Raw genomic sequence first — 227,853 nt, forward strand, 5'->3', positions numbered from 1 at the left:
AGGCCGGGTGGCGGGGGTCGTCGGCGCGCACCAGGACGTCGGCCGTGGCCGCGGGGTCGGTCTCCTCCTCGTAGCGCGTGAAGGCGGGGAGGGTCCAGTGCTCCGACTCAGGGGTACGGCGGCGCAGGGCGCCGGGGGTGAGGACGAGGTGGACGGTCAGGTCGAGGGGGAACCAGTGACGCAGCAGGAAGGGTCCGTGCAGCAGGAGTACGCCGCCCGGCGGGAGGTGCGCGTAGGGGCTGCGGGTGGCCCGGTCGGTCGCCGGGTCCCACAGGTCGGGCAGGACGCGTCCGTCGCCGCCGGGGCCGAGGGGGTCGAAGACCTCTCGCCACAGGGCGCCGGTGTCGTACCAGCCGTTGTAGTAGGCCTCGACGTCGTGGCGTCCATACTCCAGACGGAGCGAGGCCGGGCGGAGGAAGCCCTCCGTGCCGACGACGAGGGAGGGGCGGCCGCGCGGGCGCAGTGCCTCGCCGATCCGTTCGGCCAGGTCGCCGGGGCGGGCGGCCGGCGCGCCGTCGAGGGCGACCCGCGGCCAGGGGCTGCCGTCGGCCGGCTCCACGTCGAGCAGGCGCTCGGCGAGCCGCTCGCCGAGCCGGTCCCAGGTGATCGCTTCCAGTCGCACGTGCCCATGATGCGCCGTCGGCCGTTGCGCAGTGGACGCCCGCGTATGGTCCCGTGCCGCTCGGCCATGGTCACGGAGGCCGTGGAGAGGTTGACTCTGGGCCATCGACCGGACCTACGGGTGGGAGTGGACGCGACATGATCGATGGGCCGTACTTCGTACTGGCGGTGCTGGGCGTTCTCGGGACCGGTCTGGCGGCCGGAGTCTTCTGCGCCTTCTCGACGTTCGTGATGCGGGGACTGGCGGCGCTGCCGCCCGCGCAGGGCGTCGCCGCGATGAACGCGATCAACACGGCCGCGGTGCGCCCGGCGTTCATGCTGGTGTTCCTCGGGACGGCCGTGGTGGCGGCGGTGATCGCCGTGGTGACGTTCGTGGTGTGGCCGGACGAGGGCGCGGTCGGACTGCTGCTGGGCAGCGCGCTGTACCTGGTCGGGGCGTTCGGCGTCACGGTGACCGCGAACGTACCGCGCAACGAGGCGCTGCTCAGGCTGGAGCCGGGCACGGCGGAGGCCGCCGACCGCTGGCCGTCGTACGTCCGCGAGTGGACCGCGTGGAACCACATACGCACCGGCGCTTCGGCCGCCGCGGCGGTGGCGTACGTGCTGGCACTGGCCTGAGCGAGCGTGCACGGCGGGGTCCTCGTAACGGGCCCCGGCGCCCTGCGGGCGGACGTCCGCCGAGCCGGGGCGAGGCTGTGCACGGGCCGGTGTCCGGCGTCTCGCGGGCAGCGCTTTGCCACAGGCCGAGGCCGTGGACGGGCACGGCCCGCAGTCTGCGGAAGAGGCCCGTCCGGCGGTCGGGCCGAAGCCGCGAACGGCCCGCGGCCGGGACCGCCGCAGGGGCTCCGCCCCGCCGTTCCGCCGGCCGCGCCCTCACGGCGGCGCCCCTGCCGGAAAGCCATCCGGACCGCCGGGGCGAGGACCGGGGGCAAGGCCCCGGTCCAGCCCCCTGCGAGCCGCGTCGCCCGGACGTATCGTGGCCGCAGGAACGCCGCCCGACGACGTCCGGCCCGCCACCCCGTACGCAAGGAAGACGGCCATGGCCGATCCCAAGGGATTCATGACCACGCCCCGCGAGGAATGGCCCCGCAGGCAGGTGGGGGAACGGGTGCGGGACTGGGACGACGTGTACGTCCCCGGGGCGCTGCTTCCGCTGGTCGGACGGCAGGCCGACCGGTGCATGGACTGCGGCGTCCCCTTCTGCCACGACGCCTGTCCGCTCGGCAATCTGATCCCGGACTGGAACGACCTGGTCGCCCGCGCCGACTGGCGGGCGGCGAGCGACCGGCTGCACGCCACGAACAACTTCCCCGAGTTCACCGGACGGTTGTGCCCCGCGCCGTGCGAGGCGGGCTGTGTGCTGGCGATCAACCAGCCGGCCGTCACCATCAAGAACGTCGAGTGCGCCATCGCCGACAGGGCCTGGGAGGAGGGTTTCACGTCCCCGCGTCCGCCGGACCGGCTGTCCGGGCGGACGGTGGCGGTGATCGGGTCGGGGCCCACCGGGCTGGCCGCCGCCCAGCAGTTGACCCGTGCCGGGCACACGGTCGCCGTGTACGAGCGGGACGACCGGATCGGCGGGCTCATGCGGTACGGCATCCCCGGGTTCAAGATGGAGAAGCGGCACCTGGAGCGGCGGATAGGGCAGATGCGGGAGGAGGGGACCAGGTTCCGCACGTCGACGGCGGTCGGGCGGGACGTCGACGCCGCGGAGCTGCGCGCCCGCTACGACGCGGTGGTGATCGCCACCGGGGCGACGGCCTGGCGCGAACTGCCCGTGCCGGGACGGGAGCTGGCCGGGGTCCACCAGGCGATGGAGTACCTGCCGCTGGCCAACCGGGTGTGCGAGGGCGACCTGGCGGTGTCGCCGCTGTCCGCCGCCGGCCGGCACGTCGTCATCGTCGGGGGCGGTGACACCGGCGCCGACTGTCTCGGCACGGCGGTGCGGGAAGGGGCCGCGTCCGTGACCCAGTTGGACATCTACGCCCAGCCCGGAACGGAACGCGACGAGGAGGCCGAGCCCTGGCCGACGTATCCGAGGCTCTACCGGCTGTCGGCGGCGCACGAGGAGGCACGCCACCTGCGGTCGGCGCCGGCGGCCGACGCGGACGCCCGGCTGTTCGCGGCGTCCACGCTCCGCCTCACCGGCGACGGCGAGGGGCACGTGCGCGCGCTGCACCTGGTCGCGGTGGACGCGGGGCGCCGGCCGGTGCCCGGCACCGAGCGGGAGCTCCCCGCCGACCTGGTCCTGCTCGCACTCGGCTTCTCGGGGCCCGACCGGACGGACGGGCTCGTCGACGGGCTGGGACTGGAGATGGACCCCCGCGGCACGATCGCCCGGGACCAGGACTTCACGACCAGCGTCCCCGGCGTATTCGCCGCCGGGGACGCCGCTCGCGGGCAGTCGCTGATCGTGTGGGCGATCGCCGAGGGGCGGGCGGTCGCGGCGGCCGTCGACCGCCACCTGTCGGGCGGCACCACCCGGCTGCCGGCGCCGATCGGCCCGTACGACCGGCCGATGACGGCCTGAGACGGGATCGGCCCGGCTCACGCGGTACGCGGCCGGCCGCCGCCGGCCCCGGCGGGGTGCCGCCCGATCATGGCGCGTTGCACGGTGTGAAGTTGTCGCAGCAATTGGTGATCGACTCAGTGCCAAACAGCTTAAGAACAAGCCTCAACAAGGACGCGCCAATTCAGGACAGGAGGAAGTCCGCCTCTCCCGCCTTCGCGCCCTCGATGAACGCGGTCATCTCGGCGGACGTGTAGATCAGCGCGGGACCGTCCGGGTCGGTGGACTGCCGAACGGCGATCCGGCCGTCGGCGAGCTTCATCGCCTCCAGGCAGTTGCCCCCGTTGCCGCCGCTCCACGGCTTGTGCCAGCCCTCGCTGCCGAGCTCACGGGCGGGCATGCCGTTGTATATCCGCTGGGCGCGGGCGCGTGGCGACGGCTGGGGTTTCATACGGTTCATTCACAGCTCCTTGCGGAGATCCCGGAGGATCTCCTTCGTGCGATGTGCCGTGGCGGCCTGTGCCGCCATGCGGTCCATGACCTCGAGGTGGGTCGCCACCTCGGTGCGCGCGTCGAGGTAGACGGCGCCGGTCAGGTACTCGCTGTAGACCATGTCCGGCAGTTCCGGCATGGCGAATCGGAACAGCACGAAGGGCCCGTACGTGCCGGGGTGCGGCCCGTTCCCGAACGGGGCGATCTGCAGCGTCACGTTGGGCAGCTTCGCGGCGTCGAGCAGCTTGTCGATCTGGGCGCGCATCACCTCCGGGCCGCCGACCGGGCGGCGCAGCGCGGTCTCGTCCATGACGACCCACAGCCGGGGCGCGTCCTCGCGGGTGAGCAGGTCCTGGCGTTGCATCCGCAGGGCGACGTGGCGCTCGATGTCGTCCGGCCGGGTCTGGCCGATGGCGCCCGAGCGGAGCACCCCGCGCGCGTAGTCCTCGGTCTGCAGCAGCCCGGGGACGAAGTGGGGCTCGTAGGAGCGGATCAGCGAGGCCGCGCCCTCCAGGCTGACGTACATCGAGAACCAGCCCGGAAGGATGTCGTGGAAGCGCTGCCACCATCCGGGTTTGTTGGCGTCCTCGGCCAGCCGGACGAAGAGGTCGGCCTCCTCGTCCTCGACACCGTACGCCTTCAGCAGGAGCTGAAGGTACGGGATCTTGAGGGCGACCTCGGCCATCTCCATGCGGCGGATCGTCGCGGGAGCGACGCGAAGGACGCGGGCGGCCTCCTCACGCTTGAGTCCGGCGCGTTCCCGCAGGTCCAGCAGGCGCCGGCCGAGAACGACCTGGCCGACCGTCGGTGCGGACCGCGGCTCGCTCACCGCCCCACCTCCACGAAGAGTCCTGACAAACGATGCTGCTGCGACCGCGTGATCCCCGGCGGTGATCCCACGGTCGCCGAAGGGCCGGCCGCTACGCGCGCGGACAGCCCGGCGGCGCCATTCGAAGACCTATTCGAAAGTCTGGGCAGACCTCCGGCGATCTGAAGTGGCGCCGCTCGACGTGCTGTTGCGAGCAGTGTGCCACGCCCTTCCAGACCGTCACACAGCACTCTGCAATTTTCAGAGTGACACTTGCCAAGTGTTCACGGCGGGGCGATAGTGGCAAGCGTGATTCCGTCCGCGCCCTTAGGAACAGACGCCGTCGCGGGGCCCAGGGGCCCCGGCACCGCCATGGGAGCCGGCTCCTCGGGAGCCGTCGCTGCCGGGCGCCGGTTCCGTTTCGAGCTGGCCGCACATCCGGGCTCCCCCGCGCAGGCCAGACGCCTGACACGCGCCCGGCTGAACGGCTGGTCGGTGTGCGAGGACACCTGCGACACCGCGGCCCTGGTGGTCTCCGAACTGGTGACCAACGCGATCGTGCACACGGCGAGCAGCCACATAGTGTGCGAGCTGCACGGCGACGACGACCTGGTCCGCATAGCCGTGCGCGACGAGGGATGCGCGCCCGGTCAGCCGCACCCGTCGCACGGCCGGCGGCCCGACGACGAGCACGGCCGGGGACTGCTCCTCGTCGACGCCCTGTGCGACGCCTGGGGCGCCCACGAGCACGGGCCCGGCCTGCTGGTCTGGGCCGAGCTGCCGCACAAGGCCGACACGCCGCGCGACCCGGCCGAGCCCCGCAACGACCTGGGCTGGGGCGCCCGCCCGAAGCCCGGTCCCGCCGACGGCACCGACGACGACGGCGAGACGGACGGCCGGCGCCCCGAGCGGTCCGGACGCGACGCACACCACCGAGAGGCACGGCACGGAACGGGGACCGAATGGCTATGAGGGTTTCGTCCGGCACCCCCACCCTCGGCCTGGACACCCTGGTGCGCCTCCAGCGCGCAGTGCGTGAGGCCGGCACACCCCGGCGGCTGCCCGTGCCGGACGGTATGACGGCCCCGCTGGGCTGCGACGCGGTGGCGGCGCCCGCCCGGCTCGGCCCGCTGGTGCTGCCCCGGCTGCCACGCGTGGGCTGCGTCTACGCCGACGAGGCGCACTGGTGGTGGATCGTCCCGTCCGACTCGGACTACGCCCTGGAATGGCCCGCCCCCGCGCGGTACGCCACCGGGGCGGCCCTCCCCGACGCCCCGGGCGTGCCCGGCCTGATACACCGGCCGGAAGGCACGGTTCCCTACACGCCGCCCATTCCGCTCTACCTGGCACTGTGCCGGCTGACCAACACGACGCCGACCTGGTCACGGCCGGTGAGCGCGTAGGCGCGGCACGCGCCGGCACCGGCGCCCGCGCCTCGGGCGGACCCGCGCCCGTCCGTCAGGCGGCCGCGTCACCGGCCCTCTCGCCGCCGCGGACGACGACGAGGAACATGTCCGTGGCGAGGTCCATGACGACCTCGGCGGGCAGGCCCTCCAGACGCCGCGCGTGCGCGAACTCCTCCGCGGGCCAGGATCCGCGCGGTCCGCCGGCGGGGAAGCGTTCGAGCACTGTTCGCCCGTTCACCCTGCACCTCCATGTAGCGCTGTACTCGTAGAGTTAAACGCCAACCATGGAATGAACGCCTGGTGAAGTGATGGTACTGAGACTAAGTTGACACTCGTTCACCGCAATGCGTGAGTCGCGTCTCGTCCGTACGGGTGTCGTCGCTACGCGGTGTGTCAGTCCTCGTACTCGTCGTGGTAGCGGATCTCCCCGTCCACAGCCGCCCCGAGGGCCGACGCGCGTCCCTGCGGCCGCTCCCACGGCTCCCGCCGGCCGAGCGCGGTCAGGTCGAGGAGGCTGGTGGTGGAGCCGAGCCCGTCGAGTCCGCGCTCGTAGGTCGAGTAGGTGTGGAAGACCCGGTCGTGGTCCCGCAGGAAGCAGCTCAGCCCCGGCCGCTCGACCCGTTCCCCCTCGTGTTCGAGGGTCGCCTCGAAGTCGGTGTTGAAGTCGCTGACGTGCGACGAGTACCAGGGCAGGCTCCAGCTCCTCCAGTACGGCGGTCCGCGGGGGCCGACCGCGGGAAGGAGCGGAACTCGTCGCGGCTCGACAAGATTCTCTCCCGGGCACTCAGCCGGACGCCCGCTCGACGGCTCGGCCGAGGATGCGCCCGCACTCCGTGACCGCCCGCGTCAGGCTCTCCGGTTCGGGGGTCAGGCCCGCCACGAGCGGGTCGACGGCGTCCAGCCCGGCCAGGCGGACGATCCCCTTCTCGTTGGTGACCCACTCGCCGCGGGCCGCCAGTACCGCGTGCGCCGTCTGGGTCGCGGCGAGCGCGATCGCGCCGGCGACCTGGGCGACGGCGCCCCTGGGGGCGTGTGCGGCCCCGGCGTAGGCGAGGGTGGCCGTGGCCGTGCCGTACCAGCGTGCGGGGGCGGTGGCGCGCAGGGCTTCCGGGTAGGCGGGGCGGGGCAGTTCGCCGCGCAGCACCCGGTTGACCGCCAGCTCCGCGACGACCAGGTACGTGGGAATGCCGGCCAGGTGGAACATCAGCGGCTCGACGTCGAAGCGTCCCGCCTCCGCCTCCGCCCGTTGGTGCTCGACCACGTCGAGGTCGCGGTAGTGCACGTCGACCCGGCGCTCGTCGATCGTCAGCCAGGCGCCCCCGTTGAACACGCCGCCTCCCCACTCGCCGATGCCGGAGACCTCCCCGGCCCAGCCGACGGCGCGGAGGTCGTCCGGGTCGAAGGCGCCCCGGTAGTAGACGGCCATGTCCCAGTCGCTGCCGGGTCCGTGCGTGCCCCGGGCCCGGGAGCCGCCCAGGGTGACGGCGCGGACCGCGGGCAGCGCGGCGAGCCGGTCGGCGGTCGCATCGAGGAAGGCCTGATCCGTGAGGGAGGGCATTGCTGCGGGCTCCTGACGACAGCGGCGGCGTGACGGACGCCGGAAGCCTAGGCGGCCGTGTCGCGGGCCGCGAGGGAATTCGCGTGCGCCGACGGGCCGGACGACGGAGGATCGGGACTTCCCCCGTCGTACGAGGAGTTCATGTGATTCAGCGCGTCACCGTGTCCGGTCTGTTCCCGCCTCCCGTCTACTCCCACGCCTCCGTCGTGGAGGCCGGGACGAAGCTCGCCTTCCTCGCGGGGTCGGTCCCGCTCGACGCGGACGGAAAGCTGGTCGGTGCGGGCGACCCGGTCCGCCAGGCGGAGCAGGTCATCGCCAATCTCACCGAGCAGTTGCGGGCCGTCGGGAGCGGTCTGGAGCACGTGCTCACGACCGACGTGTACGTCCTGAGCGACGAGCCGGGCGCACTGTCCGCCGTCTGGGACGTCGTCGAGGCGTCCGGGCTCAGCGTCGGCCCGCATTCCTCGACGCTGCTCGGGGTGAACTGCCTCGGGTACGCGGGCCAGTTGGTGGAGATCACCGCGACGGCGGTCGTACCGGACGCAAACTCCTCCGCGGCGGTGGCGCAGGCGTAGCGTCCGCACGCCCGGGGACACCGGAGCCGGGTCTACGCCGGGCCCGGACCGGTGCCGCGGCGTGCGTACGTGTCCGTCGCGGCCACCAGTGCGTCGTCCCCGGCCGCCCCGGCGTCGTGTCCGGCCTCGTCCACGACCACCAGCTCGCTGTCCGGCCAGGCGTGGTGCAGCCGCCAGACGATGCCGAGGAGGTTGCCGGGGTCGAGGCTGCCCTGTACGAGGGTGCCGGGGATGCCCTTCAGCAGGTGTGCGTCGCGCAGGATCACGCCCTCGTCGTTGCCCTCGCCGAGGAAGTGGCCGTTGCCCCAGTAGTGCGTGACGGTACGGGCGAAGCCCAGGCGGAACACCGGGTCCTGGAACCGTGCGACCGAGCCCGGAGGGGCGGGGATCATCGCCGTCTCCCAGTCGGTCCAGGACCGCGCGGCCCGTTCCCGGACGTCCGGGTCGGGTGACTCCAGCAGCCGGTTGTAGGCGGCGGCCAGGTTGCCGTCGCGCTCGTCGGCGGGCAGCCCGGCGAGGAACCGCTCGTGGCCCTCCGGGAAGAGCCTTCCCAACCCGCGGGTGAGGAGCTCCACTTCGGGGTCGGAGCCGGTGGTGACTCCCGTCAGGACCAGTTCGGACACGACACCGGGATGGGTCTGGGCGTACCGCAGTCCCAGGGCCGATCCCCACGACACGCCCCACACCAGCCACCGTTCGATGCCCAGGTGGGCGCGCAGCCGTTCCAGGTCCGCCATGAGGTGGGCGGTCGTGTTCACGCTCATGTCGGTGGTGTGGTCGCCGGCCGGCGGTACCGAACGTCCCGCGCCGCGCTGGTCGAGCAGCACGATCCGGTACGCGGCCGGGTCGAAGTACCGCCTCAGGTTGGGGCTGGTACGGGATCCCGGTCCGCCGTGCAGGACGACCGCGGGCTTGCCGTCCGGGTTCCCGGACGTCTCCCAGTAGATGTGGTTGCCGTCCCCCACGTCGAGCATGCCGTGGTCGTACGGTTCGATGGTCGGATAGCGGCCCATCGGAGCACCGTAGCGCCGCCGGCGCCTGTCCCTCATCCCTTTTCCGTCGTGGGCAGCCCCGCCGTCCCGGCCGCCGTGCGCAGCACGTCCCGGAGCATCCGGGGGGTGAGCCGGCCGGTGAAGGTGTTGCGCTGGCTGACGTGGAAGCAGCCGAAGAGGTGCAGCTCGGCCTCGTCGGGCGCGTGCAGGGTGACGCGGGTGCCGTGGGCGAACGGGGGCCGGGGCCGGGGAACGGTCCAGCCCGCCGCGGTGAACGCGGGCAGCGCGGCCTGCCACCCGAAGGCGCCGAGGACCACCACCGCCCGCAGCGTCGGCCGCAGCAGCCCCAGTTCCCGCACGAGCCAGGGACGGCAGGTGTCGCGCTCGGCGGGGGTGGGCTTGTTGGCGGGCGGAGCACAGTGCACCGGAGAGGTGACGCGCACGCCGTACAGCTCCAGGCCGTCGTCGGCACGGACGGCGGTGGGCTGGGAGGCGAGCCCCACGTCGTACAGCGCCTGGTACAGCACGTCTCCGGAGCGGTCGCCGGTGAACATCCGGCCGGTGCGGTTGCCGCCGTGGGCCGCGGGAGCGAGCCCCACGATCAGCAGGCGCGCGTCGGGCGGTCCGAAGCCGGGCACCGGCCGCCCCCAGTACGTCCAGTCGGCGAAGGCCGCCCGCTTGGTGCGGGCCACCTCCTCCCGCCAGGCGACGAGTCTCGGACAGGCCGTGCATCCCGCGATCCGCCGGTCGAGTGCGGTGAGGGCGCTGCTGTCCATGCCACCCACCGTAAGACCACCGGGCCACGAAACCACGGGGCCGCTGGGTCACTGACTCCGCGGGACAGCCGCCGGGAGAGCCGAGGTTCCACCTGTCCTCCGGACCGCCGGGCGGTCCTCGGGGACCCCCGGGCCCCTGTTCCCCCGCTCCTCAGGACCACCGGGCCGCCGTTCCACCTGTCCGCCGAGCCTCGGCCGCGGTTCCGTCTGTCCGCGAGGCCGGGCGGCCGCATCCCCGCCTGTCCGCGGTACCGCCCGACCGCCGTCCTGGCCGGCCGCGGGACCACCTCCCCCCTCCCCGACCACCACGCCCCCGAACCGGCCGTCCCGTCGGGGACCGATCCCCCGCGCGCCGCCGGGCGGCTAAGGTCGGAACATGGCTTCCGAGCATGACGAGGGCGGGAACGGCGGGGCGACGGCCGCACGGGATTCCGCAGCCGAGACGAAGGCCGCCGGCCAGGCCGCCCCGGCCCCGAAGACCGCGGCCGCGATCGCCGCCGCCGAGGCCGCCGGGCCTCAGAACGGCGAGAGCGTCCGCGTCGACAGCTGGATCTGGGCCGTACGCCTGATCAAGACCCGCTCCCTCGGCGCGACCGCCTGCCGGGGCGGTCACGTCAGGGTGAACGGCGAGCGTGTGAAGCCCGCGTACTCCCTGCGTGTCGGCGACGAGGTGCGCCTGCGGCACGAGGGCCGGGAACGGGTCGTCGTCGTGAAGCGGCTGATCCGCAAGCGCGTCGGGGCCCCGGTCGCCGTCCAGTGCTACGTCGACAACTCCCCGCCGCCCCCGCCCCGCGAGGCCGTCGCCCCGGCCGGCATCCGGGACCGCGGCGCCGGCCGCCCGACCAAGCGCGACCGGCGCGAGCTGGAACGCCTGCGTGGTTCGCAGGGCCTGGGCCGCCCGGACGGTCACTGAGCCGCTTCGCCGCCCGCTCACGGACCGGTCCGTGAGCGGGCGGCGAAGCGCGTGGTGGCCCGGCCGCGACGACGGCGGTGGCAGCGGTGGTCGCCCGGTCAGGCGCGCCTGCCCAGCAGCCGGAGCAGCTTCGTGTTGTGCTCCCTGCGGGCCCGGGCGACGAACAGCAACGGCACCATCAGGATGAGCGGCGTCGCCGCGTTCTCACCGTCGAAGCAGGTGAGCTGGACGACGAACGCCCCCACCATCAGCGCGCTCAGTGCCGTCGCCGCCACCGACTGGAGCACCGGGACGAGCAGGGCGACCGCCCCGGCCAGTTCGAGCACGCCGACGGCGTACATCCCGGCATCCCCCCAGCCCATCTCGGCGAAGGTGTCGGCCGCCGACGGGTGAGCGATCAGTTTGGGCATCGCGCTCGCGCCGGCGAAGAACAGCGCGAGGAGCACCTGCACACCGCGCAGTGCGATCCGGGCACCCCTCCGACGAGTCCACGGGACGGACGTCACGCAGGTGGCGGGTGCGACGGAAGTGACGGAGGCGGTGGTCTCGGACATGGCGGTCTCCCGGGCTGAGCGGTCCGTGCTGCTGTCGGGGAGGTAGACCGCCGCGCACCCCGCGACTCATCGCTCTCCGCGCCGAGATCACCCCCCTTTCCGGAAGATCCTGTGCCCCGTGAGCCTCCCCCGGCCCCCTAACCCACGGGGACCGCCCGCACCCAGGTCCCGTCCTCAGTGAGACACCGGTCCACTCTCAGCCCCGATTCCGCGAGCGCACGGTCGAACTGCTCCCCGGTCAGCGGACGGGCGCGGAAGGTCTGCGTCCAGACCGCGTCGGGGAACTCGTACTCCACGTGAACCGAGTTGACCCCGTCGCCGACCGGCTGCGCCGACACGATCCGTACGGTGAAGCCGCTGGGGTCCACGCGTTGGCGCGGCACGTTCGTGTGGTAGTCCGCGCCCTCCCTCTGGATCAGCACGCTGCCGCCCTCCGCGACGTGCCGGACGCAGGTACTCAGCAGTCCTCTCCTCACCTCCGGGTCGGCGGTGTGGACGAGGAACGACGCCAGCATCACGACGTCGAACCTCTCCCCCAGGTCGAGGTCCTCGATCGGGCTGCGTATCGTCCGTGCCCCGCTCACGCGCGCCAGCATCTCGGCGGACTCGTCGACCGCCGTGACCGAGAAACCTCGCTCCACCAGCGGCCGGGTCACCCGGCCCACCCCGCAGCCCAGCTCCAGGATGCGTGCGCCCGCCGGCGCGGCCATGGTCACGATGTCGGGCTCGTCCCCGACGGGCAGACGCGAATAGAGCTCGACCGCGCAGCCGTCCGGGGTGATGGCTCCGGGCCCCGTCCCCCGGTGCCCCTCTCGCATTTTCAGCTCCATGCCCGTCCAACGGGCCTGCCCCGCACAGCTGTTCCCCCACTCACCCGTTTCACCCGACCGAGTGAACGCACGCGGCGTCCCCCCGCGGACCGGGTACGGCGGCTCATTGGCCCTCGCCTCGCTCCGGGAGTACGTTTTCCAGTGGAGTGGTCATCACCATGCGTACGGGCAGTGAACCGGCAACCGCGCGCAGTGCCCTGCGGGCGCGGTTCTGGCTGAGCGTGTGGGGACTCGTCTGGGCGGTCTTCGGGACCGCCGTCTTCGCGCTCACCGGGCGGCCCGGCTGGGCCGCAGCCTGCGGCGTGCTGTGGCTGATCATCACGATCGACCTGGCCGTGATCCTCCGGCACATCCGCCAGGGTCCGCACTATCAGCCCGGCCCGGACGTCCCGCCGTACCCGCCCCCGGACGCCCGCACACGGACCGGCCCGCCGGGCTCCCCGACCCGCGGACCCGGTCGGCCGCGAGGCCCCGGTCACCCCTGACCCGTGCGACCCCAATCACCCCCTGACCTGTGAAGCCCCGGTCTCTCTCTGACCGTGAAACCCCGGCTCCGCGCGCCCCACAGCGCAGGGCTCACCACGAAGCCGAGGCTGTCGAGAGGGGTCAGGAATCGAACCGCGCCTGCTGGAGATACTCCGGGTTCGGGTCCAAGGCCGCCGCCAGCCGGAAGTGGCGCCTGGCCTGGTCGGGACAGCCCCGGCGTTCGAAGGTGCGGGCCAGGGCGAAGTGCGCGAAGGCGTTGTCCGGCTCGCGTTCCAGGACGATGGTGAACTCCAGCTCGGCGGGTCGGAGCTGCGCCGCGGCGAAGAAGGCACGAGCCCGCAGCAGCCGTGCCGCGGTGCTCTCGGGGTGCGCGGCGATCACCGCGTCGAGGAGCTTCACCGCGCCCCGCGGGTCCCGCGCGGCGAGCAGTTGCTCGGCGGCGCGGAAGTCGATGACGTTCGTCTCCGGAGTCCGTCCGTTCGAACCGCTGGTCTCGGGCACGGCTGATTCCTTCCCTCGCTGGAGGAGGTCAACGCCCGCGTGAAGGCCGCTATTCCGGGGACGACCACGGCCGCGAGGCCCTCGGCGGGGCATCACACGGACGTGCGCGCCCGCCGCAGCAGCTCCGCCCACACCTCGTCCACACGCCGCCGCAGCTCCTCCAGCGGGACGTCGTTGTCGATGACGACGTCCGCGACCGCCCGGCGCTGTTCACGCGTCGCCTGGGCGGCCATGCGTGCGCGGGCGTCCTCCTCCGTCATGCCGCGCAGCCGCACGAGCCGGTCGAGCTGGGTCGCGGGGTCCGCGTCCACGACGACGACGAGGTCGTACAGCGGCGCGAGGCCGTTCTCCGTCAGCAGCGGGACGTCGTGGACGACGACGGCGTCCGGGGCGGCGGCCTGTTCGAGTTCGCGGGAGCGGGCGCCGACGAGGGGGTGCACGATCGAGTTGAGCACGGCCAGTCTCTCCGCGTCCGCGAAGACGATCGAGCCCAGCTTCGGCCGGTCGAGGCTGCCGTCGGCGGCGAGCACGTCCTCGCCGAACGCCTCCACGACCGACGCGAGCCCCGGGGTGCCCGGCGCGACGACCTCGCGCGCGATCCGGTCCGCGTCGATCAGTACGGCGCCGTGCTCGACGAGCAGCCGGGACACCTCGCTCTTGCCGGCGCCGATCCCGCCGGTCAGGCCCACCTTCAGCATGGGCGGAAGCTTAGGGCCTGCCGATGACGGCGCCTCGGACGGGGCGCCGCGCCGCGGGCTCCCGGCCTCAGGCCTCGCCCTCGCGCTCGGCCAGGAACCGTTCGAACTCGCGGCCGATCTCGTCCGCCGACGGGATCTCGACCGGCTCGGCGAGCATGTTGCCCCGGGTCTCGGCGCCCGCGGCGGCGTCGTACTGGTGCTCCAGGCCCTGGACGAGCACGGTGAGTTCCTCGTCGCCCTCCTGGACCTGCCGGTCGATCTCGGTCTGGGTGCGGTGCGCCTCCGTGCGCAGGGCGTGCGCGATGCCGGGCAGGACCAGCCCGGTCGCCGCCGTAATGGCCTCCAGCACGGTCAGCGCGGCGTCGGGGTAGGCGGAGCGGGCGATGTAGTGCGGCACGTGCGCAGCGACGCCCAGCACCTCGTGGCCGGCCTGCATGAGCCGGTACTCGACCAGTGCCGCGGCGCTGCCGGGCACCTGCGCCTCCTCGAAGGGGCTGCGGTGGCCCGGGACCAGGTCGGTGCGGTTGCCGTGCGGCGTGATGCCGACGGGGCGGGTGTGCGGGACGCCCATGGGGATGCCGTGGAAGTTGACCGCCAGGCGGACGCCGAGCCGCTCGACGATCTGCGTCACGGCGGCGGCGAAGCGCTCCCACTCGACGTCCGGTTCGGGGCCGGACAGCAGCAGGAAGGGCGCGCCGGTGGCGTCCTGGACGACCCGCACCTCGAGGGTGGGCTCCTCGTAGTCGGCCCAGGTGTCGCGTTTGAAGGTCAGCAGCGGGCGGCGGGCCCGGTAGTCCACGAGACGGTCGTGGTCGAAGCGTGCGACGACCTGGTGGGGCAGTGAGTCCAGCACCTGGTCGACGATCTGGTCGCCGGTCTCCCCGGCGTCGATGTATCCGTCGAAGTGGTAGAGCATGACCAGCCCGGCCGACTCCTGGGCGAGTGCCATGTCGACCACTGCCAGGCCCTTCGGCTCCCATGTGTACAAACCCTGCGGATCAAGCACAGTGACTGCTCCCCTCCTCGTGTTCACAGGTGACAACGCGGGGACGGGGGCGGACATTCCCCACGGAGAGCGCTGTGATCTTGAAAGCGGAGTCGCAGCGGGCCCCGGCGGACAGCAGGGTCACTGCACCCGGACAGCACCGAGGGGCCGCACCTCGGAAAGGTACGGCCCCTCGGTCAACGCTCAGGCCTCAGCGGCCCGCGATCAGCTCTGGCCGCCGGCCAGCTTCTCGCGCAGCGCCGCCAGCGCCTCGTCCGACGCCAGGGCGCCGGAGTTGTCGCCACCCTCGGAGGAGTACGAACCGCCACCGGACGCGGCCGGAGCCGCACCCGCGGTGTCGCCACCCTCGGCAGCGGCCTTCTCGTCCGCCTCGCGGGACTTGATGACCTGCGCCTGGTGCTGCTCGAAGCGGGTCTGCGCCTCGGCGTACTGGCGCTCCCACTCCTCGCGCTGCTTCTCGTAGCCCTCGAGCCAGTCGTTGGTCTCGGGGTCGAAGCCCTCGGGGTAGATGTAGTTGCCCTGGTCGTCGTAGGACGCGGCCATGCCGTACAGGGTCGGGTCGAACTCGACCGCCGACGGGTCGGCACCGAAGGCCTCGTTGGCCTGCTTCAGCGAGAGGCTGATGCGGCGACGCTCGAGGTCGATGTCGATGACCTTGACGAAGATCTCGTCGTTGACCTGGACGACCTGCTCCGGGATCTCCACGTGGCGCTCGGCCAGCTCGGAGATGTGGACCAGACCCTCGATGCCCTCGTCCACGCGGACGAACGCACCGAACGGAACCAGCTTCGTGACCTTGCCGGGCACGACCTGGCCGATCTGGTGGGTGCGGGCGAACTGCTGCCACGGGTCTTCCTGGGTCGCCTTCAGCGACAGGGAGACGCGCTCGCGGTCCATGTCGACGTCGAGGACCTCGACGGTGACTTCCTGGCCGACCTCGACAACCTCGGACGGGTGGTCGATGTGCTTCCAGGACAGCTCGGAGACGTGGACCAGACCGTCGACGCCACCCAGGTCCACGAAGGCACCGAAGTTGACGATCGAGGAGACGACGCCGGAGCGCACCTGACCCTTCTGGAGGGTGGTGAGGAACGTCTGGCGCACCTCGGACTGGGTCTGCTCCAGCCAGGCACGGCGGGACAGGACCACGTTGTTGCGGTTCTTGTCCAGCTCGATGATCTTCGCCTCGAGCTCCTTGCCCACGTAGGGCTGGAGGTCGCGGACGCGGCGCATCTCGACCAGGGAGGCCGGGAGGAAGCCGCGGAGGCCGATGTCGAGGATGAGACCACCCTTGACGACCTCGATGACGGTACCGGTGACGATGCCGTCCTCTTCCTTGATCTTCTCGATGGTGCCCCAGGCACGCTCGTACTGGGCGCGCTTCTTCGAGAGGATCAGGCGGCCTTCCTTGTCCTCCTTCTGGAGGACCAGGGCCTCGATCTCGTCACCGACGGCGACGACCTCGTTGGGGTCGACGTCGTGCTTGATCGAGAGCTCGCGGCTCGGGATGACACCTTCGGTCTTGTAACCGATGTCGAGCAGGACCTCGTCCCGGTCGACCTTCACGATGACGCCGTCGACGATGTCGCCGTCGTTGAAGTACTTGATCGTCTCGTCGATCGCTGCGAGGAAGGCTTCCTCGTTACCGATGTCGTTGACCGCAACCTGCGGGGTGGTGGCGGTGGTCTCGGTGCTGCTCGTCATGTGGGAAAGGGCTCCGGTACGGACATTGAAGTCGTAGGTACTGCTTACGCCGGGAGCCCGTTTCGCTCTGCAGAAGCCGGACAGCCAAAGAAGCACCACACGGAAATACTTGTGGCGCCCCGAGAACCGAGGGGACATACAACAGATGCGAGCGCGACCTGCTACGTCTGAGGTGCGCAGGCCCGCAGCGCAACTTGTAGCATACGGGGGCGGCCGGGCATGGTCAATGCGCGAAGCCGCACACCCGGGGCAGATCGCCGCATATCCGGCGCAAGTGCCGTCTCCGGAGGCCACGTGGACCCCATGGCGTCCCGTGCGACACCAGGGCGCAGCCACCCGGAAGAGCCGCAGACTAGTACGAGGGAGCCGGTCATCCAAGAGCCCGCAACGTCCGCAGCGGAAGAGACGGAACCCGAGGCCACTCGGCGTGCCGCCGGTGTCACGGAGAGCGCCCGCGCCAACCGCGGCTGGTGGGACCGGAACGCGGACGAGTACCAGATCGAGCACGGCACCTTCCTCGGCGACGACCGCTTCGTGTGGTGTCCCGAGGGCCTCGACGAGGTGGAGGCCCAGCTCCTCGGCCCGGTGGAGGACCTGAAGGGCAAGGACGTCCTGGAGATCGGTGCCGGAGCCGCCCAGTGCGCGCGCTGGCTGGCCGCCCAGGGCGCGCGTCCGGTGGCCCTGGACCTCTCCCACCGCCAGCTCCAGCACGCGCTGCGCATCGGGGGCTCGTTCCCCCTGGTCTGCGCCGACGCGGCCGTGCTGCCCTTCGCGGACGCCTCCTTCGACCTGGCGTGCTCGGCGTACGGGGCGCTGCCGTTCGTCGCCGATCCGCGGCTGGTGCTGCGGGAGGTGCGCCGGGTGCTGCGGCCCGGGGGGCGTTTCGTCTTCTCGGTGACCCATCCGGTGCGCTGGGCCTTCCCGGACGAGCCGGGCCCCGAGGGGCTTTCGGTGTCCGCCTCCTACTTCGACCGCACGCCGTACGTCGAGCAGGACGACGAGGGCCGCGCGGTGTACGTCGAGCACCACAGGACGCTCGGCGACCGGGTGCGGGACGTCGTCACGTCGGGGTTCCGGCTGGTGGACCTGGTGGAGCCGGAGTGGCCGGACTGGAACACGTCCGAGTGGGGCGGCTGGTCGCCGCTGCGCGGCCATCTGATCCCCGGCACGGCGATCTTCGTGTGCGAGCGGGACTGACCCGCTCGCACCGGGCACGCGTGCGTGGGGACGGTTTCGCCGGCGTACGACACTGGGGGCGTGATCCGTTACGACGCCCTGGACGCCCTCCCCGTACGCGATGCCCTGCCCGCCCTCCGCGAGGCCCTGGACGGCCCCGGCACCGCGGTGCTGGTCGCCCCGCCCGGCACCGGCAAGACCACGCTGGTGCCGCTCGCGCTGGCCGGGCTGCTGGGCGAGGGGCCCGCGCGGCGCGTGGTCGTGGCCGAGCCGCGGCGGATCGCGGCGCGGGCGGCGGCCCGGCGGATGGCGTGGCTGCTGGGCGAGAGGCCCGGCGCGGGCGTCGGGTACACGGTGCGCGGGGAGCGGGTGGTCGGGCGGCACACGCGCGTGGAGGTCGTCACGACCGGAGTGCTGCTCCAGCGGCTCCAGCGGGACCAGGAGCTGACGGGTGTCGACGCGGTGGTGCTGGACGAGTGCCACGAGCGGCACCTGGACGCGGACACGACGGCGGCGTTCCTGTGGGACGTGCGGCAGACGCTCCGGCCGGAGCTGCGGCTGGTGGCCGCGTCGGCGACGACGGACGCGGAGGGCTGGGCGCGGCTGCTGGGCGGAGCGCCGGTCGTGGAGGCGCGCGGGGTGTCGTACCCCGTGGAGGTGGTGTGGGCGCCGCCGGCGCGTCCCGTGCGGCCGCCGCACGGAATGCGGGTGGATCCGGCGCTGCTCGCGCACGTGGCGTCGGTGGTCCGGCGGGCGCTGGCCGAGCGGGACGGGGACGTGCTGTGCTTCCTGCCGGGCGTCGGGGAGATCACCCGGGTCGCGGGGCTGCTGGGCGGCCTCGGGGACGTCGAGGTGCTCCAGGTGCACGGGCGGGCGCCGGCCGCCGTGCAGGACGCGGTGCTGTCCCCGGGGGCGGGGCGTCGGGTCGTGCTGGCGACCTCGGTCGCGGAGTCCTCGCTGACGGTGCCGGGTGTGCGGGTGGTCGTGGACGCCGGGCTGGCGCGTGAGCCGCGGGTGGACCACGCACGGGGGCTGAGCGCGCTGACCACGGTGCGCGCCTCGCGGGCCGCGGCACGGCAGCGGGCCGGGCGGGCGGGGCGTGAGGCTCCCGGCACGGTCTACCGCTGCTGGACGGAGGCGGAGGACGCCCGGGTACCGGCCTTCCCGTCGCCGGAGATCAAGGTGGCCGACCTGACGGCGTTCGCTCTGCAGGCGGCGTGCTGGGGCGACCCGGACGCCTCCGGGCTGGCGCTGCTGGATCCGCCGCCGGGCGGGGCGATGGCGGCGGCGCGGTCGGTGCTGGCGGCCGTGGGCGCGGTGGACGCGGCGGGGCGGGGCACCGAACGGGGCGTGCGGCTGTCGCGGCTGGGGGTGCATCCCCGGCTGGGACGGGCGCTGCTCGACGCGGGCGGCTCCGGAGCGGTGGCGGAGGTGGTCGCGCTGCTCAGCGAGGAGCCTCCGCGGGAGTACGGGGACGACCTGGCGTCCGCGCTGCGCACCGCCCGGCGCGCAGGCGACGCGTACGCGGCCCGGTGGCGGACGGAGGCCCGCCGCCTGCGGTCGGCGGCGACGGAGTACGGCGTACGGGGCGCGGGGGCACCGGACGACGATGACGCCGGTACGTGGCCGGGCGCGGGGGACGGCGCCGGTGGGCAGGGCGGGCGCGGGGAGGGCACAGAAGTCGAGGCCGGCGGCCGTGGTGGTCCGGTGGAGGCCGGTGGTCGTTCCGGCCGCGCCGAGGAGGGTGGCCGGGCGCGGGGCGCCTCGTCGGAGAGCCCCCGCCACGGCGGCCGGACGGAGGGCGGTCGCGGGGCGGGGGAAGCCGTGCCGGACGACGACGGTGCCCGGGGGGACCGGGCGCGCGGTGCCGCCTCGCGGGACCGCCGGGCCGAGGACACCGGCGCCGGGGCGGAGGGCGGCGGGGGCCGGGCGGGGCTCCGTGGGCGTCGCGGGGCCGGCGCCGGGCTTCCGGAGGACGCGCTCGTCGGGCTCGTGGTCGCTCTCGCGTTTCCCGAGCGGGTGGCCCGGAAGGACGGGGGGTCGTATCTGATGGTCTCCGGAACACGGGCGGAGCTGCCGGAGGGGTCCCGGCTGCGGGACGCGCCGTGGATCGCCGTGGCCGTGGCCGACCGGCCCGTGGGCCGGGGGCACGCGCGCGTGCGGCTCGGGGCGGTGGTCGACGAGGCGACGGCCCGGCTCGCGGCGGGCGCGCTGCTGGCGGAGCGGGACGAGGTGCACTGGGCCGACGGCGACGTGGTGGCCCGGCGGGTCGAACGGCTGGGGGCCGTCGAGCTGTCCGTGGGGCCGCCGGCCGACGCCGCCCCCGGGCTCGTACGGGACGCCCTGCTGGAGGGGCTGCGGCAGGAGGGCCTCGGGCTGCTGCGCTGGTCGGCCGATGCCCTGGTGCTGCGGCAGCGGCTCGCGTTCCTGCGGCTGCACCTGGGCGAGCCCTGGCCGGACGTCTCGGACGACGCGCTCCACGCGCGCGTGGACGAGTGGCTGGAGCCGGAGCTCGGCCGGGCCCGCCGGCGCGCCGACCTGGCGCGGATCGACGCCGGGCAGGCACTCGCGCGGCTGCTGCCCTGGGCCTCGGGCGAGGCGGCGCGGCTGGACGAACTCGCCCCGGAACGGATCACCGTGCCCAGCGGGTCCCGCGTCCGGATCGACTACGACGACCCGGAACGGCCCGTGCTCGCGGTGAAGCTGCAGGAGATGTTCGGGCTCCAGCGGTCGCCCGAGATCGCCGGGGTGCCCCTCCTCGTCCACCTCCTCTCCCCCGCCGGCCGTCCGGCCGCGGTCACCGCCGACCTGGCCTCCTTCTGGCGGGACGGCTACAGGGGCGTACGGGCGGAACTGCGCGGCCGGTACCCGAAGCATCCGTGGCCCGAGGACCCGGCCTCGGCGCGGCCGACGCGGCACACCAAGGCGCGGCTCGGGCGGGAGTCCGCGGCCGGGTCGTGACGGTCCGCGGCGACGTACGGCCGGGGGCGCCACGCCACGACGGCGCGACGCCCCGGTGGGTGCCTGGACCTGCGGGCGCCTAGGCGGTGGGCTCCGTCGTGGCCGGCTCCGTCGACGGTTCGGCCGAGGGGCTCGACGAGCCGTCGGTGGACGGGGTCGGCGACGGCTCCGGCTCGGCCGCCGCCTCGACCGTCAGCTCGACGTCGAGCGTGGCACCGCCCGCGGTGGTCAGTCGCAGCACGAACGTGCCGGCCGTGTCGTCCGCGTACAGCTTCGGCAGCGTCAGCCGGCCCTCGGCGTCGGTCCGCAGTCCGGTCAGGGTGCGCACGGCCTTGCCGTCGGCGTCCTTGAAGTAGGGGCCCTTGTCGTTCTCGGCCGCATCGAGCGCCGACTTGACGAGCGTGGCGGCGACGGCGACCTCCCCCGCGGCGGCGCCCTTGTAGGTGGCCCTCACCGCGACCGGGTCGGCGAACTCGCCGCCCGCGGTGCAGGTGAGCGCCGTGTCGCCGGTGCGGGTGAGGGCGTCGGCGACGCGCTCGGTGACGGTGGCCCGGTAGTCGAGGCCGGGCAGGGTGCGGCCGACGACGGTGGCCCGGACGGTGAACGCGCCCGTCTTCTCCCCGGCGCGCAGTGCGGGCGCCGCGGCCACTCCGGCGCTGCCGGTGACGACGGTGGCGACCTTCTCGCCGCCGGTGAAGGTGGCGTCCGTGTCGCCGATGATCGTGAAGCGGATGCGCACCTTGGCGACGGGCTCGCCGTCCCCGGTCTCGGCCCGTGTGCTGATCCGCTCGGCGAAGGCGCTGCCCGCGACGGCGCCGAGGCGGCCGGTGCCGGCGTTCTCCAGGCGGCGCACCGTGTCGGTGGGCGTCTCGGTCCCCGGACTCGGCGGCGGGGTGGCGCCGGGGGGCGTGGTGCCGGGGGGCGTGGTGCCGGGGGGCGTGGTGCCGGGCTGCGAGGGCTTACCGGGCGGGTTGGCGGCCGGCGGGTTCGGTGTCGGCGTGCCGGGGCCCGAGGATCCGGCGGAGCCGGGCGTGCCGGTGCCCCCGGGCGACGGGCTCGGTCCGGCGCCGGGGGTGTTGTCGCTGCGGCCCGACGGCAGCGCGCCGGTGCCGTCGGGAATCTCGTGGGTGCCCCTGCGGTAGTACTCGAGCCAGGACAGGACCGTGTGCAGGTAGTCCTGCGAGTTGTTGTAACTGAGGATGGCGCGGTTCAGGTCGGACTGGACGGACAGGTCCCAGCCGTTGCGGCACAGGTAGTGACCGGCGGCGAGGGCGGCGTCGTAGACGTTGTTGGGATCCTTCTTGCCGTCGCCGTTGCCGTCGCGGGCGGCCCAGGACCAGGTGGACGGGATGAACTGCATGGGGCCGACGGCGTTGTCGTAGCTGCTGTTGCCGTCGTAGACGCCGTTGTCGGTGTCCTTGATGAGGGCGAAGCCGTTGCCGTCGAGCTGCGGGCCGATGATCTGACCGATGGTGGTGCCGTTCGCGTCGACGCGGCCGCCGCGGGCCTGACCGGACTCCACCTTGCCGATGGCGGCGAGGAGTTGCCACGGGAGGTTGCAGCCGGGCTTGGCCTCGCGCAGCGCCGACTCCGCCTTCTTGTACGCGTCCAGGACGGTCGCGGGTATGCCCGCCTCGGCGGGGCCGCGGGTAACGGGGGTACCGATCGTGGGTGCGGGGCTCGGACTGTTGAGCGGCGGCAGGTCGGTGTAATAGGGCGAGTTGCCGGTGGCACTGTCGCCGGAGGGCGCGGAGGGCGAGGGCGCGCTGTCGGCGGTGGTCCGCCTGCCGTTGCCGTCGGCGGTCACGTCGGGGGCCTGGGACGCGGACAGGGCCGCGACCGCGACCGCTGCCACGGTGGTGGTGACCGCCGCCTTGCGGAGCCTCCTGTCGAACTGCGCCGCCATAGAATGACCCCTCCCGTGGACGCCCGCGCGTCCGTCTCCGTCGTCCGTCTCCGCCCGGCCCGGCCGTGGTGCTCGCGCGCCGTACTCGCTGTGGAGTGACGAGCGGCCCGGGCCGAGGGTTGTACCCGCAACCGTCCGAGCACGACGAGCGTCCCTTCGACCCGTACGGTGCCGCAGGCGACCCTACGACAACTTGCTTTGCACGGGCACCCGTTCGTGCCCGATATTCACCAGTTGGCCATATGAGGAGCAGCGTTGCCCTTCACCCTCAGTCATGCGGCCGCCGTGCTGCCCGCCGTGCGCGGCGACGGGACCGGGCGGGGGCGCCTGGTGCCGGCGGTCATGGTCGCGGGGTCGTTCGCGCCCGATCTCACCTATTACGCGGCGAGTTTCCTGTCCGGTGCGATGGAGTTCGGGGACGTGACGCACTCCTTCCCCGGCGTCCTCACGATCGACGTGGTCCTCGCCTGGGCGCTGGTGGGGCTGTGGCTGCTGGTCCGTGAGCCGTTGGTGGCGCTGCTGCCGCGGTCCCGGCAGGGACGGGTCGCGGCGCTGCTGCGCTGCGGAGCCGTACGCGCGGATGTCCGGCCGTCTCTTGCCGGGTGGTGGTACGTGTCGGCGGCGCTGGGTGCGCTGACGCACGTGGTGTGGGACGCGTTCACGCACCTCGACCGGTGGGGGATGCGGGTGTTTCCCGCGCTGGGCCGGGAGATCGCGGGTTCGCCGCTGTACTGGTACCTGCAGTACGGGGGTTCGGCGGTGGCCGCGGTCGTGATCGCCGTGTTCGTGGTGCGGGCGCTCCGGCGGCAGGCCCCGGCCGGGCCACCGGGCGTCCCGGTGCTCTCGGTACGGGACCGGTGCTGGGCGGGGGCGGTGCTCGCCGGGTGCGCGGTGGCCGGGGCGGTGCAGCGGGCGACCCGGTGGTGGGACCACTGGGGTGCGGTCGCCAAGCCGTGGGAACTCATCCCCACGGTCTGTTTCGGGGCGGGCGCGGGGCTGGTCCCGGCGCTGCTGCTGTGTGCCGTGGGGATCAGGGCGCGGCGTCCGGCCCCGCGTCCCGCCGTCCCGGAAGACGCCGGTGCGGTGCCGGACCGGCGGGTCGCGCGCTGAGGGTGTCGGCGGGCGCGACGAACACGGTGAAGGTGCGGGCGGGGCGGGGCTGCGGCAGCAGCGTGAGGGCGAGCGCCAGGTAGCCGCGGGCCAGGTCGGCCCACAGGCGCCAGGCGGGTGTGCCGCGCGGGGGCGCCGCGTCCGCCGGGTCCCGGCGGACGAGCCTGCGGCGGAGGTCGGCGGCGGTGCGGCCCAGGGCCGCCGCGAATGTGGCGGGGGTGCGGCCCGTACTTGCGCCCGGTGCGAAGACCGGGACCCGTAGGAGTGGCACGCGGGCGGGTCCGTCTGTGCTTGCCCGTGCCGGTGTCGTCCGGTGGTGGAGCATGCGTATACCCATGCCCGCATCCTCACGGGCCCCCCGGGGCGCGGCTTGTCCGCGGGGGCCACCTGAGTGACGGTGCCCTGCGGGCGGCGGGCGCCGCGCAGACGGGGAGCGGACCGACGGCGCTCGGCGCACCGGCGTCACGATGCGGACGGACGGCGATGAGCGCACGGGGGGGCCGCCGGGCAGGCCGACCGCGCTCGCGGCACGGACCCCGAGGGGCGGGGCCGACGCACGCGACGGGCAGGCGTCGGGACGCACGCCGACCAGGCGCCACACCGGCACCGACGCGCAGGCCCCACGCGCTCGAGCACGCTGACGCCGAGGGCGGGCCGGCGCAGGCGGCGCCGGGCGGCCGGCAGCGGAGGGAGTACCGGGGGCGGGGCGTCCGGGCGGGGAACGCCTGCTCCCCGCCCCTGCCTCGAACCGCGCCGGAGGCTAGTGCGCGGCGGACTCCCAGTCCGGGCCCGAGCCGACCGAGACGCCCAGGGGGACCCTGAGGGTGACGGCGTTCGCCATTTCGCGGCGGACGAGTTCCTCCGCTGCCGCCCGCTCGCCGGGGGCGATCTCCAGCACGATTTCGTCGTGCACCTGGAGCAGCATGCGGGACTTGAGGTCCGCCTCGCGCAGCGCCTTGTCGACGTTGAGCATGGCGATCTTGACGATGTCCGCCGCCGTGCCCTGGATCGGGGCGTTGAGGGCCATGCGCTCGGCCGCCTCGCGGCGCTGGCGGTTGTCGCTGTTGAGGTCGGGGAGGTAGCGGCGGCGGCCGAAGAGGGTCGCCGTGTACCCGGTGGCCCGTGCCTCGTCGACGACCCGGCGCAGATAGTCCCGTACGCCGCCGAACCGCTCGAAGTAGGCGTCCATCAGGCCCCTGGCCTCGGCCGCCTCGATGTTGAGCTGCTGGGACAGGCCGAAGGCCGACAGGCCGTACGCCAGGCCGTAGGACATGGCCTTGATCTTGCGGCGCATCTCCGCGTCCACCGCCGACTGCTCGACGGAGAACACCTGCGCGGCCGCGGTGGTGTGCAGGTCCTCGCCGGAGGTGAACGCCTCGATCAGGCCCGCGTCCTCGGAGAGGTGGGCCATCACGCGCAGTTCGATCTGGCTGTAGTCGGCGGTCATCAGCGACTCGAAGCCCTCGCCGACGACGAAGCCGCGGCGGATCGCCCGGCCCTCGTCCGTGCGGACCGGGATGTTCTGCAGGTTCGGGTCGGTCGAGGACAGCCGGCCCGTCGCGGCCACCGTCTGGTTGAACGTGGTGTGGATGCGGCCGTCCGCGGCGATCGTCTTGATCAGGCCCTCGACGGTGACGCGCAGCTTGGCCTGCTCACGGTGCCGGAGCATGATCACCGGCAGTTCGTTGTCGGTCTGCGTCGCCAGCCAGGCCAGGGCGTCGGCGTCCGTCGTGTAACCGGTCTTGGTCTTCTTCGTCTTGGGCAGGTTCAGCTCGCCGAAGAGCACTTCCTGGAGCTGCTTGGGCGAGCCCAGGTTGAACTCGCGTCCGGCCGCATCGTGGGCCTCCTTGACGGCCTGCTGGACGGCGCCCGCGAACATCTGCTCCATCGCCCTCAGGTGCTCCCGGTCGGCCGCGATGCCGTGCCGCTCCATGCGGGCCAGCAGCGCGGACGTCGGCAGCTCCATGTCGCGCAGCAGGTCCGCGGCGCCGACCTCCCGCAGGCGTCCCTCGAAGGCCTCGCCCAGGTCGAGGATCGCTCGGGCCTGCACCATCAGCGCCTCGGCCTCGGCGGCGTCGTCCGCGCCGAAGGCGAGCTGGCCGTCGGCCGCGGCGGCGGGGGCCAGCTCGCGGTGCAGGTACTCCAGGGACAGCGCGTCCAGGTCGAAGGAGCGGCGGCCCGGCTTGACCAGGTAGGCGGCGAGCGCGGTGTCCATGGCGACGCCGGCGACGCTCCAGCCGTGCTCGGCGAAGACGCGCATCGCGCCCTTGGCGTTGTGGAGGACCTTCGGCCGGTCCGCGTCGGACAGCCAGCCCGCGAACGCCCGCTCGTCGGCCTCGTCCAGCTCGGACGGGTCGAACCAGGCGGCCTTGCCGTCGGACGCGGCCAGCGCGACCTCGGCGACCGATCCGGTGCCCAGCGCCCAGGTGTCGACCGTGGCCACACCGAGGGGCCGGGTGCCGTGCTCGGCGAGCCAGCCGGCCACCTCGCCCGTGCCCAGCACCGTGCCGTCCAGCTCCACGCCGTCCGCGACGACCGGTGCCGCCTCGGCCTCCTCGCCGCCCGGGTCGACGGCGAAGAGGCGCTCGCGCAGGGACGGGTTGCGGATCTCCAGGGTGTCCAGGATCATCGCCACGCCCTTGCGGTCGTACGCGGGACGCTCCAGGTCGGTGACCGTCTTCGGCAGCTCCACCCGCCGCTCCAGCTCGGTGAGCCGGCGGTTGAGCTTGACGGACTCCAGGTGGTCGCGCAGATTCTGCCCGGCCTTGCCCTTGACCTCGTCGACGCGCTCCACCAGCTCCGCGAACGACCCGAACTGGTTGATCCACTTCGCGGCCGTCTTCTCGCCGACGCCCGGGATGCCCGGCAGGTTGTCCGACGGGTCGCCGCGCAGCGCGGCGAAGTCGGGGTACTGGGCGGGGGTCAGCCCGTACTTCTCGACGACCTTCTCCGGGGTGAACCGGGTCAGCTCGGAGACGCCCTTGGTCGGATACAGCACCGTGGTGTGCTCGCTGACCAACTGGAAGGAGTCCCGGTCGCCGGTGACGATCAGCACCTCGAAGCCCTCGGCCTCGGCCTGCGTGGCGAGCGTGGCGATGACGTCGTCGGCCTCGAAGCCCTCGACGGCGAAGCGCGTGACGTTCATCGCGTCGAGCAGCTCGCCGATCAGCTCGACCTGGCCCTTGAACTCGTCCGGGGTCTTGGAGCGGTTCGCCTTGTACTCCGTGAACTCCTCGGAGCGCCAGGTCTTGCGGGAGACGTCGAACGCCACCGCGAAGTGCGTGGGCGCCTCGTCACGCAGCGTGTTGGCCAGCATCGACGCGAAGCCGTAGATCGCGTTGGTCGGCTGGCCCGTCGCGGTCGTGAAGTTCTCCGCGGGCAGCGCGAAGAACGCGCGGTACGCCAGCGAGTGCCCGTCCATGAGCATCAGGCGCGGGCGGGCGCCGCCGGAGGTGCTGTCGGTCTTCTTCGATGCTGTCTCTGCCACGTCCCCGATCCTGCCACGTGCCACTGACAGCCGTCCCCGCGCTCGCCGCCGGACCGGAGCGGCAGCGTCCGCCTCCGGTCGCCGCGAGCGCCGCCGCCGGGCCCCGGCCCGCCCGGCCCGCGTCGCTGTCGGTGGCGCGTGCGAGGATCGGAGACGTACCTCACACGTGTACGCGAAGGAGCGCGCGATGGCCACGAAGCCGCCCGAGAGTGACCCGGTCCAGGACGCGCCGCGGGTCACCGGCCCCCAGCACGCGGCGGCGGGCATCCCGGCCATCGGGCACACCCTGCGCATCGCGCAGCGGCAGATGGGGGTGAGGCGGACCGCGCTGACGCTGCTGAGCGTCAACCAGAAGAACGGCTTCGACTGCCCCGGCTGCGCCTGGCCCGAGCCGGAGCACCGGCACACCGCGGAGTTCTGCGAGAACGGCGCGAAGGCCGTGGCCGAGGAGGCCACCCTGCGCCGCGTCACCCCCGAGTTCTTCGCCAAGCACTCCGTGGCCGACCTCGCGGCCCGCAGCGGCTACTGGCTGGGCCAGCAGGGCCGGCTCACGCACCCCGTGTACCTCCCGGAGGGCGGCGAGCACTACGAGCCGGTCACCTGGGAGCGCGCCTTCGACATCGTCGCCGAGGAGATCGGCGCCCTCTCCTCCCCCGACGAGGCCGTCTTCTACACCTCCGGGCGCACCAGCAACGAGGCGGCGTTCCTCTACCAGCTCTTCGCGCGTGAGCTGGGCACCAACAACCTGCCGGACTGCTCCAACATGTGCCACGAGTCGTCCGGTTCGGCCCTGTCCGAGACCATCGGCGTCGGCAAGGGCAGCGTCCTGCTGGAGGACCTGTACAAGGCCGATCTGATCATCGTGGCCGGCCAGAACCCGGGCACCAACCATCCGCGGATGCTCTCCGCGCTGGAGAAGGCCAAGGCGAACGGCGCCCGGATCGTGAGCGTCAACCCGCTGCCGGAGGCGGGTCTGGAGCGCTTCAAGAACCCGCAGACGCCGAAGGGCCTGACCACCGGAGCCGCGCTCACCGACCTGTTCCTCCAGATCCGCCTCGGCGGCGACCAGGCCCTGTTCCGGCTGCTGAACAAGCTGATCCTGGAGACCGAGGGCGCGGTCGACGAGGCGTTCGTCCGCGAACACACGCACGGCTTCGAGGAGTTCGCCGAGGCCGCGCGGGCCGCCGACTGGGACGAGACGCTGACCGCGACCGGTCTCACCCGCGCGGAGATCGAGGAGGCGCTGCGCCTGGTGCTCGCCTCCGAGCGCGTCATCGTGTGCTGGGCGATGGGCCTGACCCAGCACAAGCACTCGGTGCCGACCATCCGCGAGGTCGTGAACTTCCTGCTGCTGCGCGGCAACATCGGCCGCCCCGGCGCGGGCGTGTGCCCGGTGCGCGGCCACTCCAACGTGCAGGGCGACCGCACGATGGGCATCTTCGAGCGCCCCGCGCCCGCGTTCCTGGACGCCCTGGAGGAGGAGTTCGGCTTCGCCCCGCCGCGCGAGCACGGCTACGACGTCGTACGGGCCATCCGCGCGCTGCGGGACGGCGAGGCGAAGGTCTTCTTCGCCATGGGCGGCAACTTCGTCTCCGCGTCACCCGACACGGAGGTCACCGAGGCCGCGATGCGCCGCGCCCGCCTCACCGTGCACGTGTCGACGAAGCTGAACCGCTCGCACGCGGTCACGGGCGCGCGTGCCCTGATCCTGCCGACGCTGGGGCGGACCGAGCGCGACCTCCAGGCCGGCGGCGAGCAGTTCGTCACCGTGGAGGACTCCATGGGCATGGTGCACGCCTCGCGGGGGCGCCTCGAACCGGCGAGCCGCCACCTGCTGTCCGAGCCGGCCATCGTGTGCCGCCTGGCGCGCCGGGTGCTCGGCGGGAACAGCAAGGTGCCGTGGGAGGAGTTCGAGCGGGACTACGCGACGATCCGCGACCGCATCGCCCGCGTGATCCCCGGCTTCGAGGACTTCAACGCGCGCGTGGCCCGCCCCGGCGGCTTCGCCCTCCCCCACGCCCCGCGCGACGAGCGGCGGTTCCCGACGGCCACCGGCAAGGCCAACTTCACCGCCGCGCCCGTCGAGTACCCCGAACTGGCCGAGGGCCGGCTGCTGCTCCAGACCCTGCGCTCGCACGACCAGTACAACACCACGATCTACGGGCTGGACGACCGCTACCGGGGCATCCGCGACGGCCGCCGGGTCGTCCTGGTCAACCCGGAGGACGCCGAGAGGCTGAACGTCCGGGACGGCGCGTACGTCGACCTGGTCGGCGAGTGGTCGGACGGGGTGGAGCGGCGGGCGCCCGGTTTCCGTGTCGTGCACTATCCGACGGCGCGGGGCTGCGCGGCGGCGTACTACCCCGAGACCAACGTCCTGGTGCCGCTGGACGCCACCGCGGACACCAGCAACACCCCGGCCAGCAAGTCCGTCGTCGTCCGTCTGGAACAATCGGCGACCGACTGAGCGTTCGCTCAGCCGAGCCGACAGGCGGATCAGACCGACGAGCGCAACGAACGGAGCCGGGGCCATGGGCGAGCAGCAGCAGGTGAAGTTCCCGCAGGGGATCATCGACGAGTGGGCCGCGATGGGCGTCGACCTGCCCTCGCTGTTCTCCGCGGGGCACCTGGGGAGGCGGATGGGCGTCCAGGTCCTGGAGGCGGCCCCGGAGCGGGTCGTCGGCACCATGCCGGTCGAGGGCAACACCCAGCCGTACGGGCTGCTGCACGGCGGCGCCTCGGCGGTGCTGGCAGAGACGCTGGGGTCGGTCGGGGCGATGCTGCACGGCGGCTGCTCCAGGATCGCCGTGGGCGTCGACCTGAACTGCACCCACCACCGCGGGGTGCGCTCCGGTCTGGTCACCGGCGTGGCCACGCCCGTGCACCGGGGCCGTACGACGGCCACGTACGAGATCGTGATCACCGACGAGCAGGACCGGCGGGTCTGCACCGCCCGCCTCACGTGCGTGCTGCGGGACGCCGACCCGGCGGGCGCGGCCGGCTGAGCCCGGCGCGGCGGCACCATTGTCAGCGTCGCCGGGCCGCCTTAGCTTCGGGACATGGAACGGGGACGAGTCCCTCGGCCGGCGGCCGCCGCGCGCCGCTTCCGGCACACGCTCTCACTGGCGCTGCTGACGGCCGCGCTGGCGTCGGGATGCGGCAACCCGGTTGCGGGCGGCGCCCGTTCGGCCGCGACCGGCCATGGCACCGGCACCCCGTCGGCCGCCGCCCCCGGCCCCCCGCCCTCCTCCTCGTCGACGCAACCCCCCGTGTCCCCGGCGGAGTTGTGCGTGCGCGTCGTCTCCCACTGGGCGCGGGAGGTGCTGGCGGGAGGCACCTACGGCGACTACCAGTCGATGGGCCTGTCCAATCGGCAGTACGACGTCCTGCGCGAGGCCGTGGACGCCGCGCGGCCCGTGCGGCGGGAGCAAGGCGACCGTGCCGCAGGGCAGGTGATCGACCGCATCACCCGCGACCGGTGCGCCGGGCACCACCGCGGCGGCGGTCCGGGCCAGGGGCCGTGGCGGTGAGCGGCACGGGCCCCGTCGAGGCGGGCGAGGGCACCCTGGAGCAGGAGCCCCCGCCGTACGCCGCCCGGCCCCGCGGACGCATCGGCCGGTACTACCGACGCCACCGCGGCGCCGTCCACGCCGCCGTCGCGGCCCTCCTCGTCCTGGCGGGCGGCGGTCATCTGTACGCGAGCCGGCCGCAGAAGCCGCCGCCCGATCCGGCGCCGTACCCGTCCCAGGCGGTCGAGGTCCTCTACCTGGACCCCGTGACCGGCCCCGGAGGCCGGGTGACCGGCGACTTCAGCTTCGCGGTGCTGCTGAGCGTGCGGTCGGGACCGCCCGTCACGGTGACGCGTGTGACGCAGCCCTACGCCGGCCTGTCGGCGGCCTCGACACCGGCGGCACCTTTCCAGACAAAGTCACATTCCGCCCGCAAGATCATCGTCACGCTTCGGGTGACGGAATGCGAAAAAGCACCACGGAACCCCGGACTCCCTTTCCTGGATGTAACGCTGCGTAATACGCGCGCAATACAGGACCACAGTTTCATCCTGGGGGAGCGCTATGCGCGGGACCTCTCCCAGGCCCTGAGGGTCGCCTGTGGCAACGATTCCCGGTAATCACCAAAACGCCTTACACGCCTGAACCACGGCCGCCGGTCCTGCGCGTTCTCAGTATGTGGACCGGGCGAATCGGCCGGAATTCCTCCCTTCTTCCCAGCCAGTACCGCTCTGCATTACCGCGTGTCATAACAAGAGAGTCACAGCCTGAGTCAGACCCTCCTCCACGTTCCCCACACACGCTTAGAGTCACGGCCAGTCACCGCGCCGTCCGATTGTCACTTCGGCCCAGCGCTCGACTCGGCCGTCTCCACGGGGAAACGGCTGTGCCAGGGAAAGGACTGATCGTGCGTCAACGTTCGCTCATCGCCATCACCGCCGCTCTGGCGGCGGGAGCGCTCACCCTCACCGCCTGCGGCTCGCGCGACGACGACGGCGGCTCCGACTCCGGGAACGGCGGCAGCGGTGGCGGCACCACCGTCGTCATCGGTGTCGACGCCCCGCTGACCGGCGACCTGTCCGCGCTGGGCCTCGGCATCAAGAACTCGGCGGACCTCGCGGCGAAGACCGCCAACAAGCAGAAGTACGTCGAGGGCGTCACCTTCAAGATCGAGGCCCTCGACGACCAGGGCCAGCCCTCCGTGGGCCAGCAGAACGCCACCAAGCTCGTCGCCGACAAGGACGTCCTCGGCGTCGTCGGCCCGCTGAACTCCTCGGTCGGCGAGTCGATGCAGAAGGTGTTCGACTCGGCCAAGCTGGTCGAGGTCTCCCCCGCCAACACCAACCCGTCGCTCTCGCAGGGCGTGGACTGGCAGACCAAGAAGGTCCGGCCGTACAAGTCGTACTTCCGCACCGCGACCACGGACGCCGTCCAGGGCCCGTTCGCCGCGCAGTACGTCTACAACGACTCCAAGAAGCGCAAGGTCTTCGTCATCGACGACAAGAAGACCTACGGCGCCGGTCTCGCGGCCACCTTCACCGAGGAGTTCAAGAAGCTCGGCGGCAAGGTTGTGGGCACCGAGCACATCAACCCGGACACCAAGGACTTCAACGCGGTCGCCACCAAGGTCAAGAACTCCGGCGCCGACGTCGTCTACTACGGCGGTGAATACCCGCAGGCCGGCCCGCTGAGCAAGCAGATCAAGGAAGCGGGCGCAAAGATTCCGCTGGTCGGCGGTGACGGCATCTACAGCGCCGACTTCATCAAGCTGTCGGGCACCAGCGGCACCGGTGACCTCGCCACCTCCGTCGGCGCGCCGGTCGAGGAACTCCCCTCGGCCAAGGAATTCGTCGCCAACTACAAGGCCGCCGGTTACAAGGAGGCCTACGAGGCGTACGGCGGCTACTCCTACGACTCCGCCTGGTCGATCATCGAGGCCGTCAAGAAGGTCGTCGACGACAACGGCGGAAAGCTCCCCTCGGACGCCCGGGCCAAGGTCACCGAGGCCATGCAGAACGTCTCCTTCGACGGAGTGACCGGCAAGGTCTCCTTCGACGAATTCGGTGACGCCACCAACAAGCAGCTCACCGTGTACGCCGTCGAGAACGGTGCCTGGAAGGCAGTGAAGTCCGGCACCTACACCGGCTGACCCCCACCAGCACCACAGCCCACGAGCCGCGCGGGGCGCTGTTCCACAGGCGCCCCGCGCGGACTCGCATCCGGGCCACATCCGTCGAACATCCGAAAGTCTCGGAGGACATGCGGTGAACGAACTGCCGCAGCAGCTGGTCAACGGCCTGCTACTGGGATCCATGTACGGGCTGATCGCCATCGGCTACACAATGGTCTACGGCATTGTCCAGCTCATCAACTTCGCCCACGGTGAGATCTTCATGGTCGGCGCCTTCGGGGCGCTCACGGTCCACCTGTACATCCTTCCCGACGGCATCACCATGTGGGTGGCCCTGCCGCTGATGCTGCTCGGCGCCATGGTGGTCTCCGTCGCGGTCGCCGTCGGGGCGGAACGGTTCGCCTACCGTCCGCTGCGCGGCGGTCCCCGCCTCGCCCCGCTCATCACCGCGATCGGCCTCTCCCTCGCGCTGCAGCAGGCGGTGTGGGCCTGGTACCCGAACGCCAAGTCCAAGCTGCCCTTCCCGCAGATCGAGGGCGGCCCGTTCCGCATCGGCGACGTCACCATCCACACCGGCGACATCTTCCTGCTGCTCGCCGCGCCGATCAGCATGGCGGTCCTCGGCTGGTTCGTGATGCGCACCCGCACCGGACGCGGCATGCAGGCCACCGCCCAGGACCCGGACACCGCCAAGCTGATGGGCGTCAACACCGACCGCATCATCGTGGTCGCCTTCGCCCTCGGTGCCCTCTTCGCCGCCGTGGGAGCCGTCGCCAACGGCCTCAAGTACGGCCAGATCGACTTCAAGATGGGCTTCATCCTCGGCCTGAAGGCCTTCACCGCGGCCGTCCTCGGCGGCATCGGCAACATCTACGGCGCCATGATCGGCGGCGTCGTCCTCGGCATCGCCGAGACCCTGGCCACCGCCTACATCGCCGACATCCCCGGCCTGGACAAGTTCGGCAGCCAGTCCTGGGCGGACGTCTGGGCCTTCATCCTCCTCATCCTCGTGCTGCTGGTCAGGCCACAGGGCCTGCTCGGCGAACGCGTTGCGGACAGGGCGTGACACCGATGACCACACAGACCACCGCTCCGAAGACCGCGGGCACCCCCGTCGCGGACGACACCTCCGGCCTCATCGGCATACCCCCGCACATCGGGCGCGCACTCGCCACCGGCGGCGGCGTCCTCACCGTCGTCTCCACCTTCCTCGCCTGGACCTGGACCGCCGAGTTCCCCGGCGACCTCACCGTCTACGGCTACCCGGGCGGCCTCCAGGTCCTCGTCCTGATCGCCGGCGCCCTCACCGCCCTGCTCGGCCTCGCGTCGTACGGCGTCAAGGGCGTGCGCGCGCTCGCCCCCGCCGGCGCCGACGCCGCCGTGAAGCTCGCCGCGCTCGCCGCCTTCGCCACCACCTGGTACACGATCATCGCGATCAGCGCCCAGCTCGGCGGCCTGGTCAACCTGGAGCCCGGCGGCTACGTCGCGGCGGCCGCCACGCTCGTCGCGGTCCTGGGCGCTCTCGCCCTGCCCTTCGAACGCCCCGAGCCCGACCCGTTCGACCCGGACGACACCGGCCTGGACAAGTTCAAGCACACCGCCTCCCAGAACTGGCAGACGGTCAGGGCCGCCTTCGCCTCCGGCACCCCGCGCCCCGTGCGCGCCCTGCCCTCCTACGTCGAGATCCTGCTGATCGTCGGCATCCTCGCCGTCGCCCTGCTCGTCTTCACGTACGGCATCGGCGCCGAGTACGACGAACTCTTCGTCGGCTTCCTCATCACCGCCGGCTTCGGCTTCGCCGCGCTCAACAAGTCCGGTCTGATCAGCCAGGCCACGCAGATCACCGCGCGGCACCAGAACATCACCATCAGCGGCGCCTTCATCGCGGCGGCCTGCTTCCCCTTCACGCAGACCGACGACCAGTACGCCACCCTGGGCGTGTACATCCTGATCTTCGCCACGGTCGCCCTCGGTCTGAACATCGTCGTCGGCCTCGCGGGCCTCCTCGATCTCGGTTACGTCGCCTTCCTCGGCGTCGGCGCCTACGCCGCCTCGCTGGTCTCCGGCTCCCCCAGCTCCCCGTTCGACGTGCACTTCCCGTTCTGGGCCGCCGTCCTCGTGGGCGCCGCCGCCTCGCTCGTCTTCGGCGTGCTGATCGGCGCACCGACCCTGCGGCTGCGCGGCGACTACCTCGCCATCGTCACCCTCGGCTTCGGCGAGATCTTCCGCATCGCCGTCAACAACACCGACGGCACCTCCGGACCCGATCTCACCAACGGCTCCAACGGCATCTCCTCCATCCCGGACCTGAAGATCTTCGGCTGGGACCTCGGGGTCCCGCACGACATCGGCGGCTTCACCATCGGCCGGTTCGCCAACTACTTCTTCCTGATGCTGCTCATCACGGCCGTGGTCGTCCTCGTCTTCCGGCGCAGCGGCGACTCCCGCATCGGCCGGGCCTGGGTCGCCATCCGCGAGGACGAGACCGCCGCCCTGGCCATGGGCATCAACGGGTTCCGGGTCAAGCTGATCGCCTTCGCCGTCGGCGCCACCCTCGCCGGTCTCGCCGGCACCGTGCAGGCGCACGTGACGTACACGGTCACCCCCGAGCAGTACCTGTTCGCCGGCACCACGCCGCCCAACTCGGCCTTCCTCCTGGCCGCGGTCGTCCTCGGCGGCATGGGCACCATCGCCGGACCGCTCATCGGTGCCGCGCTGCTCTTCCTGATCCCGAACAAGCTCCAGTTCCTCGGCGACTACCAGCTCCTCGCCTTCGGACTCGCGCTCGTCCTGCTGATGCGCTTCCGCCCCGAAGGCCTCATCCCCAACCGGCGCCGGCAGCTCGAGTTCCACGAAAAGGCCGACGAGCCCGCGGTCCTGAGCAAGACAGGGGCATGACCACCATGACCACCGACACCACCACCAAGGACACCCCCGCGGGCGCGTCCGCCTCCGGCACCCCGGTCCTCGACGCGCGCGGCGTCACCATGCGCTTCGGCGGGCTCACCGCCGTACGCGGGGTCGACCTCACCGTCAACAGCGGGGAGATCGTCGGTCTCATCGGCCCCAACGGCGCCGGCAAGACCACCTTCTTCAACTGCCTGACCGGTCTCTACGTGCCGACCGAGGGCGAGGTCCGCTACAAGGACAAGGTGCTGCCGCCCAAGTCCTTCAAGGTCACCGCGGCCGGCATCGCCCGCACCTTCCAGAACATCCGGCTGTTCGCCAACATGACGGTCCTGGAGAACGTCCTCGTCGGCCGCCACACCCGCACCAAGGAGGGCTTCTGGTCGGCCGTCCTGCGCGGCCCCGGTTTCCACCGGGCGGAGGCCACCTCCCGCGCACGCGCCCTGGAGCTGCTGGAGTTCGTCGGCCTCGCCGACAAGGCCGACCACCTGTCCCGCAACCTCCCCTACGGCGAGCAGCGCAAGCTGGAGATCGCCCGTGCGCTCGCCAGCGAACCGGGGCTGCTGCTCCTGGACGAGCCGACGGCCGGCATGAACCCGCAGGAGACCCGGGCGACCGAGGAACTCGTCTTCGCCATCCGCGACCAGGGCATCGCCGTCCTCGTCATCGAGCACGACATGCGGTTCATCTTCAACCTCTGCGACCGCGTCGCCGTCCTCGTCCAGGGCGAGAAGCTGATCGAGGGCGACAGCGCCACCGTCCAGGGCGACGAACGCGTCGTCGCCGCCTACCTGGGCGAGCCGCTCGAGAACGACCCCGGAGCGGCGGAGGCCGCCGAGGTCGAAGCCGCCGAGGCCGCCCAGGCCGACACCACCACGGACACCGCGGCCGGCAAGGAGAACGACCGATGACCGCACTGCTCGAGGTCGAGGACCTCCGCGTCGCCTACGGCAAGATCGAGGCCGTCAAGGGCATCTCGTTCACGGTCGACGCCGGCCAGGTGGTCACCCTCATCGGCACCAACGGCGCCGGCAAGACCACCACTCTGCGCACCCTTTCGGGGCTGCTCAAGCCGGTCGGCGGGCAGATCAGGTTCGGCGGCAAGTCCCTCAAGAAGATCCCCGCCCACCAGATCGTCTCCCTCGGGCTCGCCCACTCCCCCGAGGGGCGGCACATCTTCCCCCGTATGACGATCGAGGACAACCTCCGCCTCGGTGCCTTCCTGCGCAGCGACAGGCCGGGCATCGAGAAGGACATCCAGCGCGCCTACGACCTCTTCCCGATCCTCGGCGAACGCCGGAAGCAGGCCGCGGGCACCCTGTCGGGCGGTGAGCAGCAGATGCTGGCCATGGGCCGGGCCCTGATGTCCCAGCCCAAGCTGCTGATGCTGGACGAGCCGTCCATGGGTCTGTCCCCGATCATGATGCAGAAGATCATGTCGACGATCGCCGAGCTGAAGGCACAGGGCACCACCATCCTGCTCGTGGAGCAGAACGCCCAGGCCGCCCTGTCCCTGGCCGACCAGGGCCATGTCATGGAGGTCGGCAACATCGTCCTGTCCGGCACCGGACAGGACCTCCTCCACGACGAGTCGGTCCGCAAGGCCTACCTCGGCGAGGACTGAGCCGCGGGCACAGCACGCGAGGACCGCCGCCTCACGGAGGTGGCGGTCTTCGCGTTTCCCCCGCGGTGAGGCGGTCCACGGCGGATGCCCCCCGTCGGCAGGTGGCAGACCTCGCGGACCCCCGGTCGTTCCCGGTGCCACTTGCGTGACGGCGTCGGCCGGCCGCTCCGCCCTAGCCTTCGAGCAGATCCCCGACATAGTCGCGGAGCTGCGGAGGAAGGTCGCCGAGGACGATCTCACGCAGCGGCGAGAGGTGGTCCAGGCCGACATGACCGGTCGACGAGAGTTCGATCAAGGCGTTCAGCTCGGCTTCCAGGGCGGAGGTCTCCGTCTCGCAGGCGGCCGTCGCCGCCAGCAGCGTCGCCAGGGCCGAAACCTGGGCGGCCGTGTACGCACCCACGTGATCGGTCACTTCGTCGGCCGCGCGTTCTCGTTCCCGGGCGTCGGCCACCAGGATCGTTCGCGCGACGCCGATGAAGTCGTGGGACTTCAATGTGAAACACCCGTTCGTCAGTCGTAAGGAAGCGAAAACTGGGCCGGCCAGGGGATGTGTGTGGCATGGGCCGCGTCCGAATTGTAGTGAGGGCTGTTCGGGTTGTGGACCTGACGGTGATACAGGTTGCCGGCCTCGTCCTGGTACTTACCGCCGATCGAGATGCGGTAGATGTCCCCGTTCGCCGCGTTGGACCCGGGGGGAGCGGTCCCGTCCTTGTCGTGCACCCGCAGACGGACCTTGTTGCCCGTCACGGGGTCCTCCCACTTGTATTCCACCCCCTTCTGCGCACCGCCGTTGGGGTCCGGCTTGAGTATCCGCATCTCGGCGTCGTCGGGAACGATGTCCAGCGGGTTGTGCCCGCGTACGTCCCAGCCACCCCCCTCGACGCGGGAGGGGTAGGGGGACAGACCCAGCGGGTCGGCCCACACGTGCGGGTTGACCACGTACGTCGTCGGATTGGGAGCGGGCCTGAGACCGAGGGGGTCGGCGGTGAGATAGCGGGCCGTCGCGGGATCGTAGTGTCGGCCGGCTCACGCAGTGACGGCACGATCTCGTCCACGATCCGGGCCCCCAGCAGCGCGGCGTACTCCATCGACCGCCCGCCGGGCGCGTGGTGCAGGGCGAACCGCGCCAGCGCCGCCTCGTCCGTGAAGGCGCAGACCCAGCGCACCCCGCCCGAACGCGCGCTCCACAGACCACCGCCGTCCAGCGGGACCAGCAGCGTCGATCTGCGCATCTCGCCGACCAACGCCCGCGGGTCCCCGACTCCGGCCCGCCGCTCGGCGATACGCCCGGCGAGCACCGTCCCCGACTGCTCCACGGCTCCACCCCCGTTCCGGTGCCTGGCGGCACCCTAGAACAGGACGCGGCCCGTTCGCCGGTCGGTTCTGTGCAGGGTCCGTGCGACCGTGTGAAAGACGCGACGAGGCCCGCACCCCCCGGCACACGGGGAACACGGGCCTCACCAAGCGCGGGGCGTCAGCCCTTGGACGCCTTCTTCTCCTCGGCGTCCTGGATGACCGCCTCGGCCACCTGCTGCATCGACATCCGACGGTCCATCGACGTCTTCTGGATCCACCGGAAGGCGGCCGGCTCGGTCAGCCCGTACTGCGTCTGCAGCACCGACTTCGCCCTGTCCACCAGCTTCCGCGTCTCCAGCCGCTGGGAGAGGTCCGCGACCTCCTTCTCCAGCGCCTTCAGCTCCGTGAACCGCGAGACGGCCATCTCGATCGCCGGAACGACGTCGCTCTTGCTGAACGGCTTCACCAGATACGCCATGGCGCCGGCGTCCCGCGCCCGCTCCACCAGGTCGCGCTGCGAGAACGCGGTCAGCATCAGCACCGGCGCGATGCTCTCCTCCGCGATCTTCTCGGCCGCGGAGATGCCGTCCAGCTTGGGCATCTTCACATCCAGGATCACGAGGTCCGGCCGGTGCTCCCGGGCCAGCTCCACGGCACGTTCCCCGTCCCCGGCCTCACCGACGACGGAGTACCCCTCCTCCTCCAGCATCTCTTTCAGGTCGAGCCGGATGAGCGCCTCGTCCTCGGCGATGACGACGCGGGTCGTCAGCGGAGGCACGTGCGAGTTGTCGTCTTCGGGCACGTCTACGGGCTGGGGCGACTCGGGGGCGGTCACGTGGGCGCTCCTTGTTCCGGGGCGGGCGGTACTGCTGACAAGAGCGTACCTAGCTGCGATAAGGTGGGGTCACGGCGGGTGACCGTCAACCTTTGTTTTATAGGAAGCCCCGGTAGTCCAGCGGGAGAGACACGGTGCTCAAACCACCGACAGCGTGGGTTCGAATCCCACCCGGGGCACTTTTCCTTCATTCCAAAGGCCGAGGCAGCGGACGTCTCCCTGCCTAACGCCGCCGCTCTTCCTCCTCCCCGATGTGGTGCACCCGCACCAGATTCGTCGTGCCCGAGACGCCCGGCGGGGAGCCGGCCGTGATGATCACCACGTCGCCCTTCCGGCAGCGGCCGTACTCGGTGAGCAGTTCGTCCACCTGGTCGACCATCGCGTCCGTGGAGTCCGCGTGCGGGCCGAGGAAGGTCTCCACTCCCCAGGTCAGGTTGAGCTGGGAGCGGGTCGCCGGTTCCGGGGTGAAGGCGAGGAGCGGGATCGGGGAGCGGTAGCGCGACAGGCGGCGGGCGGTGTCACCGGACTGGGTGAAGGCGACCAGGTACTTCGCTCCGAGGAAGTCGCCGATCTCCGCGGCCGCGCGGGCGACGGCGCCGCCCTGGGTGCGGGGCTTGTTGCGTTCGGTCAGCGGGGGCAGGCCCTTGGCGAGGATGTCCTCCTCGGCGGCCTCCACGATGCGGGCCATGGTGCGCACCGTCTCGACCGGGTGCCTGCCGACGCTGGTCTCGCCGGAGAGCATCACCGCGTCCGTGCCGTCGATGACCGCGTTGGCCACGTCGGAGGCCTCCGCGCGGGTCGGACGGGCGTTGTCGATCATCGAGTCGAGCATCTGGGTGGCGACGATGACCGGCTTGGCGTTGCGCTTCGCCAGCTTGATGGCGCGCTTCTGGACGATCGGCACCTGTTCCAGGGGCATTTCGACGCCGAGGTCGCCCCGGGCGACCATGATGCCGTCGAAGGCGGCGACGATGTCCTCGATGTTCTCCACGGCCTGCGGCTTCTCGACCTTGGCGATGACGGGGAGGCGGCGCCCCTCCTCGTCCATGATGCGGTGCACGTCGAGGACGTCGCGCGCGCTGCGCACGAAGGAGAGGGCGACGACGTCGAAGCCGGTGCGCAGGGCCCAGCGCAGGTCGTCCTCGTCCTTCTTGGAGAGCGCGGGGACGGAGACGGCGACGCCGGGGAGGTTGAGGCCCTTGTGGTCGGAGACCATGCCGCCCTCGACCACCCGGGTGTGCACGCGGGGGCCGTCGACCTCGGTGACCTCCAGGCAGACCCTGCCGTCGTCGACCAGGACGCGTTCGCCGGGGGTGACGTCGGTGGCGAGGCCGGCGTAGGTGGTGCCGCAGATGTGGCGGTCGCCGCCGACGCCTTCCTCCACGGTGATGGTGAACGTGTCGCCGCGTTCGAGGAGTACGGGTCCTTCGGTGAAGCGGCCGAGCCGGATCTTCGGGCCCTGAAGGTCGGCGAGGACGCCGACGCTGTGGCCGGTTTCGTCGGAGGCCTTGCGGACACGGTGGTATCGCTCTTCGTGTTCGGCGTGGGTGCCGTGACTGAAATTGAAGCGGGCGATGTCCATTCCCGCGTCGACCAGGCCCTTGATCTGGTCGTAGGAATCGGTGGCGGGCCCCAGGGTGCAGACGATCTTTGCTCGGCGCATGGGTCCGAGCCTATGACTTACCGATGGGTAGGGAATTGGCCACACATGACTACTCAACCACCTTTGAGTAAAGGGTGATTGACAAGTGTTGAATTGTGCGCGGGACCGCTCCTATGAGCATTCCGGGCCGCTCCCTCCCTTGACAGCCGCCATGTTCAGGACAGAATCTACGCGCGTTGTCCTGCTGCCGCATCGTCCGCGAGGAGAGTCGTCCATGTCGTTGAACCGCCGGAAGTTCCTGAGCAGATCCGCCGTCACGGGGGCGGGGGTCGCGCTCGCCGGCACGGCCGCGGCCCCGGCCGCCGAGGCCGCCGAGGGCAACCGCGGGCACGACAGGCGGAAGCGGTACGCGCTGACGGTGCTGGGCACGACGGATCTGCACGGGCACGTCTTCAACTGGGACTACTTCAAGGACGCCGAGTACACGGACGCGGCGGGCAACGCCCAGGGCCTGGCCCGCGTCTCGACGCTGGTGAACCAGGTGCGCGAGGAGAAGGGCCGCGCCAACACGCTGCTGCTGGACGCGGGCGACACCATCCAGGGCACGCCGCTGACGTACTACTACGCCAAGGTGGACCCGATCACCGCCGCGGGCGGCCCGGTGCACCCGATGGCGCAGGCCATGAACGCGATCGGGTACGACGCGGTGGCGCTCGGCAACCACGAGTTCAACTACGGCATCGAGACGCTGCGCAAGTTCGAGGAGCAGTGCGACTTCCCGCTGCTGGGCGCCAACGCCGTGGACGCGACGACGCTGAAGCCCGCCTTCCCGCCGTACTTCATGAAGACGTTCCGGGTGAAGGGCGCGCCGCCGGTGAAGGTGGCCGTGCTCGGGCTGACCAACCCGGGCATCGCGATCTGGGACAAGGCGTACGTGCAGGGCAGGCTGGCCTTCCCCGGGCTGGAGGAGCAGGCGGCCAAGTGGGTGCCCAGGCTGCGGTCGATGGGCGCGGACGTGGTGGTCGTGTCGGCGCACTCCGGCACCTCGGGCACGTCGTCCTACGGCGACCAGGTGCCGTACGTCGAGAACGCGGCGGCCGACGTGGCCCGGAGGGTGCCGGGCATCGACGCGATCCTCGTCGGGCACGCGCACGCGGAGATCCCGGAGATGAGGGTCGTCAACGAGCGGACGGGCCGGACGGTCGTGCTGTCGGAGCCGCTGTGCTACGCCGAACGGCTCACCCTGTTCGACTTCGAGCTGGTCTTCGAACGGGGCCGGTGGCAGGTCGAGTCGGTCAGGGCCTCGCTGCGGGACTCCAGCACGGTCGAGGACGACCCAAAGATCGCCGAGCTGCTGGCGGACGAGCACGCGAAGGTGGTCGCGTACGTCAACCAGGTCGTCGGGACGGCGACCGAGACGCTGACGACGGTGGAGGCGCGGTACAAGGACGCCCCGATCATCGACCTGATCACCAAGGTGCAGGAGGACGTGGTCCGTCGGGCGCTGGCGGGCACCGCGCACGCGTCGCTGCCGGTGCTGGCGCAGGCGTCGCCCTTCTCGCGGACGTCGGAGATCCCGGCCGGCGACGTGACGATCCGGGACCTGTCGAGCCTGTACGTGTACGACAACACGCTGGTGGCCAAGCTGATGACGGGTGCGCAACTCAGGGCGTACCTGGAGTTCTCGGCGGAGTACTTCGCGCAGACGGCGCCGGACGCGCCGGTGGACGTGGCGAAGCTGACGAACGCGAACGGCCGCCCGGACTACAACTACGACTACGTGTCGGGGCTGACGTACGAGATCGACATCGCCCGGCCGGCCGGTTCGAGGATCGTGCACCTGTCCTTCGGGGGCGCTCCGCTGGACGACGCGCAGCAGTTCGTGCTGGCGGTGAACAACTACCGGGCGAACGGCGGCGGCGCGTTCCCGCACGTGGCGTCCGCCAAGGAGCTGTGGTCGGAGTCGACGGAGATCCGCACCCGGATCGCGGAGTGGGTGACGGAGAAGGGCGTACTGGACCCGGCGGACTTCGCGTCCGTGGACTGGGTGCTGACGCGGGGCGGTACGCCGGTGTTCTAGCCCGGTGCCGCTGAGGCGGCCTCAGATCCCGTCCGCGAGAGGCGTGAGCGTCCGGTGCCGGCGCGCGGAGGGGACCCGGGGCTGCCCGCTCGCCAGGCCGAAGGTGGTGAAGGCGGTGCGGGCGGGCAGCGGGTACGGGTTCCGCCCGGTGAGGTCGTTGAGGATGGTGGCGCTGCGCCAGGCGGCGAGTCCGAGGTCGGGTGCGCCGACGCCGTGGGTGTGGGTCTCGGCGTTCTGGACGTAGACGGAGCCGGTGACACAGGGGTCGAGGACGAGGCGGAAGCGTTCGTCGACACGGGGGCGTTCACGGTGGTCGCGGCGCATGTACGGGTCGAGGCCGGCCAGGAGCCGGTCGAGGGGGCGCTCCCGGTGGCCGGTGGCGAGGACGACGGCGTCGGTGGTGAGGCGGCCGCGGGTGTTCTGCCGGGTGTCTTCGAGGTGGAGTTCGATGCGGGTGGCGGTGAGGCGGCCGGCGGTGCGGACGCGGACGGCCGGGGTGAGGACGGCGTCGGGCCAGCCGCCGTCGAGGGTGCGGCGGTAGAGCTCGTCGTGGATGGCGGCGCTGGTGTCGGCGTCGATGCCCTTGTGGAGCTGCCACTGTGCGGGCACGAGGCGGTCGCGGACGCCCTCGGGCAGGGCGTGGAAGTAGCGGGTGTGGTCGGGGGTGAAGTGTTCGAGGCCCAGCTTGGAGTACTCCATGGGCGCGAAGGCCTCGGTGCGGCCGATCCAGTGGAGGCGTTCGCGGCCCGCGGGGCGGTGGCGGAGCAGGTCGAGGAAGATCTCCGCGCCGGACTGCCCGGTGCCGACGACGGTGATGTGCCCGGCGGCCAGGAGGGTGTCGCGGTGGCCCAGGTAGTCGGCCGAGTGGATCACGGGCACGGTGGGGTCGTCGGCGAGGGGTCTGAGCGCGTCGGGGACGTACGGTTCGGTGCCGATGCCGAGGACGACGTTGCGGGTGTGGGTGCGGCCGGGGACCTCGGCCCCTGGGCCCGCGTCCAGCCGCGTGTGGTCGACCTCGAAGAGGGCGCGTGCGGGGTCCCAGCGCACGGCGTCGACCCGGTGGTGGAAGCGGAGGGCGGGGAGGCGGCCCGCGACCCAGCGGCAGTAGGCGTCGTACTCGGCGCGCTCGATGTGGAAGCGCTCGGCGAAGTAGAAGGGGAAGAGGCGTTCGCGGGCCCGCAGGTGGTTGAGGAAGGTCCAGGGGCTGGCGGGGTCGACGAGACTCACGAGGTCGGCGAGGAACGGGACTTGGATGCGGGCCCCGTCGAGGAGCAGGCCGGGGTGCCAGCGGAAGGCGGGGCGCTGGTCGTAGAAGACGGCGTCGACGGCGGTGAGGGGCTCGGCGAGCGCGGCGAGGGAGAGGTTGAAGGGGCCGATGCCGATGCCGACGAGGTCGCGGGGCGCGCCCGGGTGCTGCGGGGTGGGGGTCATCGCGGGGTGTGTCCTTCCACGAGGGAGATCAGGCCGGTCAGGTCCTCGGTGCGGATGTGGGGGTTGAGGAACGTCGCCTTGAGCCAGAGCCGGCCGCCGGCGCGGGCGCGTCCGAGGACGGCGCGGCCGGTGGTGAGCAGGTCGCGGCGTACTCCCGCGACGGCGCTGTCGGTGGCGTGGGCGGGCCGGAACAGGACGGTGCTGATGGTGGGCGGGGCGTGCAGGGTGAGGCGGGGGTGCGCGTCGACGAGGCCGGCGAACTCCTCGGCGCGGGCGCAGACGCCGTCGACGAGGGCGCCGAGTCCGCTGCGGCCGAGGGTCTTGAGGGTGACGGCGACCTTGAGGATGTCGGGGCGGCGGCTGGTACGTGGTGAGCGGCCGAGGAGGTCGGGGAGCCCGGCGTCGGTGTCGTCGTCGGCGTTCAGGTAGTCGGCGTGCTGGTGGAGCGCGGTGAGGTCGTCGGGGTCCTTGACGGCGAGAAGACCGGCGGCGATGGGCTGCCAGCCGAGTTTGTGCAGGTCGAGGGTGATGGTGTGGGCGGCGTCGAGGCCGGTGAGGCGGGCGCGGTGCCTCTCGCTGAACAGGAGGCCTCCGCCGTAGGCGGCGTCGATGTGCAGGCGGGCGCCGTGGGCCGCGCAGCGGCGGGCGATCTCGCGCAGGGGGTCGATGAGTCCGGCGTCGGTGGTGCCGGCGGTGGCGGCGACGAGGTGGGGGCCGGGGACGGTGGTGAGGGCTTCGTCGAGGGCGCCGGGGTCGAGGGTGCCGGCGGGGGCGGGCACGGTGACGGGTTCGGGGAGCCCGAGGAGCCAGGCGGCGCGGGGCAGGGAGTGGTGGGCGCCCGCGCCGTGGAGCAGCCGGAGCCCGGAACCGTGCTTCTCGCGGGCGAGGAGGACGGCGAGCTGGTTGGACTCGGTGCCGCCGGTGGTGACGAGCGCGTCGGCGGCTCCGGCCTCGCGGGCGAGGGCGCGGGTGACGAGGGCTTCGAGGGCGGAGGCGGCGGGTGCCTGGTCCCAGGAGTCGAGCGAGGGGTTGAGGGCGCTCGCGGCGAGGTCGGCGGCGGTGGCGACGGCGAGGGGCGGGCCGTGCAGGTGGGCGGCGCACAGGGGGTGGGCGGGGTCGGCGGCGCCTTCCGCGAGCGCGGTGACGAGGGTGCGCAGGGCGTCGGCGTCGCCGTGGTCGGGCAGGACGTCGCCGAGGGCGTCCCGGATCCGGGCGGTGACGGTGCCGGGGCCGCCGGCGGGCAGTGGTCCGCCGCGTGCGGCCGCACCGGCGCGCAGGGCGTCGAGCACGGTGTCGCACAGGGGGCGCAGGGCGTCGGGTCCGTGCGGTCCCGAGGCGAGGGGTGGCATGCCCATGGGCTGTCTGTCCTCCGGGCGCGATGCGAAGGGGCGGCGCGCCGCGCCTCGGTGAGGGCGGCGGCCGGTGCCGGGTGGGCCGCAGTACAGCTTGGGCCGTGCGGGGTGTCCGCGCCGGGGAAGTGGGGCGATCGGAACCCGAAAGGGGGTACTTCCGCGCGGTGATGTGTGCCGGCGCGGCCGGCCTCCGTCCTGGGGGAGGCCGACCGGACGGCCGGGGTCAGCCGGTGTGCGCCTGCCGGACCCGCAGGGCGCGGGCCAGGTCGTCGAGCTGGTCGACGAGCTTGCGGCGCAGGGCGGGGATCGGGTCGGCGCCGGAGAGGCATTCCCGGCCGAGGCGCAGCGTGTCGTCGTCGACGGCGTACGCGGGGAAGGCCCAGCGGCCGGCGGCGTCGGCGATGGCGGGGCCTCGACGGGCGGCGACGGCGACGGCCTCGGCGTAGTAGCGGGGGACGTAGTCCGCGACGAGGTCGGCCTGTTCGGGCTGCCAGAAGCCCTGGGCGGTGGCGGTGAACAGGTAGTTGGACAGGTCGTCGCGGGCGAACATGGCGTCCCAGGCGCGGCTCTTGGCCTCGGCATCGGGCAGGGCGGCGCGGCAGCGGGCGGCGCCCTCCTGGCCGGTGGCGCTGGGGTCGCGTTCGAGTTCGGCGGCGATGGCGCTCTCGTCGGTGGCGCCGAGGACGGCGAGGCGGGTGAGGATGCGCCAGCGCAGTTCGGGGTCGAGTTCGGGGCCGCCCGGAACGGTGCCGTCGGCGAGCCAGGCGGCGATGGTGTCGGGGTGGGCGGCGGTGTCGATGCGGTGGCGTACGGCGATCAGGCGCAGGCCGGGGTGGTCGCCGTCCTCGGTGCGGCGGATGAGGTCGCGGCACAGGTCGGTGAGGGTGGCGAGGGCGGCGGGCCGCTGACCGGGCGCGACGTAGCGGTTGGCGAGCTGGGCGGTGGCGAAGGCGAGGACGCCTTCGACGAGGGCGAGGTCGGTCTCGTGCGGGAGGTGGGCGCGGGCGGTGTCGAGGTAGGCGGCCGGGGCGAGTTCGCCGTCGCGGACGGCGTCGCGCAGGGCGTTCCAGACGACGGCGCGGGTGAGCGGGTCGGGCAGGCCGGACAGGGCGGTGCGGAGGGTCCGGGAGGACTCGGCGTCGAAGCGGATCTTGGCGTAGGTGAGGTCGCCGTCGTTGAGGACGACCAGCGCCGGGGCGGGTCCGGTGGAGGCGACGGCGGTGGCGCCGTCGGCGGGGAGGTCCACGTCCCTGCGTTCGCGCAGGGCCAGCCGGCGCGGGTCGTGCAGGTCGGTGTCGTAGACGCCGATGCCGGTGCGGTGCGGCCGCGTGCCTCCCCCGGCCGGGCCGGGCCGGTCCGTGGCGTCGTCGGGCGCGGCCCCCGCTCCGGTGCTGCCCCGGTGCTCGATGTGGAGGTGCCAGGTGCCGTTCTCGGCGCGCAGTTCGGGCACCAGGGTGTCGACGCCGGTGGTGCGCAGCCAGGCGTCGGCCCAGGCGTGGACGTCGCGTTCGGTGGCGGAGGCGAGGGAGTCGATGAAGTCGGCGAGGGTGGCGTTGCCGAACTTGTGCCGCTCGAAGTGGGCGTTGATGCCGGCGAGGAAGTCCTTCTCGCCGAGCCAGGCGACGAGCTGGCGCAGGGCGGAGGCGCCCTTGGCGTAGGAGATGCCGTCGAAGTTGAGCAGGGCGGAGGCGGTGTCCGGGACGTGCTCGGGTGCGACGGGATGGGTGGAGGGGCGCTGGTCGGCGTCGTAGCCCCAGGGCTTGCGGGTGACGCCGAAGTCGGTCCAGGTGCCGGTGAACCGGGTGGCCTCGGCGCAGGTCTGGTAGCCCATGTACTCGGCGAAGGACTCGTTCAGCCAGATGTCGTCCCACCACTTGAGGGTGACGAGGTCGCCGAACCACATGTGGGCCATCTCGTGGGCGATCACCATGGCGCGGGTCTGGCGCTGGGTCTCGGTGACGGCCGACCGGAAGACGAACTCGTCGCGGAAGGTGACCAGTCCGGGGTTCTCCATGGCGCCGGCGTTGAACTCGGGGACGAACGCCTGGTCGTAGGAGTCGAAGGGGTAGGGCTCGGCGAACTTCTCGTGGTAGCGGTCGAAGCAGGCGCGGGTGACGTCCAGGATCTCGTCGGCGTCGGCGTCGAGGTGGGGGGCGAGCGAGCGGCGGCAGTGGATGCCGAAGGGCAGGCCGCGGTGCTCGGTGCGCACGGAGTGCCAGGGGCCGGCGGCGACGGCGACGAGGTAGGTGGAGATCAGCGGGGTGGTGGCGGCCTTCCAGCGGCCGCCGCCGGTGTGCTCGGTGATGCCGTTGGCGAGGACGGTCCAGCCCTCGGGGGCGGTGACGGTGAGGTCGAAGACGGCCTTGAGGTCGGGCTGGTCGAAGGCCGCGAAGACGCGCTGGACGTCGTCGAGGAAGAGCTGCGTGTAGACGTACGTCTCGTCGTCGGTGGGGTCGGTGAAGCGGTGCATGCCCTCGCCGGTGCGGGAGTAGCGCATGGCCGCGTCGACGCGCAGTTCGTGCTCGCCGGGGGCGAGGTCCTTCAGCGGCAGCCGGTTCCCGGCGAGGGCGTCCGGGTCGAGGGGCTGTCCGTCGAGGGTGACACCGCGCAGCTCGGCGGGCTTGAGCTCGACGAAGGTGTCCGTGCTGCCCGTCCCGGCGCGCACGGTGAACCGGATGACGGTGCGGGAGTCGAAGGTCTCTTCCCCACCGGTGAGATCGAGGTCGATCGCGTAGTGGTGGACGTCGAGGAGCCGGGCACGGGTCTGCGCTTCGTCGCGCGTCAGTACGGACATGCACGACATGCTGCCTGATGCGGTGGGCACGGCACAGGGGCGGTTCGGTACGCGGAGTTTGTCCGCCCGGCGGCGGGGCCGCCGGGGGCCGCGGTGCCGGGGTGCGCGCGGTGCGGTGCGCGGGTGCGCGGTGCGGGGGTGTGCGCACGCCCGGCGGCGCCGCCCAGGGTCAGCGGGCGGCGGGGTCCGTGCCGTTGCCGGTGTCCTCCGCGATCCGCTCGTGGTGGTGGATCACCTCGGCCACGATGAAGTTCAGGAACTTCTCGGCGAACGCCGGGTCGAGTTTGGCGCTCTCGGCGAGGGCGCGCAGCCGGGCGATCTGCTGGGCCTCGCGGGCGGGGTCGGCGGGCGGGAGCTGGTGGCGGGCCTTGAGGTGGCCCACCTGCTGGGTGCACTTGAAGCGCTCGGCGAGCATGTGGACGACGGCCGCGTCGATGTTGTCGATGCTGTCCCGCAACCGGGTCAGCTCCTCGGTGACGGCGGGGTCGACGGCTCCGGTGTTGCTGGTGGTCATGGCCGATCACCCTACGGGCGGCGCGCCGGGTGCGGCAGTCCGTCTCAGGCCGTGGGCGGCCCGGGGTGCGGTGCGGCTCGTACAGTGGAGGAAGGGTCAGGCGTCTTGGGGGTTCGCGTGGCGAACGGTGGACCGGTCGAGCACGGCTTTCCGCATCTGGAGACGGTGCGGGCCGCCGTCACCGCGCTGTACCGGCGCCTTTCCTACGACACGGTGCGGATGTTCTCGGCGAGCGTGGCGCCGGTCGACGTGGCGTTCTGCGACACGGACGACCTGTATCTGGGGACGCAGCGGGTGGCGCGCGAGCTGGTGCGCCACTACCGGCTGCCGGACGCCCGGGTGATCGTCTCCTTCCGCGAGATGACCCATGCGGCCAACGTGGAGCTGGCGGCGGGCCCGGAGTACTTCGTCGAGCTGAACGACCGTTTCCGCACCCACCGCAGGGACATCGGCGCGGCCCTGGCCCACGAGGTGATGCACGTCTACCTGCACCGGCTGGGGCTGTCCTTCCCGGGGACGCGGGACAACGAGATCCTCACGGACACGGCGGCGACGTACCTGGGCGCGGGGTGGCTGCTGCTGGACGCGTACCGGGAGGACGAGGTGTCGTCGCAGAAGCTGGGGTACCTGACGCCGGAGGAGTTCGGCTACGTCCTCGCCAAGCGGGCGCTGGCCTTCGGGGAGGACCCCGCGGTGTGGTTCACCAGCCCGCAGGCCTACACGGCGTACACCAAGGGCCTGGCGCGGGCCCGCCGGGACGAGGAGCAGCCCCCGCTGACGGCGGCCGGCTGGGCGGGCCGCCGCCGCTACGCCCGCGACCGCCGCCACGCCCAGGACCCCCACGCGGCCCCGGCCCGCGACACCCCGTACACCTTCAGCCCGGACGCCCGCGGCCCGCTCCGCGTCTCCTTCCCCTGCCCCACCTGCCACCAGCGCATCAGAGTCCCGGTGAGCGGCCGCGTACGCGCCCGGTGCGGCCTGTGCCGGACGGTACTGGAGTGCGACACGTAGGGCGGGCCACGCCTCCGGACGCGGACGCCGGTCCTTCGTTCCGCGGCGGTCCCGGGTGACCCCGCCTCTCGGCTTCTTCGCGGGGCTTGGATACTTTGTTCGGCGCCGTCCCCACCGGCTGACCGTCCGTCCGTCCCGAGGAGCCGGCCGTGGATTCCGAGTCCACCGTCACGACCTGTTATCGCCATCCCGCGGTGGAGTGCCACGTCCGCTGCACGCGCTGCGACCGCTACATATGCCCCGACTGCATGCACGAGGCGGCGGTGGGCCACCACTGCCCGGAGTGTGTGCGGGAGGGGGCGCGGTCGGTGCGGCAGGCCCGGACGATCGTCGGTGGTCGGGTCTCGGCGACGCCCGTGGTGACGGTCGTCCTGATCGCGCTGAACGCCCTCGCCTACCTCGGCGAGCTGGTGCGGCCGGAGATCGTGGACCGGTTCGCGATGGTCGGCGCGCGGCTGGTCGGGCCGGACGGCGGCCACTACGTCCACCAGAGCGTGTTCCCGCCGGGCTTCCACGCCGAGGGTGTCGTCGCCGGCGAATGGGAGCGGATGCTCACCAGCGCCTTTCTCCATCTGGAGCCCACCGAGGGCCTGTTCGGCCTCCTGCACATCGTGATGAACATGGCCGCGCTGTGGCAGCTCGGCCGGGTCGTGGAGCCGATGCTCGGCCGGGTGCGGTACGCCGTGCTCTACCTGCTGTCGGCACTCGGCGGTTCCGTCGTCGTCCTGCTCCTCGCCGACCCGGCGCAGCCCACGGTCGGCGCGTCGGGCGCGATCTTCGGCCTCGGGGCCGCGTACTACGTCCTGGCGCGGCGGCTGGGCGCGGACATGGCGCCGGTCAACCGCTTCATGGCGTATCTGCTGCTGTGGCTGCTGATCTCCGCCGGGCTCACCTCCTGGCAGGGCCACCTGGGCGGTCTGCTCGTGGGCGGGGCGGTGGCCGCGGCGTACGCGTACGCGCCCCGCGACGGGCGCCGGACGCCGGTGCAGGCGGGTGCGTGCGTCGCGGTGGTGGTGCTGCTGGCGGTGACGGCGGCGGTCAGGGTGTCGGAGTTGTCAGGCGGAGGGATCCCCCAGTGAAACGTGCCGGTGTGCTGCTCCTCGGGGCGGCCCCCGTGATCGCCGCGGGCGTGTACTTCCTCGTGCCGGCGGACGCGGCGGACACGCCCGCCTCCCCTCCCGCGGCCACGGCCCAGTCGGCCCGTGAGGACGCCAAGGACCGGGCCGAGGAGGAACGGGAGGCGGACGACGCGGTGATCGCCGCGCTGCCGCCGGGGCTGGCCTCCCCGGCGAAGAAGGAGCTGGCGCAGCAGCTCGTGTCGAGCGCCGAGAACTCGACCACCGACTGGCGCAGCGCCTACGGCTCCATCGAGGACCCCGGGGAGGGCGACGGCTACACCGCGGGCATCATCGGTTTCTGCACCGGCACCCACGACCTGCTCGCCCTGGTCGAGCGCTACACCGAGGACCACCCGGACAACGGGCTGGCCGCGTACCTTCCCGCGCTGCGCGCGGTCGACGGCACCGACTCCCACGAGGGCCTGGACCCCGGGTTCACGGACGCGTGGCGGGCGGAGGCCGCGCTCCCCGCGTTCCGCAAGGCGCAGGACGAGGAGCGCGACGACGTCTACTTCCAGCCGGCGGTGCGCCTGGCCAAGCTGGACGGGCTCGGCACGCTGGGCCAGTTCGTCTACTTCGACGCGATGGTCTTCCACGGCCCCGGCATCGACGCGGACGGCTTCTACAGCCTGCGCGAGCAGGCGATGAAGAGGGCGAAGACACCGGCCGAGGGCGGCTCCGAGAAGGCGTACCTGTCCGCCTTCCTCGACGTGCGCCGCGCCGCGATGCTCGCCAAGCGCCCCGGCATCGACACCTCGCGCGTCGACACGGCGCAGCGCCGGTTCCTCGACGCCGGGAACATGGACCTGGACACGCCGCTGGTGTGGGAGATGTACGGGGAGACCTACCGGCTGCCCTGACAGACGACGCCCGCCCCTTCGTCCGGTCGGGGACAGGGCAGGCGCCGTCTCGGACGGTCCGGGGCGTACCCGCGGACCGCCCGCCCGCACGCCTTTGTACGGGACGTTCTGCAAACGCTCGTCAGACCGCCAGTGCGCGGTCCGTCGGCCGGATCGGGGCCGGCAGGTCGCTGGCTCCGGTCAGGTAGCGGTCCGCGCCGCGGGCCGCGGAACGGCCCTCGGCGATCGCCCAGACGATGAGCGACTGGCCGCGGCCGGCGTCACCGGCGACGAACACGCCCGGCACATTGGTCTGGAAGTCGGCGTCCCGGGCGATGTTACCCCGTTCGTCGAGCTCCAGGCCGAACTGGTCGACCAGGCCGTTCTCCCGGTCGGTACCGGTGAAGCCCATGGCGAGGGTGACGAGCTGGGCCGGGATCTTGCGCTCGGTGCCCGGCTTCGGGGTCGGCCTGCCCTCGACGAACTCGACCTCGTTCATGTGCAGCCACTGGACGTTGCCGTCCTCGTCGCCCTCGAAGTGGGTGGTGGAGACGGCGTAGACCCGCTCGCCGCCCTCCTCGTGGGCGCTGGTGACCTTGTAGAGCATCGGGAAGGTCGGCCACGGCTGGGAGACCGGGTTCCGCTCCTCACCGGGGCGGGGCATGATCTCGAGCTGGGTGACGGAGGCCGCGCCCTGGCGGTGGGCGGTGCCCACGCAGTCGGCGCCGGTGTCGCCGCCGCCGATGACGACGACGTGCTTGCCCTCGGCCGAGATCGGGGAGGTGACGTAGTCGCCCTCCTGGACCTTGTTGGCCAGCGGCAGGTACTCCATCGCCTGGTAGACGCCCTTGAGTTCCCGGCCGGGGACGGGCAGGTCGCGGGCGGTGGTGGCACCGGCGGCGATGACGACGGCGTCGTAGCGCTTCTTCAGGTCGGTCGCCTTGAGGTCGCGGCCGATCTCGACGCCGGTGCGGAAGCGGGTGCCCTCCGCGCGCATCTGCTCGATACGCCGGTTGATGTGCCGCTTCTCCATCTTGAACTCGGGGATGCCGTACCGCAGGAGGCCTCCGACGCGGTCCGCGCGCTCGTAGACGGCGACGGTGTGGCCGGCCCGGGTGAGCTGCTGGGCGGCGGCGAGTCCCGCCGGCCCCGAGCCGATGACGGCGACCGTCTTGCCGGACAGGCGCTCGGGGATCTGCGGGGCCACGTCGCCCGTCTCCCACGCCTTGTCGATGATCGAGACCTCGACGTTCTTGATGGTGACCGGCGGCTGGTTGATGCCGAGCACGCACGCCGACTCGCACGGGGCCGGGCACAGGCGGCCGGTGAACTCCGGGAAGTTGTTGGTGGCGTGCAGGCGCTCCTGCGCGGCCCGCCAGTCCTCGCGGTAGGCGTAGTCGTTCCACTCGGGGATCAGGTTCCCGAGCGGGCAGCCGTTGTGGCAGAACGGGATGCCGCAGTCCATGCACCGGCTGGCCTGCTTGCTGATGATCGGCAGCAGGGAGCCGGGTACGTAGACCTCGTTCCAGTCCTTGACGCGCTCCTCGACGGGGCGGGTCCTGGCGACCTCGCGCCCGTGGTTCAGGAAGCCCTTGGGATCAGCCATTGGTCGCCGCCTCCATCATCTTCTCGGTGATCTCGGTCTCGGAGAGACCGGCTCGCTCGGCGGCGTCCTTGGCGGCGAGCACTGCCTTGTACGTACGGGGAATGATCTTGCTGAAGCGGTCCGCGGCGGCCGGCCAGTCGGCCAGCAGCTTCCGGGCGACCGTGGACCCGGTCTCCTCGGCGTGGCGGCGCACGACGTCGTGCAGCCACTGCCGGTCGGCGTCGTCCAGCGCCTCGACCGCGTCGAGGTTGCCGGCGTTGACGTTGTCCCGGTCGAGGTCGACGACGTAGGCGACGCCGCCGGACATGCCGGCCGCGAAGTTGCGCCCGGTCTCGCCGAGGACGACCGCGTGGCCGCCGGTCATGTACTCGCAGCCGTGGTCGCCGACGCCCTCGGAGACGACCAGCGCGCCGGAGTTGCGGACGCAGAAGCGTTCGCCGACCCTGCCGCGCAGGAACATCTCGCCGCCGGTGGCGCCGTAGCCGATGGTGTTGCCGGCGATGGTGGAGTACTCGGCGAGGTGGTCGGCGCCCCGGTCGGGGCGGACGACGATCCGGCCGCCGGACAGGCCCTTGCCGACGTAGTCGTTGGCGTCGCCCTCCAGGCGCAGCGTGATGCCGCGCGGGACGAAGGCGCCGAAGGACTGGCCGGCGGAGCCGGTGAAGGTGATGTCGACGGTGTCGTCGGGCAGGCCCGCGCCGCCGAACTTCTTCGTCACCTCGTGGCCGAGCATGGTGCCGACCGTGCGGTTGATGTTGCGGATGGCGACCTGGGCGCGCACCGGCGCGGCGTCCGTGGCGTCCGTGGCGGCCAGCGCGTCGGAGGCGAGCTTGATCAGCTCGTTGTCCAGCGCCTTCTCCAGGCCGTGGTCCTGGCCGACGGCCTGGTGGCGCACCGCGCCCTCGGGCAGTTCGGGCACGTGGAAGAGCGGGGCCAGGTCCAGGCCCTGGGCCTTCCAGTGGTCGACGGCGCGGGTGACGTCGAGGGCCTCGGCGTGGCCGACGGCCTCCTCGATGGAGCGGAAGCCCAGCTCGGCGAGGATCTCGCGGACCTCTTCGGCGATGAAGCGGAAGAAGTTCACGACGTACTCGGCCTTGCCGGAGAACCGGTCGCGCAGCACCGGGTTCTGGGTGGCGATGCCGACCGGGCAGGTGTCCAGGTGGCAGACGCGCATCATGACGCAGCCGGACACGACGAGCGGCGCGGTGGCGAAGCCGAACTCCTCGGCGCCGAGCAGCGCGGCGATGACGACGTCGCGGCCGGTCTTGAGCTGGCCGTCGGTCTGGACGACGATCCGGTCGCGCAGGCCGTTGAGCAGCAGGGTCTGCTGGGTCTCGGCGAGGCCCAGCTCCCAGGGGCCGCCCGCGTGCTTGAGCGAGGTCAGCGGGGAGGCGCCGGTGCCGCCGTCGTGGCCGGAGATGAGCACCACGTCCGCGTGGGCCTTGGAGACGCCCGCGGCGACGGTGCCGACGCCGACCTCGGAGACCAGCTTGACGTGGATGCGCGCCTTGGGGTTGGCGTTCTTCAGGTCGTGGATGAGCTGGGCGAGGTCCTCGATCGAGTAGATGTCGTGGTGCGGCGGCGGGGAGATCAGCCCCACACCGGGGGTGCTGTGCCTGGTCCTGGCGACCCACGGGTACACCTTGTGGCCGGGGAGCTGGCCGCCCTCGCCGGGCTTGGCGCCCTGGGCCATCTTGATCTGGATGTCGTCCGCGTTGACCAGGTACTCGCTGGTCACGCCGAAGCGGCCGGAGGCGACCTGCTTGATGGACGACCGGCGGGCCGGGTCGTACAGGCGCTCCGGGTCCTCGCCGCCCTCGCCGGTGTTGGACTTGCCGCCGAGCTGGTTCATGGCGATGGCGAGGGTCTCGTGCGCCTCCTGCGAGATGGAGCCGTACGACATGGCGCCGGTGGAGAAGCGCTTGACGATCTCGGAGACCGGCTCGACCTCGTCGAGGGGGACCGGCTGCCGGTCGCTCCTGAAGCCGAACAGGCCGCGCAGCGTCATCAGGCGCTCGGACTGCTCGTTCACCCGCTCGGTGTACTTCTTGAAGATGTCGTACTTGCCGGAGCGCGTGGAGTGCTGGAGGCGGAAGACCGTCTCCGGGTCGAACAGGTGCGGCTCGCCCTCGCGGCGCCACTGGTACTCGCCGCCGATCTCCAGCGCCCGGTGCGCGGGCGCGATGCCGCTGGCCGGGTACGCCTTGCCGTGGCGGGCGGCGACCTCCTCGGCGACGACGTCGATGCCGACGCCGCCGATCTTGGTGGCGGTGCCGTTGAAGTACTTCTCCACGAAGGCCTCGTCCAGGCCCACGGCCTCGAAGACCTGGGCGCCGCGGTAGGAGGCGACGGTGGAGATGCCCATCTTGGACATGACCTTGAGGACGCCCTTGCCGAGGGCGTGGATCAGGTTCCTGATCGCCTTCTCGGGCTCGACGCCCGGCAGGAAGGTGCCGGCGCGGACCAGGTCCTCGACGGACTCCATCGCCAGGTACGGGTTGACGGCGGCGGCGCCGTAGCCGATGAGCAGGGCGACGTGGTGGACCTCGCGGACGTCTCCGGCCTCGACCAGCAGGCCCACCTGCGTGCGCTGCTTGGTGCGGATGAGGTGGTGGTGGACGGCCGCGGTGAGCAGCAGGGAGGGGATCGGCGCGTGCTCGGCGTCGGAGTGGCGGTCCGACAGGACGATCAGCCGGGCGCCGTTTTCGATGGCGGCGTCGGCCTCGGCGCAGATCTCCTCGATGCGGGCGGCCAGCGCGTCGCCGCCGCCGTGCACCCGGTAGAGGCCGGAGAGGGTCGCGGCCTTGAAGCCGGGCATGTCCCCGTCGGCGTTGATGTGGATGAGCTTGGCCAGCTCGTCGTTGTCGATGACCGGGAAGGGCAGGACGACGCTGCGGCAGGAGGCGGCGGTCGGGTCCAGCAGGTTGCCCTGGGGGCCGAGCGAGGAGCGCAGGGAGGTGACCAGTTCCTCGCGGATGGCGTCCAGCGGCGGGTTGGTCACCTGGGCGAAGAGCTGGGTGAAGTAGTCGAAGAGCAGCCGGGGGCGTTCGGAGAGGGCCGCGATCGGGCTGTCGGTGCCCATGGAGCCGATCGGCTCGGCGCCGGCCTTGGCCATCGGCGCGAGGATGACGCGCAGTTCCTCCTCGGTGTAGCCGAAGGTCTGCTGGCGACGGGTGACCGAGGCGTGGGTGTGCACGATGTGCTCCCGCTCGGGCAGGTCGGACAGCTCGATCTCGCCGGCTTCCAGCCATTCGGCGTACGGCTTCTCCGCCGCGAGCCGGGCCTTGATCTCGTCGTCCTCGATGATGCGGTGCTCGGCGGTGTCCACGAGGAACATGCGGCCGGGCTGGAGGCGGCCCTTGCGGACGACCTTCGCCGGGTCGATGTCCAGCACGCCGACCTCGGAGCCGAGGACGACGAGGCCGTCGTCGGTGACCCAGTAGCGGCCGGGGCGCAGGCCGTTGCGGTCGAGGACGGCGCCGACCTGGGTGCCGTCGGTGAAGGTGACGCAGGCGGGGCCGTCCCAGGGCTCCATCATCGTGGAGTGGTACTGGTAGAAGGCGCGCCGGGCCGGGTCCATGGAGTCGTGGTTCTCCCACGCCTCGGGGATCATCATCAGCACGGAGTGCGGCAGCGAACGCCCGCCCAGGTGCAGCAGTTCCAGGACCTCGTCGAAGGAGGCGGAGTCCGAGGCGTCGGGCGTGCAGACCGGGAAGAGCCGCTCCAGGTCCGGGGACGCGCCGAACACGTCGGAGACGAGCTGGGACTCGCGGGCGACCATCCAGTTGCGGTTGCCCTTGACGGTGTTGATCTCACCGTTGTGCGCGACGAACCGGTACGGGTGGGCGAGCGGCCACGACGGGAAGGTGTTCGTGGAGAACCGGGAGTGCACGAGCGCGATCGCGGAGGCGAAGCGGCGGTCGGACAGGTCCGGGAAGAAGGGTTCGAGCTGGCCGGTGGTCAGCATGCCCTTGTAGACGATGGTCCGCGCGGACAGCGAGGGGAAGTAGACGTCCGCTTCGCGCTCGGCGCGCTTGCGCAGCGCGAAGGCGCGGCGGTCGAGGGCGATGCCGTGCGAGGCGCCGTCGGTCACGAAGACCTGACGGAAGACCGGCATGGTCGAACGGGCGGTGGCGCCGAGCATCTGCGGGGCGACCGGGACCTCGCGCCAGCCGAGGACCGTGAGGCCCTCCTCGGCCGCGATCGTCTCGATCCGCGAGACGGCGTCGGCGGTGCCGTCCTCGGGCAGGAAGGCGATGCCGACGGCGTACGCCCCGGCCTCGGGCAGTTCGAATCCGGCCACCTCACGGAAGAAGGCGTCCGGCACCTGGGAGAGGATGCCCGCACCGTCGCCCGAGTCGGGCTCGGAGCCGGTGGCCCCTCGGTGCTCCAGGTTGCGCAGCACGGTGAGGGCCTGGTCGACCAGGGCGTGGGACGCCTCGCCGGTGAGGGTGGCGACGAAGCCGACGCCGCAGGCGTCGTGCTCGTTGCGGGGGTCGTACATACCCTGCGCGGCAGGGCGAGCATCCATGAAGGACCAGTTCTGGCCATTCGCGGAATGCTGGGACGGCTGGCGCGGCGTACGCATCGGCTCTCCCGTCGTCGTCTGTGGCATGTGGCAAATTGCCGAGGGACGACGTTGGCCCTCTGCTGGAGTGCAAAATTTGATGCAGGTTACATGATGGGGTCGCTCTCGTTAACCGGGACAACGCGTTCCATCATGCGGACACCGACGGGGTCGCGGAAGAGGTCTCCGCGCACTTCGCGGTGAAAGCTGGGGGGACCGGGCGAACAGATCGGTGTCCGTCGGTCCGAGGGGCGGAGGGGGCGCCGTCGCCCGCTCCGCGCGATACGTGGCGGGCGTCTTTGCCCACAGCGCTTACGGCTCATGCCCGGTGGTCACGCGCCCGAAACCAGCGAGTAACGACTACTTATGCGGTGAGCCGCATAAGTTCGAGCCGGGTCATCCTACGGCCGTTCCGAACAGGCTGCCCAGGAGATATGTCACACCGGCCGCCGCTCCGCCGAGGGCGAGCTGCCGCAGTCCGCTGTACCACCAGCTCCGTGCCGTCACCTTGGCCACCACGGCGCCGCACAGGAACAGACCGGCCAGCGCCAGCAGCACGGCGGGCCACAGCACGCTCGCGCCGAGCAGGAACGGCAGGACGGGCAGCAGGGCGCCCAGGGCGAAGGACCCGAACGACGACACGGCCGCGACCAGCGGGGACGGCAGGTCACCGGGGTCGATGCCCAGCTCCTCGCGGGCGTGTATCTCCAGGGCCTGCTCGGGGTCGCGGGAGAGCTGCCGGGCGACCTCGCGGGCCAGCTCGGGATCGACGCCCCGGGCCTCGTAGAGGGCGGCCAGCTCGGCCTCCTCGTCCTGCGGGTGCTTCTTCAGCTCCCGGCGCTCCACGTCCAGCTCCGCCTCGACGAGTTCGCGCTGCGAGGCGACGGAGGTGTACTCGCCGGCGGCCATCGAGAAGGCACCGGCGGCCAGGCCGGCGAGCCCGCTGAGCACGATGGTCTGCTGACCGGCCGCGCCGCCCGCGACGCCGGTCATCAGGGCGAGGTTGGAGACCAGGCCGTCCATCGCGCCGAAGACGGCGGGGCGCAGCCAGCCGCCGTTCACGTCCCGGTGCGTGTGGTTGTCGCGGTGCGCCGCGTGCAGCGACGCCTCGGTCTCGATGATGGCCATGAAGGTCCCCCAGGAGTCTCTGCGGACAGCTCTTTGGACGAGTTCTACTTTTCGACAACACCGAATGTACGCCGGTCATTTCCACCGCGCCAGCAAGGAAAGGCTCGGCTAACCTGCGGTTTTGCCTGCGATTGCTCATCCGTGATCATGCCCGCACATATGTCGACCGGGTGACGCTGGGCTCGGTGAGGCTGCGCGGCGAGCCGCACCGGGGACAGTTCCGCAAAGGGCTGTGCGCCTCCTCGGGCGCCGCCTGAGAGGAGAGGCCGCATGGCATCCACCGCCTGCATTCCCTCGGTCCCCGCCTCCGGGGACGCCGGGCTCCGCGATCGGGCCCGCGGCGCGCTGCTCGGTCTGGCCGTCGGGGACGCCCTCGGGGCCCCGGCCGAGAACATGAAGCCCTCCGAGATCCGCGCACGCTGGGGGCGCATCACGGGCTACGTGGCGGAACGGCCGTCCGGCACGGACGACACCGAGTACGCCATCTTCTCGGGCCTCCTGCTGGCCAGGCACGGTCGTGGCCTCACCCCGGCCCATGTGGAGGCGGCCTGGCACGAGTGGATCGCGGACCGGGAGGAGGGGCCGTTCCGGGGCGCGGGTTTCAGCGAGCGCGGCACCCTGGAGAACCTGCGCCGGGGGCTGGCCGCCCCCGTCTCCGCACAGCACCGCCACGCCTGGAGCGACGGGCTGGCGATGCGGGCCGCGCCGCACGGCGTGTTCGCCGCCGGCCGTCCCGCGGAGGCGGCCCGGCTGGCGGCGATCGACGGCTCGGTCAGCCATGACGGCGAGGGAATCTACGGCGGCCAGGCGGTGGCGGCGGGGGTCGCGGCGGCGATGACCGGGGCGCCGCCCGTCGCGGTCGTGGCCTCGGCGCTGGCCGTCGTCCCGGAGGACTCGTGGACGGCTCGCTGTCTGCGCCGCGCGATGACGGCGGCCCACCTCGGCGAACGCGCGGTGCGCTCCGCGGTGGTCATCGGCGGCTACCCGTGGACCGACCTGGCCCCGGAGGCGGTCGCGCTCGCCTTCGGCGCCTACGCGGCGGCCGACGGCGACTTCACCGACGCCGTCCTGGCGGCCGTCAACATGGGGCGCGACGCCGACACCACGGCAGCGGTGGCCGGTGCCCTGGCCGGCGCGACCCACGGCATCGCCGCGATTCCCCGCGACTGGGCGGCGGCGATCGGCCCGGCGCGCGGAAGCTGCCTCCCGGCGATGGCCGGACACCATGTGCTGGAGGTGGCCGACCTGCTGGTGGGCGGCGGTGCGCCGCCGGACGGTCAGGGCGGGGCGCGCAGGACGGTGCAACCGAGGACCGTGCCGGACGCGACGGCCACGACGCCGGCCGGCGTGACCAGGGCGACGCGGGAGACCGCGGCGCCGGCCGAGCCGGACGGGCGGGGACGCGGCCCGGCGCCGGCCGGCACGGCGACGGAAGTGCCGGGCGGCCCGGCGCCGAGCGGCACGGCAACGGCGGGGCCGGACGGGCGGGACGGCGTCGTACCGGTCATCGTGGCGACGGTGCCCGACGGACAGGCACACGACGCCGTGCCCGACGAGCCGCACAACGCCGCACCGGGCGGCCGCCCCACGGCGACACCGGACGAACCTGAGCCGCACGGACCGGACCACGCCCCGTCCGACACCACCGCACCGGACCGCACCACGCCCGACGAGCCGCGCGGTGCGACCGCGGTGGTGGCGTCGTGAGCCCGGGGCGGCCCGCCGGGGAGGAGCCCGCCACCACCGCGTACGTCGCCCCGCCCGGCACGCCGGAGGCGACCGTGGCGGGGAGCGGTCACCGGACCGCCGCCGAGCCGGGCGGGCAGGCCCCCGGTGCCGAGCCGGGTGGGCAGGCCGCCGGGGTGTCGCGGGCCGGGCGGGTCGAGGGGCTGCTGCTCGGACTGGCCGCCGGGGACGCGGCCGGCTGGCCCGCCGCCCGGCACCGGGCCGCGCGGATGCCCGAGTGGACCCGCCGCCTCACCCGCGAGCTGGACACCTTCGCCGAGCAGAACGCGACCACCACCCTCCCCGTGCCCATCGCCCTGAACCAGTCCCCGGAGCCCCTGCGCCTCGGCCCCTCGGACGACGCCGAGTGGGCGGCGTTCGCGGCGGAGGCCCTGCTGCGCGCCGGGGACGACAGCGCGCTCGGCGACCTCAGCCGGGAGCGCCGGACGCGCGCCGCGATCGACCTCACCTGGAACGCCGTCGCCAGCGAGGTGGCCGCCGCGGCGGACCGCGCCCCCGAGGTCGAGTCGGCCGTCCTCCCCCTGCGCGCCCGCATCTCGGTCCGGGCCGGCCTCGGCAACCTCGCCACCGGTCTGCGCCCGCCCGCCACCGGGCACGACAACCCGCACTACTTCGACGACGCCGCCTGCGTCCGAGCCTGCGTGCTGGCCGTCGCCCATCCCGGCGACCCGCGCCGGGCCGCCGCCCTCGCCGAGTTCGACGCCCGCTACACCCAGGACGGCGACGGCGTGCACGGCGCCCGTGCCATGGCGGCGGCGCTCTCCGGCGCCCTCGCCGGCAGTGACGTGGCGGCGTGCGTGAAGGCCGCCCTCGCCGAGCTTCCCGAGGCGACGGAGATCGGCCGCAACACCCGCCAGGCCCTCGCGCTCGCGGCGGAGGCGGACAGCGCGTTCGCCCTCGTACCGCTGCTGGAGCACCAGATCGTCGACCACGTCTACAGCTACGGCGTCGCCGCCGCCGAGACCGTCCCGGTCGCCCTCGCCCTGGCCCGCGCCGCCCGGGGCCGGATCGCGGAGGCCGTACCGGCGGCGGCCTGCCTGTCCCGCGTCGCCGACTCCGCCCCGGCGCTGGCGGGCGCCCTCACCGGCGCCCTCGGCGGCGGCGCCTCGATCCCCGCGCCCTGGCGCGACGCCTGCCGCACGCTCTCCGGCTGCGTCCTGCCCAGGCTCACCGGCACGGACCTGGTGGAACTCGCCGGGCTGCTGCACGCCGCGCAGCCGTCCCGGCCCGAAGGAGGACGCACGCCATGACAGCCCGCACTCCGGAGAACGGCACGGCGAGCCTGGAGGAACGCGTCACGGGCGCCCTCGTCGGCGCGGCCGTCGGCGACGCCCTCGGCGGCCCGGTCGAGGGGTACTCCCCCGAGCAGATCCTCGAACGCCACGGCGGCAGGATCCACGGCGTCGTCGGCCCCTGGAACGGCGACGCCTGGCGCACCGCCCGCCCCATCGCCCCGTACCACAAGGGCGACGGCCACGTCACCGACGACACCCTGATGACCCACGCGCTGGTCCGCGTCTACGGCACGGTCCGCGACCACCTCGACGCGTACGCGGTCGCCGAGCACCTGGTGCCGGACCTGATGACCACCCCGCGCTGGATCCCCGAGCTGGAGGCGGAGGCGCTGCCCCTCCAGCGGATCTTCCTGGCGGAGAAGTGGCTGGTGGCCCGGATCCACTACGGGCACGCCGACCCGCGCGAGGCCGGCACCGGCAACATCGTCAACTGCGGTGCGGCGATGTACATGGCCCCCGTCGGCCTGGTCAACGCCGCCAACCCGGCGGGCGCGTACGCCGAGGCGCTGGACGTCGCGGGCGCGCACCAGTCCTCCTACGGCCGTGAGGCGGCCGGTGTCTTCGCGGCGGCGGTGGCGGCGGCGTGCGCGCCCGGCGCGAGCCCGGAGTCGGTGCTGTCGGCGTGCCTGTCCCTGGCGAAGGACGGCACCCGCGCGGCGATCGAGGCGGTCGCCGACGTGGCCGCGCGCCACACGGACTTCGAGTCGGCGCTCGCGCCCCTGCGGGAGGCGGTCGCCCCGTACGACACGGTCGGCCCCGACTACCGCGCCCCCTCCCTGGGCGCCCGCCGGCCGTCCCGGCTCCACGCGATCGAGGAGCTGCCCGTCGCGCTCGGCATGCTGCTGGTCGCGGGCGGGGACTACCGGCAGGCGGTCCTCGGCTCGGTGAACTACGGCCGCGACTGCGACTCCATCGCCACGATGGCGGGCGCCCTGGCCGGGGCGCTGGGCAGTCCCGCCCCGGAGGACTGGGCGAAGCGGGTCGCGGAGGCCAGCCGTCTGGACCTGTGGGAGCCGGCGGCCACGCTCACCGACGTGGCCCGCGAGGTCTTCGCCCGGGACGTACGGCGACGCCGCGCCCACGAGCGGGCGTTCACCGCGATCGGAGGCGCGGGATGCTCCGACTGACCTGGGTGCAGCCGGAGGACCTGATCGGCCACGAGCTGCGGCAGGCGGCGCTGGACGGCCGCGACGCGTCGGCGGTCGCCTCCCGCTGGCGCGCGGCGGGCGGCCCGGACGCCCCCGACCGGGCGGGGGCCTCGCCCGAGCCGGCCTCGCCCGCCCTGCGGCGCCTGGCCGGGGAACTGCTGGACGAGCTGGCGGAGCTGCCGAGCCCGTCGGCGGCGGCGGAACCCACGGACCTGGAGGACATCAAGGCCCAGTGCCCCCACTGGCCCGCACCGCCCGCCGGGCCGGAGGGCGACGGTCCGCGGCCCGCCCGGCTGGAGGCCGCCTGGCTGGGCCGCGCCGCCGGCTGCCTCCTCGGCAAACCCGTCGAGAAGCTCCCCCTGCGCGGCATCCGCCTGCTCGCCCGCGCCGCCGGCAACTGGCCCCCGACCCGCTACTTCACGGCCCGCGGCGTCCCCGGCGACCTCACCGCCGCCTACCCCTGGAACCGCCGCTCCGCCCCCACCTCGCTCGCCGAGAACATCGACGGCATGCCCGAGGACGACGACCTCGACTACCCCTTGCTGAACCTCCTGCTGCTCCAGCGTCACGGCAAGGACTTCACCACCGCCGACGTCGCCCGCGTCTGGCTGGACGAACTCCCCGCGGGCCGCACCTTCACCGCCGAACGCGTCGCCTACGGCAATCTCCTGGCCGGTCTCGAACCCCCGGAGACCGCCCGCCGCCGCAACCCGTTCCGCGAGTGGATCGGCGCCCTGATCCGCGCCGACGTGCACGGCTGGACCAACCCCGGCGACCCGGCCGGCGCCGCCGAGCAGGCACACCGCGACGCGGCCCTCACCCACACGTCGGCCGGGGTGCACGCCGCGATGTTCGCGGCGGCCGTCATCGCCTGCGCCGCCGCCGGCACCCAGGACGTGCACGCCTGCCTGCGCACCGGTCTCACCGTCGTCCCGTCCCGCTCCCGACTCGCCGAAGCCGTCCGCCACGCCGTCCGGCTCGCCGAGGCGCACGACGACTTCGACACGGTCGTGGACGCGCTCCACGCCACCCACTCCCCCGCCCACCACTGGGTCCACGCCGTACCGAACACCGCCCTGATCGCCGCCGCCCTCACCCACGCGGACGGCGACTTCACCGGCTCCGTCGCCCGGGCCGTGTCGGGAGGCTGGGACACCGACTCCAACGGCGCCACCGCCGGCAGCGTCGCCGGCCTGCTCGCCGGTCACCCGGCCGCGCTGCCCGAGCACTGGACGGCACCGCTGAAGAACCGCCTGGCCGCCTCGGTCGGCGGCTTCGACGGCATCGGCTTCGACACCCTCGCCCACCTCACCCACACGGAGGCCACCCGCTCATGCCCCGGCCCGTCGTGACTCCCCCCGCCCCCGTTCCCGTGCCGGCCCCCCTCACCGGGCTGCGCGTCCTCGACCTCGCCACCCTCTTCGCGGGCCCGCTCGCCGCCACCATGCTCGGCGACTTCGGCGCCGACGTGGTGAAGGTCGAGCACCCCACCCGCCCCGACCCCTCCCGCGGCCACGGACCGTCCAAGGACGGCGTGGGCCTGTGGTGGAAGCTGCTGGGCCGCAACAAGCGCACGATCACCCTCGATCTGTCGCATCCCGCCGGCCGCTCCACCCTGCTCCGGCTCGCCGCGGGCGCGGACGTCCTCGTCGAGAACTTCCGCCCGGGCACCCTGGAGAAGTGGGACCTGGGTTGGGACGAACTGTCCGCCGTCAACCCGCGGCTGGTCCTCACCCGCGTCACCGGCTTCGGCCAGTTCGGCCCCTACGCGCGCCGCCCCGGCTTCGGCACACTCGCCGAGGCCATGAGCGGCTTCGCGGCGATGACCGGCGAACCGGACGCCCCGCCGACGCTTCCGCCGTTCGGGCTCGCCGACTCGATCGCCGCGCTGGCGACCGCGTACGCCGTGATGACGGCCCTGTCCGCCCGCGACCTGACCGGCGAGGGCCAGGTCGTCGACATGGCGATCATCGAGCCGATCCTGACCGTGCTGGGCCCGCAGCCCATCTGGTACGACCAGCTCGGCCACGTCCAGCCGCGCACCGGCAACCGCTCGCAGAACAACGCCCCGCGCAACACCTACCGCACGGCCGACGGCGACTGGGTCGCCGTCTCCACCTCCGCGCAGTCGGTCGCCGAGCGGGTGATGCGGCTGGTGGGCCGGCCGGAGCTGATCGAGGAGCCCTGGTTCGCCACGGGTGCGGACCGGGCCCGGCACGCCGACGTGCTGGACGCGGCGGTCGGCGACTGGATCGCCCGGCACACCCGCGCCGACGTGCTCGCCGCCTTCGAGAAGGCGGAGGCGGCCGTCGCCCCGGTCCAGGACGTGCGGGACGTGATGAACGACCCGCAGTACCAGGCCCTCGACACGGTCACCACGGTCGACGATCCGGAGCTGGGCCCGCTGCGCATGCAGAACGTCCTGTTCCGGCTCTCCGCCACGCCCGGCGCGATCCGCTGGGCGGGCCGCCCGCACGGCGCGGACACCGAGGAGGTGCTGAGCGAGCTGGGGCTGACCCCGGCGGACGTGAAGGAGCTGCGCGAGGCGGGTGCCGTATGACGGTGCCCGCGCTGACCTGGCTCTACGCTCCCGGGGACCGGCCCCGGGTGGTGGCCAAGGCGCTGGCCGCCGGCGCCGACGTGGTCGTGATCGACCTGGAGGACGCGGTCGCCCCGGACCGCAAGGAGTACGCCCGCGCGGCCACCGCCGAGCTGCTCGCCGCCCCCCAGCCGGTGCCGGTGCACGTGCGGGTGAACGCCCTGGACGGACCGCTGGCCGCCGCGGACCTGGCGGCGGTGGCCGCGCTGCCGGGGCTGTCAGGGCTGCGGCTGCCCAAGGTGACGTCCCCCGAGCAGATCACCGGCGTCGCCGGGATCACCGGCGGGCCCCCGCTGTACGCGCTGCTGGAGACCGCGCTGGGCGTGGAGCGGGCGTATCCGATCGCCGCGGCCCATCCGGCGCTGCGCGGCATCGCGCTCGGCGAGGCGGATCTCCGCGCCGACCTGGGCGTACGGGGTGACGCGGGGCTGGACTGGTCCAGGGCGAGGGTGGTCGTGGCCGCCCGGGCGGCGGGGCTCGCGCCGCCGTCGCAGACGGTGCATCCGGACACCCGCGACCTGGAGGGCCTGGCGGCGTCCTGCGCCCACGGCCGGGCGTTGGGCTTCCTCGGGCGGGCCGCGATCCATCCCCGTCAGCTCCCGATCATCGAGCGGGCCTACCTGCCCACCGAGCGGGAGCTGGAGGAGGCGGAGACGATCGTGAAGGCGGCCACCACGCAGCCGGGCGCGCAGGCGCTGCCGGACGGGCGGTTCATCGACGCGGCGGTGGTGGCGACGGCCCGGCGCACGCTGTCGCTGGCCCGGCGGCCCGACCTGTCCTGAGACGCGCCGAGGGCGCCCGGAGAGTCTCCGGGCGCCCTCGGCGCGGTACGGCGGGCGCTCAGCCCTTCTTGGCGGAGTCGGCCCCGTTCTTCACGGCACCGTCCCCCGAGTCGCCGGGGTCCTCGGCGTCCTCGCCGTTCCCCGCGTCGTCCTTGCCGCGGCCGCTCGCGTCCTCGGCGCTGCCGGAGTCGTCGGGCTTCCCGGTGGCGCCCTCGGCGTCCTCCTTCGCACCGTCCCCGTCCGCGGTCTGCGCGCCCGGCTCCACCACGGCCTCGCGGCCGGGCCGGGTCCTCGCCGAGAGCACCATGTACACCACGGCGAGCAGGAACACGACGAGCGCGGTCCAGTTGTTCAGCCGCAGGCCCAGGATGTGGTGGGCGTCGTCGACGCGCATGTACTCGATCCAGAAGCGGCCCGCGCAGTACGAGGCGACGTACAGGGCGAACGCCCGCCCGTGGCCGAGCGTGAAGCGGCGGTCGGCCCAGATGACGAGCAGGGCGACGCCGACGCACCACAGCGACTCGTACAGGAACGTCGGGTGGTACGTGCCCGGCACCCGTCCGTCGGCCGACGACGTGATCTTCAAGGCCCAGGGCAGGTCGGTGGGCCTGCCGTACAGCTCCTGGTTGAACCAGTTGCCCCAGCGGCCGAGGGCCTGGGCGATGGCGATGCCGGGGGCGACGGCGTCGGCGTACGCGGGCATCGGGATGCCGCGCCGGCGGGCGCCGATCCAGGCGCCGAGCGCGCCGAGGGCGATCGCGCCCCAGATGCCGAGGCCGCCCTCCCAGATCTTGAAGGCGTCCACCCAGTCGCGGCCCTCGCTGAAGTACAGCTCGTAGTCCGTGATCACGTGGTAGAGCCGGCCGCCGATCAGGCCGAAGGGAACGGCCCAGACCGCGATGTCGGCCACCGTGCCGGCCCGCCCGCCGCGGGCGATCCAGCGCTTGTTGCCGAGCCAGACGGCAACGAAGACGCCGAGGATGATGCAGAACGCGTAGCCGCGCAGCGGGATGGGACCGAGGTTCAGCACCCCGCGCGACGGGCTGGGAATGAAGGCAAGTTCCATGGCAGGGTCGACGCTACCGTGTGGAACGGGGCCCGCGTCGAGCGGCCCGGCTACGGGTCCGTAACGGGCGGGCCGGAAAGGGCGCCCCGCGGACGCCCTTCCGCACCGTCTACCGGTTGGCCTCCTGCACCATCTGCTTGAGCTTGGCCGGGGTCATGCTGCGGTCCTGGTAGATGTTCCTGCCGTCCAGCAGGACGGTCGGGGTGCCGGTGAAGCCGCCGTTCTGGAAGGCCTTGTTGGACTTCTCCACCCACCCGTCGTGCGTGCCGTTCTGCACGCACGACCGGAAGGCGGCCGTGTCCAGCCCGTCGACCTTGCCGGCCAGGTCGAGCAGCTTGTTCTCGTCGGCGAAGGCGTCGTCGGTCTCCGGCGGCTGGTTGTCGAAGAGCACGTCGTGGTAGGCGGGGTACTTGCCGGCGTCCTGGGCGCAGGCCGCGGCGTTGGCCGCGGTGCGGGAGCCGGTGCCGCCCATGTTGCCGTCGATGATCGTCGCCAGGTGGTACTCGACCTTGAGCTGTCCGGAGGCGGTGAGCTCGTGGATCGTGTCGCGGTACGCCAGCTCGAAGGCCTTGCAGGCCGGGCAGCGGAAGTCCTCCCAGACGGCGAGCGTCGACTTGGCGCCGTCCTTGCCGACGGGAATGGCGAGACTGTCCTTGCCCTGCGCGCCCGAGGGCGCCACGACCGGGCCCGCCGACCCGCTGCCGTCGTCCTTGCCCGCGTTCGCGGCGACCACGCCGATCACCGCGGCGAGGCCCAGGACGCAGACCACGGACGAGCCCACGATCAGGCCGCGCCGGCGCTTGTCCCTGGACTTCTGCTTCTCGCGCTCGGCCGCCATTTTCTGCCGGGCGGTGCGCTTTCCGTCTCGGTTCTTCTCGCTCACACCCCGCAGAACGAACCGGGGAGGCGCACAGCGCCTCCCCGGTCCCAGGTCCACTCGTACGAGGGACCCCTGTCACATGCCCGCGGTCACACCCGGCCGCGTACCCCCTTCGCCAGGTCGGCGGCGAGGGCGCGGACGCCGTCGAGGCCGGCCGCGTCGTCGGGGGCGTCCAGCATCCGCTTGACGAACGCCGAGCCGACGATCACACCGTCGGCGAAGCCGGCGACCTCGGCGGCCTGGGCGGCGTTGGAGACGCCGAGCCCGACGCAGACCGGCAGGTCGGTGGTGGCGCGGGTGCGCCGCACCAGGTCCTCGGCCTGCGCGCCGACCGACTCGCGGGTGCCGGTGACGCCCATCAGGGAGGCGGCGTAGACGAAGCCGCTGCCGGCCGCGGTGATCTCGGCGAGCCGTGCGTCCTTGCTGCTGGGCGCGACGACGAACACGGTGGCGAGGCCGTGCTTGTCGGCGTGCTCGCGCCACAGGGCGGACTCCTGCACGGGCAGGTCGGGCAGGATGCACCCGGCGCCGCCCGCCTCGGCGAGTTCGGCGGTGAAGCGCTCGACGCCGTAGCGGTCGATGGGGTTCCAGTAGGTCATGACGAGGATCGGCTTGCCGGTGGCCGCGTGGGCCTCCCGCACCGTCCGCATCACGTCGGCGATCCGGACGCCGCCGCGCAGGGCGATGTCGTCGGCGGTCTGGATGACCGGGCCGTCGAGGACGGGGTCGCTGTGCGGCAGGCCGACCTCGACGACGTCGGCGCCGCCGTCCAGCGCGGCCTTGACCGCCTCGATGCCGCCGTCCACGGTCGGGAACCCGGCCGGCAGGTAGGCGATGAGGGCGGCGCGGCCCTCGGACTTCGCCGCGGCGAGGGTGTCGTTCAGCAGCTGCACGTTCCCGCTCACTTGGCGTCCCCCTCGATCTCGGCGGTGGTGCCGGCCTCGTCGGCGGCGACCTCGGCGTCGGTGTCGTACAGCCCGAAGTACCGGGCGGCGGTGTCCATGTCCTTGTCGCCGCGGCCGGACAGGTTGACGACGATCAGCCCGTCCTCGCCCAGTTCCCCGCCGACCTCCAGGGCGCCGGCGAGCGCGTGGGCGGACTCGATGGCCGGGATGATGCCCTCGGTGCGCGACAGAAGGCGCAGCGCCTGCATGGCGGCGTCGTCGGTGACCGCGCGGTACTCGCCGCGGCCGGAGTCCTTGAGGTAGGAGTGCTCCGGGCCGATGCCGGGGTAGTCGAGCCCGGCCGAGATGGAGTAGGGCTCGGTGATCTGGCCCTCGTCGTCCTGGAGGACGTAGGAGCGGGAGCCGTGCAGGATGCCGGGCTCGCCCGCGGTCAGGGTGGCCGCGTGCTCGCCGGTCTCGATGCCGTGCCCGGCGGGCTCGCAGCCGATGAGGCGGACGCCGGTGTCGGGGATGAAGGCGTGGAAGAGGCCGATGGCGTTCGATCCGCCGCCGACGCAGGCGATCGCGGCGTCGGGCAGGCGTCCGGCGCGCTCCAGGATCTGGCGGCGGGCCTCCACGCCGATGACGCGGTGGAAGTCGCGGACCATCGCGGGGAAGGGGTGGGGGCCGGCGACGGTGCCGAACAGGTAGTGGGTGCGGTCCACGTTGGCGACCCAGTCGCGGAACGCCTCGTTGATCGCGTCCTTGAGGGTGCGGCTGCCGGACTTCACCGCGATGACCTCGGCGCCGAGCATGCGCATCCGGGCCACGTTGAGGGCCTGGCGCCGGGTGTCGATCTCGCCCATGTAGATCGTGCAGTCGAGGCCGAACAGGGCGCAGGCGGTGGCGGTCGCCACGCCGTGCTGTCCGGCGCCGGTCTCGGCGATCACGCGGGTCTTGCCCATGCGCTTGGTGAGCAGGGCCTGGCCGAGCACGTTGTTGATCTTGTGCGAGCCGGTGTGGTTCAGGTCCTCGCGCTTGAGGAAGATCCGGGCGCCGCCGGCGTGCTCGGCGAAGCGGGGCACCTCGGTGAGGGCGCTGGGACGTCCGGTGTAGTGGACGAGCAGGTCGTCGAGCTCACGGGCGAACTCGGGGTCGGCCTTGGCCTTGTCGTACTCGACGGCGACCTCGTCGACCGCGGCGACGAGGGCCTCGGGGATGAACTTGCCCCCGAAGGCGCCGAAGTAGCCCTCGGCGGAGGGGACGTGGCCCTCCGGATCGGGGATGAAGAAGTTGCTGGGCATGCGTGTACCTCACGGTGAGCGTCTGGTGGTGACTAATCGCCGTGGGGGCGGGGACCAGTTGTCGGATGCCGGCCGTCGGTGGCTGGTCGCGCGGTTCCCCGCGCCCCTAGGTGGGCTGGTGCCATCGCATGCCGTTGACCTGCCCGGGCTCGTCCCCGATGACGTACCGCACCCGGCGGCCGTGGACCCGGCGCGCGGGCGCGCGGCAGCCACGGGGCCGGCAGCCGCGCGCGAGGCGGGCGTACGGGTCCCGGGGGGCCGAAGCGGGCGGAAGCGTCATCGTCGGCAAGCCTACCGGGGGTCAGCCTCGCCCGTGCCGCAGCGCCGGGTGCTCGCCGGCCGCCACCAGGTCGGAGACCGCCGTCTTCGGGTCGCGGCCGGTGACCAGGGACTCTCCGACCAGGACCGCGTCGGCGCCCTCGTTGGCGTAGGCGATCAGGTCGTGCGGACCGCGGACGCCGGACTCGGCGACCTTGACGATGTGCGCGGGGATCTCCGGGGCGACGCGCTCGAAGGTGCCGCGGTCGACCTCCAGCGTCTTCAGGTTGCGGGCGTTGATGCCGATGACCTTGGCGCCGGCGTCCACGGCACGCTCGACCTCGTCCTCGTCGTGCACCTCGACCAGCGGGGTGAGCCCGATGGACTCGGCGCGCTCGATGAGCGACTCGAGGGCGGGCTGGTCGAGGGCCGCGACGATCAGCAGGGCGAGGTCGGCGCCGTACGCGCGGGCCTCCCAGAGCTGGTACGACGTGACGATGAAGTCCTTGCGCAGGACGGGGATGTCCACCCGGGCGCGGACGGCCTCGAGGTCGGCCAGCGAGCCGCCGAAGCGGCGCTGTTCGGTGAGGACGGAGATGACGGCGGCGCCGCCCGCCTCGTAGTCGGCGGCGAGTCCCGCCGGGTCGGCGATGGCGGCCAGCGCGCCCTTGGACGGGCTGGAGCGCTTGACCTCGCAGATGACCTTGACGCCGTCGCCGCGCAGGGCGCTCACGCCGTCCTTGGCGGGACGGGCCTCGGCCGCGCGCTCCTTGAGCTCGTCGAGGCTGACGCGCGCCTGCCGTTCCGCGAGGTCGGCACGGACTCCGTCGATGATCTCGTCGAGCACACTCACGCGAGCGGCCCCCTTTCAGACGGCTCAATCTGTGGTCACTGCGATGGTATCCGCAGGAGCGGGCAGGCCCCGCATCCGGTGGCCGGCGGTCCCATTAGCTGGACGTTCGCCGGATGATCAAGGCAGCAGCCAGCCACCGAACGGCAGGTTCCGGACAACGGTGAAGACCAGGAGCAACGTGCCCAGCGTCCACAGGTGCACCGGCCCCAGGTCGACGCGGACGGGGCGGCCGCGTGCCGCGCGGATCACCCAGACGGTCCACAGCACGGCGAAGCCGACGTAGCCGAGGACGGCCGGCGCGTTGGCGTGCAGCGCGGTCAGGACGTCCCCGTGGACGAACGCGTGGGCGCTGCGCAGGCCGCCGCAGCCGGGGCAGTACAGGCCGGTGAAGCGCAGCAGCGGGCAGACGGGGTAGTGGCCCGGCTCGTTGGGGTCCACGCTCCCCACGTAGGCGAAGGCGCCGACGACGGCGGTGAGCACCCCGGCCGGGACGGCGAGGCGGGCCGCGACGGCCGTGGCGCGCGGCGGGGGCGCGATCGTGCTGCCCGCGGGTTTCCGGCTCTCGGCGTCCACGCCCCGCATTCTGCCCCGTACGGTGCGTACGCGCACATGAGGGGCGGCCCCGGCACGCTGGTACCGGTCCACCCCTCAGGATCGCGCGCGGCCGTCAGCCCTTGGCGCCGGCCGGCTCGCCGGCGACCTGGTGCACCGGGTGGTTCTGCTTCGGCTGGCCGAGGCCCATCGCGCGCATGATGCCGCCCACGGCACCGCCGAGGAGCACGACGCCCATGCCTGCCCAGAAGCCGACCGGCTGGGCCGCCACCATGAAGAGGCCCGCGATGCAGAAACCGATGAAGGCGATGATGACACCGGTCCAGGCGGCCGGGGTGTGACCGTGGCTGCTGCCCGCCATTGCTTGCTCCTCGTTGCTGTGTACGTGTCTGAGCAGGACGCTCGTGCCCATTGTCCCGCACGGGCGCGCGCGCCGTGAGCGGGGGTGCTCTCCACGCGCGCGTGGCGGGTGCCGGACGCCCGGGCGCGCGTGCCGGGTCGGCGGGTTCCCCGGCGGGCGCGGCCGAACCACGGGCACGCGCCCGGCGCGTCGTGCGGGCGGGACGGCCGGCGCGTGTCGCGTCCGGCCGGGCGCCGGTGCGTGCCGGGCGTGGTGGGGGTCAGGCGCCGGTGGGGTCCTCGCCGCGGTCGAGGGCCTTCCAGAGGTCCTCGGGGCGGTCGGGGTCGACCGTCTGGGCCCTGCGGCGCGGGCGCGGAGTGCCGTCGCGCTCGTAGCGGCCGGACATCGCGGGCCACAGCCGGCCGTAGCGCAGGGCGAGCAGCCCGGCCAGCAGGAGCAGTACGCCGCCCCCGGCCGCCACGTAGGGCCAGGCGGTGTGGGTGAGGGCGCCCACGGTGGCCGAGGTGTCGCCGGCGGCCTCGGCGGCCTTCCCGTCCAGCGCGGAGCTGTCGGTGGCTCCGACGAGGGCCGCGGCGACGGTGCCCGCTCCGCTCAGCGCGAGCAGAACGGCCACGGCGACGCGGCCGGCGCGGCGGACGGCGAAGACGGCGACGAGCGCGGCGAGGCCCACCACGGCGAGGGCCGCGGGCACGCCCGTGACGTCGCTGCCCTTGGCGGTCAGGGGGAAGGTTCCGCCGGCCACCGTCGCGGTGCCCTCGGACCACTCCTGGCGGGTGGCGAGCAGGGCGATCGCCGCGCCGAGCGCGCCGCACAGCAGGGCGGCGGCGAGACTGCGGCGGCCGGCCCGGGCGGGTCCTGCGGCGGGGGTGCGGGGGGAAGGAACGGCTGTCACGTACTCCACTATCGCCCGGACCCCGGGCGAAGCGTCACCCGGGGTTGGTCATGGACGGCGTGAGAAAGGCCCTATCGCCCGAGCCGGTTCGCGGTGTGCACCGCCCGCAGCACCGCGGCCGCCTTGTTGCGGCACTCGGTGTCCTCGGCGACCGGGTCGGAGTCGGCGACGACGCCGGCGCCCGCCTGGACGTAGGCGGTGCCGTCGCGCAGCAGCGCGGTGCGGATGGCGATGGCCGTGTCGGAGTCGCCGGCGAAGTCGAGATAGCCGACGCAGCCGCCGTACAGGCCGCGCCGGGACGGTTCGAGTTCGTCGATGATCTGCAGGGCCCGCGGCTTGGGCGCGCCGGAGAGGGTGCCGGCCGGGAAGCAGGCGGTGAGGACGTCGAAGGCGGTGCGGTTCGGGGCGACCCGTCCGGTGACCGTCGAGACGATGTGCATGACGTGCGAGTAGCGCTCGACGGACATGAAGTCGACGACCTCGACGGAGCCGGGTTCGCAGACGCGGCCGAGGTCGTTGCGGCCGAGGTCGACGAGCATCAGGTGCTCGGCGCGCTCCTTGGGGTCGGCGAGCAGTTCCTCGGCGAGGGCCTGGTCCTCCTGCGGGGTGGCGCCGCGGGGGCGGGTGCCGGCGATGGGGTGGACCATGGCCCGCCCGTCCTCGACCTTGACCAGCGCCTCGGGGGACGAGCCGACGACGTCGAAGCCGTCGAAGCGGAACAGGTACATGTACGGCGAGGGGTTGGTCGCCCGCAGCACCCGGTAGACGTCGAGGGCGCTCGCCGTGCACGGCGTCTCGAAGCGCTGCGAGGGGACGACCTGGAAGGCCTCGCCCGCACGGATGCGCTCCTTGATGTCCTCGACGGCCTCCTGGAAGTCGGGGCCGCCCCACAGCGCGGTGTACTCGGGCAGCTCGGAGGGCGGCAGCGCGGCGGGGGGCTGGGCGACCGCGCGGCCGAGGTCGGCCTCCATGGCGTCCAGGCGGGCGATCGCGTCGGCGTAGGCCTCGTCGACGCCGGTCTCCAGGTCGTTGTGGTTGATCGCGTTGGCGATCAACAGGACCGAGCCCTCCCAGTGGTCCATGACGGCGAGGTCGCTGGTGAGCAGCATGGTCAGTTCGGGGAGCCGCAGGTCGTCGCGGTCGCCGGGGCCGATCTTCTCCAGGCGGCGCACGATGTCGTAGCCGAGGTAGCCGACCATGCCGCCGGTGAACGGGGGCAGGCCCAGGTCGTGGGCGAGGTCGCGGGGGGTGTGCAGGGCCTCGACGGTGGCGCGCAGGGCGGCGAGCGGGTCGCCGCCGGTGGGGACGCCGACGGGCGGGGTGCCCTCCCAGTGCGCCTCGCCGTCCCGCTCGGTGAGGGTGGCGGCGCTGCGGACGCCGACGAAGGAGTACCGGGACCAGGACCGTCCGTTCTCGGCGGACTCCAGCAGGAAGGTGCCGGGGCGCTCGGCGGCGAGCTTGCGGTACAGGGCGACCGGGGTGTCGCCGTCGGCGAGGAGCTTGCGGCTGACCGGGATCACCCGGCGGTCGGTGGCCAGCTTGCGGAAGGTCTCGAGGTCCATGACGTCCATGGCGGCCGACCCTACTGACCGGCGCCGCGGACGGCGCCGTCCGAGCTGTCCGTGCCGTCCGAGCTGTCCTTGAGCAGGACGTCGGCGTCGAAGCAGGTGCGGGCGCCGGTGTGGCAGGCGGCGCCGACCTGGTCGACCTTGACCAGGACGGTGTCGGCGTCGCAGTCCAGGGCGACGGACTTCACCCACTGGAAGTGCCCGGAGGTGTCGCCCTTGACCCAGTACTCCCGGCGGCTGCGCGACCAGTACGTGCAGCGGCCCGTGGTCAGGGTGCGGTGCAGCGCCTCGTCGTCCATCCAGCCGAGCATCAGCACCTCCCCCGTGTCGTACTGCTGGGCGATGGCGGGCAGGAGGCCGTCGGCGCTGCGCCTGAGGCGCGCGGCGATCTCCGGGGCGAGCGGGCTGGGCCGCCGGGAGGAGCTGCTGGTCATGACGCCCATTGTGCCGCGCGCGCGGGGCACGCCCCGGCGGCGTCCACTGGGCGGACCCGGTCGGCGGCCTTAGGCTGACTCCATGTCGACATTCGCCAAGCGTGAACGACTTCTGCTGGCCGACCTGTTGGAGACGGCGGGCCCGGACGCCCCCACCCTGTGCGAGGACTGGCGGACGCGGGACCTCGCCGCGCACGTGGTGGTGCGCGAGCGCAGGCCGGACGCCGCCGGAGGGACGCTGATCAAGCCGCTGGCGTCCCGGCTCGGCCGGGTGATGGAGGAGTACGGCGCGAAGCCGTACGAGGAGCTGATCCAGCTCATCCGGACCGGGCCGCCGCGGTTCTCGCCGTTCCAGCTCAAGCAGGTCGACGAGGCGGCGAACACGGTGGAGTTCTACGTCCACGCCGAGGACGTCCGCCGTGCCCAGCCGGACTGGTCGCCGCGCGAACTGGACCCGGTCTTCCAGGACGCCCTGTGGTCACGCCTGGAGCGCGCCGCCCGCCTGATGGCCCGCGGCGTCCCGACCGGCCTGGTCCTGCGCCGCCCGAACGGCCAGACGGCCGTCGCCCACCGCGGCACACCGGTGGTGACGGCGACGGGCGAACCCTCCGAGCTGCTCCTGTTCGCCTACGGCCGCCAGAGCGCGGCGAAGGTGGACCTGGAGGGCGAGAAGGACGCCATCGCCCGCCTGAGCGAGAGCAAACAGCTCGGCATCTGATCGCCGGGGCGTCACGCCTTCGCCCCACCTCCGGACGCCGGGGTGACTACGCCCAGGCCGGCGCCCGGCGGCCGTGGGCGAGCCCCGGGTGCGACGTAGGCGGCCCCGGCTCCCAGCGGCCGACGCGGGCGCCCGGGGTGGTTGCGCAGTGGCCGGTGCCGGACGCCGAGGAATCGAGCCCCGGGTGCGACGCGGGCGGCCTCGGCTCCGAGCACGAGAACGGTGTGCGTGCGCCCTCCCCGAGGGGCGAGGGCGCAGAGCCGTGGAGCCGCCCCGCTCCGCCCGTTCACCCCGGCAGCTCGGCCCGTCGCACCCCCGGGGCGCACAGGGCGACCAGGCCGCCGAGGGCGCAGACCGCGGCGCTCGCCGCGAAGACCGGCCCGGTGCCCCAGGCGCCGATGGCCGCCGCGGAGAGCGGCATGCTGAGCGGCGCGACGCCCAGGCTGACGATGCCGGCGACCGCCGTGACGCGTCCCATGCAGGCGGGCTCGGACTGGGTCTGCAGCAGGGCCCCGCACACGGCGCCGCTGAGTCCCGTGAGCAGCCCGACGGCCACCGCGATGCCGACGGCGACGGCGAGGCCGGGGGCGTGCGGCAGGACGCCGATCGCGGCGGCGCCGGGGACGATGGCGCCGGCGGCGACGCACCCGGCGTGCGGCAGGCGCCCCCGTACGGTCAGCAGCAGGGCCGCCGTACCGGCGCCGACCCCGAACCCCGCGAGCACCCAGCCCATCCCGGAGGCGCCCCAGCCGCGTTCGTCGGCGAGCAGGGTCAGCCCCACGTTGAGGGGACCGACGAAGCCGAGGTCGCCGAGGGCGATGGTCACCATCAGCGGGCCGAGGACGCGGTGCCGGCGGATGTACCGGAGCCCGGCGACCAGGTCCCGCCACGCCGTGGTGTCCGCCGTCGCGTCGTCGGCCGGCAGCTCCCGCACCCGCACGGACACCAGCAGCGGCAGCGACAGCGCGATCAGCAGCCCGGCCAGGGCGAACGCGGCGGCGGAACCGCCGGCGGCCACGCCGAGCCCGCCGAGCGGGGCGCCGACGACGGCGGCGAAGCGGACGGCGAGGCCCCGCATGCCCTGTACGCGGGCGAGCTGGTCCTTGGTGGTGATGCGGGCCGGCAGGGCCCCGACGGCGGGCATGAACACGGCGTCGACGGTGCCGAAGACGACCGCCAGCAGGGCCAGCAGCCACAGCCCGGGGTCGGTGGCGAAGAGCACCGCGGCGACCGCCAGGACCGTGACGCACCGTACGGCGTCGCTGCCGATGACGACCCTGCGCGGGCCCAGCCGGTCGGCGACCACCCCGCCGCCGAGCATGAGCAGTGCCCGCGGCACCGCGCTGACGGCCGTGACGAGACCGGCCTCGGCCGGGCTGCCGCCCCGCACGGCGGCCCAGGACAGCGCCAGGAAGAAGACGGTGTCCCCCAGCATGGAGGCGGTGTAGGCGGCGACCCAGCGCAGCACGTTGGCGTCGCGGTGGGCCGGGACGGGGCCGGCTGCGCGGGGTATGAGCGTGTCCGGCACGGACGCGGTCCTCTCAGACACGGAACGGGAACCCGTACACGTGCAGCGCGACGTTCTCGCGCCCCTCGGTGTCGCCGGCGGCTTCGGCGGCGCGGCCCTTCTCCTCGTACTTGCGCGCCAGGGCGAGCAGTTCGCGGCCCAGTTCGGCCAGTTCGGCGGGGGTCAGCCGGAGCAGGGCCTCGTTGTCGGAGGCGGCGGAGTTCCACTCGGGGCCCCAGGTGGGGCGTTCGTCCAGGTAGCGCCGGTACATGCCGGCGCGCTGGTCGTGGAAGAGGCGGGTCGCCGCGAGGTGGGCGGCGGCCTTCTCGGGGGCGTCGCGGAAGTTCTCGTCGCGGATGCTCACCCCGTCCGAGGCGGGCCGCCACCACCGCTCCCGGCCGTCCGCGCTCTGCCGCTCGGCCTCCTCGATCAGCCCGTGCTCGGCCAGCTTGCGCAGGTGGTAGCTGACCAGCGAGACGGCCTCGTCGACCTGTTCCGCGAGCTGTGACGCGGTGGCGGTCGCGCTCACGCACAGCGCCCGGTAGAGCTGCATGCGCAGCGGGTGCGCCAGGGCCTTGAGCGTGCCCAGGTCGGTGATGGGGCGGTTCCTCTCCCGGCTGGCCATGCCGCCACCCTAGAACAGGAAAGAAAAGTTGCGCAATATTTCTTGCGCGGTTTCGCCCCGGGCAGGGATCAGCCCCGGCCGCCGGGCGGCCGGGGCTGATCTCGCGTGTACCGGGTGCTACCGGACCGGGTGGCCCGCCTGCCGGAGCGTGTCCTTCACCTGGCCGATGCGCAGGTCGCCGAAGTGGAAGACGGAGGCCGCGAGGACCGCGTCCGCCCCCGCCGCGACGGCCGGCGGAAAGTGGTCCAGGCGGCCCGCGCCGCCGGAGGCGATCACCGGGACGCTCACGTGCTTGCGGACCGCCGCGATCATCTCCAGGTCGTAGCCGTCCTTCGTGCCGTCCGCGTCCATCGAGTTGAGCAGGATCTCGCCCGCGCCCAGCTCGGCGGCGCGGTGCGCCCACTCCACCGCGTCGATGCCGGTGCCGCGCCGGCCGCCGTGGGTCGTCACCTCGAACGAGCCCGACCCGGTGCGGCGGGCGTCCACCGACAGGACGAGGACCTGGCGGCCGAAACGCTCGGCGATCTCGCGGATCAGGTCGGGACGGGCGATGGCGGCCGTGTTGACGCCCACCTTGTCCGCGCCGGCCCGCAGCAGCTTGTCGACGTCGTCGGCGGTGCGCACGCCGCCGCCGACGGTCAGCGGGATGAACACCTGCTCGGCGGTGCGGCGCACGACGTCGTAGGTCGTCTCGCGGTTGCCCGACGAGGCGGTGATGTCCAGGAACGTCAGCTCGTCGGCGCCCTCGGTGTCGTACACCTTGGCCATCTCGACGGGGTCACCCGCGTCGCGCAGGTTCTGGAAGTTGACGCCCTTGACGACCCGGCCGTTGTCCACGTCCAGGCAGGGGATGACTCGGACCGCCAGGGTCATGAATCCACGGCTCCTTCGATGCCTCTCACTGTTCTCTGAATGCTTCCAGCTCCACCGACACCAGGACCCGCGAGTCGATGAAGCCCTCCACGACCAGCAGGGTCGTGGCCGGGCGCACCGCGTCGAACAGCTCCTTGTGGGCGCGGCCCACCTCGTCGACGTCGCGGGTGTGTGCCAGATACACACGGGTCCGGATCACGGACTCGATGCCCAGCCCGAACTCGCCGATCGCCTCGACGGCGGTGGCGAAGGCCACCTTGGTCTGTTCGTACGGGTCGCCCTCGCCGTACAGCACCCTGCCCTTGAAGGCGGTCGTGCCCGCCACGACGACACGGTCGCCCGCCGCGACGGCGCGTGCGAAACCGAAGGACTCTTCCCAGGGACTTCCGCTCTGCACGCGCCGTACGGCTTCGGACGTCATGGCGACACGGCCTCCAGTGCTTCTTCCAGGGTGAACGCCTTCGCGTAGAGGGCCTTCCCGACGATGGCGCCCTCGACACCGAGCGGGACGAGTCCGGCGAGCGCGCGCAGGTCGTCCAGCGAGGAGACGCCGCCGGACGCCACGACCGGGCGGTCGGTGGCCGCGCACACGTTCTTCAGCAGCTCCAGGTTGGGGCCCTGGAGAGTGCCGTCCTTGGCGATGTCGGTGACGACGTAGCGGGAGCAGCCCTCCTTGTTCAGGCGGTCCAGCGTCTCGTAGAGGTCGCCGCCGTCGCGGGTCCAGCCGCGGCCGCGCAGGGTGGTGCCGCGTACGTCCAGGCCGACGGCGATCTTGTCACCGTGTTCGGCGATGACCTTGGCGACCCACTCGGGGGTCTCCAGGGCGGCGGTGCCGAGGTTGACGCGGGTGCAGCCGGTGGCGAGGGCGGCGGCGAGGGTGTCGTCGTCGCGGATGCCGCCGGACAGCTCCACCTTGATGTCCATGGCCCGCGCGACCTCGGCGATCAGCTCGCGGTTGTCCCCGGTGCCGAACGCGGCGTCCAGATCGACCAGGTGCAGCCACTCGGCGCCGGAGCGCTGCCAGGCGAGGGCCGCCTCCAGCGGGGAGCCGTAGGACGTCTCGGTGCCGGACTCGCCGTGCACGAGGCGGACGGCCTGGCCGTCGCGGACGTCGACGGCGGGGAGGAGTTCGAGCGTGCTCATCTCTACAGGGTCTCGATCCAGTTGGTGAGGAGCTGGGCTCCGGCGTCGCCGGACTTCTCGGGGTGGAACTGCGTGGCCCACAGGGCGCCGTTCTCCACGGCGGCCACGAAGGGCCTGCCGTGCGTGGACCAGGTGACCCTGGGCTCGGCGAACGCCGGGTTGTGGGTCTCCAGCGTCCAGTCGTGGACGGCGTAGGAGTGCACGAAGTAGAAACGGGCGTCCGCGTCGACGCCGGCGAAGAGCTGGGAGTCGGAGGGCGCCTCGACCGTGTTCCAGCCCATGTGGGGCACGACGTCGGCCTGGAGCGGTCCGACCGTGCCGGGCCACTCGTCCAGGCCCTCGGCCTCCACTCCGTGCTCGATGCCGCGCGCGAAGAGGATCTGCATGCCGACGCAGATGCCCATGACCGGGCGTCCGCCGGACAGCCGGCGGTCGACGACCCAGTCGCCGCGGGCGGCCCTGAGGCCCTCCATGCAGGCGGCGAAGGCGCCGACGCCGGGGACGAGGAGTCCGTCGGCGTTCATGGCGCTGTCGAAGTCACGGGTGATCTCGACGTCGGCCCCCGCACGGGCGAGGGCGCGCTCGGCGGAGCGGACGTTGCCGAATCCGTAGTCGAAGACGACGACCTTCTTGGCGGTCAATTCCACACCTCCAGCCTCAGCACTCCCGCGACGAGGCACATCGCGGCGCCGATGGACAGCAGGACGATGAGCTGCGTGGGCATCTTCTGCTTGGCGAAGGAGATGATGCCGCCCACGAGGAACAGGCCGACGAGGATCAGCGCGGTGGAGGTGCCGTTCACAGCGCGCCCTTCGTGGAGGGGAGGATGCCGGCCGCGCGCGGGTCGCGCTCGGAGGCGTAGCGCAGGGCGCGGGCGAGCGCCTTGAACTGGCACTCCACGATGTGGTGCGCGTTGCGCCCGTAGGGCACGTGCACGTGCAGCGCCACCTGCGCCTGGGCGACGAAGGACTCCAGGATGTGCCGGGTCATCGTGGTGTCGTACTCGCCGATCATCGGCGCCATCTTCTCGGGCTCGGTGTGCACGAGGTAGGGCCGGCCGGACAGGTCGACGGTGACCTGGGCGAGGGACTCGTCCAGCGGGACCGTGCAGTTGCCGAAGCGGTAGATGCCCACCTTGTCGCCGAGCGCCTGCCTGAAGGCGGCACCGAGTGCGAGGGCGGTGTCCTCGATGGTGTGGTGGGAGTCGATGTGCAGGTCGCCGTCGGTCTTCACGGTCAGGTCGAACAGACCGTGCCGGCCGAGCTGGTCGAGCATGTGGTCGTAGAAGCCGACGCCGGTGGCGATGTCGGTCTTGCCGGTGCCGTCGAGGTCGATCTCGACGAGGACCGAGGTCTCCTTGGTGGTGCGCTCCACGCGCCCGACGCGGCTCATCCGCTCTGCTCCTGTTCCTTCTTGAGATCGCGTACCGCATCGAGGAACGCGTCGTTCTCCGCCGGGGTGCCGGCGGTCACCCGCAGCCAGCCCGGTACGCCGTTGTCCCGGACCAGGACGCCCCGGTCGAGGATCCTCTGCCAGGTGGCGTGCGAGTCCGCGAACCGTCCGAACTGGACGAAGTTGGCGTCGGACTCGGTCACCTCGTAGCCGGCGGCGCGCAGTTCGGCGACCAGCCGGTCCCGTTCCGCCTTGAGCTGTTCGACGTACCCCAGCAGCGTGTCCGTGTGCTCCAGGGCGGCCAGCGCGGTCGCCTGGGTGACGGCCGACAGGTGGTACGGCAGCCGTACGAGCTGGACGGCGTCGACGACGGCCGGGTGCGCGGCGAGGTAGCCGAGGCGCAGGCCCGCCGCGCCGAACGCCTTGGACATGGTGCGGGAGACGACCAGGTTCGGCCGTCCGTCGAGCAGCGGCAGCAGCGAGTCGCCGTGGCTGAACTCGACGTAGGCCTCGTCCACCACGACCATGGACGGCCCCGCCGCCTGGGCGGCCTCGTAGAGCGCGAGGACCGTCTCGCGCGGGACCGCGTTGCCGGTGGGGTTGTTGGGGGTGGTGATGAACACCACGTCGGGCCGGTTCTCGGCGACGGTCTTCTCGGCGGCGGCCACGTCGATGGTGAAGTCGTCGTGGCGCGGGCCGGAGATCCAGCCCGTGCCGGTGCCGCGGGCGATGAGGCCGTGCATCGAGTACGACGGCTCGAAGCCGATCGCGGTGCGGCCGGGCCCGCCGAAGGTCTGCAGCAGTTGCTGGATGACCTCGTTGGAGCCGTTGGCCGCCCAGACGTGGCGCACGTCCACGGCGTACCCGGAGGTCCGCGTCAGGTACTCGGCGAGCTTCGTGCGCAGTTCGACCGCGTCCCGGTCGGGGTAGCGGTTGAGGCCGCGGGCGGCCTCGCGGACGCGCTCGGTGATCCGCTCGACCAGCACCTCGGGCAGCGGATAGGGGTTCTCGTTGGTGTTCAGCCGTACCGGCACGTCCAGTTGGGGCGCGCCGTAGGGGGACTTGCCGCGCAGCTCGTCCCGTACGGGCAGATCGTCGATTCCGAACGTCACTTGCTCTGGGGCACCTTCCACTCGAACCGCGCCTTGATCGCCGCGCCGTGGGCGGGCAGGTCCTCCGCCTCGGCCAGCGTCACCACGTGGTGCGCGACCTCGGCGAGCGCGTCGCGCGTGTAGTCGACGATGTGGATGCCGCGCAGGAAGGACTGCACGGACAGGCCCGAGGAGTGGCAGGCGCAGCCACCGGTGGGCAGGACGTGGTTGGACCCGGCCGCGTAGTCGCCCAGCGAGACGGGCGCCCAGGGGCCGACGAAGATCGCGCCGGCGTTCCGTACGCGCTCGGCGACGGCGGCGGCGTCGGCGGTCTGGATCTCCAGGTGCTCGGCGCCGTAGGCGTCGACCACGCGCAGGCCCTCGTCGATGCCGTCGACCAGCACGATCGCGGACTGGCGGCCCTTGAGAGCGGGCACGATCCGGTCGTCGACGTGCTTGGTGGCCGCGACCTGCGGCTCCAGCTCCCGCTCGACCGCGTCGGCCAGTTCCGGCGAGTCGGTGACCAGGACGGCGGCGGCCAGCGGGTCGTGCTCGGCCTGGCTGATCAGGTCGGAGGCGACGTGCACCGGGTCGGCCGTGGAGTCGGCGAGCACCGCGATCTCGGTCGGGCCGGCCTCGGCGTCGATGCCGATCTTGCCGGTGAAGTAGCGCTTGGCGGCGGCGACCCAGATGTTGCCGGGGCCGGTGACCATGTCGGCCGGCGGGCAGGACTCGGTGCCGTACGCGAACATCGCCACGGCGGTGGCGCCGCCGGCCGCGTACACCTCGTCGACGCCGAGCAGGGCGCAGGCGGCGAGGATCGTCGGGTGCGGAAGCCCGCCGAACTCGGCCTGCGCGGGCGAGGCGAGGGCGATCGACTGGACGCCGGCCTCCTGCGCGGGCACGGCGTTCATGACCACGGACGACGGGTAGACCGACCGGCCGCCGGGCGCGTACAGGCCGACACGGTCGACGGGCACCCACTTCTCGGTGACCGAGCCGCCGGGGACGACCTGGGTGGTGTGGGTGGTGCGGCGCTGCGCGCGGTGGACGAGCCGGGCGCGGCGGACGGACTCCTCCAGGGCCGCGCGCACGGCCGGATCCAGCTCCTCCAGCGCGCGCGTGAGCGCGGCCGCGGGGACCCGGACCTGGTCGAGCTTGACGCCGTCGAACTGCTCGGCGAAGTCGATCAGCGCCGCGTCGCCACGATGATGCACGGCCTCGCAGATCGGACGCACCTTCTCCAGGGCGGCCGAGACGTCGAAGTCGGCTCGGGGCAGCAGGTCGCGCAGGGCGGGACCCTCGGGGAGGGCGTCGCCGCGCAGATCGATTCGGGAGATCACGGAACCAATTCTCTCAGACCCGCGTCGGGGACCGTTCGCGCGTATCAGTGGCTGATACAGAACGCGACGACTCGTCGCCGCGGGTCGCGGAACGCTCGGATCGACCTCACGTTCAGTGTTCAGGTCGTCACGCAGTGGGCATGAACGGTTGTACGAAGCGTGAGTGACCGACGAGTAGCCGGGGAGGGAGGGAGCGCCGTGACCGAGGGGGACGGCCACCGTGACGGAGAGCTGCCGCGCGATCTGACCCCCGCCGAGGCGGGCATGTGGCAGGCCTTCCGCAACGGCAGTGTGTACGACCTGAGCAGCGGGGACGCACTGGTCGACGATCCGCACGGAGGGCAGCCGTGGGGCCCGGAGCGGACCGTGCGGGCCCGCATCGTGTGCTGGCTGCTGCTCGACGGCCCGCCCGCGCTCGCGGGCCGCGTGTCCTCGCTCCAGCTCGTGGGCGTGCAGATCAGCGACACGATGGACCTGGCGGGCGGCACGGTGGTGCCGTACGTGGAGCTGCGGGGCTGCCGCTTCGAGCGGGAGCTGCTGCTGCCCGAGACCCGCTTCACGACCCTGCGGCTGGTGGACTGCTCGGTACCGCGCCTGGAGGCGGCCCGTCTGCACACCGAGGGCGATCTGCATCTGCCGCGCTGCCGGTTCCCGGGCGGCATCCGGCTCACCGACGCCCGGATAGGCACCGACCTGCTGCTCAGCCAGGCCGTGGTGCACCGGGACCGCAGCGGCCGTTCCATCGCGGCGGACGGCATGGCGGTCGGGCAGGACCTCCAGGCGGAGATGCTGGAGTCGTACGGCGAGGTCAGTCTGCGCAGCGCCCAGGTCGGCGTCTCCCTGAGCCTGCGCGGCGCGCGCCTGTTCAACCCGTACACGCGGCACGCGCTGAACGCCCCGCGGCTGGCGGTGGAGCGCACCCTGTATCTGACGCCGGCGGGTCTGGGCAGCCCGATGCTGCGGGGCACCACTCCCGCGCAGGGGACGCGGATCCAGGTCTTCGAGTGCGAGGGCGGGGTGCGGCTGGACGACGGGCGGTTCGGGGACGCCGTCGACTTCGAGCACGCCCGGTTCACCTTCAGCGACGACCAGGAGCTGTCCCTGCGCCGGGTGCAGACGCCCGAGCTGCGGTTCCTCGGCGAGCGGCCGGCGCGCGGCCGGGTGGTGCTGTCGGGGGCGCGGGTGGTCAACCTGATGGACCGCGCGGAGAGCTGGCCGGGCCCGGGCCGGCTGCACATGGGCGGCTTCGCCTACGAGAACCTGGTGCCGCGCGGCCCGTTCCCGCTGGAGAAGCGGCTGCGCTGGGTGGGCGCGGCGACCGCCGAGTACAACCCGGAGCCGTACGAGCGCCTCGCCGCCGTGCTGCGGGCGGGCGGTGAGGACGAGGACGCCCGCGAGGTGCTGCTCGCCAAGCACCGGCGGCGCCGCGAGAGCCTGCCCCTCGCCGCGAAGCTCGTGGGATACGCGCAGGACTGGACGGTCGCCTACGGCTACCGGCCGGGGCGCGCCGCGGTGTGGATGGCGGTGCTGTGGGCGGCGGGCTCCTTCGCCTTCTCGCGCGCCCACCATCCACCGCTCAAGACCGGGGAGCACCCGGAGTGGAACCCGGCCCTGTTCGCCCTCGACCTGCTGCTGCCGGTCATCGACCTGGGCCAGGTCGGCTTCTGGCAACTGCGCGGCGGCTGGCAGTGGCTGGCGGCGGTGATGATCCTCCTCGGCTGGATCCTGGCGACGACGGTCGCGGCGGGGGCGACGAGGCTCCTGCGCCGAAGCTGACGCGGGCGAGGCGCCCCTGCCCCCAAGGCGCGCCCGCGCCGCCCGGCGGCCGCCGACGGCGGGCACGGCCTGCGGGAGCCACCCGCACCCGACGACGCGTCCGCACGGCCGTGCCGGGAGGAACACCCGGGGGCCGACGGCGGAGCCGAGGCCGCGCGACCCGCACAACCATCCCGCTCCCCCGACCGTCGTACAGGCCATGCTGCGTGCGTTCCTCCGTACGTCGCGGCCCGCCGCCGCACCTCCCCCCGCCGACGACGAAGCCGACGTCCTCCTCGACGCCCCCGACGACCGCCTGGCCCCCGCCCTGGTGGCCGCGGCGGGCGGCGATCACGGCCCGGCGGCCGCCCTCCTCGCCGCCACCCGCGACGGCGCCGAGTGGGAACGCCGCGACCGCTGCGCGACCCGGCTGGCCGCCTTCGCACGCGCCCGCTCCGCATGGCTCGAGCACTGGCACGCCACCGCCCCGGACGACCCCGGCGCCCTGCTGGTCGGCGCCAGGCTCGCCGTGGACCGCTGCTGGGACTCCCCCGCCCGCGCGGAACTCCTGCGGCAGGTCGCCCCCGCGGTCACGGCCGCCACCCGGGCCGGCGGCCCCGACCCGGTGCCGTGGCGCGTCGCCCTGGACGCCGCGCGGGGCGCCCGCGCGGGGCACGCCGTGTTCGAGGGGCTGTGGGAGCAGGCGGTCCGCCGCTCCCCGCACCACTACGGCTGTCACGTGGCCGCCCTGGAGTACCTGGCCGCCTCCTCGCCCCACGCCCACCGCGAGTGCCTCGACTTCGCCAAGAGGGCCGCACAGGACGCCCCCGAGGACGCGCTCGTACGCGCGCTGCCGCTCCACGCGGCGTTCGTCTGCCTGACCCGGACCGGCCCGGACGGCTCGGCCCGGGAACCCGCCCGGGGTGTGGACCGTTCCCGCCTGCACGCGGCGGCCGACCGGGCGATCGCCCTGTCCGCCGCGCACCCGCCGGCGGACCCCTGGCCGGCGGAGCTGCGCAATCTGCTGACCTACGTGCTGGTGCGCCTGGAGCGCCCGCGGGAGGCGGCGGAACAACTGCGGCTGACCGGCCCGTACGTCACGTCCTTCCCGTGGGACCGGGACGCCGACGACCCGCTCGGACGGTTCCTCCAGGTGCGCGGGAACCTCCGCGCCGCGCTCGCGGACACGGGGCCTGCGGCGGGTTCGCGCCATCCGCGTACGGGGCGCGGCGGCCGCTTCTGTCCCGGCGGCCATTAGGCTTCTGGGTCGTGACCACCGTCCGGCTCCCCCTCTTCCCCCTGAACTCGGTGCTGTTCCCGGGACTCGTGCTCCCCCTCAACGTCTTCGAGGAGCGCTATCGCGCCATGATGCGCGAGCTGCTGAAGACGCCCGAGGAAGAACCGCGCCGATTCGCCGTCGTGGCGATCCGCGACGGCCACGAGGTCGCGCCGAGCGCCCCCGGCATGCCCGACCTCACGGCCGTGCCCGAGCGCGGCCCCGCCGCCGGGTTCGGCCCCGACCCGGCCAAGGCGCTCCACAAGGTGGCCTGCATCGCGGACGCGGCGACGATCCGGGAGCGGGCCGACGGCACCTTCGAGGTGCTGGCGACCGGCACGACCCGGGTGCGGGTGCTGTCCGTGGACGCGTCGGGGCCCTTCCTGACGGCCGAGCTGGAGCCGCTGCCCGAGGAACCCGGCGACGAGGCGGGGGCGCTGGCCGAGGGGGTGCTGCGCTCGTTCCGGCAGTACCAGAAGCGGCTGGCGGGGGCCCGGGAGCGCTCGCTGGCGACCGGCGCGGAACTGCCGGACGAACCGGGTGTGGTCTCCTACCTGGTCGCCGCCGCGATGATGCTGGACACGCCGACGAAGCAGCGGCTCCTCCAGGCGCCGGACACCGCGTCCCGGCTGCGCGACGAGCTGAGACTCCTGCGCACCGAGACGGCGATCATCCGTACGCTGCCGTCCCTGCCGGCGTTCGACCTGACGCGCGGCCCGACGAGTTTCAACTGAGGTACTGGCCCGGATGGCGAAGAAGTCGAAGAAGCAGCAGCAGTCCGGCGGCACCCCCGCGACGGTGGCCCTCACGGCCGCCGGTGTGACGTACACGGTCCACGCCTACGACCACGACCCGTCCCACCCGTCCTACGGCGAGGAGGCGGCCGAGGCGATGGGGGTCTCCCCGGAGCGGGTCTTCAAGACGCTGGTGGCGGACGTCGACGGGGCACTGACGGTCGCGGTGGTCCCGGTGGCGGGCCAGCTCGACCTGAAGGCCCTGGCGTCGGCGGTGGGCGGCAAGCGGGCGGCGATGGCCGATCCGGCGCTGGCCGAGCGCACCACGGGGTATGTGCGGGGCGGTATCTCCCCGCTCGGCCAGCGCAAGCGGCTCCGGACGGTCCTGGACGCGTCCGCCTCGGGCCACGCCACGATCTGCGTCTCGGCGGGCCGCCGCGGCCTGGAGGTCGAACTCTCCCCCGACGACCTGGCGAAACTGACCGACGCCACCCTGGCCCCCATCGGCCGCCCCTGACCCGCGCCCCGGCCGGCTTCGCGGCCGGCCGGCCTACGCCTGCTTCTCGCCGCCCGGTCCTCCCTGACGCCCCTGCGGGTAGTACGGCTGGTACTGCCCGTACGGGTCGGGCTCCGGGTCGCGGGGGCCGAACAGGCCCGTCAGCCCGAGGTGCACCGCCAGCGCGGCGAACGGCCAGGCCAGCAGCGCCCCCTTCGCGCCCAGCTTCAGCGGCGCGGAGAACGTCACGCCCTTGCCCACGTCCTTCGCGTGGGCGATCACGTCCTGCGTCGGCCCCAGCCACACGCCCACGCGCCACGCCAGCACGGACGCGAGGAGTCCGCCGACGCCCAGGGCGACCACCAGCGGCACACCCCCGCGCCGGCGCAGCAGGAAGACGACCACCGCGCTGACCAGCCCGAAGCCGAGCGCGAGCAGGGTGAACGTGCCGTCGACGCCGACCGCCTGCTCGCCCTCGGAGTCCTTCAGGTAGACGACCCAGCTCTCGTCGACCACGTTGCCGACGAGCGGCACGTGCGGCGCGAGCCGCCACCACAGCAGGCCCAGCAGCACTCCGGAGAGGGTCACGGCCACCAGGGCGACGACGGCCTGCCGGATCTCGGTCAGCATCCCGGTCCCGTCCTGTTCGCCGTGGTCGTGCGCGGGCCCCATCGCGTGCGCCCCGACGGGGGGCGGCACCGGCCCGTGGGACGAGCGATCGTTCGGCGGCGGAGGCGGAGTCAGCGGTGCGGTCACCCCGTCATCGTGCCAAACGTGCCTGTGCCGCGCGTCACCGGACGGCGGCCCGGCGGTACGCCCAGGTGGCGACGGCCAGGGAGAGCACGCCCACCGCCCCGCACACGGCGAGGTCGCCGAGGACGAGGGCCCAGTCGGGCCGCTCGCCGAAGGTGCGCGCGAAGGCCTCCACGCCGTACGTCGAGGGCAGCAGGTCCCGCGCCAGTCGGACCGCCTCCGGCATCCGCTCCGCGGGCAGCACGCCCAGCAGCAGCGCCGCCGACATGCCGAGCTGGCCCAGCAGGGTGGCCAGCTCGGGGCGCGGCGCCAGCAGGCCGAGGGCCGCCCCAAGTCCGGCGAGCGCGGCGCCCGCCAGCGGGATCACGGCCGCCAGCACCCACAGATGGGTCACCGGCAGCCCGAACAGCATGCAGCCGAACACCGCCGTCACCACGGTCCCCGGCACCGTGAAGGAGGCGTACGCGCCCGCCGCGCCCAGGACGACCGCGGCCGGCGGCACCGGCAGCGTCGCGTAGTGGTCGAGGCCGCCGCTCGCGCGGAGCTGCCCGAAGTACTGGGCGAGCAGGTTGAGCGCGACGAACGCCACGACGAGCACCGCGGACCCGGCGACCACGGCCTGGGCCTCGCCCCCGCCGTCCACGACACCGCGCATCAGGATCATGATGCCGATCGACTGGAAGGTGGCCACGAACAGCAGCGGGATCCTGGCGACCCGGGCCCGGGAGAGCTGCGCCCGGTACACGGCCACCAGGGACGGCCACAGCCGCGCCCGGGGTCCGAGCTCGGCCGCGCCCCGCTCCCCCGCGGCCGGGGCGCCGTCGGGCAGGACTTCGGCGGGTACGACACTCACGTCGTGCTGCTCCCCTTCACCACTCGTCGCCGGGCCAGTCCGCGCTGCACCCGTCCTCCCGTGGGCGCTCGTCCCCGCCGCAGCGGACGCGGAGCCCCGGGTTCTCACCGCTCGCGTGCTCAAGCCCTCACCAGTCCCTGCCGCGCCGCCCCGCCCAGGGCCAGGTAGACGTCCTCCAGGCTGGGCGTGGCCAGGGTGAAGTCGTCGAGCGCGGCGAACGCGGCCCCGCCGGTGACGGTGGCGACGACGGCGCGGGCCTCCTCAGGGGCGAGCCGCAGCGTCCAGCGGCGCCCCGACTCGGCGGCCCGGTCGCGCAGCGCGGCGACCTCGGGGACGTTCAGCGGCGCCGTCTCGCGCCACACCAGGTCCACGCGGACCTCGCCGGCGACCTGCTCCTTGAGCCCGGCGGGCGTGTCGCAGGCGATCACGCGCCCCCGGTCGAGGACGGCGACCCGGTCCAGCACGGTCTCGGCCTCGATGACGTTGTGGGTGACGAGCAGCACCGTCGTGCCCCGCTCGGCGCGCCGGCGGTCGACGGCGGCCCAGACCGCGCGCCGGGCCACCGGGTCCATGCCGGTCGTGGGCTCGTCCAGGACCAGCAGCGGGCGCTCGCCCACCAGCGCGGCGGCGAAGCAGGCCAGGCGGCGCTGGCCGCCGGAGAGCTTCTTGAGGGGGCGCCCGGCGATCGGGGCGAGGCCCAGCTCGTCGAGGACGGCGTCCCGTTCGGCGCGGGCGTCGCGGGCGTCGAGGCCGCGCAGCCGTCCGGTGGTCTCGGCGGCGAGCGACACGGTCAGCTCGTCGAGGGCGCTGGACTCCTGGCCGAGGTAGGCGAGGATCCGCGCGGCCCGCTCCGGGTGGCGCACGATGTCGTGGCCGAGGATCTCGACGGTGCCGCGGTCGGGTCGCATCAGCCCGGTCATCTGGCGGACGAGGGTGGACTTGCCGGCGCCGTTGGGGCCGAGCAGTCCGAAGATCTCACCGCGGCGGATGTCCAGGGAGACGTCGTCGGTGGCCCTGACCTCGGGGGTGGCGGGGGCGCCGCGCCGGCCGCGTACCGCCGCGTAGGTCTTGGTGAGCCCGCGCACCGCGCACACGGCATCGCCGCCGGGTCGAGAGGCCTGTGCCGCGCGCGTAGTCACAAGGGACGAGCCTACGGGGTCGCCGGTCCCGCCCCGCCCTCGGGTCCGCCCATAAGCATCAATTCGGCCAGGCGTCACTCCCCGGCGGGAGCACGCTCGGTCGCGGTGCGCACGTCGATCTCCCGCCAGAACCCCGCCCTGATCGCGTACCGGTCGTGCTCGTCGATCTGGTCGTCCTTGTGGGCCAGCAGCCCGAAGCGGGCCGCGTAGCGCAGCAGCTCGCCGTCGACGCGGTGCGGGATGCGGGGGTACATGCCGGACAGTTTCTGCAGGTGGCTCTGGTCGCCGAGGCGTTCGACCCAGCGGCGGGCGAAGACCTGGCCGACCTCGTAGGGGTCGCCGCCGACCGTGGTGATGTCCTCCTCGCGGTCGGCCCAGCGCTGCTCGGCGGTGGTGAGCTGGGCCAGCGTCGGCAGGGAGAGGGCCTCGGCGGGCTCGGCGGCGGGCCGGTCGACCCAGCCCTTGTCGGAGGACCAGCGCAGGGTGGCGGTCGGCGGCTGCGGGGCAGGGTGGTGGGCGCCGGGGGCGCGCAGGGCGGCGAGGTCCTTGGGGGTGGGGACGCCCTTGGCGGGGGCCGTGCGCTCCCCGGCGCCGTTGCGCGCGGCGGTGTCCGCCGCGGGGTGCTCGGGTTCCCGGGCGGCCCGCTCGGCCGCGGCGGACAGGGCGGACTCGGGCAGCGGCGCGGAGAGGATCGCGGCGATCTCGGGCCGGGGCACGGGCGGCGGCGCGCAGATGCCGCCGACCTCCTTGGCGCGTACGGCCTTGGTGATCCAGGCGCGGTCGAGGACGCGGCGTTCGTCGGCCTCGGCGACCAGGTCCTCGGACTGGTTGTAGTCGCCGTCGGCGGCCTGCACGGCCCACAGGTGGACGGCGACGCCGTGCTCCTTGGCGGCCATCATGCCGGGCAGCAGATCGCCGTCGCCGGTGACGAGGACGATGTCCGAGCAGGCGCGGTTGCGGGCGAGTTCGGTCAGCTCGGCGTGCATGGCGGCGTCCACCCCCTTCTGCGCCCAGCGTCCGTCACTGCGCGTGAGGGCGCCGAGCCGAACGGTGACGCGGGGCATCACGCGCAGCCGGCGGTGCTCGGGCTGCGGGACGCGGTCGGGGGCGCCGTCGAACCAGTAGATGCGCAGCAGAGGCTGCTGCGTGTCGGACTCGGCGCGGTCGCGCAACCCCTGGATGAGGGCGGCGTGATCGACGGTGATGCGCGAGCGCGAGGGCTCCCCGGCGAGCAGACTGGCGGCGGCCCCCAGCAGATACCCGGCGTCCACCAGGACGATGCAGCGGTCCACGCGATCCACCCTCTTTCCGGGAGGTTTGCTTCGGGCTTGCTTCGAGTCTGCCCGACGGCACGGAGGTTAACGGCCCCAACTCGATCTTCGGCGTGGCGTTTCGGCGCCCCGTGACCCGACGAGCCGTGTCACGCACGGTAATTGCCCGATATGCGTTCTTTTTCAGTCTATGTGAGTCTGATGCCGGACCTGGCCCCCAGATCCCCCTCAGGAGGTAGATCACCATGGCCAAGAACAAGAACAACCGTGACCGTAAGCAGTCCGCGTCCGCCCGTGCCCCGCAGGCCGCCGCCGACCAGGCCGTGATGGACCGCGAGGAGCAGCACGCCCCGCCGCTCTCGTCCGGCGACATGCCCTCCCGCAAGCGGCAGAAGCGCTTCGGCCACAACTGACGTCCGGCACACGGGCCGTCGCGGCCGCCGTGACAGGAAGGGGCGCACCCGTTGCCGGGTGCGCCCCTTTCGTCGTTCCCCTGTCTCAGCCCGCCAGGCAGGACGGGCCGAGCAGCACCTTAAGGTCGCCGAAGAGGGCCGGGTCGGGCTTCACCCGGTGCCGGTCGAGGCGCAGCACCGTGGTCTTCGTCGGCCCCTGGAGCTTGATCCGGACCTCGCTGTCGCCCCGGTGGTGCGTGAGGATCTCGCCGAGGCGGCTGACCATCGGCGGAGTCACCCGCGTCGCCGGGATGGTGAGGACCACGGGCGCGTTGGTGCCCGCGTTGGACAGGTCGGGGACCATCAGCTCCATCGCCACGAGCCGCGGCACGTCCTCACGCTTGTCGAGGCGTCCCTTGACGAACACCACGGCGTCCTCGACGAGTTGGGTGGAGACGAGCTGGTAGGTCGCGGGGAAGAACATGCACTCGATGGAGCCGGCGAGGTCCTCGACGGTGGCGATGGCCCAGGCGTTGCCCTGCTTGGTCATCTTGCGCTGGAGGCCGGAGATGATGCCGCCGATGGTGACGACCGCGCCGTCGCCGAAGTCACCGCCGGTGAGCTGGGAGATGCCCGCGTCGGCCTTGTCGGAGAGCACGTGCTCGAGACCGAAGAGCGGGTGGTCGGAGACGTAGAGACCGAGCATCTCCCGTTCCTGGGCGAGCAGATAGGTCTTGTCCCACTCGTCCTCGCCGAACGTGACGTCGAGTCCGAAGCCGGGCTCGTCGTTCTGCTCGTCGCCCATGCCGCCGAAGAGGTCGAACTGGCCCTCGGCCTCCTTGCGCTTGACCGCGACCACGTTGTCGATCATCGGCTCGTACTGCGCGGTGAGGCCCTTGCGGGTGTGCCCCATCGTGTCGAAGGCGCCGGCCTTGATCAGGGATTCCGTCGTCCGCTTGTTGCAGACGACCGCCTCCACCTTGTCCAGGTAGTCCGGGAAGGAGCTGTACTTCCCCTTGGCCTTGCGGCACCGGATGATCGACTCCACGACGTTGGTGCCGACGTTGCGCACGGCGGAGAGGCCGAAGAGGATCACGTCGTCGCCCTGGGCGGCGAAGTTGGACATGGACTCGTTGACGTCGGGCGGCAGCACCTTGATGCCCATGCGGCGGCACTCGTTGAGGTAGACCGCGGACTTGTCCTTGTCGTCCTTGACCGAGGTGAGCAGCGCGGCCATGTACTCGGCGGGGTGGTTCGCCTTGAGGTACGCCGTCCAGTACGACACCAGGCCGTACGCGGCCGAGTGCGCCTTGTTGAACGCGTATCCGGCGAAGGGGACCAGCACGTCCCACAGCGCCTGGATGGCTTCGTCGCTGTAGCCGTTCTTGCGGGCGCCGGCCTGGAAGATGACGAAGTTCTTCTCCAGCTCCTCGGGCTTCTTCTTGCCCATCACGCGGCGCAGGATGTCGGCCTCGCCGAGCGAGTAGCCGGCGATGATCTGCGCGGCCTTCTGCACCTGCTCCTGGTAGACGATCAGGCCGTAGGTGACGGACAGGACCTCTTCGAGGGGCTCCTCCAGCTCCTTGTGGATCGGGGTGATCTCCTGGAGGCCGTTCTTGCGCAGCGCGTAGTTGGTGTGCGAGTCCATGCCCATCGGGCCGGGACGGTAGAGCGCGGAGACGGCGGAGATGTCCTCGAAGTTGTCGGGCTTCATCAGGCGCAGCAGGGAGCGCATGGGGCCGCCGTCGAACTGGAAGACGCCGAGGGTGTCGCCGCGCTGGAGCAGTTCGAAGGTCTTCGGGTCGTCCAGCGGCAGCGACAGCAGGTCGATGTCGATGCCCTTGTTGGACTTCACCATCTTGACGGCGTCGTCCATGATCGTCAGGTTGCGCAGGCCGAGGAAGTCCATCTTCAGCAGGCCGAGCGACTCGCAGCTCGGGTAGTCCCACTGTGTGATGGTCACGCCGTCGGTGTGCCGGACCCAGACGGGCACGTGCTCGGTGATGGTCTCGCTGGACATGATCACGCCGGCGGCGTGCACGCCCATCTGCCGCACCAGGCCCTCGACGCCCTTGGCGGTGTCGATGACCTTCTTCACGTCCGGCTCGTTCTCGTACATCGACCGGATCTCGCCGGCCTCGCTGTAGCGCGGGTGCGAGGGGTCGGTGATGCCGTTGAGGTCGATGCCCTTGCCGAGGACGTCGGCGGGCATGGCCTTGGTGAGGCGGTCGCCCATCGCGTACGGGTAGCCCAGCACGCGGGCGGAGTCCTTGATGGCGTTCTTCGCCTTGATCTTGCCGTAGGTGCCGATCATGGCGACCTTGTCGGCGCCGTACTTCTCCGTCACGTACCTGATCACCTCGACGCGCCTGCGCTCGTCGAAGTCGATGTCGACGTCGGGCATGGAGACGCGCTCGGGGTTGAGGAACCGCTCGAAGATCAGGCCGTGCGGGATCGGGTCGAGGTCGGTGATGCCCATGGCGTACGCCACGATCGAACCGGCCGCGGAACCACGGCCGGGGCCGACGGCGATGCCCTGCTTCTTGGCCCACATGATGAAGTCGGCCACGACGAGGAAGTACCCCGGGAACCCCATCTGGATGATGACGTCCATCTCGTACTCGGCCTGCTTCTGGCGGTCCTCGGGGATGCCGCCGGGGAAGCGGCGCTCCATGCCGCGGCGGACCTCCTCCTGGAACCAGGTGACCTCGGTGTACCCCTCGGGGATGTCGAACTTGGGCATCAGGTCGCGCTTCTCGAACATGCCCGAGGTGTCGACCATCTCCGCGACCAGCAGCGTGTTGGCGCAGCCCTCCTGCCAGGCGTCCGAGGAGTCGATGGCGTACATCTCGTCCGTGGACTTCAGGTAGTAGCCGGTGCCGTCGAACTTGAAGCGGTCCGGGTCGGAGAGGTTCTTGCCGGTCTGGATGCACAGCAGCGCGTCGTGGGCGGTCGCCTCGTGCGCGTACGTGTAGTGCGAGTCGTTCGTCACCAGCGGCGGGATGCCGAGCTTGCGGCCGATCTCCAGCAGGCCGTCGCGGACCCGGTGCTCGATGTCGATGCCGTGGTCCATCAGCTCCAGGAAGTACCGGTCCTTGCCGAAGATGTCCTGGTAGTCGGCGGCCGCCTTGAGCGCCTCGTCGAAGTGGCCGAGCCGCAGCCGGGTCTGCACCTCGCCGGAGGGACAGCCGGTGGAGGCGACGATCCCCTCCGACCACTGGGAGATCGTCTCCTTGTCCATCCGGGGCCACTTCTGCAGCCAGCCCTCGGCGTACGCGTCGGAGGAGAGGCGGAAGAGGTTGTGCAGGCCCGTCTTGTTCACGGCCCACATCGTCTTGTGCGTGTAACCACCGGAACCGGAGACGTCGTCCCGCTTCTGGTGCGGCTGGCCCCACTGGATCTTGCGCTTGTTGCGCCGCGACTCGGGCGCGACGTACGCCTCGATCCCGATGATCGGGGTGATCCCGGCCTTCTTCGCGGAGTGGAAGAAGTCGTACGCCCCGTGCAGGTTGCCGTGGTCGGACATGGCGATGTGCGTCATGCCCATCTCGTTGCACGCGTTGAACATGTCCTTCAGCCGCGCGGCACCGTCCAGCAGGGAGTACTGGGTGTGGACGTGCAGGTGCGTGAACGGCGGCTTGGACACGTGCGGCCTCCTGGGGAAACTCTGGGCGACGGGCTGCGGTCAGTCCGGGGGGTCAGCGTCGAAGTCTATGCCTCGCCACTGACACTCCGGCGCGCCGGACGCGTACCTTCATGCGGGGCCCCGCGTGTCGGGCCCGCCCCGGCGCGCGGGCACTCCCGCGCACCCTCGACCGTTGGTCCGAGTGGAATGACGCCCCACTCGCCCCGCACCGTCCGCACCAGGAGGCACCCAGCGATGTCGGTCCCGCAGCTCAGCGACGAGCACCGCGGCGAGGAGATCCTCGCCGTCTTCGACACCGCCTTCGGCGAGCTCCTGGCCGCCGACCCGGCCGCGTTCCGGGTGAAGTTCCGGAAGATGGCGGCCTCGGCCTTCGCGTTCTACCGGGGCACGGCCTGCCTCTTTTACCACGACCTGGACGCGGAGCACGGCGGGCAGGACGGCGGCCGGACGTACAGCGGCCCGTACCTGGACGAGCGGACCTCGCGCGTGTGGATCCACGGCGATCTGCACGCGGAGAACTTCGGCACGTACATGGACTCCACCGGCCGCCTGATCTTCAACGTCAACGACTTCGACGAGGCCTACGTCGGCCCGTTCACCTGGGACCTCAAGCGCTTCGCCGCCTCCGTCGCGCTGATCGGGTACGCGAAGGCGCTCGGCGACGAGCAGATCACCGAGCTGGTGCGGGTCTACGCGGGCGCGTACCGCGAGCGCATCCACTCCCTGGCCACGGGCGCCAAGAGCGACGAGGTGCCGCCGTTCACCCTGGACACCGCCGAGGGCCCGCTGCTGGGCGCGCTGCGCGTCGCCCGCTCGCTGACCCGGTTCGGGCTGCTGGACTCGATGACCGAGATCCGTGACTTCGAGCGCCGCTTCGCCCCCGGCGGCGGCTCCATCGAGCTGGACGCCGCCACGCGGTACAAGGTGCTGGCCGCCTTCGACGGCTACCTCGAGACGCTCCCGGAGTCGTCGCTGGCCCGCCCGGACTCCTACCGGGTCAAGGACGTCGTCGGCCGCCGCGGCATCGGCATCGGCTCCGCCGGCCTGCCGTCGTACAACATCCTGCTGGAGGGCAACAGCGACGCCCTGGAGAACGACGTCGTGATCTACATCAAGCAGGCCCAGACCCCGGCGGTCTCCCGGCACGTCACCGACCAGGCGATCCGGGACTACTTCGCGCACGAGGGCCACCGCACGGTGATCTCCCAGCGCGCCCTCCAGGCGCACGCCGACCCGTGGCTGGGCTGGACCGAGCTGGACGGCGCGGGCCAGCTCGTCGCCGAGGTCTCGCCGTACGCGGTCGACCTGGACTGGGGCGACATCGACGACCCGGAGGAGATCGCCGAGGTCGTCGCCGACCTGGGCCGGGCCACGGCCACGATGCACGCCGCGGCGGACGACCAGTCCGGCGAGTCCCTGGTGCCCTTCTCCACGGAGCGGGCCATCGACGCGGCGATCGCGGCCGACGAGGAGGGCTTCGCGCCCCTGCTGGTGGACTTCGCCCACACCTACGGCGCACGCGCGCGTGCCGACCACCAGACCTTCGTCGACCTCTTCCGCAACGGCCGGATCCCGGGCCTGTGACCGTGCCCCGGCCCACAGGCACCCTTTAAGGACCCCTTACCGGCCTTCATGACACACTCTTGACTCGCTATGGACATATCCGGGACCCCGCTCAGAGCCGTACGCGCGGCGCTGTTCACGTCACTCGTCGTGACGCTCAGCACCGCGTCGCACGTGCTGCTGTCCGGGGTGCCGCTGCCGCTGCCCACGGTGGCCGCCGTCGCGGCCGCCGTGTTCGTGATCGCGTACGCCCTGGCCGGGCGGCGCGAGCGCGGCTTCGGGCGGATCGCCGCCCTGCTGATCCCGCTGGAGCTGGCCGCCGACACGGTCTTCACCACCGGCCAGCACCTCTGCTACGGCAGGGCGGGCGGCCCGGTCGCGGGTCCACTGCGCTCGGTCGGCTTCGACGTGCTGTGCGGCGACGGCACGGGCGTCCGGGCCGGTGTCGCCGCCCCGCTCACCCGGGTCACCGGCGCCGACGGCGACCGGCTGGCGGCCGCCCTGGCCCACGCCGACCCGGCGACCGCCTGGCTGCTGCTCGGCGCGCACGTCGGCGTCGGCCTGCTGGCCGCGGCGTGGCTGCGGCGCGGCGAACGTGCGCTGGCCCAGCTCCTGAGCGCGGTGGCGGCGACGACGTTCCGGCCGCTGCTGCTGGCCGTCGCGGCCGTGACCGTGCGCCGGGCACCGGCGGTGCGCCGCCCGGCACCGGCACTGCGCCGCACCGCCGGTGCCCGCGAGCGGATCCTCACGCACTCCCTGGGACGGCGCGGACCGCCGCGCTCGCTCGCGCTCGCCTGACCTCCCGGTCACCGAGCACCAGCAGCCCACGTACGCATTTCCGCACACCCCCCGTGTGCGCGTCCCCGGAGAGAACATCACCATGAGCAAGCGGAACAGCCAGGCGGCGAAGACGGCGGCCCGTGAGCGCCTGCGCGAGGAGCGCGAGCGCCAGGCCAAGCGCGACAAGGTCAAGCGGCAGGCCGTCGTGGCCGGCTCCATCGTCGGCGTACTGGCGATAGCCGGCGGCATCGGCTATTTCGTCGTGCAGAACAGCAAGCCCACGGGGTGGGAGAAGGCCGCCGAGGCCAAGGTGGTGGCCCCGGCCAACACCTCGGGCAAGGACGGCACCACGGTCGTGCTCGGCGAGTCGAAGTCCGACAACGTGGTCCACCTCTACGAGGACCCCCGCTGCCCGGCCTGCGCCTCCTTGGAGCAGAACCTCGGCGAGACCATCAACAAGGGCATGAAGGACGGCGACTACAAGCTCTCCTTCACCATCGGCACTTTCCTCGACGGCAACCTCAGCGGTGAGGGCTCGAAGAACGCGCTCAGCGCGCTCGGCGCCGCGCTGAACGTCGGTCCGGACGCGTTCCTCGACTACAAGAGCGCGCTGTTCTCCTCCGAGTTCCACCCCGCGGAGACCACCGACGAGCTCGCCAAGGACGACTACCTGATCAAGGTGGCGAACACGGTCGACGCCCTGAAGGACAACAAGAAGTTCCAGGACGCCGTGAAGAACGGCACCTACGACGCCTGGGCGATGCGCATGAGCAAGTCCTTCGACAACGCCGAGGGTGTCGACTCCACCCCCACCATCAAGATCAACGACAAGGTGATCCAGAACCCGGGCACGGCCGCCGAATGGCAGAAGTCGCTCAAGGACGCGGGCGTCACCAAGTAGACGTGCGGCGAACGGGCGGGCGAATTTTCGGCAGTTCGCCCGCCCGTTCGCATACCGATCAGTAACCTGATCGGCCGTGACCAGTCGACACAGATCATCCGAAGAGATCGTCCCGTCGTCCGCCGAGCACGCGGGCACCCGCGCGCCCAGCCGCCGTTCGTTCGTCAAGGCCGCGGCGGCCGGCGCCGTTCTGGCCGCCCCGCTCGCCGCCTCGCCGCCCGCCGTGGCCGCCGGTGCCGCGCCCGCCTTCCTGCACGGCGTCGCCTCCGGCGACCCACTGCCCGACGGGGTCCTGCTGTGGACCCGGGTGACGCCGGTGCCCGAGGCGATACCCGGTTCGGGCCTCGGCCCGGACACCGAGGTGAGCTGGGTCGTCGCCACCGACAAGGCGTTCACGAACGTCGTCGCCAAGGGCTCCCTCACCGCGTCCGCCGCGTCCGACCACACGGTCAAGGCCGACGTCCGGGGCCTCGCCCCCGCCACGGACTACTGGTTCCGCTTCTCGGCCGGGCCGACCGTCTCCCCCGCCGCCCGCACCCGCACCGCCCCCGCGGCCGACGCGGCCGTCCCCCACCTGCGCTTCGGTGTGGTCTCCTGCGCCAACTGGGAGGCCGGCCACTTCTCCGCGTACCGCCATCTCGCGGCCCGCGGCGACCTGGACGCCTGGCTGCACCTCGGCGACTACGTCTACGAGTACGGCACCGGCGAGTACGGCACCCGCGACACCGTCGTACGGCAGCACGCGCCCGCCCACGAGATCGTCACCCTCGCCGACTACCGGATCCGGCACGCCCGTTACAAGACCGACCCGGACCTCCAGGCACTGCACGCCGCCGCGCCGGTCGTGGCGATCTGGGACGACCACGAGATCGCCAACGACACGTGGTCGGGCGGCGCCGAGAACCACACCGAGGGCGCGGAGGGCGCCTGGACGGCACGTCAGGCCGCCGCCAAGCAGGCCTACTTCGAGTGGATGCCGGTGCGTCCGGCCGTCACCGGCACCACCTACCGCCGGCTGCGCTTCGGCAAGCTCGTCGACCTCTCGCTGCTGGACCTGCGCTCGTTCCGCTCGCAGCAGGCCGCCCTCGGCAACGGCGACGTCGACGACCCGGACCGCACGCTCACCGGCCGCGCCCAGCTCGACTGGCTCAAGGCCGGGCTGACCTCCTCCGACGCCACCTGGCGGCTGGTGGGCAACCCGGTGATGATCTCGCCGTTCGCCATCGGCTCGCTCTCCGCCGAGCTGCTGAAGCCGCTCGCGGAGCTGCTCGGCCTGCCGAAGGAGGGGCTCGCCCTCAACACCGACCAGTGGGACGGCTACACGGACGACCGGCGCGAACTCCTGGCCCACCTGCGCGCGAACGCGGTCCGCAACACCGTGTTCCTGACCGGCGACATCCACATGGCGTGGGCCAACGACGTGCCGTACAACGCCGCCACGTACCCGCTGTCCGCCTCGGTGGCCACGGAGTTCGTCGTCACCTCGGTGACCTCGGACAACCTCGACGACATCGTCAAGGTCCCCGAGGGGACCGTCTCGGCCGTCGCCGCGCCGGTCATCCGGGCCGCGAACCGGCACGTCCACTGGGTCGACACCGACCGGCACGGCTACGGCGTCCTCGACATCACCGCCCAGCGGGCGCAGATGGACTACTACGTGCTGTCCGACCGCACGAAGCCCGACGCGACCTCGGCGTGGGCCCGTTCGTACCGCACCCGCAGCGGCACGCAGAAGGTCGAGCGGACCTACGACCCGGTCTGAGCCCGCCCCCTCCGCCCCGCACAGGCGATTTTCGGCCAACCCGAAACCGCGAGCGGACCCACCCGGAGGAGCCAGGTGACTACGGCGGGTGGTGCGACCGGTGCGCCGAACCGGGACACGCCACCCGCCGTGATCCGGATCCGTCACGCTGAGATCCCGGAACCTCCGGCGATGAACGGGACCCGCACAAGAAACTTCACCAATTGCCCGTGTTCGCCGGGTATTTGATTGGGCTTGATCACTGCTCTTTCCGCGTCCGCATGTACACGTAATCTCCGGGCGGTGGCCAGGAAGATCCCTGCGCCCCATTCCCCACCGCATCCGCTAGGAGCCCGCATGCGTGCGCTTGCCCGGATATCGCCCCTGACGCGCAGACGCCTTCTCGGCACGGCCGTCGTGGCCGGAACCCTGATGCTCAGCCCGCTGTCCGCACCCACCGGCGTCGCCGCGGCCGGTGCCCCGGTGACCGGCGCCCCGGCCGCCGACTGCGTGGAGGACACCCACGCCGCGGCCCGCGAGGCCCGCCCCGGCTCCGGCAGCCACATCGCGGAGCCGAACGAGATCAGCGAGGCCTCCGCCAAGGCCATGGACGCCGATCTGCGCGCCAAGCTCGACAAGCTGCGCGCGAACGGCCGCCTCTCCGCGGCCGCCGCCTCGGCCACCATCCCGGTCTACTTCCACGTCATCCACGACGGCGAGGCCGGCAAGCTCAGCGCCACCGACATCAACGCCCAGATGAACGTCCTGAACGCGGCCTACGCGGGCAGCGGCACCGGCAACACCGACTCGGGCTTCCAGTTCACCCTGGCCGGCACCGACTACACCGACAACGCCGCCTGGTACACCGTCGGTTCGGGCTCGGCGGAGGAGAAGGCGATGAAGTCCGCCCTGCGCAAGGGCGGCGCCAACGCGCTCAACGTCTACGCGGCCAACATCGGCGGCGGGCTCCTGGGCTGGGCCACCTTCCCCAGCTCCTACAAGGCCAGCCCCTCCATGGACGGCGTCGTCATCCTGAACGCCTCGCTGCCGGGCGGCTCCGCGGCCAACTACGACCAGGGCGACACCGCCACCCACGAGGTCGGCCACTGGCTGGGGCTCTACCACACCTTCCAGGGCGGCTGCAGCGGCCAGGGCGACTACGTCGCGGACACTCCGGCCGAGAAGAGCCCGGCCTACCAGTGCCCCGAGGGCCGTGACAGTTGCACCCGCCAGGCCGGCGCCGACCCGATCCACAACTTCATGGACTACACCTACGACGCGTGCATGGACCGGTTCTCCGCCGGCCAGGTGCAGCGCATGCAGGACAGCTGGGCCGCCTACCGGGCCGCCGGCTGATCCTCCTCCAGCGACTCGAGGAAGCCGAGCGCCACCCGCCAGGTGGCCTCGGCCGCCTCCTCGTCGTAGTCCGGCAGACCGGGGTCGGTGTAGAGGTGGCCGGCGCCCGCGTAGCGGTACACCTCGACGTCGGCTCCGGCGCGGCCCATCTGGAGGTACCAGGCGCTGAGCCAGTCGTCCGTCTCGAAGGGGTCCGGCTCGGCCACGTGCAACTGCACCGGCAGGTTGTCCACCGAGGCGTTGGCGGCGATGTCCGAGGTGCCGTGCAGGAGCAGCAGCCCGCGCGCCCGGTGGTCGCCGAGCGCGAGGGTCTGCGCGATGGAGGCGCCGAGGGAGAACCCGGCGTAGACGAGCCCGCGCTCGGAGTACGGCGCCACGGCCAGCACCGCCCGCTTCAGCAGTTCCTCCCGGCCGATCTCCTCCTGGTGGGCCATGCCCTCCTCGACCGTGTCGAAGGTCCGCCCCTCGAAGAGGTCCGGGGTCCACACCTGGTGCCCGGCGTCGCGCAGCCGGTCGGCGGCCTGCCGCACCGCGGGCCTCGGGCCATGGGTCGAGTGAAAGAGCACGATGTTCATGAGGCCATGGTGCCAGGCCGGGTGTGACGGCCGGGCGGGCGGCGATACCCGGTGCGGGACGCACATCACAGGTTCATGCCCCGGCCGTGCCGGATACGTTCGTGGGCATGGAGACCATACTCCGCCCGCTGATCGTCGTCGGCGGCTCCGTCCTGTTCACCCTGGTCATCGGCTGGGCCACCGACCTGTTGCTGCGCAAGGCCGACGAACGCCACCCGGAGACGCCGCTGTGGGGGCTGCTGCGCCGCGCCCGCATCCCGTACCAGGTGGTGCTGTGCGCGGCGCTGCTGAGAGGGTCCTACGACGAGGCCGGGCTCCTGGAGGGCCGTCAGGCCGGGGTCGGCCGGACGCTGACGCTGGTGCTGATCGGCTCGGCCGCCTGGCTGGTCATCCGGATCACCGCGGCGGTCGTGGAGACCTCGTACTCGCGCTACGCCCAGGCCCACGCCCAGCGTGACCCGGCGCGGGTGCGGCGGGTTCGCACCCAGGTCTCGCTGATCATGCGTGTCGTCTCCGCGGTCGTCGGCGTGGTCGCCGCTGCGTCCATGCTGCTCACGTTCCCCGACATGCGCGCCGCGGGTGCCTCGCTGCTGGCCTCGGCCGGTGTGCTCGGCATCGTGGCCGGCATCGCGGCCCAGTCCACGCTGGGCAACCTGTTCGCGGGGCTGCAGATCGCCTTCGGCGACATGGTGCGCCTCGGCGACACGGTCGTGGTGAACGGCGAGTGGGGCACCGTCGAGGAGATCACGCTGACCTTCCTGACCGTGCGCACCTGGGACGAGCGCCGGATCACGATGCCTGTCTCGTACTTCACCTCCAAGCCGTTCGAGAACTGGTCGCGGGGCACCCCGCAGATGACCGGCGTCGTCTACTGGCACCTCGACCACTCGGCCCCGCTGGACGCCATGCGCGAGCGACTGCGCGACATCCTGCGGGGCTGCCCCGCCTGGGACGGGCGGGCGTACAACCTGACCGTCACCGACACCACGCCGAGCACCATGCAGGTGCGGGCCCTGGTGACGGCGAAGGACGCGGACGACATCTGGACGGTGCGGGTGGAGGTGCGCGAGCGGATGATCCGCTGGCTGGCCGACGAGCACCCGTACGCCCTGCCCCGCGTCAGCACGGCGCAGGCGCCCCGGCGCCCGGACCACGACGGCCTGCCGCACGCCCGGCGCGCCCCGGACGAGGAGCCCCACCGCTTCCCCCGCCGGTCCGGGAAGTCGCTGTGACCGTCGGCCGCCGGGGCCCGGCCCCCGGGCCCGCGGTCAGCGCAGGCTGCGCACGTCCAGGTGGCGCAGCACGCGGTCGACGATCTCCGGGTCGGATCCGGGCTCGCTGCGTGCCGCCAGCACCTCGTGGCGCGCCGCGCTGAGCATCTCGCCCTGGATCCGGCGGATCCGCTTCAGCCGCCGGGTCCGCTGGAGCTGCGCCTCCCGGCGTTCCTCGTCCCCGATGTCGGGGCTGATCCGCACGCCGATGTCGTAGGCCCGCCGCAGCATCTGCTCGGACAGCTCCTCCGGCAGTTCCTCGACCGCCTCGATCTCCTTGAGCCGCTGCTTGGCCGCCTTGGCCGCGCGCACGGCCAGTTCCTTCTCGTACTCCTTCTCCCGCTCGGTGTCCGAGCGCACCCCGAGCCGGTTCACCAGCCACGGCAGCGTCAGGCCCTGCAGCAGCAGCGTCACCATGATCACGCCGAAGGCGATGAAGACGATCTCCTCCCGGTTGGGGAAGGGGGAGCCGTCGTCCGTCTTCAGCGGGATGGCGAGCGCGAGGGCCACCGAGGCGACGCCGCGCATCCCGGACCACCACATGACGACGGTCTCCCGCCAGCTCGTCGGGATGTCCTCGTCGTGGTCGCGCCGGGCGTGCAGCCGCTGGGTGAGCCAGGTGGCCGGCAGCAGCCACAGCAGCCGGACGAGGATCACCACGACGACGACCGCCCCGGCCCAGCCGAGCAGTTCGTCCCACCGCCCGGAGGCCGTGCGCAGGGCGTTGTGCAGCTCCAGCCCGATCAGCCCGAAGGCGACACCGGTGACGAGGGTGTCGACGACGTCCCAGACGGTGTGCCCGGCCAGGCGCGTCATCACGTCGTCGGGGCCGACCGCGTACTCGGCGAGGAACATGGCGGTGGTGAGCACGGCGAGCACACCCGAGCCGTGCAGTTCCTCGGCCAGTACGTAGGAGACGTACGGCACCAGCAGCGTCAGCCCGATCTGGAGGGTGGGGTCGCCGAGCACGTCGAAGAGCTTGCCGGTGCCCCAGCCGAGCGCGAGGCCGACGGCGACGGCGACGACGGCGGACAGCACGAGGTCGAGGCCGGCCTTCCAGGGCGAGAAGGTGCCGCCGACGGCCGCGGCGATGGCCACGTGGTACAGGACGATGGCCGTCACGTCGTTGAACAGCCCCTCGCCCTCCAGGATGGACACCAGGCGGCGCGGCAGTCCGAGCTGGCCCGCGACGGCGGTCGCCGCGACCGGGTCGGGCGGCGCCACCAGGGCCCCGAGCGCGAAGGCGGCGGCGATCGGCAGTCCCGGCACGATGGCGTGGGCCACGGTGGCCACGGACGCCATGGTGACGAAGACCAGGGCGACCGCCAGCAGGAAGATCGGGCGCCGGTTGGCCGCGAACTGTCTCCAGGACGTGCGCCGTACGGCCGCGTAGAGCAGCGGCGGCAGCAGCGCGGGCAGGATGAGTTCGGGCGGGATGTCGACGTTGGGCACGAAGTCGAGCAGCGCCAGCACGATGCCGAGGACGGTCATCAGCACCGGCGCCGGGAGTCCGAGCCGGTCGCCGAGGGGGACGCTCAGCAGGGCCCCGAGCAGCAGCACGAACAGCAGGGCCAACTGGTCCACGGTCACCGCTCCGGTGGGGTCTCGGCGTCACACGGCGGGTCTCAAGCCTGCCACGCCCCCGGCCACGTCAGCCCGTCCGGCGCGGCTCCGGGAGGACGCGCCGCATCGCGCGGTGCGGGATGCCCGCGTCGGGGAACTCCGGTCCGTACGCCTCGTACCCCAGCCGCCGGTAGAAACCCAGGGCGTGCGTCTGCGCGTGCAGGTCCACGGCCGTGAGCCCCTTCGCGCGTGCCGCCTCCTCGACGGCGCGCACCAGCGCGGCCCCGACGCCCAGCCCGCGGGCGTCGCGGACGACGGCGAGCCGCCCGAGGGAGCCGACGGCCGGGTCGCCGTCGCCGTTCTTCGCCGCGGCGGCCTCACCGTGCAGCAGCCGCGCGGTGCCGAGCGGCACACCGTCGTCCCGGACGGCGAGGAGGTGCACGGCACCGGCGTCGTAGGCGTCGTACTCGATCTCCTCCGGCACGTTCTGCTCGGCGACGAAGACCTCCTTGCGGACCGCGAAGCACGCCTCGCGGTCGGCGCCGTCCTCGGCGACGCGCACCTCGCAGACGGGGGCGCCGCTCACGCGTAGGTCTCCTCGCGGACCTTGTCGAGGGCCTGCTGGAGGTCCTCGGGGTAGTCGCTGGCGAACTCGGCCCACTGCCCGTCGCCGGGGTGCTCGAAGCCGAGCCGTACGGCGTGCAGCCACTGGCGGGTCAGGCGCAGCCGCTTGGCCAGCGTCGGGTCGGCGCCGTAGGTGAGGTCGCCGACGCAGGGGTGGCGGTGGGCGGCCATGTGGACGCGGATCTGGTGGGTGCGGCCGGTCTCCAGCTTCACGTCGAGCAGGGAGGCGGCGCGGAAGGCCTCGATGAGGTCGTAGTGGGTGACGGAGGGCTTGCCCTCGGCGGTGACGGCCCACTTGTAGTCGTGCTGCGGGTGGCGGCCGATGGGGGCGTCGATGGTGCCGCTGGTCGGGTCGGGGTGGCCCTGCACGAGCGTGTGGTAGCGCTTGTCGACCGTGCGCTCCTTGAACTGGCGCTTGAGCGAGGTGTACGCCCGCTCCGACTTGGCCACCACCATCAGCCCGGAGGTGCCGACGTCGAGGCGGTGCACGATGCCCTGGCGCTCTGCGGCGCCGGACGTGGAGATGCGGTACCCGGCGGCGGCCAGGCCCCCGATGACCGTGGGCCCGGTCCAGCCGGGCGACGGGTGGGCGGCCACTCCGACGGGCTTGACGATGACGACCACGTCCTCGTCGTCGTGCACGATCTCCATGCCCTCGACGGGCTCGGCGACGACCTGCACGGGCGCGGGCGCCTGGGGCATCTCGACCTCGAGCCAGGCGCCGCCGCTGACCCGCTCGGACTTGCCGACCACCGATCCGTCGACCTGGACCTTGCCCGCCGCGGCGAGCTCCGCGGCCTTGGTACGGGAGAAGCCGAACATGCGGGAGATGGCGGCGTCGACGCGCTCGCCCTCCAGGCCGTCGGGCACGGGCAGGGTACGGATCTCGGGAAGCGTGCTCACCCGTCGAGTATGCCGGACGGCCCGGACGGTCCCGAACGCGCGCTCAGTCCTTGTGCACGGTCCCGTCCGGGTCGAGGCCCCGGAAGGAGAGGATCACGATCAGGATGCCGCCGCAGACGATGGCCGAGTCGGCGAGGTTGAAGACGGCGAAGTGCTTGGGCGCGATGAAGTCGACGACCGCGCCCTCGAAGACGCCGGGCGAGCGGAAGATCCGGTCGGTGAGGTTGCCGAGCGCACCGCCGAGCAGCATGCCGAGCGCGATCGCCCACGGCAGGCTGTAGAGCTTGCGCGCGAGGCGGGCGATCACGACGATCACCGCCGCGGCGATCACCGTGAAGATCACGGTGAAGGCCTCGCCGAAGCCGAAGGCGGCGCCCGCGTTGCGGATGGCCGCGAACCGCAGCCAGTCCCCGATGATCTCGATGGGCTCGTGGTGCTCCAGCTTGGCGACCACGATCATCTTGCTGCCGAGGTCGAGGAGGTACGCGAACGCGGCGACCGCGAACAGCACCGCGATCCGGCGCCTGCCCCGCGGGGGCTCCTGCGCCTGTGCCTGCTCGGCATCGGGCCGTTCCTCCCCGTCCCCCGCCGCGTCCGGGGTGTCCGGCGTACCGATGATGCGCTCCGCCTCTGCCACGTGAGTCCCTCAGCCTAGGTACCTGACTGAGCACGAGGGTACGGCACGGCCCGCACCCCCGGGCCGCCCAGGACGCGTACGGGGGCGGATCAGTACCGGCGCTCCTGTTTCTGCTTGCACTCGACGCACAGGGTGGCCCGGGGGAAGGCCTGCATGCGCGCCTTGCCGATGGGGTTGCCGCAGTTCTCGCACAGGCCGTAGGTGCCGGCGTCGAGGCGTTCCAGGGCGCGCTCGGTCTGGGTGAGCATCTCGCGGGCGTTGGCGGCCAGGGCCAGTTCGTGCTCGCGCGTGATGTTCTTGGTGCCGGTGTCCGCCTCGTCGTCGCCCGCGCCGTCCCCGGAGTCCCGCATCAGGCCCTTGAGGGCCCGCTCGGACTGGTCGATCTCGGTGCGCAGGCGGTCCGCCTCGGACTGGAGTTCCCCGCGCGCCTCCTCGACCTCCTGCGGGGTCCAGGGTTCCTCGCCGGGGCGTACCGCGAGGTCGCCGGGGTCCGCGGCCATGCCGCGCGCCTTCGGAACCGCGGACTTGGCCGCCGTGGCCGTGCCAGGAGTCTTCTTCGCAACCACCGTCGTGGCTCCCGTCTGCTCCGCGGCCTCGGCCGCGCCCGCCTTCTTCGCCGTGCTCTTCCTGCCCGTACCGCTCTTGCCCGTACCCCGCTCGGCCCCGTCGCCCGGCTCCTTGCCCGCCGGCGCCCTGCCGGCCGGAGTCCTGCCTGCCGGGGCCTTCCCGGCCGCAGTCCTCCTGGCCGGGGCCTTCTTCGCCGTACCGGTGCCTGCCGTGGCCTCCTCCACCCGTGCCTCCCCGGCCGGGGCCTCCGTTGCCCGGCTCCTGCCGGCCGGAGCCTTCCCCGCGGCGCCGGCCTTCGCACCGGCCTTCCGCGCGTCGGCCGCCCCGCCGCCGGCGCCCGCCTTCTTCGCGGCGGCCTTCCGCACCGCCGTCTTCTTCGCCCCCGCCTTCCGGGCCGTGGCCTTCTCGGCCGGGGCCTTCTTCGCGGACGTCCGCCCCGTCGTGGCCGCACCGCCGGAGGCGGATGCACCGGCCGCGGGCCCCTCGGACGCCGACTCCTGCAGGGCGGTCTTCTTCGCCACCATGGCCGCGGCCCCTTCACATTTTGTGATCTTGCGCGCAAATCGTGCTGGGACGATAAATCGACTCGGGTCCCGCGGCAACGGGGCACGCCGCCCGATTCGCCCGCCCACCGCGCGCCGCGCGGCGAGCATGCCTGCGTTGTGCCCAGCTCCCCGCCGGGTAATCCGCCGCGGGCGCACCTCACGGCCCCGCCGGGAGCCGGACGCCGGACCACGGCATTCGGGTCACCCCGGCCGCACGGCACCCCCTCACCGGACCGCGTCGAAACCGGTCGGCCGCTGCCCGCGCGGCGCCGTACACTGGGCGGAGCGAAAAAGCGTGGATGGGGACGAGTAGCGGCGTACGCAGCCCAGAGCGACCCGGGGACGGTGTGAGCCCGGGGGCGAGCGCGACGTGAAGATCACCCCGGAGCCGCCGGAAGAAAGCCCGGACCGCAGGGACGGGCGAGTAGAACCGGCCTCGCGCCCCCAATGAGGGGGTCCGCCGGTGCACACGACGCACCGGGGGGCCAAGGAGGGTGGTACCGCGGGAGCACGCCGCACACAGCGGCGTACGTAGCCATTACGGCTCTCGTCCCTCCGACGGAAGGCAGCACGTCCGCCGGAGGAAGCTCGTTGAATACGCAGCCGCAGTACCGCCAGGTACCCGCCCAGGTCGACCTGCCCGCGCTCGAACACGCGGTGCTCGACTTCTGGCGCGAGCAGAAGATCTTCGCCAAGAGCCTGGAGCAGTCCGAGGGCCGCCCCGAGTGGGTGTTCTACGAAGGCCCGCCCACCGCCAACGGCATGCCGGGCGCCCACCACATCGAGGCACGCGTCTTCAAGGACGTCTTCCCCCGCTTCCGCACCATGCGCGGCTACCACGTCGCCCGCAAGGCCGGCTGGGACTGCCACGGCCTCCCGGTCGAGCTCGCCGTGGAGAAGGAGCTGGGCTTCAACGGCAAGAAGGACATCGAGGCGTACGGCATCGCCGAGTTCAACGCCAAGTGCCGCGAGTCCGTGACCCGGCACACCGACGCCTTCACCGAGCTGACGACCCGCATGGGCTACTGGGTCGACCTCGACGACGCCTACCGGACGATGGACCCGGAGTACGTCGAGTCGGTCTGGTGGTCGCTGAAGGAGATCTTCAACAAGGGCCTGCTGGTCCAGGACCACCGCGTCGCCCCCTGGTGCCCCCGCTGCGGCACCGGCCTGTCCGACCACGAGCTGGCCCAGGGCTACGAGACGGTCGTCGACCCGTCGGTCTACGTCCGCTTCCCGCTGACCTCCGGCCCGCTGGCCGGCGAGGCCTCGCTGCTGATCTGGACGACCACCCCCTGGACCCTGGTCTCCAACACCGCGGTCGCCGCGCACCCCGACGTCACCTACGTCGTCGCGTCCAACGGCGAGGAGAAGCTGGTCGTCGCCGAGCAGCTCGTCGAGAAGGCCCTCGGCGAGGGCTGGGAGACCACCGGCCAGACCTTCACCGGCGCCGAGATGGAGCGCTGGAACTACCGGCGTCCCTTCGAGCTGGTCGAGTTCACCGAGCCCGCCCACTACGTGGTCAACGCCGAGTACGTCACGACCGAGGACGGCACCGGTCTGGTCCACCAGTCCCCCGCCTTCGGTGAGGACGACCTCAGGGTCTGCCGCTCCTACGGCCTGCCGGTCGTCAACCCGGTCCGCCCCGACGGCACCTTCGGCGAGGACGTCCCGCTGATCGGCGGCGTCTTCTTCAAGAAGGCCGACGAGAAGCTGACCGAGGACCTGGACAGCCGGGGCCTGCTCTTCAAGCACATCCCGTACGAGCACAGCTACCCGCACTGCTGGCGCTGCCACACCGCGCTGCTGTACTACGCGCAGCCCTCCTGGTACATCCGCACCACGGCGATCAAGGACCGTCTCCTCCAGGAGAACGAGAAGACCAACTGGTTCCCGGACTCGGTCAAGCACGGCCGGTACGGCGACTGGCTGAACAACAACATCGACTGGGCGCTCTCCCGCAACCGCTACTGGGGCACCCCGCTGCCGATCTGGCGCTGCGAGGACGACCACCTCACCGTCGCCGGCTCCCGGGCGGAGCTGACCGCGCTGACCGGCACCGACCAGTCGGGCCTGGACCCGCACCGCCCGTACATCGACGAGGTCACCTTCGCCTGCCCGCAGGACGGCTGCGGCAAGACCGCCACGCGCGTGCCGGAGGTCATCGACGCCTGGTACGACTCGGGCTCGATGCCGTTCGCGCAGTGGGGCTACCCGTACAAGAACAAGGAACTCTTCGAGTCCCGCTACCCGGCGCAGTTCATCTCCGAGGCCATCGACCAGACCCGGGGCTGGTTCTACACGCTGATGGCCGTCGGCACCCTGGTCTTCGACAAGTCGTCGTACGAGAACGTCGTCTGCCTCGGCCACATCCTCGCCGAGGACGGCCGCAAGATGTCCAAGCACCTGGGCAACATCCTGCAGCCGATCCCGCTGATGGACCAGCACGGAGCCGACGCGGTCCGCTGGTTCATGGCGGCCGGCGGCTCCCCCTGGGCGGCCCGCCGCGTCGGCCACGGCACCATCCAGGAGGTCGTCCGCAAGACGCTCCTCACCTACTGGAACACGGTCGCCTTCCAGGCCCTGTACGCCCGCACCAGCGGCTGGGCGCCGAGCGCCGCCGACCCGGCCCCGGCCGACCGCCCGCTGCTGGACCGCTGGCTGCTGTCCGAGCTGCACGCGCTCACCGACCAGGTGACGCAGGCGCTGGAGGGCTACGACACCCAGCGCGCCGGCAAGCTGCTGTCCGCGTTCGTCGACGACCTGTCCAACTGGTACGTCCGCCGCTCGCGCCGCCGCTTCTGGCAGGGCGACAAGGCCGCGCTGCGCACGCTGCACGAGGTCGTCGAGACGGTCACCAAGCTCATGGCCCCGCTGACGCCGTTCATCACCGAGCGGGTCTGGCAGGACCTGATCGTCCCGGTGAGCCCGGGCGCCCCCGAGTCGGTCCATCTGTCCTCCTGGCCGGAGGCGGACCTGACGGCGATCGACCCCGAGCTGTCGAAGCAGATGCTCCTGGTCCGCCGCCTGGTCGAACTGGGCCGCGCCACCCGCGCGGAGTCGGGCGTCAAGACCCGCCAGCCGCTGCGCCGCGCGCTGATCGCCGCCACGGGCTTCGACGCCCTCTCCCCCGAACTGCACACACAGATCACGGAGGAGCTGAACGTCGAGTCGCTCGCCTCGCTGAGCGAGGTCGGCGGCTCCCTGGTCGACACCACCGCGAAGGCCAACTTCCGTGCGCTCGGCAAGCGGTTCGGCAAGCGCGTCCAGGACGTCGCCAAGGCGGTCGCGGCCGCGGACGCCGCCGCGCTGTCCCTCGCCCTGCGCGAGGGCACCGCGTCGGTGGAGGTCGACGGGGAGACGGTCGGCCTCGCTCCCGACGAGGTGATCATCACCGAGACGCCGCGCGAAGGCTGGTCGGTCGCCTCGGACTCGGGTGCGACGGTCGCCCTCGACCTGGAGATCACCGAGGAGCTGCGCCGCGCGGGCCTCGCCCGTGACGCGATCCGCCTGATCCAGGAGGCCCGCAAGAACAGCGGCCTCGACGTCGCCGACCGCATCGCCCTGCGCTGGACGGCCACGGACCCGGCGACCATCGCCGCGCTGACCGAACACGCCGGCCTGATCGCCGACGAGGTCCTCGCCACGGACTTCACCCAGGCCGAGGCGGACGACACGTACGGGAGCGCGTTCACGGACGAGGGCCTGACCCTGACGTTCCGCCTGCGCAAGCAGTAAGGACCACGACGAAGGCCCGGCCCCGCGAGGGGCCGGGCCTTCGTCATGCCTGCGCCCGCCGCGCCGGGCGCACCGACACCCCCCACCACGCACAAGGGCGGGCCCCGGGTCACAAACCCGGGGCCCGCCCTGAACGCCGCCGAAGGCTACGCCGTACTACTGATCAGTTGTCGTCCTCATCGATCAGGAAGCCCCGCATCGGCGAGGGCGCCTGTCCCATCGGCGAGGGACCCTGCGGCCGCACCGGCGCCATCGGCTGGGTCATCGCCGGCGACATCTGCTGCTGCCCGCCGTACGACGGACCGGACTGGCTCGGTCCGCTGCCCATCGACTGGTTGCCGCCGTAGGACGGCGCGCTCGCACCGGCCGGAGCCATGGAAGGCGCCGGGGACGGCGGCAGCGAAGCCGTCGCGGGGGTCCGCGGCGGGGCGAGCGAGTCGTCCGCCTGGGTCTCGAGCTGACGGAGCTGCGACTCCAGGTAGGACTTCAGCCGCGTGCGGTACTCACGCTCGAAGCCGCGCAGATCCTCGACCTTGCGCTCCAGCGTGGCGCGGGCCGACTCCAGGGAGCCCATCGCGACGCGGTGCTTCTCCTGCGCGTCCCGCTCCAGGGCGTCCGCCTTGGCGCGGGCGTCCCGCTCCAGGCCCTCGGCACGCGAACGCGCCTCGCCGACAATCTTGTTGGCCTCGGAACGGGCCTCGGCGATCGCCTGGTCGGCGGTCTGCTGGGCCAGCGAGAGGACACGGGCGGCGCTGTCGCCGCCGGGGCCGCCCTGACCGGGCATGCCGCCGGGACCACCGGGGCCCTGCGGACCGCCCATCGGGCCGCCCATCGGACCGGGACCCATCTGGCCCTGCATCGGACCCGGGCCCTGGCCCATCGGCCCCGGACCCTGGCCCATCGGACCGGGACCCTGCGGGCCACCCTGACCGCCGGGACCGGCGGGCAGTTGCGGAGCACCGCTCGGCAGCTGGGGCGGGCCACCCATGGGGCCACCCATCTGCTGCTGCGGCGGGCCCGATATGCCGGCGGGCACCGGAGCGCCGGGACCTCGCATGCCCTGCTGCGGCATCCCGCCCTGTTGCTGCGGATGCTGCTGCTGATCCTGGGGCGGTTCCGGGGGCTTGCGCATGTTCTGCTGGTTCTGCGCAGCCGCGCGCGTCGCCGCCGCCAGTTTGGCGCGCAGGTCCTCGTTCTCGCGGAGCAGCCGGGTCAGTTCGGCTTCAACCTCGTCGAGGAAGGCATCGACCTCGTCCTCGTCATAGCCCTCTCGGAGGCGGACGGTCGTGAACTGCTTGTTCCGCACGTCCTCAGGGGTCAACGGCATCTCTTCACCTCAACGTAGTCGTCGGCATTCGGCAAGCCCGTATCTCTCTCTCATCGCTCACAGCCGGCTCACGATCGAGATCAGGATGTAGACGATGATCATCAGTACGAAGAAGGACAGGTCGAGCGCCACGCCCCCGAGACGCAGCGGCGGGATGAACCGCCGCAGAAGCTTCAGCGGTGGATCGGTGACAGTGTAGGTGGCCTCCAGAACGACCACCATCGCCTTGCCGGGTTGCCACGAGCGGGCGAACTGGAAGACGTAGTCCATGACCAACCGGAAGATGAGCACGATGAGGAAGCACATCAGCGCGATGTAGACGACATCCAGGACCACGCTCATGACCTGTGCTTCCCTCTCCCCTGAACCATCTTTCGGACCCGTCCTCGGGTCCGTGCTCTTGCTCTTTGCCGGTCGTGCGTCTCAGCTCTGGTTGAAGAACCCGCCCTCTGCGATGCGGGCCTTGTCCTCCGCCGTGACATCGACGTTAGCAGGAGACAGCAGGAACACCTTCTGCGTCACCCGCTCGATACTCCCGTGAAGACCAAACACCAAACCGGCGGCAAAGTCGACAAGTCGCTTCGCATCTGTGTCATCCATCTCAGTCAGATTCATGATCACCGGCGTGCCCTCACGGAAGTGTTCCCCGATGGTACGGGCCTCGTTGTAGGTCCGGGGGTGAAGCGTGGTGATCCGGTAGGGCTCTCGTTCGGACACGACCTTGGGCATGATGACCGGTGCGCTCTTTTCCAGGCTCGCGCGTTCTTGTGTGATGGATGCCACGGGCGCGATGCGCGCCGGGCGGCCCGATTCCGCCGCGAGCGAAGCGGAACGGGACACCGGCTCGCGCTGGGCGGGCGGTTGGACGACTCGCACCTCTTCATCCCTTTGGGGCTGGTGTGCACCATGGGACTGATGTGCGGGTTCATGTCGCCTGTGGTCCCGCTCGGGCTCCGGGTCCAGTTCGGGTTCGAAGTCGTCGTCGGGGTCGAACCCCCGGCCGTCGTACCCATCGTCCTCCACGAGGCCGAGGTAGACCGCCATCTTGCGCATCGCGCCGGCCATGCTCTGAGTCCTCCGCTCTGTGGTGGATCGGCTGACGACTGCCAAGTGCCTGCGATCCACTAGGTCGTTGCCTCCGCCTTTCGGCGGTAATGACCATATTTTCTGCTGTGGTCCGACTTCTTGGCGACGTTACCCGAGCCTGGGGCGGACTCCGAGTACCGCGGTGCCGACGCGTACATGTGTCGCTCCGGCGGCCACGGCCTGCTCGAGGTCCGCACTCATCCCTGCGGAGACCATGTTCGCAGCCGGATGGGTTCGGCGCAGGTGCGTCGACAAATCCATGAGGTGCTCGAACGCGGCTTGTTGACGCCCGGCGTACTCGCCGGTGAGCGGGGCCACGGTCATCAGGCCGTCGAGCCGCAGCCCCTCCGATCCGGCGACCAGATCGGCCAACTCTTCGATTCCCCCGGGAGCGACACCGCCGCGCTCGCCGCGCGCGCTCTCCCCCGCGTCGAGCGCGACCTGGAGGAGGACGCCCACCTCGCGGCCGGCCCGCACCGCCTCCCGGGACAGAACCGTGACGAGCTTGGCACGGTCCACGGACTGCACGACATCCGCGTATCCGACCACGGAACGCACTTTATTGGTCTGCAACTGACCGACGAAGTGCCAGGAAAGCGGCAGATCCGCGCAGGCGGCGGCCTTGGGCGCCGCGTCCTGGTCGCGGTTCTCGGCGACGTGGCGCACGCCGAGTTCCGAGAGAATGCGCACATCCTCGGCCGGGTAGGTCTTGGTGACCACGATCAGGGTCACCTCGTCCCTGTCGCGTCCGGCGGCCGCGCAGGCGGCGGCGATGCGCTCTTCGACTTTCGCCAGGTTCCCGGCGAGTTCGTGCTTACGGTCCGTCATGCCCCATCAGTCCAGCCAGACATAGCCCGCGAGCCGCCCGGTGGTGCGGTCGCGTCGGTACGAGAAGTGATCCTTCGACTCCCGGGTGCACACCGGCGACTGCGCCCGGTCGCACACCCCGAGGCGTTCGAGCTGCGCGTGCACGCCGGCGCTCACGTCGACGGCCGGAGTGCCCCAGCTCGTCACGGCGTGCGCCGCCGGTTCGACGGCGGCGACCTCGGCGCGCATCTCCTCGGGCACCTCGTAGCACCGGCCGCACACGGCGGGTCCGGTGCGGGCGACGATGCGGGCGGGCTCGGCGCCGAGCTCCGTCATGGCCCGTACGGCGGCGGGGACGACCCCGGCGACCAGGCCGGGCCGGCCCGCGTGCGCCGCGGCGGCGACACCGGCGACGGGGTCGGCGAGGAGGACGGGTACGCAGTCGGCGGTGAGAACGGCGAGGGCGAGGCCGCGTTCGGCGGTGACGACCGCGTCGACGCGCGGGACCGGCCGGTCCCCCCAGGGCGCGTCGACCACGGCGACGTCGGCGCCGTGCACCTGGTTCATCCACACCACGCGGGCAGGGTCGACGCCCAGTGTCTTCGCGGCCAGTTCCCGGTTGGCCGTGACGGCGGCGGGATCGTCGCCGACCGCGCCGCCGAGATTGAGCTCCTCGTACGGAACGGCGCTCACTCCGCCCCACCGGTCGGTGAAGCCGAAGTGCGCGCCGTTCACGGTGTCGCGCTGTCCTATCACTTCAGGAAGTCCGGCACGTCCAGTTCCTCGGCCGCGCTGTCCGAGTAGGTGCGCGACGGCGGGACGGGCGGCTGGGCCACCGGCGGCAGGTCGCTCACCGGCTCCGGCACCGGGGCCGGCTCCGGCTCCTCCTTGGGCTTGACGCTGCCGAGCGAGCCGAAGGTCGGACGGCTCTCGGGCTGCCGCGCCGGAGCGGGCTCCTCGCGCTTGGGCGAGGACGAGCCGAGGACGTTCTCCCGCTGCTTGGCCGGCGGCTGGCCCCCGTCGAAGCCCGCGGCGATCACGGTGACCCGCACCTCGTCGCCGAGGGCGTCGTCGATGACCGCGCCGAAGATGATGTTGGCCTCGGGGTGGGCGGCCTCGCTGACGAGCTGAGCGGCCTCGTTGATCTCGAACAGGCCGAGGTCGGAACCGCCGGAGATGGAGAGCAGCACGCCCCGTGCGCCGTCGATGGACGCCTCCAGGAGCGGCGAGGAGATCGCCATCTCGGCCGCGGCCACCGCGCGGTCGTCGCCGCGGGCGGAGCCGATGCCCATGAGGGCCGAACCGGCCTCGGACATGACCGACTTCACGTCGGCGAAGTCCAGGTTGATCAGGCCGGGGGTGGTGATGAGGTCGGTGATGCCCTGCACACCGGACAGCAGCACCTGGTCGGCGGACTTGAACGCGTCGAGCACGCTGACCTGGCGGTCCGAGATGGACAGCAGCCGGTCGTTGGGGATGACGATGAGGGTGTCGACCTCTTCGCGCAGCTCGGCGATGCCGTCCTCGGCCTGGTTGGCGCGGCGCCGTCCCTCGAAGGTGAACGGGCGCGTGACCACACCGATGGTGAGGGCACCGAGCGAGCGGGCGATGTTGGCCACGACGGGAGCCCCGCCGGTGCCGGTGCCGCCGCCTTCACCGGCCGTCACGAAGACCATGTCGGCCCCCTTGAGGACCTCCTCGATCTCCTCGCGGTGGTCCTCGGCGGCCTTGCGGCCTACGGCCGGGTTGGCTCCGGCGCCGAGTCCGCGGGTGAGTTCGCGGCCGACGTCGAGCTTGACGTCGGCGTCGCTCATCAACAACGCCTGCGCGTCGGTGTTGATGGCGATGAACTCGACGCCCTTGAGACCGACCTCGATCATCCGGTTGATGGCATTGACACCACCGCCGCCGACACCGATGACTTTGATGACTGCGAGGTAGTTCTGCGGTGCTGCCACGTCGAAGGCCTCTCGCCTCGAGTTACGTGTCGCCGGATCACCGGAGCGTTTGCTGCCCCGCGACCCGACGACTGATGCCGAATGGGACGGTCCGTAGCGCCGACCCGAACCCTAACGCTGAAGTTTAGGGTTACCAGTGTGTCTGTTCCTTGGAGTCTTCTGAACAGGACACTAAGTCGACAAGTGGCGCGCGTTCAACGAACACGCCGAACCTCCCGTTTTTCTTTTCACCCTATGTGATCAGCCGTAGCGCTGCCCAACCAGGGTGCTGGCCTGCACGTATACCCGTCAACTCCCTGATGACGCCGGTGCGGTGGGAACACTCACGTCGAAGTGCCGTGCGTCGGGGGTGGCTTTCATCAGCGCGGTGAGCGAACGGGCCTTCTCCTCGCCCAGTTCGCCACTGCCCCAGGCCACGGTCCGGTCGCCGCTCAGCTCCAGCGAGATGTCGTCGAAGGAACGCACCGTGACCAGGCGCGTCCGCCGCGCGACCGCGTCCGGAAGGTCGCCGGCGACGCGTACCGCCTCGCGCACCAGGCGGTCCTCGCCGAAGCGGCGCAGGCTCGCAGCGGCGGGGCCGGAACGGGCGGGCTCCAGTGTCAGCGCGGGCACGCCTTTCGGCGCCCGCGAAACGGTGGCGAATCGGACGCCCTCGTCATCCACTTCCACGAACTTCCGGCCTTTTTGCACCACCAGAACCGGAGTCCGCTCTGTCACCTCGAGCGTGATTCCGTGCGGCCAGGAACGCTCCACCTCGACCTCGTCGACGCGGGGCAGTTTCCCGGCGAGCCGGGCGGCGATGGCCCCGGTGTCGACGGAGGCCAGCGGATCACCGACCGGGACGTCCGCCGCCTCGCGGACCTGGGCCGGTGTCAGAACACGGGTACCGGAGACCGATACCTGTTCCACGCGGAGCCAGTTGGAGCCGTACAGCACCCAGAGCACGCCGGCCGTGACCAGGACCAGGGCGACGGCCAGGATGATGATCGTACGGAGACGGGGCGGTCCGAACCGCCTCGCACGGGGCGGGCCGGACGACTCCTGCTGGCGTTCACCGCGCTCGGCGGTGGTCGGTCCGGCCACGCTCCCTGCCTTCCGTCATGCCTGACTAGCGGCGCGCACGAGCGGCGATCGCCTCGTACACCATGCCGACGAGGAGGTCGTCGGCGTCCCGGCGGCCGAACTCGGCGGCGGCGCGGGACATCTCGTACAGCCGGTGCGGATCGGCGAGCACGGGCAGGACGTTGTGCTGCACCCACTCCGGCGTCAGTTCCGCGTCGTCGACCAGCAGTCCGCCGCCGGCCTTCACCACCGGCTGGGCGTTGAGCCGCTGTTCGCCGTTGCCGATGGGCAGCGGGACGTAGGCGGCCGGGAGTCCGACGGCGGAGAGTTCGGCGACGGTCATCGCGCCCGCGCGGCAGAGCATCATGTCGGCCGCGGCGTACGCGAGGTCCATCCGGTCCAGGTAACTTACCGGGATGTACGGCGGCATCCCCGGCATCTGGTGGACCTGCGGCAGTTCGTTCTTCGGGCCGACCGCGTGCAGGATCTGGATGCCCGCCTGCTGGAGCCACGGCGCGACCTGCTGGACCACCTCGTTGAGGCGGCGGGCGCCCTGCGAACCGCCGGAGACCAGCAGCGTCGGCAGGTTGGGGTCGAGCCCGAACATCGCACGGGCCTCCGGGCGCGCGGCGGCGCGGTCCAGGGTGGCGATGGAGTGGCGCAGCGGGATGCCGATGTAGCGCGAGTTGCGCAGCTTGCTGTCCGGGGTGGCCACGGCGACCTGGGCCGCGTAGCGGGAGCCGATCTTGTTGGCCAGGCCCGGGCGGGCGTTGGCCTCGTGGATCACGATCGGCACGCCGAGGCGCTTGGCCGCGAGGTAGCCGGGCAGGGCTACGTAGCCGCCGAAGCCGACCACGGCGTCCGCCTTGGTGCGCTCCAGGATCTGCTCGGTCGCCTTGATGGTGCCGCGCAGCCGGCCCGGGACGGTGATCAGCTCGGGGGTGGGCTTGCGGGGCAGCGGGACCGCCGGGATCAGCGCCAGCTCGTAACCGCGCTCGGGCACCAGACGGGTCTCGAGGCCGCGTTCCGTGCCCAGGGCCGTGATGCCCACGGTCGGATCCTGCCTGCGCAGGGCGTCCGCGAGGGCGAGCGCGGGCTCGATGTGGCCCGCGGTTCCTCCGCCGGCGAGTACGACATGCACCGAAATTCACCGCTCTCCGGACGAGCGCGCCGCCGAGGCACGTCGTCGCATCGTGTTCCAACTCCGGGAGTTCCGCCGGGGCCCGGAGCCCCGTGTTCCCCCCGTTCCCCGCTTTCTACCAAAGCGAGGTTGCCGCAGCGCAAGCGCCGCCCGCGCACCGGGCTCGTCGCGGGCGAAGGCGATGAGCAGTCCGACGGCGAACATGGTCGGCAGCAGGGCGGATCCCCCGTAGGAGAACAGCGGGAGGGGGACACCGGCGATCGGCAGCAGTCCGAGGACCGCACCGATGTTGATCACGGCCTGGGCCGTGATCCAGGTGGTCACGCCTCCCGCGGCATACCTGACGAAGGGGTCCTCCGTGCGTCCGGCCACGCGGATACCCGCATAGCCTAGAGCCGCGAACAGGGCGAGCACCGACAGTGTCCCCGCCAGACCCAGTTCCTCACCGGTGACGGCGAAGATGAAGTCCGTGTGGGCTTCGGGGAGTTGACCCCATTTCTCCACGCTGGCACCGAGCCCGGAACCGAACAGTCCGCCCGAGGCGAGGGCGTAGATGCCGTGCACGGCCTGCCAGCAGGCGTCGCCGGGGCCGGGGTCGGTGGCGCCGATGCAGTTCAGCCGGGCCATGCGGTTGGGGCTGGTCTTGATGAGGATCGCACCGAGCAGCGCGGCGACGGAGAGCACCCCGGCGAACAGCCGCGTGGGCGCGCCGGCCAGCCACAGCAGACCGAACAGGATCGCCGTGAGGATGATCGCCGTCCCCATGTCGCCGCCGATCATGATGAGTCCGAGCAGCATGAAGGCGGCCGGCACCAGGGGCACGAGCATGTGCTTCCACTGGGCCAGCAGCTTCTTGTCCTGTTTGCGGGCGAGCAGATCGGCGCCCCACAGCACCAGGGCGAGCTTGCCGAACTCGCTGGGCTGGATCTGGAAGGAGCCGCCGAGCGAGATCCAGTTCTGGTTGCCGTTGACCGCCATCCCTATCCCCGGGATCTGCACCAGGATCATCAGGAAGACGGCGGCGGCGAGGATCGGGTACGCGAGCGCGCGGTGCAGCTTCACCGGCATCCGCATGGCGGCCAGCATCAGTGCTCCGCCGATCAGGGCGGCCAGGAACTGCTTGCGGAAGAAGTACGAGCCGGGCAGGGAGAGCTGGAGCGCGGTGATCTGGGAGGCCGAGTAGACCATCACCAGGCCGAGCACGGTGATCAGCAGACTGCCGCCGAAGATCAGGTAGTAGGCGGTCAGCGGCCGGTCCCAGGCGCGGCGCAGGCGGACGTAGAGGCTCAGGACCGGGTTCTCGCGCGGCGGCCCCGGTGGGGCCGGCCGCTTGACGGTCCGCTGCACGGGCGGACGTCCGGTACGGCTACCGGGCATCGTGGCCTCCGCTGTCGATCGGCCTGGACCGTGCCACGCGTCCCTCCCGAGATCACCCGGCGCAGCAGCGGCCGGGTCAGGCGCCGAGTTCGCGAACGGCCGCCGCGAACGCGTCACCACGCTTGTTGTAGTTGGTGAACATGTCCATGGAGGCGCAGGCCGGGGCGAGCAGGACCGTGTCGCCGGGCCGCGCGAGCCGCCGCGCCTCCTGGACGGCCTGGAGCATCGCCCCAGTGTCGGTCCGGTCGAGGTCGACCACCGGTACCTCGGGCGCGTGTCGCGCCAGGGCTTCGCGGATCAGCGCGCGGTCGGCGCCGATGAGGACGGCGCCCCGCAACCGCTTGGCCGCACCGGCGACCAGCTCGTCGAAGGTGGCGCCCTTCGCCAGTCCGCCGGCGATCCACACGATCGACTCGTACGCCGCCAACGAGGCTTCCGCGGCGTGGGTGTTGGTGGCCTTGGAGTCGTCCACGTAGGCGACCGAGTCGACGTCCGCGACGTGCGCGATGCGGTGGGCGTCGGGCGTGAAGGCCCGCAGTCCGTCCCGTACGGCGGCGGCGGAGACGCCGAAGGCGCGCGCGAGGGCCGCCGCGGCCAGGGCGTTGGCGATGTTGTGCGGGGCCGGCGGGTTGACGTCGGAGACCTCGGCGAGCTCCTGGGCGTTCTTCTGCCGGTTCTCGACGAAGGCGCGGTCGACCAGGATGCCGTCCACGACGCCGAGTTGGGAGGGCGCCGGGGCGCCGAGGGTGAAGCCGATGGCGCGGCAGCCCTCCTCGACGTCGGCCTCGCGGACCAGGTCCTCGGTGGCCTTGTCCGCCACGTTGTAGACGCAGGCGACGCGATTGCCCTCGTAGATACGGCCCTTGTCGGCGACGTAGGCCTCCATGGAGCCGTGCCAGTCGAGGTGGTCCGGGGCGATGTTGAGCACGGCGGCGGAGTGGGCGCGCAGGGAGGGCGCCCAGTGGAGCTGGTAGCTGGACAGCTCCACGGCCAGGACGTCGTACTCCTCGTCGCCGGTGACCGCGTCCAGCAGGGAGACGCCGATGTTGCCGACGGCGGCCGTGCGCAGGCCGGCCGCCCTCAGGATCGACGCCAGCATCTGGACGGTGGTGGTCTTGCCGTTGGTGCCGGTGACGGCGAGCCAGGGGGCGGCGTCCGGGCCGCGCAGCCGCCAGGCCAGTTCGACGTCGCCCCAGACCGGCACGCCGGCCTCGCGTGCGGCACTGAACAGGGGCTTGTCCGGCTTCCAGCCGGGTGCGGTGACGATTAGCTCGGTGCCCCCGGGGAGGGTGTCGCCGTCGCCGAGGCGCACGGTGACACCGAGCGCCTCGAGTTCGGCGGCCTGCGCCCGTGCGCGCTCGTCGTCGCCGTCGTTGACGACGGTGACGTGCGCGCCGAGGCCGTGCAGGACCTTGGCCGCCGGGACGCCGGAGACGCCCAGTCCGGCGACGGTGACGTGCTTGCCCGTGAATTCCGAAGGCACCGAGGAGGTCACTTGTCCGCTGCCCATCCCGCGTAGAAGAGGCCGAGTCCGACGATCACGCAGATGCCCTGGATGATCCAGAAGCGGACCACGACAAGGACCTCGGACCAGCCTTTGAGTTCGAAGTGGTGCTGAAGTGGCGCCATCCGGAAGACGCGCTTGCCGGTGAGGCGGAAGGAGCCGACCTGGATGACCACCGACATGGTGATCAGGACGAACAGACCGCCGAGGATGGCGAGCAGCAGCTCGGTGCGGGAGCAGATCGCGAGACCCGCGAGCACGCCGCCGAGCGCGAGCGAACCGGTGTCACCCATGAAGATCTTGGCCGGCGAGGTGTTCCACCACAGGAAGCCGAGGCAGGAACCCATCAGCGCGGAGGCGACCACCGCCAGGTCGAGCGGGTCGCGCACCTCGTAGCAGGCGCCCGGGTTGGTCAGGGTCAGCGCGTTGGCGCAGGACTCCTGGAACTGCCAGACGCCGATGAAGGTGTAGGCGCCGAAGACCAGGACGGAGGCGCCGGTGGCCAGGCCGTCGAGGCCGTCGGTGAGGTTCACGCCGTTCGACATGGCGAGGATCATGAACAGCGCCCAGACCACGAACAGCACCGGGCCGATGGTCCAGCCGAAGTCCGTGATGAACGACAGCTTGGTGGAGGCCGGGGTGTTCCCGCGGTTGTCCGCGAACTGGAGCGCGAGCACCGCGAAGGCGATGCCGACGATGAGCTGGCCGGCCATCTTCGCCTTGGCCCGCAGGCCCAGCGAACGGCGCTTGACGATCTTGATGTAGTCGTCGAGGAAGCCGACCAGGCCCATGCCGACCATCAGGCCCAGCACCAGCAGGCCCGAGAAGGTCGGCCCCGCGTCGGCCTCCTCGTCCAGGTAACCGGTGATCACCTTGGCCAGGAAGTAGGCGATGACCGTCGCCAGGATGAAGGCGATACCACCCATGGTCGGCGTACCGCGCTTGCTGGCGTGCTCGCGCGGCCCGTCGTCGCGGATGTACTGGCCGTAGCCCTTGCGGGCCAGCAGCTTGATCAGCAGCGGGGTGCCGACCAAGGTCAGGAAGAGGCCAATGACTCCCGCGAACAGGATCTGCTTCATCATCGGGCGGCGACCTCACCCTCGGCGCCGGTCTCGAGCAGCGCCGTGGCGACGCCCTCCAGCCCCACCGAACGGGACGCCTTCACGAGTACCACGTCCCCCGGGCGCAACTCGCTGCGCAACAGGTCGATCGCCGCCTGTGCGTCGGACACGTGCACCGACTCCTCACCCCACGAACCCTCGTTATATGCGCCCAGTTGCAGCCAGCGGGCTTCCCTGCCCCCGACCGCGACGAGCTTGCTGACGTTGAGCCGGACGGCGAGCCGTCCGACCGCGTCGTGCTCGGCGAGCGCCTCGTCCCCGAGCTCGGCCATCTTGCCGAGCACCGCCCACGTGCGACGTCCCTTGCCCATGGCCGCCAGCGCACGCAGGGCCGCTGCCATCGACTCGGGGTTCGCGTTGTAGGCGTCGTTGACGACCGTCACGCCGTCCGGGCGCTCGGTGACCTCCATCCGCCAGCGGGAGAGGGAGCCCGCCTCGGAGAGCGCGGTGGCGATCTCGTCTGCGGACATGCCCAACTCGTGGGCGACGGCGGCCGCGGCGAGCGCGTTCGACACGTGGTGCTCACCGTACAGGCGCATGGTCACATCACTTGCACCGGAGGGTGTGTGAAGCCTGAAGGAAGGCTGTCCGCTGTCCGTGAGTCGCACGTTCTCGGCGCGAACGTCCGCTTCGCCGGACTCCCCGAAGAAGATCACCTTCGCCTTCGTACGGGAGGACATGGCGCGGACGTAGGGGTCGTCCGCGTTGAGGATCGCGGCGCCGTCCTCGGGGAGCGACTCGACGAGTTCGCCCTTGGCCTGGGCGATCTGCTCCCGGCCGCCGAACTCGCCGATGTGGGCGCTGCCGACGTTGAGGACGAGGCCGATCCTCGGCGGGGTGAGGCCGGCGAGGTACCGGATGTGGCCGATGCCGCGGGCACCCATCTCCAGCACGAGGAACTTCGTCTCCTCGGTGGCGGTGAGGGCGGTGAGCGGCAGCCCGATCTCGTTGTTCAGCGAGCCGGGCGTGAACACCGTGGGCGCCTTGCGCCCGAGGACCTGCGCGATGAGGTCCTTGGTGCTGGTCTTGCCGGCGGATCCGGTGAGGGCGACGAGGGTGGCGCCCAGCCGCCGGACGACGTGCCGGGCGAGGGCGCCGAGGGCGGCCTGGACGTCGTCGACGACGATCGCGGGCACCCCGACGGGACGGAGGCCGAGCACGGCCACCGCCCCCGCCTCGACGACCGCCGACGCGAAGTCGTGGCCGTCCACGCGTTCGCCGACGAAGGCGACGAAGAGGCTGCCCGGCCCGGCCTCGCGGGAGTCCCGGACCACCGGTCCGGTGACCTCGACGGACGCGTCCGGTATGTCGTGCATCTGCCCGCCGACGACTTCTGCGATCTCGGCGAGGGAGAGGGCGATCACAAGTTCATCCCCTGGGTCTTCAGGATTTTCATCCCTGGGTCTTCCGGATGGCTTCGCGAAGCACCTGGCGGTCGTCGAAGGGACGGACCACGCCGGCGATGTCCTGGCCCTGCTCGTGGCCCTTGCCGGCCACCAGTACGGTGTCGCCGGGCCGGGCCCGGGCGACGGCGGCGGCGATGGCCGCGGCCCGGTCCTCGAAGACCTGGACCTCACCGCGCTCGTGCGCGGGCACGGACGCCGCGCCCCGGAGCATGGTGGCGAGGATCGCCAGGGGGTCCTCGGAGCGGGGGTTGTCGGAGGTCAGGACGGCGGTGTCCGCGAACCGGGCCACGGCGGCGCCCATCGGCTCCCGCTTGGTGGTGTCCCGGTCGCCGCCGCAGCCGAGGACCGCGTGCAGCCTGCCCTCGGTCACCTTGCGCAGGGCGCGCAGGACGGACTCGACCGCGTCGGTCTTGTGGGCGTAGTCGACCACCGCGAGGTAGGGCTGGCCCTCGTCCACGCGCTCCAGCCGGCCCGGCACGCCCGGTACGGCCGCGACGCCGTCGGCGGCGGCCTGCGGGTCGAGCCCGGCGGCGGCCAGGGCGACGATCGCGGCGAGGGTGTTCGCCACGTTGAACGGGCCGGCCAGCGGCGACCTGGCGCTGATGCGCTCGCCCTTGGGGCCGGTCACGGTGAACGTCGAGTCCATCGGGCCGACCTGGACGTCCTCGGCGCGCCAGTCGGCGTCGGGGTGCCCCTCGGCGGAGTAGGTGACGACGGGGACCGAGGCCTCCTTGGCGAGGCGGCGGCCGTACTCGTCGTCGGTGTTGACGACCCCGAGCCTGCTGCGCAGCGGCGTGAACAACTGCGCCTTGGCCTGGAAGTAGTCCTCCATGCCGGAGTGGAACTCCATGTGCTCCGGGCTCAGGTTCGTGAACACCGCGATGTCGAAGACGCAGGCGTCGACCCGGCCGAGCACGAGGGCGTGGCTGGAGACCTCCATGGCGACGGCCTCGGTGCCGCGCTCGCGCATCACCGCGAACAGGGCCTGGAGGTCGGTGGCCTCGGGCGTGGTGCGCTCCGACTTGATGCGTTCGTCGCCGATGCGCATCTCGACCGTGCCGATGAGCCCGGTGGTCTTCGCGGTGCGCAGACCGCCCTCGACCAGGTAGGCGGTGGTGGTCTTGCCGGAGGTGCCGGTGATGCCGATCTGGAGGAGGTCGCGGCCGGGGTGGCCGTAGATCGTGGCCGCCAGTTCGCCCATCCGCGCGCGCGGGTCGTCGACGACGAGCGCCGGCAGCCCGGTGGCGGCGACGCGCTCGGCGCCGGCCGGGTCGGTCAGCACGGCGGCCGCGCCGAGGCCGGCGGCCTGGGTGACGAAGTCGGCGCCGTGGGCGCGGGCTCCGGGGAGGGCGGCGTACAGGTCACCGGGGCGGACGGCGCGGGAGTCATGGGTGATGCCCGTGACCCCGGCGGTGCTGTCCGGCGCGGCGACACCGAGCTGATCGGCGAGCTCCGCGAGGGGGGTGGCGGAGACCTGCACCGGCCGGGGCGGTCCCGGGTATGTCACGGGGTGGCCCTTCTGGGTGGATTGGGACTGATCAGCGTGTGGCACGGCGGTGAGCGTACCGGGCTCACCCGCTTGCGGGCTAAATAGGGGCCCGCGTGCGGTGCCGTCCGGCGAGGGCCCGTTCTGGTTCCCGGGATCCGGGGTGATCGTTGTCACGGATGGTTCCTGGTGGCTCGGTGCTGACGCGGTGCGTGGCCGCTGGTGGGGGGTCAGGGCTTGAAGGTGACCGGGAGCCTCGCGGGCGCGGCCCCGGTCGGGGGGACCTGAAGGGTCTTCAGGGCGAACTCCATGACCTGCTTGTAGATGGGGCCGCAGATCTGGCCGCCGAAGTAGCTGCCCGCTGTGGCGTTCTGGATGGCGCAGTAGACGGTGACGCGGGGCTGGTCCGCGGGGGCGAATCCGGCGAAGGAGGAGGTGTAGCCGTGGTACTTGCCCGTGGCCGGATCCACACGGTTGGCCGTGCCCGTCTTGCCGGCCACGCGGTAACCGGGGATGCGCGCCTTGGTGCCGGTGCCCTCCTCGTCGTCCACCACGGACTCCAGCATCTGCGAGAGGGTCTTGGCGGTCTTCTCGCTGACCACACGGGTCTTCTTGGGCTCGGGGGCCGGTGTGAAGCGCCCGTCGGCGTCCTTGGTGCCGCGTACGAGGGTGGGCTCGATGCGTACGCCGCCGTTGGCGATGGTCGAGTACACGGAGGCCGCCTGCAGCGCGTTCACGGAGACGCCCTGGCCGAAAGGAATCGTGTACTGCTGCGAGGTCGACCACTTTCCCGGCGGCGCGAGGATGCCCTTGGTCTCGCCGGGGAAGCCGAGGCCGCTGTAGGCGCCGAGGCCGAACTTGCGCAGGTAGGAGTAGAGGACCTTGTTGGCCTCCGGCTGGGTCTTGCCGAGTTCGCCGGTGGCCAGGATGGTGCCGATGTTGCTGGACTTGGCGAGCACGCCGTTGAGCGTGAGGTACCACGTGGGGTGGTCGATGTCGTCCTTGAACAGCCGGTCGCCGCGGTGCAGCCGGTTGGGGACGGTGACGTGCGTCTGCGGGGTGGCGACGTTCTCCTCCAGCACGGCGGCCATCGACATCAGCTTGGCGGTGGAGCCGGGCTCGAAGGCGTCCTGGAGGGCCGCGTTGCCCAGTGCCGCGGGGTCGGCGTGGGCCAGGTCGCCCGGGTCGAAGCCGGGTGAGTTGGCCATGGCGAGGATCTCGCCGGTGCGGGTGTCCTGGACGATGACGTAGCCGCCGTCCGCCTTGGACTTCTCGACCTGCTGGGAGATGGCGTGCTGCGCGGCCCACTGGATGTCGCGGTCGATGGTCAGCTCGACGTCGCTGCCGGGCACGGCGGGTGTCTCGGTGGTCCCGGCGGTGGGCACCTGGCGGCCGCCGGACTGCGCGTAGCGGATCTTGCCGTCCTCGCCGGCCAGCGTCTTGTCGAGCTGCCGTTCGAGTCCGCCGCCGCCCTCGCCGTCGGCGTTGACCCAGCCGAGGATGCCGGCGGCGAGGTCGCCGCCCGGGTACACGCGCTTGCTGCTGGGGTCGGCGAAGACGCCCGCGAGGACGTTGACCGCGGTCTTGTCGGTCTCCGTCTTCTTGGTCAGGGCGGTCTTCAGGTCCTTGATCTGGTTCCAGACCTGCGGGGTCTGCCGGTGGGCGAGGCGGACGTAGCGCAGTTCCTTGTTCGCGGGGCGCAGCCGCTCGACCAGGTCCTGCTGGTCCACGCCGAGGATCGGGGCGAGGAGCGCCGCCGCCTGCTCGGGGCCGTCGCCGACCTTCAGCCGCTCGCGGGTGAACATCGTGGGGTCGGCCGTGATGTCGTAGGCGTCCACGGTGCTGGCGAGGGCCACGCCGTTGCGGTCGGTGATGCCGCCGCGCTCGGCGGTCAGGGTGTGCACGACGTAGCGGTTCTGCTCGGCCTTGGCGGCGTACGTCCCCGCGTCGACGGCCTGCACCTGGAGGAGGCGTACGACGAAGGCGGCCATCACCAGCGTCAGCGCCAGGCCGATCATGCGCAGGCGGGGCCGCGGGCTGCCCAGCCTGATGGAGCGGGCGGCGGGGGGCCGGGAGGGGCCGGGGCGGCGGACCGGCCGGGCGCCGGGGCCCGGCGGCCGGCGGCCGCCGGGGCGGACGGGCCGCGCGGGTCCGGGCACGCGGCGGCGCGGCGGTTCCCTGTCGGACACTTCCGTCACCTGCCGGGGGTCGGGGTCGGGGTGGCTGCGGCCGTCGAGGCGGGCGGGGCGGTCGGGCCGGTGCCGGCGGACGCCGTCGCGGCCGGACCGGTGGGACCGGTGGGACCGGTGGGACTGGTAGGACCGGTGGGGCCGGCGGACACGGTCGCCGCCGGACCGTTGGCCCCGGTGCCGGGGGTGGCGGTGCCCGGGGTGACGGGGGCGGCCGGCTCGCCCAGTGCCTCGGGGACGAGGACGAGCGGAACGGTGCCGGCCGAGGCGGGCCGGGGCGAGCCCGCGGCGGCCGAGGCCGGCCTGGGCGAACCCTTGACGGTGCCGTCGGGGGCGAGGAAGACGGGGTCCGTGCCGGGCACCATGCCGAGTTCGCGGGCGCGGTGCTGGAGGGCCTGGGGGGCCGAGTAGGTGTCGATGTCCCGCTGGAGGGCCTGCTCCTCGTCGGTGAGGCTCTTCGTCTCCTGCTTGAGGTCCTCCAGCTCGAACGAGCCCTCGCTCAGGGCGGAGTTGAGCACCAGCAGTCCGATGAGGCCGCCGCCCAGCAGCAGGACGACGAGAAGGACGAACGGCGCCCGGGCGGCCTGGCCGCGTCCGCCGCCGGGCGGCAGAAGCCGGGCGAGCCGGGCGGCCCTGCCCTTCAGCTCGGGTTTCCTGCTCACTCGCCCTCCCCTCGGCACGGGCGGCCCCTCCGCACGCGCCTGGCCTGCCTCACTCGACGTCCTCCCTGACGCGTTCGGCGCCGCGCAGCCTCGCCGGCGCGGCCCGCCGGTTCTCGGCGATCTCCTCCTCTGTGGGAAGTTCGGCACCGCGTGTGAGCAGCTTGAGCCGGGGCGCGTAGCGCTCGGGGACCACCGGCAGTCCGGGCGGCGCGGTAGTGGCGGCGCCGGCCGCGAACACCTGCTTGACCAGCCGGTCCTCCAGGGAGTGGTACGACAGCACGGCGATGCGTCCGCCGACGGCGAGCGCCTTGACGGCGGCCGGGATCGCACGTTCCAGGACGGACAGCTCGCCGTTGACCTCGATGCGCAGGGCCTGGAAGGTGCGCTTGGCCGGGTTGCCGCCGGTGCGCTTGGCGGCCTGCGGCAGCGCGGCGCGGATCAGCTCGACCAGCCGGGCGCTGTTGGTGAACGGCTCCTTCTCGCGTTCGCGCACGATGGCGGAGACGATCCGCTTGGCCTGCTTCTCCTCGCCGTACGCCCGCAGGATGCGGACGAGTTCGCCGGGCGGGTAGGTGTTGAGGACCTCGGCGGCGCTCATGCCGGTCGTCTGGTCCATGCGCATGTCGAGCGGGGCGTCCTGGGCGTAGGCGAAGCCCCGGTCGGCCTCGTCGAGCTGCATGGAGGAGACGCCGAGGTCGAACAGCACGCCTTGGACGCGCGGGAGGCCGAGCCGGTCGAGCACGTCGGGCAGCTCGTCGTAGACGGCGTGCACCAGGGTGGCGCGGTCCCCGTACGGGGCGAGCCGCTCGCCGGACAGGCGCAGGGCCTCCTTGTCCCGGTCGAGGGCGACGAGCCTCGCCTCGGGGAAGCGGTCGAGCAGCGCCTGGCTGTGCCCGCCGAGCCCGAGGGTGCAGTCCACCACCACGGCGCCCGGTGCCTCCAGGGCGGGCGCCAGCAGGTCCAGGCACCGCTGGAGCATCACCGGGACGTGTCGACTCTGACTCAAGTGGGGCGGCCTCTCGGGTCCGGCACGGCGTCACGCACTGCCGGGTCCCCTCCCGCTCGCTCGTGAAGGGGGGCCTGCCGGCGCCGGAAGCGTCAGCCGGCCAGGAGCAGGGAGGAGGCCGAGCCGTACGTACGCGCCGCGCACGTGGGGAGATCCGGGGGATCGTCGCCCGGGTCTCCGTGGTGTTCAGTCCAGCGGGGAGAGCCTCGCCTCCCGCTTCGCGTCACTTTAGTCCACCGTGTCGCCCGGTCAATCAACCGGCCTGCGCGTCGCGGGCGCCGGCCCGCGCAAACCGTTTCAGCAGGGCATTTCACCCGTACGGGGCCGTCCTCACGCCCTGTGGATTGGCTCACAACAAGCCGTGATGCCGTTCTTTGTCCCCCTTCACAGCGGGCTGCGGCCGCGCGTGACCAGTAACGTCATTCTTATGACGACTTCCGCATCGGTTCCCGCAGGTTCAGATTCCGCCATCAAGGACGCCACCGTCACCGACCGGCTCGTCGAGGCGAACGCGCACTATGCCGAAGCGTTCAGCGACCCGGGGATGGACGCCCGCCCCGTGCAGCGCGTCGCCGTCGTGGCCTGCATGGACGCCCGCCTCGACCTGCACGCCGCCCTCGGCCTGAAGCTCGGTGACTGCCACACCATCCGCAACGCGGGCGGTGTCGTCACCGACGACGTGATCCGCTCCCTCACCATCAGCCAGCGCGCGCTCGGCACCCGCAGTGTGGTCCTGATCCACCACACCAACTGCGGAATGGAGTCCATCACCGAGGAGTTCCGGCACGACCTGGAACTCGAGGTCGGCCAGCGTCCGGCGTGGGCCGTGGAGTCCTTCCGGGACGTCCAGCAGGACGTCCGGCAGTCGATCGAGCGGGTGCGGACCTCGCCGTTCCTGCTGCACACCGAGGACGTGCGTGGTTTCGTCTTCGACGTGAAGACGGGCCGCCTGAGCGAGGTCTCCCCCGCCTGACCCGGCCGTGCCGCGGCCGTCTCCGCCCTGCCGCGTCCCCACCGTCCGGTCATAAGACCCGACATATCGGGGGCAGTTGTCCACAGGCGAGTGACACGAATCGGTAACGGCGGCAAGAATGCGGGAAAGCGGTGTCGCGCGGAACTGTTTCCGCGCGGCACCCGTGGTTCGGGGTGGGCCGGCCCGCTGTTCGGGGCGGGTCCGGAATGCTGGGGTACCCCTCGCTTCCCGAGGGAGCGCGGGGCAAGGCCGAGGAGGGCCGGGTGACGACCTATGACGATCGAGCGAGCCTCACTGATCTGACCGCTGTGGTCGAGCGGGTGCGCGGTTCGGTGGAAGGCGTGATCGAGGGAAAGCCCGAGGTCGTACGGCTCTCGCTGACCGTGCTGCTCGCCGAGGGACACCTGCTGATCGAGGACGTCCCGGGAGTCGGCAAGACCATGCTGGCCAAGGCGCTGGCCCGGTCGATCGACTGTTCCGTGCGGCGCATCCAGTTCACGCCGGACCTGTTGCCCTCGGACATCACGGGGGTGTCCATCTGGGACCAGCAGCGCCGCGACTTCGAGTTCAAACCGGGCGCGATCTTCGCGCAGGTGGTCATCGGGGACGAGATCAACCGCGCCTCGCCGAAGACGCAGTCGGCGCTGCTGGAGTCGATGGAGGAGCGCCAGGTCACCATCGACGGGCAGACCTATGAGCTGCCCAGCCCCTTCATGGTGGTGGCGACGCAGAACCCGGTCGAGATGGAGGGCACCTACCCGCTGCCCGAGGCCCAGCGCGACCGTTTCATGGCCCGTGTGTCCATCGGCTATCCCAGCCCGGACGCCGAGCTGCAGATGCTCGACGTGCACGGCGGGGTGAACCCGCTGGACGACCTCCAGCCGGTGGCGCACGCGGACGAGATCCTCAAGCTGATCGAGGCGGTGCGGGGCGTCCACGTCGCCGACCCGGTCCGGCGCTACGCGGTGGACCTGGTGGCCGCCACCCGGACCCACCCGGACCTCAGACTCGGCGCCTCACCGCGCGCCACGCTGCACCTGCTGCGCGCGGCGAAGGCGTCCGCGGCCCTGAGCGGCCGGGAGTACGCGCTGCCGGACGACGTGCAGGCCCTCGCGGTCGCCGTCCTGGCGCACCGCCTGCTGCCCACCGCCCAGGCCCAGCTCAACCGGCGCACCTCCGAGCAGGTCGTCCAGGAGATCCTTCAGCGCACCCCGGTGCCCTCGGCGCCGCAGCAGACCGGCCTCGGCATGGGTCGCGGCGGGCCGGCGTACGGTCAGCAGCCGCCGCGGAGGCTCTGATGGACGCCGGGGGGCCGGGCCCCGCGCCGACGGAGCGCGGGGGGACCGGCGGTGTCCGCACCGCCCTTGCGGGCCTGACCACCCGCGGCCGCTCCTTCCTCGCGGCCGGTGTCGCCGCCGCGATCTGCGCCTACGTCCTCGGGCAGAGCGACCTGCTGCGCGTCGGCCTGCTGCTGGGCGTCCTGCCGCTGGTCTGCGCGACCGTTCTGTACCGCACGCGCTACCAGGTGGCGGGCAGCCGCCGGCTCTCCCCCGGGCGCGTGCCCGCGGGCAGCGAGGCCCGGGTCCATCTGCGCGTCGACAACGTCTCGCGGCTGCCCACCGGTCTGCTGATGCTCCAGGACCGGGTGCCGTACGTGCTCGGGCCGCGCCCCCGTTTCGTGCTCGACCGGGTCGAGCCGGGCGGCCGCCGGGAGGTGTCGTACCGGGTCCGTTCCGACCTGCGCGGCCGCTATCCGCTCGGCCCGCTCCAGTTGCGCCTGACCGATCCGTTCGGCATGTGCGAGCTGACCCGGTCCTTCTCCACGTACGACGACCTCACCGTCATCCCGCGCGTGGAGCCGCTGCCGCCGGTGCGGCTGAGCGGGGAGGCGAAGGGGTACGGGGAGGGGCGGCAGCGCTCGCTCGCGCTGGCGGGCGACGACGACGTGATCCCGCGCGGGTACCGCTACGGCGACGACCTGCGCCGCGTGCACTGGCGCTCCACCGCGCGCCACGGGGAGCTGATGGTGCGCCGGGAGGAGCAGCCGCAGCGCGCCCGGTGCACGGTGCTGCTGGACACGCGCCGCCCGGCCTTCGAGGGCGCGGGCCCCGACTCGGCCTTCGAGTGGGCGGTGTCGGGCGCGGCGTCCGTGCTGGTGCACATGCTGGAGCGGGGCTTCTCCGTCCGGCTGCTCACCGACACCGGCGACTCGGTGCCCGGCGAGGGCGCCGACGGGTTCGCGGGCGTGAGCCAGGGGACGGACGAAACGGCCGGGCTGATGATGGACACCCTCGCCGTGATCGGGCACTCCGACGGCACGGGCCTGTCCCGGGCCTACGACGTGCTGCGCGGCGGGAACGACGGACTGCTGGTGGCGTTCTTCGGCGATCTGGACGAGGAACAGGCCGCGGTGGCCGCACGGATGCGGCAGCGCAGCGGCGGCGCGGTCGCCTTCGTGCTGGACAGCCGGACCTGGCGGCGGGAACCGTCCGACGCGCCGGGCCCGTCGGACGGTGGCGGGGAGCGGCTGCGGCTGCTGCGCGAGGCGGGGTGGACCGCCGTGAGCGTGCCCCGGGGCGCCGGCCTGGAGGAACTGTGGCGTCTGGCGGACCGCGAGCGCACCGGCCTCACGGCCATGAACGGCGGGGAGGGCGGATGGTGAGGCGACGGACACGGCAGACGCCGCCGCGTCCCCTGAGCGGTCACGCCCGGCCCGCCCCCCGGCTCACGGACCGGCGGCACACCGGTCTCACGGCCGTCGACGGCGGGGAGGGCGGATGGTGAGCCGGCGGACACGGCAGGTGCCGCCGCGCGGCCGGGCGGCCGCACGCGGGCCACGTCGCCGCGCGGAACGGGAGACCGGCCGTCCCGCGACGGTGCGTCACGGGGAGGGTGCGCGATGAGCGGACAGGCACGGCTGGTGCTGTGGGCGTGGGGCGCCACGATGATGGCGGCGTGCGCGCTGCTGCCCCTGGTCGACCCGGCCTTCTGGATCATCCAGGCGGCGATCATGCTGGCGGTTCAGTCGGGGGTGGGCGCGGCGGCCCGCCGCATCCCGCTGGCCCGGCCGCTGACCGTCGCCGCGCAGGCCCTGACCGGGCTGGTGCTGCTGACCCTGGCCTTCTGCCGTCAGCAGGCCGTCGCCGGACTGATCCCGGGCCCCGAGGCCTTCCGGCACTTCGCCGAGCTGCTGCGCCAGGGCGGCGACGACATCGCGCGGTACGCGATCCCCGCGCCGCTGGAGTCCGACGGCATCCGTCTGATGCTGGTCGGCGGGGTGCTGGTGATCGGACTGCTGGTGGACACCCTCGCGGTGACCTTCCGCAGCGCCGCCCCCGCCGGGCTGCCGTTGCTCGCCCTGTACTCGGTGGCCGCGGGGCTGTCCGACGGCGGTGCCGACTGGCTGTGGTTCCTGATCGCCGCGGCGGGCTATCTGATGCTGCTGCTGGCCGAGGGCCGCGACCGGCTGTCGCAGTGGGGCAGGGTCTTCGGCGGTGCGCCGCGCTTCCCCGGCGAGAGCCGCGGTGCGGTGACCCCGGTCCGCACCGGGCGCAGGATCGGTGCGTTCGCGCTGGGCCTGGCCCTGGTGGTGCCCCTCGCGCTGCCCGCGATGGACGGCGGTCTGCTGGATCCCGCCGGGACCGGCGTCGGCTCGGGGAACGGGCGCGGAGGGACGATCTCCGCGGTGAACCCGCTGGTCTCCCTGCGGGACAGTCTCAACGTCGACGAGGACCGCCAGGTCCTGTCCGTCCGGACCGACTCCTCCGACATATCGAACCTGTACCTGCGGATCGTTTCCCTGGACGACTTCGACGGCAGCACCTGGAAGCCGTCCAAGCGGCAGATCACCGCAGTGCCGGAGGGGCCGTTCCCGACGCCGGTCGGCCTCGGCCCCGACATCGAGCGCGCGCAGACCGAGACCACGATCTCGGCCGCGGACTGGTACGCCCAGGACTGGCTGCCGATGCCGTACCCGCCGAGCGGAGTCCGGGTCGACGGCAACTGGCGCTACGAACCCGTCGGCATGACGCTGGTCGGCGACCACGGCCAGAACACGCGCGGGCTGACGTACGAGGTGCGCAGCCTGGACGTGCAGCCGACGGCCGAGCAGCTCGCCTCGGCGCCCCGGCCGCCGGAGGCCCTGCTGCGCGAGTACACCGAGCTGCCCGAGTCGCTCCCGGCGGTCGTGTCACGCACGGCCCGGGAGGTGACCGAGGGGGCGGCGAACTCCTACGAGCGGGCGGTCAGGCTCCAGGAGTACTTCGCGGTCAACGGCCGCTTCCAGTACGACACCGAAGTGTGGGTCGGCAGCGGTAAGCAGGCGATCGCCCGTTTCCTCAGGGACAAGCGGGGTTTCTGCGTCCACTTCTCCTTCGCCATGGCGGCGATGGCCCGCTCGCTGGACATTCCGGCACGGGTCGCGGTCGGGTTCGCGCCGGGCTCCCCGCAGGCGGACGGTTCGGTGTCGGTGGGGCTGCGCGACGCGCACGCCTGGCCCGAGCTGTACTTCGAGGGCGTGGGCTGGACCCGCTTCGAGCCCACGCCGACCCGTGGCTCGATCCCCTCCTACACGGTGGAGGACACACCGGGCACCAACGTGCCGGACCCCGCGCTGCCCTCCCGGGGCACGACGACGGAGCCCTCGGCGGCGCCCTCGGTGAGCGAGGGCTGCACGCCCCAGCAGAAGAAGCTGGACGCCTGCCCGAGCGAGTCCGCGGCGGCGGTGCCGGTGACAAAGGACGACGGGCCCCGGTGGTACGCGGCCCTGGCCTGGGCGCTGGGCGGGCTGGCGGTGCTGCTGCTGCCGCTGGCGCCGATGCTGTGGCGGGTGCGGATCCGGTCGGTACGGCTGGGGGCGCACGGCCGCGCCGAGGGGGACGCGGTGCCGCACGTCCTGGCGGTCTGGGAGGAGCTGACCGACACGGCGTGGGACTTCGGTGTCCCGCCGGACGCGTCGCGGACACCGCGCGGGGCCGCGGCCCGGATCGTCCGGCTGGGCCGGCTCGATCCGACCGCCGAGGCGGCGGCGCACCGGGTGGCGGACGCGGTGGAACAGGTCCTCTACGCGCCCCGCCCCCGTCCCGCGGCGGGCCTCGCGGAGGACGTGCACCGCGTCCGCGCCGGGCTGCGGGCCTCGGTCAGCGGGAAGAGCCGACTGCGCGCACGGTTCGCCCCGCGTTCCGCCATTCGGGTGACATGGATGCTCTCGGCCCGCTGGTCGGCCCTCGAGCAACGCCTCTCGTCAGCCCGACCGACCCTGCGGAAACCGTCGGGGCAGCGGGGCTGAGCCCCTTCGCCCACAGAGGCGGCGGCCGGCACCGGGCCCGGCGCCGCCTCACCGCTTGGCCGGCCGCCCGGCCGGGCTCGGAACGACACCGCGGGCCGCAGGGCTCACCCGGGCCAGAGCCGTTGAGGGCCGACCCTGCCCGGGCCGTGGGGCACCTCGGACCCACCGGGGTCACCGGGTGCCGGGCCGGACCGAGGGAGACCTTGTCGGCCGTGGACCCCGACCGGTTCACCGGCTGCCGAGGCCGGACCGGGGAAGACCTCGTCGGCCGTGGCCCCCGACCGGTTCACCGGCTGCCGAGGCCGGACCGGGGAAGACCTCGTCGGCCAGGGGTCCGCCGGGCCACCGGACGTCGAACCCAGCCGGGAGCATCCGAGCCGAGGCCGCCGGGCCTTGCCTGGCCGGATGGAGTCGGCCGCCGGACCCCCTCCCTCGCCCGGCGGGCGCGCATGCGTGAGGGGGACCACCGGCTCGGTGGTCCCCCTCACGGGACTGTCCTGGTGAGCGGAGCGCCTAGTGGCCGCCGCCCTGCTGCTCGTCCCGGCGCCGCTGCCAGCGCTCCTCGATGCGGTCCATCACGGAGCGTTTCTGCCGCGCCTGTCGGCGTGCCTGTGGTCCTGCGCCGGGGGCCGACTGCTCGCCCGGCTTGGGGGCCTTGCGCCAGCCGGTCACGGCGAGGACCGCGCAGCCCAGCATGACGAGGAACCCCACCACGCTGAGCCAGACCTGCTTGGCGACCATACCGGCCATGAGGAGCGCAATTCCCACGAGGAAGCCCGCGACCGCCTGGTAGACCCGCCGCCGGGTGTACGTACGCAGCCCGCTTCCCTCGAGCGCCGACGCGAACTTGGGATCTTCGGCGTACAGCGCTCGCTCCATCTGCTCGAGCATGCGCTGCTCGTGCTCCGAGAGCGGCACGGAGTCCTCCTCATCGTGCAGTCGCCGGGGCGACCCGGGGGGTCCCTTCAGGATAGGCAGGGAATCGCCCCCGTGAAACCCGCCCCTCTACGCCAATTGGCCAACCGGTGCCCGTCATGGCCACGCCGGCTCGCTGAAGGTCCCTTTCCCCAGCGACCGGCCCGTCATGCCGAGCGGTCTCCCTCGATCATACGGCGCCGGGCCCCCGTTCGGGGGGCCTGTGGCGTACTCCATCTGCGGCGGCGCCCCTGATCAGGGGCCTGCCCCGCGTGCCGGCTCTCAGGCCCCTTGCGTCTCTCCGGTCTCACCGAGCACATGGAGCTGGGTCGCCACCGAGTGGAAGGCGGCGAGCTCGGCCGCCGCGGCCTCCAGCGCGAGCAGCGCGTCGAGGGCGCCGGGCTCGGTGTCCACCAGCGCCCCGGGGACCAGGTCGGCGAAGACCCGCACCCCGTGCACGGCACCGACCCGCAGTCCCGCGTCCTCGACCAGCCCTGTGAGCTGCTGCGCGGTGAACCGGCGCGGCATCGGGTCCCCCGTGCCCCAGCGGCCGTCCGGGTCGCCGAGCGCCTGCCGGGCCTCCGTGAAGTGGCCGGCGAGGGCCCGCGCGAGCACGGCGCCGCCGAGACCGGCGGCGAGCAGGCTGAGGACGCCGTCGGCGCGCAGGGCGGCCACCGCGTTGCGCACGCCTTCCGCCGGGTCGTCCACGTACTCCAGGACTCCGTGGCACAGCACCACGTCGTAGCCGCCGGGCTCCACGACCTCGAAGAGGCCGTGGACGTCGCCCTGGACGCCCCGCACCCGGTCGGCGACCTCGGCCTCGGCGGCCCGGCGCTCCAGGGCGAAGAGCGCGTTGGGGCTGGGGTCGACGACGGTGACGCGGTGGCCGAGGCGGGCCAGGGGCACCGCGAAGTTGCCGCTGCCGCCGCCGGTGTCCAGGACGTCCAGTGCCTGGCGGCCCGTGGCCTTCACGCGGCGGTCCAGGGCCTCCTGAAGGACCTCCCAGACCACGGCGGTACGAAGTGCGGCGCGGGACCGAGCGGGCTCGGGGCGCGGCGACGCCGTGTGAGGGCGGTGGGGGGAGGCGGGCGGGCGCATCGGGTCCGACACGGCAGTTGACTCCTCGGCGCGGCACCGCCTCGGGCACGGGCGGAGCGAACGGGCTGCCTGCCCGGCGCGGATGCGGGAAAGGGCAGGCTTTCAGGCTTCTCCCACCCTATTGCCTCCCGTGTCCCGGCCGGTCACTCCGGGTGCCCCGCCGTGGCAGGGGGCCGGGCGGGGCGGACCGGAGCGGCCGGGGCGCCTCATCCCGCGTCCGGCACCGGGGCCCCACCGCCCGTCTCCGGGTCGTCCGCGCCGGGGCGGGGCTGGGGCAGGACCGGCTGGAGGACGAGCATCCGCTCCACGATGCGCAGGAACATCGTCACGTCCCGTATCAGGTCGTCGGCGTCCCTGGTTCCGGCCGCGCCCTGGATGCCCGCCTCGGCGCGTGCCCGGCGCCGGGCGCCCGCGGCGAACAGCGCGCTCCAGTCGGAGAGCTCGGGCGCGATCTCGGGGAGCACCTCCCAGGCACTGCGGATGCGGGCGCGGGCCCGTGGGGTGGCCTCCGGGCGGCCGCGGGCCGCGAGGACCGCGGCGGCGGTGCGCAGGGCCGCGAGGTGGGCGGTCGCGTACCGCTCGTTCGGCGTCTCGAGGACGGCGGCCTCCTCCAGTCCGGCACGGGCCTGGGCGAGCAGGCCGAGGGCGGCGGGCGGGGCGGTGGTCCGGCGCAGCACGGGATGCACGTCGCTCGCCGGGCCGGTCAGTGAGGGGGCAGGGCCGGCTGCGCGGTGCCGCCGGGCGGCGGCTGCGGACGAGTGGGCCATGACGATCCTCCTGTCGTCTCCGTGACGGCACTGTGGCCGTATGTGCCCATCGTGCGGTATGCCACTGACAATCCGTTCTGACCTGCATTTTTGATGCGAGCACACGTTCGGTACGGGAAGGGCGACGGGGCCCTGCGGTGCACCGGGCGGGACGGGTGCTGTGAGAATCGGGGCCATGGAAAGCAGCAGCACCGCCTCACGGGGCGGCGGCCGTCGCGAGGCCACCCGGCAGAAGCTCTACGAGGCAGCGGTCACCCTCATCGCCGAGCAGGGCTTCTCCGCCACCACCGTGGACGAGATCGCCGAGCGCGCCGGAGTGGCGAAGGGCACGGTCTACTACAACTTCGCCAGCAAGTCCGTCCTCTTCGAAGAACTGCTGCGGCACGGGGTCGGGCTGCTCACGGCATCGCTCCGGGAGGCCGCCGAGGGGGCGGCGCGAGAGGGCCTCGGCAGGGTCGACGCGCTGGACGCGATGATCCGCGCGGGGCTCGTCTTCATCGACCGCTATCCCGCGTTCACCCAGCTCTACGTGGCGGAGCTGTGGCGCACCAACCGCGCCTGGCAGTCCACGCTGCTGGTGGTCCGTCAGGAGGCCGTCGCCGTGGTGGAGGGGGTGCTGCGCGAGGGCGTGGAGAGCGGGGAGTTCAGCGACGAGATCGACGTCCCGCTGACCGCCGCCGCGCTGGTCGGCATGGTCCTGGTGGCCGCGCTGGACTGGAAGTCGTTCCAGCCGGAGCGCTCCCTCGACGACGTGCACGCGGCCCTGTCACGGTTGTTGCAGGGCCGGGTGAGCGGCCGGGGCTGAGACGCGGGCCGCAACGGAGAACGCCGGTCCGCGGCGGCCGCGTCTCCCCGCGGGCCACCGTAGGACCGGCGCCTTTCCTGCTCCCCGTACGTCCCCCCGCGGGGCCCCCGTTCTCGGTCGTCCCCCGGGTCTCCCCCGTGCCTCGCTCCCGCCGGCCGCGGCCGGCGGAAGGAGCGGATCGTGGGCCCGGCTCCGTTCCGGCGCCCCGTGTCGCCGGTGCCGGAGCCGTGCCCCTCTCCGTTGCCCCCACTCTCTCGTTCGCGCAGGTCGGGCCCCATCCGCACGGGTACTCATCTCGCGTACTAGGTACGGATACTCAGCCCTGCGCACGCGTGCCCACCGGTGCGCGGCGCCGCGCGGTCACCCGCGCGCCCGTCCGGATACTCAGGGGCCCGCCGGCGGTACGGGGTCCCGGGTCCGCCCGCGGGCCGCTCCCTCGGCCCCTCGGCCCGGTTCGCCGGTGGCGGCGGATAAAGTCCCTGGCATGGCACGGATTGCGGTGATCGGCGCCGGGATGGGCGCGATGGCGGCCGCCGCCCGGCTGGCCGTCGCGGGCCACCGGGTGGCGGTGTACGAGCGGACGGAGACGTACGGCGGGGCGGTGCGCCGCTTCGAGCGGGACGGTTTCTCCTTCGACACCGGTCCCGGCCTGCTGCCGCTGCCCGCGGTCTGGCGCGACCTGTTCGTCAAGACCGGCAAGGAGCCGCTGGAGTCCTGCGTCGAGCTGGTCCAGGTCGACCCGTCGTCACGGCACGTGTTCGCGGACGGCACGGAGGTCTCGCTGCCGAACGCGTCACGGGCGGGCGTGGTCGCCGCGCTGGACGAGGCGCTGGGCGCGCCCGCCGGGCAGCGGTGGGGGGACTTCCTGGTGCGGGCCCGGGAGGCCTGGGACCGCACGCGCAGGCCGCTCCTCGAGGAGCCGCTGTGGTCCGACTGGCGGGTGCTGGCCGAGCGCGAGCCCTACCCGGCCGTCCCGCACAAGCGGCTGCTGCGCACCCGCCGCGCCGGCACGCTCGCCGAGGTCGGCGCCTGGGAGCTGCGGGACCCCCGGCTCGTCGCCCTGCTGGAGAGCCACGCGCTCGCGTACGGCCTCGATCCGCGGACCGTCCCCGCCAACGCGGCCGTGCTGCCGTACATGGAGCACGCCTTCGGCATGTGGTGTCCGCGCGGCGGGCTGCGGGAGCTGGCGCGGGCGGTGTACGAGAGGTGCCGGGCCCGCCGGGTCGAGTTCCGCTTCGGCACCGAGGTCACCGGGCTCGTCGAGAAGGACGGCGGGGTGGCGGGCGTGGAGCTGGCCGGCGGGGAGGTGGCCGAGGCCGAGTTCGTGGTCGCCGGTGTCGCCCCCGAGGTGCTGGACCGCGTCGCCGGCGGCACGGCGCCGCGCGGTGAGGCCGGGGTCCCGCCGCAGCGCGGGGCGGCGAGCCGGATCACGGTGCTGCTGGCGCTGCGCGGCGCCCGTCCGCGGGGCACGGCACACCGGACGGTGGTCCACGCGCCCGACCGCGAGGGGGAGTTGGACGCGCTGTTCGGTGCCACGCCCACTGTGTCCGCCCGTCCGACCGTGACGGTCCTGCGGCCCGACGATCCCGCGCTGGTCCCCGGCCCGGACCACGAGGCGGTGTCGCTCACCTCGGTGGTGCCGGCGGGCGTGGGCGCGCAGGGCCACGCCGAGAACCTGATCGCCGTCGCCGAACGCGCGATTCCGGACCTGCGCGACCGCCTCCTGTGGCACGAGGTGCGCACCCCGGCCGACATCGCGGCGGAGACCGGCGCGGCGGGCGGCGCGGTGCCGGCCCCGGCGCTGGCGGCTGCCGGGGGCAGGCTGCTGCACCCGGCCAACAGCACGCGCGTGGCGGGGCTGTTCACCGTGGGCGGCTGGTCCCATCCCGGAGGCGGTCTGCCGCACGCCGGGATGTCGGGGGCGCTGGTCGCCGGACTCGTCGTGGAGGGACCCGAGTTCCGGGGCTCGCAGTGAGCGGCGGGCCCGTCGCCGGGCCCGCGCGCCGTCAGTAGCGGTACTGCTCGTCGTATCCCTGGTTCGGGCCCTGCGGCCGGCCGTCGTCCTGGTACGGATACGTCTGCTCCGGCGGGAGTTCACCGCCGTAGGGGTCGTCGGCGCTGCGCTGCTGCGGCACCCACACCCCGCCGGGCGGCGTCTCGGCCGGGTGGCCGCCGGCCGTACCGGTGGCGTACATGCCCTGGTCGTAGGCCTGCGCGGGGTACTGCTGGGTACCGGCGGTGTCGTAGCCACCGGTGTCGTACGAGCCGCCGCCGTAGGTGCCGATGTAGGGGTCGGAGTAGGCGGCGTACTGCTGGCCCGTGTCGTAGCCGTAGCCCTGCTGGCCGTATTCGGAGTAGCCGTATCCGTGGGACGACGGGTCGGCGGCCGGCGCGGCCGGTGCCTGCTCCTCGTGCCCGGGGCCCGGGTCGCCGTACACGCCGTAGGAACCGGTGTCGTCGGGCATGGGCTGCGGTTCGTAGACGGCGGTGGTCTCCGCGGCCGTGGGGTCCGCGGGCCGGGCGGGGGTGAAGACGTCGTCGCGGTCGTAGTCGTCGTGGCCGAAGTCGCCGTACGGGGTGTTGCCGTGGTCCTGCGGGCGGTCGTCGTAGGCGCCGGGGAGGGCGTCGCCCGCCTCCAGGCCGGAGACCTCCAACGTCGGTTCCTGGCGGCCGCGTTCGGGGCGCCGGCGCTTGCTGCCGACGAGGCCCGCAGGGGCGTTGACCGCCCATCCGGCCTCGAAGCCGCGGCGGAACGACAGCGTCACGTACGTCTGGCCGACGGCGAAGGCGGCGGCGCCCAGTCCGATGACGAGCACGTTGGACATCAGCACGCCGGCCACGACGCCGGCGAATCCGCCGAAGGCGAGCAGCCGCCAGCGCAGCCGCGCCTTGTACTGCAGCAGCACCTCGCCCAGCAGCCACAGCGCGACGATGCCGAACGCGATGTAGAGGACCGTCCAGCCCATGTACGCCCCTCTCCCAGTGGCCGCTACGCAGTGTGTCGCAAATACGTGCGGCCGGTCTAGGCCCGCGGGGGGTGGTGCAGGCCCAGGTTCTCGTAGATTTCCAGCGTCGCCGTGGAGTTGTTGAGCGTGATGAAGTGCAGTCCGGGCACACCTTCGGCCAGCAGCCGCGCGCAGAACTCCGTGGCGAACTCGATGCCAATGGAGCGTACAGCCGCCGGATCGTCCTGTGCCGAGAGGATCCGCTCTTTCAGCTCGGCAGGGAACGAGGCGTTGCTGAGCTTCGGCAACCTCTCCAGCATCTTCACGCTGGTCACCGGCATGACCTCGGGGATGACCGGGGTCTCGCAGCCCGCCTTGGCGACCCTGTCGCGCAGCCGCAGGTACGACTCCGGCTGGAAGAACATCTGCGTGATCGCGTAGTCGGCGCCGGCCCGGCACTTGTCGACGAAGTGGGCCACGTCCGTGTCCCAGTCGGCGGAGCGCGGGTGCATCTCCGGGAAGGCCGCCACGCCGACGCAGAAGTCTCCCGACTCCTTGATGAGCCGGACCAGTTCGGCGGCGTAGGTCAGGCCCTCCGGGTGCGCGACCCAGTCGGCCGTCGGGTCGCCGGGCGGGTCGCCGCGCACGGCCAGCATGTTGCGGATACCGGCGTCCGCGTACTGGCCGATGATGTTGCGCAGCTCCGCGACGGAGTGGTCGACCGCGGTGAGGTGGGCGACCGGGGTCAGGGTGGTGTCGGCGACGATCTGCTCGGTCTCCCTGACCGTGCCCGCGCGGGTGGATCCGCCGGCGCCGTAGGTCACGGAGACGAAGTCGGGGGCGACCGCCTCGACCCTCCTGAGCGCGCTCCACAGGTTCTTCTCGCCCTTGGGTGTCTTCGGCGCCGAGAACTCGAACGAGTACGTCGTCTTGCCGGCGGCGAGGATGTCGCGCACGGTGCGTGCGCGATCAGTCCTGGTGGATGCGGTTCCGAGGGCCATACGGGCAGGTTAGCCAGGCCGCGGCGGTCCCCCAACCGGATGGGGGATATTTGTCCGCATTGTCGACTTGTTGTCCACCCTTTGGACAGATGCCTCCGTCGAGCGGGCCGGGGACGCCCCTGGGCTACGCCTCCCGCAGGCGCGCGGCGAACTCCGCGGCCGCCGCTCCGGGGTCGTCCGCGGCGGTGACGGCGCGGACGACGACGACCCTGCGGGCGCCCGCGTCCAGCACCTCGTCGAGGTTGCCGAGGTCGATGCCGCCGATCGCGAACCAGGGGCGGTCGGTGCCCAGGGAGGCGGTGTGGCGGACCAGGCCGAGGCCGGGGGCGTGGCGGCCGGGCTTGGTCGGGGTGGGCCAGCACGGGCCGGTGCAGAAGTAGTCCACGCCCTCCTGGACGGCCGCGGCGGCGGCCTCGGACTCGGAGTGGGTGGAGCGGCCGACGAGGACGTCGTCGCCGAGGATCGCCCGGGCGGCGGGCACGGGGAGGTCGCCCTGGCCGAGGTGGAGCACGTCGGCGCGGGCGGCGTGGGCGACGTCCGCGCGGTCGTTGACGGCGAGGAGCTTGCCGTGGCGTGCGCAGGCGTCGGCGAAGACCCGCAGGTGCTCCAGTTCCTCCGCGGCCTCCATGCCCTTGTCGCGGAGCTGCACGATGTCGACGCCGCCGGCCAGCACCGCGTCCAGGAACTCGGGCAGGTCGCCCTGGCTCCGGCGCGCGTCCGTGCACAGGTAGAGCCGGGCGTCGGCGAGGCGGGCGCGTGCGGTGGCGGCGGCGGTCTCGGGCATCGGGTGTCCCCCCAGGTAGGTGGCGTACGGGCCGCTGCGGGCGGCGGCAACCATGATGCATGGGCCATGGATCGGGGCGGCCGGGCGGTCACGCGCCACGCGACCGAGGGGGGCACGACCCCGGTGCCGGCGCCTGCGACGGGGGGCGGCGGGCCGATGGGGCCGTCGGGCCGGCCACGGACGGCGCACGGGCGTGGGCTCCGGCAGATGCGGCCACGGACGGTTCAGGCCGTGGCGGACAGGCCGAAGGCCACGGCCGCAGTGCCGGCCCCCGTACGGCGGCAACGGTGGCGGGCAGCCGCGTGCGTCGGCGGCTCGGCAGGCAGCCGCGGACGGCTACGGCCGCACCGCGGGCTAGCGTACGGCGGCCCGTGGCGCGGGGGCCGGGACGTGCCCGGCACCCGCGCGGGGCGGTGTCGGGTCAGACGGCGAGCGCCTGGGCGCGGCGCTTCACCTCCGTACCGCGATTCTCACTCAGCGCCTGCGCGGGCGTGCCGGGCAGGCTCGGGTCGGGCGTGAAGAGCCATTCGAGCATCTCCTCGACCGTGAAGCCGTCGTCCCGCAGCAGGGTCAGGGTCCCGGTCAGGCCCTTGACGACCTTGTCCCCGTCGATGAAGGCCGCCGGGACGTGCAGCGCGCGGTTCTCCCCGCGGCGCACGGCGATGAGCTGGCCCTCCTTGATGAGCTGCCGTACGCGGGTCACCTCGACGCCGAGCATCTCGGCGATGTCGGGGACGGTGAGCCAGGCCGGTACGAGAGCATCGATCTTTGCGTCAATCTCGGTCACGTCTCCAGCCTGCCATCTGGCACTGACAGTCGGAAACCGGACCCGACCGGACCCGCCGGGCCCGGGACTACACGGTCGCCGCCTTCAGCGGCCTCGCGGGGTCGGCGAGCAGCGCCGGATCCATCGCCGTGCCCGCCTCGATCAGCCGCCTGCCCTGCGCCAGGTCACGCGGTCGGCCCACCGCCAGCAGGGCGGTCAGGCGCCCGTCGCGCAGCCAGCACACCGTCCAGGCCGGTCCGGAGGGGTCGCCGCGCCACACGAGGGTGTCGGCGGCCCCGTGGTGCCCGGCGTACTGGACGAACCGGCCGAACTGCTCGGACCAGAAGTACGGCACCGGGTCGTAGGCGTCGGCGGTCTCGCCGGTGCCGGCGCCGACGATGTTCGCGGCGACCGTGCCCGGGCCCTGCAGGGCGTTGTCCCAGTGGTGCACGAGCAGCCGCTCGCCGTAGCGGGCGGAGGGGAAGGAGGCGCAGTCGCCGACCGCGTACACGTCCGGAGCGGACGTGCGCAGACGGTCGTCGGCCAGGATCTCGCCGTACGGGCCCAGCTCGATCCCGGAACCGGCGAGCCACGCGGTGGCGGGCCGCGCGCCGATGCCGACGACGACGGCGCCGGCCGGCAGCCGCGTACCGTCGTCCAGGACGACGTGGCCGGGCTCGACGCGCTCCACGCGCGCGTGGGTGCGCAGTCGTGCGCCCGCGTCGGCGTACCAGGCGGTCATGGGCGCGGCGACCTCGGCGGGCAGCGCGCCGGCGAGGGGCCGGCCGGCGGCCTCCACGACGGTCACCGCGCAGCCCGCCTCACGTGCGGCGGTGGCGAACTCGGCGCCGATCCAGCCCGCGCCGACGACCACGATGTCGTGCTGCCGGGCCAGCACGGGGCGCAGCCGCTCGGCGTCATCCAGGGTGCGCAGCAGGTGCACGCCGGGGACGCCCTCGGCGCCGGGCAGCCGCAGCGGTTCGGCGCCGGTGGCGATGACGAGGACGTCGTAGGGCACCGGACCGGCGGAGGTCACGAGGACGTGCGCGTCGGGGCGGACGCCCAGGGCCTCGCAGCCGAGGCGCACCTCGACGCCGAGCGCCTCGAAGTCCACGTCGAAGGCGGAGCCCTCGGCCGTGCCGAGCAGGACGGCCTTGGACAGCGGCGGGCGGTCGTACGGCTGGTGGGGTTCCGCGCCGATCAGCGTCACGGTGCCGGTGAAGCCCCGCTCGCGCAGGGCGACGGCGGTCTGCACGCCCGCCATGCCCGCGCCGACGACGACCACGCGGCGCCCCGCGTCCGCTTCCCGCTGCTGCGTCTGCTCGCTCACCCGATCACCTTAGACACCCGGCAAATCGCCGGTCAGTCCTCGGGCCCGGTGATCTGCTCCACAACGCTGGTGCCGCTGCCCGGCCGCGACTCCCACTCCCAGGTCTCCTCCAGGCGCACCCGCCCGTCGGGCAGGTCGACGACCGCCGAGACGCAGTGTCCCGACGACGTGCCGCCGTCGGTGCGGAGCTGCACGTACCGGAAGTCGAGCCGGTCGCCCGTGCGGGTGCCCACGAGCCGGCCGCGTACGACGTCGCCGCCCTCGTACTCGGCCCAGATCGCGCCGTCCTGCTCGTGGTAGGTGAACCGGGTGCGCGTGCCCACCTGGCCGGGTGCCTGGTCGGTGACCGGGGCGAGGACGAGACCGTCGAGTGAACGGGCCACGGTGGAGGCTCCCTTACGAGTTCGGTGCGCTGCGGGCTAGGGTGGCCAACGTAAAGCACTCGCGGGAGCCCGGACGCACCGGGCTGAGAGGGAGGCTGGCGGCCTCCGACCGTACGAACCTGATCCGGGTCATGCCGGCGAAGGGAGGGGCTGGACGCCCATGTCGTCCACACCGATCGCATCCGCACGCCCGTCACCGGGCGGCCCGCGGCGTACGCCGGACGTCCTCGTCGTCGGCGGCGGGATCATCGGCCTGGTCACGGCGTGGCGGGCCGCGCAGCGCGGGCTCACCACGGCGCTGGTGGATCCCGAGCCGGGCGGGGGCGCCGCCCGGGTGGCGGCCGGAATGCTCGCCGCCGTCACGGAACTGCACTACGGCGAGCAGACGTTGCTCTCCCTGAACCTCGCCTCGGCGGAACGCTATCCGCGGTTCGCGGCCGAACTGTCCGACGCCACGGGCCACGACCTCGGCTACCGCCGGTGCGGCACTCTCGCCGTGGCGCTGGACGCCGACGACCGCGCCCACCTGCGTGAACTGCACGCGTTCCAGCAGCGCTGCGGGCTGGCGTCCGAGTGGCTGCCGGGGCGCGAGTGCAGGCGCCTGGAGCCGATGCTCGCGCCGGGCGTGCGCGGGGGCCTGCGGGTGGAGGGCGACCACCAGATCGATCCCCGCCGTCTGGCCCGCGCGCTGGTGGCCGCCTGCGAAGGCGCGGGCGTGGTCTTCCACCGGGTGTGGGCCGAGCGGCTCACCGTCTCCGGGGACCGGGCGAGGGGCGTCGTCACGGCCGACGGCACCGCGCTGGAGGCCGGGCAGACGGTGCTGGCCGGGGGCAGCCTGAGCGGACGGCTCGCGGGCGTGCCGGACGAGGTGCTGCCGCCGGTGCGGCCGGTGAAGGGGCAGGTGCTGCGGCTGACCATGCCGGCGGCGCACGGGCCGCTGCTGAGCCGGACGGTGCGGGCCGTGGTGCGCGGCAACCCGCTCTACCTGGTGCCCCGCGAGAACGGCGAGCTGGTCGTCGGCGCCACCAGCGAGGAGCTGGGCTGGGACACCACGGTGACCGCGGGCGGCGTCTACGAGCTGCTGCGCGACGCCCACGAGCTGGTCCCCGGCATCACCGAGCTGCCCCTGGCGGAGACCCGCGCGGGCCTGCGCCCCGGCTCCCCCGACAACGCCCCGCTGCTCGGCCCGACCGGGCTGGAAGGGCTTCTGCTGGCCACCGGGCACCACCGCAACGGCGTGCTGCTGACCCCGGTCACCGGCGACGTCATGGCGGACGTCCTGACCACCGGGGAGCTCCCGGAGCAGGCGCGTCCCTTCACCCCCCGGCGCTTCGGCGCCGTACCCGCATCCACGGAGCGGACCGCATGAAGATCTCCGTCAACGGGGAGCCGCGCGAGGTGGCTCCCGGCACCGCCCTGGACACCCTGGTGGGCACGCTGTCCGCCGCCCCGTCCGGAGTGGCCGCCGCCCTGAACGAGACCGTCGTCCCGCGCGCGCAGTGGGCCGCAACCGCCCTGTCCGACGGGGACCGCGTCGAAGTCCTCACCGCCGTCCAAGGAGGCTGAACCATGGCCGACGATCCCTTCGTCCTCGGCGGTACGACGTACTCGTCCCGCCTGATCATGGGCACCGGCGGGGCGCCGAGCCTGGACGTGCTGGAGCGGGCGCTGGTCGCGTCCGGGACGGAGCTGACGACCGTCGCCATGCGGCGCGTGAACGCCTCCGTGCACGGGTCCGTCCTGTCGGTGCTGGAGCGGCTCGGCATCCGGGTGCTGCCGAACACGGCGGGCTGCTTCACCGCCGGGGAGGCCGTCCTCACCGCCCGCCTGGCTCGCGAGGCCCTCGGCACGGACCTGGTCAAGCTGGAGGTCGTCGCCGACGAGCGCACGCTGCTGCCGGACCCGGTGGAGCTGCTGGACGCCGCGGAGACGCTGGTGGACGACGGGTTCACGGTGCTGCCGTACACGAACGACGACCCGGTGCTGGCGCGGAAGCTGGAGGACGCCGGGTGCGCCGCGATCATGCCGCTCGGCTCTCCGATCGGGTCGGGGCTGGGCATCCGCAACCCGCACAACTTCGAACTGATCGTGGAGCACGCGCGCGTGCCGGTCATCCTGGACGCGGGCGCCGGTACGGCGTCGGACGTGGCGCTGGCGATGGAGCTGGGGTGCGCCGGGGTGATGCTCGCGTCGGCGGTGACGCGGGCCCAGGAGCCGGTGCTGATGGCCGCGGCGATGCGCTCCGCGGTGGAGGCGGGGAGGCTGGCCCGGCGGGCGGGCCGGATCCCGCGCAGGCACTTCGCCCGGGCGTCGTCGCCCTCGGAGGGCCTGGCGGTACTGGACCCGGAGCGGCCGGCTTTCTAGGCACCGGACGCCGGACCGGCGGACCGGCCGGGCTCCCGGGGACGGACACGTCACAGGTGCGCTGCAGGACCGCTGCGGTCGCGGACGTGGCGGCCGGGTGTCCGCGGGGGCTCGTACACTCGCCTGCGTGGACACGACCCTTCAGGACCCCCTGGTCGGGCAGACGCTCGACGGCCGGTACCGCGTCGAGGCGCGGATCGCGGTCGGCGGGATGGCCACGGTCTACCGGGCCGTGGACACCCGCCTCGACCGCGTCCTCGCGCTGAAGGTGATGCACCCGACGCTGGCGACCGACGCCACGTTCGTCGAGCGCTTCATCCGCGAGGCCAAGTCGGTGGCCCGGCTCGACCACCCCAACGTCGTCCAGGTCTTCGACCAGGGCGCCGAGGGGGCGTACGTCTACCTGGCGATGGAGTACATCGCCGGCTGCACCCTGCGGGACGTGCTGCGCGAGCGCGGCGCCCTCCGGCCGAGGGCCGCGCTGGACATCCTGGAGCCGGTGCTCGCCGCGCTCGGCGCCGCGCACCGGGCCGGGTTCGTGCACCGGGACATGAAGCCGGAGAACGTGCTGATCGGGGACGACGGCCGGGTGAAGGTCGCCGACTTCGGGCTGGTGCGGGCCGTGGACACGGTCACCAGCACCACCGGCTCCGTCCTGGGAACCGTCTCCTACCTGGCGCCCGAGCAGATCGAGCACGGCACCGCGGACCCGCGGGTCGACGTGTACGCGTGCGGTGTCGTCCTGTACGAGATGCTGACCGGCGGCAAGCCGCACGAGGGGGACTCCCCCGCCCAGGTGCTCTACAAGCACCTCCACGAGGACGTGCCGCCGCCCTCGGCCGCCGTGCCGGGGATGGCGTACGAGCTGGACGAGCTGGTCGCCGAGGCGACCGCGCGCAACCCCGAGGTCCGTCCGCACGACGCCGTCGCCCTGCTCGCCCGCACCCGCGCCGCGCGTGCGGCGCTGAGCGACGAGCAGCTCGACGCGGCGCCGCCGCAGGCGCTGGCCGGGGAGCACGACAACGCCGAGGACCGCACCAGCGTGATCCCGCGCGCGCTGACGATGCCCCGCCCGCTGCCGGTCAACGAGGACGGGGACGGCGCCCCCGCGGACGGCGTGCACCGCACCAGCCGGCTCACCGCTCCCCCGCCGCCCGTACGCCGCCGCACGGAGCTGCGCCGCGGCCCGCTGGCGCTCGTCGCGGCCGTGCTCCTGGTCCTGGGCCTGGGCACGGGCGTCTGGTACATCAACTCCGGCCAGTTCACCAAGGTGCCGCCGCTGCTGTCCAAGACGGAGGCACAGGCCGGGGACCGGCTGCGGGACGCCGGACTGGACGTCGGCACGGTCCGCCACGCCCACAGCGACACGGTCGAGCGGGGCAAGGTCATCAGCACCGACCCGGGCGTCGGCTCGCGCATCCGCAAGAACGACTCGGTGTCGCTCACGATCTCCGACGGCCCCCGCACCGTGAAGCTGCCCGATGTGCGCGGCTACCGGCTGGACCGGGCCCGCGCCCTGCTGGAGGACGAGGGTCTGGAGCCGGGCATGGTGACCCGGGCGTTCAGCGAGGACGTCCCCAAGGGCTACGTGGTCTCCTCGGACCCGGAGACCGGCACCGAGGTGCGCGGCGGCTCCGCGGTCGCGCTCGTCGTCAGCAAGGGCCGCGCGATCGACGTACCGGACGTCACCGGCGAGGACCTCGCGGACGCCCGGCAGGAGCTGACGGAGGCCGGACTGAAGGTCGAGGTCGCCGCCGGGAAGGTCACCTCGCCCGAGTACGACGAGGGCCAGATCGCCCGGCAGACCCCGGCGCCGGGCAGCCGGGCGGCCGAGGGCGACAAGGTGACGCTGACCGTCTCCAAGGGCCCCGCGATGATCGAGGTCCCGGACGTGGTCGGCGCCGGCGTGGACGACGCGAAGCGGACGCTGAAGGACGCCGGGTTCGAGGTCCGGGAGGACCGCGGGCTGCTCGGGCTGTTCGGCGACACGGTGAAGAAGCAGTCCGTCGACGGCGGCGACACCGCGCCGGAGGGGTCGACCATCACGATCACCATCAGGTGACCGCTCTCACGGTCCGGACCTCCCACCAGGCATGACACCCTGAACGGGTGAAGAGTCAACAGCCCGTCCCCGCCCGCAACCCCGTCGGCGGCCATGTCCCCGTGGCCGGCGGCCTGCACTCCGTGGGCCTGTCCTACGCCCGCGACCTGAAGGCGGAGACCGTGCAGGTCTTCGTGGCCAACCCGCGCGGCTGGGCCACCCCGGCCGGCAACCCGCGGCAGGACGAGGCGTTCCGGGAGACCTGCGCGGCCGAGGCGATCCCGGCGTACGTGCACGCGCCGTACCTGATCAACTTCGGCTCCCACACCGAGGCGACGGTGGAGCGGTCGGTCGAGTCGCTGCGGCACTCGCTGCGGCGGGGCCGGGAGATCGGCGCGCTCGGCGTGGTCGTGCACACCGGCAGCGCCACCGGCGGCCGGGAGCGCTCCGTGGCGCTGAAGCAGGTACGGGAGTTCATGCTGCCGTTGCTGGACGAGCTGACCCACGACGACGACCCGTACCTGCTGCTGGAGTCGACCGCCGGTCAGGGCGCGTCCCTGTGCTCGCGGACCTGGGACTTCGGGCCCTACTTCGAGGCGCTGGACGCCCACCCGAAGCTGGGCGTGTGCCTGGACACCTGCCACATCTTCGCGGCGGGGCACGACCTGACCGGCCCGGCCGGCATGCACCGGACCCTGGACCTGCTGGTGGACACGGTCGGAGAGGGCCGGCTGAAGCTGATCCACGCCAACGACTCCAAGGACGTGGCGGGCGCGCACAAGGACCGGCACGAGAACATAGGCGCCGGCCATATCGGCGAGGACCCGTTCCGCGCGCTGATGACCCACCCGGCCACCGAGGGCGTGCCGCTGGTCATCGAGACGCCGGGCGGCAAGGAGGGGCACGCGGCGGACGTGGAGCGGCTGAAGAAGCTGCGCGACGGCTGACCCGGGCGCCGGGTCAGAGCTCGGGGCCCTCCCCGGGCTCCTCCTGGTAGGAGTAGCGCTGCTCGCGCCAGGGGTCGCCGATGTTGTGGTAGCCGCGTTCCTCCCAGAAGCCCCGGCGGTCGGCGGTCATGTACTCGATGCCGCGGACCCACTTCGGGCCCTTCCAGGCGTACAGGTGGGGGACGACCAGGCGCAGCGGGAAGCCGTGCTCCGCGGTCAGCAGCTCGCCGTCCTTGTGGGTGGCGAACAGGGTGCGGTCGGCGGCGAAGTCGGACAGCCGCAGGTTGGAGCTGAAGCCGTACTCCGCCCACACCATCACATGGGTGACGGCCCGCGCGGGCGGTGCGAGACCGAGGATCGTGCGGGCCGGGACGCCGCCCCACTCGGCGCCGAGCATGCTGAACTTCGTCACGCAGTGCAGATCGGCCACGACCGTGGTGTACGGCAGCGCGGTGAACTCCTCGTGGGTCCAGCAGTGCTTCTCACCGTCGGCGGTGGCGCCGAAGACGCGGAACTCCCAGCGTTCGGGCCGGAACTTGGGTACCGGTCCGTAGTGGGTGACCGGCCAGCCGCGCTGGAGGCGCTGCCCCGGTGGAAGCTCGAACTGCGGCGCTCTTTCCGAACCGCCTTCTCCCGACCCGTGTTCCACCGGCTGACCCATGCCTCCATCCTGACAGACCCGGACCGATGCCCCCGACCCGCCCCTCTTACATGAGAACAAAAGGGGCAATATCTCCTAAGCCTTCACTTACTTACTAAGTCAAGACTTACTGGACGATCTTCGGTGCCGGTGCAATCATGCGCGCAAACCGCCAGTTCCCGCGTGGAAGGAGCCTTACGCGATGCAGGGCGACCCCGAGGTCATCGAGTTCCTCAACGAGCAGCTCACCGCCGAGCTGACCGCGATCAACCAGTACTTCCTGCACTCGAAGCTGCAGGACCACAAGGGCTGGACCAAGCTCGCGCGGTACACCCGCGCCGAGTCCTTCGACGAGATGCGCCACGCCGAGGCCCTCACCGACCGCATCCTGCTCCTGGACGGCCTGCCCAACTACCAGCGCCTCTTCCACGTGCGGGTCGGCCAGACCGTGACCGAGATGTTCCAGGCCGACCGGGAGATCGAGGTCGAGGCCATCGACCGGCTGCGCCGGGGCGTGGAGGTGATGCGGGCCAAGAACGACATCACGTCGGCCAACGTCTTCGAGGCGATCCTCGCCGACGAGGAGCACCACATCGACTACCTGGAGACCCAGCTCGACCTGATCGAGAAGCTGGGCGAGTCGCTGTACCTGTCGACGGTCATCGAGCAGTCCCAGCCGGACTCCTCGGGTCCGGGCTCGCTCTGACGCCGGGCCCGGCAGCGGGCGCTAGGCGGCCTCGGGAAGCTCCGAGAGGACCGGTTCGCCCTGGTCGGCCAGTTGCCGGCGGGGACAGGCGCCCCGGCCGAGCAGCGCCTGGATGCGCCGGACGCAGCCACCGCAGTCGGTGCCCGCCTTGCAGGCGGAGGCGATCTGGCGGGGCGTGCAGGCGCCGGCCTCCGCGTGGCTCTTGACCTGTTCCTCGGTGACACCGAAGCAACTGCAGACGAACACGCGGTTCACCTCCCGAGCGGGGTACAAGGTCGTGCCGTACCGATGACCGGAGGGCCCGACTGATCGGTGAGGCAAACCTAACCTTACCCATGGCTCAGGGGCGGCAAAAGGGGAAGGGGCGCGGATCGTATGTGACCCGCGCCCCATTTTCCCGTATTCGCCGCCCGCGCGGGGGCCGGCCGTCACTGGTCCCGGTACATCTCCGCCACCAGGAACGCCAGGTCGAGCGACTGGCTGCGGTTCAGCCGCGGGTCGCAGGCCGTCTCGTAGCGCTGGTGCAGGTCGTCGACGAAGATCTCGTCGCCGCCGCCCACGCACTCGGTGACGTCGTCACCCGTGAGCTCCACGTGGATGCCGCCCGGGTGCGTGCCGAGCGACTTGTGGACCTCGAAGAAGCCCTTGACCTCGTCGAGCACGTCGTCGAAGCGGCGGGTCTTGTGCCCGGAGGCCGCCTCGTAGGTGTTGCCGTGCATCGGGTCGGTGATCCACGCGACGGTGGCACCGGACGCGGTGACCTTCTCGACCAGCTCGGGGAGCTTGTCGCGGATCTTGTCCGCGCCCATGCGGACGATGAACGTCAGCCGGCCGGGCTCGCGGTCGGGATCCAGGCGCTCGATGTACTGCAGCGCCTCCTCGGCCGTCGTCGTCGGGCCCAGCTTGATACCGACCGGGTTGCGGATCTTCGAGGCGAACTCGATGTGCGCGTGGTCGAGCTGGCGCGTGCGCTCGCCGATCCACACCATGTGGCCGGAGACGTCGTAGAGCTGCCCGGTGCGGGAGTCGACGCGGGTGAGCGCCGACTCGTAGTCGAGCAGCAGCGCCTCGTGCGAGGAGTAGAACTCGACGGTCTTGAACTCCTCCGGGTCCGTGCCGCAGGCCCGCATGAAGTTCAGCGCGCTGTCGATCTCGCGGGCGAGCTGCTCGTAGCGCTGCCCGGAGGGGGACGACTTCACGAAGTCCTGGTTCCAGGCGTGCACCTGGCGCAGGTCGGCGTAGCCGCCGGTGGTGAAGGCGCGCACCAGGTTCAGCGTGGACGCCGACGCGTGGTACATGCGCTTGAGCCGCTCGGGGTCCGGGATCCGGGCCTCTTCGGTGAAGTCGAAGCCGTTGACGGAGTCGCCGCGGTACGTAGGCAGCGTCACGCCGTCGCGGGTCTCGGTCGGCTTGGAGCGCGGCTTGGAGTACTGGCCGGCGATCCGCCCGACCTTCACGACGGGCACGGAGGCGGCGTACGTGAGGACGGCGCCCATCTGGAGGAGGGTCTTGAGCTTGTTGCGGATGTGGTCCGCGGACACCGCGTCGAAGGCCTCGGCGCAGTCGCCGCCCTGGAGGAGGAACGCCTCTCCCTTGGCGACGGCCGCCAGCCTGGCGCGCAGCTGGTCGCACTCGCCCGCGAAGACGAGCGGCGGATACGACTCGAGGTCCGCGACGACTGCGCGCAGAGCCTCAAGGTCGGGGTACTCGGGCTGCTGCGCCGCGGGCAGGTCTCGCCAGGTGTTGCCAGCGCTCGCGCTGGTCTTCGCGTTCACGGTCACAGCGTCAACATTACGGGGTCGGACGGACGCTCCCGCCCCGTGCCCAGGAAGTGAGACACGGACAACGCCCTGTGGACGGACCGCCGTGGGGTACGCTGCGCCGTATGTTCGCGCACTCGATCCAGAACTGGTGGTGGACCGCTCCCCCGGCGGCCCGCTGACTGCGCGTACTCGAAACTTCGCGAAGGCCGCCCCGAGAGGCGGCCTTCGGTGTTCTCACGGCCGGGCCGTTCCTCTCACCGAGAGACGAGAAGGACACGGACCCATGCCCCAGTTCGACCTGCGCGCCCTGCCGGGCGACCCCCGCCCGTTCGCGCTGCTGCGCCGCCGCACCCCGGGCCGCGACCACGACACCGTGGAGCTGCTGCTCGGCCCGGTGACCGAGCACGACCGGCTCGCCGACCTGCCCGACGAGGGACTGGCGCTGGTCCCCTTCCGGCAGATCCGCGAGCGCGGCTTCGACGTGCGCGACGACGGCACGCCGCTGCTGGTGCTGACCCCCGGCGAACGGTACGAGATCCCGCTCGCCACCGCCCTGGAACACCTGCCCGCGCACGGCGTCCACGTCGAGGACGGCGGCTTCGACGTGGCCGACGAGGAGTACGCGCGGATCGTCGGGCGGGTGCTCGACGAGGAGATCGGGCGGGGCGAGGGCGCCAACTTCGTGATCCGGCGGACGTACGGCGGCCGGATCCCCGGGTTCGGGCGGGCCGACGCGCTGGCCCTGTTCCGGCGGTTGCTGGAGGGCGAGCGGGGCGCGTACTGGACCTTCGTCGTGCACACCGGGGAGCGCACGCTGGTCGGCGCGAGCCCCGAGGTGCACGTGCGGATGTCCGGCGGCACGGTCGCCATGAACCCGATCAGCGGCACGTACCGCTACCCCGCCGAGGGCCCGACACCCGAGCACCTGCTGCGGTTCCTCGCCGACGGCAAGGAGATCGAGGAGCTGTCGATGGTCGTCGACGAGGAGCTGAAGATGATGTGCACCGTCGGCGACATGGGCGGTGTCGTCGTCGGGCCCCGGCTCAAAGAGATGGCGCACCTCGCGCACACCGAGTACGAGCTGCGCGGCCGTTCCTCGCTGGACGTGCGGGACGTGCTGCGGGAGACCATGTTCGCGGCGACCGTCACCGGCTCGCCGGTGCAGAACGCCTGCCGGGTCATCGAGCGGCACGAGAGCGGGGGCCGGGGCTACTACGCGGGCGCGCTGGCGCTGCTGGGCCGGGACGCGGGCGGCGCGCAGACCCTCGACTCCCCCATCCTGATCCGCACCGCCGACATCGACGCCGACGGCGGGCTGCGGGTGCCGGTGGGCGCCACGCTGGTGCGGGGCTCGGACCCGGCGGGCGAGGTCGCGGAGACGCACGCCAAGGCGGCCGGGGTGCTGGCGGCGCTGGGGGTGGGCCCGTCCCGGCCGCGTGCGCGTCAGGCGCTGCCCGGTCTGGCCGAGGACCCGCGGGTGCGGGCGGCGCTGGACGGGCGCCGGGCGTCGCTGGCCCCGTTCTGGCTGCGGATGCGGGAGCCGTCGGACATCCTCACGGGCCACGCCCTGGTCGTCGACGCGGAGGACACCTTCACCGCGATGCTCGCGCACGTGCTGCGCTCGGCCGGGCTCGGCGTCACCGTCCGGCGGTACGACGAGCCGGGGGTGCGCGAGGCGGTGCTCGGGCACGACGGCCCGGTGGTGCTGGGGCCCGGTCCCGGCGACCCGTCCGACACGGCCGACCCCAGGATGCGCTTCCTGCGGGCGCTGACCGCCGACGCGATCCGGGGCCACCGGCACGGCGTCCTCGGTGTCTGCCTCGGGCACGAGCTGATCGCGGCCGAGCTGGGGCTGGACATCGTCCGCAAGGAGGTGCCGTACCAGGGGGCGCAGACGGAGATCGACCTGTTCGGGCGGCGGGAGACCGTCGGGTTCTACAACAGCTTCGTGGCCCGCTGCGACGACGGGGCCGCCGACGAACTGGCCGCGCACGGCGTGGAGGTGAGCCGGAACGCCGCCCACGAGGTGCACGCGCTGCGCGGTCCCGGCTTCGCCGGCGTGCAGTTCCACCCGGAGTCGGTGCTGACGCTGAACGGCTCGGCGATCGTGCGGGAGCTGGCGGGTCAGCTCCGCGGCACGAGCACGTTCTCCGAACGGCGGCCCGCCCGGTAGTCGAGGACGTTGCGCAGGGTGGCGTCGACGATCTGCCGCACGGCGTCCTCGGTGTAGTACGCCTGGTGCGAGGTGACCAGGACGTTCGGGAAGGTGACGAGGCGGGCCAGGGTGTCGTCGGCGATGGCCTCCAGGGACTTGTCGAGGAAGAACAGGCCCGCCTCGGCCTCGTAGACGTCCAGGCCCACGCCGGTGAAGCGGCCCGCCCGCAGTTCGCCGACCAGGGCGGCGGTGTCGATCAGTCCGCCCCGGCTGGAGTTGATCAGGATGGCGTCGTCCCTCATCGCCTTCAGGGCGTCCGCGTCGATCAGGTGGCGGGTCTCGGGCATCAGCGGGACGTGCAGGGTGATCAGGTCGGACTCGGCGAGCAGCTTGTCCTTGGGGACGTAGTCCATGCCGAGTTCGAGGCAGGCCGGGTTCTCGGCGATGTCCCAGCCGAGCAGCCTCATGCCGAAACCGTGGGCGATGCGGGCGAAGGCCTCGCCGATCTTGCCGGTGCCGAGCACGCCGGCGGTGCGGCCGTGCAGGTCGCGGCCCATCAGACCGTGCAGGCGGAAGTCGAAGTCACGCGTCCGGTTGGAGGCGCGGACGACACGGCGGTCGACGGCCAGCGCGAGCGCCCAGGCGAACTCGGCGACCGAGTACGGGGAGTAGTACGAGACCCGGGCGACGGTCAGCCCGAGGCGCTCGGCCGCGTCGACGTCGACGTTGTTGAAGCCGGTGGAGCGCTGGGCGACCATCCGGGTGCCGCCGGCCGCGAGGATCTCCAGGACGGGGGCGCCGAGGTCGGCGTTGACGGACGTGGAGATGATCTCGTGACCGGCCGCGATGGGGGCGGTGTCCTCGTCGAGGAAGACCTCCAGGCAGCGGATCCGCCCGTGGCCGGCGAAGGCCTCCTCCACGAGGGGCTTCTCGTCGGCCTGGACGCCGAAGGCCAGGATCTCCATGACCGCTCCCGTTCGCTGGGGCCGTGGCCGCACACGCGGCCGAATATACGGCCCGCCGCGCGGCCGCGCCGGTCGGGGGAGGACGCCCGCCGCGGCCCTACTCCTCGTCGAGGCCGCGTTCTATCGCGTACCGCACCAGCTCCACGCGGTTGTGGAGCTGGAGCTTGCCGAGGGTGTTCTGCACGTGGTTCTGCACGGTGCGGTGGGAGATGACGAGGCGCTCGGCGATCTGCTTGTAGCTCAGTCCCTTGGCCACCAGCCGCAGCACCTCGGTCTCGCGGTCGGTGAGCCGGGGCGCCCCAGGGTCGCCGGTCTCCGCGGCGGGCGCCGGTTCGGAGGCGAGGCGGCGGTACTCGCCGAGGACCAGCCCGGCCAGACCGGGGGTGAAGACGGGGTCGCCGGCGGCCGTGCGGCGCACCGCGTCCTGCAGCTCCTCGGTGGAGGCCGACTTCAGCAGGTATCCGGTGGCGCCGGACTTCACCGCCTCCAGCACGTCGGCGTGCTCCCCGCTCGCGGACAGCACGAGGACGCGCAGCGTCGGGTCGGCTCCGACGACCTCCTTGCAGACCTGGACACCGGGCTTGCCGGGGAGGTTGAGGTCGAGCACGAGGACGTCGGGCGCGGCGGCCCGGGCGCGGCGCACGGCCTGGTCACCGTCGCCCGCGGTGGCGACCACCTCGAAGCCCGACTCGGCGAGGTCCCTGGCCACGGCGTCGCGCCACATCGGGTGGTCGTCGACCACCATGACCTTGATCGAGTCCTGTCGTTCACTCATGCTGCGCTGCCTTCCCCCTGGCGGCGGCGCCGCCGGTCTCCTTCGGTGCCCTCAGTTCGACCTCCGTGCCCTGCCCGGGCACCGAGATCAGCTCGGCCGTGCCGCCGAGGTCGCGCAGCCGGCCGCGGATGGACAGGGCGACGCCGAGCCGTCCCTCGCCCTCGGCCTCGGTGAGCCGTCCCTCGGGGATGCCGGGGCCCTCGTCGCGGACGCTGACGATCACCTCGTCCGGTTCGTCCTCGACCAGGATCCAGGCGCGCGCGTCCTCGCCGACGTGCTTGCGGACGTTGTCCAGGGCGGCCCCGACGGCGGCGGCCAGCTCCCGTGCCGCGTCCGGCGGCACCAGCACGGGGGCGCCCGGCTCGGCGAGGTTCACCCGCGCCCCGGCGTACCGGGCGAGCAGCGCGCGCAGATCGACGGGCTCGTCGCCGGTCTCCGCGTCCGGTTCCTCCACCGCCCGAACGAGGGCCCCCTGCGCGGCGTCCTCGGACACCCGGGACACGGGGACCAGGCCGCCGGAGACCAGGTTGCGCAGCGCCACCTCCTGCTCACCGGCCAGCCGGCCCAGTTCGGCCGCCTCGCCGCCGATGACGGCGCCGCGCCGCTGCACCATGGCGAGGACCTGGAGCACGCTGTCGTGGATGTCCCGGGCGAGCCGCTCGCGTTCCCGTGTGGCCGCCTCGATCTCCAGGGCGCGGGCGAGGGTGCGCTCGGAGGCGCGGGCGACCTCGACGACGTAGCCGATGGCGATGGAGGCGACCCAGACGAGGATGACGTTGTGGACGGTGTCGCGGGCCGGGGTGCCGCGTTCGGCGATGTTGGCGACGGCGACCAGGGTGGAGGCGAAGGCCGCCCAGCGCCAGCCGCCCTTGATGGCGAAGGCCAGGACGGAGCCGGCGGTCCATATCGACGGCAGGGTCGGCCCGCCGTCCATGACCCGTTCGTGGGCGTCGGCGAACGGGGTGAGCATGATGCCGGTGAGCGCGATCGTGAGGTCGACGGCGAGGAACCGCTTGGTGCAGCTCACGGCGCCCGAGACCTTGGGCAGGGTCGCCAGGGTCCACACCGACAGGACGGCGTAGTAGGCGAGGGCGAGCCAGGGGCGGCTGAAGCCGGCGTAGGCGGTGGTGAAGACGCCGATCGCGTACAGCATGGTGAGCACGCGGTAGCCGGCGAGCGCGCGCCACAGCGGCTGCTCGACCGACATCCTCATGACTCTCTCGCGCCTGGCCATGTCCCCCACCCCCGGCCCGGGCAGGGCTCGGTCCCTGCCCGGCGGCCCGTCCTACTCGGCCGCCTTCTCCTTCGCGGACTGTTCCTTCTCCGCCTGCGCGAGCGCGGCCTTCGCCGCCTTGCCCGCCTCCTTCTCGGCCTTCGCCGCCTCCGCGAGCTGCCGCTTCATGGCGGTCGCGTAGACGTCGACGTACTCCTGGCCGGAGAGCTTCATGATCTCGTACATGACCTCGTCGGTCACCGCCCGGAGCACGAAGCGGTCGTGCTCCATGCCCTGGTAGCGGGTGAAGTCCAGGGGCGCGCCGATGCGGATGCCGGGCCGCATCAGCTTGGGCACCACCTTGCCGGGCGGCTGGATCTTCTCGGTGTCGATCATGGCGACCGGGATGACGGGGGCGCCGGTGGCGAGGGCCACGCGCGCGAGGCCGCCGGGCTTGCCGCGGTAGAGCCGGCCGTCCGGGGAGCGGGTGCCCTCGGGGTAGATGCCGAACAGCTCGCCGCGTTCCAGGACCTCTATGCCGCTCTTGATGGCGGCCTCGCCCGCGCCGCGCGCGCCGGAGCGGTCCACCGGGAGCTGGCCGACGCCCTTGAAGAACGCGGCGGTCAGCCGGCCCTTGACGCCGGGGGTGTTGAAGTACTCGGCCTTGGCGATGAAGGTCACCTTGCGGTCGAGGACGGCCGGCAGGAAGAACGAGTCCGAGAACGACAGGTGGTTGCTCGCCAGGATGGCGGGGCCCTCGGCCGGGATGTGCTCGAGGCCTTCCACCCAGGGACGGAACGCGAGCTTCAGCGAACCCCCGATGGTGACCTTCATCGCGCCGTACAACAAACCGAGTGCCTCCTGTGTCTGTGGGTCAGACCTTATCCCGGAGCGCGGTCAATGGCCCCGACGGCCCTGGTCGGTGTCAGTGCGGTCGCGTACGGTGAAGTACCCGCAAGTACCCGCACACCCCGTGCCGGCTGTGCCGGCCCCCTGACGACAGGAGACCGAGACGTGCCGGTCCTGCCCGGAGCCGAGCCGTACCGCCACGAGGGCGGGGAGGCCGGCGTCCTCCTCTGTCACGGCTTCACGGGTTCCCCGCAGTCGCTGCGCCCCTGGGCCCGGTATCTCGCCGAGCGCGATCTGACGGTGTCGCTGCCGCTGCTGCCCGGGCACGGCACGCGCTGGGAGGACATGCAGGTCACCGGCTGGCAGGACTGGTACGCGGAGGTGGACCGCGAGCTGCGTGCCCTGCGGGAGCGCTGCTCGCGCGTGTTCGTCGCCGGTCTGTCGATGGGCGGCGCGCTGGCGCTGCGGCTCGCCGCCCGGCACGGGGACGCGGTCTCGGGCGTCGTGGTCGTCAACCCGGCGAACCGGATGCACGGCGTGGCCCAGCACGCCCTGCCGGTCCTGCGGCATCTGCTGCCCGCGACGAAGGGCATCGCCAGCGACATCGCCAAGCCGCTGAGCAGGGAGCTGGGCTACGACCGGGTGCCGCTGCACGCGGCCCATTCGCTGCGCCGGTTCTTCCGGCTGGTCGACGGTGACCTGCCCCAGGTCACGCAGCCGCTGCTGTTGCTGCGCAGCCCGCAGGACCATGTGGTGCCGCCCGCCGACTCGGAGCGGATCCTCGGCCGGGTGTCGTCGACGGACGTCACGGAGATCCTGCTGGAACAGAGTTACCACGTGGCGACGTTGGACCACGACGCGGACCGGATCTTCGCCCGGAGCGCGGCGTTCATCGGCCGGCTCGCGCCGGGCCTGGTCAAGGAGCCGGGGCCCGGTCCCGGCGAGGAAGGGACGGCCGCAGGTGACTGAGCACGACTCCGACCGCGAGGACCGGGAGGAGCGGGGAGAGCGGGAGGAGGTGCGGAACGTGGAGCGGGACCGCGAGCGGGACGTCGAGCGGGAGGGCCGCGAGGGGCTGGACCGCGGGGAGGACCGCGCGCAGGAGGAACAGGGGGCGCCCTTCGACGAGGACGCGGCCTGGGCGGCGATCGTCGCCGGGTACGGGGAGGAGCCGCCGGACCCGCCGGGTGCGAAGCCGTTCAAGTCGGTGGAGGACCTGGCGCTGCTGGAGGCCGAGACGAACGACGAGGCGCCCGAGCCGGAGCGGCCCGCCTCCGCCCGCCCGCTGGGCAGTTCCGTCGCCTTCGCGCCGGGAGTCGGGCCGCGGGACCACAGTCTCGCCGAGCCCTCGGAGGACGATCTCGGCGAGGACGACGAGGGCCACTTCGTGCCGCCGGAGCCGCCGCCGCTGCCGGAGGGCGACACCACGACGAAGTTCGCCTGGCTGGGCGTGCTCGGCGGCCCGGTGCTGCTGCTGCTCGCGGTGGTGCTCGACTGGGACATGACCTGGTGGCTGACGACCCTGAGCATCGGCGGCTTCCTCGGCGGCTTCGCCACGCTGGTCATGCGGATGCGGCCGGGCGACGAGGACGACGACGACCCGGGCCGGGGCGCGGTGGTCTGACCCCGGCCCGGGCCTCAGCACCGGGCGGCTGCGTGCCGCGGCCCCCGCGGAGGGGTCCACACGGCGGGACCCACGCGTCGGCGGGCCCACACGGCGGGGGCCTCGGCGCCTGGCAGTTCCTACGCCGGCACGTCCCGCGCGGCGGGTACGCGCAGCGCGGTCAGGACCGGGAGGTGGTCCGTGGCCGCCCTCAGGTCCTCCTCGGCGACGCCGGGCAGCCCCACCGGCACCCCGCAGCCCAGCACCTCGACGCCCTCGGTGACGAACACCGCGTCGATGCGCTGGTGCGGGTCGGCGGCGGTGGAGGTGTACTCCCCGCTGAAGGGCGCGGCGGTCCAGCAGTCGCGCAGCCGGTCGCCGAGCCGCCGGAAGACGGGCCCGCCGGGCGGTTCGTTCAGGTCGCCGCCCGCCACCGCGTGCTCCACACCCATCCCGGCGAGCCGGTCGAGGAGCAGGCCCGCCTGCGCGTACCGCTCGTCCTTCTGGAGCGACAGGTGGCAGCTCAGGACGCCCAGCCGGGCCCCGCCGAAGCGGACCACCGCGGTGGCGAAGCCCCGTCGGTGCAGCCCGGGCGTGAGCGGGAGCAGGACGTCCTCCGTGCGTTCCACGGTGGCCCGCAGGGAGCACAGCAGCGCCGGCCCGGCGGCCGTGGCACCGCCCGAGAGGATCACCAGTCCGGACGCGGCGGCGAGCCGGGCGAGCTTCTTGCGCCAGCGGAAGAAACGGGGCGCCTCCTGGAGGAGGACGAGGTCCGGGGCGCAGGCGCTGATCACACGGGCGAGGGCGGCGGTGTCGTCGCGCATCGAGCGGATGTTGTAGCTCAGGACGCGGATGACGGCGGAACCGTCGGGTTCGGTGCGGGAGTTGGGGAGCGACGCCATGTCGATCAATGTACGCCCCATGACACGGGGCGCGGGGTACGCGGGCGACTGCCGGTCGGTGCGGCTCGTCGCGCGGCTCCCCGCGCCCCTGAGGACGTTCGGCGGCCGTCCGCTACATGATCGGGTCGGGCTCGCGGGCCAGGTCGGCCGCGCCCACCAGGCCGGCCTTGTTGCCGAGCTGGGCGGCGATCACGTCGGCGACCGGGCGCCAGTTGCCGCCCACCAGCCAGCGCTTGTACGACTTGCGGATCGGGTCGAGGACCAGGTCGCCCTCGTCCGAGAGCCCGCCGCCGACGATGAAGGCGGACGGGTCGAAGAGCGAGGCCAGGTCGGCGAGACCGGCGCCGGCCCAGCGGGCCAGCTCGCGGTAGGAGTCGACGGCGACCGGGCAGCCCTGCCGGGCGGCGACCGAGATGTGCTTGCCCTCGATGCCGTCGGGCGTGCCGTCGCCGAGCGCGAGCAGCACCTCGGCGCGCTCGGGGGTGGCGTTGGCGCGCTGCTTGGCGTAGCGCACGAGGGCGCGGCCGGAGGCGTACTGCTCCCAGCAGCCCTGCGAGCCGCAGCCGCAGAGCAGGCCGTCCGGCACCATGCGGATGTGGCCGAACTCGGCGGCCACGCCGAAGTGGCCGCGGCGCAGCTTGTTGCCGATGATGATGCCGCCGCCGAGGCCGGTGCCGAGCGTGATGCAGATGACGTTGCGATGGCCCTTGCCGGCGCCGAACTTGTACTCGCCCCAGGCCGCGGCGTTGGCGTCGTTCTCCACGACGACCGGGAGAGCCACGCGGGCCTCGACCTTCTCCTTGAGCGGCTCGTTGCGCCAGTCGATGTTGGGCGCAAAGTAGACCGTCGAGCGCTGGCGGTTGACGTAACCGGCGGCGCCGATGCCCACGCCGACGATCTCGTGCCCGGCGCGTGCGCCCTCCACCGCGGAGGCGATGGCGTCCACGATGCCCTCGGGCGTGCCCGGGGTCGGCACCTTGAAGGTCGAGAGGATGTTGCCTTCCTCGTCGACCACGCCGGCCGCGATCTTCGTGCCGCCGATGTCGACGCCGATGGTGAGTCCCATGAATCCCTCAGTTTCGGTCGAGCCCCGCTACGGCCAACCGTACCCGAGCAGGGCCTCAGTCCAAGTCGATACGCTGGCCCGGGCCGGTGCCCCCGTCGCCGTCGTCGCGTCCGCCGTCGCCGGGTTCGTCCAGGTCGCGGGTGTCGCGGGGTTCGTCGCCCGGGGGCCGTCCGGCGGTCCAGCGGCTCTCCTGGTGCTGGACGGCGGAGCGGTAGGCGGCGAGGAGTTCGCTGCCGGCGGCGGCGAGGTGGTCGAAGACGTCCGGGTTGCGTTCGATGACCGGTTCCACGGCGGCCTTGGCCTGCTGGACGACCTGCCGGACCACCTGCTGGGCGGCCGGTCCGGCGACCTGGCCGAGCAGTGGGGACTGGAGGCCGGCGAGCTTGTCGGCCACCGTGTCGACGAGTCTGCGCAGTTCCTCGGCGGCGGATCCGGGCGGCGCCCCGCCGGCGGTGCGGCGGCGGGCCTTCTCCGCCTCCAGGTCCTCGGCGCACGCCGTCGCCCAGGCGTAGGCGTCGGTCGCCCGCACCGCGTCGGTCCCGTCGTCGCCGGCGGCCTCGGGCGGGGGGAGCTGTTCGCTCATGACGGACTCCTGACTACGGTTCGTCCTTACGACGTTACCCGAACGGGAGGGGGCGTTCAGCGGCCCGAGGGCCACAGCCGGGGGTCCGGCGCGAACCGGACGGCGAGCGTGCCCTCCCGCAGGGCGGCCCCGTCGACGGTGCAGCGGCGCAGCGCGGACGGCAGCGGCACGATCCGGCGGAACGGCCCGACGGTGACGACCAGTTCGTCGCCGCGACGGACGAGGTCCAGGTCATCGCGTATGGCGCCGGGCAGGGGGATGTTCCACACGAGGACGCCGTCGTCGGCGAGCCGGTCGGTGACGGGCCACTCGACCGGGGCGGGCGGCGGCACGTCCTCGCCGGCGCCCGGCGCGGCGAGCGCGGCGAGGTCGTCCGCGCCGCGCGGGTCGCGTCCCAGGTGGGCGACGGTGCGGACGTCGTGGTCGTCCTGCCACTCCTCCAGTGCCTTGCGCTGCTGGGCGAGGGGGCCGGCGAGCCAGCTTTCGGCGGCGTCCTCGGGCAGGACGCGGTTGGCGACGAGCAGGTCGGTGCGCAGGCCGCGCAGGGCGAGGCCGAGGCGGGCTGTGCGGACCGCGTCGGCGCCGGCCGGGCCGGGCTCGGCGACGAGGCGTACGACGGTGCCGCGGTCGGCGAGCACGGCCTCGGCGGCGGCCAGTTCCAGGTCCCAGCGGGCGGCGGACTCGTAGAGCGACTCGGCGGGCATGGGGACGCCGGCGAGCCGGCCGAGGACGGGGCGCAGGGCGCGGGCGGCCTGCCGCTCGGGCGGCAGCAGGCGGCGCAGGTAGCGGCGCAGTTCCTCGGGCAGGGCGAGCAGGGCGAGGGCGCGCGGGGCGGGCGGGAGGTCGACGACGAGGAGGTCGTGCGCCTCGGCGAGGGCGGCCTCCCGCAGGGCGCGCAGCAGGGCGAGTTCGTCGGCGCCGGGCAGGGGGGTGAGTTCCTCGGAGTCGAGGCGGGCGGCGCCGAGGAGGCCGAGTGCGGAGGCGGCGCGGTCCTGGAGCGCGGCGAGGCCGTCGCGGAAGCCCTGCGCGGGGTCGGGCCGCCACACGGTGAGGTGCGTGCCGGCGGCCGCCGGCCCGGGGCCGGTGCGCATGCCGAGCGCGGCACCGAGGGTGTCGTCGCGGTCGGCGCCGAGCAGGAGGGTGCGGGTGCCCGCACGGGCGGCGGCGAGCGCGGTGGCGGCCGCGACGGTCGTACGACCGCTGCCGCCCGGGCCCGTGATCAGGATGGTGCGCATGAGGCTGAACGCTACCCGCGCGCCCGGCTCCGGCGGTCACGCCCCGGCGCCCGTCGCACCGCGCGCCCCGGGCGGGCCGGCGCCGGTTACTTCGGGGCCGACTCCACGCGCTTCTTCAGTCCCGCCAGCGCCCGGTCGATGATGACCTTCTCGGCCTTGCGCTTGATCATGCCGAGCATGGGGATCTTGACGTCGACGGTGAGCCGGTAGGTGACCTCGGTGCCCGTGCCGGCCGGCCGCAGCAGGTAGGAGCCGTCGAGCGAGCGCAGCATCTGGGACTTGACGAGCGTCCAGGAGACCTCGCGGTCGCCGGTCCAGGTGTACGCCAGCGTCTGGTCGTCCTTGATGGCCCCGGCGTCCATGACGAGGCGGACCTGCTCGGCACGCCCCTGCGTGTCGGTGGCGAGGACCTGCGCCTCCTTCACCTCACCGGTCCAGTCCGGGTAGCGGGCGAAGTCGGCGATCACCGCCATGACGTCGGCGGGTGCCGCCTCGATCGTGATGCTCGAGCTGGTGTGTTCCGCCATCGCCGTGGCTCCTCCAGATGCGGGCCGGGTACTGAGGGTGGTCGTGCGCCGGAGCGCGCACGTGTGTGCCGCGTGAAGGCTATCGCGCACGGGCAAAGCGGATGTCACCACCTGCCCGCGACAGTCCGGCCGCGCGCGTTCACCACTCCAGTGCCCACGGCCTCCCGGTCGAGGCGAAGTGGCCGACGTTGACGCATTCGGTCGCCCCGATCCGCATCCGCCGCGCCAGCGGCTGGTGCACGTGCCCGAACAGGGCGTAGCGGGGCCGGGTCCGCCGGATCGCGTCGAGCAGCGCGCGGCTGCCCCGCTCGAAGCGCCGCGCCACCGTGTCGTAGACCAGTTCCGGCACCTCGGGCGGGATGTGGGTGCACAGCACGTCCACCTCACCGACGGACTCGATCTTCGCCGCGTACTCCTCGTCGTCGATCTCGTACGGCGTGCGCATCGGGGTGCGCAGCCCGCCGCCGACGAAGCCGAAGACGCGTCCGCCGATCTCCACCCGCTCGCCGTCGAGGACGGTCGTCCCCTCCCCGGCGTACTCCGGCCACAGGGCCGGCATGTCGACGTTGCCGTAGGTGGCGTACGTCGGGGTGGGGAACGCGGCGAACAGCTCGGCGTACTGCTTGCGCACCGCCGACTCGATCAGGCGGTCGCGGTCGCCGCCGATGCCCGCCCACAGCCGGGCCCCGAACTCCCGCGCCTCGGCGAAGCGGCGGTCGGTGCGCAGAGCGACGATGCGGTCGGCGTTGGCCTCGCCGAACAGCTCGGGGAAGATCCCGCGCGCGTGGTCGGCGTAGTCGAGGAAGAGGACGAGGTCGCCCAGGCAGATCAGGGCGTCGGCGCCGTCGCCCGCCCTGGCCAGGTCGCGCGCGTTGCCGTGCACGTCGCTGACCACATGGACGCGCGTCGTCGTGTTGCCGGCCGGTGTGGGTGCCATGACGATCAAGCGTAAGTCTGTGCGGCATGCGTGAACAGTGGCGGTCCGACCTGCGGTTACTGGCTGGTCGCCGGACGTGTCGACTACTGTGCGCAAAGGAAACCCCGTCCGTGTGACGCAGCGAACATCTCGCGGGGACCCCCTGTCGGAGAGGGCATACCGGCGGGTAACGTCCGGGCAGTCCAGTCGTGCTCAGGATTTCGACATGTGAATCCCGCGTGTGTTTCCCCGAGCACTTGCCCGAGCCTTGGACCGCACCGTCGCATCGCACAACGTCGTGGCGCCGGCGCCCTATGAGGAGCAGCAGTCTTGCGCGAGTTCAGCCTTCCGGCCTTGTACGAGGTCCCCGCGGACGGAAATCTCACCGACATCGTCCGCAGAAACGCCGCGCAGCACCCGGACGTCGCCGTCATCGCCCGCAAGAGCGGCGGCGCCTGGCGGGACGTGACCGCCCGCCAGTTCCTCGCCGAGGTGCACACCGCCGCCAAGGGCCTCATCGCCTCGGGTGTCCAGCCGGGCGACCGGGTCGGCCTGATGTCCCGGACGCGCTACGAGTGGACGCTGCTGGACTTCGCGATCTGGAGCGCGGGCGCGATCACCGTGCCGGTGTACGAGACCAGCTCGGCGGAGCAGGTGAGCTGGATCCTCGGCGACTCGGGCGCCACGGCGTGCGTCGTGGAGTCGGCCGCGCACGCCGCCGCGGTGGAGTCGGTGCGCCAGGAGCTGCCCGCCCTCAAGAACGTCTGGCGGATCGACGCCGGGGCGGTGGAGGAGCTGGGGCGGCTCGGCGCGGACGTCACGGACGGGGCGGTCGAGGAGCGCAGCTCGATCGCGAAGGCCGACGACCCGGCGACCATCGTCTACACCTCCGGCACCACCGGCCGGCCCAAGGGCTGCGTGCTCACCCACCGCAGCTTCTTCGCGGAGTGCGGCAACGTCGTCGAGCGGCTGCGTCCCCTGTTCCGCACGGGCGAGTGCTCCGTCCTGCTCTTCCTCCCGCTCGCGCACGTCTTCGGCCGCCTCGTCCAGGTCGCGCCGATGATCGCGCCGATCAAACTCGGCTGCGTCCCCGACATCAAGAACCTCACCGACGAGCTGGCCGCGTTCCGGCCCACGCTGATCCTCGGTGTGCCGCGCGTCTTCGAGAAGGTCTACAACGCGGCGCGCGCCAAGGCGCAGGCCGACGGCAAGGGCAGGATCTTCGACAAGGCCGCCGACACGGCGATCGCGTACAGCAAGGCCCTGGACAGCTCCTCGGGCCCGTCCTTCGGGCTGCGGATCAGACACAAGGTCTTCGACAGGCTCGTCTACAGCAAGCTCCGCGCGGTCCTCGGCGGGCGCGGCGAGTACGCCATCTCCGGCGGCGCCCCCCTCGGCGAGCGCCTCGGCCACTTCTTCCGCGGCATCGGCTTCACGGTGCTGGAGGGCTACGGCCTCACCGAGTCCTGCGCGGCCACCGCGTTCAACCCGTGGGACCGGCAGAAGATCGGCACGGTCGGCCAGCCGCTGCCCGGCTCGGTGGTCCGCATCGCCGACGACGGCGAGGTGCTGCTGCACGGCGAGCACCTGTTCAAGGAGTACTGGAACAACCCGGGCGCTACCGCGGAGGCGCTGGCCGACGGCTGGTTCCACACCGGCGACATCGGCACCCTCGACGAGGACGGGTACCTGAGCATCACCGGCCGCAAGAAGGAGATCATCGTCACCGCCGGCGGCAAGAACGTCGCGCCGGCCGTGATCGAGGACCGCATCCGCGCGCACGCGCTGGTCGCGGAGTGCATGGTGGTCGGCGACGGGCGGCCGTTCGTGGGCGCGCTGGTCACCATCGACGAGGAGTTCCTCGGCCGCTGGTGCGCGGAGCACGGCAAGCCGGCCGGTTCCACGGCGGCGTCGCTGCGCGAGGACCCGGATCTGCTCGCCGCGGTCCAGGCCGCGGTGGACGACGGCAACTCGGCGGTGTCCAAGGCGGAGTCGGTGCGGAAGTTCCGGGTGCTGGGGGCCCAGTTCACCGAGGACTCGGGGCACTTGACGCCTTCGCTGAAGCTGAAGCGGAGTGTGGTGGCGAAGGACTACGCGGACGAGATCGAGGCGATCTACGCGAAGTAGCGGTGCCTGCCGGGGTGCCCCTTCGCCGCCGTCGGCGGCCGCGGGCTCGTGGTCGCTCGTCGCGCCCTTCCCCCCGCCCCTGCCCGCGTGCGGGCCCCCGCGATTGCCGGGCACCCCGTCTCAGAGCAGCGTCCTGAGATTCTCCGCCAGCAGGTCCCAGCGCCATTTCTCCTCGACCCAGGCACGGCCCCGCTCTCCCATCCGGCGGCGCAGCTCCGGGTCGGCGAGGAGGGTGGTCACGCGGTCGGCGGTCTCGTCGGCGTCGCCGCCGCGCACGACCCAGCCCGTCTCGCCGTCGAGGACCGCGTCCGGGGCGCCGCCGGAGTCGCCGGCGACGACGGGCAGACCGGTCGCGGAGGCCTCCAGGTAGACGATGCCGAGCCCCTCCACGTCGAGCCCGCCGCGCCGGGTGCGGCAGGGCATGGCGAAGACGTCGCCGGCGCCGTAGTGCGCGGGCAGTTCCGCCCAGGGCACCGAGCCCGTGAAGCGTACGGAGGCGGCGACGCCGGTGTCGTGGGCGAGCCGGCGCAGCTCCTTCTCGTAGGGGCCGCCGCCGACGATCAGCAGGACGGCGTCCGGCTCGGCGGCCAGGACGCGGGGCATCGCCCGGATCAGGGTGTCCTGGCCCTTGCGCGGCACCAGCCGGGAGACGCACACCACGACGGGCCGGTCGGTCAGTCCGAGCCGGGCCCGCACCTCGTCGCCGCCGCTGTCCGGGTGGAAGGTCTTCTCATCCACGCCCGGCGGCAACTGCACCATCCGGGCGGCGGCCGCGGGGCTGAGCGCGCCCGCGATCCGCGAGCGCGTGTACTCGCCGAGGTAGGTGATCGTGTCCGTGGACTCCCCGATCCGGCGCAGCAGTTGCCGGGCCGCGGGAAGCTGGGCCCATCCCGCCTCGTGCCCGTGCGTGGTGGCGACGAGCCGCTCGGCCCCCGCCCTGCGCAGCGCCGGCGCCATCAGCCCGAGGGGCGCGGCCGCCCCGAACCACACCGACGTGCACCCGTGCTCGCGCAGCAGTCCGACGGCCCTGCGGGTCGCGCCGGGCGTCGGCAGCAGCATCGTCGTACGGTCGCGGACGACGGTGAAGGGCTGCTCGGCGTCGAAGGCGGCGGTGGCCTCGGCGCCCTCGCGCCCGCGCTTCCAGGTGGAGGCGTAGACGACCAGCCGCTCGGGGTCCAGGCGCAGCGCCATGTTGTGCAGGAAGGCCTGGATGCCGCCCGGGCGGGGCGGGAAGTCGTTCGTCACGATCAGGGTCTTGCGCATCGCCGCCGACCCTACCGAACCCCGTGCCGGGGGCGGGGCCCGGCCGTGTCTGTGGCAGCACGCGGACGTCCGGGACATCATGGGACACCGGCACGGCACACGCGGACGGGCAGGGAGCACGTGGAGACGACGGACGCGAGGCGGTTCCCGGCGGGCCCGCTGACGGCCTGGGGCGCCACCCGGCTGGTGCTGCTGCTGTTCGTGCTGAAGGTGCTGGTCTTCCCCGGCCCGGACGTCACCGTCGACGTGTCGGTCATCTACCGGGGCTGGTCCGACGTCCTGCGCTCGGGAACGTTTCCGCTGGACGACGTCACCTGGCAGTACCCGCCCGCCGCGGCGCTGGCGGTGCTCTCCCCCGCGCTGCTGCCCTTCCTGGACTATCCGACCGCCTTCTTCGCGCTGGCCTGCGCCGCCGACCTGGCCGTCCTCGTGCTGCTGCTGCGCGCCGGGCGGGGCCGGGACCGGTCGCGGCTCGGCGCGTGGGTGTGGGTGGCGGGCGTCCCGCTGCTCGGTCCGACGGTGTACTCCCGCTACGACGTGATGGTCACCGCCGTCGCGGTCGCCGCGCTGCTCGCCGCCGGCCGGCATCCCCGGGCGGCGGGGGCGCTGGCGGCGTTCGGGGCGCTGCTGAAGGTGTGGCCGGTGTTCGTGCTGCTCGGCATGCGCGGACGGCGCGTGTGGACCGCGGCCGCGGTGGCCGGCGCCGCCCTGGCCGGGGTGTCCGCGGTGGCCGTGCCGGGCGCGTTCGCGTTCCTGACGTTCCAGCGCGAGCGGGGCACCGAGGTGGAGTCGCTGGGCGGCCTCGTCTTCCACGTCGCCCGGCACTTCGGCTGGGAGGGCGCGGTGCTGCTCAACTACGGCTCGGTGGAGTTCCTCGGCCCGTACGTGGGCGTGGTGAGCACGGTCGCGCTCGTCCTGGCCACGGCGGCGCTGGGCCTGCTGCTGGTGTGGCGGCTCGCGGCCACGCGGTTCGCGGCGCACACGGCGGCGGACGCGGCCTTCACGGCGGTGCTGCTGTTCACGGTGACCAGCAGGGTGATCAGCCCGCAGTACCTGGTCTGGCTGATCGGCCTCGCCGCGGTGTGCCAGTGCCACCGGACCGGCCGGATGCGGGTGCCGGCCGCCCTGGTGCTGGCGGCGAGCGCGGTGACGGTGCTGGAGTTCCCGGTGTGGTTCGGGCACGTCGTGGCGAGCGACGCGCTCGGCGTCACCCTGCTCTTCGTCCGCAACGGCCTGCTGGTGGCCGCCGCCCTCGTCGCGGCCCGTGCGCTGTGGCGCGACTCGGTGCGGCGCGGCCGGCCGGGGCGGCCGCGCCGGTCGCCCGCGCTCAGCCCAGCTCCGCCCGCAGATACGCCTGCCACCGCGCCGTGAACGCCTCCGGCGTCGTCCCGAGCACGTCCCGCATCGCGTCCTCGACCGCGCCCGCCCGCTCGTCGTGGGCCCCCACGGCCCGGTAGAAGGCGTCCAGCCGGTCCTCGCCCCACTGGTCGGCGATCATCCGGCAGGCCAGCCAGCCGCCCTCGTAGGCGCGCGCCAGGGCGTCCGCCTCCCCGGTGAAGCCGAAGTCCTCGTCCGTCGGCAGGGCGCCGGGCACCCGGCCCGCGGCCACCGCGTCGGCCAGTTCGGGCGCGGCCCGGGAGGGCTCGCGGCCGCTGTCGCGGTAGCCGGCCCAGTCGGCGTATCCCTCGGACAGCCACAGCGGCGTGGCGGCGGTGGTGTGGGCGCGGGTGGCGACGTGGGCGGTCTCGTGGGTGAGCACGACCTGCTTGCCCAGGGTGCCGAGCAGCCCGTACGCGTCGGGGTTGACGATGATCCGGTCCGCGGGCGCCCGCTCCCGGCCTCCCGTCTCGCCGGTGGTGACCGCGGCGATGCCCCGGTAGGAGGAGGCGGGCGAGCCGAGCAGGCCGGCCATGCCCTCCAGCGACTGCGGGACCACGACGACGATCCGGCGCGCCCAGTCGCCGTCCCAGGCGGCCGAGGCCGCCGGTACCGCGCGGTCGGCCAGGTCCGCGTACCCGCGCAGCGTCTCGGCGGACTGGCCGACGCCGAGGACGAGGCTGTGCGCGCCGCGCAGCACGCGCACCGGGCCCTGGTCCCACGGCTGCTGGCCGGTCTTCGCGGCGGGCCGGTCGGAGTCCACGCTCCAGCGTCCGTCGTCGTCCCGGCTCAGCCGCACGGTGCGGGCGGTGGTGACGGCGCCCCGGTCGTAGCCCCCGAGGCGGTAGCTGAGGTCGACGGCGGCGGTGGCGGTGTCACCCGTGCGGTCCACGCCGGTCACACGGTAGGACCAGGCGGCCAGCGGGACGGCGCTCAGATTGCCGAGGGCGGGGCCGTCGCCGGTGCGGGCCCAGGCGGCCCGGTCGTGGCCGAGGACGGCCTCGGCGCGCCGGTCCAGCACCCGCTGCACGTCGGCCCGCACGGAGTCGGCGGCGGTGCGGCCGCCGCAGGCCACGAGGGAGACGAGCAGCAGGCACAGCGCCACCACCGAGGAACCCGACACCCACCTTCGACCAGCCATCCTTGTGATCGTACGGGCGCCGGGCCCGCGAGGGACGGGGCCGGGGGATCAGATCCTGGTGACGGAGGAGACCGGCATCATGCCGACCGGGTCGTAACGCACCGGTGCGCCGGGGCGCGGGGCGTGGATCACCTGGCCGTTGCCGGCGTACATCCCGATGTGGCTGGCGTCGTCCCGGTAGGCGACCAGGTCGCCGGGGCGGGCCTCGGAGAGCGGGATCCGCCGGCCGGCGTACCGCTGCTCCTGAGAGGTGCGCGGCAGACCGACGCCGGCCTGGGCGTACGACCACTGGATCAGGCCGGAGCAGTCGAACCCGGAGGGCCCGTTGGCGCCCCAGATGTAGGGCCTGCCGAGCGCGGAGCGGGCGGCGGCGAAGGCGGCGGCGGCACGGCCGGAGGCGGGGATGCCGCCCGGGCCGGTCAGATCGGTGCGACCGGAGCGGGAGGCGCGGCCGTAGGCGTCGCGTTCGCCCGCCGGGAGGCCCGCGAGCAGCCGCCGGGCCTCGGCGAGCTTGCGCTGGACGGTCTTCTTGTGGGCGGCGACGGCCTTGCGGCCCTTCTCCAGCTCGGCCAGCTTGTGCGCCGCCTCGGCGCGGTCCTGGGCGAGTTCGCGCAGGAGCTGCCGGAGTTCCCTCAGCTCGCCGGCCTGGCGGGTGGTGACCCGGTCGAGCACGGAGGCCTTGTCGAGGTAGTCGTCCGGTTCGGCGGAGAGCAGCAGCGCGAGGGACGGGTCGACGCCGCCCGAGCGGTACTGGGCACCGGCCAGCGAACCCAGCGCGTCCCGCATGGTGTTGACCCGCTCCTGCTTGCGGGCGATCTCGTCCTGCGCGTCGTCGATCTGCCGGCGCAGTCGCCCGGTGCGCTCGTCGGCCTTGTTGTAGGCCTCGGTCGCCTGCTCCGCCTCGGTGTGGAGGCGGTCCACCTCGGTACGCGTGTCGTCGTGCGGCGCGGCCACGGAGGCCGGTACGGCGCCGAGGACGGCGGCGACGGAGAGGAGGCCGACGGCGGCGGTGGCGCCGCGATCGAGCCCGGACGGTGCAACGCGGCGATGGGACCCCACGGGAAGCCGCACTCCTTCCGCTGGCGGACGGGAAACGCGGCAGACAGTAGCCCCGCGGCGAGGCGGCGGCCAACGACCTCGAAGGGGCGTGCACGGCGACGCCCCGCCGCTGACGCAGGTCACCGGCGGGGCGGACGGTCGCAGGGGGGTCAGAAGGCCGGGCCGTGATTCCCCCGAACGGGCGGCATGGGCGCTAGGCCTTCCCGGGCGCGCGGCGTGCGGGTCAGACCCGCACGCCGAACATGAAGGGGCCGCCGATGGTGTTCATCGACTCGTAGCGCACCACCGTGCCGGAGCGCGGCGCGTGCAGGACCTGGCCGTTGCCGGCGTAGAGGCCCACGTGGTGGATGTCGTTGAAGAAGAACACCAGGTCGCCGACCTGGAGCTGGCTCACGGAGTAGATCCGGGTGCCGGCGTTGGCCTGGTCCTGGGACATGCGCGGCAGTCCGACGTCGGCCTGGGCGTAGGCCCAGCGGGTCAGGCCGGAGCAGTCGAAGGAGGACGGGCCGGTGGCGCCCCAGACGTAGGGGCTGCCCAGCTTGCTCTTCGCCGCGGCGAAGGCGGCCCCGGCGCGGCCGGAGGCGGGGGTGGAGGAACCGCCGGTCAGCGCCTCGCGCTCGCTGCTGCGGGTGGCGCGGGACTCCTCGGCGGCGAGAGCGGCCTTCTCCTCGGCGGTGAGGGTGTTGAGGAGCTTCTGGGCGGAGGCGAGCTTGCCCTGGACTTCCTTCTTCTTGTTGCCCAGTTCGGTGCGGGTGGCGGAGAGGTCCTTGAGCTTCTTGGACGCCTCGGCGCGCTGCTGGGCGAGGTCGCGCTGCTTCTCCTGGATCTTCTTCAGCGCCTCGACCTGCTGACCGCTGAGCTGGTCGAGCGTGGAGGCCTTGTCCAGGTAGTCGTCCGGGTCGGCGGACAGGAAGAGCTGGAGGGAGGGGTCGATGCCGCCGGAGCGGTACTGGGCGCTGGCCATCGAACCGAGGCCGTCGCGCAGCTCGTTGAGCTCCTCCTGGCCGCGGGCGACGTTGTCCTGGATGGTGGAGATCTCCTTCTGGAGCTTCTCCTGCTTCTCCTTGGCCCCGTTGTACTTCTCGGTGGCCTTCTCCGCCTCTTCGTAGAGCTTGTCGACCTTGGCCTTGACCTCGTCCTTGTTCGGCTTCTCGCTCGGTGCGGCGTTGGCGGCCTGCGAGCTCAGGACGACGGCGGCAGCGGCAGCGGTGGTGAGCACGGTCACGCGCGTGCGGCTCGGCTGCTTGGGACGACGGTGGGACGCCACGGAGGCGAGCTCCTTCTTCCTCCAGCCGCCTGCCGACACGCCGGCGGGCGGTGCCCTCCGCCGTCACTCACCCCTTGTGAGTGATCACCCGAGCGGAGGTTCGAGCCGACCCTAGTGACCCAGTTGTGATCAGTTCAAATCCTGGGGTGAAAAACATGAGACGCGACGGGCATATTTTGCGTTCAAATCACTTCCCGTGACGCGGGTCTGACGCTACGTCGTGCCGCCGCGGCCCCAACTCGGGCATGAGTCACCTACGTTGCCCATAGGACATACGGCACCCATGGGACGAGGGGTGCCCGGCTCAGCCGCGTGAGAACCGCTTGAGGAGGACCACCGAGGCCACGGGCCGCGCCCCCGCCTTCGCCACCCCGTCGGCGACCTCGCGGTCGGTGGAGACGACGATGACCGGCCGGCCCGGCGGCTCGGCCCGCACGAGCTGGCGGATCAACTCGTCGGCGGTGACGCCGGGCTTGGAGAACAGCACCCGCACCCCGCGCGGCGGCGCGAGCAGCACCGGCGCCGCGAGTTCCGCCCCGTCGAAGACGCAGGTCGTCTCGGCGCCGGTCTGCGCGGCGAGCTGGGAGAGCTGGCCGAGCAGGCGCAGCCGCTGCTTCTCCAGCGGCATCTGCGGATAGCCGGTCTTGGTGACGTTGTAGCCGTCGACGACCAGATGCGCCTGGGGCAGCGCGAGCAACTGGTCGAGCACGGCGGGGTCGTGCTCGGACAGGGCGCGCGCCGCGATGTCCTTCGGCGTCATCCGTCCGGGCTCGACGGCGTCCACCGTCTCCGCCGGCCGCACCGAGACCGGCGGCAGCGCCAGCTCCCGGCGCAGGCCCTGGGTGGCGTCCAGCAGCGTGTCGAGCAGCAGCCGTACGCGCATGTCCTCGACGCTGCGCCCCTCGCGGGCCGCCCTGCGGGTGGCCTCCAGGGCGGCCTCGGCCTCGCCGAGGCGGGCCTTGAGCCGCCGGCTCTCGCTCTCGGCGGCGGACACCTGGGCGTGCCCCTCGGTGCGTACGGCGTCGATCTCCTCGCGCAGCTTGCGCAGGGCCGCCTCACCGCGTTTGACGTCGCTGAGGGCCGAGCGCAGCTTGCGGTGCAGCGACTCGGCCTCCTTCTTCACCGACTCCAGCTCGCCGCGCAGCCGCTCCGTCTCGGTCCTGGTCTGCTCGCGGGCCCGCGTCAGCTCCTCGCGCAGCCGCTCCAGCTCCGCGCGGCTCTCCTCGTCGGCGCGCTCGGCGTCCGCGCGCTGCGCCTCCTCGCCGGCGGCGGTCACCAGCTTCACCCAGCCGTGCGGGCGCAGTACGTAGGCCGCGGCCGCCACGTCGAGCGGGTCCGCGGCCGGGGGCGGGGTGCCGGATTCGAGGGCGCCGGCCAGCTCCGGCTGGGCCTCCTTGAACTTCTCCCCGATCCGCTGCCGGAACAGGGCGTCGCTCTCGACGGCGGCGGCCATGGCGGTGCCGGCGAACTTCGTCCGGCGGTTGGGCGCGAAGCGGGCGTACTGTCTGAGCTGTGCGGGCAGTTCACCGAGGGTGAGCCCGCCGAAGCCGTCCGACACGATCTGCACGACCCTGCGGCGCACTCCGTCGGGCAGCGGGCGGTCGAGCACCTCAGCGGCGCCGTCGCCCGGCCCCCCGCCGTGTGTCTCCACCATCCGTCACCCCAATGCCTCTGCTGCCCGCGCACTCCCGTGCGCGGTCCCGGTGCGGGACCACCGCCCGCGGGCCCCGCTCCCGTCAGGAACCGGAACCCGGCCTGTCCACGAGTTCCACCTGGTCCACCGCGTTGCACCAGCGGCACCGCACCGACTCGATCGTCTCACTGAGCACCTCGCGCTCCTCGACCGTCGGCTCACCGGCCAGATCGAGGTGGACGTACTCCACGACCTTCGAGGCACGGGTCACGTCGAAGCGGGTCAGGTTGCCGCACAGGGTGCAGCGCCACCGCGTCGTGTCGGTCGGCAGGGGAACCGTCATCGTGGCTGTTCGCTCTCTTCCAGTGTCGGTGACGCGCCGGTCCGCCCGGTGCGTGCTGGCTCGTAACCCTACGGCCTGGCGGGTACCCGCCGCCCGCGTGTCCACGGCGGCGAGGCGCCCCAGGTGGATACGCCCCGTTACGTCATGCTCTGTAGCCATGATCCGCGACTGGAGCACGGCCGCCCTCTCCCGGGCCAGGACGCTCGCCACGGCCCGCGCCCCGCGCGGCCGCACGGCACCGGTGACGTACGCGCTGATCACCCTGTGCTGCGTGCTGTTCCTGCTCAGCCCCGCCTCGGGCCTCGGTCCGGCCTACGGCACCGGCGAGGAGCTGCTCGCGGCGCAGCGCGCCTACTTCCGCCGCTGGGGCGTGATCCCCGCGGAGCTGTTCGAGGACTCCCCCGGTTCCGTCCTCACGCCCGTGACGGCCCTGTTCGTCCACGGGAGCTGGGTCCACCTGCTGGGCAACATGCTCTTCCTCTACGTCTTCGGCGCGATGACCGAGGCGCGGATGGGCCGGATCCAGTTCCTGCTGTTCTACCTGGGTTGCGGCGCCCTGGCGCTGCTCGGGTACGCGGCGGCCAACGCGCACTCCCAGGAGTCCCTGGTCGGGGCCTCCGGCGCGATCTCCGCGATCCTCGGCGCGTTCCTGTTCCTGTTCCCGTCGGCCCGGGTGACCAGCCTGCTGCCCTTCCTCCTCTTCCTGCCGCTGCGCTTCCCGGCGTGGCTGGTGCTGCCGTTCTGGGCGGCCCTCCAGTGGACGGCGGCGGGGCGGGCCGGTGACGGGCCGGGGGTGGCGTACCTCGCGCACCTGGTGGGCTTCGGGCTGGGCTTCGCCTTCGCCTGGGTGCGGTTCGGCGGTGGGACTAGAGTTGGGGGCGTTCCAGCGACGGCCCCCGAGGGAGAGAACCAGCCGTGATCAGCGCGATCGTCCTCATCAAGACCAGCGTGGACCGGATCCCAGAGATCGCGGAGCAGATCGCCGCGCTGGAGAACGTCAGCGAGGTCTTCTCCGTCACCGGCACCTACGACCTGATCGCGATGGTGCGGGTGAACCAGCACGAGGACCTGGCCGAGGTCATCCCCGGCCGGATCAGCAAGATCCCCGGTGTGGAGGGCACGGACACGCACGTGGCGTTCCGCACCTACTCCCAGCACGACCTGGAGGCCGCCTTCGCGATCGGCCTCGACAACTAGGGCCCGGCGTTCGGCTCACGCCCCGGACGTGTCCGGCACGCAACGGCCTTCCTCGGTGCGGTAGTTCCACCGGGCGCCCTCGCTCACCAACTCCCTGACGGCGTTCACGAACCGCTCGACGTGCTCGTCCGGGGTGCCCGCGCCGAAGCTCACCCGGACGGCGTTGAGGGACTTCTCCCCGGGTGCCGCCTCGGGCGCGCCGCACTCGCCCTGGGTCTGCGGGTCGCTGCCGAGCAGGGTGCGCACCAGCGGGTGGGCGCAGAACAGGCCATCGCGCACGCCGATGCCGTACTCGGCGGAGAGGGCGGCGGCGAAGTGGGAGCTGTTCCAGCCGTCCACCACGAAGGACAGGACGCCGACGCGGGGGGCGTCGTCGCCGAAGAGGGACAGCACCCGCACCTCGGGCACCGCGGCGAGCCCGTCGCGGACCTTGCCGATCAGGTACTCCTCGCGGGCCACCAGCGTCTCGAAGCCGGCCTCGGTGAGCGCCTTGCAGGCCGAGGCGATGGCGTAGGCGCCGATGACGTTGGGCGAACCGGCCTCGTGCCGGGCGGCGCTGTCGTGCCACTCCACGTCCACGCCCCCGTCCGCGCGCCGGCTCACCCTGCGGCTGGCGCCGCCGCCCGCGAGGTACGGCTCCGCCTCCCGCAGCCAGTCGGCGCGCCCGGCGAGGACGCCGGAGCCGAAGGGGGCGTACAGCTTGTGCCCGGAGAAGGCGACCCAGTCGACGTCCAGGTCGCGGACGCTCACCGGGTGGTGCGGGGCGAGCTGGGCGGCGTCCAGCACGATCCGGGCGCCGTGGGCGTGCGCGGCGGCGGCCAGTTCGCGCACCGGCCACAGCTCACCGGTGACGTTGGAGGCGCCGGTGACGCAGACCAGGGCCGGCCCGTACGGCTCGCGGGCGGCGAGCGCGCGCTCCAGGGTCTCCACGGCCTGCTCCGGGGTGCGCGGGGCGTCGAGGTAGGTGACCTGCGCGTCCCGCCAGGGCAGCAGCGAGGCGTGGTGCTCGGTCTCGAAGACGAAGACACGGCAGCCGGCCGGGAGCGCGGCGGCGAGCAGGTTCAGCGAGTCGGTGGTGGAGCGGGTGAACACCACCTGGTCGCTGTCGCGGCAGTCGAGGAACTCGGCGACGGTCCTGCGGGCGTTCTCGAACAGGTCGGTGGAGAGCTGCGAGAGGTACCCGGCACCGCGGTGCACGCTGCCGTAGTACGGGGCGTAGGCCGCCACGTCGTCCCAGACCCGCTGGAGCGCGGGCGCGCTGGCGGCGTAGTCGAGCGCGGCGTAGCTGACCTCGCCGCCGGTGACCAGCGGGACGGTGACGTCCCGGCCGAGGACGGGCAGCGGGGCGTGGACGGAGCGGTCGGCGGAAACGGCGGAGACGGACATGGAAGTACTCCCGTGAAGGCACGTGTCATCGCCACGCGAGCGACCAGGGCTCGAGCGTGGGACCGGTGGGGAAGAAGGGGATGCGGAGGCGGGGCTCTGCGGCCCTATCGCATTCGCTGATTCACGGGAGACTCCCTCGGACGACCCAGGACCCCTGGTTTCGCGAGGGGTCCGCGCTTGCCGTGAACCCTGCTGTCCACGGCCTGGTCTTCACCCGGGGCACCCCGCCACGGACGGAGGGTTGCCGGACAGTCGGCCGGGGCCGAATGACTGTCACTCATGACCTGGGAAGGAACGTACGTGAAGTGATCGCCGCCCCGCAACCCGAGTCCGGATCGCGGGACGGACGTCACCGACGGGGCGGTGCTACGCGTTGCTGGCGGCCACCCAGCGCTCCAGGGTCCGCCGGGCGGCGCCCGAGTCGATGGACTCGGCGGCCCGCTCCATGCCCGCCCGGATCCGCTCGGCCAGCGTCCCGCCGCCGCCTTCCAGGGCCACCAGGGCCGCGGCCGAGTTCAGCAGCACGGCGTCCCGCACCGGCCCCGTCTCACCGGCCAGCAGCCGGCGGGCGACATCGGCGTTGTAGGAGGCGTCGGCACCGCGCAGCGCCTCGACCGGGACCAGTTCGAGGCCGACGTCGCGCGGGTCGAAGGCCTCCTCGGTCACCGTGCCGTCCCGGACCACCCACACCCGTGAGGTGGAGGTGGTGGTCAGCTCGTCGAGGCCGTCGTCGCCGCGGAAGACCAGGGAGGAGTTGCCGCGCTCGGCGAACACCCCGGCGATGATCGGCGCCATCCGGGGATCGGCGACGCCGACCGCCTGGGCGTTCACCTTGGCCGGGTTGGTCAGCGGGCCGAGGAAGTTGAAGACGGTCCGCACCCCGAGCTGGCCGCGGGCGGTCGCCACGTGGCGCAGCGCCGGGTGGAACTTCACGGCGAAGCAGAAGGTGATCCCGGCCTCCTCGGCGACCTGTGCCACCCGCTTCGGCGTCAGCTCCAGATTGACCCCGAGCTTCTCCAGCACGTCGGACGCCCCGGACGCCGAGGAGGCGGCGCGGCTGCCGTGCTTGACGACCTTCGCGCCGGTGCCGGCGATGACGACGGCCGACATGGTGGAGATGTTGACGGTCCTGGCGCCGTCGCCGCCGGTGCCGACGATGTCGACGGTCTCGCCGGGCACGTCGATCACGTGCGCGTGCTCGTACATCGAGCGGACGCAGCCGGAGATCTCCTCGACGGTCTCGCCCTTGGCCCGCAGCGCCGTGGCGAAGCCCGCGATCTGCACGTCGGTCGCCTCGCCGCGCATGATCAGGTCCATCGCCCAGGCGGTGTCGCCGGCGGACAGGTCGCGGCCGTCCAGCAGCCGGTTCAGCAGGGCGGGCCAGGAGCGGCCCGCCGCGGTGTCGCCTCCAGCGGGGGTCACAGCGCTCATGAGCCGCTCCAGAATCGTGTGCGTCGTGGAAAGGGAGTGTGCTCCCACCCTATCCAGCCCCAGGACACGGCGAAGGGCCCCGTCCGCAGACCGGACGGGGCCCTTCGACCGTGGTGTGGCGACTGCTGGAGGTCAGTGGTGGCCGTGGCCGCTCGTGATCTCCTTGTATTCCTCGACGGTCGGCTTCGGGATCTGCGCTCCCTCGCCGTAGTACGCCTTGCTGAGCTTGGCGCGGAGCTTCTCCGCGGCCTTCGGCTTGCGCTCGACGCCGTTCTCGTCGACCGTCGGGCCGATCTCGGCCGGCTTGTACTGCTCGTGCGACGTGAGCGTGTGCAGCGCACCCTGGCTGAGCGGCTCGTGGACCTCGATGAACTCACCGTGCGGCAGGCGCTTGATGATGCCGGACTCGCGTCCGTGCAGCACCTTGTCCTTGTCGCGACGCTGGAGGCCGAGGCAGATCCGCTTGGTGACCACGAAGGCGATGACCGGGCCGACGAAGAACCCGATGCGCACGAACCAGGTGACCGCGTTGATCGAGAGGTGGAAGTGCGTGGCGACGATGTCGTTGCCACCACCGATCAGCATGATGATGTACGCGGTGACCCACGCGACGCCGAGGCCCGTGCGGGTCGGGGCGTTGCGCGGCCGGTCCAGGATGTGGTGCTCGCGCTTGTCACCGGTCACCCAGGACTCGATGAACGGGTACACGGCGATGGCCGCGAGGAAGACACCGAAGATCACCAGCGGGACGAACACGCCGAGGACCAGCGTGTGACCCCAGAAGTTGATCTCCCAGCCCGGCATGGCGCGGACCAGACCCTCGGCGAAGCCCATGTACCAGTCGGGCTGCGCACCGGTCGACACCTGGTCGGGCCGGTAGGGGCCGATGCTCCAGATCGGGTTGACCGTCACCAGGCCGGCGATGGCCGCGACCACACCGAAGACCAGGAAGAAGAAGCCTCCGGCCTTGGCCATGTAGACCGGCAGCAGCGGCATGCCGACGACGTTCTTGTTGGTCTTGCCGGGACCCGCGAACTGCGTGTGCTTGTGGTAGAAGACCAGGATCAGGTGGCCGACCACCAGGCCGAGCATGATGCCCGGCAGCAGCAGGATGTGGATCGAGTAGAACCGGGCCACGAAGTCGTGGCCGGGGAACTCCCCGCCGAACAGGAACATCGAGATGTACGTGCCGACGATCGGCACGGACAGGATCGCGCCCTGCGTGAAGCGGACGCCGGTGCCGGAGAGCAGGTCGTCCGGGAGCGAGTAGCCGGTGAAACCGGTGAACATGCCGAGGACGAACAGCAGGAAGCCGAACAGCCAGTTGATCTCACGCGGCTTGCGGAACGCGCCGGTGAAGAACACGCGCATCATGTGCACGAACATGCCGGCGAGGAAGATGATCGCCGCCCAGTGGTGGATCTGCCGGATGAGCAGACCACCCCGGATGTCGAAGCTGATGTCCAGCGTCGAGGCGTACGCCTCACTCATGAGCTGGCCCTGCAGCGGCACGTACGAGCCGTGGTACGTGACCTCGTTCATCGACGGGTGGAAGAACAGCGTCAGGTACACACCCGTGAGGATGATGATGATGAAGCTGTACAGGCAGACTTCACCCAACATGAACGACCAGTGGTCGGGGAAGATCTTGCGCATGTTGGCCTTGGCCAGGGAGTAGATCCCGAGCCGGCCGTCGGCCCAGTCGGCGACGCGCTCGCCGGCCGGGGCCTTCCCGCGAGAGCGGGACTCGTTGGTCGCTGTCGTGCTCATCCGCGCTCCCAGAATGCAGGACCGACGGGCTCTTCGAAGTCGCCGAGCGCCTCGAGATAGCCCTCGTCGTTCACGCCGATGCGCAGCTGCGGCAGGGCGTGACCGGCGGGACCGAAGATCACCCGGGCACCGTCGGAGAGGTCGAAGGTGGACTGGTGGCAGGGGCACAGCACGTGGTGCGTCTGCTGCTCGTACAGGGAGATCGGGCAGCCCACGTGGGTGCAGATCTTCGAGTACGCGACGATGCCCTCGTGCGACCACTCGAGCTCGCGCTTGTCCTTGATGTTCTCCGGCTGGATCCGGACGATCATCAGGGCGGCCTTGGCGATCTCGTTCTGGAAGCCCTCGTCGTGCTCCTCCAGGCCCTCGGGCTTGGCGAAGGTGAGCGAGCCGACCGCGACGTCGGACGGGCGCATCGGCTCGTTCGTGTTCATGTTGACGAGCAGCTTGCCCTTGGACCACAGGGTGTGCCGGAGCTTGGTGCCCGGCAGCGGGCCCAGGTCGCGCAGCAGGACGACGCCGGAGAGCGGCACCAGGGTGAGCGCGCCCAGCATCGTGTTGCGGATCAGCTTGCGGCGCCCGATCACGGACTCCTTGGCGCCCTGCTTGAAGTCCGCGTGGACCTTGGCACGGACATCGGGAGACGCCTCGATCGGGTGACGCTCGTCGGCGACCTCCTCGTCGGACATCAGGGTGCGCGCCCAGTGGACGGCGCCCGCGCCGATGGCGAACAGCGCCACGCCCAGGGTCAGGCCGAGCGCGAAGTTCATCGCGTTCAGGTGTCCGAGCGGGAAGATGTAGACCGACTGGTCGTGCGGGATCGCCACGAACGAGGCGATGAAGCCGATGGTGGCCAGCATCGACAACGTGAACAGCAGCGCGACCGTGCGCTCGGACCGCTTGGCGGCCCGCTCGTCGATGTCCTGGATGCGGTGCTCGTGGGGCGGCAGCCCCGGGTCGGCGAACGGGTTCTTCTCGTCCGCGACCTTCACCGCACCGTGCGCGGTGCCCTGCTCAGCAGGCAGGTTCTCTTCTGGAATGTCTTGGCTACTCATGACTTCTTGGCCTTTGCGGTCCGAGCGGCGACCCACACGGCGACGGCGATGCAGCCGCCGAGGCCGAAGATCCAGCCGAAGAGGCCCTCGCTGACCGGCCCGAGGCCGCCCAGCGAAAGACCGCCGGGGCTGACGGTCTGGTCACTGTTGACCGCGTCCAGGTAGGCGATGATGTCCTTCTTGTTCTGCTCCGACAGCGTCGTGTCGGGGAAGGAGGGCATGTTCTGCGGGCCGGTCTGCATGGCCTCGTAGATGTGCTTCGGGTCCACGTCCTCGAGGGTCGGCGCGTACTTGCCGTGCGTCAGCGCGCCGCCCTTGCCGGTGAAGTTGTGGCACTGGGCGCAGTTGGTGCGGAACAGCTCACCGCCCTTGGCGGAGTCCGCGCCCTCCGGACCGTACTTCTCCCCGGTCGGGATGGCCGGACCGGCGCCCAGCGAGGCGATGTAGGCCGCGAGCTGGTCGATCTCGGCCTGGGAGTAGATCACCTTCTTGCGCGGGACCTGTGCGCCCGGCTGCTGGGCCGGCATACGGCCGGTGCCCACCTGGAAGTCGACGGCCGCGGCGCCGACGCCGACCAGGCTCGGACCGTCGCTGGTGCCCTGACCGCCGGTGCCGTGGCAGCTGGCGCAGCCGACGGCGTAGAGCTTCTTGCCCTCGTCGATGGCGAGGGACTGGGCGGTTTCATCGGCCTGCGCCTTGCTCGCGGGTGCGAACGCGGCGTACAGCCCCCCGGTGCATGCCAGCGCGAGGAGTAGGACGACGAGCGCCGCCAGCGGATGGCGTCGTCGTGCGGAGAGCTTTTTCACGGATTACCCCGGTGTCAGGATCTTCTGCGTCGATGCTTCTGGTATTGCGCGGGTGCGTGCCGCGACTACTTGATCATGTAGATCGTGGCGAAGAGGCCGATCCAGACGACATCGACGAAGTGCCAGTAGTAGGACACGACGATGGCGGCGGTCGCCTGCTCGTGGGTGAACCTCCGGGCCGCGTAGGTGCGGCCGAGGACCAGCAGGAAGGCGATGAGGCCGCCCGTCACGTGCAGTCCGTGGAAGCCGGTGGTCAGGTAGAACACCGAGCCGTACGGGTCCGACGAGAGCGAGAGGCCCTCGTGCTTGACCAGCTCGGTGTACTCGAACACCTGACCGCCGATGAAGATCGCACCCATCACGAAGGTGACGATGAACCACATCCGGAGCTTCTTCACGTCGCCCCGCTCGGCCGCGAACACGCCGAGCTGGCAGGTGAGGGAGGAGAGCACCAGGATCGTGGTGTTCGTCGCGGAGAACGGGAAGTTCAGCGCGTCGGCCTTCTCGGACCAGAAGTCCGGGCCGGTCACCGATCGCAGGGTGAAGTACATCGCGAAGAGGGCCGCGAAGAACATCAGCTCGGAACTCAACCAGATGATGGTTCCGACGCTGGTGAGGTTCGGCCGGTTGACCGACGGGTGCGCGTGCCCGGTTTCTACTGTCGTTGCTGTCGCCACGACCGACATTATGTCGGTCGCTTATCCCGCCCTCACCCCGGGGGGTGCCGTTCGGAGTGTCCGCCCCCTCTGTACTGCCCGTATGGCCCATCGAACGACCCCTCGAAGCCGTGTGCGAACCGCTGTTGACGGGCTGTCCGAGGGAGTAGCATCCGGCCCAACGGGCACGACAGTCCCCACCGCGTATCGGAGGAAGCATGCAGGCGACCGCCACGGTGCTGGTCTACAGCGACGACTCCAACACCCGCGAACAGGTGCGGCTCGCGACCGGCCGCCGGCCGGCTCCCGACGTGCCCGTCGTCGAGTTCGTGGAGTGCGCGACGCCGGCCGCCGTCGTCAGGGAGCTGGACAAGGGCGGGATCGACGTGTGCGTCCTGGACGGCGAGGCCGTGCCCATGGGCGGCATGGGGCTGTGCCGCCAGATCAAGGACGAGATCTTCCAGTGCCCGCCGGTGCTGCTGCTCATCGCGCGGCCCCAGGACGCCTGGCTGGCCACCTGGAGCCGCGCGGAGGCCGCTGTGGCGTCGCCCGTGGACCCGGTGGAGTTCGCGGACGCGCTCGCCTCGCTGCTTCGCCAGAAGAGGCTGCAGGGCGTCTAGGGGCCCCGCGGCCGCTCCCCCGGGGGCGCGGTCACACCGCCGTCGGACGCAGCCTCGCCGTCTCCTGGGAGTTCGTGTCGGCGCCGCCCGTCAGGGCGCTGCCCTCGCGCCACTTGGCCCAGTCCAGGTTCCAGTCGCCGAAGCCGTTGCCGAACGGCTCCATGGTCTCGCCGTCGGAGTTGATCACCTCGACGAGGTCGCCCTCCTGGACCTCGTCGAAGAACCACTGCGCGTTGTCGGTGCTCATGCCGACGCAGCCGTGGCTGACGTTGGCCGAGCCCTGGGAGCCGACGGACCAGGGGGCGGCGTGCACGTACTCGCCGCTCCAGGTGACCCGGGTGGCCCAGTACACCGGCAGGTCGTACGACTCCGAGGAGCCCTCGGCGATGCCGACGGTGCTGCTGCGCATGCGTACGAAGGATTCCTTGCCCAGCACGACCTTGACGCCGTTGCGGGTCTCGAAGCCGGGCTTGCCGGTGGTGACGGGCACCTCGCGGACCGCCCGACCGTTCTGGTAGACCGTCAGGGTGTGCGCGGCGGCGTCGGTGACCGCGACGACGTGGTCGTCCGTGGTGATCTTCAGCGGTTTGCCCTTGCCGCCCCACATCCGGTCGCCGATCTTGATGCCCTCCAGGTTGCTGCGGGCCTCCACGGTGGCGTGGGCGGGCCAGTAGTCCCGGGGCCGGTAGTGCAGCTTCTTGTCGTCCACCCAGTACCAGGCGCCCTGCACGGCGGGCGTGGACTCCACCTTGAGAGCGCGCTCCACTATGGCGCGCTGGGCCTTGTCCGCGACCGGCTGGCTCAGCTCTGCCGTGATGGGCTGGCCGACGCCGTACGAGCCCGCCTTGGGGCCGAAGGAGACGTTCAGGGTCTTCTTGACGCTGGGCTTGCCGGTCTCGAAGGTCAGGACCTTGCGGCCGGGGGCCCCGTCGCCGTCCTCGGTGCTCACGCGCACCGTGTAGCGGGCGCCGGCGGCCAGCGGTGAGGTGCTGTGCCAGCGGGACCCGTCGGCGGAGAGTTCGCCCGCCACGTAGCGTCCCGCGGCGTCCACGGCCGTCACGTCCGTGATGCGCCCGCCGGCGCTCTCGGCGACGACCTCCAGGGGCTTGTCCGGGTCCGCCTTCTTCCCGGCGTCCGTGGGGCCGTTGAAGGAGATCTGGCCGGCCGCGTCGTAGGGCGTGGCCGACAGCGGGTTGTCGTCGTCACCCATGCAGGAGGTGCTCGCGCCGAGGGCGATCACCAGCAGGGTGCAGCCGACGACCGTACGCCCCCGCGCCTGGAAGTGAACCGGGTTGCTCATGAGCTCACGCTAGGAAGCGGCGCGGGCGGCGGCACGGCGGGCGAGCCCGAACGGGTGAGGTCCGCTACGGCAGACGAAGGGGCCCGGACACTCCTGACGGAGTGTCCGGGCCCCTTCGTGCTCAGCTCGTGCTACTGGGTGCGGTTCTCACCGCGGTAGTACTCGAAGACCCAGCCCCACAGGCCGATCAGGATGACCGGCAGCGAGAAGTACATGATCCACCAGCCGACGGCCACGCCCAGGAAGGCGAGCGCGCCACCGATGCCGAGGGACAGCGGCTGCCAGCTGTGCGGGCTGAAGAACCCGACCTCGCCGGCGTCGTCCGCGACGTCCGCTTCCTTGTTGTCCTGTGCGCCGACGTCGACCCGCTTGGCCGTGAAGGCCAGGTAGAAGCCGATCATGAGGCACAGGCCGAAGGCCAGGAAGAGGGCCGTGGCGCCGGCCGGCTCCTTCGCCCACACGCCGTACGTCACCGCGACGGCGAGGATGAAGAGGCTCAGCCAGAGGAAAATCTTGCCCTGGATCTTCACTTGCCGGCCTCCTTGCCGCCAGCGAGGGTCTTCTCACCGTGACCGACGTTCTCGAGCTGGTCGAGAGCGGAGATCTCCGGGTGGTGCAGGTCGAACGCCGGGGATTCGCTGCGGATGCGCGGCAGCGTGAGGAAGTTGTGCCGCGGCGGCGGGCAGGAGGTCGCCCACTCCAGCGAACGGCCGTAGCCCCACGGGTCGTCCACGCCGACCGGCTTGCCGTACTTGGCCGTCTTCCAGATGTTGTAGAAGAACGGCAGCATCGACAGGCCGAGCAGGAACGAGCTGATCGTCGAGATCGTGTTCAGCGCGGTGAAGCCGTCGGCCGCCAGGTAGTCGGCGTACCGGCGCGGCATGCCCTCGGCACCCAGCCAGTGCTGGACCAGGAACGTGCCGTGGAAGCCGACGAACAGCGTCCAGAAGGTGATCTTGCCCAGGCGCTCGTCGAGCAGCTTGCCGGTGAACTTCGGCCACCAGAAGTGGAAGCCGGCGAACATCGCGAACACCACGGTGCCGAAGACGACGTAGTGGAAGTGCGCCACCACGAAGTACGAGTCGGAGACGTGGAAGTCCAGCGGGGGCGAGGCCAGGATGACACCGGTCAGACCACCGAAGAGGAAGGTGATCAGGAAGCCGGTGGACCAGAGCATCGGCGTCTCGAAGGACAGCGATCCCTTCCACATGGTGCCGATCCAGTTGAAGAACTTCACACCGGTCGGGACCGCGATCAGGAAGGTCATGAAGGAGAAGAACGGCAAGAGGACGCCGCCTGTGACGTACATGTGGTGGGCCCACACCGTCACGGACAGACCGGCGATCGCGATGGTGGCCGCGACCAGACCCCAGTAACCGAAGATCGGCTTCCGGGAGAACACCGGGATGATCTCACTGACGATGCCGAAGAACGGCAGCGCGATGATGTACACCTCTGGGTGGCCGAAGAACCAGAACAAGTGCTGCCACAGCAGGGCTCCTCCGTTGGAGGAGTCGAAGACGTGCGCACCGAACTTGCGGTCCGCCTCCAGCGCGAACAGGGCCGCGGCCAGGACCGGGAAGGCCAGCAGGACCAGCACACCGGTCAGCAGGACGTTCCAGGTGAAGATCGGCATGCGGAACATGGTCATGCCGGGGGCACGCATGCAGATGATCGTGGTGATGAAGTTGACCGAGCCGAGGATCGTACCGAAGCCGGAGAACGCCAGACCCATGATCCACAGGTCACCGCCGATGCCCGGCGAGTGCACCGCGTCGGACAGCGGCGAGTAGGCGAACCAGCCGAAGTCGGCCGCGCCCTGCGGGGTGAGGAAGCCGCCCACCGCCATCAGCGAGCCGAACAGGTACAGCCAGTAGGCGAACATGTTCAGCCGCGGGAAGGCCACGTCCGGCGCGCCGATCTGCAGCGGCATGATCCAGTTCGCGAAGCCGGAGAACAGCGGCGTCGCGAACATCAGCAGCATGATCGTGCCGTGCATCGTGAACGCCTGGTTGAACTGCTCGTTCGACACGATCTGCAGGCCCGGACGGGCCAGCTCGGCGCGCATGATGAGCGCCATCGCGCCGCCGATGACGAAGAACGCGAACGAGGTGACCAGGTACAGCGTGCCGATCGTCTTGTGGTCCGTGGTGGTCAGCCACTTGACGACGACTTCGCCACGCCTCTGGCGCCGGACCGGCAGCTCGTCCTCATAGTGGGACCCTGCCGCGGCACCCTGGGGTTCGTTGAGGATGCTCACAGGTTGTTCGTCTCCCGGTTCTTCTCGTGGCTCGTCTGCGCGATGCCCGCGGGAACGTAACCGGTCTGCCCCTTCTTCACGAGGTCCTGGAGGTGCTGCTCATAGCGCTCCGGGGAGACGACCTTCACGTTGAACAGCATCCGGGAGTGGTCGACGCCGCACAGCTCGGCGCACTTGCCCAGGAACGTGCCCTCCTTGTTGGGGGTCACCTCGAAGGCGTTGGTGTGGCCCGGGATGACGTCCTGCTTCATGAGGAACGGCACCACCCAGAAGGAGTGGATGACGTCACGCGAGGTCAGGACGAAGCGGACCGTCTTGCCCTTGGGCAGCCAGAGGGTCGGGCCCGGGTTGTTGGTCTGCGGGTTCCGCGTGCCCGGGACGCCGCAGTCGTAGGTGCCGCCGGCGTTGGCCGGGAAGTCCTCCTTGAACCGGTCCGGGATCGCGGTCAGTTCCTTGGAGGTCTTGGCGTCACCGGTGGAGCCGTTGACGTTCTCGACGTAGTTGAAGCACCAGCTCCACTGGAAGCCCACCACGTTCACCGTGACGTCGGGCTTGTTCTTCAGGCTCATGAGCTCGGACTCGTCACGGGCCGTGAAGTAGAACAGCACCGAGACGATGACGAGCGGAACCATGGTGTACAGCGCCTCGATGGGCAGGTTGTACCTGGTCTGCGGAGGAACCTCGACCTTGGTGCGGCTGCGCCGGTGGAAGAAAGCACTCCACAGGATCAGGCCCCACACCAGCACGCCGACGGCGAGCGCGGCAGCCCAGGAACCCTGCCACAGGGAGAGGATCCGCGGAGCCTCTTCCGTGGTCGGGGTGGGCATGCCAAGGCGGGGGAAGTCCTTGTATGTGCAACCGGTGGCGGTCGCCAGGACCAGGCCCGCGGTCAGTGCCTGCAGCAGCTTCCGCCGCATCGGGCGCCGCGGCGAGCGGTCGGAGCCGTTGGGACTCACGTAGCGCCTTCCCGAGAGTCTCGCCCGCGCTGTTCGGCTGCGGCCTTCTCGCTGGTCGGTCGCCGCCCTGCGTCGGGCAGGGGTTTGATGTTTATGCGGACCAAACCCTAGCCGACGCCTTCCGGGGGGTCGCGGGGAGGGTGGCATACGCGCCGCCGGTCACTCCGAAGGGTGGGGAGGAGGGCCTACGGGGCCCGGGGCCGCGGCTGTTCCGGCGGCTGACGGTGCGTCGTGACCTGCCGCGCCCACGCGGCCGGGCCGCACGTCGGGCACGGTCCCGCGCCCCCCACCGGCGCTCCCCCGGCGGACGTCATAGCGTTGCCCCGTGGCCTACTTCGACGCTGCTTCCGCCGCCCCGCTCCATCCCGTCGCCCGGCAGGCGCTGTTGGCCGCCCTCGACGAGGGCTGGGCCGATCCCGCACGGCTCTACCGGGAAGGGCGCCGGGCCCGGCTGCTGCTCGACGCGGCACGGGAGGCGGCGGCCGAGGCGGTGGGGTGCCGGGCGGACGAGCTGGTGTTCACCCCCTCCGGGACGCGGGCGGTGCACGCGGGCGTCGCGGGGGCGCTGGCCGGGCGGCGCCGGACCGGAAGCCACCTGATCGTGTCAGCGGTCGAACACTCCTCCGTCCTGCACGCGGCCGAGACGCACGAGGCCGGCGGCGGGACGGTCACCGAGGTCGGCGTGGACCGGACGGGCCGGGTGGACCCGGCGGCGTACGCGGCCGCCCTGCGCGGCGACACGGCACTGGCCTGCCTCCAGTCGGCCAACCACGAGGTGGGCACCGAGCAGCCGGTGGCGGCCGTGGCCGAGGCCTGCCGGGAGGCGGGGGTCCCGCTGCTGGTGGACGCGGCCCAGTCGCTTGGCTGGGGCCCGGTCGAGGGCGGCTGGTCGCTGCTGGCGGCGAGCGCCCACAAGTGGGGCGGGCCGTCGGGGGTCGGACTGCTGGCCGTCCGCAAGGGGGTGCGGTTCGCTCCGCAAGGACCCCGGGACGAACGGGAATCGGGGCGGGCGGCCGGTTTCGAGAACCTTCCGGCGATCGTGGCCGCGGCGGCCTCGCTGCGGGCGGTGCGGGCCGAGGCGGCCGAGGAGGAGGCCCGGCTGCGGGAGCTGACGGAGCGGATCCGGGCGCGGGTGCCGGCCCTGGTGCCGGACGTGGAGGTGGTGGGCGACCCGGTGCGCCGGCTGCCCGGCACCGTCACGTTCTCGTGTCTCTATGTCGACGGGGAGACCCTGCTGCACGAGCTGGACCGCGCGGGCTTCTCCGTCTCCTCCGGCTCGTCCTGCACCAGCAGCACCCTGACCCCGAGCCATGTCCTACGGGCGATGGGGGTGCTCAGCGAGGGCAACGTCCGGGTGTCGCTGCCGGCCGGGACGCCGGCCGAGGACGTCGAGCGGTTCCTGGAGGTGCTGCCGGGCACGGTTTCGGCGGTGCGGGAGCGGCTGGGGGCGCCGGCCCCCGCGGAGCGGGTCCCGGAGGGCGGGGCCGACCTCGTCGTGGACGCGATCGGCCGCCGCTGCCCCGTTCCGGTGATCGAGCTGGCCAAGGCCATCGGCGACGTGCCCGTGGGGGGCACGGTGCGCGTGCTGTCCGACGACGAGGCGGCCCGGCTGGACATCCCGGCCTGGTGCGAGATGCGCGGTCAGGAGTACCTGGGCGAGGAACCGGCGGACCGGGCGACCGCCTACCTGGTCCGCCGGCTGGGCTGACGCCGCTCAGGCCAGGTGCGCCCGGACCTCGGTGGCCGCCTCGTCGCCGTACGCCTTGGTGAAGCGCTCCATGAAGTGGGCCCGGCGGAGCTGGTACTCCTGGGTGCCCACCGTCTCGATGACCAGCGTGGCGAGCATGCATCCGACCTGCGCGGCACGCTCCAGGGAGACGCCCCAGGCCAGGCCCGACAGGAACCCGGCGCGGAAGGCGTCGCCGACGCCCGTGGGGTCGGCCCTGCGCTCCTCGTCGGGGACGCCGACCTCGATGGTCTCCTCGCCGGCCCGCTCGATGCGCACGCCCCGCGCGCCGAGGGTGGTGACGCGGTGGCCGACGCGGCCGAGGATCTCCTCGTCGGTCCAGCCGGTCTTGGTCTCGATGAGCCCCTTCTCGTACTCGTTGGAGAAGAGGTAGGTCGCCCCGTCCAGCAGTATCCGGATCTCGTCGCCGTTCATCCGGGCGATCTGCTGGGAGAAGTCGGCGGCGAAGGGGATGGACCGCGAGCGGCACTCCTCGGTGTGCCGGAGCATCGCCTCCGGGTCGTCGGCGCCGATGGAGACCAGGTCCAGGCCGCCCACGCGGTCGGCGACGGTCTTCAGCTCGATCAGGCGGGCCTCGCTCATCGCGCCCGTGTAGAAGGAGCCGATCTGGTTGTGGTCGGCGTCCGTGGTGCACACGAAGCGGGCGGTGTGCAGGGTCTCGGAGATGCGCACCGAGCGGGTGTCGACGCCGTGCCGGTCGAGCCAGGCGCGGTACTCGGCGAAGTCCGAGCCGGCCGCACCGACCAGGATCGGCCGGGTGCCGAGCTGTCCCATGCCGAAGGCGATGTTCGCGGCGACGCCGCCCCGGCGCACGTCGAGCTGGTCGACCAGGAAGGAGAGCGAGACCGTGTGCAGTTGGTCCGCGACGAGCTGGTCGGAGAAGCGGCCGGGGAAGGTCATGAGGTGGTCGGTGGCGATGGAGCCGGTGACTGCGATGCGCACGGCGTGGACTCTCTCCTGAGGGGAGGCGGGTTGACAGCTCACGCTACCCGGAGGGGCGCCGACTTCGAAGCCACCGAAACTACCCGATAGTAGAACTTCCTGCGCGCCGCGGAACGTGCCTACGGTTCCGTTATGACGAACCCGAAGACCGTCGCACCCGCCCCGGCCGATCTGGAGGGCGACCTCGCGTCGCTGCGCGGCGACTGCGCCCGGATGGCCCCGCGCTGGTCACCCCCCGAACGGCACCCGGCCGGCCCCGTCCCGCCGTCCCTGATCCACGGCGTGCGTGTGCCGCGGACCTCGGCACGGCTGCTGGAGGCGATGTCGGACTACGGCGACTAGGAGGCGCCGGAGGCTCCCCGCGGCCGTTCGGGCGAACCGTGCCGGCCGGGGGGAACCGGATCCTCCCCCACCGCGTCCCATCGCTGTCCCGAGCCACAGCCGAAGGAGCGATGCGGTGAACAGCGAGCGACCCGACAACGACGACGTCCGCGCCGCCGACGGGGGCGGCACCGGACGTCCCGCCCGGCGGCGTCCCCCGGCGGTCGCCGTAGCCTCCGTCGCCGCCGCCGTGCTGCTCGTGGGGGCCGGCGGAGCCTATGTGGCCACGTCCGCCTCGGGCGGCGGTACGGACGACGGCGCGGCGGCCGGGGCGCCGGGGGGCGGCACTCCCCCGCCGCTGCCCCTCGACGGGTACGGCGCACCGGCCCCCGGCGGCACGGACGGCGGCGGCAACGGCATCGCGCCGGGCGAGCCCGACCCGTCCGGCCTCACCTACCGCGCCGACGGTCCGCTTCCCGAGGGGCCCGGTTCGGCGCCCGTGTACCGGGCCGGGGGCGAGGTCGGCGAGGCCGAGGTGGCCCGCCTGGCGCAGGCCCTCGGCATCGAGGGGAGCCCGCGGCTCCAGGGGGACTCCTGGCGGGCCGGCAACGCCAAGGACGGCTCGGGGCCGCTGCTCACGGTGGCCCGGCAGGCGCCGGGGACGTGGTCCTTCCACCGCTACGCGCCCGGCACCGACGACTGCGGGAAGGGCCCGGTGTGCAAGGCGCCCTCCGCGGACGGGAACCCGGTGAGCGAGGCGGCGGCGAAGAAGGCGGCGGCTCCGGTCCTCAAGGCGCTGGGCCAGGACGACGCCAAGCTGGACGCGAGCCAGGTCATGGGCGCCCGGCGGGCCGTGAACGCCGAGCCCGAGGTCGGCGGTCTGCCCACGTACGGCTGGACGACCGGTGTGGTGGTCAGCGCGCAGGGCGAGGTGGTCGGCGGCAGCGGCCAGGTGAAGGCGCCGGTCAAGGGCGACACGTATCCCGTCCTGGACGCCAGGAGGACGCTGGCGCTGCTGAACGCGCCGGGCGCCGGTACCGGCGCGGGCATCGGCGGCTGTACGGGCCCGGTACCGCAGGAGGACGCGCGTCAGGCGCCGTGCGAGCCGTCGGCGGGGACGGGCGCGCCGACGGCCCCGCCGTCCGGACAGCGGACGGCCACGGTCGAGGACGCGGTGTTCGGGCTGGCCGCGTATCCGGTGCGGGGGCGGCAGACGCTGGTGCCGTCCTGGCTGTTCGAGGTGCGGACGCCGGGCGCCGCGGACGTCGTCACGGTGACCCGTCCGGCGGTCGATCCGGCGTACCTCGCCGCGCCCGCGCCGTCCCCGTCCACCGAGCCGCCGTCGGCTCCCCGGTCGCCGCGTGACGTGCGGGTGAGCGGCTGGACGGCCGAGGGCACCGAGCTGACCGTGCACTTCACCGGCGGGGTGTGCTCGGACTACGACGCGAAGGCGAAGGAGAGCGCCGGGCAGGTGAAGGTGACGGTGACCGAGACCCCGCACCCGGACAAGGTCTGCATCCTGATCGCCAAGGAGTACGAGCGGACGGTGACGCTGGACAAGCCGCTCGGCGACCGCGCGGTCGTGGGGACGGACGGCGCGCGGATCCCGCAGTTCAAGCCGGGCGCGCGGCTTCCGGCCCCGTCGGGCGGCTGACGGGCGCGGACGCGAAGGGGCGGCGGCCCGGGGAACACCCGGACCGCCGCCCTTCGTCGCGGTGTGCCGCGCGACTCAGCTGAAGGAGTCGCCGCAGGCGCAGGAGCCCGTCGCGTTCGGGTTGTCGATCGTGAAGCCCTGCTTCTCGATCGTGTCCACGAAGTCGATGGTGGCGCCACCCAGGTACGGGGCGCTCATGCGGTCGGTGGTGACCTTGACCCCGCCGAAGTCCTTCACGACGTCGCCGTCGAGCGAACGCTCGTCGAAGAAGAGCTGGTAGCGCAGGCCGGAGCAGCCACCGGGCTGGACGGCGACGCGCAGCGCCAGGTCGTCACGGCCTTCCTGGTCGAGCAGCGCCTTGACCTTGGCCGCGGCGGCGTCGGTCAGGATGATGCCGTCGGTGACGGTGCTGGTCTCGTCCGATACGGACATCTACATCTCTCCCGGGTTGTACGGAGACTGCTTGCCGACGGTTCCAACCGGCGGGGCCGCGGATTCATTCCGGGGCCGGCCCGTCGTGTGCTCCTCGGCCGTCTCTTCATGCTCGCACATGCCCGTGGGCGCGGACAGCGCCACGGGAACCGGGATTCACGTCACATCGACACGATGGCCATCGTCAAAGTGACGTGAACCGGTTATGATATATAGCGTCAGTTAGACGAAAAGTAGAAAGGGTGCGTGTCGTGACCACCGCCCAACCCCAGGACCTCGACGTGCAGCCGTCGCCCCTCGCCCTGCTGCTGCTCGGCCGCGAGGCCGACCCGAGGAGCGAACGCGGCGTGGAGTGCCCCGGCGACCTGCCCTCGCCCTCCGACCCGGACCTGGTCGCACGCGCCCGCGCGGCCAAGGAGAAGCTCGGGGACAAGGTCTTCGTCCTCGGCCACCACTACCAGCGCGACGAGGTCATCCAGTTCGCGGACGTCACGGGCGACTCCTTCAAGCTGGCCCGGGACGCCGCCGCGCGCCCGGAGGCCGAGTACATCGTCTTCTGCGGCGTCCACTTCATGGCGGAGTCGGCGGACATCCTCACCACCGACGACCAGAAGGTGGTCCTGCCCGACCTCGCGGCCGGCTGCTCCATGGCCGACATGGCCACCGCCGAGCAGGTCGCCGAGTGCTGGGACGTGCTGACCGAGGCCGGCGTCGCCGAGCAGGTCGTGCCCGTCTCGTACATGAACTCCTCCGCGGACATCAAGGCGTTCACCGGCAAGCACGGCGGCACCATCTGCACCTCGTCCAACGCGCGGCGCGCCCTGGACTGGGCCTTCGAGCAGGGCGAGAAGGTCCTCTTCCTGCCCGACCAGCACCTGGGCCGCAACACCGCGGTGCGGGACATGGGCATGTCCCTCGAGGACTGCGTCGTCTACAACCCGCACAAGCCGAACGGCGGGCTGACGGCCGAGGAGCTGCGCGCCGCGAAGATGATCCTGTGGCGCGGGCACTGCTCGGTGCACGGCCGTTTCAGCCTCAACTCGGTGAACGACGTGCGCGAGCGCATCCCGGGCGTGAACGTCCTGGTGCACCCCGAGTGCCGGCACGAGGTCGTGGCCGCGGCGGACTACGTCGGCTCGACCGAGTACATCATCAAGACCCTGGAAGCGGCCGCGGCCGGTTCCAAGTGGGCGATCGGCACCGAGCTGAACCTGGTCCGGCGGCTGGCGAACCGTTTCGCTTCCGAGGGCAAGGAGATCGTCTTCCTCGACAAGACGGTCTGCTTCTGCTCGACCATGAACCGCATCGACCTGCCGCACCTGGTGTGGGCGCTGGAGTCCCTCGCCGAGGGCACGCTGGTCAACCGCATCGAGGTCGACAAGGAGACGGAAGCCTTCGCCAAGCTGGCGCTGGAGCGGATGCTGGCGCTGCCGTAACCCGCTCGGGCCGCCGCCGCACACCGACCGGGAGGATCCGGAGCATTGACCGGCCTGTCCGGTTCTGAGCACTGAGCGGTCGCGCGGCCGGCCGGGCTCCGTGACCGGCGCCCGCGCGACGGGCAGGGGCGCCCCCGTGATGACTCACGGGGGCGCCCCTTCGTCGTACCGGCCGGGGTCAGACCTGGGCCGGCTCCGGTTCCTGCGACGGCTTCGGCTGCTCGGGCAGGCCCTTCTTCGCGGCCCGCTTCTTCGCGCGCCGCTCCTTGCGCAGCTCCAGCATCGCGTAGAGCGTCGGCACCAGCAGCAGCGTCAGCAGCGTCGAGGTGATCAGGCCGCCGATCACCACCACCGCCAGCGGCTGGGCGATGAAGCCGCCCTCGCCGGTGATGCCCAGCGCCATCGGGAGCAGGGCGAAGATCGTCGCCAGGGCGGTCATCAGGATGGGCCGCAGCCGGTGCCGGCCGCCCTCGATCACCGCCTCGACGACGCCGTGGCCCTGCTTGCGGTACTGGTTGATCAGGTCGATCAGCACGATCGCGTTGGTGACCACGATGCCGATCAGCATCAGCATGCCGATCATCGCCGGGACGCCCATCGGGGTGCCCGTGGCGATCAGCAGGCCGATCGCGCCGGTCGCCGCGAACGGGATGGACACCAGCAGGATCAGCGGCTGGGCCAGCGACCGGAAGGTGCCCACCAGCAGCATGAACACGATCGCGACGGCCGCGAGCATGGCCAGGCCCAGGTTGACGAACGCCTCGTCCTGGTCGGCGGTGACGCCGCCGATCTCGGCCGTGGCGCCGGCCGGCAGGTCCAGAGCGTCGATCTTCGACTGGAGCTGGGTGCTCACCGCGCCCGTGTTGTCACCGGTCGGCTTGGCGGTGATCGTCGCCGCGCGCTGGCCGTCGATGCGGGTCATGGACACCGGGCCGTCGACCAGCTCGACCGTGGCGATGTCGCCGAGCTTGGCCGGGCCGAGGTCCAGGGCCTTCAGCTCGGCCGTCGTGCGCGCCGGCCGGTCCGCCTTGATGACGACGTCGCGCTCGGTGTCGTCCAGGACCGCCTTGGCCGCGGGGGTGCCGCGCACCGCCTGGGCGACGGCCGCGCCGAGCGTCTGGTCGCTGAACCCGGCCGCGGCGGCCTTCGCGTTGGCCTTGACCGAGATGCGCGGCACGCTCTGCGCCAGGTCGCTGGTGACGTCGGTGACGTCGTCGAGCCCGGCGACCGCCTCGCGGACCTTCTCGGAGGCCTCGCGCAGCACCTGGGCGTCGGCCGCCTTGACGACGACGCTGAGGTCCTGGCTGCCGAAGCCGTCGCCGGCGGCGACCGTGGTGGTGCCGATGCCGTCGAGCTTCGCCAGCCCCTCCTCGATGTGCTCCTGGACGTCCTCGTAGGACGCCGAGTCCTCCAGCATCACCTGGTACGAGGCCTGGTTGGTGTCCGTGCCGCCGCCGAAGGCCGCCATGAAGCCGGACGAGCCGACGGTGACCTGGTAGTCCTTGACGCCCTCCGTCTCGCCGAGCAGCTTCTCCACCTTCTTGGCCTGCGCGTCCGTCGCACCGAGGCTGGTGCCCGGCTCCAGCTCCTGCTTGACGCTGAGGACCTTCTGCTCGCCCTGGTCGAAGAAGTTCGTCTTCAGCAGCGGCGCCATCCCGAACGTGCCGACCAGGACGGCGACCGCGATGGCCACGCTGGTCAGCCGGCGCCGGGTGGCGAAGCGCAGGACCGGGACGTACAGGCGCTGCAGGCGGCTCCTGGCCTCCTTCTCCTCGGCCAGGCGCCGGGCCTCGGCCGCGTCCTCGGGGGTGCCCTTCGGCGGGCGCAGGAACCAGTACGACAGCACCGGCACGACCGTCAGCGACACCAGCAGGGACGCCAGCAGGGCGGCGGTGACGGTGAGGCTGAAGGAGCCGAACAGCTCGCCGACCATGCCGCCGACGAGGCCGATGGGCAGGAACACGGCCACCGTGGTGAGCGTCGAGGAGGTGACCGCGCCGGCCACCTCGCGGACGGCCTTGAGGATGGCCTCCTGGCGCTCCTCGCCGTAGCCGAGGTGCCGCTTGATGTTCTCCAGCACCACGATCGAGTCGTCGACGACCCGGCCGATGGCGATGGTCAGCGCGCCCAGCGTCAGCATGTTGAGCGACAGGTCCCGCGTCCACAGCACGATCAGCGCCAGCACCACCGACAGCGGGATGGAGACGGCGGTGACCAGGGTGGAGCGGATCGAGGCCAGGAAGACCAGGATGACGAGGACCGCGAAGACCAGACCGAGGGCGCCCTCGGTGGTCAGGCCCTCGATGGCCTTGGAGACCGCCGGGCCCTGGTCGCTGACGACGGTCAGGGTCGCGCCGGAGCCGAGCTGCTCGCGCAGGTCGGGCAGCTTGTCCTCGACGGCGTTCGAGATGGCCACCGCGGAGCCGTCGTGGTCCATGGTCACGGCGACGGCGAGGCTCGGGCTGCCGTTGGTGCGGGTGAGGGAGTCGGCCCTCGCCTCCTCCTCCTCGACGGAGGCGATGTCACCGAGGCGCACCGGCTTCTTCACGCCCTCGCCGGTGACCATCAGGTTCTGGATCTGCTCCAGCGAGGTGAAGCCGCCGCCGACCTGGACGGTGCGGTTGGCGCCGCCCTCGTCGAACGAGCCGGCCGGCACGGTCGCGCCGCCGGCCTGCAGGGACTGGGCGAGCGCCTGCGGGCCCACGCCGGCCTCGGCGAGCTTCGCCGGGTCGGGGGTGACGGCGACCTGGACGTCCCGCACGCCGTCGACCACGACCTGGGCGACCCCGTCGATGTCCTTCAGGGCCGGGACGACCGTCCGGTCGAGCTGATCGGCCAGCGCCTGCTGGTCCTTGCCGGAGGTGACGGCGAGGACGACGGTCGGGATGTCGTCCGTCGAGCCGGAGACGACCTGCGGGTCCACGCCGTCCGGGAGCTGGGCGCGGGCCCGGTTGACGGCCTGCTGGACGTCGGCGACGAGCTGCTGGGTGCCGTTGCCGTAGTCGAAGGACGCCATGATCACGGCGTTGCCCTCGCTCGCCGTGGAGGTGACGCCCGAGACACCGTCGACCGCCTCGAGGCTGTCCTCGATCGGTTCGACGACCTGCTTCTCGACCACGTCGGGCGACGCGCCCTGGTACGGCGCCAGCACGGACACCATGGGCAGTTCGATGGTGGGCAGCAACTGCTGCTTGAGCTGGGGGATCGCGATCGCCCCGAAGACGAGCGCGATGATCGACATCAGCCCGATAAGGGCCCGTTGCGCGAGGCTGAATCTCGACAGCCAGGACATGGGTGCGGGGTCTCTCTTCTGTGGCCGAGCGGAGGAAGGGCACGGGCGGGCGCCCACCCCAACACCCTGCGTCATGGCCGGCCCCGGTTTCCTAGGCCCCAGGTCCATTTCCTTATCCGGCGCCTACTCCCGGCGCAGTACGGCCGGGCCGGGATCACTCCACCCTTGGGCGTACCAGTCCGGATTCGTACGCGATGACGACCAATTGGGCCCGGTCACGGGCGCCCAGCTTGCCCATCGCCCGGTTGACGTGGGTCTTCACGGTGAGCGGGCTGACCTCCAGGCGCTCGGCGATCTCGTCGTTGGAGTGGCCGCCCGCGACCTGCACCAGCACCTCGCGCTCCCTCACGGTCAGCGAGGCCAGTTTCTCGGCGCGGGCCGGGTCGCGGTCCGGCTCGTCGGCGCCGTCCTCGTGGGCGAGGAAGCGGGCGATCAGCCCCTTGGTGGCGGCCGGGGACAGCAGTGCCTCACCGCCGGCCGCGACGCGGATCGCGTTCAGCAGTTCCTCCGGCTCGGACCCCTTGCCGAGGAAGCCGGAGGCGCCGGCGCGCAGCGACTGCACCACGTAGTCGTCGACCTCGAAGGTGGTCAGTATGACCACGCGGACATGGGCGAGAGCCGGGTCGGCGCTGATCATCCGGGTGGCGGCGAGGCCGTCCGTGCCCGGCATCCGGATGTCCATCAGCACCACGTCGGCCCGCCGTTCGGCCGCCAGCCGGGCCGCCTCCGCGCCGTCGGACGCCTCGCCCACCACCTCCATGTCCGGCTCGGAGTCGACCAGTACCCGGAAGGCGCTGCGCAGCAGTGCCTGGTCGTCGGCGAGCAGGACACGGATCGTCATACGGCATCCTTCGCGTGATCGTCGCGGTTGCTGACGGGAAGGATCGCATGGACCCGGAAGCCGCCTCCGTAGCGGGGACCGGTCGTCAGGGCGCCGCCGACGGCGGTGACGCGCTCGCGCATTCCGAGCAGCCCGTGCCCGCCGCCGTCGGCCCCGGTGTCGGCGTCCGGCTCCCCGGAGCCGTCGTCGAGGACGGTGACCTCGATGTCGGGCCCCACCCGGACGACGCTCACCTCGGCCTTCGCCCGCGGCCCCGCGTGCTTGCGCACATTGGTCAGCGCCTCCTGGATGATCCGGTAGGCGGCCAGGTCCACGGAGGCGGGCAGGGTGGTGTTCTGGTCGGCGCGGGCCACCTCGACGTGCAGCCCCGCGTGGCGGAAGGTGGCGACGAGGTCGTCGAGGCGGTCCAGACCGGGTGCGGGCTCGGTCGGGGCCCTGGGGTCGTCGGACTGGCGGAGCAGGCCGACGGTGGCGCGCAGTTCGTCGAGCGCGGACCGGCTGGCCTCCCGCACGTGCGCGAGGGCCTCCTTGGCCTGGTCGGGGCGCTTGTCCATGACGTGGGCGGCGACCCCGGCCTGGACGTTGACCAGGGCGATGTGGTGGGCGACGACGTCGTGGAGGTCGCGGGCGATGCGCAGCCGCTCCTCGGCCACGCGGCGGCGGGCCTCCTCCTCACGGGTCCGCTCGGCCTTCTCGGCGCGTTCCCGGATGGCCCGGACGAAGGCGCGACGGCTGCGGACGGCGTCCCCGGCGGTGGCGCCGATGCCGGTCCAGGCCAGGACGGCGACGTTGTCCTGGGCGTACCAGGGCAGGGGGCCGGCCAGCATGGCCGCGCCGGTCAGCACGGTCATGGTCAGCAGGCCGACCCGCCAGGTCGTGGAGCGGTCGGTGGCGGCGGCGACGGTGTAGAGGGCGACGACGGCGGCCATGGCGACCGGGGCGCGGGGGTCGCCGGTGACGAACTCGACGACGGACAGGCAGCCGGTGAACGCCAGCACCGCGAGGGGGGCGCGGCGGCGCCGGACGAGCGCGGCCGCGGCGAGCACCATGAGCACGAGGCTGAGCGGGTCGGGGGTGCGCACGCCCCAGGTGACGCCGTCGGGGCCGTGCGGGTCGGCGAAGGAGCCGGCCACCATGCACGCGAGGACGGCCGCCGCGAGGGCGGCGTCCAGGGCGAAGGGGTGCGCGCCCAGCCGGCAGCGGGCGCGCGCGAAGGTGCTCACGCGTGTTTACGGTAGCCGGAGTGGGCGCCCCTTCGCGGGGCGCTCGTGGTCACGGTGGCCGTCGGCCCGGGAGCCGCGCCCCCGGACCCCCGCAGCGGCCCGCACGGCCCCGTCCCCGAACGCGGGACGGGCCGGGAACGCCGGGCGGCGTTCTCAGGAACCGTCCGGGATGAGGCCGTCGTCGCTCAGCAGTTCCCGGACGTCCTCCAGGGTGGCGTCCGGGGAGGGGAGGATCAGGTCCGACGGCTCCAGGGAGTCGTCCGGCAGCGGCTCCCCCAGCTCCCGGACCTTGGCCAGCAGGGCCTGGAGGGTCGCGCGGAAACCGGGGCCGTCGCCGTTCTCCATCTCGGCGAGGAGTTCGTCGTCCAGCTTGTTCAGCTCGGCGAGGCGGCCGTCGGCCAGCGTCACCTGTCCCTCCCCCATGATCCTCACGATCATGTCGCCCTCCTCGGCGTGGGCTACTGCTTGTCGAAACGCGGGGTGTCCTGCGGCTGCTGCTGCGACTGGCTCCGGCCCTGACCCTGGCCGCCCTCGATCGCCTGGCGGTCGGCGGTGCTGCCGCCGGCCAGTTCGGCCTTCATGCGCTGCAGTTCCAGCTCTACATCCGTACCACCGGAGAGCCGGTCCAGCTCGGCCTGGATGTCGTCCTTGTGCATCCCGGACTGGTCGTCGAGGGCACCGGAGGCGAGCAGTTCGTCGATGGCGCCGGCCCGCGCCTGGAGCTGCGCGGTCTTGTCCTCGGCCCGCTGGATCGCCAGGCCCACGTCGCCCATCTCCTCGGAGATGCCGGAGAACGCCTCGCCGATGCGGGTCTGCGCCTGGGCGGCCGTGTAGGTGGCCTTGATGGTCTCCTTCTTCGTACGGAAGGCGTCCACCTTGGCCTGGAGGCGCTGGGCCGCGAGGGTGAGCTTCTCCTCCTCGCCCTGCAGGGTGGCGTGCTGCGTCTCCAGGTCGGTCACCTGCTGCTGGAGCGCGGCGCGGCGGGACAGCGCCTCGCGGGCCAGGTCCTCGCGGCCCAGCGCGAGCGCCTTGCGGCCCTGGTCCTCCAGCTTGGACGACTGGGACTGGAGCTGGTTGAGCTGGAGCTCCAGGCGCTTGCGGCTGGTCGCCACGTCGGCGACGCCGCGGCGCACCTTCTGGAGCAGCTCAAGCTGTTTCTGGTACGAGTAATCGAGGGTCTCGCGCGGGTCCTCGGCCCGGTCAAGGGCCTTGTTGGCCTTCGCGCGGAAGATCATCCCCATACGCTTCATGACACCGCTCATGGGCTTCGCGCGCCCCCTTCTGACCGACTCCAGCTCCAGCGACTGCAACAGAACCCACAGTACGGGCCCTGCATCCATTACCGCACTGTTCGGGGACGGATGCGCTCATCCCCAAGGACGACCTGCGCACGCTCCCGGTCCGGCGTAAGGAGTAGGTGCTCCCCGGGGAACGGCCCCGGGCCCGGCCCCCCGGGCCGTACGCAACGTCCCCTCTGTCCCCTTTACCGACGACTGGCGTTGCCGGATCGTTCCCCACCGGGCTGGGGTCCACACTCCCCCACCCCGTACCCTTGGGTTTTGTGTTCCGTAGCCGTGCCAAGGAAGAGAAGGCCCCGAGCGCCGTCAAGGCGCCGGTGACCGACTCCAAGCAGCCCCGCGACCCGCAGGCCCCGAAGGGCAGGCCCACGCCCAAGCGCAGTGAGGCCCAGTCCCAGCGCCGCAGCGTCGCCAATACGCAGATGACGCGCAAGGAGGCCGCCAGGCGTCAGCGCGAGGAGCGCCGCGCCGCGATGGAGCGCCAGCGCCAGGCGCTCGCGAGCGGCGACGAGCGGTTCCTGCCGGCCCGCGACAAGGGCCCGGTCCGCCGGTTCGCCCGCGACTTCATCGACTCGCGGTTCAACGTCGCCGAGTACTTCCTGCCGATGGCCGTGGTCATCCTCGTGCTGAGCATGATCCGGGTGGCCTCGCTGCAGAACATCGCGCTGCTGCTGTGGCTGGTCGTGATCGTGCTCATCGTGCTCGACTCGATCGTCACCGGCTTCCGGCTGAAGAAGCGCCTCGCCGAGCGCTTCCCCGACGACCGCCGGCGCGGCGCCGTCGCCTACGCGCTGATGCGCTCGCTCCAGATGCGCCGGCTCCGGCTGCCCAAGCCGCAGGTCAAGCGCGGGGAGCGGCCCTGAGCACCACGCCGTTCACCCGGGGCGCGGCCGAGGCCTGGCTGGACAAGCTGGGCGGTCTGCGCGACGTCGTGCGCCAGGAGCTGGTGGCCCGGCAGCTCGACGAACAGATAGTCGGCCGCTTCCCTGTGGGCAGACGGTTGCGGGTGCTCGACGTCGGCATGGGCCAGGGCACCCAGGCGCTGCGGCTGGCACGGGCCGGGCACCAGGTGACCGGCCTGGAGCGGGACGCCACGATGATCGCCGCGGCGCGCGAGGCCCTGGCGGGCCAGCCGGAGGGCATCCGGGACCGGATGCGGATCATCGAGGGCGACGGCCGGGACACCGGTGTGCACTTCCTGCCGGGCAGCTTCGACGTGGTGCTGTGCCACGGCGTGCTCATGTACGTCGAGGAGCCCGACCCGCTGCTGGCCGGGCTCGCCCGGATGCTCGCGCCCGGCGGCCTGCTGTCGCTGCTCGTGCGCAACGGCGACGCGCTCGCCATGCGGGCCGGCCTGCACGGCGACTGGGCCGGGGCGCTGGCCGCCTTCGACACCACCGCCTACCGCAACCGCCTCGGTCTGGATGTCCGCGCGGACCGGCTGGCGACGCTGACGGCCAAGCTGGCCGGCATCGGCGCACCGCTGCACACCTGGTACGGCGTCCGGGTCTTCACGGACACGGCACCCGACGGTGCCACGGCCCCGGACGACCTCGGGACACTGCTGGCCGCGGAGGAACGGGCAGGTCGCACGGACCCGTACCGGGGGGTCGCGGCGCTGCTGCACCTGTGCGGGGTGCGCGGCTGAGGGCCGTTCGTGGGGGCCGGTCCGCCGGAAGTCGGCCGCCCCGCGCATCCGCGGCGTGATCCGAGCGACCGGACCCGGGGGCCTGTCGGGTGCACTCGATCGGGTGCTTTCCGGGGGCAGGGTGTGCGGGGCGCCCGTGAGACTCGGGGCATGGACGTCTTCCGTGCCCGCCCGTCCCGCTTCCGTGCCCGCGTCGCCGTGCCGGTGTGCTCCCTGGCGCTCCTCGCCGGGTGTTCGGCGGGCGGGGCGGCCTCCGGTGGCGGCGGGCGGCAGGACGCCCCGGCACGGGCCGCCGCCCCGCTCACCTCCGACGACCTCCAGAGCGACTACCAGCGCGTGATCGAGGACGTGCTGCCGTCGGTCGTGCAGATCCGGGCCGGCGAGGACCTGGGCTCCGGGGTCGTGTACGACACGAAGGGGCACATCGTCACCAACGCCCACGTGGTCGGGGAGCAGAAGACCTTCCGCGTGACGACCGCCCACAGCGAGGACCCGCTGTCCGCGCGGCTCGTCTCCTCCTACCCCGAGCAGGACCTCGCCGTCGTCAAGCTGGACAAGGTGCCCTCGGGGCTGAAGGCGGCGTCCTTCGGGGAGTCCGCGAAGGTCGAGGTGGGGCAGATCGTGCTGGCGATGGGCTCGCCGCTCGGGCTGTCCTCCAGCGTGACGCAGGGCATCGTGTCGGCGACCGGGCGGACCGTCACCGAGGGCAGCGAGGGCGGGGGTACGGGCGCCACGCTCGTCAACATGGTGCAGACCTCGGCCGCCATCAACCCCGGCAACAGCGGCGGCGCCCTGGTCGACCTCGACGGGCAGGTCATCGGCATCCCGACGCTCGCCGCGACCGATCCCGGCCTCGAGGGCAGCGCGGCCCCCGGCATCGGGTTCGCGATCCCGGCGTCGATGGTGAAGACGGTCGCCGGCCAGATCGTCAGGTACGGCAAGGTGACCGACTCGGGCCGGGCGGCGCTCGGCATCACCGCCCGTACGGTCGTCGACGACTCCTACCGTCCCGCGGGCGCGGCCGTCGTCAGCGTCGACGAGGGCGGGGCCGCGGACCTGGCGGGGCTGCGGGCCGGGGACGTCATCACCGGGCTGGGCGGCGCGGACATCACCACCGTCACCTCGCTCGCCGAGGCCCTGGCGTCGAAACGGCCGGGCGAGCGCACCGAGGTGACGTACACCCGCGGCGGTGACGAGCGCACCGCCGCGGTGACCCTGGGCGAGCAGTGACGCGCGAGGGGGCGGCCACCGCGGGCCCGCCCCCTCGCGCGACGGCCGGTCAGCCCTCTTCGGCGTGCAGGCTCATCGGCCCGTAGATCTCCGTGGAGTCCTCGAAGAGCCGGACCTGGTCCGCGCCGCCCTCCCGCAGGTCCTTCCAGTGCTCCCCGATCCAGGACTCGGCGTCCCCTTGCGTGGTGAACTCCTCGGGCTGCACCGCGGGCTGGACCTCCGTCCCCCCGGCCGTCTCGAACCGCCACGTCCATGCCGCCATGTACGCCTCCAAGATGTGAGCACATGCAGAGCGGAAGCCGGATCTTGGTCCGGCCCCCGGTCGCAGCCTATGCGCTGAGCCCGGCCCGTCGTAGAAGGCCGGGTACGACCGGGGGCCTCGGGCGCGCACGTCAGGGGGTGACCGGCGAGAATCGGGGCGTGGACGTGACGTTGCTCGGCACCGGTGCCCCCGCGGGACTTCCCCGCCCCGACTGCCCCTGCGCGGCGTGTGCCGCGGCGCAGGGCGAGAACGCGCGCGCGGCGACCGCGCTGCTGGTCGACGGGGCGCTGCTCCTCGACCTGACGCCCGGCGCCGCGTTCGCCGCCGCGCGGGCCGGGCACTCCCTGGCAGGGGTGCGGCAGGTGCTGCTGTCGCACCCGCACGACGGTCCCGCCGTCGAGGTGCCCGCCGGGCTGCCGCAGCCGGGCCGGGTGCCGGACGGGCGGGAGCTGGCGCTGCTGACCGGGCACCGGGTGCGGGCGGTGGCGATGGACGCGCCGGGCACCGGGTACGCCGTGACCGGGCCGGACGGGCAGCGGCTGCTGTATCTGCCGCCGGGCGGGGCGCCGGCCGGTCTGGAGGCCCCGGCGGAGCCGTACGACCTGGTCCTCGCGGACGTCGTGGGGCGGCCGGACGCGCTGGCGAAGCTGCGGGCGGTGGGCGCGTCGGGGCCGACGACGGACGTGGTCGCCGTCCATATCGGCCACGAGGTGCCGCCGGGCCGGGAGCTGGCGCGGCGGCTGGCGGCGGCCGGGGCGCGGGCGGTGCCGGACGGGACGACGCTGGTGGCGGGCGTGTACGAGGACGTGCCCGACGTACCGCGGCGCACGCTGGTGCTGGGCGGGGCCCGGTCGGGCAAGTCGGTGGAGGCCGAGCGGCGGCTGGAGTCCTTCCCCGACGTGCTGTACGTGGCCACCGGCGGCTCCCGCAACGGGGACACGGAGTGGGCGGCCCGGGTCAGCGCGCACCGTGAGCGCCGGCCGGGCTCGTGGCGCACCGTGGAGACCTGCGACCTGGTCCCGCTGCTGAAGGACGACGGGCCGCCGCTGCTCGTCGACTGCCTGTCGCTGTGGCTGACCGACGCGATGGACGCCGTCGGGGCGTGGGACGACGCGGAGTGGTCCGACGGCGGCGAGCGGGCCCTGCGGGAGCGGGTGCGGGAGCTGACGGAGGCGGTGCGCGCCACGCGGCGCGCCGTCGTCGCCGTGTCGAACGAGGTGGGGTCGGGAATCGTGCCGGCCACCGCGTCGGGCCGCCGCTACCGGGACGAACTGGGGCGGCTCAACGCGGCGTTCGCCGACGAGTGCGAGCAGGTGCTGCTGGTGGTGGCGGGCCAGGCGCTGGTGCTACGGGGCTGACGCCTCCTTGCGGGCGACGAGGCGGGTGTCCCGCGGGCCGGTGAGGACGGCGCAGCCGTGGGCCTCCAGTTCGGCGCGCAGGCCCGCCGGGTGGGGCGGCGGGGCGCACAGGCGGCGCGGGTCGGCGACGTCGAGGAGCAGATGTCCGCCCGGGCGCAGCGCGCGCAGGGCGGCGCGCAGTTCGGCGCGCGGGTCGGGGACGCGTTCCAGGTGCTGGAAGAGGCTGACGACGTCGTAGCGGGCACGGAGCCGGGAGGCGATGTGCGGGTCCGCCAGCCGGCCCACGTACGCCTCCTCGACGCGTTCGGCGGCGCGGGCGCGCAGGACCCGGTGGGTGGGGTCCACGCCGTCGAACGAGGTGTAGGGGAAGTACGTACGGGCCGTGCGGGGGAAGTCGGCGTCGCCGGTGCCGACGTCGAGCCAGCTCTCCGGGTCGGGGCAGCGGCGGAGCATGGCGCGGGCGGCCAGGGTGTGTCTGAGGCGGACGCCGGCCCGGACGGCGGGGGGCGCGGGCCGGGGGTCGAGGGGCGGGTTGCGGAAGGCGTGCCCGCAGTCCCGGCAGCGGTCCAGGACGGAGCGGGCCGGCGCGCCCTTGTACCGGGGGTCCTGGCGGGCGGGGCGGGGGCGCAGCCGCAGCGAGCCGCACCAGGGGCAGTCCGCGCGGTGCGGCCCGTGGACGGGGACCGGGGGCACGGCGGGCATGGGAGGCGGTGCGGACATGGGCGGCTCCCGACGGGGCGGAGGGGCGGGTACGGCAATCCACCGCAAAACGTTACGTACGGGGAGGCGTTCCGGAGGGCAACGACGCCGGTGGGGCGCGGTGCGGATGTGACCGCCGTGGCGTTCGGGCGGGGCCGGTACTGTTCGGCGAATGAGCTCGCTGAATCTCGACGACTTCACCGATCTGATCGAGCGCCCGGACGGCGGGGTGCGCCGCGACGCCGAGGCGCGCCGGGAGCGCCAGGTCGTGCCGCCCGGGTCGCTGGGCCGCCTGGACGACCTGGGCGAGTGGCTGGCCGCGGCTCAGTCCGCCGTGCCGGTACGGCCGGTGGAGCGGCCGCGGGTGGTGCTCTTCGCCGGTGACCACAAGGTCGCCGAACTGGGCGTGTCGGCGCGGCCCGCGGGCAGCGCGAGCGCACTGGTGCGCGAGGTGCTGGAGGGCGGCCGGCCGGTGTCCGTGCTCGCGCGGCGCCTCGGGGTGCCCGTGCGGGTCGTCGACATGGCGCTGGACTGCGACCCCGGGTCGCTGCCGGCGGAGGTCGCGGGGCACCGGGTGCGGCGCGGGAGCGGGCGGCTCGACATCGAGGACGCGCTCACCCTCGAGGAGGCGGAGGCCGCCTTCCGGGCGGGGGTGGCGGTCGCCGACGAGGAGGCCGACTCCGGTACGGACCTGGTGGTGCTCGGCGACGTGAGCGTGGGCGGGACGACGGCGGCGGGCGTGCTGGTCGCGGCGCTGTGCGGGACGGACGCGTCGGTCGTCACCGGGCGGGGCGGGCTGGCCATCGACGACCTGGCGTGGATGCGCAAGTGCGCGGCGATCCGGGACGGGCTGCGACGGGCGCGGCCGGTGCTCGGCGACCAGTTGCGGCTGCTGGCGACGGTGGGCGGGGCGGATCTCACCGCGATGACGGGGTTCCTGCTGCAGAGCGCGGTGCGGAAGATGCCGGTGATCCTGGACGGGGTGGTGACCGCCGCGTGCGCGCTGGTCGGCCAGCGGGTCGCCTTCCGGGCGCCGGACTGGTGGCTGGCGGCGCACGACAGCGGGGAGCCGGGCCAGGCTAAGGCGCTGGACCGGATGGCCCTGGAGCCGCTGCTGTCGCAGGGCGTGCGGGTGGGTGAGGGGGCGGGGGGTCTGCTGGCACTGCCCCTGGTGCAGGCCGCGGCGGCACTGGCGGCGGAGCTGCCGTGCGGGCCGGAGGAGGCGTGACCCGACCCGGGGGTGCGGTGCCCTGCGGGGGCACGTGATCCGGGGGTGCCCGGCGTCCGTGCGGTGCCCTGCGTGGGCGCGTGATCCGGGGGTGCCCGGCGTGGGGTGCCGGCCGGGGGCGGGTCGCGCCCGGCGCTGACGGGGTGCCTCCCCCACTCTCGGCTTCGCCCGAGCGGGGGGACCCCCACCGCCCACCCGTGCCGCAGGCACGACTGCCCGCAGCTGGGGCGGCGCGGCGGCCCGAGCCAGGACGGTGACGCAGCCCGCAGCCAGGGGCGGGGCGGGATGGCGGTCAGCCAGGGCGGGGCGGCGTGAGCCGGGGGCGGGGCGGCGGTCAGCCGCGTACGGCGGGAAGGGGACGGGTCGGGGGGTGTCCGCCCGCAGCGGTTGGCGCGTCAACACCAGTACTTCTGTGGCCGACCGATTCCGCGCCGTTCCGAGGACGGACACCCCCCGACCCGGCCCCGACCCACAAGACCACCGAACGCGCACCGCGTACCCCCACCGGAGCCGCACAGGCCGCCGCAGGCACCCCCCACACAGGCGCCGCAGGCAGCCGCAGGCAGCCGCAAACATGCCGCTCGACCGCCGGAGGCATCCGCCCCCTACGACCCCGGCGGGTCCGGCTGCCCCCCGATCCAGTTCTGAAGGGTCTGGCGGGGCCCCGACCAACGGCGGTCGTGGCGGTAGGCGCGCAGGCGGGCCTTGGCGCGGGCGCGGGGCCGGTTGGTGTAGAAGCGGCGGGCCCAGAAGGAACCCGGACGGGCCAGCCGGATCGCCCCCACCACCGCGACCAACGGCACGATCACCCCGAAGATCGCCAGCCGCGCCTTGCCCTTGGCGAGGGCGAGCAGGGAGAACAGGAAGTTCCCCGCGACGGTCGCGATGACGTTGGCCCGGTCCTGCAGCTCGGCCTGGGACATGTTGTCGACGCCGAACGGCGTGAAGCCGGCGAGGAGCAGCCCGACCAGGGCCGCCGTGACCACCACGACCTCCACGCTCTTGCGCCCGGCCTCGCTCCAGTAGACGTCGTCGAGGTGCAGGATCAGCGCGAACTCGTCCAGCACGAGCCCCGCCCCGATACCGAAGACGACCGCCGCGAGCCCGGACCCGAACCCGTGCCGGCCGCCCGCGACCGCGGCGAAGCCGCCGATGACGGTGAGGACGACCCCGGGGACCACGTGATGGATGTGCACCCCGCCCGCCTGGACGTTCCCGAAGGGCCCTTTGCCCGCCCGGATCAGCCGGGTGATGACCCGCGTGATCACGAACGTCAGCACGAACGCCGTCAGGGCGAGCAGCAGCGGCAGTTTGCCCGGTTCGACGATGTTCCGGTGCCACCAATCTCCCATATGCGCACTTTATCCCTGGGCCCCGGAAGTGCCCCGTCGACCGCCGGGTAGTCTGCGCCGGTGCTCAGGACCCCCTCCCCCGACGGCCTCCGGTTCGCCTTCGGCACCCTCACCGTGCTCCCGGTCCGGCTGACCCGCTGGGACCGGGGGGCCGCGCGCGGCGGCATGCTGTGCGCCCCGCTGGCCGGGCTGGCCGTCGGGGCCGTCGCCGCCGCCGTCGGGCTGGTGCTGCTGTTCCTCGGCGCCGCCCCCCTGCTCGCCGCGGTCGCCACCGCCGCCGTACCGGCCGTGCTCACCCGGGGCCTGCACCTGGACGGCCTGGCCGACACCGCGGACGGGCTGGGCAGCGGCAAGCCCGCCGAGGACGCCCTGCGAATCATGAAGCAGTCCGACATCGGGCCGTTCGGCGTACTCACCCTCGTCCTCGTCCTGCTGGCCCAGGTGGCCGCGCTGGCACAGGCGTACGACGCCTCCTGGACGCGGGGCGCGCTCGCGGCCGTGGCCTCGGCGGTCGCCGCCCGGCTGGCGATGACCGTGGCCGCCCGGGCCGGGGTGCCGGCCGCGCGCCCGGAGGGGCTGGGCGCGGCGGTCGCCGGGGTGGTCCCGCGGGGCGGGGCGCTGGTCACGGCCGCGGCCGTCACGGCGTCCGCGGCCGCGGCGGGCGCCTTCCTCGGGCCCCACGACGCGGTCCGCACCGCGCTCGCCGTACTGGCCGCCGTCGCCGCCGCCGAACTGCTGCTGCGGCGCTGCGTGCGCCGCTTCGGCGGGGTCACCGGTGACGTCTTCGGCGGGGTCGCGGAGACGGCCGCCACGACGGCGCTCGTCGTGGCGGCGCTGGGCTGAGGCTCAGCAGGCCTCGCGCCACGCCCCGAGGTCGTACTTCTTCAGCATCGAACTCAGCCGCAGCGCGCGGGAGTCGGCGCAGAAGCGGTCGGTGGGCAGTTCGTACTCGACGTGGAAGACCGCCTTGTCCGCGTCGATGAACGGCTTGTTGTCGGCGCACTCGCCGTACTGGGCGCACTGCTCGTTGACGGCGAAGTCGAAGTCGTCCACCAGGTCCGGGATCTGGTCGAGGTCGTTCTTCAGGCCGACGGCCATGCCGCGTTCGTGGGCGAGCTCGGCGATCAGCCGGTTGTAGCGGAGCTGGTCGTCCGCGGTGAGCGGGAAGCCGGTGTCGTTGCGGTAGCCGTCCATGTTGTCCGGCTCGACCGCGTCGAAGCCCTTGTCCCGGCACATGTCGAGGCGTTCGGCCATCAGCGGCTCCAGGACGTCGGTGGCCCGGATGTCGAGCCAGCGCTCGCCCTCCCAGCCGTTGCCCTTGCCCAGCACCGATTCGGGGAAGGCGTCGGCGTCGGGGCGGAAGTCCTCCCAGGCGCCGGTGGACACGTAGCAGATGACCTTGCGTCCGTCCTCGTGCAGCGCGGTCACCGTGGCCTCGGTGTGGTCGAAGCCGTCGATGTCGTAGACCGGCACGTCGACGCTGGTGTCGAGCCTGCCGCTGAGCTGCCACTGCCAGGCGGTTCCGGGCCGCGGCTGCCAGCGGTCGGCGCCGCCACGGTCGTCGTCGGGCGCCGGGGACGAGCAGCCCGCGAGCAGCAGGGCAAGAGCCGTCAGCAGGACCGGGCGTCTCATGGGGCGTGCTCCAGGGGTGGGGGCGGCATACCCCGGAATGATCTCCTACGCCCCCGGCGGCGCGGAAAACGCGGGGCGCGGCTCGGAGGGGAGGCGGGCGCGAGCGTAGGCTCGTGCCGGTGTTTGCCTGCCCGGGTGGATACCACAGCGCAGGAGGGATCTAGGGTCGGTTGTCGGGCCCGGTCGACCCACCCGCATTCGGCCATACAGGACTTCTTACGGAAGCGAGATTTCACCACCGTGACTGCTCTCACTCTCTCCACCGCCGCGGCGCCCGGCCTGCGGGCCGACGCGATCGTGATCGGTGTCGCCAAGGGCGCACGCGGCCCGGTCGTCGCACCGGGCGCCGAGGCCGTGGACAAGGCGTACGACGGCCGGCTCGCTGCCGTGCTGGAGACCCTCGGTGCCTCCGGCGCCGAGGGCGAGGTGACGAAGCTGCCCGCGCCGGCCGGCTTCAAGGCCCCGGTCGTGGTGGCCGTCGGCCTGGGCGCCGAGCCCGAGAAGGACGCCGGCTTCGAGGCGGAGGCGCTGCGCCGGGCGGCCGGTGCCGCCGCCCGCACGCTCGCCGGGTCGAAGAAGGCCGCGTTCGCGCTGCCGCTGACCGAGGCCGCCGACGCCGGTGCCGTCGCGGAGGGCGTGCTGCTCGGCACGTACACCTTCGTCGCGTACAAGGAGAACGGCAAGGACGCGAAGGCCAAGAACGGCAAGGCTCCGCTGGCCGAGGCCGCGCTGCTCGGCGGCAAGCCCCGCGACAAGGCGTACAAGGCGGCGATCGAGCGCGCCGTGGCCGTCTCCGACGAGCTGAACCGCGCCCGCGACCTGGTCAACACCCCGCCGAACGACCTGAACCCGGAGTCGTTCGCGGCGATCGCGCAGGCGGCCGCCAAGGAGCACGGCATCAAGGTGCAGGTGCTCGACGAGAAGGCGCTCACCAAGGGCGGCTACGGCGGCATCCTCGGCGTGGGTGCCGGTTCGGCGTCGGGCCCGCGGCTGGTGAAGCTGTCGTACACCTCGTCCAAGGCGACCAAGTCGCTGGCCTTCGTCGGCAAGGGCATCACGTACGACTCGGGCGGCATCTCCCTGAAGCCGGCCGGTCACAACGAGACGATGAAGTGCGACATGGCCGGTGCCGCCGCCGTGTTCGCCGCGGTCGTCGCCGCCGCGCGCCTCGGCCTGGAGGTCAACGTCACCGGCTGGCTGGCGCTGGCCGAGAACATGCCGTCCGGTTCGGCGACGCGCCCCGGTGACGTGCTGCGCATGTACAGCGGCAAGACCGTCGAGGTGCTCAACACCGACGCCGAGGGCCGTCTCGTCCTCGCCGACGCCCTGTGGGCGGCCTCCCAGGAGGAGCCGGACGCGATCATCGACGTGGCGACCCTGACCGGCGCGATGATGGTGGCGCTGGGCAGCCGGACGTACGGGATCATGTCCAACGACGACGCGTTCCGCGCCGCGCTGCACGAGGCGGCGGAGGAGGTCGGCGAGCCGGCGTGGCCGATGCCGCTGCCCGAGCACCTGCGCAAGGGCATGGACTCGGCGACCGCGGACATCGCCAACATGGGCGAGCGGATGGGCGGCGGGCTGGTGGCCGGCCTGTTCCTGCGCGAGTTCGTCGGCGAGGGCATCACCTGGGCCCACCTCGACATCGCGGGTCCGGCCTTCAACGAGGGCGGGGCGTTCGGTTACACGCCCAAGGGCGGGACGGGCACCGCGGTGCGGACGCTGGTGCGGGTCGCCGAGCTGACGGCCGCGGGCGACCTCGGCTAGAGACACCCGACAACCCGGGGGTGCGGGCCGTGGCCCGTCGGACAGTGGCCCGCACCCCCGGGCGGCCGGGCCCGTCGCGTCCGCGCGGCTCAGCCGCAGCTCAGAACGGTCCCGCACCCCGGCGTCACCGTCCCGCCGCCCCCGCCGGGCGAACGTGGGGCGTCTCACACCCCGGCCCGGCGTCTCGAATGGGGCCGACAAGTGCGAAGATGGGGCTCGGCAGGACAGGGCCCCACCCAAGGGCCGAAGAACGAGCGGCCGGACACCAGCCGCCAGCCGGTCACCGACGACCGGTGGCGCACATGCATGGAGGACGTGACGTGGCGAACGACGCCAGCACCGTTTTCGACCTAGTGATCCTCGGCGGTGGTAGCGGTGGTTACGCCGCGGCCCTGCGCGGGGCGCAGCTGGGCCTGGACGTCGCCCTGATCGAGAAGGACAAGGTCGGCGGCACCTGCCTGCACCGGGGATGCATCCCCACCAAGGCCCTGCTCCACGCGGGCGAGATCGCCGACCAGGCCCGCGAGAGCGAGCAGTTCGGTGTGAAGGCCACCTTCGAGGGCATCGACGTCCCGGCCGTCCACAAGTACAAGGACGACGTGATCTCGGGCCTCTACAAGGGTCTGCAGGGTCTGATCGCCTCGCGCAAGGTGACCTACATCGAGGGTGAGGGCCGTCTGTCCTCCCCGACCTCCGTGGATGTGAACGGCCGCCGGGTCGAGGGCCGCCACGTCCTGCTGGCGACCGGCTCCGTGCCGAAGTCGCTGCCGGGCCTGAACATCGACGGCGACCGGATCATCTCCTCGGACCACGCCCTCGTCCTGGACCGCGTGCCGAAGTCCGCGATCATCCTGGGCGGCGGCGTCATCGGCGTCGAGTTCGCCTCCGCGTGGAAGTCCTTCGGTGCCGACGTCACGATCGTCGAGGGCCTCAAGCACCTCGTGCCGGTCGAGGACGAGAACAGCTCGAAGCTGCTGGAGCGCGCCTTCCGCAAGCGGGGCATCAAGTTCAACCTGGGCACCTTCTTCGAGAAGGCCGAGTACACCCAGGACGGCGTGAAGGTCACCCTGGCCGACGGCAAGGAGTTCGAGGCCGAGGTCCTGCTCGTCGCCATCGGCCGCGGCCCGGTCTCGCAGGGACTGGGCTACGAGGAGGCCGGGGTCGCCATGGACCGCGGCTACGTCCTGGTCGACGAGTACATGCGGACCAACGTGCCGACCATCTCGGCCGTCGGTGACCTCGTTCCGACCCTCCAGCTCGCCCACGTCGGCTTCGCCGAGGGCATCCTGGTGGCGGAGCGGCTGGCCGGTCTGAAGACCGTCCCGATCGACTACGACGGTGTCCCGCGGGTGACGTACTGCCACCCGGAGGTCGCCTCCGTCGGCATCACCGAGGCCAAGGCCAAGGAGATCTACGGAGCGGACAAGGTCGTCGCCCTCAAGTACAACCTGGCCGGCAACGGCAAGAGCAAGATCCTGAAGACCGCCGGCGAGATCAAGCTCGTCCAGGTCAAGGACGGTGCCGTGGTCGGCGTCCACATGGTCGGCGACCGCATGGGCGAGCAGGTCGGCGAGGCCCAGCTCATCTACAACTGGGAGGCTCTGCCCGCCGAGGTGGCCCAGCTCGTCCACGCCCACCCGACGCAGAACGAGGCGCTCGGCGAGGCCCACCTGGCGCTGGCCGGCAAGCCGCTGCACTCCCACGACTGACCGTCCCTCGGTCACTGGGCGCGACGACACAGACTTCCGCAATTCGTAAGGAGCAACCGAAACCATGGCGGTTTCCGTAACCCTTCCGGCGCTCGGCGAGAGCGTCACCGAGGGCACCGTCACCCGTTGGCTGAAGGCCGAGGGTGAGCGCGTCGAGGCCGACGAGCCGCTGCTCGAGGTCTCCACCGACAAGGTCGACACCGAGATCCCGGCCCCCGCCTCCGGCGTGCTGTCCTCCATCAAGGTCGCCGAGGACGAGACGGTCGAGGTCGGCGCCGAGCTGGCCCTGATCGACGACGGCAGCGGCGCCCCCGCGGCCGAGGCCGCCCCGGCCGCCGCCCAGGAGGTCGCCGAGCCGGCTCCCGAGCCCGCGCCGGCCGCCCCCTCCACCGAGCAGGCCGCCCCCGCCCCGGCGCCGTCCGCCGAGGCCGCCTCGGGCGCCGGCTCCGCCGAGGGCACCGACGTGGTCCTGCCCGCGCTCGGCGAGTCCGTCACCGAGGGCACCGTCACCCGCTGGCTGAAGTCGGTCGGTGACAGCGTCGAGGCCGACGAGCCGCTGCTCGAGGTCTCCACCGACAAGGTCGACACCGAGATTCCGGCCCCCGCCTCCGGCACCCTGCTGGAGATCGTGGTCGGTGAGGACGAGACCGCCGAGGTGGGCGCCAAGCTCGCCGTCATCGGTGCGGCGGGTGCCGCTCCGGCCGCCGCCCCCGCCCAGCCCGCGGCCCCCGCGCAGCCCGAGCCTGCTCCGGCTCCGGCTCCGGCTCCGCAGCAGGCCGCCCCGGCTCCCGCCGCCCCGGCACCCGCGCCGGCCCCGGCCCCCGCCCCGCAGCAGGCCGCCCCGGCGCCCGCGCCGGCCCCGGCTGCCGCCCCGGCCGCCCCGGCCGCCCCGGCCGCCGCCCAGCCGGTGGACGACGGCGCCTACGTCACCCCGCTGGTGCGCAAGCTCGCCGCCGAGAACGGCGTCGACCTGTCCGGCGTCAAGGGCACCGGCGTCGGCGGCCGCATCCGCAAGCAGGACGTCATCGCCGCCGCCGAGGCCGCGAAGGCCGCCCCGGCCCCGGCTCCCGCCGCCGCCGCGCCCGCCGCGAAGAAGGCCCCCGCCCTGGAGGCCTCCCCGCTGCGCGGCCAGACCGTCAAGATGCCGCGCATCCGCAAGGTCATCGGCGACAACATGGTCAAGGCGCTGCGCGAGCAGGCCCAGCTCTCGTCGGTCGTCGAGGTCGACGTCACGCGTCTGATGAAGCTGCGCGCCCGGGCCAAGGACGCGTTCGCGTCCCGTGAGGGCGTCAAGCTCTCCCCGATGCCGTTCTTCGTCAAGGCCGCGGCGCAGGCGCTGAAGGCCCACCCGGCCGTCAACGCCAAGATCAACGAGGCCGAGGGGACCATCACCTACTTCGACACCGAGCACATCGGTATCGCGGTGGACTCCGAGAAGGGCCTGATGACCCCGGTCATCAAGAACGCCGGCGACCTCAACCTGGCCGGCATCGCCAAGGCCACGGCGGAGCTGGCGGGCAAGGTCCGCGCCAACAAGATCACCCCGGACGAGCTGTCCGGCGCGACCTTCACCATCAGCAACACCGGTTCGCGCGGCGCGCTCTTCGACACGATCATCGTGCCGCCGGGCCAGGTCGCGATCCTCGGCATCGGTGCCACGGTCAAGCGTCCGGCGGTCATCGAGACGGAGGAGGGCACCGTCATCGGCGTCCGCGACATGACGTACCTGACCCTGTCCTACGACCACCGTCTGGTGGACGGCGCCGACGCCGCCCGTTACCTGACGGCCGTCAAGGCGATCCTGGAGGCGGGCGAGTTCGAGGTCGAGCTCGGCCTGTAACCCCACGCCAGTGGGCCTTCGCGGTGCCCCCGTCCGGAGCTTCCCGGGCGGGGGCACCGTCGTTCCCGGAGGGCGGGACACGGTGTAAGCCTCGTCTCACCTGCGTAAAAGCGCCCCCGTGCGCCCTTCCCGCCCGGCGTGACGGCCGTATTGTCTAAACGTCGAACGCCCCAGGGGGCCGAACGGGCCCCTTCCGAAGGAGCCCTCATGACCGCGCCCGTCGTCCACTCGCTGCGCGAACAGATCCGCGAGCACATCCTGGAAGGGATCATCAGCGGGCGCTGGAAGCCGGGCGAGCGGATCGTGGAGCGGCGGATCGCCACCGAGCTGGAGGTCAGCCAGACCCCGGTGCGGGAGGCGCTGCGGGAGCTGGAGTCACTGCGACTGATCGAGTCGGCGCCGAACAAGGGCGTGCGAGTGCGCAATCTGACCGCCGCCGACCTGGAGGAGAGCTACCCCGTCCGGGCGGGCCTGGAGGCCATCGCGGCGGAGCTGGCGGCGGAGCGGCTCGCCGAGGACTGCTCGGCCCTGGAACCGCACGTGACCGCGCTGTACGAGGCCGACCGGGTGTCCGACGGCACGGCCCAGGTGCGGCACACGGTGGGCTTCCACCGGGAGCTGGTGCGGGCGGCCGGCAACTCGGTGCTGCTGCACACCTGGGAGGGGCTGGGCATCGAGGTGTTCACGGCCCTGTCGATACGGTGGCTCGGGACGGTGCAGCAGTCGTACGCCGAGGAGCACGAGGAGCTGGTGGCCGCCTTCCGCCGCCGCGACCCGCGCATCGCCGACCTGGTCAAGGCCCACGTCCTCGGCTGCGCCCCCCGCGCCTAGCCCCTCGCCCCCGCCGCCCCGAAGGGCGCGGGAACCGCGCGGCCGGCCACGACGCGCCGACAGCCGCCGCACCGGACGGGCCCCGGCCTCGTCCGCGCGTACCCCACCCCGCCCCACCTGCGCAAATCCCCGTGGAACAAGGTCACCCCGTGCCACCGCCGAAGGCACCCCGTGCCGACTTTCTCGGGATCGAGAGGTTTTGCCCCTCAACCCTTTGATCGATCATCGATCAGGGAGTTACAGTCACCAACGGGCCGCGCGGCGGCAGCCGCATGGTGTTACCGCACCAGAGCCCAGCCCTGTCCTGCCAAAGACCAAGGGCACCCCCTGAACCCTCTCCTTGAGGGAACCCCCTTCGACTGAGGAAGGCGGCGACATGACCGACCCCAACGCCATCCAGCCGAGCGAGCTCGACCAGCTCCCGGACCGCGACCCCGAGGAGACCGCCGAATGGCAGGCCTCCCTGGACGCCGTCACCAAGGCGGCAGGGCCGCACCGTGCCGCGTACCTGATGCGCCGCACACTGGAGCGCGCCGAGGGCGCCGGCATCGCGCTGCCGAAGCTCCTCGAGACGGACTACGTCAACTCCATCCCCACCGCCGACGAGCCCGTCGTCGACGGTGACGAGGAGATGGAGCAGCGGATCACCGCCTGGAACCGCTGGAACGCGGCGGCGATGGTGACCCGCGGCAGCAAGTACGGCGTCGGCGGCCACATCGCCACCTTCGCCTCCGCGGCCTGGCTCTACGAGACGGGCTTCAACCACTTCTTCAAGGGCAAGGAGCGGGACGGCTCCGGCGACCAGCTCTACGTCCAGGGCCACGCCTCCCCCGGCATCTACGCCCGCGCCTTCCTCGACGGGCGTCTGAGCGAGGAGCAGCTCGACAACTTCCGCCGTGAGGCCGGCGGCAACGGCCTGCCGTCCTACCCGCACCCCCGCCGCCTGCCCTGGCTGTGGGAGTTCCCGACGGTGTCCATGGGCCTGGGCCCGATCTCCGCGATCTACCAGGCGCGGTTCAACCGCTACCTGACCAGCCGCGGCATCAAGGACCTCACGAACTCCCACGTGTGGGCGTTCCTCGGTGACGGCGAGATGGACGAGCCGGAGTCCACCACCGCGCTCACCCTCGCCTCCCGCGAGGGCCTGGACAACCTGACCTTCGTCATCAACTGCAACCTGCAGCGCCTCGACGGTCCGGTCCGCGCCAACTTCAAGATCGTGCAGGAGCTGGAGGCCCAGTTCCGCGGCGCCGGCTGGAACGTGGTCAAGACCCTGTGGGGCACGGCCTGGGACGAGCTGTTCCAGCTCGACACCACGGGCGCGCTGGTACGCCGGCTGCGCGAGGTACCGGACGCGCAGGTGCAGACGTACCAGACGCGCGACGCCGCCTACATCCGCGAGGACTTCTTCGGCAAGGACCCGGCGCTCGTCGAGATGGCGAAGCTGCTGAGCGACGACAAGATCCTCGAGTGCTTCCACTACTCGCGCGGCGGCCACGAGGCCCGCAAGGTCTACGCCGCGTACAAGGCCGCGCTCTCCCACAAGGGCGCGCCGACCGTGATCCTGGCCCAGACGGTCAAGGGCCACACCCTCGGCACCGGCTTCGCGTCGAAGAACGCCAACCACCAGATGAAGAAGCTCTCGGTGGACGAGTTCAAGGACATGCGCGACCTGCTCGGCCTGCCGATCAAGGACAGCGACTTCGTCGACGGCGTGGTCCCCTACGGCCACCCGGGCGCCGACTCCCCCGAGGTCCGCTACCTCCAGGAGCGCCGCGCCGCCCTCGGCGGTCCGGCCCCGGCCCGCCGCGTGCACCCCGTCGCGCCGCTGCCCGCGCCCGCCGACAAGACGTTCGCGTCCTTCGACAAGGGCTCCGGTTCGCAGAGCGTCGCCACCACGATGGCGTTCGTCCGCCTGGTCAAGGACCTGGTCCGCGACAAGGAGACCGGCAAGCGCTGGGTGCCGATCGTCCCCGACGAGGCGCGCACCTTCGGCATGGAGTCGCTGTTCCCGTCGCTGGGCATCTACTCGCCCAAGGGCCAGACGTACGAGCCGGTCGACCGCGACCAGCTCATGTACTACAAGGAGGCCAAGAACGGCCAGATCCTCAACGAGGGGATCACCGAGGCCGGTTCGATGGCCGACTTCATCGCCGCTTCGACGTCGTACGCGACGCACGGCGAGGCGATGATCCCGTTCTACATCTTCTACTCGATGTTCGGCTGGCAGCGCACGGCCGACCAGATGTGGCAGCTCGGCGACCAGCTCGGCCGCGGCTTCCTGGTCGGCGCCACGGCCGGCCGCACCACGCTGACCGGTGAGGGCCTCCAGCACGCGGACGGCCACTCCCCCGCCATCGCGGCGACCAACCCGGCCGCGGTGACGTACGACCCGGCGTTCGCGTACGAGATCGCGGCCATCGTCAAGGACGGTCTGCGCCGCATGTACGGCGAGGCGGCCCCGGGCGAGGACCCGAACGTCTTCTACTACCTGACCGTCTACAACGAGCCGATGCCGCAGCCGGCCAAGCCGTCCGGCGCCGGCGTGGACGAGGGCATCGTCAAGGGCCTGTACCGCTTCAACACGGCCGAGTCGGCGGGCCTGACCCCGGCGGCGAACGCCCCGCGGATCCAGCTCCTCGGCTCCGGCACGGCGATCCACTGGGCGCTCAAGGCGCAGCGGCTGCTCGCCGAGGAGTGGGGTGTGGCCGCCGACGTGTGGTCCGCGACCTCCTGGACGGAGCTGCGCCGCGACGCGATGGACGCCGACGCGGCGGTGCTGCGCGGCGAGGAGCGGACTCCGTACGTCCGCCAGGCGCTGCAGGGCGCCGAGGGCCCGGTCCTCGCGGTGTCGGACTACATGCGCCAGGTCCCGGACCAGATCGCGCAGTGGGTCGAGCAGGACTGGTCCTCGCTGGGCGCCGACGGCTTCGGCCTGTCGGACACCCGTGAGGCCGCCCGCCGCCACTTCGGCGTCGACGCCGAGTCCATCGTGGTCGCCGCCCTGGCCCAGCTCGCCCGGCGCGGCGAGGTCCAGGCCACGGCCGTGAAGGAGGCGCGCGAGCGCTACGGCCTGTGAGGGTCTGACCCGAACCGATTGTGAGGAGGCCCCCGCCGCGGCGGGGGCCTCCTGCATGATGTGGGCATGCGTGCTGCCCGGCTGATCAAGATGGTGCTGCTGCTCCAGTCCCGCCCGTCGATGACCGCCGCCGAGCTGGCCGAGGAGCTGGAGGTGTCCGAGCGGACCGTCACGCGGGACGCGCAGGCGCTGTCCGAGGCGGGCGTGCCGGTGTACGCGGAGCGCGGGCGGGCCGGCGGGTACCGGCTGATCGGCGGCTACCGGACGCGGCTGACCGGGCTGGCGCGCAGCGAGGCCGAGGCGCTGTTCCTGTCCGGCGTGCCGGGGGCGTTGCGCGAGATGGGGCTGGAGGACGCGGCGTCGGCGGCCCGGCTGAAGGTGTCGGCGGCGCTGCTGCCCTCGCTGCGGGACGCCTCCCGTACGGCGGCGCAGCGGTTCCATCTGGACGCGCCGAGCTGGTTCCGGGAGCCCGAGACGCCCGCGCTGCTGCCGGCGGTCGCGGACGCGGTGTGGGACGACCGGCGGCTGACCGCGCGGTACCGGCGCTCCCGGGACGAGGTCGTCCGGGAGCTGGAGCCGTACGGGCTCGTGCTGAAGGCGGGGACCTGGTACCTGTGCGCGCGGGTGCCGGACGGCGGCTCGTTCCGGGTGTACCGGATCGACCGGTTCACTGCGGTGGAGGCGGGCGAGGAGCGGTTCGTCCGGGACGGGGAGTTCGACCTGCCAGCGTTCTGGGCGGAGCGGGCCGAGCAGTTCGCCCGCTCGCTGCTGCGGTCCGAGGTGGTGGTGCGGCTGTCCCCGCGGGGGGTGCGCGCGCTGCCGCACGCCGTCGACGCGCCGGCCGCCCGTGAGGCCCTGGCAGCCGCAGGGCCGCCGGACGCGGACGGCTGGGTGACGGTGACGGTGCCGGTGGAGAGCGAGGAGGTCGCGCACGCCCAGTTGCGCGGCCTCGGCCCCGAGGCGGAGGTCCTCGCGCCGGCGTCCCTGCGCGAACACTTCGCCCGGGACGCCCGGCGACTGGCGGGGCTGTATCCGGAGGGGGACTGACGCGGGGGCGCGGGAGGCCGGACGTGTGCCGGCGACGGAGGCCGGTCGGCCGGTGGCCGGACCGTGTATCGGTGCCGGAGGCCGGCGGCCGGGCCGTGCTCGCCGGTGCCGGTGACCGGTTACCGGTGACCGGAGCGTGTGTCGATGCCGGTGCCGCGGGCGGCCGGTGGCCCCGGGCCGTGTTCGGCGGTGGGGGGCCGGATCGTGGACGGGGGTTTTCGGGACGGGTGCGGGGGAACCGTTCCCTCCGCGTGCGTGCGGCACTCGCAGGGCCGATGCTGGACGCGTGATGGACGAGACGGAGTTCTGGGAGCTGATCGACTCCACCCGCCGGGATGCCGACGGTGATCCCGAGGACCAGGCCGATCTGCTCGTGGAGCGGCTGCTCGAACGGGACCCGGATCTCGTCCTGGACTTCGCGCGCCACTTCGAGGCCCGCTACAACCGCGCCTTCACCTGGGACCTGTGGGCCGCCGCGTGGATCCTGCTCGGCGGCGTCAGCGACGACGCCTTCGACTACTTCCGGTGCTGGCTGATCGGCCAGGGCCGCGAGGTGTACGAGGGCGCGGTGCACGAGCCCGACGCGCTGGCCGAGCTGCTGGACGACTTCGACGAGGACCTGGACGGCGACGGCGAGGAACTCGGCTACGCGGCCGACGAGGCATACGAGCAGCTCACCGGCACCGTCGCCCCGGACCTCGGCATCGCCCCCGCGCCCACGGAGCCACTGGGCACCCCGCTCGACCTGGAGGACGACCGGGCCCTCGCCCAGCGCCTGCCCCGGCTGTGGGAGCGCTTCGGGCCGGACTGACGGGCCCCGTCCGTTCAGGCGGCGTCGGGCCTGCCCTGGAGCCGGGCCGCCAGTTCCCTGATGTCCGGGAGGCGGGCGGTGAGGGCCTTGCCGGGGCAACTGGTCTCGTAGCCCTCGCCGTGCCCCGCGACGGCGGGCAGGGAGGCGGTGGTGCCCGCGGCGTAGCGGCTGAGGCCGTTGCTGGAGACCAGCCGGACCCTGCCGCGCGGGTCGGTGCCGGCCGGGCCCAGTTTCCACGCGGCCAGCGCGGCGATGGCGTCGGTCAGCGCGTCCGGCACGGGGAC

Annotated in this window: 204 protein-coding genes, 1 tRNA gene, 2 pseudogenes and 2 riboswitches (2 of these 209 running past the window's edge); of the genes and pseudogenes, 81 read left to right on the forward strand and 126 right to left on the reverse strand. The window is 72.7% G+C overall.

What is annotated here, in order from left to right; genetic code table 11:
- Window positions 1–622: the 5' portion of a uridine kinase gene (locus ACH499_RS00950; protein WP_399013061.1), read on the reverse strand. Its footprint begins 11 nt before the window's first position; 622 of the gene's 633 nt are visible here — the first part of the coding sequence; its start codon is at window positions 620–622; its stop codon lies beyond the left edge, outside the window.
- A 137-nt stretch (window positions 623–759) separates the two neighbouring features.
- Between ACH499_RS00950 and ACH499_RS00955 the strand changes: the two genes are divergently transcribed.
- The gene (locus ACH499_RS00955; RefSeq protein WP_356199945.1) at window positions 760–1,239 is read left to right on the forward strand and encodes an anthrone oxygenase family protein; all 480 of its coding nucleotides are present in this window, start codon (window positions 760–762) and stop codon (window positions 1,237–1,239) included.
- Window positions 1,240–1,660: 421 nt separating this feature from the next.
- A complete protein-coding gene (locus ACH499_RS00960; protein ID WP_399013063.1) occupies window positions 1,661–3,151 on the forward strand; it encodes a glutamate synthase subunit beta in 1,491 nt (496 codons plus the stop codon).
- A gap of 163 nt (window positions 3,152–3,314) precedes the next feature.
- Here ACH499_RS00960 and ACH499_RS00965 read toward each other — a convergent pair whose 3' ends face one another.
- Both ACH499_RS00965 and ACH499_RS00970 read right to left on the reverse strand, forming a co-directional pair.
- Window positions 3,315–3,590 (reverse strand): DUF397 domain-containing protein, encoded by a 276-nt coding sequence (locus ACH499_RS00965; RefSeq protein WP_356199949.1) that lies wholly within the window; start codon window positions 3,588–3,590, stop codon window positions 3,315–3,317.
- Entirely contained in the window at window positions 3,591–4,451 is an 861-nt protein-coding gene (locus ACH499_RS00970) for a helix-turn-helix transcriptional regulator (protein ID WP_356199951.1), read from the reverse strand.
- Window positions 4,452–4,730: 279 nt separating this feature from the next.
- Here ACH499_RS00970 and ACH499_RS00975 point away from each other — a divergent pair, with 279 nt between their 5' ends.
- Both ACH499_RS00975 and ACH499_RS00980 read left to right on the forward strand, forming a co-directional pair.
- Window positions 4,731–5,402, forward strand: coding sequence for an ATP-binding protein (locus tag ACH499_RS00975; RefSeq protein ID WP_356199953.1), 672 nt, complete (start codon window positions 4,731–4,733; stop codon window positions 5,400–5,402).
- Window positions 5,399–5,833, forward strand: coding sequence for a hypothetical protein (locus ACH499_RS00980; protein ID WP_399013066.1), 435 nt, complete (start codon window positions 5,399–5,401; stop codon window positions 5,831–5,833). The genes ACH499_RS00975 and ACH499_RS00980 overlap by 4 nt, the downstream gene beginning before the upstream one ends.
- Before the next feature lie 55 nt (window positions 5,834–5,888).
- On the opposite strand, the gene ACH499_RS00985 is transcribed toward ACH499_RS00980, so the two are convergent.
- From ACH499_RS00985 to ACH499_RS00995, 3 genes and pseudogenes are all read right to left on the reverse strand, one after another.
- Window positions 5,889–6,074, reverse strand: coding sequence for a hypothetical protein (locus ACH499_RS00985; RefSeq protein WP_356199957.1), 186 nt, complete (start codon window positions 6,072–6,074; stop codon window positions 5,889–5,891).
- Window positions 6,075–6,229: 155 nt separating this feature from the next.
- Window positions 6,230–6,535 (reverse strand): annotated as a pseudogene (locus tag ACH499_RS00990) (DUF899 family protein); the annotation flags it as partial.
- A gap of 85 nt (window positions 6,536–6,620) precedes the next feature.
- A complete protein-coding gene (locus tag ACH499_RS00995) occupies window positions 6,621–7,394 on the reverse strand; it encodes a nucleotidyltransferase domain-containing protein (RefSeq protein ID WP_356199958.1) in 774 nt (257 codons plus the stop codon).
- 143 nt (window positions 7,395–7,537) lie between these two features.
- On the opposite strand from ACH499_RS00995, the gene ACH499_RS01000 reads away from it, so the two are divergent.
- Window positions 7,538–7,969 carry a RidA family protein gene (locus ACH499_RS01000; protein WP_399013068.1) on the forward strand — a complete coding sequence of 144 codons (432 nt, stop codon included), beginning with the start codon at window positions 7,538–7,540 and terminating at the stop codon, window positions 7,967–7,969.
- Between the two features lie 32 nt (window positions 7,970–8,001).
- Here ACH499_RS01000 and pip read toward each other — a convergent pair whose 3' ends face one another.
- Both pip and ACH499_RS01010 read right to left on the reverse strand, forming a co-directional pair.
- A complete protein-coding gene (gene pip / locus ACH499_RS01005) occupies window positions 8,002–8,982 on the reverse strand; it encodes a prolyl aminopeptidase (protein ID WP_399013071.1) in 981 nt (326 codons plus the stop codon).
- A gap of 32 nt (window positions 8,983–9,014) precedes the next feature.
- Window positions 9,015–9,737 carry a uracil-DNA glycosylase gene (locus ACH499_RS01010; protein WP_356199964.1) on the reverse strand — a complete coding sequence of 241 codons (723 nt, stop codon included), beginning with the start codon at window positions 9,735–9,737 and terminating at the stop codon, window positions 9,015–9,017.
- Window positions 9,738–10,113: 376 nt separating this feature from the next.
- Here ACH499_RS01010 and ACH499_RS01015 point away from each other — a divergent pair, with 376 nt between their 5' ends.
- A complete protein-coding gene (locus tag ACH499_RS01015; RefSeq protein ID WP_399013073.1) occupies window positions 10,114–10,650 on the forward strand; it encodes an RNA-binding S4 domain-containing protein in 537 nt (178 codons plus the stop codon).
- A gap of 98 nt (window positions 10,651–10,748) precedes the next feature.
- Here the strand turns inward: ACH499_RS01015 and ACH499_RS01020 are convergent, their stop codons facing one another.
- Window positions 10,749–11,204 carry a DoxX family protein gene (locus ACH499_RS01020; RefSeq protein ID WP_399013075.1) on the reverse strand — a complete coding sequence of 152 codons (456 nt, stop codon included), beginning with the start codon at window positions 11,202–11,204 and terminating at the stop codon, window positions 10,749–10,751.
- Window positions 11,205–11,341: 137 nt separating this feature from the next.
- Window positions 11,342–12,022, reverse strand: coding sequence for a class I SAM-dependent methyltransferase (locus ACH499_RS01025; protein WP_399013076.1), 681 nt, complete (start codon window positions 12,020–12,022; stop codon window positions 11,342–11,344).
- 170 nt (window positions 12,023–12,192) lie between these two features.
- Between ACH499_RS01025 and ACH499_RS01030 the strand changes: the two genes are divergently transcribed.
- Window positions 12,193–12,519: a DUF6343 family protein gene (locus ACH499_RS01030; RefSeq protein ID WP_399013078.1), complete on the forward strand. Its 327-nt coding sequence runs from the start codon at window positions 12,193–12,195 to the stop codon at window positions 12,517–12,519.
- A gap of 121 nt (window positions 12,520–12,640) precedes the next feature.
- Here ACH499_RS01030 and ACH499_RS01035 read toward each other — a convergent pair whose 3' ends face one another.
- From ACH499_RS01035 to rpsA, 4 genes are all read right to left on the reverse strand, one after another.
- Window positions 12,641–13,021, reverse strand: a complete 381-nt coding sequence (locus ACH499_RS01035) for a tetratricopeptide repeat protein (protein ID WP_356199973.1) — start codon at window positions 13,019–13,021, stop codon at window positions 12,641–12,643.
- A gap of 92 nt (window positions 13,022–13,113) precedes the next feature.
- Entirely contained in the window at window positions 13,114–13,719 is a 606-nt protein-coding gene (coaE, locus tag ACH499_RS01040) for a dephospho-CoA kinase (RefSeq protein WP_399013080.1), read from the reverse strand.
- A 67-nt stretch (window positions 13,720–13,786) separates the two neighbouring features.
- Window positions 13,787–14,725 carry a PAC2 family protein gene (locus tag ACH499_RS01045; protein ID WP_356199976.1) on the reverse strand — a complete coding sequence of 313 codons (939 nt, stop codon included), beginning with the start codon at window positions 14,723–14,725 and terminating at the stop codon, window positions 13,787–13,789.
- 204 nt (window positions 14,726–14,929) lie between these two features.
- Window positions 14,930–16,429: a 30S ribosomal protein S1 gene (rpsA, locus tag ACH499_RS01050; RefSeq protein WP_356199977.1), complete on the reverse strand. Its 1,500-nt coding sequence runs from the start codon at window positions 16,427–16,429 to the stop codon at window positions 14,930–14,932.
- Window positions 16,430–16,732: 303 nt separating this feature from the next.
- Between rpsA and ACH499_RS01055 the strand changes: the two genes are divergently transcribed.
- On the forward strand, window positions 16,733–17,626 hold the full coding sequence (locus ACH499_RS01055; protein WP_356199979.1) for a methyltransferase domain-containing protein: 894 nt from the start codon (window positions 16,733–16,735) through the stop codon (window positions 17,624–17,626).
- Window positions 17,627–17,686: 60 nt separating this feature from the next.
- A complete protein-coding gene (locus tag ACH499_RS01060) occupies window positions 17,687–20,566 on the forward strand; it encodes an ATP-dependent helicase C-terminal domain-containing protein (RefSeq protein WP_399013083.1) in 2,880 nt (959 codons plus the stop codon).
- Window positions 20,567–20,645: 79 nt separating this feature from the next.
- On the opposite strand, the gene ACH499_RS01065 is transcribed toward ACH499_RS01060, so the two are convergent.
- The gene (locus tag ACH499_RS01065; RefSeq protein WP_399013084.1) at window positions 20,646–22,472 is read right to left on the reverse strand and encodes a lytic transglycosylase domain-containing protein; all 1,827 of its coding nucleotides are present in this window, start codon (window positions 22,470–22,472) and stop codon (window positions 20,646–20,648) included.
- A gap of 255 nt (window positions 22,473–22,727) precedes the next feature.
- On the opposite strand from ACH499_RS01065, the gene ACH499_RS01070 reads away from it, so the two are divergent.
- Window positions 22,728–23,582, forward strand: a complete 855-nt coding sequence (locus ACH499_RS01070) for a DUF4184 family protein (protein ID WP_399013086.1) — start codon at window positions 22,728–22,730, stop codon at window positions 23,580–23,582.
- On the opposite strand, the gene ACH499_RS01075 is transcribed toward ACH499_RS01070, so the two are convergent.
- Complete coding sequence (locus tag ACH499_RS01075) at window positions 23,503–23,853, reverse strand: hypothetical protein (protein ID WP_399013088.1); 351 nt, start codon at window positions 23,851–23,853, stop codon at window positions 23,503–23,505. The two genes, ACH499_RS01070 and ACH499_RS01075, sit on opposite strands and share 80 nt — an antisense overlap.
- A gap of 489 nt (window positions 23,854–24,342) precedes the next feature.
- Window positions 24,343–27,069 (reverse strand): DNA polymerase I, encoded by a 2,727-nt coding sequence (gene polA / locus ACH499_RS01080; RefSeq protein WP_399013089.1) that lies wholly within the window; start codon window positions 27,067–27,069, stop codon window positions 24,343–24,345.
- 187 nt (window positions 27,070–27,256) lie between these two features.
- Between polA and ACH499_RS01085 the strand changes: the two genes are divergently transcribed.
- The 9 genes from ACH499_RS01085 (at window position 27,257) to ACH499_RS01125 (ending at window position 37,240) form a co-directional block, all read left to right on the forward strand.
- Window positions 27,257–29,536, forward strand: a complete 2,280-nt coding sequence (locus ACH499_RS01085; protein ID WP_399013090.1) for an FdhF/YdeP family oxidoreductase — start codon at window positions 27,257–27,259, stop codon at window positions 29,534–29,536.
- Between the two features lie 64 nt (window positions 29,537–29,600).
- Window positions 29,601–30,074: a hotdog fold thioesterase gene (locus ACH499_RS01090; protein WP_356199991.1), complete on the forward strand. Its 474-nt coding sequence runs from the start codon at window positions 29,601–29,603 to the stop codon at window positions 30,072–30,074.
- Window positions 30,075–30,128: 54 nt separating this feature from the next.
- Window positions 30,129–30,599, forward strand: coding sequence for a hypothetical protein (locus ACH499_RS01095; RefSeq protein WP_399013092.1), 471 nt, complete (start codon window positions 30,129–30,131; stop codon window positions 30,597–30,599).
- The gene (locus tag ACH499_RS01100) at window positions 30,596–31,198 is read left to right on the forward strand and encodes a Tat pathway signal sequence domain protein (protein ID WP_399013094.1); all 603 of its coding nucleotides are present in this window, start codon (window positions 30,596–30,598) and stop codon (window positions 31,196–31,198) included. The genes ACH499_RS01095 and ACH499_RS01100 overlap by 4 nt, the downstream gene beginning before the upstream one ends.
- Before the next feature lie 287 nt (window positions 31,199–31,485).
- Complete coding sequence (locus tag ACH499_RS01105; protein WP_356199995.1) at window positions 31,486–32,727, forward strand: branched-chain amino acid ABC transporter substrate-binding protein; 1,242 nt, start codon at window positions 31,486–31,488, stop codon at window positions 32,725–32,727.
- Window positions 32,728–32,842: 115 nt separating this feature from the next.
- Window positions 32,843–33,775: a branched-chain amino acid ABC transporter permease gene (locus ACH499_RS01110; RefSeq protein WP_399013096.1), complete on the forward strand. Its 933-nt coding sequence runs from the start codon at window positions 32,843–32,845 to the stop codon at window positions 33,773–33,775.
- Window positions 33,776–33,780: 5 nt separating this feature from the next.
- The gene (locus ACH499_RS01115; RefSeq protein ID WP_356199998.1) at window positions 33,781–35,607 is read left to right on the forward strand and encodes a branched-chain amino acid ABC transporter permease; all 1,827 of its coding nucleotides are present in this window, start codon (window positions 33,781–33,783) and stop codon (window positions 35,605–35,607) included.
- Window positions 35,608–35,612: 5 nt separating this feature from the next.
- On the forward strand, window positions 35,613–36,527 hold the full coding sequence (locus ACH499_RS01120; RefSeq protein WP_356200262.1) for an ABC transporter ATP-binding protein: 915 nt from the start codon (window positions 35,613–35,615) through the stop codon (window positions 36,525–36,527).
- Window positions 36,524–37,240: an ABC transporter ATP-binding protein gene (locus tag ACH499_RS01125; protein ID WP_356199999.1), complete on the forward strand. Its 717-nt coding sequence runs from the start codon at window positions 36,524–36,526 to the stop codon at window positions 37,238–37,240. The genes ACH499_RS01120 and ACH499_RS01125 overlap by 4 nt, the downstream gene beginning before the upstream one ends.
- A gap of 172 nt (window positions 37,241–37,412) precedes the next feature.
- On the opposite strand, the gene ACH499_RS01130 is transcribed toward ACH499_RS01125, so the two are convergent.
- The 3 genes and pseudogenes from ACH499_RS01130 to ACH499_RS01140 all read right to left on the reverse strand — a co-directional run bounded on the left by ACH499_RS01130 (window position 37,413) and on the right by ACH499_RS01140 (window position 39,371).
- Complete coding sequence (locus ACH499_RS01130; RefSeq protein WP_399013098.1) at window positions 37,413–37,733, reverse strand: hypothetical protein; 321 nt, start codon at window positions 37,731–37,733, stop codon at window positions 37,413–37,415.
- Between the two features lie 17 nt (window positions 37,734–37,750).
- A pseudogene (locus tag ACH499_RS01135) lies at window positions 37,751–38,260 on the reverse strand (polymorphic toxin type 30 domain-containing protein); the annotation flags it as partial.
- A gap of 454 nt (window positions 38,261–38,714) precedes the next feature.
- Complete coding sequence (locus tag ACH499_RS01140) at window positions 38,715–39,371, reverse strand: response regulator (RefSeq protein ID WP_356200004.1); 657 nt, start codon at window positions 39,369–39,371, stop codon at window positions 38,715–38,717.
- A gap of 106 nt (window positions 39,372–39,477) precedes the next feature.
- Between ACH499_RS01140 and ACH499_RS01145 the strand changes: the two genes are divergently transcribed.
- Window positions 39,478–39,550 (forward strand) — tRNA-Leu (locus ACH499_RS01145).
- A gap of 44 nt (window positions 39,551–39,594) precedes the next feature.
- On the opposite strand, the gene pyk is transcribed toward ACH499_RS01145, so the two are convergent.
- Window positions 39,595–41,034: a pyruvate kinase gene (pyk, locus tag ACH499_RS01150; RefSeq protein ID WP_356200005.1), complete on the reverse strand. Its 1,440-nt coding sequence runs from the start codon at window positions 41,032–41,034 to the stop codon at window positions 39,595–39,597.
- A 214-nt stretch (window positions 41,035–41,248) separates the two neighbouring features.
- On the opposite strand from pyk, the gene ACH499_RS01155 reads away from it, so the two are divergent.
- On the forward strand, window positions 41,249–43,054 hold the full coding sequence (locus tag ACH499_RS01155) for a bifunctional metallophosphatase/5'-nucleotidase (protein ID WP_399013100.1): 1,806 nt from the start codon (window positions 41,249–41,251) through the stop codon (window positions 43,052–43,054).
- Window positions 43,055–43,075: 21 nt separating this feature from the next.
- On the opposite strand, the gene ACH499_RS01160 is transcribed toward ACH499_RS01155, so the two are convergent.
- The 4 genes from ACH499_RS01160 to ACH499_RS01175 all read right to left on the reverse strand — a co-directional run bounded on the left by ACH499_RS01160 (window position 43,076) and on the right by ACH499_RS01175 (window position 49,145).
- Window positions 43,076–44,485 (reverse strand): lysine N(6)-hydroxylase/L-ornithine N(5)-oxygenase family protein, encoded by a 1,410-nt coding sequence (locus ACH499_RS01160; protein WP_399013102.1) that lies wholly within the window; start codon window positions 44,483–44,485, stop codon window positions 43,076–43,078.
- Window positions 44,482–45,840, reverse strand: coding sequence for a pyridoxal phosphate-dependent decarboxylase family protein (locus tag ACH499_RS01165; RefSeq protein ID WP_399013103.1), 1,359 nt, complete (start codon window positions 45,838–45,840; stop codon window positions 44,482–44,484). Before ACH499_RS01165 ends, ACH499_RS01160 begins: the two co-directional genes overlap by 4 nt.
- Window positions 45,841–46,060: 220 nt before the next feature.
- On the reverse strand, window positions 46,061–48,640 hold the full coding sequence (pepN, locus tag ACH499_RS01170; RefSeq protein WP_399013799.1) for an aminopeptidase N: 2,580 nt from the start codon (window positions 48,638–48,640) through the stop codon (window positions 46,061–46,063).
- A 160-nt stretch (window positions 48,641–48,800) separates the two neighbouring features.
- The gene (locus ACH499_RS01175; RefSeq protein ID WP_356200012.1) at window positions 48,801–49,145 is read right to left on the reverse strand and encodes a chorismate mutase; all 345 of its coding nucleotides are present in this window, start codon (window positions 49,143–49,145) and stop codon (window positions 48,801–48,803) included.
- 117 nt (window positions 49,146–49,262) lie between these two features.
- Here ACH499_RS01175 and ACH499_RS01180 point away from each other — a divergent pair, with 117 nt between their 5' ends.
- The 3 genes from ACH499_RS01180 (at window position 49,263) to ACH499_RS01190 (ending at window position 52,134) form a co-directional block, all read left to right on the forward strand.
- Window positions 49,263–50,156: a hypothetical protein gene (locus ACH499_RS01180; protein ID WP_356200014.1), complete on the forward strand. Its 894-nt coding sequence runs from the start codon at window positions 49,263–49,265 to the stop codon at window positions 50,154–50,156.
- Between the two features lie 149 nt (window positions 50,157–50,305).
- Window positions 50,306–51,235 (forward strand): rhomboid family intramembrane serine protease, encoded by a 930-nt coding sequence (locus tag ACH499_RS01185; RefSeq protein WP_356200016.1) that lies wholly within the window; start codon window positions 50,306–50,308, stop codon window positions 51,233–51,235.
- A complete protein-coding gene (locus ACH499_RS01190; protein WP_399013106.1) occupies window positions 51,232–52,134 on the forward strand; it encodes a chitosanase in 903 nt (300 codons plus the stop codon). The genes ACH499_RS01185 and ACH499_RS01190 overlap by 4 nt, the downstream gene beginning before the upstream one ends.
- 121 nt (window positions 52,135–52,255) lie before the next feature.
- Here ACH499_RS01190 and ACH499_RS01195 read toward each other — a convergent pair whose 3' ends face one another.
- From ACH499_RS01195 to ACH499_RS01205, 3 genes are all read right to left on the reverse strand, one after another.
- Entirely contained in the window at window positions 52,256–53,719 is a 1,464-nt protein-coding gene (locus ACH499_RS01195) for a glutamate synthase subunit beta (RefSeq protein WP_399013108.1), read from the reverse strand.
- On the reverse strand, window positions 53,712–58,250 hold the full coding sequence (gene gltB, locus ACH499_RS01200; RefSeq protein WP_356200022.1) for a glutamate synthase large subunit: 4,539 nt from the start codon (window positions 58,248–58,250) through the stop codon (window positions 53,712–53,714). Before gltB ends, ACH499_RS01195 begins: the two co-directional genes overlap by 8 nt.
- Before the next feature lie 432 nt (window positions 58,251–58,682).
- Window positions 58,683–59,414 (reverse strand): VIT1/CCC1 transporter family protein, encoded by a 732-nt coding sequence (locus tag ACH499_RS01205; protein WP_399013110.1) that lies wholly within the window; start codon window positions 59,412–59,414, stop codon window positions 58,683–58,685.
- 270 nt (window positions 59,415–59,684) lie between these two features.
- Here ACH499_RS01205 and ACH499_RS01210 point away from each other — a divergent pair, with 270 nt between their 5' ends.
- Genes ACH499_RS01210 through ACH499_RS01235 form a run of 6 tightly spaced genes read left to right on the forward strand, consistent with a single transcriptional unit; the run spans window position 59,685 to window position 66,984 of the window.
- A complete protein-coding gene (locus ACH499_RS01210) occupies window positions 59,685–61,121 on the forward strand; it encodes an ADP-ribosylglycohydrolase family protein (RefSeq protein ID WP_399013111.1) in 1,437 nt (478 codons plus the stop codon).
- On the forward strand, window positions 61,118–62,410 hold the full coding sequence (locus tag ACH499_RS01215) for an ADP-ribosylglycohydrolase family protein (protein WP_399013113.1): 1,293 nt from the start codon (window positions 61,118–61,120) through the stop codon (window positions 62,408–62,410). Before ACH499_RS01210 ends, ACH499_RS01215 begins: the two co-directional genes overlap by 4 nt.
- A complete protein-coding gene (locus tag ACH499_RS01220; RefSeq protein ID WP_356200028.1) occupies window positions 62,407–63,582 on the forward strand; it encodes an ADP-ribosylglycohydrolase family protein in 1,176 nt (391 codons plus the stop codon). The genes ACH499_RS01215 and ACH499_RS01220 overlap by 4 nt, the downstream gene beginning before the upstream one ends.
- Window positions 63,570–64,955 (forward strand): ADP-ribosylglycohydrolase family protein, encoded by a 1,386-nt coding sequence (locus tag ACH499_RS01225; RefSeq protein ID WP_399013115.1) that lies wholly within the window; start codon window positions 63,570–63,572, stop codon window positions 64,953–64,955. The genes ACH499_RS01220 and ACH499_RS01225 overlap by 13 nt, the downstream gene beginning before the upstream one ends.
- Window positions 64,937–66,163: a CaiB/BaiF CoA transferase family protein gene (locus tag ACH499_RS01230; protein WP_399013117.1), complete on the forward strand. Its 1,227-nt coding sequence runs from the start codon at window positions 64,937–64,939 to the stop codon at window positions 66,161–66,163. Before ACH499_RS01225 ends, ACH499_RS01230 begins: the two co-directional genes overlap by 19 nt.
- Complete coding sequence (locus ACH499_RS01235; RefSeq protein WP_399013119.1) at window positions 66,160–66,984, forward strand: HpcH/HpaI aldolase/citrate lyase family protein; 825 nt, start codon at window positions 66,160–66,162, stop codon at window positions 66,982–66,984. The genes ACH499_RS01230 and ACH499_RS01235 overlap by 4 nt, the downstream gene beginning before the upstream one ends.
- 58 nt (window positions 66,985–67,042) lie before the next feature.
- On the opposite strand, the gene lgt is transcribed toward ACH499_RS01235, so the two are convergent.
- From lgt to hisI, 11 genes are all read right to left on the reverse strand, one after another.
- A complete protein-coding gene (gene lgt / locus ACH499_RS01240) occupies window positions 67,043–68,050 on the reverse strand; it encodes a prolipoprotein diacylglyceryl transferase (protein ID WP_399013121.1) in 1,008 nt (335 codons plus the stop codon).
- 109 nt (window positions 68,051–68,159) lie between these two features.
- Complete coding sequence (locus tag ACH499_RS01245; protein ID WP_356200038.1) at window positions 68,160–68,933, reverse strand: thioredoxin domain-containing protein; 774 nt, start codon at window positions 68,931–68,933, stop codon at window positions 68,160–68,162.
- 86 nt (window positions 68,934–69,019) lie between these two features.
- Window positions 69,020–69,835, reverse strand: coding sequence for a tryptophan synthase subunit alpha (gene trpA, locus ACH499_RS01250; RefSeq protein WP_356200040.1), 816 nt, complete (start codon window positions 69,833–69,835; stop codon window positions 69,020–69,022).
- A complete protein-coding gene (trpB, locus tag ACH499_RS01255; RefSeq protein ID WP_399013124.1) occupies window positions 69,832–71,118 on the reverse strand; it encodes a tryptophan synthase subunit beta in 1,287 nt (428 codons plus the stop codon). The genes trpA and trpB overlap by 4 nt, the downstream gene beginning before the upstream one ends.
- A gap of 106 nt (window positions 71,119–71,224) precedes the next feature.
- The gene (gene trpM, locus ACH499_RS01260; RefSeq protein WP_399013126.1) at window positions 71,225–71,398 is read right to left on the reverse strand and encodes a tryptophan biosynthesis modulator TrpM; all 174 of its coding nucleotides are present in this window, start codon (window positions 71,396–71,398) and stop codon (window positions 71,225–71,227) included.
- A 21-nt stretch (window positions 71,399–71,419) separates the two neighbouring features.
- Entirely contained in the window at window positions 71,420–72,229 is an 810-nt protein-coding gene (trpC, locus tag ACH499_RS01265) for an indole-3-glycerol phosphate synthase TrpC (protein ID WP_399013128.1), read from the reverse strand.
- A 117-nt stretch (window positions 72,230–72,346) separates the two neighbouring features.
- Complete coding sequence (locus ACH499_RS01270) at window positions 72,347–72,811, reverse strand: DUF2752 domain-containing protein (RefSeq protein ID WP_399013130.1); 465 nt, start codon at window positions 72,809–72,811, stop codon at window positions 72,347–72,349.
- Window positions 72,812–72,896: 85 nt separating this feature from the next.
- Window positions 72,897–73,142 carry an HGxxPAAW family protein gene (locus ACH499_RS01275; RefSeq protein ID WP_356200048.1) on the reverse strand — a complete coding sequence of 82 codons (246 nt, stop codon included), beginning with the start codon at window positions 73,140–73,142 and terminating at the stop codon, window positions 72,897–72,899.
- Between the two features lie 259 nt (window positions 73,143–73,401).
- Window positions 73,402–74,043 (reverse strand): TIGR02234 family membrane protein, encoded by a 642-nt coding sequence (locus ACH499_RS01280; RefSeq protein ID WP_399013131.1) that lies wholly within the window; start codon window positions 74,041–74,043, stop codon window positions 73,402–73,404.
- 62 nt (window positions 74,044–74,105) lie between these two features.
- Window positions 74,106–75,596 carry an anthranilate synthase component I gene (locus tag ACH499_RS01285; RefSeq protein ID WP_399013801.1) on the reverse strand — a complete coding sequence of 497 codons (1,491 nt, stop codon included), beginning with the start codon at window positions 75,594–75,596 and terminating at the stop codon, window positions 74,106–74,108.
- 20 nt (window positions 75,597–75,616) lie between these two features.
- Window positions 75,617–76,045, reverse strand: a complete 429-nt coding sequence (gene hisI, locus ACH499_RS01290; protein ID WP_399013802.1) for a phosphoribosyl-AMP cyclohydrolase — start codon at window positions 76,043–76,045, stop codon at window positions 75,617–75,619.
- Window positions 76,046–76,118: 73 nt separating this feature from the next.
- Between hisI and ACH499_RS01295 the strand changes: the two genes are divergently transcribed.
- Window positions 76,119–76,754 carry a TIGR03085 family metal-binding protein gene (locus ACH499_RS01295; protein ID WP_356200054.1) on the forward strand — a complete coding sequence of 212 codons (636 nt, stop codon included), beginning with the start codon at window positions 76,119–76,121 and terminating at the stop codon, window positions 76,752–76,754.
- A gap of 286 nt (window positions 76,755–77,040) precedes the next feature.
- On the opposite strand, the gene ACH499_RS01300 is transcribed toward ACH499_RS01295, so the two are convergent.
- From ACH499_RS01300 to hisD, 10 genes are all read right to left on the reverse strand, one after another.
- Window positions 77,041–78,282: an MFS transporter gene (locus tag ACH499_RS01300; RefSeq protein WP_399013134.1), complete on the reverse strand. Its 1,242-nt coding sequence runs from the start codon at window positions 78,280–78,282 to the stop codon at window positions 77,041–77,043.
- Between the two features lie 13 nt (window positions 78,283–78,295).
- On the reverse strand, window positions 78,296–78,886 hold the full coding sequence (locus ACH499_RS01305; protein ID WP_399013137.1) for an ArsR/SmtB family transcription factor: 591 nt from the start codon (window positions 78,884–78,886) through the stop codon (window positions 78,296–78,298).
- A gap of 117 nt (window positions 78,887–79,003) precedes the next feature.
- Window positions 79,004–79,759: an imidazole glycerol phosphate synthase subunit HisF gene (gene hisF, locus ACH499_RS01310; protein ID WP_356200059.1), complete on the reverse strand. Its 756-nt coding sequence runs from the start codon at window positions 79,757–79,759 to the stop codon at window positions 79,004–79,006.
- A 25-nt stretch (window positions 79,760–79,784) separates the two neighbouring features.
- Window positions 79,785–80,180, reverse strand: coding sequence for a RidA family protein (locus tag ACH499_RS01315; protein ID WP_356200061.1), 396 nt, complete (start codon window positions 80,178–80,180; stop codon window positions 79,785–79,787).
- Window positions 80,177–80,902 (reverse strand): bifunctional 1-(5-phosphoribosyl)-5-((5-phosphoribosylamino)methylideneamino)imidazole-4-carboxamide isomerase/phosphoribosylanthranilate isomerase PriA, encoded by a 726-nt coding sequence (gene priA, locus ACH499_RS01320; protein WP_356200063.1) that lies wholly within the window; start codon window positions 80,900–80,902, stop codon window positions 80,177–80,179. Before priA ends, ACH499_RS01315 begins: the two co-directional genes overlap by 4 nt.
- Window positions 80,903–80,904: 2 nt before the next feature.
- Window positions 80,905–81,549, reverse strand: a complete 645-nt coding sequence (gene hisH, locus ACH499_RS01325) for an imidazole glycerol phosphate synthase subunit HisH (protein WP_356200064.1) — start codon at window positions 81,547–81,549, stop codon at window positions 80,905–80,907.
- Complete coding sequence (locus ACH499_RS01330) at window positions 81,540–81,704, reverse strand: hypothetical protein (protein ID WP_356200066.1); 165 nt, start codon at window positions 81,702–81,704, stop codon at window positions 81,540–81,542. The genes hisH and ACH499_RS01330 overlap by 10 nt, the downstream gene beginning before the upstream one ends.
- Complete coding sequence (gene hisB / locus ACH499_RS01335; protein WP_356200067.1) at window positions 81,701–82,294, reverse strand: imidazoleglycerol-phosphate dehydratase HisB; 594 nt, start codon at window positions 82,292–82,294, stop codon at window positions 81,701–81,703. Before hisB ends, ACH499_RS01330 begins: the two co-directional genes overlap by 4 nt.
- A complete protein-coding gene (locus tag ACH499_RS01340; protein WP_399013140.1) occupies window positions 82,291–83,406 on the reverse strand; it encodes a histidinol-phosphate transaminase in 1,116 nt (371 codons plus the stop codon). Before ACH499_RS01340 ends, hisB begins: the two co-directional genes overlap by 4 nt.
- A complete protein-coding gene (gene hisD, locus ACH499_RS01345; RefSeq protein ID WP_399013142.1) occupies window positions 83,403–84,728 on the reverse strand; it encodes a histidinol dehydrogenase in 1,326 nt (441 codons plus the stop codon). Before hisD ends, ACH499_RS01340 begins: the two co-directional genes overlap by 4 nt.
- A gap of 198 nt (window positions 84,729–84,926) precedes the next feature.
- On the opposite strand from hisD, the gene ACH499_RS01350 reads away from it, so the two are divergent.
- The 4 genes from ACH499_RS01350 (at window position 84,927) to ybaK (ending at window position 89,010) form a co-directional block, all read left to right on the forward strand.
- Window positions 84,927–86,504 (forward strand): oxidoreductase, encoded by a 1,578-nt coding sequence (locus ACH499_RS01350; RefSeq protein WP_356200073.1) that lies wholly within the window; start codon window positions 84,927–84,929, stop codon window positions 86,502–86,504.
- Window positions 86,505–86,703: 199 nt separating this feature from the next.
- On the forward strand, window positions 86,704–87,741 hold the full coding sequence (locus ACH499_RS01355) for a hypothetical protein (RefSeq protein WP_399013144.1): 1,038 nt from the start codon (window positions 86,704–86,706) through the stop codon (window positions 87,739–87,741).
- A gap of 11 nt (window positions 87,742–87,752) precedes the next feature.
- Window positions 87,753–88,493 (forward strand): LON peptidase substrate-binding domain-containing protein, encoded by a 741-nt coding sequence (locus tag ACH499_RS01360; RefSeq protein ID WP_399013145.1) that lies wholly within the window; start codon window positions 87,753–87,755, stop codon window positions 88,491–88,493.
- A gap of 13 nt (window positions 88,494–88,506) precedes the next feature.
- Window positions 88,507–89,010, forward strand: coding sequence for a Cys-tRNA(Pro) deacylase (gene ybaK, locus ACH499_RS01365; protein ID WP_356200078.1), 504 nt, complete (start codon window positions 88,507–88,509; stop codon window positions 89,008–89,010).
- 33 nt (window positions 89,011–89,043) lie between these two features.
- Here the strand turns inward: ybaK and ACH499_RS01370 are convergent, their stop codons facing one another.
- The 4 genes from ACH499_RS01370 to ACH499_RS01385 form a co-directional block, all read right to left on the reverse strand.
- Window positions 89,044–89,745: an AAA family ATPase gene (locus ACH499_RS01370; RefSeq protein WP_399013147.1), complete on the reverse strand. Its 702-nt coding sequence runs from the start codon at window positions 89,743–89,745 to the stop codon at window positions 89,044–89,046.
- Between the two features lie 34 nt (window positions 89,746–89,779).
- Window positions 89,780–90,595: an ABC transporter permease gene (locus tag ACH499_RS01375; RefSeq protein WP_356200080.1), complete on the reverse strand. Its 816-nt coding sequence runs from the start codon at window positions 90,593–90,595 to the stop codon at window positions 89,780–89,782.
- Between the two features lie 119 nt (window positions 90,596–90,714).
- Complete coding sequence (locus tag ACH499_RS01380; RefSeq protein ID WP_356200268.1) at window positions 90,715–91,689, reverse strand: ABC transporter ATP-binding protein; 975 nt, start codon at window positions 91,687–91,689, stop codon at window positions 90,715–90,717.
- A gap of 119 nt (window positions 91,690–91,808) precedes the next feature.
- Complete coding sequence (locus tag ACH499_RS01385) at window positions 91,809–93,026, reverse strand: NYN domain-containing protein (protein WP_399013149.1); 1,218 nt, start codon at window positions 93,024–93,026, stop codon at window positions 91,809–91,811.
- Window positions 93,027–93,250: 224 nt separating this feature from the next.
- On the opposite strand from ACH499_RS01385, the gene ACH499_RS01390 reads away from it, so the two are divergent.
- Entirely contained in the window at window positions 93,251–93,418 is a 168-nt protein-coding gene (locus ACH499_RS01390; protein ID WP_356200084.1) for a hypothetical protein, read from the forward strand.
- Between the two features lie 85 nt (window positions 93,419–93,503).
- Here ACH499_RS01390 and dnaE read toward each other — a convergent pair whose 3' ends face one another.
- Window positions 93,504–97,043, reverse strand: a complete 3,540-nt coding sequence (gene dnaE / locus ACH499_RS01395; RefSeq protein ID WP_356200085.1) for a DNA polymerase III subunit alpha — start codon at window positions 97,041–97,043, stop codon at window positions 93,504–93,506.
- Window positions 97,044–97,277: 234 nt separating this feature from the next.
- Between dnaE and ACH499_RS01400 the strand changes: the two genes are divergently transcribed.
- From ACH499_RS01400 to ACH499_RS01420, 5 genes are all read left to right on the forward strand, one after another.
- Window positions 97,278–98,627, forward strand: a complete 1,350-nt coding sequence (locus ACH499_RS01400) for a DUF2252 domain-containing protein (protein ID WP_399013150.1) — start codon at window positions 97,278–97,280, stop codon at window positions 98,625–98,627.
- A 69-nt stretch (window positions 98,628–98,696) separates the two neighbouring features.
- Window positions 98,697–99,404 carry a hypothetical protein gene (locus ACH499_RS01405; protein WP_356200089.1) on the forward strand — a complete coding sequence of 236 codons (708 nt, stop codon included), beginning with the start codon at window positions 98,697–98,699 and terminating at the stop codon, window positions 99,402–99,404.
- Window positions 99,405–99,486: 82 nt separating this feature from the next.
- Window positions 99,487–100,287 carry a DsbA family protein gene (locus ACH499_RS01410; protein WP_399013152.1) on the forward strand — a complete coding sequence of 267 codons (801 nt, stop codon included), beginning with the start codon at window positions 99,487–99,489 and terminating at the stop codon, window positions 100,285–100,287.
- A gap of 76 nt (window positions 100,288–100,363) precedes the next feature.
- Entirely contained in the window at window positions 100,364–102,049 is a 1,686-nt protein-coding gene (locus ACH499_RS01415) for an alkaline phosphatase D family protein (protein ID WP_399013153.1), read from the forward strand.
- Between the two features lie 336 nt (window positions 102,050–102,385).
- The gene (locus ACH499_RS01420; RefSeq protein ID WP_399013154.1) at window positions 102,386–103,384 is read left to right on the forward strand and encodes a zinc metalloprotease; all 999 of its coding nucleotides are present in this window, start codon (window positions 102,386–102,388) and stop codon (window positions 103,382–103,384) included.
- Here the strand turns inward: ACH499_RS01420 and ACH499_RS01425 are convergent.
- Window positions 103,366–103,959, reverse strand: a complete 594-nt coding sequence (locus ACH499_RS01425; RefSeq protein ID WP_356200095.1) for a dienelactone hydrolase family protein — start codon at window positions 103,957–103,959, stop codon at window positions 103,366–103,368. The genes ACH499_RS01420 and ACH499_RS01425 overlap by 19 nt on opposite strands.
- A 107-nt stretch (window positions 103,960–104,066) precedes the next feature.
- Here ACH499_RS01425 and ACH499_RS01430 point away from each other — a divergent pair, with 107 nt between their 5' ends.
- Window positions 104,067–105,191 carry a mechanosensitive ion channel family protein gene (locus ACH499_RS01430; RefSeq protein WP_399013156.1) on the forward strand — a complete coding sequence of 375 codons (1,125 nt, stop codon included), beginning with the start codon at window positions 104,067–104,069 and terminating at the stop codon, window positions 105,189–105,191.
- 36 nt (window positions 105,192–105,227) lie between these two features.
- Here the strand turns inward: ACH499_RS01430 and ACH499_RS01435 are convergent, their stop codons facing one another.
- From ACH499_RS01435 to ACH499_RS01455, 5 genes are all read right to left on the reverse strand, one after another.
- Entirely contained in the window at window positions 105,228–106,814 is a 1,587-nt protein-coding gene (locus ACH499_RS01435) for a Na+/H+ antiporter (RefSeq protein ID WP_356200099.1), read from the reverse strand.
- A gap of 67 nt (window positions 106,815–106,881) precedes the next feature.
- Window positions 106,882–107,379 (reverse strand): GNAT family N-acetyltransferase, encoded by a 498-nt coding sequence (locus ACH499_RS01440; protein WP_356200101.1) that lies wholly within the window; start codon window positions 107,377–107,379, stop codon window positions 106,882–106,884.
- A complete protein-coding gene (locus tag ACH499_RS01445) occupies window positions 107,376–108,320 on the reverse strand; it encodes an RluA family pseudouridine synthase (protein WP_356200102.1) in 945 nt (314 codons plus the stop codon). The genes ACH499_RS01440 and ACH499_RS01445 overlap by 4 nt, the downstream gene beginning before the upstream one ends.
- Before the next feature lie 43 nt (window positions 108,321–108,363).
- The gene (gene lspA / locus ACH499_RS01450) at window positions 108,364–108,957 is read right to left on the reverse strand and encodes a signal peptidase II (RefSeq protein ID WP_356200104.1); all 594 of its coding nucleotides are present in this window, start codon (window positions 108,955–108,957) and stop codon (window positions 108,364–108,366) included.
- Between the two features lie 89 nt (window positions 108,958–109,046).
- Complete coding sequence (locus ACH499_RS01455; RefSeq protein WP_399013159.1) at window positions 109,047–110,048, reverse strand: TraR/DksA C4-type zinc finger protein; 1,002 nt, start codon at window positions 110,046–110,048, stop codon at window positions 109,047–109,049.
- Between the two features lie 612 nt (window positions 110,049–110,660).
- Between ACH499_RS01455 and ileS the strand changes: the two genes are divergently transcribed.
- The gene (ileS, locus tag ACH499_RS01460; RefSeq protein WP_399013160.1) at window positions 110,661–113,807 is read left to right on the forward strand and encodes an isoleucine--tRNA ligase; all 3,147 of its coding nucleotides are present in this window, start codon (window positions 110,661–110,663) and stop codon (window positions 113,805–113,807) included.
- A gap of 163 nt (window positions 113,808–113,970) precedes the next feature.
- Here the strand turns inward: ileS and divIVA are convergent, their stop codons facing one another.
- From divIVA to rsmH, 16 genes are all read right to left on the reverse strand, one after another.
- Window positions 113,971–115,134 carry an apical growth/hyphal branching protein DivIVA gene (gene divIVA / locus ACH499_RS01465; protein WP_399013162.1) on the reverse strand — a complete coding sequence of 388 codons (1,164 nt, stop codon included), beginning with the start codon at window positions 115,132–115,134 and terminating at the stop codon, window positions 113,971–113,973.
- Between the two features lie 57 nt (window positions 115,135–115,191).
- Window positions 115,192–115,476 carry a YggT family protein gene (locus ACH499_RS01470; RefSeq protein WP_007448661.1) on the reverse strand — a complete coding sequence of 95 codons (285 nt, stop codon included), beginning with the start codon at window positions 115,474–115,476 and terminating at the stop codon, window positions 115,192–115,194.
- 81 nt (window positions 115,477–115,557) lie between these two features.
- Entirely contained in the window at window positions 115,558–116,199 is a 642-nt protein-coding gene (locus ACH499_RS01475) for a cell division protein SepF (protein ID WP_356200110.1), read from the reverse strand.
- A gap of 129 nt (window positions 116,200–116,328) precedes the next feature.
- Complete coding sequence (locus ACH499_RS01480) at window positions 116,329–117,048, reverse strand: YggS family pyridoxal phosphate-dependent enzyme (protein WP_399013163.1); 720 nt, start codon at window positions 117,046–117,048, stop codon at window positions 116,329–116,331.
- Between the two features lie 6 nt (window positions 117,049–117,054).
- The gene (pgeF, locus tag ACH499_RS01485; RefSeq protein WP_356200113.1) at window positions 117,055–117,783 is read right to left on the reverse strand and encodes a peptidoglycan editing factor PgeF; all 729 of its coding nucleotides are present in this window, start codon (window positions 117,781–117,783) and stop codon (window positions 117,055–117,057) included.
- A complete protein-coding gene (ftsZ, locus tag ACH499_RS01490; RefSeq protein WP_356200115.1) occupies window positions 117,780–118,985 on the reverse strand; it encodes a cell division protein FtsZ in 1,206 nt (401 codons plus the stop codon). The genes pgeF and ftsZ overlap by 4 nt, the downstream gene beginning before the upstream one ends.
- Window positions 118,986–119,273: 288 nt before the next feature.
- Window positions 119,274–120,068, reverse strand: coding sequence for a cell division protein FtsQ (ftsQ, locus tag ACH499_RS01495; protein WP_399013166.1), 795 nt, complete (start codon window positions 120,066–120,068; stop codon window positions 119,274–119,276).
- Between the two features lie 25 nt (window positions 120,069–120,093).
- Entirely contained in the window at window positions 120,094–121,188 is a 1,095-nt protein-coding gene (gene murG, locus ACH499_RS01500; protein WP_356200119.1) for an undecaprenyldiphospho-muramoylpentapeptide beta-N-acetylglucosaminyltransferase, read from the reverse strand.
- Window positions 121,189–121,194: 6 nt separating this feature from the next.
- Window positions 121,195–122,565 (reverse strand): putative lipid II flippase FtsW, encoded by a 1,371-nt coding sequence (ftsW, locus tag ACH499_RS01505; protein WP_356200121.1) that lies wholly within the window; start codon window positions 122,563–122,565, stop codon window positions 121,195–121,197.
- Window positions 122,566–122,641: 76 nt separating this feature from the next.
- Entirely contained in the window at window positions 122,642–124,048 is a 1,407-nt protein-coding gene (gene murD / locus ACH499_RS01510; RefSeq protein ID WP_399013168.1) for a UDP-N-acetylmuramoyl-L-alanine--D-glutamate ligase, read from the reverse strand.
- Window positions 124,049–124,056: 8 nt separating this feature from the next.
- Window positions 124,057–125,148, reverse strand: coding sequence for a phospho-N-acetylmuramoyl-pentapeptide-transferase (gene mraY / locus ACH499_RS01515; RefSeq protein ID WP_356200270.1), 1,092 nt, complete (start codon window positions 125,146–125,148; stop codon window positions 124,057–124,059).
- Window positions 125,148–126,554: a UDP-N-acetylmuramoyl-tripeptide--D-alanyl-D-alanine ligase gene (gene murF / locus ACH499_RS01520; RefSeq protein ID WP_356200125.1), complete on the reverse strand. Its 1,407-nt coding sequence runs from the start codon at window positions 126,552–126,554 to the stop codon at window positions 125,148–125,150. The genes mraY and murF overlap by 1 nt, the downstream gene beginning before the upstream one ends.
- A 28-nt stretch (window positions 126,555–126,582) precedes the next feature.
- Window positions 126,583–128,103: a UDP-N-acetylmuramoyl-L-alanyl-D-glutamate--2,6-diaminopimelate ligase gene (locus ACH499_RS01525; RefSeq protein WP_399013170.1), complete on the reverse strand. Its 1,521-nt coding sequence runs from the start codon at window positions 128,101–128,103 to the stop codon at window positions 126,583–126,585.
- Between the two features lie 209 nt (window positions 128,104–128,312).
- Window positions 128,313–130,280, reverse strand: a complete 1,968-nt coding sequence (locus ACH499_RS01530) for a peptidoglycan D,D-transpeptidase FtsI family protein (protein WP_399013172.1) — start codon at window positions 130,278–130,280, stop codon at window positions 128,313–128,315.
- Window positions 130,277–130,933 carry a septum formation initiator family protein gene (locus ACH499_RS01535; RefSeq protein ID WP_399013174.1) on the reverse strand — a complete coding sequence of 219 codons (657 nt, stop codon included), beginning with the start codon at window positions 130,931–130,933 and terminating at the stop codon, window positions 130,277–130,279. Before ACH499_RS01535 ends, ACH499_RS01530 begins: the two co-directional genes overlap by 4 nt.
- A 49-nt stretch (window positions 130,934–130,982) precedes the next feature.
- On the reverse strand, window positions 130,983–131,939 hold the full coding sequence (rsmH, locus tag ACH499_RS01540) for a 16S rRNA (cytosine(1402)-N(4))-methyltransferase RsmH (protein WP_399013176.1): 957 nt from the start codon (window positions 131,937–131,939) through the stop codon (window positions 130,983–130,985).
- A gap of 427 nt (window positions 131,940–132,366) precedes the next feature.
- On the opposite strand from rsmH, the gene ACH499_RS01545 reads away from it, so the two are divergent.
- From ACH499_RS01545 to ACH499_RS01560, 4 genes are all read left to right on the forward strand, one after another.
- Entirely contained in the window at window positions 132,367–132,912 is a 546-nt protein-coding gene (locus ACH499_RS01545; RefSeq protein ID WP_356200134.1) for a carbonic anhydrase, read from the forward strand.
- Window positions 132,913–133,175: 263 nt separating this feature from the next.
- Window positions 133,176–134,210 (forward strand): AAA family ATPase, encoded by a 1,035-nt coding sequence (locus ACH499_RS01550; protein WP_399013177.1) that lies wholly within the window; start codon window positions 133,176–133,178, stop codon window positions 134,208–134,210.
- On the forward strand, window positions 134,210–135,574 hold the full coding sequence (locus tag ACH499_RS01555) for a DUF58 domain-containing protein (RefSeq protein ID WP_399013179.1): 1,365 nt from the start codon (window positions 134,210–134,212) through the stop codon (window positions 135,572–135,574). The genes ACH499_RS01550 and ACH499_RS01555 overlap by 1 nt, the downstream gene beginning before the upstream one ends.
- 237 nt (window positions 135,575–135,811) lie before the next feature.
- The gene (locus tag ACH499_RS01560) at window positions 135,812–138,199 is read left to right on the forward strand and encodes a DUF3488 and DUF4129 domain-containing transglutaminase family protein (RefSeq protein WP_399013181.1); all 2,388 of its coding nucleotides are present in this window, start codon (window positions 135,812–135,814) and stop codon (window positions 138,197–138,199) included.
- A gap of 513 nt (window positions 138,200–138,712) precedes the next feature.
- On the opposite strand, the gene ACH499_RS01565 is transcribed toward ACH499_RS01560, so the two are convergent.
- The 3 genes from ACH499_RS01565 to ACH499_RS01575 form a co-directional block, all read right to left on the reverse strand.
- Window positions 138,713–139,117 carry a DUF3040 domain-containing protein gene (locus tag ACH499_RS01565; RefSeq protein ID WP_399013182.1) on the reverse strand — a complete coding sequence of 135 codons (405 nt, stop codon included), beginning with the start codon at window positions 139,115–139,117 and terminating at the stop codon, window positions 138,713–138,715.
- A 279-nt stretch (window positions 139,118–139,396) separates the two neighbouring features.
- The gene (locus tag ACH499_RS01570) at window positions 139,397–140,224 is read right to left on the reverse strand and encodes a methyltransferase (protein WP_356200144.1); all 828 of its coding nucleotides are present in this window, start codon (window positions 140,222–140,224) and stop codon (window positions 139,397–139,399) included.
- A 194-nt stretch (window positions 140,225–140,418) separates the two neighbouring features.
- Window positions 140,419–140,979 (reverse strand): SAV_6107 family HEPN domain-containing protein, encoded by a 561-nt coding sequence (locus ACH499_RS01575; RefSeq protein WP_356200146.1) that lies wholly within the window; start codon window positions 140,977–140,979, stop codon window positions 140,419–140,421.
- Window positions 140,980–141,154: 175 nt separating this feature from the next.
- Between ACH499_RS01575 and ACH499_RS01580 the strand changes: the two genes are divergently transcribed.
- Together ACH499_RS01580 and ACH499_RS01585 are read left to right on the forward strand one after the other, a co-directional pair.
- Window positions 141,155–141,784 carry a TetR/AcrR family transcriptional regulator gene (locus tag ACH499_RS01580; RefSeq protein ID WP_356200147.1) on the forward strand — a complete coding sequence of 210 codons (630 nt, stop codon included), beginning with the start codon at window positions 141,155–141,157 and terminating at the stop codon, window positions 141,782–141,784.
- A 484-nt stretch (window positions 141,785–142,268) separates the two neighbouring features.
- The gene (locus tag ACH499_RS01585) at window positions 142,269–143,759 is read left to right on the forward strand and encodes a phytoene desaturase family protein (protein WP_399013184.1); all 1,491 of its coding nucleotides are present in this window, start codon (window positions 142,269–142,271) and stop codon (window positions 143,757–143,759) included.
- Between the two features lie 31 nt (window positions 143,760–143,790).
- On the opposite strand, the gene ACH499_RS01590 is transcribed toward ACH499_RS01585, so the two are convergent.
- The 6 genes from ACH499_RS01590 to ACH499_RS01615 all read right to left on the reverse strand — a co-directional run bounded on the left by ACH499_RS01590 (window position 143,791) and on the right by ACH499_RS01615 (window position 148,993).
- Window positions 143,791–144,750: a hypothetical protein gene (locus ACH499_RS01590; RefSeq protein ID WP_399013185.1), complete on the reverse strand. Its 960-nt coding sequence runs from the start codon at window positions 144,748–144,750 to the stop codon at window positions 143,791–143,793.
- Window positions 144,751–144,806: 56 nt separating this feature from the next.
- Window positions 144,807–145,730, reverse strand: a complete 924-nt coding sequence (gene metF / locus ACH499_RS01595) for a methylenetetrahydrofolate reductase [NAD(P)H] (protein ID WP_356200153.1) — start codon at window positions 145,728–145,730, stop codon at window positions 144,807–144,809.
- Between the two features lie 124 nt (window positions 145,731–145,854).
- Window positions 145,855–146,514 (reverse strand): thiamine phosphate synthase, encoded by a 660-nt coding sequence (gene thiE, locus ACH499_RS01600; RefSeq protein ID WP_399013187.1) that lies wholly within the window; start codon window positions 146,512–146,514, stop codon window positions 145,855–145,857.
- A gap of 421 nt (window positions 146,515–146,935) precedes the next feature.
- The gene (locus ACH499_RS01605) at window positions 146,936–147,301 is read right to left on the reverse strand and encodes an Rv2175c family DNA-binding protein (protein WP_356200155.1); all 366 of its coding nucleotides are present in this window, start codon (window positions 147,299–147,301) and stop codon (window positions 146,936–146,938) included.
- Window positions 147,302–147,368: 67 nt separating this feature from the next.
- The gene (locus tag ACH499_RS01610; protein ID WP_399013190.1) at window positions 147,369–148,610 is read right to left on the reverse strand and encodes an NAD(P)/FAD-dependent oxidoreductase; all 1,242 of its coding nucleotides are present in this window, start codon (window positions 148,608–148,610) and stop codon (window positions 147,369–147,371) included.
- A gap of 32 nt (window positions 148,611–148,642) precedes the next feature.
- Complete coding sequence (locus ACH499_RS01615) at window positions 148,643–148,993, reverse strand: hypothetical protein (protein WP_399013192.1); 351 nt, start codon at window positions 148,991–148,993, stop codon at window positions 148,643–148,645.
- A gap of 51 nt (window positions 148,994–149,044) precedes the next feature.
- A riboswitch (TPP riboswitch) is annotated at window positions 149,045–149,156 on the forward strand.
- On the opposite strand from ACH499_RS01615, the gene thiO reads away from it, so the two are divergent.
- From thiO to ACH499_RS01640, 5 genes are all read left to right on the forward strand, one after another.
- Window positions 149,154–150,362 (forward strand): glycine oxidase ThiO, encoded by a 1,209-nt coding sequence (thiO, locus tag ACH499_RS01620; RefSeq protein WP_356200160.1) that lies wholly within the window; start codon window positions 149,154–149,156, stop codon window positions 150,360–150,362. (Overlaps the previous riboswitch by 3 nt.)
- A complete protein-coding gene (thiS, locus tag ACH499_RS01625) occupies window positions 150,359–150,559 on the forward strand; it encodes a sulfur carrier protein ThiS (protein ID WP_356200162.1) in 201 nt (66 codons plus the stop codon). Before thiO ends, thiS begins: the two co-directional genes overlap by 4 nt.
- 3 nt (window positions 150,560–150,562) lie before the next feature.
- Window positions 150,563–151,357 (forward strand): thiazole synthase, encoded by a 795-nt coding sequence (locus ACH499_RS01630; protein WP_356200164.1) that lies wholly within the window; start codon window positions 150,563–150,565, stop codon window positions 151,355–151,357.
- A 127-nt stretch (window positions 151,358–151,484) separates the two neighbouring features.
- Entirely contained in the window at window positions 151,485–153,419 is a 1,935-nt protein-coding gene (gene pknB / locus ACH499_RS01635) for a Stk1 family PASTA domain-containing Ser/Thr kinase (RefSeq protein WP_399013194.1), read from the forward strand.
- A gap of 47 nt (window positions 153,420–153,466) precedes the next feature.
- Window positions 153,467–154,345, forward strand: a complete 879-nt coding sequence (locus ACH499_RS01640) for a deoxyribonuclease IV (RefSeq protein ID WP_399013196.1) — start codon at window positions 153,467–153,469, stop codon at window positions 154,343–154,345.
- A 13-nt stretch (window positions 154,346–154,358) separates the two neighbouring features.
- On the opposite strand, the gene ACH499_RS01645 is transcribed toward ACH499_RS01640, so the two are convergent.
- Complete coding sequence (locus tag ACH499_RS01645; protein WP_356200169.1) at window positions 154,359–155,006, reverse strand: sulfite oxidase-like oxidoreductase; 648 nt, start codon at window positions 155,004–155,006, stop codon at window positions 154,359–154,361.
- A 181-nt stretch (window positions 155,007–155,187) separates the two neighbouring features.
- Here ACH499_RS01645 and bfr point away from each other — a divergent pair, with 181 nt between their 5' ends.
- Window positions 155,188–155,691: a bacterioferritin gene (bfr, locus tag ACH499_RS01650; protein WP_356200171.1), complete on the forward strand. Its 504-nt coding sequence runs from the start codon at window positions 155,188–155,190 to the stop codon at window positions 155,689–155,691.
- Window positions 155,692–155,712: 21 nt separating this feature from the next.
- On the opposite strand, the gene ACH499_RS01655 is transcribed toward bfr, so the two are convergent.
- Both ACH499_RS01655 and ACH499_RS01660 read right to left on the reverse strand, forming a co-directional pair.
- Window positions 155,713–155,946 carry a (2Fe-2S)-binding protein gene (locus ACH499_RS01655; protein ID WP_356200172.1) on the reverse strand — a complete coding sequence of 78 codons (234 nt, stop codon included), beginning with the start codon at window positions 155,944–155,946 and terminating at the stop codon, window positions 155,713–155,715.
- A 173-nt stretch (window positions 155,947–156,119) separates the two neighbouring features.
- Window positions 156,120–157,472, reverse strand: coding sequence for a class II 3-deoxy-7-phosphoheptulonate synthase (locus tag ACH499_RS01660; RefSeq protein ID WP_356200174.1), 1,353 nt, complete (start codon window positions 157,470–157,472; stop codon window positions 156,120–156,122).
- Between the two features lie 104 nt (window positions 157,473–157,576).
- Here ACH499_RS01660 and ACH499_RS01665 point away from each other — a divergent pair, with 104 nt between their 5' ends.
- Window positions 157,577–157,633, forward strand: coding sequence for a trp operon leader peptide (locus ACH499_RS01665; RefSeq protein ID WP_356200272.1), 57 nt, complete (start codon window positions 157,577–157,579; stop codon window positions 157,631–157,633).
- Between the two features lie 104 nt (window positions 157,634–157,737).
- Window positions 157,738–159,627 (forward strand): anthranilate synthase family protein, encoded by a 1,890-nt coding sequence (locus tag ACH499_RS01670; protein WP_399013200.1) that lies wholly within the window; start codon window positions 157,738–157,740, stop codon window positions 159,625–159,627.
- On the opposite strand, the gene ACH499_RS01675 is transcribed toward ACH499_RS01670, so the two are convergent.
- The 4 genes from ACH499_RS01675 to ACH499_RS01690 all read right to left on the reverse strand — a co-directional run bounded on the left by ACH499_RS01675 (window position 159,579) and on the right by ACH499_RS01690 (window position 163,396).
- The gene (locus ACH499_RS01675) at window positions 159,579–160,574 is read right to left on the reverse strand and encodes a 2-hydroxyacid dehydrogenase (RefSeq protein ID WP_399013202.1); all 996 of its coding nucleotides are present in this window, start codon (window positions 160,572–160,574) and stop codon (window positions 159,579–159,581) included. The genes ACH499_RS01670 and ACH499_RS01675 overlap by 49 nt on opposite strands.
- Before the next feature lie 97 nt (window positions 160,575–160,671).
- Window positions 160,672–161,349 (reverse strand): response regulator transcription factor, encoded by a 678-nt coding sequence (locus ACH499_RS01680; RefSeq protein WP_356200179.1) that lies wholly within the window; start codon window positions 161,347–161,349, stop codon window positions 160,672–160,674.
- Window positions 161,342–162,583 carry a MacS family sensor histidine kinase gene (macS, locus tag ACH499_RS01685; protein WP_399013204.1) on the reverse strand — a complete coding sequence of 414 codons (1,242 nt, stop codon included), beginning with the start codon at window positions 162,581–162,583 and terminating at the stop codon, window positions 161,342–161,344. Before macS ends, ACH499_RS01680 begins: the two co-directional genes overlap by 8 nt.
- A gap of 51 nt (window positions 162,584–162,634) precedes the next feature.
- On the reverse strand, window positions 162,635–163,396 hold the full coding sequence (locus ACH499_RS01690; protein WP_356200183.1) for a lysophospholipid acyltransferase family protein: 762 nt from the start codon (window positions 163,394–163,396) through the stop codon (window positions 162,635–162,637).
- Window positions 163,397–163,576: 180 nt separating this feature from the next.
- Here ACH499_RS01690 and ACH499_RS01695 point away from each other — a divergent pair, with 180 nt between their 5' ends.
- Together ACH499_RS01695 and ACH499_RS01700 are read left to right on the forward strand one after the other, a co-directional pair.
- Window positions 163,577–164,380 carry an alpha/beta fold hydrolase gene (locus ACH499_RS01695; RefSeq protein ID WP_356200184.1) on the forward strand — a complete coding sequence of 268 codons (804 nt, stop codon included), beginning with the start codon at window positions 163,577–163,579 and terminating at the stop codon, window positions 164,378–164,380.
- A complete protein-coding gene (locus tag ACH499_RS01700) occupies window positions 164,373–165,035 on the forward strand; it encodes a hypothetical protein (RefSeq protein WP_356200185.1) in 663 nt (220 codons plus the stop codon). Before ACH499_RS01695 ends, ACH499_RS01700 begins: the two co-directional genes overlap by 8 nt.
- A gap of 119 nt (window positions 165,036–165,154) precedes the next feature.
- On the opposite strand, the gene ACH499_RS01705 is transcribed toward ACH499_RS01700, so the two are convergent.
- The 6 genes from ACH499_RS01705 to ACH499_RS01730 all read right to left on the reverse strand — a co-directional run bounded on the left by ACH499_RS01705 (window position 165,155) and on the right by ACH499_RS01730 (window position 170,264).
- On the reverse strand, window positions 165,155–165,916 hold the full coding sequence (locus tag ACH499_RS01705; RefSeq protein WP_356200187.1) for an endonuclease/exonuclease/phosphatase family protein: 762 nt from the start codon (window positions 165,914–165,916) through the stop codon (window positions 165,155–165,157).
- Window positions 165,917–166,028: 112 nt separating this feature from the next.
- Complete coding sequence (locus tag ACH499_RS01710) at window positions 166,029–166,982, reverse strand: ROK family glucokinase (protein ID WP_356200189.1); 954 nt, start codon at window positions 166,980–166,982, stop codon at window positions 166,029–166,031.
- A 55-nt stretch (window positions 166,983–167,037) separates the two neighbouring features.
- Window positions 167,038–167,565: a DUF5304 domain-containing protein gene (locus ACH499_RS01715; protein WP_399013207.1), complete on the reverse strand. Its 528-nt coding sequence runs from the start codon at window positions 167,563–167,565 to the stop codon at window positions 167,038–167,040.
- 56 nt (window positions 167,566–167,621) lie between these two features.
- Window positions 167,622–168,800, reverse strand: coding sequence for an ArsA-related P-loop ATPase (locus ACH499_RS01720; protein WP_399013209.1), 1,179 nt, complete (start codon window positions 168,798–168,800; stop codon window positions 167,622–167,624).
- Between the two features lie 86 nt (window positions 168,801–168,886).
- Window positions 168,887–169,327 carry an SRPBCC family protein gene (locus tag ACH499_RS01725; protein WP_356200195.1) on the reverse strand — a complete coding sequence of 147 codons (441 nt, stop codon included), beginning with the start codon at window positions 169,325–169,327 and terminating at the stop codon, window positions 168,887–168,889.
- Between the two features lie 139 nt (window positions 169,328–169,466).
- A complete protein-coding gene (locus ACH499_RS01730; protein ID WP_399013212.1) occupies window positions 169,467–170,264 on the reverse strand; it encodes a metallophosphoesterase in 798 nt (265 codons plus the stop codon).
- Window positions 170,265–170,573: 309 nt separating this feature from the next.
- Here ACH499_RS01730 and ACH499_RS01735 point away from each other — a divergent pair, with 309 nt between their 5' ends.
- The gene (locus tag ACH499_RS01735; protein ID WP_356200199.1) at window positions 170,574–172,370 is read left to right on the forward strand and encodes an AMP-dependent synthetase/ligase; all 1,797 of its coding nucleotides are present in this window, start codon (window positions 170,574–170,576) and stop codon (window positions 172,368–172,370) included.
- Window positions 172,371–172,490: 120 nt separating this feature from the next.
- On the opposite strand, the gene ACH499_RS01740 is transcribed toward ACH499_RS01735, so the two are convergent.
- Complete coding sequence (locus tag ACH499_RS01740; protein WP_356200200.1) at window positions 172,491–173,633, reverse strand: glycosyltransferase family 4 protein; 1,143 nt, start codon at window positions 173,631–173,633, stop codon at window positions 172,491–172,493.
- Between the two features lie 120 nt (window positions 173,634–173,753).
- Here ACH499_RS01740 and ACH499_RS01745 point away from each other — a divergent pair, with 120 nt between their 5' ends.
- Window positions 173,754–175,004, forward strand: a complete 1,251-nt coding sequence (locus tag ACH499_RS01745) for a glycosyltransferase 87 family protein (protein WP_399013215.1) — start codon at window positions 173,754–173,756, stop codon at window positions 175,002–175,004.
- Here ACH499_RS01745 and ACH499_RS01750 read toward each other — a convergent pair.
- The 5 genes from ACH499_RS01750 to ACH499_RS01770 form a co-directional block, all read right to left on the reverse strand.
- Window positions 174,961–176,151, reverse strand: a complete 1,191-nt coding sequence (locus tag ACH499_RS01750) for a hypothetical protein (protein ID WP_399013217.1) — start codon at window positions 176,149–176,151, stop codon at window positions 174,961–174,963. The two genes, ACH499_RS01745 and ACH499_RS01750, sit on opposite strands and share 44 nt — an antisense overlap.
- Window positions 176,152–176,199: 48 nt before the next feature.
- Entirely contained in the window at window positions 176,200–177,210 is a 1,011-nt protein-coding gene (locus tag ACH499_RS01755) for an NlpC/P60 family protein (RefSeq protein ID WP_399013218.1), read from the reverse strand.
- A gap of 223 nt (window positions 177,211–177,433) precedes the next feature.
- Complete coding sequence (locus tag ACH499_RS01760; RefSeq protein WP_356200207.1) at window positions 177,434–178,477, reverse strand: NlpC/P60 family protein; 1,044 nt, start codon at window positions 178,475–178,477, stop codon at window positions 177,434–177,436.
- 304 nt (window positions 178,478–178,781) lie between these two features.
- Window positions 178,782–180,131, reverse strand: coding sequence for an NYN domain-containing protein (locus tag ACH499_RS01765; RefSeq protein ID WP_356200209.1), 1,350 nt, complete (start codon window positions 180,129–180,131; stop codon window positions 178,782–178,784).
- 82 nt (window positions 180,132–180,213) lie between these two features.
- A complete protein-coding gene (locus tag ACH499_RS01770) occupies window positions 180,214–180,453 on the reverse strand; it encodes a hypothetical protein (RefSeq protein WP_356200211.1) in 240 nt (79 codons plus the stop codon).
- 157 nt (window positions 180,454–180,610) lie between these two features.
- Between ACH499_RS01770 and ACH499_RS01775 the strand changes: the two genes are divergently transcribed.
- Window positions 180,611–181,372, forward strand: coding sequence for a rhomboid family intramembrane serine protease (locus ACH499_RS01775; protein WP_356200213.1), 762 nt, complete (start codon window positions 180,611–180,613; stop codon window positions 181,370–181,372).
- Complete coding sequence (locus ACH499_RS01780) at window positions 181,369–181,650, forward strand: Lrp/AsnC family transcriptional regulator (RefSeq protein WP_272585426.1); 282 nt, start codon at window positions 181,369–181,371, stop codon at window positions 181,648–181,650. The genes ACH499_RS01775 and ACH499_RS01780 overlap by 4 nt, the downstream gene beginning before the upstream one ends.
- Before the next feature lie 15 nt (window positions 181,651–181,665).
- On the opposite strand, the gene ACH499_RS01785 is transcribed toward ACH499_RS01780, so the two are convergent.
- The 6 genes from ACH499_RS01785 to ACH499_RS01810 form a co-directional block, all read right to left on the reverse strand.
- On the reverse strand, window positions 181,666–183,036 hold the full coding sequence (locus ACH499_RS01785) for an aminotransferase class V-fold PLP-dependent enzyme (protein ID WP_399013221.1): 1,371 nt from the start codon (window positions 183,034–183,036) through the stop codon (window positions 181,666–181,668).
- A 168-nt stretch (window positions 183,037–183,204) separates the two neighbouring features.
- Window positions 183,205–183,321: riboswitch (SAM riboswitch) on the reverse strand.
- Between the two features lie 81 nt (window positions 183,322–183,402).
- Window positions 183,403–184,467 carry an anthranilate phosphoribosyltransferase gene (trpD, locus tag ACH499_RS01790; RefSeq protein WP_399013223.1) on the reverse strand — a complete coding sequence of 355 codons (1,065 nt, stop codon included), beginning with the start codon at window positions 184,465–184,467 and terminating at the stop codon, window positions 183,403–183,405.
- Window positions 184,468–184,599: 132 nt separating this feature from the next.
- Window positions 184,600–186,237: a cytochrome bc complex cytochrome b subunit gene (locus tag ACH499_RS01795; RefSeq protein WP_356200217.1), complete on the reverse strand. Its 1,638-nt coding sequence runs from the start codon at window positions 186,235–186,237 to the stop codon at window positions 184,600–184,602.
- Window positions 186,234–187,292 carry a Rieske 2Fe-2S domain-containing protein gene (locus ACH499_RS01800; RefSeq protein ID WP_356200219.1) on the reverse strand — a complete coding sequence of 353 codons (1,059 nt, stop codon included), beginning with the start codon at window positions 187,290–187,292 and terminating at the stop codon, window positions 186,234–186,236. Before ACH499_RS01800 ends, ACH499_RS01795 begins: the two co-directional genes overlap by 4 nt.
- Window positions 187,289–188,098, reverse strand: a complete 810-nt coding sequence (locus ACH499_RS01805; protein ID WP_356200220.1) for a c-type cytochrome — start codon at window positions 188,096–188,098, stop codon at window positions 187,289–187,291. Before ACH499_RS01805 ends, ACH499_RS01800 begins: the two co-directional genes overlap by 4 nt.
- A 65-nt stretch (window positions 188,099–188,163) precedes the next feature.
- Window positions 188,164–188,784: a heme-copper oxidase subunit III gene (locus ACH499_RS01810; RefSeq protein WP_029393865.1), complete on the reverse strand. Its 621-nt coding sequence runs from the start codon at window positions 188,782–188,784 to the stop codon at window positions 188,164–188,166.
- Between the two features lie 188 nt (window positions 188,785–188,972).
- Here ACH499_RS01810 and ACH499_RS01815 point away from each other — a divergent pair, with 188 nt between their 5' ends.
- Window positions 188,973–189,374, forward strand: a complete 402-nt coding sequence (locus ACH499_RS01815) for a hypothetical protein (RefSeq protein ID WP_356200222.1) — start codon at window positions 188,973–188,975, stop codon at window positions 189,372–189,374.
- Window positions 189,375–189,405: 31 nt separating this feature from the next.
- Here the strand turns inward: ACH499_RS01815 and ACH499_RS01820 are convergent, their stop codons facing one another.
- From ACH499_RS01820 to coxB, 4 genes are all read right to left on the reverse strand, one after another.
- Window positions 189,406–190,674: an Ig-like domain-containing protein gene (locus tag ACH499_RS01820; protein ID WP_399013226.1), complete on the reverse strand. Its 1,269-nt coding sequence runs from the start codon at window positions 190,672–190,674 to the stop codon at window positions 189,406–189,408.
- A 131-nt stretch (window positions 190,675–190,805) separates the two neighbouring features.
- Window positions 190,806–191,204, reverse strand: a complete 399-nt coding sequence (locus ACH499_RS01825; protein ID WP_356200226.1) for a cytochrome c oxidase subunit 4 — start codon at window positions 191,202–191,204, stop codon at window positions 190,806–190,808.
- On the reverse strand, window positions 191,201–192,934 hold the full coding sequence (gene ctaD, locus ACH499_RS01830; protein WP_356200228.1) for a cytochrome c oxidase subunit I: 1,734 nt from the start codon (window positions 192,932–192,934) through the stop codon (window positions 191,201–191,203). The genes ACH499_RS01825 and ctaD overlap by 4 nt, the downstream gene beginning before the upstream one ends.
- Complete coding sequence (gene coxB, locus ACH499_RS01835) at window positions 192,931–193,890, reverse strand: cytochrome c oxidase subunit II (protein ID WP_356200230.1); 960 nt, start codon at window positions 193,888–193,890, stop codon at window positions 192,931–192,933. Before coxB ends, ctaD begins: the two co-directional genes overlap by 4 nt.
- 325 nt (window positions 193,891–194,215) lie before the next feature.
- Between coxB and ACH499_RS01840 the strand changes: the two genes are divergently transcribed.
- Window positions 194,216–195,598 carry an aminotransferase class V-fold PLP-dependent enzyme gene (locus ACH499_RS01840; protein WP_356200232.1) on the forward strand — a complete coding sequence of 461 codons (1,383 nt, stop codon included), beginning with the start codon at window positions 194,216–194,218 and terminating at the stop codon, window positions 195,596–195,598.
- A gap of 6 nt (window positions 195,599–195,604) precedes the next feature.
- Here ACH499_RS01840 and ACH499_RS01845 read toward each other — a convergent pair whose 3' ends face one another.
- A complete protein-coding gene (locus ACH499_RS01845) occupies window positions 195,605–196,579 on the reverse strand; it encodes a carbohydrate kinase family protein (RefSeq protein WP_356200233.1) in 975 nt (324 codons plus the stop codon).
- 132 nt (window positions 196,580–196,711) lie between these two features.
- Between ACH499_RS01845 and ACH499_RS01850 the strand changes: the two genes are divergently transcribed.
- Together ACH499_RS01850 and ACH499_RS01855 are read left to right on the forward strand one after the other, a co-directional pair.
- Window positions 196,712–196,921, forward strand: a complete 210-nt coding sequence (locus tag ACH499_RS01850) for a hypothetical protein (protein WP_356200235.1) — start codon at window positions 196,712–196,714, stop codon at window positions 196,919–196,921.
- Between the two features lie 115 nt (window positions 196,922–197,036).
- Window positions 197,037–198,554 carry a hypothetical protein gene (locus ACH499_RS01855; protein WP_399013230.1) on the forward strand — a complete coding sequence of 506 codons (1,518 nt, stop codon included), beginning with the start codon at window positions 197,037–197,039 and terminating at the stop codon, window positions 198,552–198,554.
- Between the two features lie 75 nt (window positions 198,555–198,629).
- Here ACH499_RS01855 and ACH499_RS01860 read toward each other — a convergent pair whose 3' ends face one another.
- Window positions 198,630–198,986 carry an iron-sulfur cluster assembly accessory protein gene (locus ACH499_RS01860; RefSeq protein WP_356200239.1) on the reverse strand — a complete coding sequence of 119 codons (357 nt, stop codon included), beginning with the start codon at window positions 198,984–198,986 and terminating at the stop codon, window positions 198,630–198,632.
- Between the two features lie 251 nt (window positions 198,987–199,237).
- Between ACH499_RS01860 and nadA the strand changes: the two genes are divergently transcribed.
- A complete protein-coding gene (gene nadA / locus ACH499_RS01865; protein WP_399013232.1) occupies window positions 199,238–200,422 on the forward strand; it encodes a quinolinate synthase NadA in 1,185 nt (394 codons plus the stop codon).
- Window positions 200,423–200,600: 178 nt separating this feature from the next.
- Here the strand turns inward: nadA and ACH499_RS01870 are convergent, their stop codons facing one another.
- From ACH499_RS01870 to ACH499_RS01890, 5 genes are all read right to left on the reverse strand, one after another.
- Entirely contained in the window at window positions 200,601–203,714 is a 3,114-nt protein-coding gene (locus ACH499_RS01870; protein WP_399013234.1) for an efflux RND transporter permease subunit, read from the reverse strand.
- 154 nt (window positions 203,715–203,868) lie between these two features.
- Window positions 203,869–204,555 carry a response regulator gene (locus tag ACH499_RS01875; protein ID WP_399013235.1) on the reverse strand — a complete coding sequence of 229 codons (687 nt, stop codon included), beginning with the start codon at window positions 204,553–204,555 and terminating at the stop codon, window positions 203,869–203,871.
- On the reverse strand, window positions 204,552–205,778 hold the full coding sequence (locus ACH499_RS01880; RefSeq protein WP_356200246.1) for a sensor histidine kinase: 1,227 nt from the start codon (window positions 205,776–205,778) through the stop codon (window positions 204,552–204,554). The genes ACH499_RS01875 and ACH499_RS01880 overlap by 4 nt, the downstream gene beginning before the upstream one ends.
- Window positions 205,779–205,931: 153 nt before the next feature.
- Window positions 205,932–206,216, reverse strand: coding sequence for a hypothetical protein (locus tag ACH499_RS01885; protein ID WP_365595698.1), 285 nt, complete (start codon window positions 206,214–206,216; stop codon window positions 205,932–205,934).
- A 20-nt stretch (window positions 206,217–206,236) separates the two neighbouring features.
- On the reverse strand, window positions 206,237–207,028 hold the full coding sequence (locus ACH499_RS01890; RefSeq protein WP_356200250.1) for a PspA/IM30 family protein: 792 nt from the start codon (window positions 207,026–207,028) through the stop codon (window positions 206,237–206,239).
- Window positions 207,029–207,300: 272 nt separating this feature from the next.
- Here ACH499_RS01890 and ACH499_RS01895 point away from each other — a divergent pair, with 272 nt between their 5' ends.
- From ACH499_RS01895 to ACH499_RS01905, 3 genes are all read left to right on the forward strand, one after another.
- A complete protein-coding gene (locus tag ACH499_RS01895) occupies window positions 207,301–207,939 on the forward strand; it encodes a DUF3043 domain-containing protein (RefSeq protein ID WP_356200274.1) in 639 nt (212 codons plus the stop codon).
- An 83-nt stretch (window positions 207,940–208,022) separates the two neighbouring features.
- A complete protein-coding gene (locus ACH499_RS01900; RefSeq protein WP_356200275.1) occupies window positions 208,023–208,724 on the forward strand; it encodes a methyltransferase domain-containing protein in 702 nt (233 codons plus the stop codon).
- A gap of 150 nt (window positions 208,725–208,874) precedes the next feature.
- A complete protein-coding gene (locus tag ACH499_RS01905) occupies window positions 208,875–209,954 on the forward strand; it encodes a S1C family serine protease (protein WP_399013239.1) in 1,080 nt (359 codons plus the stop codon).
- Between the two features lie 49 nt (window positions 209,955–210,003).
- Here ACH499_RS01905 and ACH499_RS01910 read toward each other — a convergent pair whose 3' ends face one another.
- Window positions 210,004–210,216, reverse strand: coding sequence for a hypothetical protein (locus ACH499_RS01910; protein ID WP_356200254.1), 213 nt, complete (start codon window positions 210,214–210,216; stop codon window positions 210,004–210,006).
- 158 nt (window positions 210,217–210,374) lie between these two features.
- Between ACH499_RS01910 and ACH499_RS01915 the strand changes: the two genes are divergently transcribed.
- Window positions 210,375–211,574, forward strand: coding sequence for a bifunctional adenosylcobinamide kinase/adenosylcobinamide-phosphate guanylyltransferase (locus ACH499_RS01915; protein WP_356200256.1), 1,200 nt, complete (start codon window positions 210,375–210,377; stop codon window positions 211,572–211,574).
- Here the strand turns inward: ACH499_RS01915 and ACH499_RS01920 are convergent.
- Entirely contained in the window at window positions 211,563–212,294 is a 732-nt protein-coding gene (locus tag ACH499_RS01920) for a class I SAM-dependent methyltransferase (RefSeq protein WP_399013241.1), read from the reverse strand. The genes ACH499_RS01915 and ACH499_RS01920 overlap by 12 nt on opposite strands.
- Window positions 212,295–212,445: 151 nt before the next feature.
- Here ACH499_RS01920 and cobT point away from each other — a divergent pair, with 151 nt between their 5' ends.
- Entirely contained in the window at window positions 212,446–213,501 is a 1,056-nt protein-coding gene (cobT, locus tag ACH499_RS01925; protein WP_399013243.1) for a nicotinate-nucleotide--dimethylbenzimidazole phosphoribosyltransferase, read from the forward strand.
- A 605-nt stretch (window positions 213,502–214,106) separates the two neighbouring features.
- On the opposite strand, the gene ACH499_RS01930 is transcribed toward cobT, so the two are convergent.
- Entirely contained in the window at window positions 214,107–214,853 is a 747-nt protein-coding gene (locus ACH499_RS01930; RefSeq protein WP_399013246.1) for a hypothetical protein, read from the reverse strand.
- A 60-nt stretch (window positions 214,854–214,913) separates the two neighbouring features.
- On the opposite strand from ACH499_RS01930, the gene ACH499_RS01935 reads away from it, so the two are divergent.
- Window positions 214,914–215,696, forward strand: coding sequence for an adenosylcobinamide-GDP ribazoletransferase (locus tag ACH499_RS01935; protein WP_399013247.1), 783 nt, complete (start codon window positions 214,914–214,916; stop codon window positions 215,694–215,696).
- A gap of 3 nt (window positions 215,697–215,699) precedes the next feature.
- On the opposite strand, the gene ACH499_RS01940 is transcribed toward ACH499_RS01935, so the two are convergent.
- Window positions 215,700–216,485: an endo alpha-1,4 polygalactosaminidase gene (locus ACH499_RS01940; protein WP_399013249.1), complete on the reverse strand. Its 786-nt coding sequence runs from the start codon at window positions 216,483–216,485 to the stop codon at window positions 215,700–215,702.
- Between the two features lie 240 nt (window positions 216,486–216,725).
- Between ACH499_RS01940 and ACH499_RS01945 the strand changes: the two genes are divergently transcribed.
- From ACH499_RS01945 to ACH499_RS01975, 7 genes are all read left to right on the forward strand, one after another.
- Complete coding sequence (locus ACH499_RS01945; protein WP_356197393.1) at window positions 216,726–218,252, forward strand: leucyl aminopeptidase; 1,527 nt, start codon at window positions 216,726–216,728, stop codon at window positions 218,250–218,252.
- A 320-nt stretch (window positions 218,253–218,572) separates the two neighbouring features.
- Complete coding sequence (gene lpdA, locus ACH499_RS01950) at window positions 218,573–219,961, forward strand: dihydrolipoyl dehydrogenase (RefSeq protein ID WP_356197390.1); 1,389 nt, start codon at window positions 218,573–218,575, stop codon at window positions 219,959–219,961.
- A 64-nt stretch (window positions 219,962–220,025) separates the two neighbouring features.
- Window positions 220,026–221,801: a 2-oxoglutarate dehydrogenase, E2 component, dihydrolipoamide succinyltransferase gene (gene sucB, locus ACH499_RS01955; RefSeq protein WP_399013251.1), complete on the forward strand. Its 1,776-nt coding sequence runs from the start codon at window positions 220,026–220,028 to the stop codon at window positions 221,799–221,801.
- Window positions 221,802–222,008: 207 nt separating this feature from the next.
- On the forward strand, window positions 222,009–222,632 hold the full coding sequence (locus ACH499_RS01960) for a GntR family transcriptional regulator (protein ID WP_356197387.1): 624 nt from the start codon (window positions 222,009–222,011) through the stop codon (window positions 222,630–222,632).
- Between the two features lie 376 nt (window positions 222,633–223,008).
- Entirely contained in the window at window positions 223,009–225,711 is a 2,703-nt protein-coding gene (gene aceE / locus ACH499_RS01965) for a pyruvate dehydrogenase (acetyl-transferring), homodimeric type (protein WP_399013253.1), read from the forward strand.
- Between the two features lie 66 nt (window positions 225,712–225,777).
- Window positions 225,778–226,758 (forward strand): helix-turn-helix transcriptional regulator, encoded by a 981-nt coding sequence (locus ACH499_RS01970; RefSeq protein WP_399013254.1) that lies wholly within the window; start codon window positions 225,778–225,780, stop codon window positions 226,756–226,758.
- A gap of 289 nt (window positions 226,759–227,047) precedes the next feature.
- Window positions 227,048–227,569, forward strand: a complete 522-nt coding sequence (locus ACH499_RS01975; RefSeq protein WP_356197471.1) for a DUF4240 domain-containing protein — start codon at window positions 227,048–227,050, stop codon at window positions 227,567–227,569.
- Window positions 227,570–227,583: 14 nt separating this feature from the next.
- Here the strand turns inward: ACH499_RS01975 and ACH499_RS01980 are convergent, their stop codons facing one another.
- Window positions 227,584–227,853: the final stretch of a peptidoglycan recognition protein gene (locus ACH499_RS01980; RefSeq protein ID WP_399013257.1), read on the reverse strand. 489 nt of this gene lie beyond the right edge of the window; 270 of the gene's 759 nt are visible here — the last part of the coding sequence; the start codon falls outside the window, past its right edge — the gene reads right to left on this strand; it ends in the stop codon at window positions 227,584–227,586.

Source organism: Streptomyces sp. NPDC018947 (genome assembly GCF_044390505.1).
In the GTDB taxonomy this organism is placed as follows: domain Bacteria; phylum Actinomycetota; class Actinomycetes; order Streptomycetales; family Streptomycetaceae; genus Streptomyces.

Coding starts and splice junctions, on each gene's coding strand:
- priA (WP_356200063.1), bottom strand. CDS start 80,902: ATGAGCACGCTCGAACTCCTCCCCGCCGTCGACGTCCGCGACGGCCAG.
- hisF (WP_356200059.1), bottom strand. CDS start 79,759: ATGACCCTGGCGGTCCGAGTCATCCCCTGCCTGGACGTGGACAACGGC.
- ACH499_RS01120 (WP_356200262.1), top strand. CDS start 35,613: ATGACCACCGACACCACCACCAAGGACACCCCCGCGGGCGCGTCCGCC.
- trpM (WP_399013126.1), bottom strand. CDS start 71,398: ATGACGCTTCCGCCCGCTTCGGCCCCCCGGGACCCGTACGCCCGCCTC.
- ACH499_RS01795 (WP_356200217.1), bottom strand. CDS start 186,237: ATGAGCACGACAGCGACCAACGAGTCCCGCTCTCGCGGGAAGGCCCCG.
- ftsW (WP_356200121.1), bottom strand. CDS start 122,565: ATGCCCGGTAGCCGTACCGGACGTCCGCCCGTGCAGCGGACCGTCAAG.
- ACH499_RS01220 (WP_356200028.1), top strand. CDS start 62,407: ATGACAGCCCGCACTCCGGAGAACGGCACGGCGAGCCTGGAGGAACGC.
- ACH499_RS01085 (WP_399013090.1), top strand. CDS start 27,257: ATGGCCACGAAGCCGCCCGAGAGTGACCCGGTCCAGGACGCGCCGCGG.
- ACH499_RS01710 (WP_356200189.1), bottom strand. CDS start 166,982: ATGGGACTCACCATCGGCGTCGACATCGGCGGCACGAAGATCGCGGCC.
- ACH499_RS01455 (WP_399013159.1), bottom strand. CDS start 110,048: ATGGTGGCGAAGAAGACCGCCCTGCAGGAGTCGGCGTCCGAGGGGCCC.
- ACH499_RS01275 (WP_356200048.1), bottom strand. CDS start 73,142: ATGGCGGGCAGCAGCCACGGTCACACCCCGGCCGCCTGGACCGGTGTC.
- mraY (WP_356200270.1), bottom strand. CDS start 125,148: ATGAAGCAGATCCTGTTCGCGGGAGTCATTGGCCTCTTCCTGACCTTG.
- lgt (WP_399013121.1), bottom strand. CDS start 68,050: ATGGAACTTGCCTTCATTCCCAGCCCGTCGCGCGGGGTGCTGAACCTC.
- ACH499_RS01405 (WP_356200089.1), top strand. CDS start 98,697: ATGGACATATCCGGGACCCCGCTCAGAGCCGTACGCGCGGCGCTGTTC.
- ACH499_RS01585 (WP_399013184.1), top strand. CDS start 142,269: ATGGCACGGATTGCGGTGATCGGCGCCGGGATGGGCGCGATGGCGGCC.
- ACH499_RS01355 (WP_399013144.1), top strand. CDS start 86,704: ATGCTGCGTGCGTTCCTCCGTACGTCGCGGCCCGCCGCCGCACCTCCC.
- macS (WP_399013204.1), bottom strand. CDS start 162,583: ATGGCCAGGCGCGAGAGAGTCATGAGGATGTCGGTCGAGCAGCCGCTG.
- ACH499_RS01010 (WP_356199964.1), bottom strand. CDS start 9,737: ATGGACAGCAGCGCCCTCACCGCACTCGACCGGCGGATCGCGGGATGC.
- ACH499_RS01890 (WP_356200250.1), bottom strand. CDS start 207,028: ATGAAGCGTATGGGGATGATCTTCCGCGCGAAGGCCAACAAGGCCCTT.
- ACH499_RS01785 (WP_399013221.1), bottom strand. CDS start 183,036: ATGTCCGTCTCCGCCGTTTCCGCCGACCGCTCCGTCCACGCCCCGCTG.
- ACH499_RS00980 (WP_399013066.1), top strand. CDS start 5,399: ATGAGGGTTTCGTCCGGCACCCCCACCCTCGGCCTGGACACCCTGGTG.
- ACH499_RS01930 (WP_399013246.1), bottom strand. CDS start 214,853: ATGGGAGATTGGTGGCACCGGAACATCGTCGAACCGGGCAAACTGCCG.
- ACH499_RS01775 (WP_356200213.1), top strand. CDS start 180,611: ATGATCCGCGACTGGAGCACGGCCGCCCTCTCCCGGGCCAGGACGCTC.
- ACH499_RS01175 (WP_356200012.1), bottom strand. CDS start 49,145: ATGACCACCAGCAACACCGGAGCCGTCGACCCCGCCGTCACCGAGGAG.
- ACH499_RS01305 (WP_399013137.1), bottom strand. CDS start 78,886: ATGGCCAGCCGGGAGAGGAACCGCCCCATCACCGACCTGGGCACGCTC.
- ACH499_RS00965 (WP_356199949.1), bottom strand. CDS start 3,590: ATGAACCGTATGAAACCCCAGCCGTCGCCACGCGCCCGCGCCCAGCGG.
- pip (WP_399013071.1), bottom strand. CDS start 8,982: ATGGGCCGCTATCCGACCATCGAACCGTACGACCACGGCATGCTCGAC.
- ACH499_RS01905 (WP_399013239.1), top strand. CDS start 208,875: ATGGACGTCTTCCGTGCCCGCCCGTCCCGCTTCCGTGCCCGCGTCGCC.
- bfr (WP_356200171.1), top strand. CDS start 155,188: ATGCAGGGCGACCCCGAGGTCATCGAGTTCCTCAACGAGCAGCTCACC.
- ACH499_RS01800 (WP_356200219.1), bottom strand. CDS start 187,292: ATGAGTAGCCAAGACATTCCAGAAGAGAACCTGCCTGCTGAGCAGGGC.
- ACH499_RS01115 (WP_356199998.1), top strand. CDS start 33,781: ATGACCACACAGACCACCGCTCCGAAGACCGCGGGCACCCCCGTCGCG.
- ACH499_RS01160 (WP_399013102.1), bottom strand. CDS start 44,485: ATGACCCCCACCCCGCAGCACCCGGGCGCGCCCCGCGACCTCGTCGGC.
- ACH499_RS01730 (WP_399013212.1), bottom strand. CDS start 170,264: ATGGCACCCACACCGGCCGGCAACACGACGACGCGCGTCCATGTGGTC.
- ACH499_RS01285 (WP_399013801.1), bottom strand. CDS start 75,596: ATGGACCTCGAGACCTTCCGCAAGCTGGCCACCGACCGCCGGGTGATC.
- ACH499_RS01390 (WP_356200084.1), top strand. CDS start 93,251: ATGGCCAAGAACAAGAACAACCGTGACCGTAAGCAGTCCGCGTCCGCC.
- ACH499_RS01590 (WP_399013185.1), bottom strand. CDS start 144,750: ATGGGCTGGACGGTCCTCTACATCGCGTTCGGCATCGTCGCGCTGTGG.
- ACH499_RS01195 (WP_399013108.1), bottom strand. CDS start 53,719: ATGGCTGATCCCAAGGGCTTCCTGAACCACGGGCGCGAGGTCGCCAGG.
- ACH499_RS01765 (WP_356200209.1), bottom strand. CDS start 180,131: ATGGTGGAGACACACGGCGGGGGGCCGGGCGACGGCGCCGCTGAGGTG.
- ACH499_RS01410 (WP_399013152.1), top strand. CDS start 99,487: ATGAGCAAGCGGAACAGCCAGGCGGCGAAGACGGCGGCCCGTGAGCGC.
- ACH499_RS01095 (WP_399013092.1), top strand. CDS start 30,129: ATGGAACGGGGACGAGTCCCTCGGCCGGCGGCCGCCGCGCGCCGCTTC.
- ACH499_RS01860 (WP_356200239.1), bottom strand. CDS start 198,986: ATGTCCGTATCGGACGAGACCAGCACCGTCACCGACGGCATCATCCTG.
- ACH499_RS01850 (WP_356200235.1), top strand. CDS start 196,712: ATGACGAACCCGAAGACCGTCGCACCCGCCCCGGCCGATCTGGAGGGC.
- ACH499_RS01090 (WP_356199991.1), top strand. CDS start 29,601: ATGGGCGAGCAGCAGCAGGTGAAGTTCCCGCAGGGGATCATCGACGAG.
- ACH499_RS01420 (WP_399013154.1), top strand. CDS start 102,386: ATGCGTGCGCTTGCCCGGATATCGCCCCTGACGCGCAGACGCCTTCTC.
- ACH499_RS01970 (WP_399013254.1), top strand. CDS start 225,778: ATGCGTGCTGCCCGGCTGATCAAGATGGTGCTGCTGCTCCAGTCCCGC.
- ACH499_RS01675 (WP_399013202.1), bottom strand. CDS start 160,574: ATGGAGATCCTGGCCTTCGGCGTCCAGGCCGACGAGAAGCCCCTCGTG.
- ACH499_RS01885 (WP_365595698.1), bottom strand. CDS start 206,216: ATGATCGTGAGGATCATGGGGGAGGGACAGGTGACGCTGGCCGACGGC.
- gltB (WP_356200022.1), bottom strand. CDS start 58,250: ATGGATGCTCGCCCTGCCGCGCAGGGTATGTACGACCCCCGCAACGAG.
- hisI (WP_399013802.1), bottom strand. CDS start 76,045: ATGGGCGTCATGACCAGCAGCTCCTCCCGGCGGCCCAGCCCGCTCGCC.
- ACH499_RS01940 (WP_399013249.1), bottom strand. CDS start 216,485: ATGAGACGCCCGGTCCTGCTGACGGCTCTTGCCCTGCTGCTCGCGGGC.
- ACH499_RS01715 (WP_399013207.1), bottom strand. CDS start 167,565: ATGAGCGAACAGCTCCCCCCGCCCGAGGCCGCCGGCGACGACGGGACC.
- ACH499_RS01480 (WP_399013163.1), bottom strand. CDS start 117,048: ATGACGGACCGTAAGCACGAACTCGCCGGGAACCTGGCGAAAGTCGAA.
- ybaK (WP_356200078.1), top strand. CDS start 88,507: ATGGCGAAGAAGTCGAAGAAGCAGCAGCAGTCCGGCGGCACCCCCGCG.
- ACH499_RS01315 (WP_356200061.1), bottom strand. CDS start 80,180: ATGACGTCCGAAGCCGTACGGCGCGTGCAGAGCGGAAGTCCCTGGGAA.
- ACH499_RS01920 (WP_399013241.1), bottom strand. CDS start 212,294: ATGTCCGCACCGCCTCCCATGCCCGCCGTGCCCCCGGTCCCCGTCCAC.
- ACH499_RS01025 (WP_399013076.1), bottom strand. CDS start 12,022: ATGCGAGAGGGGCACCGGGGGACGGGGCCCGGAGCCATCACCCCGGAC.
- ACH499_RS01065 (WP_399013084.1), bottom strand. CDS start 22,472: ATGGCGGCGCAGTTCGACAGGAGGCTCCGCAAGGCGGCGGTCACCACC.
- ACH499_RS01400 (WP_399013150.1), top strand. CDS start 97,278: ATGTCGGTCCCGCAGCTCAGCGACGAGCACCGCGGCGAGGAGATCCTC.
- ACH499_RS01680 (WP_356200179.1), bottom strand. CDS start 161,349: ATGAGTGAACGACAGGACTCGATCAAGGTCATGGTGGTCGACGACCAC.
- ACH499_RS01725 (WP_356200195.1), bottom strand. CDS start 169,327: ATGGCGGAACACACCAGCTCGAGCATCACGATCGAGGCGGCACCCGCC.
- ACH499_RS01545 (WP_356200134.1), top strand. CDS start 132,367: ATGACGACTTCCGCATCGGTTCCCGCAGGTTCAGATTCCGCCATCAAG.
- ACH499_RS01205 (WP_399013110.1), bottom strand. CDS start 59,414: ATGGCCATCATCGAGACCGAGGCGTCGCTGCACGCGGCGCACCGCGAC.
- ACH499_RS01210 (WP_399013111.1), top strand. CDS start 59,685: ATGGCATCCACCGCCTGCATTCCCTCGGTCCCCGCCTCCGGGGACGCC.
- ACH499_RS01740 (WP_356200200.1), bottom strand. CDS start 173,633: ATGCGCAAGACCCTGATCGTGACGAACGACTTCCCGCCCCGCCCGGGC.
- ACH499_RS01815 (WP_356200222.1), top strand. CDS start 188,973: ATGCAGGCGACCGCCACGGTGCTGGTCTACAGCGACGACTCCAACACC.
- ACH499_RS01750 (WP_399013217.1), bottom strand. CDS start 176,151: ATGGCTGGTCGAAGGTGGGTGTCGGGTTCCTCGGTGGTGGCGCTGTGC.
- ACH499_RS01165 (WP_399013103.1), bottom strand. CDS start 45,840: ATGGGCATGCCACCCCTCGCCTCGGGACCGCACGGACCCGACGCCCTG.
- thiS (WP_356200162.1), top strand. CDS start 150,359: ATGAAGATCTCCGTCAACGGGGAGCCGCGCGAGGTGGCTCCCGGCACC.
- ACH499_RS01020 (WP_399013075.1), bottom strand. CDS start 11,204: ATGTCCGAGACCACCGCCTCCGTCACTTCCGTCGCACCCGCCACCTGC.
- ACH499_RS01870 (WP_399013234.1), bottom strand. CDS start 203,714: ATGTCCTGGCTGTCGAGATTCAGCCTCGCGCAACGGGCCCTTATCGGG.
- trpD (WP_399013223.1), bottom strand. CDS start 184,467: ATGAGCGCTGTGACCCCCGCTGGAGGCGACACCGCGGCGGGCCGCTCC.
- ACH499_RS01910 (WP_356200254.1), bottom strand. CDS start 210,216: ATGGCGGCATGGACGTGGCGGTTCGAGACGGCCGGGGGGACGGAGGTC.
- ACH499_RS01975 (WP_356197471.1), top strand. CDS start 227,048: ATGGACGAGACGGAGTTCTGGGAGCTGATCGACTCCACCCGCCGGGAT.
- ACH499_RS01235 (WP_399013119.1), top strand. CDS start 66,160: ATGACGGTGCCCGCGCTGACCTGGCTCTACGCTCCCGGGGACCGGCCC.
- ACH499_RS01230 (WP_399013117.1), top strand. CDS start 64,937: ATGCCCCGGCCCGTCGTGACTCCCCCCGCCCCCGTTCCCGTGCCGGCC.
- sucB (WP_399013251.1), top strand. CDS start 220,026: ATGGCGGTTTCCGTAACCCTTCCGGCGCTCGGCGAGAGCGTCACCGAG.
- divIVA (WP_399013162.1), bottom strand. CDS start 115,134: ATGCCGTTGACCCCTGAGGACGTGCGGAACAAGCAGTTCACGACCGTC.
- trpB (WP_399013124.1), bottom strand. CDS start 71,118: ATGCCCAGCAACTTCTTCATCCCCGATCCGGAGGGCCACGTCCCCTCC.
- pyk (WP_356200005.1), bottom strand. CDS start 41,034: ATGCGCCGAGCAAAGATCGTCTGCACCCTGGGGCCCGCCACCGATTCC.
- coaE (WP_399013080.1), bottom strand. CDS start 13,719: ATGCTGAAGGTGGGCCTGACCGGCGGGATCGGCGCCGGCAAGAGCGAG.
- ACH499_RS01960 (WP_356197387.1), top strand. CDS start 222,009: ATGACCGCGCCCGTCGTCCACTCGCTGCGCGAACAGATCCGCGAGCAC.
- ACH499_RS01475 (WP_356200110.1), bottom strand. CDS start 116,199: ATGGCCGGCGCGATGCGCAAGATGGCGGTCTACCTCGGCCTCGTGGAG.
- ACH499_RS01225 (WP_399013115.1), top strand. CDS start 63,570: ATGCTCCGACTGACCTGGGTGCAGCCGGAGGACCTGATCGGCCACGAG.
- ACH499_RS00995 (WP_356199958.1), bottom strand. CDS start 7,394: ATGCCCTCCCTCACGGATCAGGCCTTCCTCGATGCGACCGCCGACCGG.
- ACH499_RS00960 (WP_399013063.1), top strand. CDS start 1,661: ATGGCCGATCCCAAGGGATTCATGACCACGCCCCGCGAGGAATGGCCC.
- ACH499_RS01705 (WP_356200187.1), bottom strand. CDS start 165,916: ATGGCGTCGCTCCCCAACTCCCGCACCGAACCCGACGGTTCCGCCGTC.
- ACH499_RS01425 (WP_356200095.1), bottom strand. CDS start 103,959: ATGAACATCGTGCTCTTTCACTCGACCCATGGCCCGAGGCCCGCGGTG.
- ACH499_RS00955 (WP_356199945.1), top strand. CDS start 760: ATGATCGATGGGCCGTACTTCGTACTGGCGGTGCTGGGCGTTCTCGGG.
- thiE (WP_399013187.1), bottom strand. CDS start 146,514: ATGCCCGAGACCGCCGCCGCCACCGCACGCGCCCGCCTCGCCGACGCC.
- ACH499_RS01555 (WP_399013179.1), top strand. CDS start 134,210: ATGGACGCCGGGGGGCCGGGCCCCGCGCCGACGGAGCGCGGGGGGACC.
- ACH499_RS01670 (WP_399013200.1), top strand. CDS start 157,738: ATGCCCCAGTTCGACCTGCGCGCCCTGCCGGGCGACCCCCGCCCGTTC.
- ACH499_RS01155 (WP_399013100.1), top strand. CDS start 41,249: ATGTCGTTGAACCGCCGGAAGTTCCTGAGCAGATCCGCCGTCACGGGG.
- ACH499_RS01015 (WP_399013073.1), top strand. CDS start 10,114: ATGGCTTCCGAGCATGACGAGGGCGGGAACGGCGGGGCGACGGCCGCA.
- ACH499_RS01430 (WP_399013156.1), top strand. CDS start 104,067: ATGGAGACCATACTCCGCCCGCTGATCGTCGTCGGCGGCTCCGTCCTG.
- aceE (WP_399013253.1), top strand. CDS start 223,009: ATGACCGACCCCAACGCCATCCAGCCGAGCGAGCTCGACCAGCTCCCG.
- ACH499_RS01580 (WP_356200147.1), top strand. CDS start 141,155: ATGGAAAGCAGCAGCACCGCCTCACGGGGCGGCGGCCGTCGCGAGGCC.
- cobT (WP_399013243.1), top strand. CDS start 212,446: ATGAGCTCGCTGAATCTCGACGACTTCACCGATCTGATCGAGCGCCCG.
- ACH499_RS01560 (WP_399013181.1), top strand. CDS start 135,812: ATGAGCGGACAGGCACGGCTGGTGCTGTGGGCGTGGGGCGCCACGATG.
- ACH499_RS01690 (WP_356200183.1), bottom strand. CDS start 163,396: ATGAAGGTCACCATCGGGGGTTCGCTGAAGCTCGCGTTCCGTCCCTGG.
- ACH499_RS01470 (WP_007448661.1), bottom strand. CDS start 115,476: ATGAGCGTGGTCCTGGATGTCGTCTACATCGCGCTGATGTGCTTCCTC.
- ACH499_RS01770 (WP_356200211.1), bottom strand. CDS start 180,453: ATGACGGTTCCCCTGCCGACCGACACGACGCGGTGGCGCTGCACCCTG.
- rpsA (WP_356199977.1), bottom strand. CDS start 16,429: ATGACGAGCAGCACCGAGACCACCGCCACCACCCCGCAGGTTGCGGTC.
- pepN (WP_399013799.1), bottom strand. CDS start 48,640: ATGTCGTGCATGTCCGTACTGACGCGCGACGAAGCGCAGACCCGTGCC.
- ACH499_RS01720 (WP_399013209.1), bottom strand. CDS start 168,800: ATGCGCACCATCCTGATCACGGGCCCGGGCGGCAGCGGTCGTACGACC.
- ACH499_RS01630 (WP_356200164.1), top strand. CDS start 150,563: ATGGCCGACGATCCCTTCGTCCTCGGCGGTACGACGTACTCGTCCCGC.
- ACH499_RS01295 (WP_356200054.1), top strand. CDS start 76,119: ATGTCGACATTCGCCAAGCGTGAACGACTTCTGCTGGCCGACCTGTTG.
- ACH499_RS01820 (WP_399013226.1), bottom strand. CDS start 190,674: ATGAGCAACCCGGTTCACTTCCAGGCGCGGGGGCGTACGGTCGTCGGC.
- ACH499_RS01270 (WP_399013130.1), bottom strand. CDS start 72,811: ATGCGGGGCGTGGACGCCGAGAGCCGGAAACCCGCGGGCAGCACGATC.
- thiO (WP_356200160.1), top strand. CDS start 149,154: ATGTCGTCCACACCGATCGCATCCGCACGCCCGTCACCGGGCGGCCCG.
- ACH499_RS01055 (WP_356199979.1), top strand. CDS start 16,733: ATGGCGTCCCGTGCGACACCAGGGCGCAGCCACCCGGAAGAGCCGCAG.
- ACH499_RS01125 (WP_356199999.1), top strand. CDS start 36,524: ATGACCGCACTGCTCGAGGTCGAGGACCTCCGCGTCGCCTACGGCAAG.
- metF (WP_356200153.1), bottom strand. CDS start 145,730: ATGGCCCTCGGAACCGCATCCACCAGGACTGATCGCGCACGCACCGTG.
- ACH499_RS01810 (WP_029393865.1), bottom strand. CDS start 188,784: ATGTCGGTCGTGGCGACAGCAACGACAGTAGAAACCGGGCACGCGCAC.
- ACH499_RS01875 (WP_399013235.1), bottom strand. CDS start 204,555: ATGACGATCCGTGTCCTGCTCGCCGACGACCAGGCACTGCTGCGCAGC.
- ACH499_RS01030 (WP_399013078.1), top strand. CDS start 12,193: ATGCGTACGGGCAGTGAACCGGCAACCGCGCGCAGTGCCCTGCGGGCG.
- ACH499_RS01575 (WP_356200146.1), bottom strand. CDS start 140,979: ATGGCCCACTCGTCCGCAGCCGCCGCCCGGCGGCACCGCGCAGCCGGC.
- hisB (WP_356200067.1), bottom strand. CDS start 82,294: ATGAGCCGCGTCGGGCGCGTGGAGCGCACCACCAAGGAGACCTCGGTC.
- ACH499_RS01645 (WP_356200169.1), bottom strand. CDS start 155,006: ATGGGTCAGCCGGTGGAACACGGGTCGGGAGAAGGCGGTTCGGAAAGA.